155 protein-coding genes, 1 tRNA gene and 1 pseudogene are annotated in these 179,409 nt (G+C 46.0%); 80 read left to right on the top strand and 77 right to left on the bottom strand.

Annotation, left to right across the window (positions count from 1 at the left end):
• The 3 genes from QT998_RS04765 to murJ all read right to left on the bottom strand — a co-directional run.
• Window positions 1-2,909 (bottom strand): DUF4347 domain-containing protein (locus QT998_RS04765; protein WP_333116218.1); only part of this gene is annotated, 2,909 nt, incomplete at its 3' end.
• 116 nt (window positions 2,910-3,025) lie between these two features.
• Window positions 3,026-3,244, bottom strand: a complete 219-nt coding sequence (locus QT998_RS04760; RefSeq protein ID WP_333093199.1) for a sulfotransferase — start codon at window positions 3,242-3,244, stop codon at window positions 3,026-3,028.
• Between the two features lie 481 nt (window positions 3,245-3,725).
• Window positions 3,726-5,339 carry a murein biosynthesis integral membrane protein MurJ gene (gene murJ, locus QT998_RS04755; protein WP_333116221.1) on the bottom strand — a complete coding sequence of 538 codons (1,614 nt, stop codon included), beginning with the start codon at window positions 5,337-5,339 and terminating at the stop codon, window positions 3,726-3,728.
• Between the two features lie 67 nt (window positions 5,340-5,406).
• On the opposite strand from murJ, the gene QT998_RS04750 reads away from it, so the two are divergent.
• From QT998_RS04750 to QT998_RS04710, 9 genes are all read left to right on the top strand, one after another.
• On the top strand, window positions 5,407-6,579 hold the full coding sequence (locus tag QT998_RS04750) for a DUF3095 domain-containing protein (protein ID WP_333116224.1): 1,173 nt from the start codon (window positions 5,407-5,409) through the stop codon (window positions 6,577-6,579).
• A 210-nt stretch (window positions 6,580-6,789) separates the two neighbouring features.
• Window positions 6,790-7,497, top strand: a complete 708-nt coding sequence (locus tag QT998_RS04745) for a glutathione S-transferase family protein (RefSeq protein ID WP_333116228.1) — start codon at window positions 6,790-6,792, stop codon at window positions 7,495-7,497.
• A gap of 99 nt (window positions 7,498-7,596) precedes the next feature.
• Complete coding sequence (gene sfsA / locus QT998_RS04740) at window positions 7,597-8,337, top strand: DNA/RNA nuclease SfsA (protein WP_333116231.1); 741 nt, start codon at window positions 7,597-7,599, stop codon at window positions 8,335-8,337.
• 149 nt (window positions 8,338-8,486) lie between these two features.
• A complete protein-coding gene (locus QT998_RS04735) occupies window positions 8,487-8,648 on the top strand; it encodes a hypothetical protein (RefSeq protein ID WP_333093193.1) in 162 nt (53 codons plus the stop codon).
• A 109-nt stretch (window positions 8,649-8,757) separates the two neighbouring features.
• Entirely contained in the window at window positions 8,758-10,080 is a 1,323-nt protein-coding gene (locus tag QT998_RS04730) for a 3-isopropylmalate dehydratase large subunit (protein ID WP_333116233.1), read from the top strand.
• A 462-nt stretch (window positions 10,081-10,542) separates the two neighbouring features.
• Window positions 10,543-11,118, top strand: coding sequence for an REP-associated tyrosine transposase (locus QT998_RS04725; RefSeq protein ID WP_333093191.1), 576 nt, complete (start codon window positions 10,543-10,545; stop codon window positions 11,116-11,118).
• A gap of 93 nt (window positions 11,119-11,211) precedes the next feature.
• Window positions 11,212-11,991 (top strand): HIRAN domain-containing protein, encoded by a 780-nt coding sequence (locus tag QT998_RS04720; RefSeq protein WP_333116236.1) that lies wholly within the window; start codon window positions 11,212-11,214, stop codon window positions 11,989-11,991.
• A gap of 403 nt (window positions 11,992-12,394) precedes the next feature.
• Window positions 12,395-13,093, top strand: a complete 699-nt coding sequence (gene aqpZ, locus QT998_RS04715; RefSeq protein ID WP_333116239.1) for an aquaporin Z — start codon at window positions 12,395-12,397, stop codon at window positions 13,091-13,093.
• Between the two features lie 129 nt (window positions 13,094-13,222).
• Window positions 13,223-13,711: a gluconokinase gene (locus QT998_RS04710; protein WP_333116242.1), complete on the top strand. Its 489-nt coding sequence runs from the start codon at window positions 13,223-13,225 to the stop codon at window positions 13,709-13,711.
• A 78-nt stretch (window positions 13,712-13,789) separates the two neighbouring features.
• On the opposite strand, the gene QT998_RS04705 is transcribed toward QT998_RS04710, so the two are convergent.
• On the bottom strand, window positions 13,790-14,782 hold the full coding sequence (locus QT998_RS04705) for a carbohydrate kinase family protein (RefSeq protein WP_333116244.1): 993 nt from the start codon (window positions 14,780-14,782) through the stop codon (window positions 13,790-13,792).
• A 443-nt stretch (window positions 14,783-15,225) separates the two neighbouring features.
• On the opposite strand from QT998_RS04705, the gene QT998_RS04700 reads away from it, so the two are divergent.
• The 7 genes from QT998_RS04700 to QT998_RS04670 all read left to right on the top strand — a co-directional run bounded on the left by QT998_RS04700 (window position 15,226) and on the right by QT998_RS04670 (window position 21,088).
• Window positions 15,226-15,501, top strand: coding sequence for a helix-turn-helix domain-containing protein (locus QT998_RS04700; protein WP_194009527.1), 276 nt, complete (start codon window positions 15,226-15,228; stop codon window positions 15,499-15,501).
• A 34-nt stretch (window positions 15,502-15,535) separates the two neighbouring features.
• Window positions 15,536-15,817 carry a hypothetical protein gene (locus QT998_RS04695; RefSeq protein ID WP_333093201.1) on the top strand — a complete coding sequence of 94 codons (282 nt, stop codon included), beginning with the start codon at window positions 15,536-15,538 and terminating at the stop codon, window positions 15,815-15,817.
• A gap of 389 nt (window positions 15,818-16,206) precedes the next feature.
• Window positions 16,207-17,481 (top strand): histidine--tRNA ligase, encoded by a 1,275-nt coding sequence (gene hisS, locus QT998_RS04690; protein ID WP_333116247.1) that lies wholly within the window; start codon window positions 16,207-16,209, stop codon window positions 17,479-17,481.
• Window positions 17,482-17,679: 198 nt separating this feature from the next.
• On the top strand, window positions 17,680-18,450 hold the full coding sequence (locus QT998_RS04685; RefSeq protein WP_333116249.1) for a Uma2 family endonuclease: 771 nt from the start codon (window positions 17,680-17,682) through the stop codon (window positions 18,448-18,450).
• A 96-nt stretch (window positions 18,451-18,546) separates the two neighbouring features.
• Window positions 18,547-19,692: a DNA cytosine methyltransferase gene (locus QT998_RS04680; protein ID WP_333116252.1), complete on the top strand. Its 1,146-nt coding sequence runs from the start codon at window positions 18,547-18,549 to the stop codon at window positions 19,690-19,692.
• 95 nt (window positions 19,693-19,787) lie between these two features.
• Window positions 19,788-20,300 (top strand): deaminase domain-containing protein, encoded by a 513-nt coding sequence (locus QT998_RS04675; protein ID WP_333116255.1) that lies wholly within the window; start codon window positions 19,788-19,790, stop codon window positions 20,298-20,300.
• A gap of 140 nt (window positions 20,301-20,440) precedes the next feature.
• Entirely contained in the window at window positions 20,441-21,088 is a 648-nt protein-coding gene (locus QT998_RS04670) for a hypothetical protein (RefSeq protein ID WP_333116258.1), read from the top strand.
• Window positions 21,089-21,139: 51 nt separating this feature from the next.
• Here the strand turns inward: QT998_RS04670 and QT998_RS04665 are convergent, their stop codons facing one another.
• From QT998_RS04665 to QT998_RS04655, 3 genes are all read right to left on the bottom strand, one after another.
• A complete protein-coding gene (locus tag QT998_RS04665) occupies window positions 21,140-22,375 on the bottom strand; it encodes a class I SAM-dependent methyltransferase (protein ID WP_333116260.1) in 1,236 nt (411 codons plus the stop codon).
• 163 nt (window positions 22,376-22,538) lie between these two features.
• A complete protein-coding gene (locus tag QT998_RS04660; RefSeq protein ID WP_333116263.1) occupies window positions 22,539-22,796 on the bottom strand; it encodes a type II toxin-antitoxin system HicB family antitoxin in 258 nt (85 codons plus the stop codon).
• A gap of 65 nt (window positions 22,797-22,861) precedes the next feature.
• Window positions 22,862-24,046, bottom strand: coding sequence for an NAD(P)H-quinone oxidoreductase subunit H (locus tag QT998_RS04655; RefSeq protein ID WP_333093180.1), 1,185 nt, complete (start codon window positions 24,044-24,046; stop codon window positions 22,862-22,864).
• A gap of 243 nt (window positions 24,047-24,289) precedes the next feature.
• On the opposite strand from QT998_RS04655, the gene rsmH reads away from it, so the two are divergent.
• The 3 genes from rsmH (at window position 24,290) to QT998_RS04640 (ending at window position 27,812) form a co-directional block, all read left to right on the top strand.
• A complete protein-coding gene (gene rsmH, locus QT998_RS04650; protein ID WP_333093179.1) occupies window positions 24,290-25,192 on the top strand; it encodes a 16S rRNA (cytosine(1402)-N(4))-methyltransferase RsmH in 903 nt (300 codons plus the stop codon).
• Window positions 25,193-25,411: 219 nt separating this feature from the next.
• The gene (locus QT998_RS04645) at window positions 25,412-27,082 is read left to right on the top strand and encodes a SpoIIE family protein phosphatase (protein WP_333093178.1); all 1,671 of its coding nucleotides are present in this window, start codon (window positions 25,412-25,414) and stop codon (window positions 27,080-27,082) included.
• A gap of 307 nt (window positions 27,083-27,389) precedes the next feature.
• Window positions 27,390-27,812, top strand: coding sequence for an ATP-binding protein (locus tag QT998_RS04640; protein ID WP_194009517.1), 423 nt, complete (start codon window positions 27,390-27,392; stop codon window positions 27,810-27,812).
• Window positions 27,813-28,253: 441 nt separating this feature from the next.
• Here QT998_RS04640 and QT998_RS04635 read toward each other — a convergent pair whose 3' ends face one another.
• On the bottom strand, window positions 28,254-28,688 hold the full coding sequence (locus QT998_RS04635; RefSeq protein ID WP_333116268.1) for a nuclear transport factor 2 family protein: 435 nt from the start codon (window positions 28,686-28,688) through the stop codon (window positions 28,254-28,256).
• 381 nt (window positions 28,689-29,069) lie between these two features.
• Window positions 29,070-30,032 carry an orange carotenoid protein N-terminal domain-containing protein gene (locus QT998_RS04630; protein ID WP_333093175.1) on the bottom strand — a complete coding sequence of 321 codons (963 nt, stop codon included), beginning with the start codon at window positions 30,030-30,032 and terminating at the stop codon, window positions 29,070-29,072.
• Between the two features lie 210 nt (window positions 30,033-30,242).
• Between QT998_RS04630 and queG the strand changes: the two genes are divergently transcribed.
• Together queG and QT998_RS04620 are read left to right on the top strand one after the other, a co-directional pair.
• On the top strand, window positions 30,243-31,211 hold the full coding sequence (queG, locus tag QT998_RS04625) for a tRNA epoxyqueuosine(34) reductase QueG (RefSeq protein ID WP_333116271.1): 969 nt from the start codon (window positions 30,243-30,245) through the stop codon (window positions 31,209-31,211).
• A 229-nt stretch (window positions 31,212-31,440) separates the two neighbouring features.
• Window positions 31,441-32,079, top strand: a complete 639-nt coding sequence (locus QT998_RS04620) for an HAD-IA family hydrolase (RefSeq protein ID WP_333093173.1) — start codon at window positions 31,441-31,443, stop codon at window positions 32,077-32,079.
• Between the two features lie 487 nt (window positions 32,080-32,566).
• Here the strand turns inward: QT998_RS04620 and QT998_RS04615 are convergent, their stop codons facing one another.
• Together QT998_RS04615 and QT998_RS04610 are read right to left on the bottom strand one after the other, a co-directional pair.
• Entirely contained in the window at window positions 32,567-33,394 is an 828-nt protein-coding gene (locus tag QT998_RS04615; protein WP_333116274.1) for an SWIM zinc finger family protein, read from the bottom strand.
• A 249-nt stretch (window positions 33,395-33,643) separates the two neighbouring features.
• A complete protein-coding gene (locus QT998_RS04610; protein ID WP_333116277.1) occupies window positions 33,644-36,970 on the bottom strand; it encodes a DEAD/DEAH box helicase in 3,327 nt (1,108 codons plus the stop codon).
• Between the two features lie 450 nt (window positions 36,971-37,420).
• Here QT998_RS04610 and QT998_RS04605 point away from each other — a divergent pair, with 450 nt between their 5' ends.
• A complete protein-coding gene (locus QT998_RS04605; protein ID WP_333088431.1) occupies window positions 37,421-39,574 on the top strand; it encodes a polyribonucleotide nucleotidyltransferase in 2,154 nt (717 codons plus the stop codon).
• Window positions 39,575-39,612: 38 nt separating this feature from the next.
• Here QT998_RS04605 and QT998_RS04600 read toward each other — a convergent pair whose 3' ends face one another.
• Complete coding sequence (locus tag QT998_RS04600; protein ID WP_333088432.1) at window positions 39,613-39,777, bottom strand: hypothetical protein; 165 nt, start codon at window positions 39,775-39,777, stop codon at window positions 39,613-39,615.
• Between the two features lie 134 nt (window positions 39,778-39,911).
• Window positions 39,912-40,364 (bottom strand): RidA family protein, encoded by a 453-nt coding sequence (locus QT998_RS04595; protein ID WP_333088433.1) that lies wholly within the window; start codon window positions 40,362-40,364, stop codon window positions 39,912-39,914.
• Window positions 40,365-40,442: 78 nt separating this feature from the next.
• Between QT998_RS04595 and QT998_RS27405 the strand changes: the two genes are divergently transcribed.
• Genes QT998_RS27405 through QT998_RS04580 form a run of 4 tightly spaced genes read left to right on the top strand, consistent with a single transcriptional unit; the run spans window position 40,443 to window position 43,827 of the window.
• On the top strand, window positions 40,443-40,622 hold the full coding sequence (locus QT998_RS27405) for a DUF2887 domain-containing protein (RefSeq protein WP_442921517.1): 180 nt from the start codon (window positions 40,443-40,445) through the stop codon (window positions 40,620-40,622).
• An 18-nt stretch (window positions 40,623-40,640) separates the two neighbouring features.
• Window positions 40,641-41,702: a restriction endonuclease gene (locus QT998_RS04590; RefSeq protein ID WP_333088434.1), complete on the top strand. Its 1,062-nt coding sequence runs from the start codon at window positions 40,641-40,643 to the stop codon at window positions 41,700-41,702.
• Between the two features lie 23 nt (window positions 41,703-41,725).
• Window positions 41,726-43,291, top strand: a complete 1,566-nt coding sequence (locus QT998_RS04585; protein ID WP_333088436.1) for a hypothetical protein — start codon at window positions 41,726-41,728, stop codon at window positions 43,289-43,291.
• Window positions 43,288-43,827 carry a hypothetical protein gene (locus tag QT998_RS04580; protein WP_333088437.1) on the top strand — a complete coding sequence of 180 codons (540 nt, stop codon included), beginning with the start codon at window positions 43,288-43,290 and terminating at the stop codon, window positions 43,825-43,827. The genes QT998_RS04585 and QT998_RS04580 overlap by 4 nt, the downstream gene beginning before the upstream one ends.
• A gap of 403 nt (window positions 43,828-44,230) precedes the next feature.
• On the opposite strand, the gene QT998_RS04575 is transcribed toward QT998_RS04580, so the two are convergent.
• From QT998_RS04575 to QT998_RS04560, 4 genes are all read right to left on the bottom strand, one after another.
• On the bottom strand, window positions 44,231-44,428 hold the full coding sequence (locus tag QT998_RS04575; RefSeq protein WP_333116280.1) for a hypothetical protein: 198 nt from the start codon (window positions 44,426-44,428) through the stop codon (window positions 44,231-44,233).
• Between the two features lie 129 nt (window positions 44,429-44,557).
• Window positions 44,558-45,052 (bottom strand): peptide-methionine (R)-S-oxide reductase MsrB, encoded by a 495-nt coding sequence (gene msrB, locus QT998_RS04570; RefSeq protein WP_333116282.1) that lies wholly within the window; start codon window positions 45,050-45,052, stop codon window positions 44,558-44,560.
• Window positions 45,053-45,135: 83 nt separating this feature from the next.
• Window positions 45,136-45,852, bottom strand: coding sequence for a molybdopterin-dependent oxidoreductase (locus QT998_RS04565; RefSeq protein WP_333116284.1), 717 nt, complete (start codon window positions 45,850-45,852; stop codon window positions 45,136-45,138).
• A 10-nt stretch (window positions 45,853-45,862) separates the two neighbouring features.
• On the bottom strand, window positions 45,863-46,471 hold the full coding sequence (locus QT998_RS04560) for a cytochrome b/b6 domain-containing protein (RefSeq protein WP_333088443.1): 609 nt from the start codon (window positions 46,469-46,471) through the stop codon (window positions 45,863-45,865).
• Window positions 46,472-46,723: 252 nt separating this feature from the next.
• Between QT998_RS04560 and QT998_RS04555 the strand changes: the two genes are divergently transcribed.
• Both QT998_RS04555 and QT998_RS04550 read left to right on the top strand, forming a co-directional pair.
• Window positions 46,724-47,356: a thioredoxin family protein gene (locus tag QT998_RS04555; protein WP_333116286.1), complete on the top strand. Its 633-nt coding sequence runs from the start codon at window positions 46,724-46,726 to the stop codon at window positions 47,354-47,356.
• 4 nt (window positions 47,357-47,360) lie between these two features.
• Window positions 47,361-48,053 carry a cytochrome c biogenesis CcdA family protein gene (locus QT998_RS04550; RefSeq protein WP_333088445.1) on the top strand — a complete coding sequence of 231 codons (693 nt, stop codon included), beginning with the start codon at window positions 47,361-47,363 and terminating at the stop codon, window positions 48,051-48,053.
• Between the two features lie 133 nt (window positions 48,054-48,186).
• Here the strand turns inward: QT998_RS04550 and QT998_RS04545 are convergent, their stop codons facing one another.
• Window positions 48,187-48,417: a hypothetical protein gene (locus QT998_RS04545; protein ID WP_333088447.1), complete on the bottom strand. Its 231-nt coding sequence runs from the start codon at window positions 48,415-48,417 to the stop codon at window positions 48,187-48,189.
• Between the two features lie 274 nt (window positions 48,418-48,691).
• Here QT998_RS04545 and QT998_RS04540 point away from each other — a divergent pair, with 274 nt between their 5' ends.
• Together QT998_RS04540 and QT998_RS04535 are read left to right on the top strand one after the other, a co-directional pair.
• Window positions 48,692-49,282: a sigma-70 family RNA polymerase sigma factor gene (locus QT998_RS04540; RefSeq protein ID WP_333088448.1), complete on the top strand. Its 591-nt coding sequence runs from the start codon at window positions 48,692-48,694 to the stop codon at window positions 49,280-49,282.
• A gap of 8 nt (window positions 49,283-49,290) precedes the next feature.
• Entirely contained in the window at window positions 49,291-50,070 is a 780-nt protein-coding gene (locus QT998_RS04535) for an anti-sigma factor (RefSeq protein ID WP_333116288.1), read from the top strand.
• Window positions 50,071-50,432: 362 nt separating this feature from the next.
• Here QT998_RS04535 and QT998_RS04530 read toward each other — a convergent pair whose 3' ends face one another.
• From QT998_RS04530 to QT998_RS04510, 6 genes and pseudogenes are all read right to left on the bottom strand, one after another.
• On the bottom strand, window positions 50,433-55,775 hold the full coding sequence (locus QT998_RS04530; RefSeq protein ID WP_333116290.1) for a hybrid sensor histidine kinase/response regulator: 5,343 nt from the start codon (window positions 55,773-55,775) through the stop codon (window positions 50,433-50,435).
• A 1,025-nt stretch (window positions 55,776-56,800) separates the two neighbouring features.
• Entirely contained in the window at window positions 56,801-59,893 is a 3,093-nt protein-coding gene (locus QT998_RS04525) for a methyl-accepting chemotaxis protein (RefSeq protein WP_333088453.1), read from the bottom strand.
• 135 nt (window positions 59,894-60,028) lie between these two features.
• Window positions 60,029-60,562, bottom strand: a complete 534-nt coding sequence (locus QT998_RS04520; RefSeq protein WP_333088822.1) for a chemotaxis protein CheW — start codon at window positions 60,560-60,562, stop codon at window positions 60,029-60,031.
• A 183-nt stretch (window positions 60,563-60,745) separates the two neighbouring features.
• A pseudogene (locus QT998_RS27400) lies at window positions 60,746-60,988 on the bottom strand (RNA-guided endonuclease IscB); the annotation flags it as partial.
• Between the two features lie 140 nt (window positions 60,989-61,128).
• Window positions 61,129-61,530 carry a hypothetical protein gene (locus QT998_RS04515; RefSeq protein ID WP_333088456.1) on the bottom strand — a complete coding sequence of 134 codons (402 nt, stop codon included), beginning with the start codon at window positions 61,528-61,530 and terminating at the stop codon, window positions 61,129-61,131.
• A gap of 103 nt (window positions 61,531-61,633) precedes the next feature.
• On the bottom strand, window positions 61,634-62,875 hold the full coding sequence (locus QT998_RS04510) for a response regulator (RefSeq protein WP_333088458.1): 1,242 nt from the start codon (window positions 62,873-62,875) through the stop codon (window positions 61,634-61,636).
• A 430-nt stretch (window positions 62,876-63,305) separates the two neighbouring features.
• Here QT998_RS04510 and QT998_RS04505 point away from each other — a divergent pair, with 430 nt between their 5' ends.
• The gene (locus QT998_RS04505) at window positions 63,306-63,515 is read left to right on the top strand and encodes a hypothetical protein (protein ID WP_333088459.1); all 210 of its coding nucleotides are present in this window, start codon (window positions 63,306-63,308) and stop codon (window positions 63,513-63,515) included.
• A gap of 525 nt (window positions 63,516-64,040) precedes the next feature.
• The gene (gene hmpF, locus QT998_RS04500) at window positions 64,041-65,960 is read left to right on the top strand and encodes a pilus motility taxis protein HmpF (RefSeq protein WP_333217935.1); all 1,920 of its coding nucleotides are present in this window, start codon (window positions 64,041-64,043) and stop codon (window positions 65,958-65,960) included.
• Here hmpF and tilS read toward each other — a convergent pair.
• The 3 genes from tilS to ccsB all read right to left on the bottom strand — a co-directional run bounded on the left by tilS (window position 65,957) and on the right by ccsB (window position 69,448).
• A complete protein-coding gene (gene tilS, locus QT998_RS04495) occupies window positions 65,957-67,045 on the bottom strand; it encodes a tRNA lysidine(34) synthetase TilS (protein WP_333088463.1) in 1,089 nt (362 codons plus the stop codon). The two genes, hmpF and tilS, sit on opposite strands and share 4 nt — an antisense overlap.
• 494 nt (window positions 67,046-67,539) lie before the next feature.
• Entirely contained in the window at window positions 67,540-67,965 is a 426-nt protein-coding gene (locus QT998_RS04490) for a KGK domain-containing protein (protein WP_194011953.1), read from the bottom strand.
• Window positions 67,966-68,389: 424 nt separating this feature from the next.
• Window positions 68,390-69,448 carry a c-type cytochrome biogenesis protein CcsB gene (ccsB, locus tag QT998_RS04485; RefSeq protein ID WP_333088467.1) on the bottom strand — a complete coding sequence of 353 codons (1,059 nt, stop codon included), beginning with the start codon at window positions 69,446-69,448 and terminating at the stop codon, window positions 68,390-68,392.
• An 801-nt stretch (window positions 69,449-70,249) separates the two neighbouring features.
• Here ccsB and QT998_RS04480 point away from each other — a divergent pair.
• The gene (locus QT998_RS04480) at window positions 70,250-71,146 is read left to right on the top strand and encodes an Rpn family recombination-promoting nuclease/putative transposase (RefSeq protein WP_333116301.1); all 897 of its coding nucleotides are present in this window, start codon (window positions 70,250-70,252) and stop codon (window positions 71,144-71,146) included.
• A 743-nt stretch (window positions 71,147-71,889) separates the two neighbouring features.
• Here the strand turns inward: QT998_RS04480 and QT998_RS04475 are convergent.
• Window positions 71,890-73,629, bottom strand: a complete 1,740-nt coding sequence (locus QT998_RS04475) for a DUF3352 domain-containing protein (RefSeq protein WP_333088471.1) — start codon at window positions 73,627-73,629, stop codon at window positions 71,890-71,892.
• A gap of 387 nt (window positions 73,630-74,016) precedes the next feature.
• The gene (locus tag QT998_RS04470) at window positions 74,017-75,108 is read right to left on the bottom strand and encodes a hypothetical protein (protein WP_333088473.1); all 1,092 of its coding nucleotides are present in this window, start codon (window positions 75,106-75,108) and stop codon (window positions 74,017-74,019) included.
• Between the two features lie 135 nt (window positions 75,109-75,243).
• Here QT998_RS04470 and QT998_RS04465 point away from each other — a divergent pair, with 135 nt between their 5' ends.
• The gene (locus QT998_RS04465; RefSeq protein ID WP_333116302.1) at window positions 75,244-76,482 is read left to right on the top strand and encodes an LL-diaminopimelate aminotransferase; all 1,239 of its coding nucleotides are present in this window, start codon (window positions 75,244-75,246) and stop codon (window positions 76,480-76,482) included.
• Between the two features lie 298 nt (window positions 76,483-76,780).
• A complete protein-coding gene (locus QT998_RS04460) occupies window positions 76,781-78,163 on the top strand; it encodes a DUF4041 domain-containing protein (protein WP_333116304.1) in 1,383 nt (460 codons plus the stop codon).
• 98 nt (window positions 78,164-78,261) lie between these two features.
• Here QT998_RS04460 and QT998_RS04455 read toward each other — a convergent pair whose 3' ends face one another.
• The gene (locus QT998_RS04455) at window positions 78,262-78,504 is read right to left on the bottom strand and encodes a helix-turn-helix domain-containing protein (RefSeq protein ID WP_265233848.1); all 243 of its coding nucleotides are present in this window, start codon (window positions 78,502-78,504) and stop codon (window positions 78,262-78,264) included.
• Between the two features lie 211 nt (window positions 78,505-78,715).
• Here QT998_RS04455 and QT998_RS04450 point away from each other — a divergent pair, with 211 nt between their 5' ends.
• Window positions 78,716-78,982 (top strand): hypothetical protein, encoded by a 267-nt coding sequence (locus tag QT998_RS04450; RefSeq protein WP_106149473.1) that lies wholly within the window; start codon window positions 78,716-78,718, stop codon window positions 78,980-78,982.
• A 171-nt stretch (window positions 78,983-79,153) separates the two neighbouring features.
• Here QT998_RS04450 and cofH read toward each other — a convergent pair whose 3' ends face one another.
• Window positions 79,154-80,299: a 7,8-didemethyl-8-hydroxy-5-deazariboflavin synthase subunit CofH gene (gene cofH / locus QT998_RS04445; RefSeq protein ID WP_333116307.1), complete on the bottom strand. Its 1,146-nt coding sequence runs from the start codon at window positions 80,297-80,299 to the stop codon at window positions 79,154-79,156.
• 139 nt (window positions 80,300-80,438) lie between these two features.
• Here cofH and QT998_RS04440 point away from each other — a divergent pair, with 139 nt between their 5' ends.
• Both QT998_RS04440 and QT998_RS04435 read left to right on the top strand, forming a co-directional pair.
• Window positions 80,439-81,653, top strand: coding sequence for a glycosyltransferase (locus tag QT998_RS04440; RefSeq protein WP_333116311.1), 1,215 nt, complete (start codon window positions 80,439-80,441; stop codon window positions 81,651-81,653).
• 136 nt (window positions 81,654-81,789) lie between these two features.
• Window positions 81,790-83,583 carry a glycosyltransferase family 39 protein gene (locus tag QT998_RS04435; protein ID WP_333116313.1) on the top strand — a complete coding sequence of 598 codons (1,794 nt, stop codon included), beginning with the start codon at window positions 81,790-81,792 and terminating at the stop codon, window positions 83,581-83,583.
• A gap of 93 nt (window positions 83,584-83,676) precedes the next feature.
• Here QT998_RS04435 and QT998_RS04430 read toward each other — a convergent pair whose 3' ends face one another.
• Complete coding sequence (locus QT998_RS04430) at window positions 83,677-84,087, bottom strand: hypothetical protein (protein ID WP_333116315.1); 411 nt, start codon at window positions 84,085-84,087, stop codon at window positions 83,677-83,679.
• 151 nt (window positions 84,088-84,238) lie between these two features.
• Here QT998_RS04430 and QT998_RS04425 point away from each other — a divergent pair, with 151 nt between their 5' ends.
• The gene (locus tag QT998_RS04425; protein WP_194068030.1) at window positions 84,239-84,496 is read left to right on the top strand and encodes a helix-turn-helix transcriptional regulator; all 258 of its coding nucleotides are present in this window, start codon (window positions 84,239-84,241) and stop codon (window positions 84,494-84,496) included.
• 135 nt (window positions 84,497-84,631) lie between these two features.
• Here QT998_RS04425 and QT998_RS04420 read toward each other — a convergent pair whose 3' ends face one another.
• The 4 genes from QT998_RS04420 to QT998_RS04405 all read right to left on the bottom strand — a co-directional run bounded on the left by QT998_RS04420 (window position 84,632) and on the right by QT998_RS04405 (window position 87,896).
• Window positions 84,632-84,970: an HNH endonuclease signature motif containing protein gene (locus QT998_RS04420; RefSeq protein ID WP_333116434.1), complete on the bottom strand. Its 339-nt coding sequence runs from the start codon at window positions 84,968-84,970 to the stop codon at window positions 84,632-84,634.
• A gap of 116 nt (window positions 84,971-85,086) precedes the next feature.
• Complete coding sequence (locus tag QT998_RS04415) at window positions 85,087-85,359, bottom strand: hypothetical protein (RefSeq protein ID WP_333116318.1); 273 nt, start codon at window positions 85,357-85,359, stop codon at window positions 85,087-85,089.
• Between the two features lie 47 nt (window positions 85,360-85,406).
• Window positions 85,407-86,012: a DUF3318 domain-containing protein gene (locus QT998_RS04410; RefSeq protein ID WP_333116321.1), complete on the bottom strand. Its 606-nt coding sequence runs from the start codon at window positions 86,010-86,012 to the stop codon at window positions 85,407-85,409.
• A gap of 309 nt (window positions 86,013-86,321) precedes the next feature.
• On the bottom strand, window positions 86,322-87,896 hold the full coding sequence (locus QT998_RS04405) for a NupC/NupG family nucleoside CNT transporter (protein ID WP_333116322.1): 1,575 nt from the start codon (window positions 87,894-87,896) through the stop codon (window positions 86,322-86,324).
• 222 nt (window positions 87,897-88,118) lie between these two features.
• Here QT998_RS04405 and QT998_RS04400 point away from each other — a divergent pair, with 222 nt between their 5' ends.
• Window positions 88,119-88,406 carry a hypothetical protein gene (locus QT998_RS04400; RefSeq protein WP_333088492.1) on the top strand — a complete coding sequence of 96 codons (288 nt, stop codon included), beginning with the start codon at window positions 88,119-88,121 and terminating at the stop codon, window positions 88,404-88,406.
• A gap of 157 nt (window positions 88,407-88,563) precedes the next feature.
• Here the strand turns inward: QT998_RS04400 and QT998_RS04395 are convergent, their stop codons facing one another.
• Window positions 88,564-88,758 (bottom strand): hypothetical protein, encoded by a 195-nt coding sequence (locus QT998_RS04395; protein WP_333088493.1) that lies wholly within the window; start codon window positions 88,756-88,758, stop codon window positions 88,564-88,566.
• A gap of 460 nt (window positions 88,759-89,218) precedes the next feature.
• Here QT998_RS04395 and QT998_RS04390 point away from each other — a divergent pair, with 460 nt between their 5' ends.
• Entirely contained in the window at window positions 89,219-94,069 is a 4,851-nt protein-coding gene (locus tag QT998_RS04390) for a CHAT domain-containing protein (RefSeq protein WP_333116324.1), read from the top strand.
• A gap of 281 nt (window positions 94,070-94,350) precedes the next feature.
• Here QT998_RS04390 and QT998_RS04385 read toward each other — a convergent pair whose 3' ends face one another.
• Window positions 94,351-95,043 (bottom strand): hypothetical protein, encoded by a 693-nt coding sequence (locus QT998_RS04385; RefSeq protein ID WP_333116327.1) that lies wholly within the window; start codon window positions 95,041-95,043, stop codon window positions 94,351-94,353.
• Window positions 95,044-95,074: 31 nt separating this feature from the next.
• Window positions 95,075-96,457 (bottom strand): GAF domain-containing sensor histidine kinase, encoded by a 1,383-nt coding sequence (locus tag QT998_RS04380; RefSeq protein WP_333088498.1) that lies wholly within the window; start codon window positions 96,455-96,457, stop codon window positions 95,075-95,077.
• A gap of 638 nt (window positions 96,458-97,095) precedes the next feature.
• On the opposite strand from QT998_RS04380, the gene QT998_RS04375 reads away from it, so the two are divergent.
• Window positions 97,096-97,416 carry a DUF3155 domain-containing protein gene (locus QT998_RS04375; RefSeq protein ID WP_333088499.1) on the top strand — a complete coding sequence of 107 codons (321 nt, stop codon included), beginning with the start codon at window positions 97,096-97,098 and terminating at the stop codon, window positions 97,414-97,416.
• Between the two features lie 457 nt (window positions 97,417-97,873).
• On the opposite strand, the gene QT998_RS04370 is transcribed toward QT998_RS04375, so the two are convergent.
• The 3 genes from QT998_RS04370 to QT998_RS04360 all read right to left on the bottom strand — a co-directional run bounded on the left by QT998_RS04370 (window position 97,874) and on the right by QT998_RS04360 (window position 99,731).
• Complete coding sequence (locus QT998_RS04370; RefSeq protein ID WP_333116330.1) at window positions 97,874-98,410, bottom strand: cofactor assembly of complex C subunit B; 537 nt, start codon at window positions 98,408-98,410, stop codon at window positions 97,874-97,876.
• A gap of 318 nt (window positions 98,411-98,728) precedes the next feature.
• The gene (locus tag QT998_RS04365) at window positions 98,729-99,121 is read right to left on the bottom strand and encodes a PadR family transcriptional regulator (RefSeq protein WP_194011342.1); all 393 of its coding nucleotides are present in this window, start codon (window positions 99,119-99,121) and stop codon (window positions 98,729-98,731) included.
• Window positions 99,122-99,527: 406 nt separating this feature from the next.
• Window positions 99,528-99,731 (bottom strand): DUF751 family protein, encoded by a 204-nt coding sequence (locus QT998_RS04360; protein WP_194011343.1) that lies wholly within the window; start codon window positions 99,729-99,731, stop codon window positions 99,528-99,530.
• A gap of 276 nt (window positions 99,732-100,007) precedes the next feature.
• Here QT998_RS04360 and QT998_RS04355 point away from each other — a divergent pair, with 276 nt between their 5' ends.
• Window positions 100,008-100,883: a DNA adenine methylase gene (locus QT998_RS04355; RefSeq protein WP_333116332.1), complete on the top strand. Its 876-nt coding sequence runs from the start codon at window positions 100,008-100,010 to the stop codon at window positions 100,881-100,883.
• 604 nt (window positions 100,884-101,487) lie between these two features.
• Here the strand turns inward: QT998_RS04355 and QT998_RS04350 are convergent.
• Window positions 101,488-101,970, bottom strand: a complete 483-nt coding sequence (locus QT998_RS04350) for a PD-(D/E)XK nuclease superfamily protein (protein ID WP_333088505.1) — start codon at window positions 101,968-101,970, stop codon at window positions 101,488-101,490.
• Between the two features lie 27 nt (window positions 101,971-101,997).
• Entirely contained in the window at window positions 101,998-102,933 is a 936-nt protein-coding gene (locus QT998_RS04345) for a metallophosphoesterase (protein ID WP_333116334.1), read from the bottom strand.
• 108 nt (window positions 102,934-103,041) lie between these two features.
• Here QT998_RS04345 and QT998_RS04340 point away from each other — a divergent pair, with 108 nt between their 5' ends.
• The gene (locus tag QT998_RS04340; RefSeq protein ID WP_333116336.1) at window positions 103,042-104,088 is read left to right on the top strand and encodes a hypothetical protein; all 1,047 of its coding nucleotides are present in this window, start codon (window positions 103,042-103,044) and stop codon (window positions 104,086-104,088) included.
• Window positions 104,089-104,436: 348 nt separating this feature from the next.
• Here the strand turns inward: QT998_RS04340 and mrdA are convergent, their stop codons facing one another.
• Window positions 104,437-106,251 (bottom strand): penicillin-binding protein 2, encoded by a 1,815-nt coding sequence (gene mrdA, locus QT998_RS04335; RefSeq protein ID WP_333088511.1) that lies wholly within the window; start codon window positions 106,249-106,251, stop codon window positions 104,437-104,439.
• A 213-nt stretch (window positions 106,252-106,464) separates the two neighbouring features.
• Between mrdA and QT998_RS04330 the strand changes: the two genes are divergently transcribed.
• Complete coding sequence (locus QT998_RS04330; RefSeq protein ID WP_333088512.1) at window positions 106,465-106,824, top strand: phage holin family protein; 360 nt, start codon at window positions 106,465-106,467, stop codon at window positions 106,822-106,824.
• 167 nt (window positions 106,825-106,991) lie between these two features.
• Here QT998_RS04330 and QT998_RS04325 read toward each other — a convergent pair whose 3' ends face one another.
• On the bottom strand, window positions 106,992-107,666 hold the full coding sequence (locus QT998_RS04325) for an N-acetylmannosamine-6-phosphate 2-epimerase (protein WP_333088514.1): 675 nt from the start codon (window positions 107,664-107,666) through the stop codon (window positions 106,992-106,994).
• Here QT998_RS04325 and QT998_RS04320 point away from each other — a divergent pair.
• Window positions 107,665-107,862 (top strand): hypothetical protein, encoded by a 198-nt coding sequence (locus QT998_RS04320; protein ID WP_333116338.1) that lies wholly within the window; start codon window positions 107,665-107,667, stop codon window positions 107,860-107,862. The genes QT998_RS04325 and QT998_RS04320 overlap by 2 nt on opposite strands.
• A gap of 1 nt (window position 107,863) precedes the next feature.
• On the opposite strand, the gene QT998_RS04315 is transcribed toward QT998_RS04320, so the two are convergent.
• From QT998_RS04315 to QT998_RS04305, 3 genes are all read right to left on the bottom strand, one after another.
• Window positions 107,864-108,007: a hypothetical protein gene (locus QT998_RS04315; protein WP_333217933.1), complete on the bottom strand. Its 144-nt coding sequence runs from the start codon at window positions 108,005-108,007 to the stop codon at window positions 107,864-107,866.
• On the bottom strand, window positions 107,967-108,230 hold the full coding sequence (locus tag QT998_RS04310) for a four helix bundle protein (RefSeq protein ID WP_333116340.1): 264 nt from the start codon (window positions 108,228-108,230) through the stop codon (window positions 107,967-107,969). Before QT998_RS04310 ends, QT998_RS04315 begins: the two co-directional genes overlap by 41 nt.
• 193 nt (window positions 108,231-108,423) lie before the next feature.
• Window positions 108,424-110,976, bottom strand: a complete 2,553-nt coding sequence (locus QT998_RS04305; protein WP_333116342.1) for a hybrid sensor histidine kinase/response regulator — start codon at window positions 110,974-110,976, stop codon at window positions 108,424-108,426.
• Between the two features lie 249 nt (window positions 110,977-111,225).
• Between QT998_RS04305 and QT998_RS04300 the strand changes: the two genes are divergently transcribed.
• The 5 genes from QT998_RS04300 (at window position 111,226) to QT998_RS04280 (ending at window position 120,374) form a co-directional block, all read left to right on the top strand.
• On the top strand, window positions 111,226-112,512 hold the full coding sequence (locus tag QT998_RS04300; RefSeq protein ID WP_333116344.1) for a chemotaxis protein: 1,287 nt from the start codon (window positions 111,226-111,228) through the stop codon (window positions 112,510-112,512).
• 474 nt (window positions 112,513-112,986) lie between these two features.
• Entirely contained in the window at window positions 112,987-114,906 is a 1,920-nt protein-coding gene (locus QT998_RS04295; RefSeq protein WP_333116346.1) for a response regulator, read from the top strand.
• A 571-nt stretch (window positions 114,907-115,477) separates the two neighbouring features.
• Window positions 115,478-118,954, top strand: a complete 3,477-nt coding sequence (locus tag QT998_RS04290) for a PAS domain S-box protein (RefSeq protein ID WP_194067640.1) — start codon at window positions 115,478-115,480, stop codon at window positions 118,952-118,954.
• Window positions 118,955-119,650: 696 nt separating this feature from the next.
• Window positions 119,651-119,959 (top strand): DUF1830 domain-containing protein, encoded by a 309-nt coding sequence (locus QT998_RS04285; protein WP_333116348.1) that lies wholly within the window; start codon window positions 119,651-119,653, stop codon window positions 119,957-119,959.
• Window positions 119,960-120,029: 70 nt separating this feature from the next.
• Window positions 120,030-120,374: a late competence development ComFB family protein gene (locus tag QT998_RS04280; RefSeq protein ID WP_333088531.1), complete on the top strand. Its 345-nt coding sequence runs from the start codon at window positions 120,030-120,032 to the stop codon at window positions 120,372-120,374.
• Window positions 120,375-120,465: 91 nt separating this feature from the next.
• Here QT998_RS04280 and QT998_RS04275 read toward each other — a convergent pair whose 3' ends face one another.
• From QT998_RS04275 to QT998_RS04255, 5 genes are all read right to left on the bottom strand, one after another.
• The gene (locus QT998_RS04275) at window positions 120,466-120,819 is read right to left on the bottom strand and encodes a DUF6464 family protein (RefSeq protein ID WP_333088823.1); all 354 of its coding nucleotides are present in this window, start codon (window positions 120,817-120,819) and stop codon (window positions 120,466-120,468) included.
• Between the two features lie 248 nt (window positions 120,820-121,067).
• Window positions 121,068-121,799 carry a sucrose-phosphate phosphatase gene (locus QT998_RS04270; protein ID WP_333217931.1) on the bottom strand — a complete coding sequence of 244 codons (732 nt, stop codon included), beginning with the start codon at window positions 121,797-121,799 and terminating at the stop codon, window positions 121,068-121,070.
• A 350-nt stretch (window positions 121,800-122,149) separates the two neighbouring features.
• On the bottom strand, window positions 122,150-125,491 hold the full coding sequence (locus QT998_RS04265; protein WP_333088533.1) for a PAS domain S-box protein: 3,342 nt from the start codon (window positions 125,489-125,491) through the stop codon (window positions 122,150-122,152).
• A 407-nt stretch (window positions 125,492-125,898) separates the two neighbouring features.
• The gene (locus tag QT998_RS04260; RefSeq protein ID WP_333088534.1) at window positions 125,899-126,558 is read right to left on the bottom strand and encodes an HAD family hydrolase; all 660 of its coding nucleotides are present in this window, start codon (window positions 126,556-126,558) and stop codon (window positions 125,899-125,901) included.
• A gap of 223 nt (window positions 126,559-126,781) precedes the next feature.
• Window positions 126,782-126,931 carry a hypothetical protein gene (locus QT998_RS04255; protein ID WP_333116352.1) on the bottom strand — a complete coding sequence of 50 codons (150 nt, stop codon included), beginning with the start codon at window positions 126,929-126,931 and terminating at the stop codon, window positions 126,782-126,784.
• 321 nt (window positions 126,932-127,252) lie between these two features.
• On the opposite strand from QT998_RS04255, the gene QT998_RS04250 reads away from it, so the two are divergent.
• The 4 genes from QT998_RS04250 to QT998_RS04235 all read left to right on the top strand — a co-directional run bounded on the left by QT998_RS04250 (window position 127,253) and on the right by QT998_RS04235 (window position 130,408).
• On the top strand, window positions 127,253-129,061 hold the full coding sequence (locus QT998_RS04250; protein ID WP_333116354.1) for an aspartate kinase: 1,809 nt from the start codon (window positions 127,253-127,255) through the stop codon (window positions 129,059-129,061).
• Window positions 129,062-129,189: 128 nt separating this feature from the next.
• Window positions 129,190-129,600, top strand: coding sequence for a hypothetical protein (locus QT998_RS04245; protein ID WP_333116356.1), 411 nt, complete (start codon window positions 129,190-129,192; stop codon window positions 129,598-129,600).
• A complete protein-coding gene (locus QT998_RS04240; RefSeq protein WP_333116358.1) occupies window positions 129,597-130,004 on the top strand; it encodes a hypothetical protein in 408 nt (135 codons plus the stop codon). Before QT998_RS04245 ends, QT998_RS04240 begins: the two co-directional genes overlap by 4 nt.
• Entirely contained in the window at window positions 130,001-130,408 is a 408-nt protein-coding gene (locus QT998_RS04235) for a hypothetical protein (RefSeq protein WP_333116361.1), read from the top strand. The genes QT998_RS04240 and QT998_RS04235 overlap by 4 nt, the downstream gene beginning before the upstream one ends.
• On the opposite strand, the gene dcm is transcribed toward QT998_RS04235, so the two are convergent.
• Entirely contained in the window at window positions 130,395-131,429 is a 1,035-nt protein-coding gene (gene dcm / locus QT998_RS04230; RefSeq protein ID WP_333116364.1) for a DNA (cytosine-5-)-methyltransferase, read from the bottom strand. The genes QT998_RS04235 and dcm overlap by 14 nt on opposite strands.
• A gap of 259 nt (window positions 131,430-131,688) precedes the next feature.
• Between dcm and QT998_RS04225 the strand changes: the two genes are divergently transcribed.
• Entirely contained in the window at window positions 131,689-132,072 is a 384-nt protein-coding gene (locus QT998_RS04225) for a DUF4346 domain-containing protein (RefSeq protein ID WP_333088543.1), read from the top strand.
• 59 nt (window positions 132,073-132,131) lie between these two features.
• Here the strand turns inward: QT998_RS04225 and psb32 are convergent, their stop codons facing one another.
• Complete coding sequence (gene psb32, locus QT998_RS04220) at window positions 132,132-132,854, bottom strand: photosystem II repair protein Psb32 (RefSeq protein WP_333088544.1); 723 nt, start codon at window positions 132,852-132,854, stop codon at window positions 132,132-132,134.
• Window positions 132,855-132,986: 132 nt separating this feature from the next.
• On the opposite strand from psb32, the gene QT998_RS04215 reads away from it, so the two are divergent.
• Complete coding sequence (locus tag QT998_RS04215; protein ID WP_333116367.1) at window positions 132,987-133,217, top strand: hypothetical protein; 231 nt, start codon at window positions 132,987-132,989, stop codon at window positions 133,215-133,217.
• Between the two features lie 156 nt (window positions 133,218-133,373).
• Here QT998_RS04215 and QT998_RS04210 read toward each other — a convergent pair whose 3' ends face one another.
• On the bottom strand, window positions 133,374-133,919 hold the full coding sequence (locus QT998_RS04210; RefSeq protein ID WP_333116370.1) for an NADPH-dependent FMN reductase: 546 nt from the start codon (window positions 133,917-133,919) through the stop codon (window positions 133,374-133,376).
• 484 nt (window positions 133,920-134,403) lie between these two features.
• Between QT998_RS04210 and ftsH the strand changes: the two genes are divergently transcribed.
• On the top strand, window positions 134,404-136,341 hold the full coding sequence (gene ftsH, locus QT998_RS04205) for an ATP-dependent zinc metalloprotease FtsH (protein WP_333116373.1): 1,938 nt from the start codon (window positions 134,404-134,406) through the stop codon (window positions 136,339-136,341).
• A 330-nt stretch (window positions 136,342-136,671) separates the two neighbouring features.
• On the opposite strand, the gene QT998_RS04200 is transcribed toward ftsH, so the two are convergent.
• A complete protein-coding gene (locus QT998_RS04200; protein WP_442921522.1) occupies window positions 136,672-137,283 on the bottom strand; it encodes a M23 family metallopeptidase in 612 nt (203 codons plus the stop codon).
• Between the two features lie 296 nt (window positions 137,284-137,579).
• Between QT998_RS04200 and QT998_RS04195 the strand changes: the two genes are divergently transcribed.
• Window positions 137,580-137,960, top strand: a complete 381-nt coding sequence (locus QT998_RS04195) for a hypothetical protein (protein WP_333116379.1) — start codon at window positions 137,580-137,582, stop codon at window positions 137,958-137,960.
• Between the two features lie 167 nt (window positions 137,961-138,127).
• Here the strand turns inward: QT998_RS04195 and QT998_RS04190 are convergent, their stop codons facing one another.
• A complete protein-coding gene (locus tag QT998_RS04190; RefSeq protein WP_333088549.1) occupies window positions 138,128-138,958 on the bottom strand; it encodes a phytanoyl-CoA dioxygenase family protein in 831 nt (276 codons plus the stop codon).
• A 227-nt stretch (window positions 138,959-139,185) separates the two neighbouring features.
• Here QT998_RS04190 and QT998_RS04185 point away from each other — a divergent pair, with 227 nt between their 5' ends.
• Together QT998_RS04185 and QT998_RS04180 are read left to right on the top strand one after the other, a co-directional pair.
• Window positions 139,186-140,640: a RecQ family ATP-dependent DNA helicase gene (locus QT998_RS04185; RefSeq protein WP_333116381.1), complete on the top strand. Its 1,455-nt coding sequence runs from the start codon at window positions 139,186-139,188 to the stop codon at window positions 140,638-140,640.
• 331 nt (window positions 140,641-140,971) lie between these two features.
• Window positions 140,972-141,937 carry an RluA family pseudouridine synthase gene (locus QT998_RS04180; RefSeq protein ID WP_333088552.1) on the top strand — a complete coding sequence of 322 codons (966 nt, stop codon included), beginning with the start codon at window positions 140,972-140,974 and terminating at the stop codon, window positions 141,935-141,937.
• 270 nt (window positions 141,938-142,207) lie between these two features.
• Here QT998_RS04180 and QT998_RS04175 read toward each other — a convergent pair whose 3' ends face one another.
• Both QT998_RS04175 and QT998_RS04170 read right to left on the bottom strand, forming a co-directional pair.
• Window positions 142,208-142,966 (bottom strand): phycobilisome rod-core linker polypeptide, encoded by a 759-nt coding sequence (locus tag QT998_RS04175; protein ID WP_333088553.1) that lies wholly within the window; start codon window positions 142,964-142,966, stop codon window positions 142,208-142,210.
• Window positions 142,967-143,318: 352 nt separating this feature from the next.
• On the bottom strand, window positions 143,319-143,915 hold the full coding sequence (locus tag QT998_RS04170; protein WP_194008955.1) for a phycobiliprotein lyase: 597 nt from the start codon (window positions 143,913-143,915) through the stop codon (window positions 143,319-143,321).
• Window positions 143,916-144,051: 136 nt separating this feature from the next.
• On the opposite strand from QT998_RS04170, the gene QT998_RS27395 reads away from it, so the two are divergent.
• On the top strand, window positions 144,052-144,315 hold the full coding sequence (locus QT998_RS27395) for an NblA/ycf18 family protein (protein WP_442921518.1): 264 nt from the start codon (window positions 144,052-144,054) through the stop codon (window positions 144,313-144,315).
• Between the two features lie 445 nt (window positions 144,316-144,760).
• Here the strand turns inward: QT998_RS27395 and pstB are convergent, their stop codons facing one another.
• The 4 genes from pstB to pstS all read right to left on the bottom strand — a co-directional run bounded on the left by pstB (window position 144,761) and on the right by pstS (window position 148,982).
• Window positions 144,761-145,561: a phosphate ABC transporter ATP-binding protein PstB gene (gene pstB / locus QT998_RS04160; RefSeq protein ID WP_194067040.1), complete on the bottom strand. Its 801-nt coding sequence runs from the start codon at window positions 145,559-145,561 to the stop codon at window positions 144,761-144,763.
• A 115-nt stretch (window positions 145,562-145,676) separates the two neighbouring features.
• Window positions 145,677-146,570, bottom strand: coding sequence for a phosphate ABC transporter permease PstA (gene pstA / locus QT998_RS04155; protein ID WP_333116385.1), 894 nt, complete (start codon window positions 146,568-146,570; stop codon window positions 145,677-145,679).
• 34 nt (window positions 146,571-146,604) lie between these two features.
• A complete protein-coding gene (gene pstC / locus QT998_RS04150; RefSeq protein ID WP_333116387.1) occupies window positions 146,605-147,561 on the bottom strand; it encodes a phosphate ABC transporter permease subunit PstC in 957 nt (318 codons plus the stop codon).
• A gap of 260 nt (window positions 147,562-147,821) precedes the next feature.
• Window positions 147,822-148,982 (bottom strand): phosphate ABC transporter substrate-binding protein PstS, encoded by a 1,161-nt coding sequence (gene pstS, locus QT998_RS04145; protein ID WP_333088560.1) that lies wholly within the window; start codon window positions 148,980-148,982, stop codon window positions 147,822-147,824.
• Between the two features lie 664 nt (window positions 148,983-149,646).
• Here pstS and QT998_RS04140 point away from each other — a divergent pair.
• The 9 genes from QT998_RS04140 (at window position 149,647) to QT998_RS04100 (ending at window position 155,006) form a co-directional block, all read left to right on the top strand.
• Window positions 149,647-150,225, top strand: a complete 579-nt coding sequence (locus tag QT998_RS04140) for a biotin transporter BioY (RefSeq protein WP_333088563.1) — start codon at window positions 149,647-149,649, stop codon at window positions 150,223-150,225.
• A 204-nt stretch (window positions 150,226-150,429) separates the two neighbouring features.
• Window positions 150,430-150,939, top strand: a complete 510-nt coding sequence (gene lspA, locus QT998_RS04135) for a signal peptidase II (RefSeq protein WP_194008963.1) — start codon at window positions 150,430-150,432, stop codon at window positions 150,937-150,939.
• A 317-nt stretch (window positions 150,940-151,256) separates the two neighbouring features.
• Window positions 151,257-152,912: a B12-binding domain-containing radical SAM protein gene (locus QT998_RS04130; protein ID WP_333116390.1), complete on the top strand. Its 1,656-nt coding sequence runs from the start codon at window positions 151,257-151,259 to the stop codon at window positions 152,910-152,912.
• 22 nt (window positions 152,913-152,934) lie between these two features.
• Window positions 152,935-153,243, top strand: coding sequence for a type II toxin-antitoxin system HigB family toxin (locus QT998_RS04125; RefSeq protein ID WP_333116393.1), 309 nt, complete (start codon window positions 152,935-152,937; stop codon window positions 153,241-153,243).
• Entirely contained in the window at window positions 153,218-153,631 is a 414-nt protein-coding gene (locus tag QT998_RS04120) for a helix-turn-helix domain-containing protein (RefSeq protein WP_333088568.1), read from the top strand. Before QT998_RS04125 ends, QT998_RS04120 begins: the two co-directional genes overlap by 26 nt.
• 41 nt (window positions 153,632-153,672) lie before the next feature.
• The gene (locus QT998_RS04115; RefSeq protein ID WP_333116396.1) at window positions 153,673-154,002 is read left to right on the top strand and encodes a type II toxin-antitoxin system RelE/ParE family toxin; all 330 of its coding nucleotides are present in this window, start codon (window positions 153,673-153,675) and stop codon (window positions 154,000-154,002) included.
• Window positions 154,003-154,006: 4 nt separating this feature from the next.
• On the top strand, window positions 154,007-154,360 hold the full coding sequence (locus QT998_RS04110) for a helix-turn-helix domain-containing transcriptional regulator (protein WP_333088570.1): 354 nt from the start codon (window positions 154,007-154,009) through the stop codon (window positions 154,358-154,360).
• A gap of 12 nt (window positions 154,361-154,372) precedes the next feature.
• Window positions 154,373-154,834, top strand: a complete 462-nt coding sequence (locus tag QT998_RS04105) for an SRPBCC family protein (protein WP_190745192.1) — start codon at window positions 154,373-154,375, stop codon at window positions 154,832-154,834.
• Window positions 154,818-155,006 (top strand): CPXCG motif-containing cysteine-rich protein, encoded by a 189-nt coding sequence (locus QT998_RS04100; protein ID WP_006635525.1) that lies wholly within the window; start codon window positions 154,818-154,820, stop codon window positions 155,004-155,006. The genes QT998_RS04105 and QT998_RS04100 overlap by 17 nt, the downstream gene beginning before the upstream one ends.
• 4 nt (window positions 155,007-155,010) lie before the next feature.
• Here QT998_RS04100 and QT998_RS04095 read toward each other — a convergent pair whose 3' ends face one another.
• From QT998_RS04095 to QT998_RS04085, 3 genes are all read right to left on the bottom strand, one after another.
• Entirely contained in the window at window positions 155,011-155,763 is a 753-nt protein-coding gene (locus tag QT998_RS04095) for a gamma-glutamyl-gamma-aminobutyrate hydrolase family protein (protein WP_333116399.1), read from the bottom strand.
• Window positions 155,764-155,967: 204 nt separating this feature from the next.
• Entirely contained in the window at window positions 155,968-156,630 is a 663-nt protein-coding gene (locus QT998_RS04090; RefSeq protein ID WP_333116401.1) for a DUF2834 domain-containing protein, read from the bottom strand.
• A gap of 143 nt (window positions 156,631-156,773) precedes the next feature.
• Window positions 156,774-158,039: an FAD-dependent oxidoreductase gene (locus tag QT998_RS04085; protein WP_333116403.1), complete on the bottom strand. Its 1,266-nt coding sequence runs from the start codon at window positions 158,037-158,039 to the stop codon at window positions 156,774-156,776.
• Between the two features lie 279 nt (window positions 158,040-158,318).
• On the opposite strand from QT998_RS04085, the gene QT998_RS04080 reads away from it, so the two are divergent.
• Window positions 158,319-159,635: a glycoside hydrolase family 10 protein gene (locus QT998_RS04080; protein ID WP_333116406.1), complete on the top strand. Its 1,317-nt coding sequence runs from the start codon at window positions 158,319-158,321 to the stop codon at window positions 159,633-159,635.
• Window positions 159,636-160,142: 507 nt separating this feature from the next.
• Window positions 160,143-161,123, top strand: a complete 981-nt coding sequence (locus QT998_RS04075) for an aldo/keto reductase (protein WP_333116409.1) — start codon at window positions 160,143-160,145, stop codon at window positions 161,121-161,123.
• 65 nt (window positions 161,124-161,188) lie between these two features.
• Here the strand turns inward: QT998_RS04075 and QT998_RS04070 are convergent, their stop codons facing one another.
• From QT998_RS04070 to QT998_RS04045, 6 genes are all read right to left on the bottom strand, one after another.
• Window positions 161,189-161,524 (bottom strand): hypothetical protein, encoded by a 336-nt coding sequence (locus QT998_RS04070; RefSeq protein ID WP_333116411.1) that lies wholly within the window; start codon window positions 161,522-161,524, stop codon window positions 161,189-161,191.
• Window positions 161,525-161,586: 62 nt separating this feature from the next.
• On the bottom strand, window positions 161,587-162,798 hold the full coding sequence (locus QT998_RS04065) for a M20 family metallopeptidase (protein WP_333116414.1): 1,212 nt from the start codon (window positions 162,796-162,798) through the stop codon (window positions 161,587-161,589).
• A 144-nt stretch (window positions 162,799-162,942) separates the two neighbouring features.
• The gene (gene bioD / locus QT998_RS04060; protein WP_333088585.1) at window positions 162,943-163,650 is read right to left on the bottom strand and encodes a dethiobiotin synthase; all 708 of its coding nucleotides are present in this window, start codon (window positions 163,648-163,650) and stop codon (window positions 162,943-162,945) included.
• Between the two features lie 59 nt (window positions 163,651-163,709).
• Window positions 163,710-165,392 (bottom strand): serine/threonine-protein kinase, encoded by a 1,683-nt coding sequence (locus QT998_RS04055; protein WP_333116416.1) that lies wholly within the window; start codon window positions 165,390-165,392, stop codon window positions 163,710-163,712.
• A 540-nt stretch (window positions 165,393-165,932) separates the two neighbouring features.
• Complete coding sequence (locus QT998_RS04050) at window positions 165,933-166,391, bottom strand: GatB/YqeY domain-containing protein (RefSeq protein ID WP_333088588.1); 459 nt, start codon at window positions 166,389-166,391, stop codon at window positions 165,933-165,935.
• Between the two features lie 110 nt (window positions 166,392-166,501).
• Entirely contained in the window at window positions 166,502-166,678 is a 177-nt protein-coding gene (locus QT998_RS04045; RefSeq protein ID WP_333116417.1) for a hypothetical protein, read from the bottom strand.
• Between the two features lie 131 nt (window positions 166,679-166,809).
• Between QT998_RS04045 and QT998_RS04040 the strand changes: the two genes are divergently transcribed.
• Both QT998_RS04040 and QT998_RS04035 read left to right on the top strand, forming a co-directional pair.
• A complete protein-coding gene (locus QT998_RS04040) occupies window positions 166,810-167,802 on the top strand; it encodes a ribose-phosphate pyrophosphokinase (RefSeq protein ID WP_333088591.1) in 993 nt (330 codons plus the stop codon).
• Between the two features lie 417 nt (window positions 167,803-168,219).
• On the top strand, window positions 168,220-169,488 hold the full coding sequence (locus tag QT998_RS04035) for a DUF3747 domain-containing protein (protein WP_333116420.1): 1,269 nt from the start codon (window positions 168,220-168,222) through the stop codon (window positions 169,486-169,488).
• Window positions 169,489-169,764: 276 nt separating this feature from the next.
• On the opposite strand, the gene QT998_RS04030 is transcribed toward QT998_RS04035, so the two are convergent.
• The 3 genes from QT998_RS04030 to QT998_RS04020 all read right to left on the bottom strand — a co-directional run bounded on the left by QT998_RS04030 (window position 169,765) and on the right by QT998_RS04020 (window position 175,373).
• Window positions 169,765-170,676: a hypothetical protein gene (locus QT998_RS04030; RefSeq protein WP_333116423.1), complete on the bottom strand. Its 912-nt coding sequence runs from the start codon at window positions 170,674-170,676 to the stop codon at window positions 169,765-169,767.
• A complete protein-coding gene (locus QT998_RS04025) occupies window positions 170,654-174,958 on the bottom strand; it encodes an AAA domain-containing protein (protein ID WP_333116426.1) in 4,305 nt (1,434 codons plus the stop codon). Before QT998_RS04025 ends, QT998_RS04030 begins: the two co-directional genes overlap by 23 nt.
• 342 nt (window positions 174,959-175,300) lie before the next feature.
• Window positions 175,301-175,373 (bottom strand) — tRNA-His (locus QT998_RS04020).
• A gap of 326 nt (window positions 175,374-175,699) precedes the next feature.
• On the opposite strand from QT998_RS04020, the gene QT998_RS04015 reads away from it, so the two are divergent.
• The 5 genes from QT998_RS04015 (at window position 175,700) to QT998_RS03995 (ending at window position 179,301) form a co-directional block, all read left to right on the top strand.
• Entirely contained in the window at window positions 175,700-175,765 is a 66-nt protein-coding gene (locus QT998_RS04015; protein ID WP_333088826.1) for a 4-Cys prefix domain-containing protein, read from the top strand.
• Between the two features lie 402 nt (window positions 175,766-176,167).
• Window positions 176,168-176,851: a manganese catalase family protein gene (locus tag QT998_RS04010; protein ID WP_333088598.1), complete on the top strand. Its 684-nt coding sequence runs from the start codon at window positions 176,168-176,170 to the stop codon at window positions 176,849-176,851.
• A gap of 199 nt (window positions 176,852-177,050) precedes the next feature.
• The gene (locus QT998_RS04005; protein WP_442921938.1) at window positions 177,051-177,791 is read left to right on the top strand and encodes a sirohydrochlorin chelatase; all 741 of its coding nucleotides are present in this window, start codon (window positions 177,051-177,053) and stop codon (window positions 177,789-177,791) included.
• On the top strand, window positions 177,788-178,612 hold the full coding sequence (gene cobA, locus QT998_RS04000; protein WP_333116429.1) for a uroporphyrinogen-III C-methyltransferase: 825 nt from the start codon (window positions 177,788-177,790) through the stop codon (window positions 178,610-178,612). The genes QT998_RS04005 and cobA overlap by 4 nt, the downstream gene beginning before the upstream one ends.
• 98 nt (window positions 178,613-178,710) lie before the next feature.
• Window positions 178,711-179,301 (top strand): cytochrome b, encoded by a 591-nt coding sequence (locus QT998_RS03995; RefSeq protein WP_333116431.1) that lies wholly within the window; start codon window positions 178,711-178,713, stop codon window positions 179,299-179,301.
• Window positions 179,302-179,409: the final 108 nt, after the last annotated feature.

The following is a 179,409-nucleotide window of genomic DNA, read 5'->3' as shown; positions in this document are numbered from 1 at the left end:
ACATCGGCTGTTGGTTGCGTATTTAACTTGACTGTAAATGTAGCAGTTCCACCGGCTTCTGTGGTAGTTAATCCTGTCGTGGGTGTAATAGTGATTCCCGCAGTATCGTTGTCGGTAATTGTCACACTTTGGTTGGTAGTAGTTCCTAATGCGATCCCTGTTGACGGGGTGCTAATTGTTAAAGTAGCTGTTTCCGTACCTTCGACCAGAAAATCATCATTAACTGTAATGGTTACTTGCCCCGTATTACTGCCATTTGGGATGGTTATTTGAGCGGGAATAGTACCAGTAAAATCAGCCGCACTCGCAGTACCCGTTAATGCTAAATTAATGGTTTGAGCGCCGACGACATTACCTTCGGCAGTAGCGGTAAAGGTAATAGCTGTTGGCCCGGCTTCACTGGCAGTAGTTGTGCTGGCAGTGAGGTTAACTTTCGGTACGGGAATGGTGATATTAAAGGTGGCTATGTCGGAAAGGTCAACACCACTATTCGCGATACCACCGTTATCTCGCAGTTGCACGCTAACAGTGGCAGTACCGGGTTTGCCACTGGGAGTGTAGGTCAGCGTGCCATTGGTTGCTACACTTGGTTGAGTTGTAAATAAGGTGTTGTCGTTGTTAGTAACGATGTAGTTGCTAACTGCTTGAAGGGCTTCATTGGGGCCGAAGATAACAGTATTTGCCCAGTTGCTAACTGCTTGAACTGTGTTTGTCCAAGCTGTTAGGGTTTGATTTCCTAAGTTACTGAAACTGGGTTTATCATTGACGGGGTTAACGGTGATGGTGAAGGTTTGGGTAGTCGAGGTATCGACGCCGGGGGTGCCGCCGCTGTCTTGGACTCTTACACCGAAGGTGGAGGTGCCGAAGGCGTTAGGGGCGGGTGTGTAAGTGAGGTTGCCACTGGCATTTACGGCAGGTAATGTCGCAAATAAGCTGGGGGTGCCGATGCTGCTGACGGTGTAGGTGGCAGTTTGGCCGACTTCGTTGGGTGCGCCGGCGTTGAAAGTTGCCCAACCTGCTACTGTTTGGGCCCCAGCGTCTTCGTTGACGGTTTGGTTGGTGGCAATGAAGCTCGGTTGGTCGTTGACAGAAGTAACGGTGATGTCTGCGGTGTCGGTGGCGATGCTGAAGGGATTGTTGCCGCCGTTATTGCTGGTGTCAGCGGTGCCACCATTTGTCCCACTTACTTGATCCCAAGCGCGGAAAGTGAGGGCGTTGTTAACGGTGCCGTTGTAGTTGGTGCTTGGTTGGAAGTAAATACGGGTATTGGCATTGGCGGCGAGTAGGCGAGCATTGGTATTGGATACTGTGCCCAAGGCCGTCCAAGTTGTGCCGCCGTTGATGGTGTAGAACCAACTGCCGTTGGTGGTGTCGGCGGCGGTGATGGCCACGCCTGCTACTGCGCCAGTGTCGGGGTCGGTGATGTTATTTAGACCGCCGCCTCCTGTTAAGTCTGCGAGTTGGGAGATGAGAGTGCCGACTGGACCAGTGGGAGCACCGGGGTCTTCGAGGATGTTGCTGAGGGTGACAACCGGGGTATTATTAAGGACGGGGGCAGTAAGCGTCTCGTAAATGACATTGCGGATTTCGTGAATATTTGTAGATCCTCCCGTGGAACTGGCAAAGCCAAATTTAAAAGTTGTCGGTACTGCTCCGTTAGTTGTTGTGATATCGAAGGGGGCAATAATGGTTTCACCCGCATCAGTAAAGCTGCCGTTGTTATTCAAATCCATCGCTACCGATAGGCGATTCGGGAGGGCGGCGGTGCTGGGCGTTAAAATGATCTGGGCTCGTCTTAAGGCGACGTTCCTAGTCACATTACCAGCACTGATGCCACCCGTGACACTTCCAGAGGCTATATATTGGTAATCGTTTAATGCTTTGCCTCGAACTGTCACACTATTCGGATATAGGCCTGTTCCGATTCCGGTTGTCTGCTCAGCTTTGGAAGCGAAAGAACCATACTCATCAAATCCGATTCCTATATAGCCTCCTACCAAACCAGGAAAATTGGTACCATTGGTAGTATTGGTTGTGTGGGCATAGCCAAGACCGGCACCGACACCTCCAGGTGTAGTCGGGTTAGCTGTACCATCAACCAGGAAGAAGCTAGTACCATCTGCGCCATTTCCACCATAGGCAAAGAAGTCAAAGGTAACATTTACCCCGGATGTAGAAGATATGGGGGTATTGTAGAGAACAAACCCTGATTGATTTCCTGTAGCAGAAGTTAACCTCAAGGCTCCATTGCCAGCAGTGTCACCCAAGTTCAAATTTGGCAGAGGAGTGTTAGTACCAGATGTGGTCAAACCAACAACACCAGCTCCAGACTGAGCATAAATCCAAGGACCAGTAACGCTTGCTCCGGTAAAAGTTTGGTTCACCAACTGAGTCAGGACAAAGCTATAATCCCGCATCGCTTCTGGGGAAAATGTTAAGGCGGCTTGAATTTTACCTATGATAAAATCCAGGTTCCAGTCACCTCCTAATTTGGCATTGCCTGTGAGAGTAGTGGATGCGGCAACATTCGCTTTCGTTAATTGACTGAGGCGTTTAACGAAGGCTTTTCCTTGCTCAGTTTGGGCAACATTACAGCCGTAGAGGAGAATATCTGCATTTAGTTTTAAGGCTTTGCCCCATTTTTTTAGGGTGGCTGCATGGGTTTCTAGGGTTGTTTTGTCCAGGGGTGAGTTACCCAGAAATAGGGTGCCTTCGCTGCCGTGAGAAACTATATGAACTGCTTCAATATCTTTTTGATCGGCCAAGGCGTTAGTAATTTGGTCGATCGCGCTGAAATTTTCATTTAAAATCACAATTTGAGCAGGATCGATGCCTTGGAGCAGGCTCTGATAATCTTGTACAGAAGAGTCTACGAAAATAATTTGCTTGTTCGCGGTTGGTACGTTCATAATTGCGGAAATCCTTTATATCTATTGTTTACATACAAGTCCGGCAGGGGTTGAATCCCCGCATCAAAGCTTAAGTCCTCGCTATGAAGACTGAATAATTTATTAGTCTTATTGCTTCAAATTAGCGCCAGTTTTTGTTCAGGGGAAATGAACACGGAACACTGATTGTTGTCGCTCATGGCGCACAACATTCGCTCAGCTAAACTCCCAACACGGGAAGTCATACCGCTGTGAAACCGGGGATTTTGTCGTAGTAGTGCAGCCAGCAAAGTAGACCCTGAGCGTGGTAGTCCTGATATGAAGTGGGATCTCACTGGCTTCGCGTAGGAATGCATATAACATAGATGCAATCCAAATGTATCATACTAAAGACATATTTTTTATAGCATATTTTTATTTATACTCCGCAACACAACTCTGCTGGTTTACGATATCTTTACAATCTAGACATCGCGGGTTTACTTTCCCTGTCTCTATCATTGCTTCCTGCCTCTGCCTCTGTAAAGTCGGAAAAGTCGGATCTTAAAGTCGGAAAAGTCGGATCTTTTCCATGTGGACATAATTTAGACCTCCCTCAGAGGCTGTGGGTATGAGGGCGTATTTTTTTTGTAAGAATTTTATTGGCTGTTTTGCCAGACAGCATTAAGGTTGACGATATCTTTACAATCTAGACATCGCCGTTGTTAATTATTGGGGAATTTTTAACCGCTGATGCGGGCGGATGGACGCGGATGGACGCGGATAATTGTTGATTGGGGTTTAAGGGCGATCGCCCTTTGTCTCAATTTCCTGGAATATGCAGCAAATTTATGATATTTATTTGCGAAAACGTCCCCGAATGCGATCGACAAACATATCAACTTCCGGCAACTTCATCTGACTCACAAAAATTATAAAAACTCCCAACCCCGCGAAACTTGCCACACTCAACTGTACTAATTGAACTATCAAACCTTCAGTACCCAAAACTCTTTGACAGCCTTGCAGAGTAGCCAAAGACACGAAAGCAGTTAAAGAACTGCCAGAAGCTAATCCCAAAAATGGCAAACTCCACTTCCGCCAAGGCAAGCCGCCCAGCTTTTTATCTAATAAGTACAAAAGCATCAGCATCGAAACAAGATTCACTCCCACCGTCGCCAAAACTAATCCGGGCGCGCCAAAAGCTCCTACTAACAAATAATCCAGCAGTCCGTTAAAAAAGATATTGATAATACTGACGCGAAAAGGGGTTTCTCCGTCTCCCAAAGCGTAAAATACCCGTACCAAAACGTCGCGTCCCAAATACACAAACATCCCAATACTGTAAGCCATCAACAAGGGCGCGACAAACTGCGATGCTGACTGATTAAAAGCATAGCGTTCGTAAACAACGCGGACGATGGGTGTAGCCAGCGTCACCATTAAAGCGCTCAGCGGCAGCATCGTCAGCCCAGTCAAAACTAAAGCTTGACGAATTCTATCTTTTAATTCCGGCCAGTCTTTGGGTTCGGCAAGGCGAGAAAAAATTGGCAAAAAAGGTACTAAAATTACATTAGAAATAATGCCTAAAGGAGTCATGACCAACAAGCCGCTGTAACCCATCGCAGATGCAGCTTGAGGGATGTAGGATGCAAAAAATAGGTCAGTATAGACATTAATTTGCAGCATTCCCGATGATAAAGTAGCAGGAACCATCACCTTAACTACTTCTTGTACTCCGGGACGTTTAAAATTGAACCGCAAACGCAATGTTCCCAAGCCTGCGCGCCACTGCGCCGCTAGTTGCACCAACCACTGCAAAACTGCTCCCGCTAAAGTTCCCCAAGCTAACACTAAACCGCCCATTAGTGCGTACCCAGGCTGAGTAATTTTTTCTCCGAGTTGCAGGGCGAGAATCGCCAAACCGCCGACAAGTGCAACACTAGAAAATAAAGGACTAATCGAAGGCAACCAGTACATATCGGCGGCGTTGAGAGTGCCGAAACCAATACCGATTAAGCCTGAAAGTAATGCCATCGGTGCCATGATCCGAAATTGTTGGACAGCAATTGCTTTGATTGCTAAGCCTTCTGCTGTTCTATTTAATCCCGGTGCTACCAAATCGATCAGCGGATCGGCGAAAATAATTAAAGCGACTGTTACTAACAAAAGTATGCCGCCGACTAAGGTGGTGATAGTCTCGACTAAGGGTGCAGCTTCTTTTTTGTCGCGGCGGGCTAAAACGCTGACTATGGCGCTGTGAAATGGCCCGTTGATTCCTCCGAGCAAAATAAATAAGAAACCGGGGATGACGTAGGCGTAGTTGTAGGCATCGACGGCGACACCGACTCCAAAGGCTGCGGCGATCGCAATTTGGCGCACCAACCCGAAGACTTTGCTAATCAGAGTGGCGACTGCGACAATGCCGGCAATCCCCGCCAGGGAACGAGAGGGCTTCTGCGGTTCAGACACAAATAGTTACAAATGCTAGTGCTAAAAGGCTTCACTAAGTTTAATAGCAAATCGGGAAAATCATAACATGAATTCAGAAAATTTCTATTCCGCATTACCTTTACTGGACAATTTTCTCAAGATTACCGATCTGGGTAATTTTGTTGACGTACCTGATGATTGGTACATTGTTGTCACAGATATTCGCGGTTCTACCAAAGCGATTGAAGCTGGAAAATACAAAGAAGTTAACTTATTGGGAGCTTGTTCGATCGCTGCTGTTTTGAATGTAGCAGGCAAAATAGAAATTCCCTTTATCTTTGGTGGCGACGGCGCTTCTCTGTTAATGGGGCCATCGCTTTTACCCGCTGCTAAGATTGCTTTGCTTGCCACTCAACAAATGGCTAAGACTGAATTTGACATGGATTTGCGAGTTGGGGCTGTGCCGGTTAAAGTTGTGGTAGCAGCTAATTACCCGGTTAAAATAGCTAAGTTTAAAGTTTCCGAAAATTACAGCCAAGCTGTTTTTATCGGGGGCGGCTTAACCCGTGCGACTGAACTTATTAAAGACCCTGCTGCTGGTAATATTTACAGTATTAAAAATCAGGGCGTTTCAGAAACAGCCGATTTTTCAGGATTGGAGTGCCGGTGGCAGGATATTCCCAGCAAGTACGGGGAAATAGTAACGCTGCTGGTAATGGTGCGATCGGATTTCGATCGGCAAAGTCATCTATTTTATAGAAATATTTTAGAAAAAATTGAATACATTTACGGCAAGGAAGATTGTTTAAATCCTATTAATGGTAAAAATCTTAATTTGACATTGAATAGCAAAAAGCTAATTAAAGAAATTCAAGTTAGGGCGAGCAATGCTAGTTGGCTAGACCGCCAGATAGATTTATCAAAAATACAGTTAGAGACGGCGCTTGGTTCGCTGCTAATGAATTTGAAAGTTAAGACAGAAGAGTTAGATTGGGGAGTTTATAAAGATATTGCGATCGCAGCTACGGATTACCGAAAATTTGATGATATGTTGCGAATGGTAATTTCGGGCAATGGGTGGCAGCGAAAAAAATTGACGGTGTACTTGGAAAAGAATTACCGAGAAGGCAAGCTGGTTTACGGTTTGCACGTTGCTGACAGAGCGTTGATGACTTGTTTGGTGTTTGAACGCAACGGCCGCCAAGTACATTTTATAGACGGTGCTGATGGAGGTTATACTTTAGCTGCAAAGGATATGAAACAAAGAATGAATCAATAAGCCGGGAGCATCTCATATTTGTAAAAATACTTCTTTTGACTCCTGATTTCTGACTCTTTCCTCCTGTCCCGCAGTCTCGGGCCTCCTACCTCCAATTTCTAGCTGGGCTGCTTTCATTGAGATGCTCCCAGTAAGCCTACCTAAACTACAAACCGTCGTTTCGTGCTATGATGCCTCAATCTAAAATCTAAAATCTAAAATCGAATTACCGTGCTGAAACTTTATCACAATCCGCTTTCGACTAACAGCCGCCGGGTTTGGATCGCCTTGCTCGAAAAGGACATTCCGTTTGAATTGGTGTCGATGAAATTAAATGGCGATCAATTTCAGCCAGATTTTTTGGCAATTAGCCCTTTTCACCACGTTCCTGTTTTAGCTGATGGGGATTTTAATATAATAGAAACGCTGGCAATTCTCGATTATCTGGAAGCTAAGTATCCCGCGCCTGCACTGCTACCGGAGGATGAAGGAGAAAGGGCGATCGTGCGGATGGTGGAAATGGTGACAGTGAACGAGTTGACGCCGGCGATGAGTCCTTTTGTACGCCAGACTTTCGGCGGCGAAGGCGACCCGGAAAAGTTGGAGCAATCACAGCAGCAAGTAGCTGCGGTACTGAGGTTTTTTGAGGGTTTGTTGGGCGATCGCTCTTTTTTTGGCAAGGGCGATCGTATTACTCTAGCCGATATTGTTGCTGGAGTTTCCGTGCCGTGGCTGCCTAGTTTGGGCATATCTTTGGACGAATATCCCAATTTAAATGCTTGGTCGGAACGCTTAAATTCCCGCGATTCTTGGCAAAAAACTCAAGCTAGTCCCGAATTGGTAGAAGCTTTTAAAGCGCAAATGAAACAGTTGATGAAAGGCAGGCACAAGCAACCTTTGAACGATCAAATAAATGATGCGAACAAAGAAAAAAGTTAACTCACGACAAAACTTACGCAAGTAGCAGATTGAAACAGGTTTGTAGTTGCGCTTCAGCGCTGAAGCGCAACTACAAACCTACTAAAATATCAAAATATAATGAGTGACTTTATTTACAAATATCCCGCTTTATTACCAGGCATTTTAATCAAGCGGTACAAGCGATTTTTTGCCGAAATCGAACTAGATTCGGGAGAAATTATCACCGCGCACTGTCCGAATACCGGCCCGATGACTGGTGTTTTGATTCCGGGTAATCCTGTCCTAGTATCTGCCAGCGATAATCCCAAACGCAAGTTAGCTTATACTTGGGAATTAATTAAGGTTTGCGATACTGTACCTGTTTGGGTGGGAGTTAATACTGGGCTGCCAAATCGAGCGATTAAATTAGCTTTGGAGTTGCGATTGTTTCCTGAGTTGGGCAATTACAGTTTAATTCAGCCGGAGGTTGTTTACGGTATCGATAAAAAAAGTCGTGTTGATTTTTGGCTGACTGGTGAGGAAAAACCGATTTTTCTGGAAGTGAAAAATACAACTTGGGTCAAAGATACATTAGCTTTATTTCCTGATACAGTGACGGAGCGGGGACAGAAACATTTGAGAGAGTTGATCGATGTGGTGCGGCAGGGTTCGAGGGCTGTAATGCTGTATTTTATTAATCGGGGAGATTGTACGGATTTTGCTCCGGGAGATAGTGCCGATCGCCTTTACGGACAATTGTTCAGACAGGCTGTGGCTGAAGGTGTGGAAGTTTTGCCTTGCCGGTTTGACGTGACGCCGGAAGGTGTGCGCTATTTGGGCTTAGCAAAAATGGATTTACTAACCGCTAACGAAAACTGAAGTGCTGGATAGACTGCTGGTTTACAGCACAAAACGAGAATTCTAATCAGCCACCGTCTCCGAGTTATATCGTATCCGGTTGCATAGGAAGGATGTTAACTGTTAACAGTTAACTGTTAACAGTTAACAGTTAACTGTTAACATCATGTATGAGTGCAACCGGAATTGATATTATGGAGGAACACTGGTATTTTTGTATTGATAAATTACTGATTTATGGAAATTTGCAGAGACAGTGTATTGCTGCTTTTGCACGAAGTTATTATGACTTTAAAAAAAATCTAACTGCCGCTATAGTTGGTGGAAAATAGGGAAATTGATTTTTGTTATAATGTTTGCTTAATAAATTACCTGTCAGTATCAGGCGATGTTTCGTACAATACAGTTATGTAGCATCTTACCAAAAAGAGCGATCGAACTATGGGAATGACCCTGACCGAAAAAATCTTAGCCAAAGCATCAGGCCGCACCAAAGTAGAGCCCGGAGAAAACATTTGGGTAGAAACAGACGTGTTGATGACCCACGATGTCTGCGGGCCGGGCACCATCGGCGTTTTCAAACGAGAATTCGGCGAAAATGCTAAAGTCTGGAATCCAGACAAAATCGTCCTAATTCCCGACCACTACATTTTCACCAACGACGAACGCGCTAACCGCAACGTCGATATTCTCCGCGATTTTGCCAAGGAACAAGGGATAAAATACTTTTACGACATCACGGATCGATCGGACTTCAAAGCAAATCCCGACTACAAAGGAGTTTGCCACATCGCCCTCGCCCAAGAAGGCCACACGCGGCCCGGCGAAGTGCTCTTCGGCACAGATTCCCACACCTGCAATGCCGGCGCTTTCGGACAATTTGCCACGGGTATCGGCAATACGGACGCGGCATTTATTATGGGAACCGGCAAATTGTTGATCAAAGTGCCGGCGACGATGCGCTTTATACTCAACGGCGAATTGCCCGATTATTTGTTAGCAAAAGATTTGATTTTGCAAATTATTGGCGATATCAGCGTGGCCGGGGCTAACTACCGGACAATGGAATTTGCCGGCGATACAGTCGAACGTTTGACGATGGAAGAACGGATGACGCTGTGCAATATGGTAATCGAAGCTGGCGGCAAAAACGGCACGGTGGCTGCGGACAAAACCACGTTTGATTACGTTAATCCTCGTACTAATGTGCCCTTTGAGGCCTTTTACACTGATGCTGATGCTAGTTTTTATAGCGATCGCACCTACGATGTCAGCAAATTAGAACCAGTCGTCGCCAAACCGCACTCCCCCGACAACCGCGAATTGGCCCGCAACTGCCGCGATGTCAAGATCGATCGAGTTTACATCGGTTCCTGCACCGGCGGCAAAACCTCCGACTTTTTGAATGCAGCCCGCATTCTCAAAGGAAATCAAGTCAAAGTTCCGACATATTTAGTACCGGCAACTCAGAAAGTTTACGAAGATTTGTTTGTCACAAAATACGACGGTCAAACCCTGTCAGAAATCTTCTTAGCAGCAGGCTGCATCGAACCCGCAGCCCCTTCTTGCGCCGCTTGTTTGGGTGGCCCGAAAGATACATTTGGGCGGATGAACAAACCCGAAATTTGCGTGTCTACAACTAACCGCAATTTCCCCGGCCGGATGGGTAACAAAGAAGCGCAAGTTTATCTCGCTTCGCCTTACACGGCGGCGGCTTCGGCGCTGACTGGGTACGTCACGGATCCGCGCGAATTCCTGCGTTAGATAGTAGCCCCTGGAAGGTGCGCAATGCGCACCCTACGAGATGAATGTAAGGTGCGCACTGCGCACCCGGAGACCCCTGGAAGGTGCGCCGCACCCTACGAGATGAATGTAAGGTGCGCAGTGCGCACCGGGAGACCCCTGGAAGGTGCGCCGCACCCTACGAGATGAATGTAGGAGGCCCCTGGAAGGTGCGCCGCACCCTACGAGATGAATGTAGTAGCCCCTGGAAGGTGCGCAATGCGCACCCTACGAGATGAATGTAAGGTGCGCACTGCGCACCCCCAGACCCCTGGAAGGTGCGCAATGCGCACCCTACGAGATGAATGTAAGGTGCGCACTGCGCACCCCCAGACCCCTGGAAGGTGCGCAATGCGCACCCTACGAGATGAATGTAAGGTGCGCACTGCGCACCCGCAGAGATGAGTGTAAGATGCCCTATAAAAAAGTAAGAGGACGATATTAATGCCAAACTATCGCCGATTTTACCTTCCTGGTGGAACTTTCTTCCTAACGCTTGTTACCTACAATCGCACACCGCTATTTTCAGAGTCAGAAAATGTCTCGCGACTCCGCAACGCTGTAGCGGCGATTAAATCAGAACAACCTTTTGAAATTCTTGGGGCAGTTGTATTGCCCGACCATATCCATTTTTTGTGGAAATTACCTCCTAATGATACTGCCTATCCCAAACGTCTTGGACGGATAAAAGTTTTATTTACACAATCTTTGCGCGGTCAAGGAACTTTGCCTCAAAATGTCTCCTTTTCGCGTCGTAAGCGTCGAGAAAGTGATGTTTGGCATCGGCGCTTTTGGGAACATACTATCTGCGATGAAGATGATTTTGAACAGCATTTAAACTATATTCACTACAACCCTGTTAAGCACAATTTAAGTTCTTGTCCGCATTTGTGGTCTTATTCCAGCTTTAGCTTATGGGTTAAAAAAGATGTTTATTCAGTTGATTGGTGCTGTAGTTGTAATGGCAGAAAGCCAAAAATACTAAATTTTGATGCCATTTCCTATAGACTAGGAGAATAAATTCACAGGACTTACGTAAAAATTGGTTTGACGCGCTATAAATAGCGGTAAGGTGCGCACTGCGTACCCTAATTGAATAGGAGGAAACTTACCTTGAAAACACTATTTTTGGCTTGGCAAGACCCGGGCAGCAGTTCTTGGTTTTCGATCGCAAAATTGACATTTAACGGTAAAGAATACCAGTTCAATTATACAAATGGTGTTCTAGAAGCTCAACATAAGTGCAGGTTTGAACCCTTGCCATCTTTCCCTGATTTCAGTAAGGTTTACACTTCACAGAAACTGTTTCCCTTGTTTTCCAATCGAGTGCGGCCGCGATCGCGCCCTGACTACCCTGAATTTGTACAGTGGTTGAATATCCCTCAACACGAAGATGACCCAATTACTTTATTGGCCCGCAGCGGAGGGAAACGGGTAACTGATAATTTTGAGGTATTCCCCTGTCCCGAACCGGATGAAAATGGACGTTACCGCATCCATTTTTTTGCACAGGGACTGCGACACCTTCCCAAGCCGGCAATTGAACGGATTAATGGGCTTCAAGTGGGCGAACTTTTGTATTTAGCCCACGAATTTCCAAATCCGCACGATTCCTCTGCTTTGCTTCTGTGTACTAAAGATCGCGGGATTGTAGGCTATTGTCCGCGCTATCTTTTTGAGGATCTTTTTCAAATTATCTCGCAGCATCAAGAATTGGTTCGCGTAGAAGTCGATCGCCTCAACCAACCCCCAACCCCGCTACAGTTCCGCTTGCTGTGCAAGATGACCGCCGATTGGCGAGACTTTCGCCCCTTCCAAGGTTGGAGGTACCAGCCGTTTAGCAGTGATGTTTTAGCTGCAAGGGCGATCGGCTTTCACAGCAACAAGCAGTAAAATTGCGATCGCCAAGTTAGCCAAAAACCCAAATTAATTATTCTGAAATAAATTCCTAATAGCTTGCCCAATCTATACAAAAAATAGGCTGACTATTGAGAATTTAATCCCATAGTTATATAAAAATTAGTTAAGTATTTGTGATTGATTCGCACAATTTATACAAAAAAATCGCTAATGCTTGACATTTTTTTTACAAAAGAGTAAGCTCAGAGCTGATTTGTTGAATTCAAATTCCACAATTTCAGTTGAGCCAATACAGGTTCTAGAAATGAAAGTTACACATTCTTGTAAGGTTTTCCTTGGTATTGTAGTGCTGGCAGGAAAAATGTAGCTTCAATTTTGAGAATGTCAGATTATAACAGGGTGCATAATTAACCTATCAAAAATAGAGAGTGTGAGCATGAACAAAAAAATAAAAATAGGAGTTGCTGAAGCCTTCGGTACCTTTGTACTGGTATTAGGTGGATGCGGCAGTGCAGTTTTAGCCGGAGACAAAATCGGCTTTTTGGGAGTGGCGATCGCTTTTGGTTTGTCCCTCTTAGTCATGGTTTATACGATCGGGCCTATCTCTGGATGCCACATCAATCCAGCGGTAAGCATCGGTTTAGTAGTTGCCAAACTGATCGATGCTGTTTTGCTTCCTTATTATATAGGAGGTCAGATTGTAGGCGGAATTTTAGGCGGTCTTGTTTTGTATGTGATAGCATCAGGAAAACCAGGTTTTGATGCGGCTGCTTCGGGATTTGCTTCCAACGGTTTTGGAGAACATTCTCCCACAGGTTACGGGCTTTTAGCAGCAGCTTTGACGGAAATTGTACTGACGGCTTTTCTGTTATTTACCATCATGGGTACTACCGATCCCCATTATCCCGTGGGTTTGGGCGGAATTCCCATCGGCTTGGTGCTGGTGTTGATTCACTTAGTCGGAATTCCCGTAACCAATACTTCAGTCAACCCGGCTAGAAGTATCGGTGTGGCACTTTTTCAAGGCGGATGGGCAATTCAACAGTTGTGGGCGTTTATTGTGTTCCCGGTGATTGGTGGAATTATCGGGGTTTTGGCTTATAATTTAATTAAAAACACGAGGGAAGAAATTTGATCTAGAATTAGAAACAGACTGGGTTTCTTGAACTTTTTATGCGTTGTAGGATTTATGAGAAAATTTAAGAAACTCGGTTTGTCGATCGCCCAACTCGATATAATTACAAATATTTGGTAAATCATAGCGATGATTGCGATCGTGATGGGAGTCTCCGGTTCGGGAAAAACTACTGTTGGCAAGTTGCTGGCGCAATCTCTCAATTGGGATTTCAGCGATGCCGACGATTTTCACTCGCCAGCCAACATCGAAAAAATGAGTTTGGGCATTCCTTTAGAAGATGCCGATCGCATTCCGTGGCTTTTGCAACTGCAAAGTCAAATAGACACCTGGTTATTAGAAAATAAAAATGTTGTGTTAGCTTGTTCCGCCTTAAAAGCATCTTACCGCGAAATGCTCTGCCGAAACCAGCAGCAAATGAAAATAGTTTATCTCAAAGCTTCTTTTCAGCTATTAGCATCTCGATTAAAAACTCGCGAAAATCACTACATGAAACTAGACTTGCTGTCAAGTCAGTGCGCTACTCTCGAAGAACCAGAAACTGCAATTATTATAGATGCTTCGCAGCCGCTAGAGGTAATGGTGCGCCAGATTGAAAATTATCTAGTTTGCAGTTAATTTCCTACAAAAAACAGGTTCGACCGTTCGGACTTTAGTCTGCATAAAGAAAGACTAAAGTCCGAAGGATCGAACCTATTAATGTTTGGCGGGATGTTTTTTGTACAAATACAAGAAAGCTTCTACTTCAGCGGCGGTTGGTTGAGCTGCAATTGCTCCCGACTTCATCGCTGTCATCGCACCCACCGCGCTTGCATAGGTGACAATTTGTTTTGCTATTTCTGAATCTGCTAAATTCTTAATTCCCTGCTTGCACAACTGTTGCACAAAACCAGCGACAAATCCGTCACCCGCACCTGTTGTATCCTCAACATCTACTGCAAAGACGGGGATTTTTCCTTCATTTTCCGACAAACAATAGGAGCAACCTTTATCGCCCGCTGTCACCAAAACGCCTTCTACAGAATCGAGGCGGTAGGTAATAGCTCCAGCATCGGTAGTTGCAAACAACCATTCGGCTTCTTCGTCAGATAATTTGAGAAAATCTACTTTTTTTAAGAGTTCTATAATGCGCGCTTTTGCTTCGTCGGGATTTGACCAAAATACCGGACGCCAATTGATGTCAAGTATAATTTTAACGTCGTAACGTTCTGCTAGTTCGATCGCTCTTGCGATCGCCTTTCGACTTTCAGGATAAGCTAATTCTAAAGTGCCTAGCACTAAAAAATCAGCATTTTCAAACAGCACATCGGGTATTTGGGCGGCCAGGAGGCGGGTGTCGGCAAAATCCGCAGTATCCAATTTACCAAAACCGGCAAAAGCTCGATCGCCCGCTTCATTCCGCAACACATAAACTTGCCGCGTCGGCGCACTCGGATGCCGCTGCACTCCAGCGGTATCAACCCCTACTTCTTGCAATACCTGCACTAGGGAATTCCCCAACTCATCCCCACCCACAGCACCGATAAATGCCGCCTCAGTGCCCAATTTAACCAAAGCACAGGCAACATTAGCAGGAGCGCCGCCAGGATATGCCGTCCAAGATTCTACCTCTTCGAGAGATGCTCCTGGTTTGTCTGCTAAACAATCAAATAAAATTTCACCCAGACACAAAACGCGAGGATAAGTCATATTTATTTTTGATTTTGGATTTTTGATGTCACAGCAGCAGACAACTCAATAATTATTTTTAGCCCATCCGAAAAAAATGGCCAGCTATTTTTTTAATCGCTGCTCCCTATAATATCAGACTTGCTGATACCGGCAGTTACACGCTCAACGCACAAGTGCAGTGCGGGCGTATCAGCAGTTTTACGTACCAACATCTCCGGGTTTTTGGGCCCAGATTTCAGGTGCATTCAGGTAAAGCTAGCATCCGCCACCCCACGCGCCTGCTGGGCTGCTGGTGCGTCTTGCATAATCGCGCCTTCTTTTCCACGAAGCCGCGATTATACAAGCGAGTTGGTGCTTGCACTGCTAAAAAGCAGCCGCAGCAGATTTAATTTTCTCTTCATACTCGATCGCTCATCCTCTAGAATTGTATATAGGTAAATATGCACACATAGGAAAAATTTATGAACGGGAGCGTCTCCAGCACCCCTGTCACCCTTTCGGACAGAGAATTGCAAGTGGTAGAGTTAGTAGCGGCGGGATTGACCAATGAGAAAATCGCTGAAAAGTTAGAAATTAGCAAGCGTACTGTTGACAACCACATTAGCAATATCTTGAACAAGACTCGCGCTGACAATCGAGTTACACTGGTACGCTGGGCCTTGCAGTGGGGGAAGGTATGTATGGACAATATTAACTGCTGCCCTCTACCGGGGCCGATCGATAAAGAAGTATCTTAAATAGGGATTTTGGTTGGGGACAGGCAAAGTAATGATGCAAACGGCACAAGAAAAACAACTCCGCTATCAAATTCAATCGCCGGGATTGCCACTGACGGTATATCGCGAAGTAGCAGCCCATTTGCGTCAAGTTGAAGGCGTGGAAATCGGTTTAATTCCGCAGCAGTCGCAGCGGTTTAATTACGGCGACAGCCAAATAGGAGGTTTGTGGATACAGTATCCTGAAGGCTTCGATTTGGTCGATCGCCAGCGGGTCGATCGCATTTTGGCTTATTATGGCGATCGTTACGGAGCTTGGGAATTATTAAGTCAGTAGTCAGTAGTCAGTAGTCATTAGTCATTAGTCATTAGTCATTAGTCACTAGCTAAAAGTTAAGGACATACAACTAACGAATATAGAAGTTATTAACGGGAGCATCTCAGTTTAAATATTGTATTAGTAGTGCTGTATAAAGCTCCAATAGCTTGTACAAATAGAGCGGGAACAATACTACAATATCATTCCAATCTAAATGGAACAATCCTGAACCATAGAATGTTAGAAACCAGATTTCTTAGATTTGGATGCGTCAGTTTTGTAAATTTCCTACGAGCAATGACCAACGACCAACGACTAATGACGAATGACTAATGACAACTAACAACTGACAACTGCCAACTGCCAACTGCCAACTGCCAACTGAAAACTGAAAACTGACTAAAAAAATGAGTGCAATTAAAACTTTACCGGGAACGCGGGATATTTTGCCCGCAGAAATTCAATATTGGCAAAACATAGAAGCAGTCGCTAGAACAATATTGCAAAAAGCAGCTTATCGAGAAATTCGCACGCCTATTTTTGAACAGACATCTTTATTTGAACGTGGCATCGGCGAAGCTACCGATGTTGTAGGCAAAGAAATGTACACTTTTAAAGATAAGGGCGATCGATCGACTACTTTGCGTCCAGAAGGCACCGCCGGAGTAGTCCGAGCTTTTATTCAAAACAGTTTGTACGCGGCAGGAGACGTGCAGCGTCTGTGGTATGCGGGGCCGATGTTTCGCTACGAACGCGCCCAAGAGGGAAGACAGCGGCAGTTCAATCAAATTGGCGTGGAAGTCTTGGGGAGTGCGAATCCACGGGCGGATGTGGAGGTAATTGCGATCGCCTGCGACATCCTGCAAGCGATCGGTTTAACCAATTTGCGCCTCGATATTAACTCTGTCGGAAACAAGCAAGACAGACAAAATTATCGCCAAGCATTGATCGATTATTTTACACCGTACAAAGAGGAATTAGACGCGGATTCCCAAGACCGTTTGACTCGCAATCCGCTGCGGATTTTGGACAGCAAAAATCAGCGCACTCAAGAAATTGTTAAGGGCGCGCCGAGTATTTTAGAATATTTGGGTGACGAATCGCGAGATCACTTCGAGCAAGTGCAGCAAATGCTCACAAATTTAGGAATTAGCTATCAATTAAATCCCCGATTAGTGCGCGGTTTAGATTACTATACTTACACCGCCTTTGAAATCATTTCCGACGATTTGGGAGCGCAAGCAACAGTCTGTGGTGGTGGCCGCTACGACGGTTTAGTCAAGGAATTGGGCGGCCCAGATACGGCTGCTGTCGGTTGGGCAATGGGAATCGAAAGGTTGATTATCCTGCTGCAAAAGTTGCAACCTTTGCCCGCGCCGAAGTTAGATTTCTATTTGGTATCTAGGGGCGATAAAGCCGAACAGCAATCAATCTTGTTAGCGCAAAAATTGCGGGGTGCTGGGTTTAGTGTTGAGATAGATTTGAGCGGCAGTGCGTTCGGGAAACAGTTTAAAAGAGCTGATAGAAGCGGTGCTGTTGGGTGTTTGGTTTTGGGTGATGCGGAAGCTGAAAATGAGACGGTACAATTGAAGTGGTTGGCGAGTGGCGAACAAAGTGCGATCGGGCAATCGGAACTACTAGCAATGACCACCGAACTACAGCAGAAGATTAATAATCCTTAGAACCATCGCTTGTAGCCGAGTCTAGATCCCCCTAAATCCCCCTTAATAAGGGGGACTTTGAATTGCAATCCTCTCGTTACCAGGCTCTGCCCGGTAACGCATATCCAGAGGCTCTGCCTCGTCATTAAGCCATTAACAGTAATCCCAAAAACCAAGAGATATAATTTAAACATTAAAACATTTAACCTCTGATAAACTATGTCTGTAGCAACTAAAAATTATGAAACAAAACTCACAATCACCTGGCCGCTACTACCAGAAGATTTCCAACTACCAGACGACCCCGTGGAAGACGAAAGCCAACCATTATTAGCCGCCGCTTTGCGCCAGCCGCTAACAGGATTTCCTGAATTAATGCAGGATGCCTTAATTGTTTCCAACTTTGCCTTGTGTGCCGGCATAAGTTTCCCAGGTTCAAGCAACGACGAACAGCGTATTATCTGCAAAGCACCAGATTGGATGTACGTGAAACCCGTCAATCCAAAAAATGTCTCGCAAGTCCGCCGTAGTTACACGCCACACACAGAAGGAACCATCCCCCAAATCGTGATGGAATTTCTTTCAGAAACCTATGGAGAAGAATACTCTGTAGAGTTTACCTCGCGGGTGGGAAAGTGGTTTTTTTACGAGCAAGTAATCAAAGTCCCCCGATACGTCATATTCCGAGCCAAAACAGCTCATTTAGAAGTTTACGCTTTAGAATCAGAGCGTTACAACTTGCAAAAACATGATGAAAACGGACGTTATTGGATACCGGGATTAGACTTGTTTTTAGGTATTTGGGAAGGAACGCACGAAGGAAGGACAGGCTGTTGGTTGAGGTGGTGGAATGCAGAAGGCGAGTTGTTGCTTTGGTCGGAAGAAAGAGTAGAAAAAGAACGCCAACGGGGCGATCGCGAAAGACTCCGCGCGGAAAAATTGGCCGAAAAACTGCGTCAAGCGGGGATCGAGTTAGATGATGAAGAGTGAAATATCAATTGATGAGCCGAGTTCGATCGTGTTTTGGTATGATGACACTCTTGTGGTGCGGGCATCCAGCCCGCCCTTGGCTAACTTTACACTCCTATGTTAATCAAACGTCTCCAGCCGATCGCCTGGACAAAAAAACCGCGACTCATATCCTTATTTTCTGGTTGCGGGGGCATGGATTTGCCATTCCACCAAGCCGGATTTGAGGTAGTTTGGGCGATCGACTCCAATAAATACGCCTGTAAAACATTCAGCAGAAACATTGCTGATGTCATCATCAACGACAGCATAGAAAATATAGACATTGCACAAGTTCCCGAAGCTGAAATATGTATAGGAGGCTTCCCCTGTCAAGATTTCTCCCTAATTTGGAAGCGCCCCGGACTTGAAGGAACCAGAGGCAATTTATATACATACTTTCTCGATTTTGTCAACAAAAAACAGCCCAAAGCTTTTGTAGCAGAAAATGTCAAAGGCTTATTAAGTGCCAATAATTATCAAGCAATAAAACAAATAATTTCTGACTTTGAAAGTATCGCACCGGGCTACTTAGTTAAACCTAAACTCTACAACTTTGCTGATTACGGAGTTCCCCAATTTCGCCAAAGAGTCTTATTAATTGGCATTCGGATGGATACAGGATTTAACTTTGTGCATCCTCAGCCAGAATACGGTCAAAATCGCAAAAATCCTTATCGAACAGCAGGCGAAGCACTCAAAAATGTGGAAGCAGTTCTTGACAATAACCAACATCATAAAATTCAAGCCCGCACCGTTGAAATTTTAAATCGAATTAAACCGGGAGGCAATTTCTCTGATATTCCCAAAGATAGTCCATACTATGTCAAAGGCATGATCAGTCACGTTTATCGGCGAATTCATCCAGATAAACCATCATCGACAATCATTGCGGGGGGCGGTGGCGGAACTTGGGGTTATCATTATTTAGAACCGCGTTCTTTGACAAATCGTGAAAGGGCAAGATTGCAAACATTCCCCGATGATTTTGTTTTTGAAGGTTCTACGACTGAAGTGCGGCGGCAGATTGGCAATGCAGTGCCGCCGCAGGGAATCGCTGCTGTTGTGGAGTCTTTGATTCCGTTATTTAAGGGGGATTATCCCCAAGTTGATTTATATGAAATGAGTAAAAAGTTGCAGGGGATGTCAATTCAACAACGATTAAAATGGGCTGAATCCGAGGGATTCGAGCAGAGTTTGCAGTTAATCGGAAATGTGCTATAGTTAAAATAACTGAGTCAGAGGAGGCTTTAAGCTTATGTCTAAGTCAGGTTAGATAGGTTAGATATAAAATACTCTATAAAAATAAAATTAATCGCGTGAAACAAAACTTAACTACAGGCAACCCCTATAGAAACACACCTCATTACGAGTATCCCCAAGACATACCTGATTGCCATCGGGATATGGTAGAGGAACTGCGGACTAAGGCTCAAGAGGTTCGAGCGTTCTATATTAAAAAACCCAGTCTTGGTAATTCTGCGACTGCCATACTAGAACTAGAAACTGGCCGAGTTTATAGCGAAAAAGCTACCAGCAAGCCAGACCCTCTAAATATTCCTGGTAAAGAGGATGGACCAAAGTTGTTTTTTGAGGCAAGGATTGATAGACAAAAATCCTTGTTGAATGAGCACCACGCTGAGTACAAGATTTTCAATGCACTTGCAGGAGCCTTGGAAAGAGATGATGTTTCTTTGGAGGTAGAAGGAATACTTTACCTCTACACTGAGAGAGAGATGTGTTCTGGCTGCAACATTACTTGTGATGAGGACTTTAACATGAGGTTCCCGAATATTAAAGTAATTATCTTCTACGAACGTCCCTATCCGTAGACATACAGGATAGACAGCCAGTAGAGCCTATCAGAGCTTTACTGGCTTCTGTACCCAAGGTAAAATTGAGGTGATATGAAGTTTAAAATTAACTGAATCTTGGTTTATGATTAAGGAAAATACATAAGGAGGGAAAGTCAATGATCAAGTTTGATATAGGTCATTACACCGATTTTAAGTTGCCCAGCAACTCAGATCTTCCAGACCAATTACAGCAAACAATTCACACGGTTTGGGACAGAAAGTATCGTGATTTATACGAAACAGGTGGAAAGTGCAATGTAGAAGAAGCCTTTGTAGAAGTAATGACAGCCTTTGGGATGCCTAATGATCCAATATCCCATCAGCGATACGTCTATATGGCTTATGGAATAGCATTAGCAGCTAAACCGACGATTAAACATTACTTTCCTGAAGAACACAAAGCTGATATCGTTGAAGGAATTGTATCTTGTTGGCTGAAGGATAGTTGTGAAATTCCAGAAACTTGGGCAGATACCTTGTTTCCTAATATCAACAAAATTGGAAAATATCAAGCTACCGACGAAGCTTATAATATTTTCTACGGCTTGCTGCAAACACTCAACACGAAAACAGCCTATAATGCCATCTTAGATATTCTGTACAATGCCATTACCGGAGATGCTATTTCTGGTTTTGCTGCGGCCCAACGAGATATGTTTAATTGGTGGTTAATTGAGGTGATTCCTGCTGCCTATTGTTTAAAGCTGCCATCTACTTTATATTCTGGAAAATGGGAATTTCCGCCACTGAGTCAGTGCGCTTAAGTGATGACCAAAGTAATTGGAAAAGAGTGCGTCTTGCTGATTTAAATTAACTTAAGGCACTGTGAAACCTTTGAGCGATTCCCTACGGGATAGCTTCGCTTCACGCACTTTTTCCTCCTGCTTCAACCCCTTACACTGCACCAAAACCCCAAAACCCCCCAAACCCATCGGATCGATTAACTGATGCAAAGCCTCCCGGCGCTGCAAAAACGTTGCCACCTCCAATACTTCGGCATCATTTGTAGACAGAGAAGCAATACGATCGCCCAAACCCAACGCCATCAAAAACAAAGCCTGCTGAGTAAACCCTACCACATCCAAACCGCACAATTCACCCTGCCTTTCCAGCGCCGTAAAATTAACATGAGCCGTTAAATCCTGCCGCCCCACATTAATATAAGGATTATTGTGATATCGGTGCAGATAATAACACTGTAGCGTCCCCTCCCTGCGCCTCGGATTGTAATAGCGGTGCGCCGGATAGCCGTAATCAATAGTTAACAAATATCCCCGCTGCAACTTTTGAGCAACTGTACTCATCCAGTCCAAAGCCGCCAAATTCACCTCACTGCGATAACCATCCCCGTAAACACTCGCAGACAAATCGATGCTTACCAAATCCAAAAATTCGGCAATTTTAGGCGTGGAAACTTCGCCAACTACTTCAACAAAATTTATCTTTTCTTGTTCATTTTTTGGGGTTTCGGCGGCAACGTAAATCTCCCTAACTTTCCCTTCTTCCAAAATGAATTGATGCACGGGCAAAGCATCCACTAACTCGTTAGAAAAAAAACAACCGAGAATTGAATTATTAACTATCTCATCCCAATTGCACCACTTAACGCACTTGATATCGGCTAACCTTTGCCGCTGTTCCGCTTGGAGTACAGGAGAAAGTTCAATAATAATGTATTCTAAAATATGAAATAAATCGGGATATTGTATCTGCAGATATTGCAGCACATTTTCGGCAAAATTTCCCCGCCCAGCGCCCATTTCTACGATCGCGAAATTGAAAGGGCGATCGAGAATTTCCCACATTTCTACAAACTGATCCGCCAAAACCTCCGCAAAATCAGCACCCCAATGAGACGACGTGATAAAATCGCCTTGTTTGCCGATCGACGGGCGATCGCCATTATAATAACCATACTGCGGGTGATATAGTACCAAATCCATATATTCCGCAAAGGTAATGCGCCCCTGTGGAGTCGCTGCAATTCTTTCGCAGATTAAAGCACAGAGTTCGGGGTTGCTGTCATTGATATCTAATTGCTGGGATGTCATAGTTTATGGAATCAAAGTTGATGTTAATTTGTTTATGAAATAAAGATTTTTTTAACCGCAGAGGGCGCAGAGGACACAGAGGAAGAGAAAAGACAGAGGTTTTGATTGATGTTCGGAAATTTGGGGTTGCTCTACATGACTTACGCAGAACTTTTGTATATTATTAAATCATCACTTTTTGAATGCCTACAAACTTAGGTAATTTTTCATCACTCTCTTCTTTTAAACAAAGTGCAATAACTTCTTTGATATTGGCAATTAACTCATCAATAGTTTCTCCTTGACTGTAACAGGCTTTTAGCTGTGGAACTTCCCCGACATAATAGCCATCTTCATCTCGTTCAATAATGACGTAGAACTCTCGCTTGCCGACATTCATCCTGCAACCTCTTTGTTCTTGAAATTTTCTAATATCATTCATTATTAACAGTAAGGGCTTTAGTTCTACTCGTTTAATAACTAAAGCCCTTAATGCTAACAGTGGCTTTACCGATCGACCGAACCCATGATAATATCGATACTACCCAGGATCGCCACCAAGTCCGCAATCTTTACACCGCGCACGATGTGGGGCAAAATCTGCAAATTGTTGAAATCCGCAGCCCGAATCTTCCAGCGCCAAGGAAACACGCTGTCATCGCCGATAATATAAATACCCAACTCACCCTTGCCGCTTTCAACCCGCACGTAATGTTCGCCCTTGGGAATTTTGAAAGTTGGGGCTACTTTTTTGCCAATAAACTGATAGTCGAAACTGTTCCACTCAGATTTTGGCCCGCTTTCTAAGCGCTTGGCTTCCAAGTTTTCGTAAGGGCCGCCGGGGAGTCCTTTCAAGGCTTGATAGAGGATTTTAACTGACTCGCGCATCTCGCGAATTCGGACTAAGTACCTGGCCAAACAATCGCCCGCTGCTTCGGTACAAACATCCCACTCGAAGTCGTCGTAACATTCGTAATGGTCAACTTTCCGCAAATCCCAATTCACGCCGGAACCGCGCAGCATGGGGCCGGATAGTCCCCAGTTAATCGCTTCTTCGCGGGAGATTGTACCCAGTCCTTCAATCCGGCGGCGGAAGATAGGATTGTTGGTGATTAAACGTTCGTATTCGTCAATTTTTGGCAGGAAGTAATCGCAGAAGTCTTCGCACTTATCTACCCAGCCGTAGGGTAAATCTGCTGCTACTCCGCCGATGCGGAAATAGTTGTTGTTTACCATGCGGTAGCCGGTGGCTGCTTCCCACAAATCGAGAATTGGTTCGCGATCGCGCATAGTGTAGAAAAATGGAGTTTGCGCGCCCACGTCGGCCAAAAACGGCCCTACCCACATCAAGTGGTTGGCAATCCGGTTCAACTCCAGCATGATTACCCGAATGTAACTCGCCCGCTTGGGGACAGCAATATTGGCTAACTTTTCCGGTGCATTGACTGTCACCGCTTCGTTAAACATCCCCGCAGCATAGTCCCAGCGGCTCACGTAGGGCACGTACATCACGTTAGTGCGGTTTTCGGCAATTTTTTCCATGCCGCGGTGTAGATAGCCTAAAACAGGCTCGCAGTCCACTACATCTTCGCCGTCCAGGGTGACAATTAACCGCAGTACCCCGTGCATGGATGGGTGGTGCGGCCCCATGTTGAGCACCATTGGTTCGGTTCTTGTCTCAATTCTTGACATAATAATTGGTAATTGGTAATTGGTAATTGGTAATTGGTCAGTGGTTAGTGGTTAGTGGTTAGTGGTCAGTGGTTAGTGGTCATTAGTCATTGGTCATTAGTCATTGGTTATTGGTTATTGGTTATTGGTCATTAGCAAAAAACTCTCTAACTGACAACTGACTACTGACTACTGACTGAGGACAACTGACAACTGACAACTGACTACTGACTACTGTTGATTTTTGTTTCGCTTGTATAGATTATGAAGGATATCGAGCCGTCTGAGAAGGAGACTCCTGCATCAGATGTGAGTATTGAGGCTTATCACGTTTCTGTTTTGGCTAGTGAATTAATTGCTGGTTTAGCTGTGCGTCCGGGCGGGCGCTATTTGGATGCGACGCTTGGGGGCGGCGGACACACGAGTTTGATTTTAGCGGCGGCGGCTGATGTGAGTGTGGTGGCGATCGATCGCGACGAAGAAGCCATCCGTTTTTGCGCGGCCCGATTTGCTAACGATCCCGTCGAGTTTTGGCACGGCAATTTTGCTGAATATCAGTCTCAAGAGGCCACATTTGATGGTATCATAGCAGACTTGGGCGTTAGCTCGGCTCAGTTCGATACACCGGAACGCGGCTTTAGTTTTCGCCACCCTGCTAAGTTAGATATGCGTATGAACCAGCAGCAATCTTTGACGGCCCAAGAGATTATCAATCATTGGGAAGAAGTTAAACTAGCAGATATTATTTACAGATACGGCGAGGAGCGATTGTCGCGGCGCATTGCGAGGCGGATTGTCGCACAACGTCCTTTTGAAACTACTACAGAACTTGCAGGGGCGATCGCCAGCAGCTTCCCACCCAAGCAGCGCAACGGTAGAATCCATCCCGCCACCCGCACTTTCCAAGCTTTGAGGATAGCCGTCAACTCCGAACTCGCTTCTTTAGACACTTTTCTCAAGGAAGCGCCAAAGTGGCTAAAACCCGGTGGGAGAATTGGAATTATTACTTTTCACAGCCTCGAAGACAGACCGGTCAAGCACCAACTCAGAGGAACAGACTGTTTGCAGGTACTGACAAAAAAGCCGATCGTGCCACAATCGGAAGAAGTAGCTAGAAATCCCCGCTCTCGTTCTGCTAAGCTCAGACTGGCAGAAAAATTAACTTGATTCGACACTAAGGCGAGTAAAGCACGAGTTCCAAACCAAGGCGGGGTCTGGTAAGACCGATCCCGGATGCCAGTTCCCAGTATCCTTGCGGTATCACTAATATGGCACTAACCTATAAAACCCGAAGTCCTGATGCTGATTTGGCTCCGCTGAATCAGCCAAGGGTACTTGACAAGCCCGTTTTAGACCCGATCAATTCGCCTAGGAGTAAGGGATAGCATGAGTCGGGGAGATGGAAGCAAACTGAAACTAATGGTGGTCGATGACGAACCCGACAACTTGGATTTGCTGTACCGGACGTTTCGACGCGAATTTCAGGTTTACAAAGCAGATAGCGCCCTCAGCGCCCTGTCCGTTCTAGACGAACAAGGGGAGATGGCGGTGATCATATCCGACCAGCGGATGCCAGAAATGAATGGCACCGAGTTTTTGGGGAAAACAGTCGATCGCTTTCCTGATACGATTCGGATTCTGCTGACTGGATACACAGATGTTGAAGACTTGGTAGAAGCAATCAACGCAGGTCAAGTTTTCAAATACATCACCAAACCATGGAATCCAGAAGAACTGAAATTAGTTATCAATCAAGCGTCCGAAACTTACAAATACTACAAGCAGCGCAGTGTTGCACTGCGCCGCGCTTTACGCAAGGAATCTCTGTTCAATGAGGTGATGAGCGTGATTCGCGGGTCGCTAGATTACTCTAGTATGGTACAAACTATTGTTCAAACCGTAGGCCAAACTTTTGAGGCCAACTATTGTATGCTGCGGCCGATAGAGGGCGAGAGACTATTACCTAGTACCTTCCCCTACCAAGCCCAAGCGACGGAATCCAGCAGCTTTTCTTTTGATGAAAATTTGCTGGTTCAAGCCGTAGCCACCCGCCAAACTCAAGTCAACAACAGTGGCGGTGAGGGTAACTCGGTTGAGATTGCTGTGCCCCTGACTTATCAGCAAGACTTGCTGGCGGTACTGGCCCTGTGTCAGCAAGGTGGCACTAACCCTTGGTCGGCAGAAGATATAGAGTTAATAGAAGGTGTAGCAGCTCAAGCTGCTCTGGCCCTTTCTCAAGCTAAGCTCTATCAGCGCACTCTGGATTTAGCTAACCAGATGCAGAATGAGTTGGAAGTGGCCCGCCAAATCCAAACAAACTTGTTGCGCCAAAGTTGGCCTGATTTTGAAACCGTAAGGGTGCAAGCTTGTTGCTATCCGGCGCGGGAAGTTGGCGGTGACTTTTTTGAGGTCTACGTCCACTCGCAAGGGGATATTTGGATAGCGGTGGGTGATGTTTCCGGTAAAGGTGTTCCGGCTGCTCTATTTATGGCTAGCGCGATTTCGGTGATGCGGCGCGAACTTTCTCAAGAAATTTCTCCCGAGCCCGATCGAGTGATGCAGAATATGAATAGTAGTATGGCTGACGACCTGATCGGCAACAACCATTTTATTACAATGGTTGTAGCTCGTTACACTCCGTCAACGGGACACTTGGCTTTTGCTAATGCTGGTCACATTTACCCGATTGTTTGGTCGAATTCTGACGTGAAAGCCCAGACTGCTAGCGGTTTAACGCCAGCAGAGCCGAATTTCTTGAAAGCTCGCGGCATTCCCTTGGGGATTCTGCCAGTTTGGAAAGGTAAAGCCGGTGCGATCGAATTAAAGTCAGGAGATGTATTTCTGCTGACGAGTGACGGGATTACTGAAGCTAGCGTGACCACTCCGGCGATCGCAGGGGGCGAAGCAACCCGTTCTATGCTACAACAAGAAGGGCTTTGGCAACTCTTGATTGAGGAGCCTGGTTCCATCAACTTGGACAATTTGTTGGCCTACATCCGAGCTGACAATCCCATTCAGGAAGATGACCAAACCATACTTTCTCTGGAAGTTCTCTGAATCTGTCAGCTATCCCGACAATCATAGTCGGGGGCTTTGGGTCTTAAAAACTCCAGCCCTCGGTTGACAGGCTACAGATTAACACAGAGAACGCGGGCGACAGGCAAAAGTTACAGAACTAGCGCGTCAGTGGCTAACTCTTAATTCATGCTTCTTGGTGAATGCTTTCGGCGAAAGTCTATTGCCTCGATCGCCCAGTATTGAGTATCCTTCATGTAGCGACAAGTATTAACGCCAAATTTATTCGGCGTGTTGTATTTCATCCCTGGTCAGAAGACACGGGTTTCCAAACTTACAGGATTTTTTTATGAATACTGAGCTTCAGGTACCAAGCGACTTGCGGTTTTTAACAATTGTTGAAAATTGGTTGCTGAGCAGTTTGGAAGTTGAGCTAGGAGAGCATATCGATTGGCCACGTCAGTCGAATCGTTTGCGCTTGGTGTTAGCAGAAGCCTATTCTAACGTGATCCGCCACGCTCACAAAGATCAACCCAATTTGCCGGTGTTAATTCGCTTGAATTTAAAAAATCGGGATATTGGTTTAGAAATTTGGGATTATGGTAAAGGTTACGAAATGGACACTTACAGTCCCCCGAGGCCGGAAGCGAAGCAGGAAAGCGGCTATGGCTGGCTGATTATGAGCAGACTGATGGATCGCGTGGATTACAGTTTGCAACTAGACGGCCGCAATTGTCTGAAGTTGGAAGCGAGTTTGCCAGAAAAATCTTAATTGGCCGTTAGATTGTGTCCGATGGTCGATTAACTGCAATAAAAACAGTTCGTAGTGCGGACTTTAGTCCGCACTACGAACTGTTTTTGTTATGGTAATTGACGGGTGGCGTTCTAGCTATTTTGACCATTTTGTCTGCCGAAGAAACGGGGTTTTTCGAGAGTTGGCAGCGCTTCAGCGGAGATTTGGCGAAAAACCAGGTTTCTGCCTCAGTGACGCACAAATATCGATCGAGCTATGATATCGTTTCCGGTTGCATCGGAATAATAAAATCGAGTCAACAGTTAACACTCAACCATTCAGTTTTTCGACCCGCCCTCTTAACTTAACAGTCAAAAGTCAACAGTCCACAGTCCACAATCACCTGACCGTACAACCGGAATTGATATGACGCGCGATCGACAGATGAAACCCCAATATTCAATTTAAATATGAAACTTATTAAACGTTGAATTTTTTATGGGGTCGCAGATTTAGCAATTCTTGGGCTGAAGCTAACAGCTTGACGGTGACAGAAAAGATTTCTCGGTCAGAATTGAGCACGAACAGCCATCCGACATTAACACCAAATACGGAAGTTTTCACCCAGCCGCTGACATGAACTTCAACTCGATCATCTTCTAAAATTTGGCTGATACCTTGCTGCGGTTCGAGCTGCATTCCTCGCGCTTCTGTTTTTAGATAAGTGGCGATCGAGCTTTTACCGATAATTGGCTCTTCAAAGGGCGCGTGCAGAACTCCATCCTCAGCAAACAAATTAGCAGTCTCTTCAAAGTTGCCTGAATTTAAAGTTTCAAAATATTGCAGTACCACTGGCTTTGTGATGCCAGCAATCTCGATAGAGCGAGTTAAAATAGGTCTAGTTGTGGCAGTCATAAAATAAATGATTTGAAAGGAATGAATATACTTTAATCATTATGTTTGTCGCAGCAAATCCCTCAAAAGATATAGGTAGGGCTAGGGATAAATTCTCTGAAGAAAAAGAGTAACATCCAGCAATCTCAAATCTCAAATTGTATACACCCACACACTTAACTTGTTCCCTGGCTGGGTCTGGGAACAGAGATCTAGAGGGTCTGCCTCGCTTGTTGCAAAAAAAAGGAGACAGAGCCGATCGATCTGCGTTACCAGCCACTACTGGTAACGAGTAAACGAGTAGTCATTAAAATCTAAAATCTAAAATCAACTAAACCCAGACACTTTTAAAGTATCTGGGTTTCTGTGCAAGTCTGTTTGACAAACGCCAAACAGAATATTCTATTTGCGGATCAGGTTGAGCAATTCTTTAGGAGAGGCCAACAAGTCGATCGCCACAAAGAAAATTTGACCTTGGGGATCGAGCAAAAACCGCCACGCAATGTTCATACCCACATTCGATCCGAACCAAGGAGTTTCGACTTTACCCGTAACTTTCACTTGGCGGTAGCCATCTTCTGCAGGCTCGGACATACCTTCTTGGGGCATCATTTTCAGTCCGATGCACTCTTCCCGCATATAGTTGAGGATAGCTTCGCGACCGACGATCGGCTTTTGGAAAGGAGGTTGCAGAGCGCCTTCTTCGGCAAATAAACCGACGGCTGGGGTGAAGTCGAAGGCATTCATGTAGTCGATGTAGTTGAGCACTGTCTGCTCGGTGATACCCTTAATCTCAGTTTTCACCCGCTCTGCTACTGCGGTGGGAGTGCTGCGGGGGGCAGCTCGTTTGCCGTACTCTTGGCTGAAATCTGGATCGTAGCCCATGTGAACTACCGTGTTGCGAAGTACGGTAATTTGTTGACCCGGATCGAGTTTCTTGATGGTTTCGAGAACTGCGGTGGCTTCGGGAGACATTTGATAGCCTGCGGGGATGGGGGCGACAAGGCCCTGTTTCATCATTTGTCCCAATTCGTACCAGAAACCGAGTTTGGTGTTGACGCGCAAGGATGTGTAAATCCGGCCGATTGTGGTGTCGGCGTTGCTGGCCAGGTCAAACATGGTTTTGCTTTGATCGGCAGGCGACATTTGCTTGATTTCGCTGAGAACGCCTTCGACTAGCGCCATGCTGGCTACTCCGGGAGCTGCTGCGGTGATGGAGATGCCCATTTCAGTGTAGGCATACCAGAGGAGTGCGAGTTGGTCTTCGACGCTGAGTTTGTAGAATGCTTCCGTGGTAGCGGGAACAGCGCTCGCAATCTCGGTGTTTGAGAAAATTGATTGAGCTGATTGAATACTAACTGCCATGTGTATGCTGTGGGATTCGCTGTTGGTTTTACTTGCCGACTTGAATAGACGAACCCATTTCTCCTTTGATTACATTATGTAACGTTTTTGAGCTTTTTGAGTTTAAATTTATAAATATAAAGATTGTGAAAGTATTATCGATTCTTTTCCAAAAGATCCTTTTAAAATTACTAGACTTATTGCACATTTTATGCTGCGGTTGCTAATTCTATGAAAATATCAATTAATCGCGATCGCATTCAGCAAAAAGCCCTAGAGTTGGGATTTCACAAAGTGGGAATCGCCTCAGCAGACGCGGATGTCGATATAGAAAAACAAAGATTGCAAGCTTGGCTGGACAAGGGTTATCAGGCGGATATGGCATGGATGACCAACCCGAAACGCTCCGATATTCGATCGCTCATGCCAGAAGTCAAGTCATTAATATGTGTTGCCATTAACTACTACACGCCCCACCAGCGCCCCGAAAATTCCCTGTTGGCGGGGGGGGGCGGTGCAGCGGTCGAATATGCTAAGATTTCTCGCTACGGTTGGGGGCGGGATTACCACAGAATTTTGCACAAAAAACTCAAGGTTTTGGCAAATTGGGTGCGATCGCAAAGCGAGGGAATTGAAGCGCGCTATTATGCTGATACCGGGCCGGTTCAGGATAAAATGTGGGCGCAGCGTGCAGGAATTGGCTGGATTGCCAAAAATGGTAATTTAATTTCGCGAGAATACGGTTCTTGGGTGTTTTTGGGCGAAATCTTGACTGATTTGGAGTTAGCGCCCGATACTCCTCACACCGAACATTGCGGTAGTTGCACTCGCTGCATTGATGCGTGTCCGACGGGGGCGATTACTGAGCCTTTTGTGGTGAATGCCGATCGGTGCATAGCATATCATACGATCGAGAATCGAGCCGAAAAACTCCCCGACGAAATAGCATCTAATTTACAAGGTTGGGTTGCCGGTTGCGATATTTGTCAAGATGTTTGTCCTTGGAATCAGCGATTTGCTCAACCAACAGATGTTACAGAATTTGAGCCTTATCCTGAAAATATAGCGCCGACACTTGCAGAATTAGCCGACATTTCCGACGAAGAATGGAACCGCAGATTTACAGCTTCGGCGCTGCGGCGAATTAAACCGGAAATGCTACGTAGAAATGCCAAAGCCAATCAAATTAATAGTCATTAGTCCTTAGTCAGTGGTCATTAGAGCTAATATATTAGACAAGATTGTACTCATTTCCCAATTATCTTGAAATACCTCTGCGTTTATCTCTGTTTATCCGGCTTACATCTGCGATTTATGTATCAATGAACGATTTATGCAATCTTGTCTGTTATATTCTAGAATGCAGTAAATCATCCCAATATAAAATATAAAATAGTATGATTCTCTATTCCTTATTTGCTGTTGTCCAATGACCAAAGTAATTATTTTTGATTTTGACGGTACTTTAGCAGATACAATCGATATTCTTCTGAGCATCACCAACCGTTTGTCAGCAGAATTCGGCTTTAAGTCTGCGACAAAAGAGGAACTCGCTCAACTGAGCAACTTAAATTCTTGGGAAATTCTTCGTTATTCTGGCATTTCCCTCTTCAAATTCCCGATGCTGATTAGAAAATTGAGATCTGAGTTACGCAGTGAAATTTCAGACGTTCAATTATTTCCGGGAATTAAAGAAGTTTTGCTGGAGTTAAAAAAACGAGATTTTCAACTGGGTATTATCACATCTAATTCCCGAGAAAATGTCTTAGACTCCCTGGAAAATAACAGTTTGCAAGATATTTTTACGTTTATTTACTCAGGTTCAACTTTCGGGAAACATAAAGTTATTAACAAATGGCTCAAAAAAGAAAAAATCAATCCTCAAGAAGTCTTTTATGTGGGAGATGAGATTAGAGATATAGACGCTGCTAGAAAAACTGGAATTAAAATAATTGCTGTAGGTTGGGGTTTTAATTCTCAGGAGGTTTTGGCCCTACACCATCCCGATTTTTTGATTGAACGACCCCAGCAATTGATCGAGATTATGAGTAATCTGGGAAGAGTGTAAAGTATTGTAAATAAATATTTCAAAATTTAAAGTAGTAAAAACTTTATGTCAGAACCGATTGAAAAAATGAATTGAGGCTGATATAAATGTGAAGGATAAAGATTTACTCGATCGCTCAAATAAAGAGGAACAGTATTATGTCAGCATTTGAAACCTTCTTGACTTTTAGCTTGGCTTCCACTTGCGCGGTAGCTACTTTGGCAACTTGGTTGCGTTTCACCTATCCGCCTTCTGTTAAACGCAATTAATTGGATTATTTTTTGAAGTTGGTATGAGAAATCGGGTTTTTTAACGTGATGGATAATTCGCCAAAACCCCGTTTCTCTGCAAATGTTTTGCCATCCCATAGATATTTTCCCAGAAACCGGGTTTCTTAGATTTTGCAGAAACCCGGTTTCTCTCGATTTTTTTTGCCATCCAGCAGATATTTTCCCAGAAACCGGGTTTCTGAGACTTTGCGTCATTTCCCGAAAGAAACAATAATTTGTTAGTCTCCTTCGCCCAGTTTCAGTGCGGCTAAAACGGCTTGCTGGCTAACTGCTTGGTAAATTTTACTAAAATGCTGCTTGAGTGCGTCAGAGGCGGGGGAAGATTTGCTACTGGTTGCTGTTGGGTTGGTTGCGAGGGGAATCGGGCCTAAAATATCTAAGACTGTTTCGCTGCTGGGCGGCGGCACAATTACGACTAAAGATGATTCTAGCTGCTGGTTGTATTCCCAAAAGCGATCGACCTTCGGCAATTTAGAATTCGCAGTCGGGGAATTTTTGCCGGAGTTGAGTTGAGAATTTTCCTCTCCTTGGGTGCCCCGTGTCTGACGCAGAGCTGTCAAGATTTGCTCTTTGGTTCTTCCCCGCAGTTGAAAGAGTACAAAGGGGTCTTCTCCGAAGCGATCGCCCAATAAGTAGTATACTGCACTGATGTGCTTGCAAGGATTTTTGGGGTCTGGACAGGTGCAGCGCGATCGAATATCAGATAAACTTAACGGAAATAGCGTTTTTCCGGCCGCTGCAAATACATCCTCAATATTGTGCGGCATTTCTCCTGCTAATAATTTAGCCGAAAAAACCGCTCTTTGCGACATATTTTCAATCACATAATCCCAATCTTCATCGCTCAATGTATCAAGCCCTAAAGAAACTTGATAGGGTTTGGGATCAGTTCCTTGAACTACGGCAATTACTTCTTGGTTTGGAAACTTAATGCTGAGAACTTTACCTTCCCGCGCATATTGCCAGCCGCGTTCTAAACGCTTTTTGAAGCGGTAAGTATTGATTAAATCGAGCCACTGTTGTGTCCACCATTCTCTGTCAATCATAAGGCGAAGGAAGTTCGGCAACGGATTTTGTAACGGATGTAACGGATGTAAGAAGGAAGTTCGGCAACGGATTTTGTAACGGATGTAACGGATGTAAGGAAGAAGGAAGAAGGAAGAGGGAAGGAGGTATATATTAGATTATGTCCAATAAATCAACCCTAATTATTGTAGGAGCGTGTTCACCAATATATATGATACAAACGATGGATATAGTAAACCCGCCCCGCCCCGGCGACAAACCAATAAATATTATTCTTCTTCGGTTTCTATAATAGCATCGCGATCGAGAATTAGTAAATTGCGAAGTTGGTCTGTGTCGAGTTCGGTGAGCCAGTTTTCGCCGGCGCTGACTACTTGCTCGGCGAGAGCTTTTTTACTTTCGATCATATCGTGTATTTTCTCCTCTAACGTACCCGTGCAGACAAATTTGTGGACTTGCACGTTGCGAGTTTGACCGATGCGAAATACGCGGTCAGTTGCCTGATTTTCAACTGCGGGATTCCACCACCTGTCATAGTGGAAAACGTGGGTAGCCCTGGTTAAATTCAAACCGGTGCCGCCAGCTTTTAAAGATAATATCATAATCGGCGGGCCTTGCGGATCGTGTTGGAAGCGATCGATCATTTCTTCCCGCTGCTGTTGCTTAATGCCGCCGTACAAAAACAAAACTTCTCGCCCTAAATGCTTTTCTAGATGCGGTTTTAGGAGTTTTCCCCATTCAGCAAATTGAGTGAAAATCAAAGCCCGATCGCCCTCAGCGACAACTTCTTCTAACATTTCCACCAACCGCTGCAATTTTCCCGATTCTTGGCTGTTAATGCTCAATTCTTTGGGCTTAGCTGCTGCGTTCACAAGAGCGGGATGGTTGCAAAGTTGCTTGAGTTTTACCAGCAAAGCCAGAATCATGCCCCGGCGCTGAATACCTTCGGCTGACTCTAAATTAGCGATTGACTCTTCGACTATTTTCTGATATAATGCTGCCTGCCCAGCAGCCAGACTGCAAAATACAGTCATCTCCTGTTTTTCCGGCAAATCTTGGATGATTTCCTTGTCAGTTTTCAGGCGGCGGAGGATAAAAGGCCGAACGAGCGATCGCAAACTCTGCAATGATTCTCTATCTCCATATTTCTCGATCGGAATAGCAAATCGGCGCTGAAAGAAATTGCGCGGCCCCAAATAGCCAGGATTCAGAAACTCCAAAATTGACCACAATTCTTGCAGTCTATTTTCCACCGGAGTTCCCGTCAGCGCAATTCTAAAATCTGCCTCGATTTGCCGCACCGCCTGCGACTGCTTAGCCTCGGAATTCTTAATATTTTGGGCTTCATCCAAAACCAATCCTTGCCATTTAGTGCTTTGAATTTCCTTCGCATCGCGAAACACCAGCGCGTAACTGGTAATTATTAAATGCTTTCCCTTAATTGCAGCCGCAAATGCTTTGCCTTTAGCGCGTTTGTCTCCGTGGTGTAGCAATACTTTCAGCGTCGGCCCAAATTTCTTGACTTCCCGCTCCCAATTGCCCAATACCGATGTCGGACAAACCAATAATGTCGGCGCTTCTAGAGAATTTTGTTCTTGCAAGTGCAGGAGGAAAGCAATTAGCTCAATGGATTTTCCCAATCCCATATCGTCCGCGAGACAAGCACCTAAACCCCAGCGCTCTAAGAATGCCAACCAGCCCGCCCCTAGCGCTTGATAAGGCCGCAATTGTCCTCGGAAACTAGCCGGAGTCGCGATCGCACTTACGGCCTGATTATCGCTTAAAGTATTCAACAATTCCTGAAGTTGACCCGTAGCTTCAAAATTCACCACAGGCAACTTTTCAATAGTCTGAGAATCGCCCGAAGCCAAACGCAAAGCATCCTCCAAAGAAAGAGTCATTTGCTCCTTGCGACTAGCAAAAAAAGTTTTAGCAGCCTTCACATCGGTGGCGCGCAACTCCACCCACTCACCGTTAATTTCCACCAAAGGCGAATTCAGCTCTACCAGCCGATCGAATTCTGCCTTAGAAATGCGCTGTCCGCCGATCGTCAATTCCCACTTAAAACTTAGCAGACTTTGCAATCCCAACCCACCCTTCGCCGGATTTGCTTTCGGAGTTTCCGCCTGAATGCTCAAACCCAAACGACTCGCCCAACCATCAGCCTTTGTCAAACTAGGCGGCAAAACAACGCCCAACCCGCTATCAGCAAATCGCCAAGCCACAGACTTAATAAACTCGTAAGCTTGCAGCGGATTTAATTGACAAGATTGAGGTCGTTGTGCTTGCAAACTCGGTTCAATTAACGGATAAAGTTTCGATGCTAAACCCAAACCTCCCAGCAAAGTTTCTTGTGGCAATTCAATTGTCCGCCCCGCATAGGCCAAACGTTCAACAGAATTGTTCCAAACAGTTGTAGCATCTACCAAAAAATCCGTTTCATCTACTGCTTGCAAACAATAATTTAAACTCCAATTAACTTTACCCGGAGACGGCGGAATAAGTTGAAAACAAGTGCGAAACTGACTTTGTTCAGACAGTTGGTTTTGCAGCGGCGAAGTCCAAGCAACAAGCTTGTTTGCCAACTTTTCTAAAGCGGCTGATTCTGCTTGCACGACTCCAGATTCTTGTTGCAAAGCTTGCAGCCATTCGCGGGTTGGAGAAAGTGTTTTGATGTCTAAATTTGAGCCAGCAGCCGTTAGCGCAGCCCTCGAAGACGATCGCACTTCACCATCTACAATACTACTCAAAAACCCCAAAACCAACTCCTGCGCCCCCACAGGCAAATCCACCGCAACATCCCGTACCTTACTTTCTGGCGAACCTTCTTTTATTACATCCGTTACATCCGCTACAAAATCCGCTGCCGAACCTTCTTCCTTCTGATAAGTTCGACAAGCCGTCGGCATTTGCTTAGAAAAAGTAGCGAGACGGAGAATATCTGTCGAACTGTCTAACAAAGGTTGCCATTTAGCAATAGCCGAACCATCAGATTGCCTCTCCAATGCTGGCAAGAATTTGCACCTAGCCAACAAATCCAAACTCCACCTAGAAAGATGCGACCAAAAACGCAAATCCGAGCCGACAAAAGAATCTGCTTCTGTGCTGTTTAGCGGCAGCGATTGCAAAAAAACAAAAGTGGCTTGAGGGTTGAGCAAATAACCCTCAACTTGCCAGGGATAAAGATAAATTTCATCGATTTGGGCTGGTTCCTCTAATGCTGCGGCTGAGTGCTGCGGCATAATAGTTGCGTTGGATTCCGAGATTTTGGTCGGCAGCGCGATCGCCCGAACTTGCCTCTGAATCGATAAAATTTCCGTGGGAAGGGCTGCCGCCGTCGTTTTGGACGAACTCCGAGTTTTCGTAGTTTTCTGCTTAATTTCTGCGGTTTTGGGTAATTGCCAGTTGAGTTTCCCCGACTGCTGCAAAGAATTTAGAAAAGTATTCAACTCCGCCTCAGTCATTGCCAAAGGATTATGCGGAATTATCTCAGATTCAACAATATCGATCACCCCAATCTTCCGCCAAGTTTCGCCCCAAATAAATAAGCCGCTTTTTTCGTTATTTAGTAGCCAACTGCCGTGTAAAATAGCCATTTTTAAATCCTAATATTTTTATTTAATTCCGAGACTTGCTGCCTCAGTTTTGTCTGAATTGTGAATAAGAGAACTGTGGCCATACAAAAATACGAAATATCAGAAATATAGTGGTTCTCAAGCGCGGTGAGGTATGCCCAATGCCCAATGCCCCATCCCCAATGCCCCATCCCCAATGCCCCATCCCGGATGGTTGACCCGATCGCTCCCAAGTCCCAATCGAAAACTCATCCTACCATCTAGAGCAGGCGTTTGGGGGGGGCGATCGACCGGGCGAACAGACTCCAGAATCTCCAAGATTGAGAGTATAAATGCTTACACATCCAGCGCCATGACTCGATCGACCGCACCAAATAATCTCTCTCTTTTGGCATTGGACTCTCAAACATCCTGTGGTAGTGTTACGATCCCGACAGAGAAAGAATGTGGTAGATAAGGAAGCAGTCCTACATGGTAGAGATAGACAAGTCAATATCCTTCGATGGAAGGGATATTAGACTGAAGATTGGTTTACTGGCGCCTCAAGCAGGCGGTGCAGTTTTGATTCAGTCGGGTGACACGGCCGTTTTAGTAACGGCCACTCGATCGCAGGGGAGAGAAGGAATTGATTTCCTGCCTTTGTTGGTGGATTACGAAGAGAGACTCTACGCAGGCGGTAAAATTCCCGGTGGATTTTTGCGCCGGGAAGGGCGTCCCCCAGAAAAAGTGACTTTGACTGGGCGTTTGATCGATCGCCCGCTGCGCCCGCTATTCCCAAGCTGGCTGCGAGATGACATCCAAGTCGTAGCCACAACCCTGTCGATGGACGAACAAGTACCGCCGGACGTTTTGGCGGTAACGGGCGCTTCAGTAGCGATACTGCTGGCGAAAATGCCGTTTTACGGGCCGATGGCTGCGGTGCGAGTTGGTTTGGTAGGGGACGATTTCATCATCAACCCAACCTACAGCGAAATCAAAGAAGGCGAGTTGGATCTCGTGGTAGCCGGTTCTCCAGACGGAGTAATCATGGTGGAAGCCAGCGCCAACCAATTGCCGGAACAGGATATCATCGAGGCGATCGACTTCGGCTACGAAGCAGCCTGCGACTTGATTCAAGCCCAGCGCGAAATTATGGCAGAATTGGGCATCGATTTGGTGGTAGAGGAAAGACCATCGCCAGATATGGCCTTGGAAAACTTTATTCGCGATCGCGCCCAAGAACCAATCCGCATCATTTTGTCAAGATTTGAAAAAGACAAAACAGTACGGAATGCGGCTTTAGATGAAGTGAAAGCCAATGAAGTCGAAGCTGCGATCGCCGAACTCGCCGAAGACGATCCGATCAAAGTAGCTGCAGGTGCCAACAGCAAGACAATTGGCAACGTTTTCAAAGACGTTACCAAAAAAATGATGCGGAAGCAAATCATCGAAGATGGCGTTCGTGTAGACGGCCGCAAGCTAGACGAGGTGCGTTCCGTTTCTTGTCGCGTAGGGGTGCTGCCGTCGCGAGTACACGGCTGTGCGTTGTTCAATCGCGGGTTAACCCAAGTCTTGTCCACAGCTACCCTGGGAACCCCCGGCGACGCCCAAGACTTAGGAGACGACTTGCACCCACAGCAAGACAAACGCTACTTGCATCACTACAATTTCCCGCCGTTTTCCGTCGGAGAAACTAAACCGATGCGATCGCCCGGACGCCGAGAAATCGGTCACGGAGCCCTCGCAGAACGCGCCCTAGTCCCAGTTTTGCCATCAAAAGAAGATTTCCCCTACGTAATTCGCGTAGTCTCCGAAATCCTTTCTTCCGACGGTTCAACATCAATGGGTTCAGTGTGCGGATCGACACTAGCATTAATGGATGCAGGCGTTCCCCTTTCCCAACCCGTCAGCGGCGCGGCAATGGGATTAATCAAAGAAGGCGATGAAGTCCGAATTTTGACAGACATTCAAGCAATTGAAGACTTCTTAGGCGACATGGACTTCAAAGTAGCCGGTACCGACACCGGAATTACTGCTTTGCAAATGGACATGAAAATCAAAGGTTTGCCCTTAGATGTCATAGCCACCGCCATCCGCCAAGCAAAACCCGCCAGACTGCACATTTTAGAAAGAATGCTAGCAACCATCGACGCTCCCCGCAAGGAAATGTCGCCGTTTGCACCGCGTTTGTTAACCCTGAAAATCGATCCAGAATTTATCGGTTTGGTAATTGGGCCAGGTGGCAAAACAATCAAAGCCATCACCGAAGAAACCGGTGTCAAGATTGACATCGAAGACGACGGAACCGTGACAATTGCCGGTAACGACAGCGAGAAAGCTCAGCGGGCTTACAATATTGTCCAAGGCATGACGCGGAAGTTGAATGCTGGAGACGTGTATGTCGGCCGCGTAACTCGAATTATTCCGATCGGCGCTTTTGTCGAAATTCTGCCAGGAAAAGAAGGAATGATTCACATTTCCCAGTTAGCGGATTACCGTGTTGGGAAAGTGGAAGACGAGTTAGCTGTGAATGATGAAGTGATTGTCAAAGTGCGAGAAATTGACAATAAAGGTCGAATTAATTTGACCCGTTTGAACATTCATCCTGATGAAGCGGTAGCCGCCCGCGAAGCGCTGAATAAGTAGTTTATGGTTGGTAATTGGTAATTGCTCAAAAGTAATTGCTAATTGCTAATTTCTGGGCGGTAATTAGTAATTGCTAGGAGGTAATTGCTAATTGCTTGGTTAAGATTCAATCCGGTTGTTGCGGGTTGATTTGGGTGTGGAGTGCGCGACAGCGACAGATCGACTTTGTGCGATCGGCTGTGGGAGTTAAGACAGTCGCGCACTTTACCCTTCGATTTCTAGGATATTGGTGCTAAGATTTTGACAGATATTGACGAATGGCGATCGCTTTTACTCTTAGTCCGCGGAGGCGGACATCGTTTGTGTAGACGCGGTTTCAACCGCCGATTCCCTGAGTTTAAATAACAGCAATACAATCAATCTCCACCAAAACATCTTTCGGTAAGCGAGCAACTTCCACACAAGCGCGCGCCGGTGCAGTTTCCGCATCAAAATATTTCGCATAAACCGCATTCACGGCGGCAAAATCATTCATATCCTTGAGAAAAACCGTAGTTTTTACCACATCCAACCAAGTAGCGCCGGCTTCTGTGAGAATCGCTTCGAGATTTGCCATAACTTGTTCGGTTTGCTTTGCCACGTCGTCGGTGTAGACGATATCGTTGAGTCGAATGTCGATCGCAATTTGACCAGCTACAAACAGCATAGTGCCCGTAGCGGCGATCGCTTGATTGTAAGGGCCCACGGGTGCGGGTGCTTTGTCAGTACGAATAATTTTGCGCGTCATATAAGTCACTTTTTGGGCTGATTTGTCGGAGATTTCTGGCTGGTGGATTTCTCCATCGGGCATTATAGCACCTGTTAAGTCTGTATTTCGATTATTCGATTAATATATAGAGTGGTGTCTATAGATTCGCATCTAAAACTCATGAAAACAGACACAATTTTCTACAGCCTGTTTCAGGAATTTCCCACCTTCTTCTTTGAATTGATCGATCGCCAGCTAAAAACTTTACAAAAATTTACTACTCAGGTAGCAAATAGAAAGGAATTTGGGGGGAATATTCAGTATAATCATAATCATAATCATAATCATAACTCCCTGTAGCATTAAAGGTTAATAGTGGTGAAGACTCCCATTCAGAAAATTTTTTTTGGCAGCCCTGGAACTGGAAAAAGCTACAGAATTGACAATGAAATAATTCCTAAACTTTTAGGAATTGACAAAGAAAGTGACCCGGAAAATGTCATAAAAACAGTTTTTCATCCTGAGTATACCTATGGTGATTTTATGGGAAAACTGATGCCACTAACTACAACTGATGGAAAAGTAGAGTACAAATTTTATGAAGGTCATTTTTTAAAAGCACTTGCACAAGCTTATAAAAATATACTTTCTAAAAAAGAAGATGAAGTGCTGAAAAATGTTGCTCTGGTTATCGACGAAATAAATAGAGGTAATTCCTCAGCAATTTTCGGTACAGTTTTTCAACTCTTGGATCGACATGAAGATGGCTGGTCAGATTATGGCATTAATGTTTCTGATTTAGAACTAAGAACAATAGTGAAATTAATAGGATTTCAGGAAGGTGGAAAATCTGATGATGGTAGCCCCTTGTATAAATACGGAAAGGTAAAAAGTGGTAAACTTCTTGAAGAATATTTTGAGATTCTATCTAAGATTAATATTAAAGTTGAAAAAAGTAAAGTAATTGGTAGTTCTATTCGGATTCCCCCCAATTTATCCATACTTGCTACTATGAATACATCTGACAACTCGATTTATTTTATGGATAGTGCCTTTAAACGGCGTTGGAATTGGGAGTTTGTCAATTGGGATGATAGTATCCCTCCATGTGGAACATACGGAAAAGCGAAACAAGGAGCTTTTGACGAGAAAGAATGGCTAGTTTTTATTAAAAAAATTAATAATTTTATCAAAAGCCATCATGCTTCCATTCGTGGAATTGAAGATAAGCAGATTGGTAAATATTTCATTAAAGAACGGCCTATCACGGCAGAGCAAATTCAAAACAAGCTAATGTTTTTCTTGTGGGATAGTGTCTTTACCCGGGATAAAAAACCCTTGTTAGAGCTTTTAGGTAAACAAAGAGATGAACTTGTCACTTTTGGTGACTTCACCAAGTTACATAATATGTTTGTTGAAAAAATTATGAATATTAAGTAATTAAATCAAAGTTAAATTAACCAATGATTAACTTTTCAGAAATTAAGCTGGTCAAAGACCCTAATGAGAATTTTGTAGGAATTCGTAAATCACAATCAGGAGATACTTACGAATTCTGGCTACCGAATGGATTTAATGACTTTCCTGAAGGAGATTTCGATAAGGTGCGAGATTTATTCTTTAAAATGTATCGTACCTTTCGCAAATTTGAAAATGATAATAAAAATCGAGTTAATTATAACAGACTTCATTATCAAACAGATCAAGATCAGACGACTGTTTCTTCTGGTGGAATTTCTCTGCAAACAGAGGAAGGAGAACCTTGTCAGCTATATAGCAAACTCAAAATGATTGAGTGTGTACTCGAAACTTACGATGACTTGGCTATTAACTCAATTCAAAGAAAAATCAAACGGACTGAAGATATTGATTATTCCCAAATTTATAAATACTTAGATAGGGCTATCTATCTAGAGAATGATGTAATTTATGTGGAAACAATGGATTTACCCCGTCCAGTCTTGCTTTATGAAAATACAGATATTGTTAATCTTTATTGTTATATTCTTGATGAAATTATTCAACAATTAAAAGAAGATATACCCGATAATATTAAAGCTCGTACTCAAGATATTCGTTTTCTCGCTCAACGTTTTAAAGATGATTATTTAAGTAGTGAACAATCAATTTTTGATCAAGATACTTTTTTAGAAACCACAAGTATTCTAAAAGAAGCACTAGATACTATAGATAAAAATACTTACTACAAGGATACTGATTATTGGGGTCTTTATGAAGCTATTGAGATATTTTTATATGGTGAACTTAATCCAGGGCTTGATGATGGCGATTACTGGGGAATCAAAGGATTTTCGTTGATTTGGGAAGATATGTGTAATACATATTTTTTCAGAAAGCATAAAGCTGAAATTTGCTATGCAGATACAGATATACCTTTGAAGGATCATGATAATCCTCTTCCTCAAAGAAGGGAAGAAAAAAATAGAGTTGGTAACTGCGCAATCAAAGTCTCAAATGGCTCTATTTTCTGGCAGCAATGGATTTATTCTACTGAATCAGATAAAGCTGAAGATGACATTCAAGAACTGAAATGGCATCAGTTACTTGTTATTGAATTTAACTTAAATCCTAGACATCTAGTTTTAACAAATGGAGCCGTAGCACATCCAGATTATCAAGAGGATTATGGTTATGATACAGAAAATTCAATCAGTTTAAGGCGTAAATTTTTACGTCCTGATTTGGTTTTAACCAACAGGGATTTTAACCTAAGAATAATTGATTATAAAGATGTTCCACTTGAGTTCTATCTTAATCCTTCTAATCTATCTCCTAAAGAACAGAACAAGTATAAACATGATATTATTAAGCAGCTTACTTATGAATTAGCACTTCAACAAACACATACAGTTTCAGAAAATTTATTTTTTCTCCCGTACTACTACGAATCACCACCTATTAATGATTTAGGCGAGGTTGACCCATCACTAGATATAAAAGGAATTCGTGTCTTTAAAGCTAACTTCTTTTTAATCCAAAGTGAATATCTTAAGGAGAACTTATTATGAATCGAGACATAAAAAATGTTGATGTTTATAACGAAAATTTAAACTTTGAAAGTGATTACCTGCCGTTGATAGCATTTAAAAGTGAAAAGCAAAAAAATGCTGTTGAGCAATATATCTTGAATAAAGTTACTTTTTTCTTTAAACGCATAATTAAAATTGAATTTGATGTCAAAAAATCTCAGATAAACTATTCCAATACAATTACAGAAAAAGACTTTACTGAAAAGCCTATTAGCTATTTTTATGAAAATATTTTTGTTGACTTAGGTAAACGCGATCACGCTGGCAAATTAGATGTGTCTCCTAAATGGGGAATTACCTTCGATCAAAAATGCGCGCCTATTGAAGTAAGCCATTTACCCCATAATTATACGGTTTCTCCAACATCTCACCCTCAATTCAAACCATTCGATGATGATTACCATAACAATAAAAAAACTCACTATAGATATGGAACAATCGATATTAACGGAAAACCCATTTTTTATTATATTTATTTCACCTTGCAGGAAATAATAGATGTTATTAAACCGTAAGGTTATTATGGATTTTTGACCCATTTTTGTTCTTCCCTTGCCACTGCATCCTTATATTGATATAATTCACAGATTCAACCTCGATCGAGAATAACTACTTCAGAACCCGTGTTTGAAAAACATTCGATCGCAGTCACTAAAACAAACTGAAAAAATTCAAAGTCAGACGTAGCTTATTGGCGGAGTCAGCCTTATGCTGTGTGACTTGCTGCTTTAGAAACCATTCGTCGAGAATTTCATCACTGGAAATACCATGCTGAACCAGGATTTCAAAGAGTTTATACAATTATTGAACGAGCCTGAGTTTTGCTATTTTAACATGAGTTCGACAACCCGATCGCCCTCAACTACAAAAGCGATCTAACATTGCAATTTCAGCCGTAGAACTAAATTTTGAAAACCCTCAATTCGACTGAATCTGAGCATTCAAAACCTTAGAAATTCGATCGCGCGTTTCCTCTAAATGCGTCCGCGTATAAGCATCCGCTTGCCGATCCAAATTCCGAATGCTCTTGCTCAAACCCCTCCCGTACTCGATCGCCATGAAACTCTTATTATATGATCGGCAATCAAAAACAGTCCGAAGTGTTGTCTTCAGCATTCATAAATAACCTCCCTGTCCTCACGTCCCAAAAATCACTATACCATCCGCGCGAATCCGCCTGCACTAGCGGTTTTGCGGATGGATGATTATCGGATTCCATACCACAGGAGTACCCGTGAAAGAATGTCAGCCAGCAATAAATTTCATAGCAACACCATTCATGCAGTAGCGTTTCCCAGTAGGTGCAGGGCCATCATCAAATACGTGACCCAAATGCCCGCCGCAGCGATGACAATGCACCTCAATTCTAGTCCCAAACAGCGAATTATCTACCGATGTGCCGATCGCCCCTTTGATCGGTTCATAAAAACTTGGCCAGCCAGTACCGCTATCAAATTTGGTTTTCGACGAAAAAACTGGCAAACTGCACGCAGCACAGGCATAAATTCCCTTCCCGTATTGCTTGTCGAGAATGCTAGTGTGAGAGCGTTCTGTGCCGTGTTTTCGCAACACATCAAACTGTGCCGGTGTCAAAATCTTGCGCCACTCTTCCTCGGTTTTAGTAATTTCAAAAACCCCCTTAGAAGCCGCCATAACATCAGATTTTCCAGGCAAACAGGACGATAACCATGCCATGCTTGCTGTTGCCAGACCCGCTTTCAAAAATAATCGTTTTTTCATTGTACATCATCCACTTGTTAATTAATACCAATTCTCAAAACTAAGGAGACTGCCTAATTCAGGCTTCTCAAACACATTATTAATTATAGCCCTCCAAACCACTCGTAACCTTGATCCTCCCAGTAACCCTTTTCAGGCAGCAATTCAGAAACTAATGTAATTCGAGTCACCCACTTACTCTGTTTGTAACCCAGCTTAATTGGAGATGCGAGGCGTAAAGGCGCACCATTCTCAACACTCAGAGGATTACCATTTTTCTGATAAACCATCAAAGTCTGAGGGTGCAACGCTGAAGGCATATCCCAACTCTCGTAGTAGCCATCAGCAGACTTAAAGTAAATGTAGCGAGCATTTGCCTTTGGTTGGGCAAGTGCTACCAAATCCCGCAGCCGCACTCCGCCCCACTGCACGATAGCAGCCCAACCCTCCACACAAACATGGCGAATTGTCATCACACTCAAAGGCATAATCTGAAGTTGTTCCAGGCTGAGATTTAGAGGACGATTTACCTCACCATCAATTATCAGACGGAAAGCTTTTACATCAATATCTGGAGTAATATCAAAGGTATTGATAATTAAGGCATTCGGCTCGATCGCACTAGCAGGAAATTCCGGTACTGGTTTTTGAGGATTCAACAACAAAGCTTCAACACTTTGGTTGAGAGGTTCAAAAGTCTTACCCACCACCTCATCAAATGGAATCAACCCACAACCACCTAAAACCAAACCGATACTAGAAAGTCCAGATAATTGGAGAAATTGGCGGCGCTGCCACAAACGAGGAGAGTCTGGAAACATAAGGAAACCTCTACTTAAAAATTGACTGAACCAAGCGCCAACCCCCTACCTTGAGGCCCAGCAAAGAGTGAATTAGTGCAAAGATGATGACGGTAGGAACCGATATAAAGTGAACTACTCTCAGCGCCTGCCAACTGCCGAATAAATCAACAATCCAGTGGAATTGAGCAGGTTTATACATTCCCATTCCGCTAAATAAAGCTAGTAGCAAAACCGGAATAATTGCTGTGTAAGCTAGGCGGTGCCATGAATAATTTTTGCGCTTCTGGTTCTGAGAATTCTGCAAAGCTTTCAGGTCATTATAGCCGAGAAAACGATGCTGCCAGCGGCGGGTGAACAAAATATAGAGACCGTACCAAAATAGATTGAGTGCGAATAACCACATGGCCGCGAAATGCCAATGCCTGCCACCAGCCAGCCAACCGCCTAGCAAAAATATGGGTGGGAACTGCCATCCTCCCCGCCCACCAAAAACCGGATTCGAGTTGTAAATTTGCAATCCACTGCCAATCATCATAACTAGACTAATGATATTTAACCAGTGAAATAACTTCGCCAAAGTAGTCTGACTCGGTAAAGGTTTAGACCGAGATTTTTTAGAAGGAGCAGATGAATCCATAGTGCGTAAGGGTGACAAGAACAGGATTTATGCAAAACCTCTATATGTAGGGCGATGCACACCGCACCTGATCGTTATAAATAGCACGTAAAACTACTTTTTGCATAAGTCCAGAAGAGACTGGGTTTTTAGTAGTCTCTAACTTAATACGATGCTAAGTCTATTTTGGATTTAAAATTTTTCCTGTTTGCATAAAACATCCAATTTCCGGTCATCTCCGTATATAAAGTAAATAAGGAAGGAAATTACTTTATGAACAATCGCTGGCTGGGGCGACGCCAATTACTTTGGTATTTAGGGCTGGGAGTTGGTGGGACTGCTCTGGGTTGTGGGCTTAAGAAAGATATTATCCCAACTGGTATCGTAACTTCTAGCTCTGACAATATCCCCATACCCGATCCTGCTAAAATTCCTAATTTTCCCACAGCCGAGAACGTTGCTGCCTCACCAAGTGGAAAGTCTTTACCAGAGTTTCAAGGCATCAGCCAGTGGCTAAATTCTGCGCCGCTGAAAATAGCTGACCTTAAAGGCAAAGTGGTGTTGGTGCAATTTTGGACATTTGCCTGCATTAACTGTCAGCGCACTCTGCCCTACATCGTCCGCTGGAACCAGCAATATGCCGATCGCGGATTGAAGATTGTAGGCATACACACCCCTGAATTTCCATTTGAGCGGGATGCAAACAATGTCAAAAAAGCTTTGAAGGAACACCAAATTACCTATCCAGTGCCGCTGGATAACGAATTTAAAACTTGGGCGGCTTACCAGAATGAATACTGGCCTCATTTATTTTTAGCCGATCGACAAGGCATTCAGCGCTACGATCGTATTGGCGAAGGAGCCTATGAGGAAACCGAACAGACAATTCGCAAGTTATTAGGTTAGTCAGATGGCAATTTCACTCACTTCGGCTGGTGTGGCTTTACTAGCAGGATTTTTAACAATTCTCTCGCCCTGCGTCTTACCAATCCTACCCATATTATTAGGACGCAGCCTGCAATCTCATCGCTATGGGCCCATTGCTTTGGTATCAGGATTGATCGCTGGTTTTGCGGCAATTGGGAGCTTGTTGGGAGTGACATCAGGGTGGTTTGTCAGCTTTGCTACTATCCTCCGAACTGGAGCACTTGCCTTTCTTTTGATTGCTGGGATAAGTGCCATTTTTCCGCAGAGTTATCAACTCCTGTTTAAATATTTACACTTTGAAAATTGGCCCAAAGCACCCGCACGAGTAGGATTGGTTGGCGAATTTTGGCTGGGAACCCAACTCGGCTTGCTTTGGACACCTTGTGCGGGGCCTGTTCTTGGCAGTATTCTGGTCATAGCTGTTGTCAATCCTCAGCCTGTAACTGCGTTTGTTTTACTGATTTTGTACGGTTTGGGCGCTGGGTTGCCGCTACTGGCGATCGCCTATGGAGGACGCTATTTCAGCCAGCACTTATTACGTTTGCGCCCCCACAGTGAAGCTTTACAAAGAATCGGCGGCGTAATTGTTGTGGGAAGTGCGATCGCGATTCTTTTGGGTTGGGATGTCAAGATACAGCTTTGGTTAGCTCCGTTTTTTCCAACTCTGCCACTGTGAAGTGCGATCGGAATAAACTATTAATTATTGTTGAGATACAGTCCGCCATTCATCTCGCCGCCAAATTGGGTAGAGTTATGGCGAGAGATGAATGGCAGTTGAAGGTAAAAGTCGGTGATGTCTTTGGTGGAGGCTATTTTTTCATAGCATCGGGACTCTTCATGGCATCGGGACTCTTCATGGCATCGGGACTCTTCATAGCATCGGGACTCTTCATAGCATCAGGACTCTTCATGGCATCGGGACTCTTCATAGCATCAGGACTCTTCATAGCATCAGGGGAAGCGCTAGGAGTAGAAGAGCAGGCATACAGACTAGCCGTTAGAGTCAGACCAACAATCAAATAAAGCACTTTCCGGTTCATATTTTTCTTCCAAATCTGATGAATTTTGATTTGAGCAGTCAGCAGGTAATAGCTAGCCGTGGTTCCTCTTATAGTACGGATTACTCCTGTGATTGGATTGTCAATATCCTAAATTTGTTGTGAGGGAGGTCAAGATACTCAGCTTGTATACATCCAATCAGCTCTGGTGGTCGTATTTAAGAAGATGATGCCCGATTATTTTTAGAGACGCGCTTGCTGCAATAACCAGAGTCAACTTAAAATTATCGGTTTAGGTCTGTTCTACAAAACACCTATGGATTTGAACTCTGCCGAAACAAGCGCGGACAACCCTGACAAACAGACTGACGCTGAGTTATTTCAGTTGATGAGTGTTGGTCAACCCTCTGCTTTGGGCATTCTCTATAACCGCTATGGCAGCTTAGTCTACAGATTGGCGCTGAGAATTCTCAGCAATCCTCAAGAGGCAGAAGACTTAACCCAAGAGATATTTCTAACTCTCTGGAATAGGGGCGCATACAATCCGAATCGCGGCTCTATGAGCAGCTTTTTGACAACTATGACTCGCTCGCGGGCAATTGATAAACTTCGTTCTCGCAGCACTAACTTAAAATTTCTCCAGCGATGGAGTCAGATGATGGCTACTGAAATTCCCCCTCTCACCCCTTTCGAGTCAGCTTCTTTAAGTGACCGCTCCCACTGTGTTCGCGATGCCTTAACTCAACTTCCAGAACAACAGCGACAGGTGTTAGAAATGGCTTACTATGAGGGTCTGAGTCAATCAGAAATTGCAGCTAAACTTAGTATACCGCTGGGAACAATTAAAACTTGGTCTCGGCAAGGTTTATTGAACTTAAGAAAAAACTTAAAAAATTTAATTGGCTAGTTGCACCTATGACAGAGCCTTTATTTCCCGATCGCTCAGAAGAATTGATGGCAGGTTATGTACTTGGCAACCTCAGCTCCTCAGAAGCTGAGGAATTAAGGCGAGTGATGAAAGAAAATCCTGAACTAGCTACAGAGGTAGCTAGCCTGCAGGAAGTCCTGGAAGTTATTCCCTACGCCCTACCTGATATCGCACCGCCACCACACATTTATTCCGCCATTTTGGAAGCTGCCTCGGCGGCTAGCATTGCAGTACCAAATCCTCATGTTTCTGGATCTCCTAACTCATTACCCCAGAAAAAACTGAAGCACTCACCTCTACAATGGAGTCGCGTTCTTGGTAGCATAGCGGCATTATTGGCGTTGGCCGTTGGTGTGGAAAACTACCGACTCAGGCAAGAAATCACAACGCTTGAAGCTCAGGTAATGCGACAAAAAGATGTGATTGCAATGCTGCAACAGCCTAATACTCGTCTAGTTTCCCTCAAAGGGATGGCTGACGCATCTGCTGCTTCTGGAAATATTGTGATCACACCGGGTGAACCCAAAGCTGTTTTAATCTTAAGGAACCTTCCGGTTTTACCAAAGGGTCAGTTTTATCAGTTATGGTCAGTTAATAATAATAATAAAATAGCTTGGGAGCAATTTAATACTAATGAAGCAGGAACAGTTTTTGTCAAACTTTCTCTGCCGGCTAATGCGGAAGTAACACCATTAGTTGTTACGGTTGAAGCATCGCCCTTACTTAAAAATCCTGCGGGGCCTATGGTAATGACGGGAACTTTATAAACTAATAAGCTTGATATTAAAGAAATCTAGCCATAACTAATGTCTAAGCTGTTGTGCATCTAATTTGACAGTCGATTTTTCTACAATTATTGTGGAACGGGCAGGATGCCAGTCTCTAGATTCAATTTAAATGCGTAGCAGCTCTATTTACAGCAGTTTCAAATTCTCTGCCCAAAACTGTGATAACTTCGAGGATTTCTACAAAACTGGCACATTGATCGTCGTAGCATTGTGCAGTGCGATCGAGATCGCGGGCGATCAACAATAAAATTGGTTTGATTGCTGGTAATTGACCGGATGTAATATAAGTCCTGTGAGAGTTTAGCCCCCACAGGACTCATATATTTTCAAACATCAACCGCCTAAGCCATAGCCGGAGCACCAACAACCTCACCCTTCAACATCCGAGAAGCAGCATCAAGCAACTGTTCCTCCAAATAAGGCTTGGTGAAATAGCCCTTCGCGCCCAAACCGTAAGCCATTTGGCGGTGTCTGTCAGCACCGCGAGAAGTTAACATCGCGATCGGCAATTCGCACAAAACCGTATCCTTCTGCATCCGAGAAAGCAGCTCCAAACCGTCCATGCGCGGCATCTCAATATCGCAAAACACGATATCGCAAGGCAGGCCAGACTTCATCTTTTCCCAAGCCTCCTTACCGTCGCGAGCCTCCTCAACCCGGTAGCCGGCTTTCTCAAAAGTAATCGACAAGAGCGATCGCACCGTAATCGAATCATCCACAATCAGCACAGTAGGCTCAGTCTTCTCAACCTCCGCCTCCGCAGCCGCCCGATCGCTCTCATCCCAAAGCGTACCGCCAGCTTCCTTCTGCAGCCTGCCGGTAGCCAAATCGATCAGCTCCAGAACATCGGCAATTGCCACAATCCGACCATCACCAAGTACCGTAGCACCCGCAATCCCGATCGGCTTCGGCACAGGCCCCTCCAACTGCTTGATCACAATTTCCTGTTCAGTTGAAACCTGATCCACCTGCACCGCCAAGAAATTGCCACCCGACCGCAGCACGATCACCGAAATCATGTCATCGTCAGTATTAAACCCGTAAACACTGCCCCGGCCCAAATGGCGGTTGTAAGCTAGCAAATCCCGCAGCGGCCGGAACGGCAAAATCGAACCCCGCCACTCAATGCAGGGTAAACCATCCGCCCCCGTCGTCACCTGATCCCGAGGCACATCGATCATGTCCTCCACCCCATCCATCGGAAAAGCAATCCGAGCCCGATCGCTAATGCAAGTCAGAGCCTTAGAAATACTCAACACCAGAGGTAAACGGATGGTGAATACAGTTCCCTTGCCGATCGTCGAATCGATCGCCACAACCCCTCGAATCTCCTGCAAAGAAGTCCGCACCACATCCATCCCAACCCCGCGGCCGGCATACTCCGTCGCCTGTTCCTGAGTGCTAAAACCAGGCATAAACAGCAAATCGTACACCTCCGAGCGCGACATTCTCTGAGCCTGAGCAGCCGTCAACAAACCCTGCTTAATCGCCTTAGCCTTCACCTTTTGCGGGTCAATTCCCGCCCCATCATCAGAAACCGAAATCACCGTTTGATTTCCTTGGTGAAAAGCCCGAATCGTAATCCTGCCCATCCCCGGTTTCCCCGCCGCCAAACGCACCTCCGGCGGCTCAATCCCGTGAGTAATCGCATTGTTCACCAAATGAGTCATCGGGTCATAAAGCTGATCTACAATCATCTTGTCGATCAAAATATCCTTACCCTCAACCTGCAACTGAGCTTGCTTACCGCACTTAATCGCAATTTCCCGCACCGCCCGGAACAACCTGTCCGTCGTCTCAGCAAACGGCTTCATCCGGGCCCGAGTCAAACCTTCTTGCAACTGAGTCGTGACTTGTCGCAATTGGCGAGTCACCTGATCCGCCTCATCCACCAAAAACTCAATATCCGCCGCCGACTCCCGCACCCGCACGATCAGCTCAATAATCTCCTGAGCCAAACTGTGGAAAGGAGTAAACCTGTCCATTTCCTCCGGTTTCCAGGCACCTTCCCGGTGGTTAGTAACCTCCTCCGAGCGCCAAGGCGACGAGGAAGCTCGGTGTCCCTGACGGTTTGCTAGCAAAGCAATCTCCAAAAGACTCCGCTCGTAGAAATCCTGAGTCCGCTGGCTCACATCGCTCAGCAGCGTCACCTGGTGCAGCAAATTGTCCAAAAACTGCCGCATCCGTTCTTGATCCTGCTCCAAACTGTTGCGGTTGACCACCAGTTCCCCCATCAAATTGCTGAGGTTGTCCAGTTGCTTCACCGGCACCCGCATCGTGTGGTCGCCGAACCCACCAGCCCGAGCAGTACGTCTGGGTCTGTTAATCGCCGACGGCACAATATTGCCTTCCCCTTGGCGGCCGCCCCCGTCCTTGGAATCTTGCAGCAATTTTTCCAAATCGCCAAACTCGTCATCGCTGGCTTGATGGGAATTGGACGCAGCAACACTTCCAGAACTTGCCAAGGAATCGGGAATTTCTGCAAGTGTTGCACTCTCGCTGAGCAATTCCTCAAGATCTGAGAAAACCTCCGTGTTGACCGGACTCAAATTTTTTCCCCCAGATGCTGAAGCTGCAGCCGTAGCACCCCCTGCAATCAACAGCGCTTCTAAATCATCAAAATTGTCTTCATCGTCCTCACCGTCGTCGGATTCATTGCCGCCAAAAAAGTCCGCCAGCGAGCCCTCTTCCAAATCCGAGGCATCCACAAGATCCGATTCGTCCTCAGCATCCCACAACCCAGATGTCAGTTCCGAAGTCACCAAAGGCCCTGCATCGATCGAATCCAACAAATCATCAAAACCCTCCAACTCCTGAGTATTCAGAGTCGCCCCTGTTTCCAAAGCCGCCAGCAAATCATCATCGCCATCAAACATAGCCGAGACATAATCTGGCGACAGAGGCTCAAAATCCGTACCCCCAAAATCCCTTTCCAGAGCCTCAAACAAATCATCTCCACCGCCAGACTCTTCATCTGCGAAAGTTTCAGGTAGAGCAAACAAATCTGTATCCGTAGCATCCAACAAACTATCTGCTGGCCCGGCCGACAACTCCTGTAAATCTAAAGCATCCTCCTCATCTGCGACGGACAAACCAGCATCCGCCGGGCTCAAAAGCTGTTCGCCAAACATATCCTCCAACAAATCAAAAGTGCTATCCCCATCAGGCTCGAAACTTGAAACATTTTGAGGGAAATTATCCGACATCGCCTCAAAATCAACCTCTGCCAAATCGGCCAAATCCCGATCGTCCGGGGCCACAGCAGCGTCGAAAAACTCGATCGCCCCATTACTAGAGGAAGCTTCCCCATCCCCACTCAGCAATTCTGCATCTTCATCTAAACTCTGCAATTCTTCGCCAACCAACCCCGAAGCCTCCCCGTCATACTCAGTACCCGTAGGTACCGAACCAAAAAGATCTGCCAAATCCGCCGCCTCCTGGGAAGTAACCGTACCAGCAGAGCGATCGAGCCCATCATCATCGTCCCCAGAAATCAAGTCTTCCTCCATCGAACCAAACAGCGCATCCAAATCCGTATCGCCCATATCTAAGCTTGCCGGCTGCAAAGATTCATCATCCACACCGAAAACATCTTCCAGCCAATTTCCATCCTCAGAAACATCTAAATCAGAACTTGAAGTTAGATCCAGAACACTCTCAACGTTTTCATTTTGCGGTACGGCTGCATTGCTCATAAATCGATCGTCCTCACTGTCTCCACCTTCACCTTCAGAATCCAAATAACCAGAACTGATACTCAACAAATCTGTCAAATCGGAATCCGAAGCCCCCGAAGCCAGAACATCAAAATCATCCAGAGAAGAAACTAGACCAAACGTTTCAGCATTCCCCGAATCATCGTCACCGCCGACAGCAGACTCGATCGACCCAGCATCAAAAACCTCAGCATCAAAAGCATCCCTGTTCGATATCGCAACCAAGCCCGCCTCCTCCGAAACACCCAAATTACCAAACAAATCATCCAAATCAGTGTCCCCGGTAACATCCAGAGAAGATTGAGCAGCCACCTCATCCAAAAACGTACCCAAAGCATCCTCATCTGCCAGCGCCCCAGCTTTCTTGGCCCTCTGCTTCCGCTGACCCAAACCGCTTTCTCCACTTGCGGCAAACTGCTTGGAAGCCAGCCCCTGCCTCAAATCTGCATTTTCCTCACCCGCAGCGACTCCAGAACCGTCAGACTCGGCCGACATCAAATCTTCCCCAAACAAACTGTTAAGATCGTCCATCAGATTTTCGCTATCAACTTCCAAATCTTCCACAGTCTGTTCATCAAACAACAAATCAGTAAAATCGCCCGAATTGTCATCATCATCATCATCATCCGACCCCAGCAGTCCCTCTACTGCGATCCCATTCGAGTGCGCGTAATCCAAATCTTCTTCTTCTTCCCAAGCACCCTCAAGATCTGGAGACTCGCCATTAAACAAATCAGCCAAAGTATTGAGTTCCGCCACCCCCACTTCAGGGCCGCTGCGAGCAGAAATTCTCAAAGAATCAGTCTCTATATCTGACTCTAGGAACCCTTGAAAATCATCGAACTGCAGCGATCGACCCTCACTGACATCATTGCCTTCGGTAGTATCCAATTGATCGAACAACTCATCTATATTCAACCCAGAAACCGTCGGTAGTAATTGTTCGTCCGAACCAGAATCGCCTAACCCAGCCCGCTTCCAAGCGGCATCTTCAGCAGAGATCCAATTTCCGCCGGCACTACTCGGTTGAGCGAAGGCCAGCAAATCCTCAAAATCGGTTTCGGGAACCCGAGCCTCGGGCATCAGCGACAGAAGTTTTTCGCTAGGCGCGATCGACTCAGACAATCCCGAAAGCACCAACTCCTGCGCTTGTTTGATATCCTTAATCACAGTGGGAGCCAAAATCCGGTAAGTATTTTCTGGATTGGCGATCGCCTCAGATACCACAGCCATCAACTCGATCCAGCCGGGAAGCTCAAATTCCTCCCCCGCCATTCTCAAATTCCGACAAATATTCTTGAGCTGCCGCCTGCTTTCATTCCCCTCCGGCTGTTTGAACTCCTGCAGCATTTCCCGCATCCTCGCGGGCACATCCGAGTCAAACACCAAATGCAGCGCACTGTCTTCTGTTTCTGTCGAATCAAAGTCGTAAACCGCCCCCGAACCCGCCATACCCCTCTTTGAGCCAAACGCCCCCGCCCCCATCCCAGCCAGAACCGGTTGAGGTAACGACAGCGGACTGCTCTGATCTACATCCCGTCCCGAGTGTCCGACAAGTCCCCCCAAATGTCCGTTGAGTTCATCAAACACCGGCTCCAACTCTCGAACCATCTGTTCGCCCATCTCTTCCGTCAGCCCAAAAGGCCCCGAAAGTTGCTCCAACAACCCTTGCAACGTATCAAAAATTCGCAGGAACAGAGATTCTAGCTGTTGGTCTACCTTAACGCTGCACTCTTTTAAAACCTTAAAACTATCCTCTAATCGGTGAGATGTTTGCTGAATGCTCGTCAGCCCCAGCATTGCCGCACCTCCCTTAACAGAGTGAGCGGCCCTAAATACTTCGTTAACCAGTTCTGGGTCTTCGATCGTCGCCTGCAGATTCAGCAAACCTTGTTCGATCGTATTGAGATGGTCTTTTGCCTCCTCAATAAAATAGCCCATTATCCTCTGTTGTTGTTCTGGCAGCATAGTTTTATTCCTGATTTTAATCGTTATTGTATTGGGTCTATTTTAGCTAGCGGGCGCGTGAATCCCCACTTCATAATTTTCAATTTGGGGTGGGATGAAAGCCTGGTCGATCGAGGTTGGGATGTTGACCATTTTGCTTCGCAACCGGAAAATATCTGCACACTGCGTAAATATTCTGTTAGATTAATTGACACTCTCCGGCGTAAACGCACGGAGATTCTTTAATCTACGAGCCGACTTGCTGAGGCAGGATTTCTCCAGCGACAGTAGAGGTTAACTCTCAAGAGAGCGTTACTGGGAGCATCTCAGTTTTGCATTTATAGTGCGAGCGTCCCCGCTCGCGAGTACAAGACGCGAGCTCTTGATGTGCTCGCACTACAATAAAAAAAATGCTTTTTGCAAAACTGAGATGCTCCCTTGGGACACATACACCATACCGGCTAGCGGTTGGTGTGGGTACTTCACCCAAGATACAAATCATGCAGCCATTTTGCTGTATTTGAGTCCGAATACCAGGAATTATTTCTATGCCTCGCGGTAGTTTTTGAGGTTGAGGTGCAGATGTGCTTCTTACATCTTTAATCCTTCCTTTTTTAAACCTATTTTGAGATTTTTCTAATCGAGAAACTTTCCATAAATGATTAGAATTAATGCAGTTACGGACATCACCACTATGGCGAAAAAAGTATTCTGCTTTAATCGTCGGACGATCCAAGCTATTTGCTAATACTAAACGGTGTATTGTAAACGTTTCTCTTCACCCTCAATTTTATATCTTTTGTCGGTATAACTCCTGCTATTTTTTGAAAGAGTAGAGATAATACAGCCCATCGGCTGAATTTCACCAAATATGCCAGTAATCACCTCTACTATGTATCGTCCATTTGTACAACTCCTAGTTTATTTAGGTGCTGGATAGGTATCCCCGCAGCGCTTTTAATGCTGCGAGGTTACTTTTTGTCTTTCATTGTTTCTGCAGAAACCTGCTGATAAATTAGCAAGTAAAAAAAGCATCAAACAATCAATTATTGTCTTTCTGTCGTTTCTACTCGGAACCTTTCCACCGATGTCAAAAGGTCGCGAGCAACGCCTACCAAATTTTGCAAAGCACCGGAAACTCGCTGCGCTTCCTGGGATGTTTCCTGAGCGGTTAATTCCACGGCCTGCATCACACTGGCGACGGAGCGAGCTGTTTCATTCTGTTCTACAGTGTCCGCTGTAATCGATCGCACTAACACGTCAATTCGATTAGTCACTTGAATGATATCTTCAAGCGATCGCTTCGCCTGCTCGGCCAACTTTGTCCCCTCAATAACCTGCTGCGTCCCTTCTTCCATCGCCGTCATTACCGCGCCGGTTTCACTTTGAATTTGCATCACGATCTGCTCAATTTCTTTCAAAGACTTAGCCGATCGATCTGCCAACTGTCGCACCTCATCCGCCACGATCGCAAAACCCCTACCCGATTCCCCAGCTCTCGCCGCCTCAATACTAGCGTTGAGAGCCAACAAATTCGTCCGAGAGGCGATCGCCGCAATCAAACCCACAATCTTAGAAATTTCTTGAGAAGCTTCCGCCAACCGCTTGACTTTTCGCGTGGTTTCTGCAACCGTTTCTCGAATGTCCAAAATCCCGGCCACCGTCCGTTCTACAGCCTCGCCACCTTTGAGAGCCGTCGCCGCCGCGCCCCGGGCCACTTCTTCCGCCTCCCTAGCGCTCTCTGCAACCCGCTGAATCGCGTCGGTGAGGACTTGCACCGAATTGAGCGTCGCCGCCTGTTCTTCAGCCTGCCGCAGCGCGTCAGAAGACAAATCGCCCGCAAACTTGGCACTATCCGTAGCGCCCTTGCTGACCTCGCGAGCCGCCTGCTTCACTTGATGGACAATTTCGCGCAAATTTTGAATCGTCAAGTTAAACGAGTCAGCAACAGCGCCCAAAACGTCTGCCGTCACTTCCGCAGTCACAGTCAAATCGCCCCGCGCCGCTCCTTCCACGTCATCTAGCAAGCGAATCACCTGGCGCTGCAAATCTTCCTTTGCCTGTTCCTGCTCGTCAGACTTGCGCCTGGTATCGCTAATCGTGGTTTGGATCACCTTCGCCATGTGGTTGAATTTAGCAGCCATTCTGCCAAACTCATCCTCCGAATAAATCGTAGCGCGAGCGTCCAAAGTTCCTTGAGATACAGCATCGAACTGAGCTTGCAAATTGTCCGAGGATTTACGCACCTGCTTGGCGATCAACTGGCCGATGCCCCAAGAAGTTAAAAAGCTGGTAATACCTGCGGCTGCGGTCATTACCCAGCCTGTTTGTCGCAGGTATACGATCGCCTCCGGCTTGTCTTGCCGCAGAGCTTGATAGGAAGCAATGTTAGTAACGAAAGCCACAGCTACCAGAGAAACCAGTCCGGCCCCGATCGCCGTGTACAACTGTTTTGTAAACAAAGGAGCATTTTCCAAGAAAGCCAATCCCCCCTGTTCTACAGTCACCGAAGTATCCAGCGCTTCAGATTCTGTCGCAGCAAAACTCGACACCGACGCACCAACAGGACCAGAAATGGTAAACATCTCGTCGTCTCGAATTGCCGAGCCGTCGCTGTTGTCAAAGTCCAGGCTGCCCGTCGAGCCGATCATGCCGCTCGTCGAGTTGCCAAAATTGGTGTTACCTCGAGTCAGCATCGAACTGCTGGCATCTTCTGAGATGTCAAAGTCCGGCAAATTGCCCAAATCGTCAAACTCGTCAAATTCGTCTAAAAAGTCGCTGTTTTCTGGAGAATTCCCAGTTTTTGACGACCAGTCGCTGTTGGGAGCGTTGCCCGCCCCGAAAGCTGTCGCTTGCTCGCTGTCGTCGAAAGAAAAAGCATCGCTGAAAGCGTCGTCATCAAAAGCGTCTAACTCGAAGCTGTCGATCGAACCAAATGCCGGGGGTTCCGAGTCGCCGTAACCGTTGTTGTTAGAGGAAGAGCGATCGACCGAATTAAATTGTCCCTGGCTCGATCTTTGACTGTGAGAATTAGGGACAGCACCTCCCATCAGCAGCGTTTCGTCTTCCGCCAGCGAATAGTTTGACGAGTAGTCCGAGTTGTTAGTATTCGGCTGGTTTTGAGCTCCCGAAGACCCGAAACCCGAAGGTATCGGATCGGCAAAGGGGTCTGCCGCTGTCGCCGAAGGAGGTAGATTTTGACCGAGATCCGAGCCGCTTGTCGGCGGGGTTTGGTAGTCGTAGTCAGAGAAATCGTCGAGTTCGTCTGGCAAATCTAGCGCACCAAAAGGTTCGCTAAAATTGTCCGACGGCCCGGTGCGGGAGTCGATGTCGTTAGAGTCAAAAGAATTCTCGATTTCTGAAGAAGCGAAACCTTGACCGTTGAGTTGAGTCGGAGCTTCTGAAAACGCATCTCCTGAATAAGGTGCGCTTTTAGCAGACGCTTTGTCCCCAGACAAGTCACCAGCATCAAACGCTCCCTCATCCAAGGCAAAAGGGTCTTCAAAATCAGAATCGGCAAACCGATCCATGTCTAGCGGCTCCGACGCATCAGCATAAGCTGCCATCCCGCCGCTATCGCTACCAAAGGGGTGAGAATGCGAGGTTAAATCTTCTTGATTGTCCCTGCTCGTGGCATCTTGTGGTTCCCACTCCAAGCCGCTCATGCCCAAGTCGGCCAAGTCCAGGTTTTCTAGGTCGTCGTCTGCCAATTGACCGACATAGGGCTCCCCGGCGACAGAATTTCCACCAAAAAGTCCCAGATCCGGGTCTTCTAAGCCTTCATCAACAGATAAGTCTGGGTAGAATTCCAATTCTGTTTGAGCCGACAAAGCCTCTAAATTTTCCGTGTGCAGTTCTCCCGATAAAAATTGGTCTGTGTAGGTAATTCCGCTGTGAGCGTGTTCGACCAAACTGGGGTCGTCGCTGAGACCTAACACCACCGTGTACTGTTCCCGTGCTACCTCGTACTGTTGCAGTCCGTAGCAGTAGATGTGTCCGCACAGCAGGCGAGCGCTGGGGTCTTCGGGAAAATCTTCTACTAATTGATAAACTAGGGCCGCAGCTTCTGAATAGTTGCCCTCCATGTAGGCCGCTTCTGCCCGTTGGTAGTCCTGCTGAAAGTTGGTACTTGTTGCCATTTGCCGCCCTCTTTTGATTTTAGATTTTAGATTTTAGATTTTAGATTTTTATCTTGAATGTTTAGATGCGCGCCTCAAGTCCTGTGACTGTTAATGATTAGACCCCTATCGCCAATCGCCAATCTAAAATCGATTTCACGCTGCCCACCGCGCCGATCGCAGAATTTTCACTTGATCTAGCAGTCGCAGCACTGTTTGAGCTTGTGGGCCTAACATCCATTCTCCCCTCAGAAATGGAATCATGCCGTCTGGTGCATTGTTTTGGGAGTGCAGTTGCTCTACGTCGAGCCAGTCCATCCCCACAATGCGATCGACTGCGAGCCCCAAAATCGTGTCTTGGTCTTCCACAGCCACGATGGGAATTTCGGGTCTGTCTGTGTTGAGAGGTGTTTGGTCTCCCAAAAACTGACCGAGATCCGCCACCCAAATCACTCGTCCTCTCATGTTTAGCGTACCTAAAAGCAGAGAAGAAACGTTAGGGATAGGTGTCATGCGGTCTGGGGAGGGAGATAATACCTCTCTAATCCCGATCGCCGGCAGTGCGAACTCGTTCCCCGAAGGAACGTAGAACCGCAGGTGCAGCTCGCCTTCGGGAGTTTCCAGTTCTTGGAATTCTGGAGCCTGATCTATGCTTTGTCCTGGTAATATAAAGTCTGAGCTGCCACTAATCATAATTCTGACACCTGCATTTCTAGCAAATTTTTAACGTTTAGCGCCTTGAGAAGGCACTGTGGAAACTTCGACGGTCAAAACTTGACAATGCCAAGCTTGACACAGCCAAGGGGTGAATGGCTATCCTGCTGCTCGTTTTTGGCAATAAATGCGCGCTCTCAATAATAATTTAGGGTGCGATCGATTATTCACCACTTCTAAAGACTCTATTTGACCGACGCCAGCAGCATCAATCCAGTTAGATTTAGGGAATCCCAGTCGAGTCCGATTAAACTTGGTTAATCCACCAGAACCAGTTGAAACACGCAATCCAGTTTCTTTCAGCCGATTAAATAATGCCCACCGAGTTGAATTAACTGCTGCTGCATTTTTCAGGATATGCTTTGCTTGAGCGATAATCCGCTTGAGAACATCTGGCTTTTTAGGCTTAATTGGCTGACAAATTGGTTCAAAGGAAACAGCGATTTTTCTCCATCAAAAGCGTCATTATTTGACCCCTCGGCTTTGCTTTCTTCGATTGCGTTTTCGGTGACGAAGGTTTTAACGCTTACATTAATACCTACCTACCGATTTTTGGGGTTGGGGAATGGTAAACTTTCGGCATCGCAGAATGAAACCAACCAACGACCAGCTTTTTTTTTGACGGTAAAAGTCTGGGAAACCAAACTACAGTTTAAAGGTTCGTCAAGGTCGAACGTCCCAAGTGTGGCAATCTTAATTATACTTCTGCGATCGTCCTTGTGGGGCAGGTTTTTCGCTAGCTTTTTACAGGCTTTTTGCGAGACGATTCTTGTGTTTTTCGGATGGGACACAATTTTTCGATTTGACAAATATAGCGCGCCGGATTGACCGTTTCGCCGATCGGCAACAGTTGAATCGCTCGATCGCCCAAAACGATACTGAGTCAAAGCATCCTTGAGGTTAATCAAAGCGTTTTGATACATCCTGTCAGACAATTGATTCATCCAGTTTAATTCAAGTGGTTTTTTTAGGCGATCTGTGAAAAGATTATTGCTTTCTTCCATCGACTTCGAGTCCAACAGCACCCTTACCGTAAATCAGCAACGTCTATTTTTCTTTGAGTTCATCTTCGAGCGAGCGATCTAATAATCTTGTTGATAGATTCGATGAAGGATAGCCCGGGCCCACATATTTTTCTACCAACATTAATAATTCGCTTTCGCCAAAAGGTTTGGTGTAGAAGTCTGTAGCTCCGGCCATGCGGGCTTTAACGCGATCGATAAATCCGTCGATGCCTGTGAGCATGACGATCGGCGTTTGCCGGAAAGCGGTAGAATTGCGGAGCATAGCGCAAACTTCGTAGCCGTCGAGTTCCGGCATGGCGATGTCGCACAGAATTAAATCGGGTTTGAGTTGAAAAACCAAACTCAGGGCTTGCAGGGGATTGCCGATGGCAGTAGCTTCGTAACCGTGTTCGTTTAAAATTGACTCGACTGTTTTGCGAATCACATTGTCATCGTCAATGCAGACAACTCTCTTAACCTTGTTTTCTGGATGCGGCGGCCATTCTCTTCTGTCGTTTGCCGGCGCAACAGATGGCTCGTAAAATACTTGCACCAATCCCTGCTGCACGAAGGGGTAAATCGCCTTAGCGACAGTCAGCACATCTCTGTTGAGGTAGCGTGCCATTTGGCGGATCGAAGTGTGACCGTCGGCCCAGCGCCTGAGAGTATTAAAGGTACTGGCTGGGAGGGCGACTCGTAGCTCGGTTGGATCTGAAATAACCGGACATTGGTTTGGCGACTGAATGTGAGGGTGAAACTGTTTCCACTGCTGCACCTGTTTGACAATCTTCGCTAGGAGGGGGCTAATTTCTAAGCTGGTCAGTTGAGGAGCTAATGCTGACCCCATTTCAAAAGTGAAGGAACCTTGATGAAGGCTGAGCAAGTCAAACAGGGTTTCGTGAACCATGCTGTGGATGATGTTGCGCCCTTGAGCTGGGGTGAGGATGTGGTTTTCTAGCAGGGCCCACAGATAGCCGTATTCTGGGGCATTGGTAGATGCCATATAAGGAACTTGGATTTTGTCGAGGGCTGTGTCTGCTTTGTAGCGGCGCAGGTAGTCGCGCAAGCGCAACAAACTGCCCGCACTCTGGGTAGCGTAAATAATCTGACCGTTGAAGCAGAAGACATACCAGGATTGTCCTGCAAGGGAGCGCGGGGGGGGTTGAGTACCCGTGTTGCTGGCGGTGGAACTGTAGGCTTCTACGAACAGTTCTCCGGTGCGCTGACCTAACTCAATCAATTGCAGGATGCTGCGGATGTCAATTTCACTCAAATTTCCCTGCATGCAGCTAAACTATCCTCTTTAAAACCGTTGTCTGAGATCGGAAAGACTGTGTGCTGGCCCAAAGATTGACTTGAGTTTCCGCGATCGTTCACGCGCTGATGCTGACGATCGTACAATTGGGAATTGACGAAAGGGATCGCGGCAAGCGGCGGGCGAGTTGGCAGCGCTACGAGTCCACAACCTGAAACCGCGAAACTCGCGACATTCTCCCGCTGTAGAGTTTCACCTTCTATGCCAACTGTTGCCTAAACTCGCAAAAGCCAAATCGCACAATTAATTGTACGGGCTTGGGGAGCTGGCAACGCTGGCATTCCCGACTGGTTCAAGTCTGGGAGTGCAAGACTTTTGATGTTTACCCTGCGCTGTCGATCTTTTTGCTTGAGTTCTTTTTTAAACCCCAAAATTGTGTGCCGTCAAGTATGAACATTTGTTGGCAACTGTCAGGAAAATCCAGACTCTCGATCGACCTTTTTGCTCGCCCGCAGCTCAGTCACAGGCTCGCGTCATTCCACTATTCTATGACAGCACGGTTCAAATCCCTAGTCCGCCGGCTTTGGAAGCTTGCTTTGGGCAACCGGGAGGAGATCACGCTCGATCGGCAACTAAAGCCTGGTACAATCAACAGACAGTTTTTGACTGACACCGCCCAAAAACCGATACAGTGCCGCGTACTCCTGTCGTGGCGAGCCACAAATTTTAGAAGAAACTTCAACCTCCCAGATTCGTCTGTGGAGTGCATCTCAAATCTCAACTCTCAACTCTCACATTTTCAATGCCCCAATTGACCTAGCGAAAATAATGGGATACAAGTTGCTGACTATCCCCAGTGGCGATTCCCAAATTTGAGACTTTAGTTCCCGCTCCCAGGTGCAATGCTGCAAGCAAGCTGTACTGCATCTAGATTGTTGGTAGCGATTGAGCGGGAGAGAGTTTCAGAGGTGGAAGGGGAGAAGATTGCAGGATTTTGGGATTCTTGCAGCAATATACACTGTTTATTTGCACAACAGCTTAAATCTCTCAATATCCAATTCTTTAATCTAAAATCGAAAAACTGACCTTTTTCGGTTTTGGGCTGTGAGAATTCTCGCAGTTTTGCTAGTCTTTAATCAAGCGACATTGATACCGATCTCCCTTTCGTCCAGAAAGCTGGCGGCGGCAGTGCTTTTTGGATGCACTGCTGGGGAGTATAGTGCTGTGGGCGAGCGATCGAGAGAGTTGGGAAAGGATGCTATCCCCGAATTGGGAAAACGACACTAAAGACGACTTATATTTTCGGTCTTTAAGTAGCTTAAAGTATGTTTGGATAGGTTTTAGGAAGCAGAGGACTATTAGTGTGCTGTATCTAGCAGAAGTACAAAAACAGAGAAGCGGCTTTGGTCTCGGTGGCGGTAAGGCTGAACTGAAACTGCTAGCTTGTCAGCGGGGCGAACACAATTGGAGTGCCGTACCGGGGGATGATGCGATTCCAGTTGAGGAAGCTAATAAGTTTAACGACGGCACGCTGGTGCTGGTTGAGTTGAGCGCTAACAAGCAAGTACAGCGGATTCAGGAGGCTGCCCGCCAGTTGGTGAGCATTCTGCAAAATTTCTCGCGCTTGCAGGACAAGTTTAAGGATAAGGAAGAGGAAATTGAACAGTGGAAGGCTTCTCTGACGTTTTCGAGTCAGGAGCTCAATCGCCGGGAAATGGAAATGCAAGCCCGCGAAGAGCAGTTGGCTCAAATGGAGGAGGAGTTGGAGCGGCTGGAGGCTCAGCGCTCGGAAATTGAAAATACTCGCGATGAGGCTAACCGATTGCGGGATGAGGTCGATCGCAGCCGGGTGGAAATTGAGACGGCTTGGGAACAGTTGCGGGGCGAACAGCAGCAGGTGGCGACTCAGCAGTCTCAGATTCCGCAGGGGGCTGCGATCGACGAGCAGCAGGCACTGAGGATTCAGGAGTTGATGAACAAGCTGGGAGGTGCAATTTCTGCAGCTCAAGGGGTTCGGGAACAATTGAATCAGTCTTTTGGTGTTGTGGGGGCTCAGCAAGCAATTTTGGATTTGCACTGGCAGCAGTTGGAGCAAAAACGGGCCAATGCTCAGCAGCAGCAGGAAGATGTTGATCGACAGCTTCAAAGCCTGCAAAGCCGCTGGCAGGAGTGGTATCAATCTCAAGATGTTTTGGGACAAGCTCGGGCGGATCTTAAGGGGCATCAAAGTACGCTCAGCGCTAAGCAGGATCAGGTTGAGTCGATGTCTTTGCAGGCGCGGGCTGTTGAGGATATGTACGAGCAATTTTCTCGGTTCGCATCTGCTGCGGGTGCTGGGGGTATGGAGCAGGCAGTAGATGTGTCTGCTCTGGAGCAGATGCCGGTTGAGGAGTTGCAGGGGCTGGTGCAACACTTGCAAGAGGATTTGGAAAAGGTGTTCCGCTTTGTTAACGATCAAGAGGAGGAGTTGACTCTCCAACGGGAGACTATTGAGGAGCTGCAAGGAAAAATTCAAGCGGCTTCGGAGTACGATCGCATGGCTTTGGAAAATGAAATGGCCGATGAGCTCGAAAGTTATCAGATGTTGAACGAAACTCTGGTGGGACAGCGGCTCCGCTTGCAGGAACGGGAGGATGTTTTGAAGCAGCATCAGGGGGTGCTGTGGCGAAGATTGGGTACTGCTAATGCTCCAAAACAAGATCCTGCTGATATTGATTGGGAGCCGATGGTTGCAAAGCTCAATTCTGTGCGCCAGCAGCAAAGCCAAGAACTGCAAAGGCTGGAAAATGAAATTAGGCAGGTGCGGGAACTTATATCTCAAATTGAGGAAAATGTCAACCGCCAAAATGTAGAAAGTGAGTCGAAACGTTACGAACTCAAGCAGTTAGAGCAGAATTTGTTCAATCAGAAAGGTGCTATGGCGGAACTATGGGGCCGGGTGAATGTTTATCAAGAAATGTTGCAACCGATGCAGGATAATTTGAGCGGGCTGCGCCTCAAGCTGGAAGCGGCGGGGGGGGAACTCGATCGCGTGCAGCAGACTGGGGAGGAGCAAGATCGGGTAGCTTCGGATCTGCGAGAAGTTCTTTCGGGTTTCATGACGGCTGAAAATTAAATATCTAAAATTATCCAAGGTTTTTCAACTCGGGCGATCGCTCCTCCTGGAAATGGATCGGTTTGCGATCGGTTGGGCGCTGCGATTAAGCTGGTGAGTTTTTCTACGCTGTCAAAGCTGGGCGCTGAGGGTAATATTTGTTGCAGTAGCTGTCGCATAGCCCGTCGCTGCAACGCTAGGGGTGCTTCTCGCAAAATCGGGCGATTTAACTTGACGGGGATTTGAAATTTTACCGGCTCGCTGTCTGCAATGGGACAGATTGCTCGCTGTAGCAAGTCGCTGGCTGCAAGTTCGAGATATTCGACATCGGCGCGGAGGAGTTCGGCTGTTTGGGCGATCGCCTGTTGGGCTTTTGGGTTGAAATGAGTTTCTAAATAAGGCAATAATTCCGATCGAATGCGGTTGCGGGCATATTTTAAGTCTTGATTTGTGGAATCTTCCCAAATTGGTAGTTTTTGCTCTTGACAAAATTGACCGGTTTGCGATCGGGTGATTTCGAGCAAGGGACGAACTAAATAGATTTTAGATTTTAGATTTTCGATTTTCGATTGGGAATTTTCATTTTGATTCTCCAATCTAAAATCTAAAATCGGCGATCGAAAATCGAACAGGGGGCGCGTCCAGGTGAGGGCAGAAAGTCCGTCGGCACCGCTACCGCGAATCAGGTTGTAGAGGAGTGTTTCGGCGCGATCGCTGGCTGTGTGACCTGTGACAATGTAGGGGTAGTTGTGGGCGATCGCAATTTCGGTTAAAGCTTGATACCGCCACTGTCTTGCCGCCGCTTCGGTTTTGGGGACTAACAAGGCGGTTTGCAAATAATAGGATATGCCCCAATTTTTCGCTAAATTTTCTACATGACTTGCATTTAATTGAGAATCAGAACGCCAGCGGTGATCGCAGTGGGTGATCGCTAAATCCCAACCCCATTTTGGTTGCAAATCCACCAGTAATTTGAGCGAACACAGAGAATCTTGGCCGCCGGATACTGCTACCAACAATCGCTGATTTGATGGCAATATTTGTCGCAGCAGCAGCGTCCGGTGCAGTTGAGCGTGGAGGTACGTCCAATTGGAAGATTCAGCCATGAGAGCAGTTTTTCATGCAGTAAGTCATTGGGCATTGGGCATTAGTCATTGGTCATTGGCCAAACAGGGCATTGGCCAAACAGGGCATTAGTCAACAGTCAACAGTCAACAGTCAACAGTTAACAGTCAACAGTCATTAGTCATTGGTGCTGTCCTCCCCGAGCTTTCCGTCCAATGTCCAACGTCCGAAGAGAAATGGAAGAAGGAAGTTCAGCGTACTCGCAGTCTAGCCTGCAAGCTATGGTAGTGCTGTCCACGAAGAGCGGTTAGACAAAACTCGCTCATCGCCGACACTAAGCCCGTGCTATATCGCGACAGCTTGCAAAGCGAAAAAAAAGCTTTTTGCAAAAATATGAGATGATCCTAACAGATGGATGTTGAGGGAATTGGGAATTGGGCGGAGCGAAGCGGAGGGATTGGGAATTGGTAATAGGGCAATTTCCCCTTTTTTTCACTCACAATTGCCACTTTCCCATTCTCTAAATTTCTGCTTTTTAGCTCCACATTCCTCTACTGTGAGGGTTGCTGTCTGGATACCCAGACAAAGGATAATTGTCACTTATTTGTGTTGAATCGGCTACAGTTGGTTCATCATTAGTATCAGTTGGGAATGAGCTATTTTGGTCGTAGGTCTGCGTGGTGTCTGATGTTTCTGGGGAGGCTGGAAGGGCTTTTTGTTCTGTTACCTCAGATTCGATCGGGTAAAACTCCAGACGCATCCTAAGTTTGCCTTTTGTCCAGTTTTTTCCGGCACTTAAAACTTCGCAATCCATGCCGTCTGAAAATAAGTGTTGTTCTAGCAATTTTGACTGCATAATGGTCATAAATTCGCTAACTTTGAATGTACACTGATACATTAAAGCGCTGGCAGGAGCAGACAAAACATCGTCTTCTTTGAGAAATATTTGTGATTCGTCCATATCAATTGTCCTGTTAATGAAGGAAGACGGAAAAGGGAAGAGAGCCCTTTGGCTACGCGAGCGGGTAAAAAGAAGGAAAAGGGAAGAAAGTTTTTGATTCTCGATGCTTTTATAAGCTGGCATTACATTGATGTCAAGTTTACCTCAAACGCAGTACCGGTCTGCTGTTTTACGATTAGGCTCCGAGCCCGCCGAATTCTTGCCCCCTACTCCCCCTTAAGAAGAGGGGGGGTGGAAGCGATGGAAGTCCCCTTTTAAAGGGGAATTGAGAAAGAGGCAGACTCGGATGCAAACGAGAGATACAAAGGATTTTAGGCTGAATTTGACACTAATATTGGGCGTTGCCACCTGAGAACCGGAGATGCTATTAATCCCTACACTTTGATTTATGCTGTTTTTCTTTGGCCCATTGGTGGCTGAGAAATTAGAAAAACCAACCGTAGGAATGTAAACCTTTGCCTAGCAGATTAACGCCTAAATAGCAAATCCAAACTACTACAAAACCTGTGGCGGCTAAAATTGCTGGGCGTCTTCCCTGCCAGCCGCGAGTGATGCGGGCGTGCAGGTAGGCTGCAAATACTAACCAAGTAATTAGCGCCCAAGTTTCTTTCGGGTCCCAACTCCAGTACGATCCCCAAGCTTCGTTAGCCCAAACGGCACCGGCGATAATTCCAACTGTCAGCAAGGGGAATCCTAAACCGATGATGCGATAGCTAATGTTATCAAGGGTTTCTGCTAGATTCAAGCGCTGGGGCGAGAGAAGTTCTGCGGTTTGAGTTGGGGCGGTTGATGCGGTTTGAACGGTTGCTAGTTCTAGCACTGCGGTGGTGCTGTAACCGTTATTGCTGTTGAAAGCGGGTTCGCCAACAGGTTGTCCGCTGTCGTCGTCGGCTGGGGGTTGGGGGTTTTGCGGGCGTTGGAGGCGGTAGTTGCCGTTGCGGTTGCTGCTGGTGCCGAAGGAACTACCGGTGAGTTCGATTTTTTGGCCGCGGGTGACGATTAAAAATGCGATCGCCAGCAATGCTCCTACCATTAAGGTGGCGTAACTGAGCATCATGACGCTAACGTGCATCATCAGCCAGTTGGATTTGAGGGCTGGTACTAGGGGCTCTGCCGATTGCATGGTGTCGGGGAGAGTCAGGGCGGCAAAGGCGGTTATTGCCATTGCTACGGGGGTTGTCGCTACTCCGACTAGACGGGAACGGCTCATGTTTTCGGCGACTAGATGGATGGCGGTGATGCCCCAAACTAGGAAAAATAGGGATTCGTAGAGGTTGCTGAGCGGGAAGTAGCCGGCTTCTATCCACCTAGAACCGAGTAAGGCGGCGATGGAGAGGTTGGCGACGGCCATTCCTGCGGTGCCTAGGGCGGCCAGGTAGGGAATGTTGGGGAAGGCTGCGCCTACCCAGTAGATGAGCATTGTTGCGAACAGGATGGCGAAGGAGATGTTGTCCAGCCAGTTCTGAAGTACGACCAGATCCATATTATTTACTCCGGTAGTGTTTTTACTTATTTTTGCTAACTAGATCGATCGTACTGGGGTTCGGGAGTTTTGGGTTTGAGATTTGGAATTTTTGTGGCAATTATGAGTTTTTGGCTGTGGTTGAGGTGCCTGGGGGCGATCGCACGGACGCCTAAAACAAGCTACTCTTGACCCACCAGACGACTGTCACCCCGTCAAGTCGGGCTTGTTGATTCTGGCTGACGGCTTGAGGTTGGACGAGTTGAAAGTAAGGAAACACCGAATGCTGAGGGTCGAAATTCGATCGCCCGCTAACAAATTTAGTCTTGGACGTAGAGGGGCAGAAACGGGGTTTTTTCAGGAAAATCCTTCGTTTTCACCCAGAGATTAAGTAAAAAACTCGGTTTCTTTGTCGGGAGTGCGTCTAGGACTGAAAATATAGGATATTTTTTGATATTGGGCTATCTCGAATCGTTTAAAATAGATTTAGCAGATTACCCACTTGCTGTTTTTGCAACCAGCAAAACAACGGAATCCCCCGAATCAAGTCGTGGATACTCCCCAAATTTTAGACCAAAGCTCAAGCTCCGGTGATTTATCTAGAAAAGTCAATTCTAAAATTGAAAATCTAAAATCTAAAATAGACTGATGGCTGGATAATTTGCACAGGCTAGATGATATCATGTGCAGTCGATTAGTATAACAAAAATAGTTCGTAGTGCGGACTGGCATACGCAATCCCGGAGCGGACTTGCATACGCACTACGACGAACCAATCCGAGATAAGTCAATCGACCGCACACGATAGGAGATGTTGAGTTAATGCGTCGAGATTCAATTTTTTATAAGTTATTTCAAGAAGCTCCGACGCTGTTGTTTGAGCTATTGGAAGAGTCACCATCAAATGCGGAACAGTATCGATTTGATTCGGTGGCGGTGAAGGAACCGAAGTTTGAAATTGATGGGGTGTTTTTGCCGCCGGATGCTGAGCCTGGAGTTGTATATTTCTGTGAGGTGCAGTTTCAGCGGGATGAATTGCTTTATGAGAGATTGTTTGGTGAGTCGTTTTTGTATTTTTATCGCAACCGCCAGCGATTTACTGATTGGGAAGCGGTGGTAATTTATCCGAGTCGATCGACTGAACAATCAGAAACGCATCCCTATCGATCGCTCACCAGCAGCAATCAGGTACATCGGGTATATTTGGATGAGTTGGGTGCGATCGAACAGTTGCCGCTGGGAGTGGCGCTGATGGCGTTGACGACTATCGACGAAGCGAGTACGCCGGAAGCTGCGCGATTGTTGCTGGCGCGATCGCAGCGGGAGGAATCGGAAGCCGCGAGTCGCGCCATAATAGAGATGCTGACGACAATACTGGTTTACAAGTTTACAAATTTGAACCGAAGGGAGGCAGAGGCGATGTTAGGGATTACGCTTGAGGAAACTCGGTTTTATCGGGAAGCTAAGGAAGAAGGCATCGAACAAGGCATTGAACAAGGCATTGAACAAGGCCGCGAACAAGAAGGAAGAGCCTTGATTTTGCGTCAGCTAAATCGCCGTCTGTTAAATCGGCGAGTTGGAACTTTGCCGGAATCTATTACCTCTAGAATTGCTGATTTGTCGATCGAGCAAATTGAAACTCTAGCAGAGGAATTGTTAGATTTTCAGTTGATCGCAGATTTAGAGGTTTGGCTGGAAAATTTGCCGCAGGAAGATTGAGGCGATGTGAGGGATTATATTTGAGGGGGCGATCGCGCCCTTTGCGCGCACAAATACCTCAAACGTACTCCCCCTCTGCTTCCTGGGTTCTGGGGCGTATGAAAGTGCATCCGCCGTTGCTGAGAGGATGTTAAGGGTGCGATCGGGGATGATTCCGGCGGATTAGAAGCGGATTGATGATGGTGGAAGATGTTTTGGGCGATCGTACCCACAGACTGATGTTAAATTTTTCTGTATGGCTAGTCTAAATCAATTGCGTAATTCTTTTAGGAGAAATCCCCCCTTGGAATTTTATTCATGACTACAATCACCAAATCCGATTAGCAATGCTGAAGATTCAACCCCCCTCAATTTTCTCAATCCTTTACATAAAAGCACTACCAAAATAGCCTGTACAATGACCTAACATTAACAGTCCAGCACGCAATCGCCCGCCAAGAAACCCGGTTTCTTTGCATTACTGGGGACTGCAGCGGAGGATTTTAGTCCATTAAACCAGGTTTGTGACAACCGCTGCACAAGTCCTAATTAAATTATAAAAATAATAAATAATCTTGCCTCCCGCCGTTGCTGTTTAATATCATATCCGCACTACGAACTGCACGCGCAAGCAGGTTCGTAGTGCGGACTTGACTCCGCTTTCCGCCAGCAAAAAATGGATACTACAAACCGTGTTTGTTATGGCAATCGACCCGACATGATATAAAGAGTTTTCATGGCGGATTTGTTCCATGATTTAAGAGCTAATTGGGAGAAGTTTGGACGGTGGGCGAAGGACTCGGTGCACTAGGATTCGGCGAGGGCTTTGGAGAAGGAGTGGATTGGTCGGATTTTTTGAGTCTGACAAAAGCGTCGTAGCGGGTGGTACGATCGCTAATGACGGCCGCTGTAACGCCGATCGACCGCGTGGCATCTATCCACATTTTTTGGGTGGGAGGAAACTCCGGTAAAGCTAGGTTTTTCGGGTTAAACGCAGTTTCGGTGTCGATGAAAAAATTGCCGTTGTTGGGCTTAAGTTGCGATCGTACAGTTTTCTGAAAAATTTCGCTGCTTAAAAGCGGACTTTTCGGCGCAGGAACGATCGCCTCAACCACGGGAGCTCCTACTGCGATAAACGCAACATTATTCATCCAGCCGCGAGTTACCGCAATCCCTCCAAACTGCGATGTCCATTTAGTCGCAGGTTGACCGCCGACTTTAATATCCTCAACTCTAAACCCTTTCATTTTCATCGTTTCATCAAGCTGTTTCAGGGATTTGTTAGCTGCGCTGCGGTTGTTTGTTTCCACCATAAATACAAATCCAGCAGCATATTTGTCTTTGGGATTTGGCGCGCTGGCAGGTATTAATGACAGAGAAAATTCTCCCCCCATCCAGTCGAGCAAATCTTTATCTAAATCCAAGCCGGTAGTGGATTTTAAACCTGTACGCAAAATTTGGGGATTAATTGGGGACAGCGGGTTAGCATCCGCTCCCAATACATAGTCTTGCCACAAACGCTGCAAGTTGCCGCCCGATACCATCATGATTGTATTGCTTGGGAGGCGGTCAACCATTTTTAAAGCGTTGTTTTCTACCACTATCTTTCTCGTGGAATCTGGTTTGAGCCAAGAGATGGATTTGAATCCAATGCCTTCTGAATCTAGTGTCGCTGTGGTGGCAAATCCCTGATTTTGTTGCAGTTTTTCCAGGTTTTCTGGCGAAATTTCGCGGGCTGAGTTGGCTGCTGTAAAGGCTGCTGCAACGGGCATATTGACGTAGAGTTGACCGAAGGCTGCTGGATCTTTTATTTGTTGGATGGCGTCTGCATAGCCGGGGGTTTTGGCGAGGGATGGTTCGCCTTTGTAGGTGTCAATTATTCTGTCTGTAGCCGTGGGATCTGTGGTGACTGCTAGATAGTTTGTGCCGAGTACCGCAACTGAAAAACTGCGATCGGGTATACCTTGAGTTTCTGTAACTTGCACGCCTTTATAATTGCGCTCAACCATTTTTCCTTGGTTGAGGGATCTGGGTTTTGCTAATAATTCTTTGGCTTTAATCGGGTTAGCAATTGGCAAGATAATTGCGACTGACTGCTGCATTGGCTGAGGCGGGGGCGAGTTGGGTGTCCGTGGGGGGACTGGTATTGCTGTTTTGTTTCGCAGAAACGCTACCATTGCTGTGTTACCTACCCACGGTTGAATGTCTTGCGCGTAGGCGTAACCGTTGGTTGTCAGGAGGCGATCGCGCAATTCGCTTAAAAACCTTTCAAACGAAGCTTTTGACTCGGGCGTACCAAACTCTCGCAGTTTATTCCACTGCGATTCATCCGTAGTGATCGATAGAGCCATCATCGCATCTTGCGGGACAACCGTTGCTCCCGCCGGTAAATCTTTGGCGGACCCGCGAGAAATGACGAGGTAGTACGCGAGAAAGCCTAAACCGATCAGAAGTGTAGCGGCTCCGATCGCAAACAGCAGGGAAGATTTATCTTTCTTAAACATTATTCGTAAGGTTTGGGTGCTCGGAACATGATAGATGATTTCCTTGCCTAATGTAGCAAATGTTGAAACAAGAAGGAAAAACAGAAACGGAAGTCGGAAGAAGCAAGAATAGCAATAGAAGCAGTAAAGCGTGAAGTCGCAAAATCTCCGAGAAAAGAAGACTTTACAAAACTTACGCGCGCCGAGGGCACAAACCGGATTTCTGCCTAAATATCTAGCGAAGAACCGAGGATTTTTCTAAAAAACTCGGTTTGAGAGCGCAACTCCTGCTTTAGTTAAGCCGATCGACCTTGAAATTCCCTGCTAGTAAATAATAAACTTTTTGTAAGCCTTTGCTCCGACAGCCTCCGAAAAGTCAAATATAAATGCCGCAACAGATTAATTGAATCAGTTTCTCGCCTTAAAGTCTTTAAAAATCGTTTGAAACGAGTACATCAACCGGTGGACATCGTTTGTCGCCCTCGGAAAAATGTTGAGCTCCCATTTTTTGCGCGCAGTTGTTAGTAGTTTTGCTACGGGCTGGGAGTAACTGTTAGAAATGAAATAGCTGCCGCCTTCGTAACGAATATCTGACGCTAATCCGATAAAAGCACCGGCCGTTTCTAGTTGAAGTTCCGAGGTGTAGTGTTCAGTTTTGACCGCTAAAATTACTTGCGAGTGTCGGGGTTCGCGGTTGAGCAAGCGACAGATATTCGCTTCTTTTTGGTACAAAATTAAAACGTTGCAGTTGTGCAGAACTCCGGCTCTACCTTGGACTTTTACTCCGAGGTGAATTTCTAGGGCTGGTTTGTCGGGAAATTCCACCACAGCATGAGTGTATGGATGTGCGGTGCCGTGGATTGTTCCGGCTGTTTTTCTAAAGGTTAAATATTTCGGTGTTTCGTCGTCTAAAACATTGTTGTAATAAATATTACCGCCTTCATTAGCAACTGCTTTTAGCAGGATGGTGAATAAGTAAGCGTCAAAAATTCTTGCTTGTTCTGCTGCTCCGTTGAAATCGGGGTCGATGGAGCTTTTTAATTTGCTTTTAATGTCGGAATTGAGGGCGTAGTTGCTAGGCTCTGAGGGCAGTTTTTCGAGTAATTGCTTGAGGGCGATCGCCTGTTTGTGGCGAGGGGCAGTCACGCTGGAGGTAAACTCGATTGTTTGGGCTGTTTCTGCACCTGAATTGGCAAAAATAATTTTTGTGCCGAGGGGAGAAGTTTCCGATTCTACTTTCAAGAAATAAGCTATTTCGTCTTCCATTTCGGAAGTGTTCACCGTCGCTTGTCCGACAGCATCAATTAACAGCAAAAGTTGTTCTTTTGCGGTATAATCTTCTATCTTGAGCAGAGGTGTCTTTCTTTTGAGCGATCGCTCTTGAATTACTTTACCTATCTCTACAGTATCCGCTACTTGTTGAACTACCCAATCCAATTTAAACTCATTTAGAATTGCCGCCAGTTCTTGATAGAGTTTGGCGTACTCGATGTCGTCCATAATTGCTTCTGCACTGCACACTATATCTAATTATACAAGGTGGTTGATTTTTTTGTCAATCTGCCAACAGCCAACAGTCAACACTCAACTGCCAATTAGCAGTAAGCTATTTTACGACAAACTAGCGATCGAACTATGGCAACTATCAACGACAACTACCTCAAACTCAAAGCCGGCTACCTGTTTCCCGAAATTGGGCGCAGAGTCAAAGCCTTTGCAGATGCGAATCCCCAAGCGCCCATCATCCGGCTGGGGATTGGCGACGTGACTGAACCGCTACCGGCTGCTTGTCGCGAGGCGATGGTGGCGGCGGTAGCAGACATGGGTTCGCGGGATACCTTCAAAGGATACGGCCCGGAACAAGGTTATGAATGGCTGCGGGAGAAAATTGCCCAGCACGATTTTAAGTCGCGGGGATGCGAAATTGATGCTTCGGAAATCTTTATTTCTGACGGTTCTAAGTGCGACTGCGGCAACATTTTGGATATTTTCGGCAGCGATAATACGATCGCAGTTACAGACCCAGTGTATCCGGTGTATGTAGACACAAACGTGATGGCCGGACACACGGGAGATGCCAACGACAAAGGCGAGTACGAAGGCTTTGTTTACCTGCCAATTACAGCAGAAAACAACTTTACCGCCCAAATTCCGACAGACAAAAAAGTCGATTTAATTTACCTGTGTTTCCCCAACAATCCGACGGGCGCAACTGCAACGAAGGAACACTTGCAAGCTTGGGTAAATTATGCTAAGGCGAACGGTTCGATTATTTTCTTCGATGCGGCCTACGAAGCGTATATTACCGATCCGAGTTTACCGCATTCTATCTACGAAATAGAAGGTGCGCGCGATTGTGCGATCGAATTTCGTTCTTTTTCCAAAAATGCTGGTTTCACCGGTACTCGCTGCGCCTTTACAGTAGTACCGAAGACTTTGACCGGAAAAGCCGCAGACGGTTCCGATGTCGAAATTTGGAAGTTATGGAATCGCCGCCAATCTACTAAGTTTAACGGCGTTTCTTACATTGTCCAGCGCGGTGCAGAGGCGGTTTATTCGGAGGTGGGAAAAGCACAAATTCAGGCGTTAGTCAATTTTTACATGGAAAATGCTGCAATTATCCGCGAGAAATTGACAGCGGCCGGAATCGAGGTTTACGGTGGCGAAAATGCGCCTTACGTGTGGGTGAAAACGCCTCACGGTTTGACGAGTTGGGAGTTTTTTGATAAGTTGCTGCAAACTGTAAATGTGGTGGGGACACCGGGTTCTGGTTTCGGCGCGGCGGGTGAGGGTTATTTCCGCATTTCGGCATTTAACAGTCGGGAAAATGTGGAGGAAGCGATGCGACGGATTGGGGAGAAGTTTAAGGTTTAATCTCATCTCCCGCTTAAACCGAAAAGCCGCCAGCCCGCCAGGGGTTGAAACTCCTGGCGGGCTGGCGGAATTAGGGAAAAAGCATTGATTTAATGTGTTGTGGAACAGGCCGGAAAGCCTGTTATTGAAAATGGTGTAAGATGCAAGTTTTGGAAAGTGCGATCGGCTGATTGTGCCAAACTACACTTGATGCGGATGAATATGTGCTAAGGGCGATCAAGTTAAATTTTCGGAAACTTTTCTGATTTACAAGCTTACAGTTATATTAAGACGTATTCACTTAGAAATGCAGGGTCATATGTTGTCAACACTCCTCGGATTATCCGCATTAGTTCTAGCTGCCGCATTGACATTCACACAACTGAAACTAACTAAACATAAAAAGCTTTTACGTAAATATGATTCGCTTTTTTCCAAAGAAGACTTTGAAAAGCAATTAGATTCTAACATCAATCTAAAACAAGGGGAAGTAGACCAGCTTGCAAGCGAGCAAAAACAACTAAAGGCTAAAATTAAAAACCTCCAGCAAAAACTCAGTGAGGTTGAAGAATCAGAATCCGTTCAATCTTTTGGATTTTATAAATCGCAGTATAACTTTGGCAGTTCTGAAGAATACAAGCGCCGACTTGACCAAATTAGAACCCAACAAAGCAAAATGCTCAAAGATAAGACGGCGGCCATCTGTCGTGTACCCTGGGTAGTAGAGGGCAGCCATAAAAAAGGTAAGAAAATGACCGATGACTTTCTGACGCTAATACTGAGAGCATTTAATGGCGAGTGCGATGCTGCAATTCTTCAGGTTAAATATAACAATGCCAATAAATTAGAAACCAGGATTAATAAAGCTTTTGAAACCTTGAACAAGCTCTCAGAAACTAATCGCTGTCAAATCATGCCTAGTTATCGCGCTCTTAAACTAGAAGAATTACATTTGACTCATGAGTTTCTAGAGAAAAAACAGGAGGAAGCTGAAGAACAGCGGAGAATTAGAGAGCAAATGCGCGAAGAAGAAAAAGAACGCCGGGAGATCGAAAAAGCGAGAAAAGATGCGGAACAAGAAGTAAAACGTCGGGAACAAGCTTTAGAAAAAGCTCGCCGAGAAATCGAACAAACTACAGGTCAACAGAGAGAACAATTAGAGCGAAAAATTCAAGAAATAAATCAACAACTTCAAGAGGCTCTTGCTAGTCAAATAAGAGCGACTTCTCGCGCTCAGGTGACTAAAGCAGGATATATCTACGTCATTTCAAATATTGGTTCTTTTGGAGAGAATATTTATAAAATTGGGATGACGAGAAGGCTTGAACCCGACGATCGCGTTAAAGAATTAAGTGGAGCGTCTGTTCCATTTCCCTTTGACATTCATGCAATGATTTTTTCGGAAAATGTTCCACAAACTGAAAATTTATTGCATCAATATTTTCGAGATAAAAGCGTGAACAAAGTTAACCAGCGCAAGGAGTTTTTCAAGGTGACATTAGATGAAATCACCTCGGCACTTGAAAAAATTGCCGAACAAACTAAAACTGTCAAAAAAGCGGAAATTAAATTCACCAAGGTTGCTGAAGCAGAACAGTATCGAAAAACGCTAGCTATAGAACTAGGTGAAACTCAGCCTCCAGACTCAAATTATACACCGAGGTGGGATGAGGAGGAGGAAGAGTCCGACGCAGACGAATAAGCAATTCAAAGACTATGGAGTCTACGCAATGGGACAAACTATCCGAAAACCAAATAAGTTCGTTTAAATAAAACGCCTCAATTATAATATTCCATTTTCTATCCATCAGCATCGCTCGGATAACCAAATTGGTCTGGTAATTCAGCAGAGGTAATTTGCAGAATCTCTAGCAACTTCTTGTATTGCACAGGCGTTAGCTTCGGTACAGATCGCCCCGATTCCCAGTTTCTTACCGTCGCTTCCGTAACGCCAAGTGCTTCTGCTAGCTGCTTTTGAGTCATAAACCGCTGAGTTCTCAATCGCATTAAGGGCGATCGATCGGCTCTTTCTGAGATTCCCATAGGCTATTTGTTAACTTATATTAAGTTTATTTACTATATACTTAAATCTATTAACGATAACCGTTAATCGGTTTACGATTAAACAATCAACATTAGACAGCACCAGAACCGCAACTTGTGCTGTAGGGGAATTGCTGTCTTTTCTTCAACTTGCTATTGTACGCGGTTTTACCGTGACACAGCATCAAACCTATCGAAAATTGTCAAAACTATGTTGCAAGATTCCGCATCGAACCAAGTATCGCCCCAAGTTTTAACTAACCAAAGCTTTGAGGCCGATAATCGCGAATCCATCCGTCACGTCATCATCGGTTCGCCGCTGGGAGTACGGCGCACAATCCACCAACTCCACGCCTTGCGCTACGCGGAAGTTGCTCGTTGGACGCATCCGATCGCGATTCCCGACAATCGCATCATCATTACACCAGAACAGGGAGAAATCATGAGTTTGTTAGTTAAGTTAATTCGGTTGGATTGATGTGTTAATGTGCGATCGCCCTTTCGAGCATTGTAGTCGAAAGTGCGATCGCACATCTCCCCTGCTCACCCGTACTAAATCCGGGATTTTTACATTCTTTATTTCTTAGTCCGCGGAGGCGGACATTGTTTGTATAGCAGCGGTTTCAACCGCCGATTTATGGCTAATTCATTAACTTATTACAGCCAATTTTTCAACCCCCAAATGTCGATAAATTGTATCTCTTTGCTGATAATCCCGCCCCAAAGAACGAATCGCATTTTGCAAATCTTCCACAGACTGACAACTGCCGCCAACTGCACCGGCCATTGTAGTAATGTGCTCTTCCATCAAAGTGCCACCGATGTCGTTGCAGCCCCATTTGAGCGCTTCAGTAGCTCCATCTAAACCCAGTTTTACCCAGCTTGGTTGGTGATTGGAAATCAAATTTCCCAAAAAGATTCTAGATACAGCGGTGAGCAACAATGTATCTGCTAAAATCGGTTGGTCGCGGCCGACTCGACTCCGCAAAGGAGCCGGTGCTTCCTGTCCGACAAATGGTAGTAAAATAAATTCTGTAATGCGTGCCCCATAGTTTTGGTCGATCGCAGTTTGTTGGAGCGATCGCACTTTTTCTAAATGCAAAACCTGCTGAGAGGCGGTTTCAATATGCCCGCAAAGCATCGTGCTAGTTGTCGGTAAACCCAGACGGTGAGCAGTTCCCACAATTTCTAACCAAGTTGCAGAATCTAGTTTTTCCGGGCAAATTATCCTCCGCACCGCATCGTCGAGAACTTCCGCTGCCGTTCCCGGCATCGAACCAACTCCCGCATCTTGCAAAGCTGAAATTACATAGCTGAAACTCAGATTATCTTGTCTGGCAATAAATTCTATTTCTTGCGGCGAAAAAGCGTGCAAGTGCAACTGCGGAAACTTATCTTTAATAGTTTTTACCAATTGCAGATAATAAGGCAAAGATGCACCGCCCTGTTTAGCTTGAAGATTTAAGCCGCCCTGCATACAAATTTCCGTCGCACCCCGCTGCACTGCATCAGTTGCCTTTTCCTGAATTTGGGCTGCATCTAACCAAAAAGCGCCTTCATCTCCGTCGTCGCGGCGGAACGCACAAAAACTGCAATGCTGCTCGCAAATGTTGGTAAAATTAATATTGCGATTTATAACATAGGTAACAGTATCCCCTGATTGTCGGCGACGCAGCAAGTCAGCGGTTGCTTGAATTTGGGCGATCGCCTCTGGATCTCTTTGTTGCAAAAGTATCAAGGCTTCGGCGGTAGAAATGTTATAACCTTGTAAAGCTCGATCTAGAATTGCATCCACAGTTTTATTTTTGGCTCAGTTACAGAATTACTGCCTAGAATTAAGGCGTTTTTATATCTTAACAAATCGATCGTAGATGAACGCTCTGCTAAAATCTCAACGTTTACAAAAGCATCTTTTAATTTGTGAAACTTAATTTATGGGCATCAACCAAACAAATCATCTGTTACCAGTGCCTTCTGGACTTTTGCAAATTCCTGCTGTACCGACTTTCGCTTCAACTTTTACAGACACAGATACAGCGCCCATTTATTTTTCCCTCGTCATTCCCACCTATAACGAGTGCAAGAATGTCAAGAGTATTGTGGAACAATTGAGCCAATTGCTTGATGGCATGATTCCCGGCAATTACGAGTTAATTGTAGTCGATGACGACAGCCCCGATCGCACCTGGGAAGTTGCCCTGTCCCTGACACCAGAATATCCGCAATTGCGCGTGATGCGCCGCTCAGACGAGCGGGGACTTTCTACCGCCGTAATTCGCGGGTGGCAAGCCTCTAGGGGCGAGGTTTTGGGGGTGATCGATGCCGACTTGCAGCATCCGCCGGAGACACTGTTGCAGCTTTTAGCAGAAATTCAGCGGGGAGCCGATTTGGCCGCTGCGAGCCGCCACGTTGACGAGGGCGGGGTGAGCGACTGGAGCGTTGTCAGGCGATTGTTGTCGCGGGGAGCTCAAATAGTCGGATTGATCGTACTACCGGGAGTGGTGGGCCGAGTTTCCGATCCGATGAGCGGCTATTTTATGGTGCGCCGCAGTTGCATTGCCGAGAAAACCATGAATCCTGCCGGTTACAAAATTTTGATTGAAGTGCTTGGGAGGGGAAACATCCGCTGGATTGGAGAAGTTGGTTACGTGTTTCAGGAGCGGAAAGAAGGCGAGAGCAAAGTTACTGGGAAACAGTATATTGAGTATTTGCGGCATTTGCTCATATTGCGGTTTGCCCGCTGGCCGATGGGTAAGTTTCTGCGGTTTGGCGTGGTTGGTTTCAGTGGCGTGTTTGTGAATATGGCGGTTTTGTACGTGCTGCGTGAGATATTAAATTTGGAGCTGACTCGCAGTCTGATTCTTGCTGCTGAATTAGCAATTATCAGTAATTTTTTTTGGAATGATTGGTGGACTTTTGGGGATATTTCTAAGCGACAGCCGGGAATGAAGCAGCGCTTGAAACGGCTGTTAAAGTTTAATACAATTTGCTTGATGGGTTTGATTTTGAATGTGCTGCTGGTTAATGTGATGTTTAATTTTTTGGGGATGAATGAATATTTGGCGACTTTAATTGCGATCGCAGTCGTGACTCTGTGGAATTTCTGGATTAATATGAAGCTGAGCTGGCGGGTTACGGAAGTTGATTAGAAACTGGGTCATGGGGAATTGATAATGGGCGATTGGTAATTGATAAAATGACGTTGGACGGAAAGCGAGTTATTGAGGTGCTCGCACTAATGACTAATGACTAAGGACTAATGACTCTTCTTCCCAAGGCTTTTGAATGACTGAATTGATGATTAAACATAAACAACTGTTGCTAATATTGCTGTGGATGGCGATCGCCCTAATGCTGCGCTTTGCCAATTTGGACTCGAAACCGCTGTGGACGGACGAGTTTTCGACTCTAGTGTTTAGTTTGGGGAACAGTTTTCGCGGTGTGCCGATCGATCGCGCGATCGACCTTCCCACTCTATTACAACCGCTGCAATTTCGTCCCGATGCTGGCATTGGAGATGTCCTAAACCATTTGCTGCTAGAAAGCAACCATCCGCCAGTATATTTTATGCTAGCCCACTGGTGGATGCAGTTGTTTGGCCCGACCGAAGATAGTTTAGTTTGGATCGGGCGATCGCTGCCGGCATTATTAGGCGTTATTTCCGTACCCGCCATCTACCTTTTAGGCAAATTTGCATTCAATTCTCGTTTAGTTGGTCAATGTGCCGCCGCGATGATGGCAGTTTCTCCCTACGGCATTTATCTCGCTCAAGAAGCCCGCCATTATACTTTAGGAATCTTATTAGTTATTGCCTCTCTTTTTTGCTTGACCTTAGCTGGAAAAAAACTGCAACAGCGCGCTCCGCTGCCTATTTGGGCGGTGCTGCTGTGGATAGTTGTTAACTGTTGGGGAATTGCTTGTCACTACTTTTTTGTGCTTACTTTGTGTGCCGAAGCCATCGCCTTAATTGCTGTAATTTTGCTGCAATTTAATCAAAAATTGGCAACTTCAAATAATCAGCAGCCGAATATTTGGCAATTTCAAATTATCTGGCGGCTGTTAGCAGTAGCGCTGGGGACTTTAGCTGGCGGTTTAGTTTGGTTACCGATATTTTTGTCAAATAAATACGGTAGCGAGCTCACGAATTGGCTTGTCAGTGGCGATCGCACATTTTTAGATTTGATTAATCCGATTGTTCAAGCTTTAGCTGGATGGATTACTATCGTGTCGCTGCTGCCGGTAGAATCGTCAAATTTGGCAGTAGTGGCTGGATCTGCGATCGGCATGACAATATTTTTGCTGTGGGCGCTTCCCATCCTATTTATGGCTCAAAAAAACTCCTTAAAAACGCCAAATAATCGTTTAGGTAATGTTATTTTCGGCGGATTTGTGCTAGGAGCAATTTTCCTATTTTTTAGCTTTGCATACATTCTAGGAATTGACCTAACTCGCGGCGCACGCTACAATTTCGTCTACTTTCCCGGCGTAATTTTATTGTTAGGAGTAATCTTAGCAGTTATTTATAGCACACCTACAGTCAAAAGTCGATGGTTTAATTTACCTGCCGTAGAAATTTCTGGCAAAAGAGCAGTCATGCTAATTTTAGCAATGAGTTTTGTCAGCGGTATCACAGTAAATTCCAATCTCGGCTATCGCAAATATTACAAACCAGACCTTTTAATTCCGATTATCCGCGAAGTGTCGTCGAAAGTTCCCGTTTTAATTGCCACTACTCAAAAGACTCATGTAGAAATAGGAGAGTTGATGGGGATTGGATGGGAATGGGAAAGAAGGCATAAGGAAGAAGTCAGAAGGAAGAAGGAAGAGGGAAGAGGGAAGAAGGAAGAAGTTAAAGCCTTTGATTCTCCACGGTTTCTTTTGGTTAAGCAGAGAAGGGATGCGCCGGAAATTGTGACTGGAATACTCGATCGGACACTCAGTCAATTAGAACGTCCGCTAGATTTGTGGTTAGTAAATTTTCGCACACCTGTCAACTTAGCATCACAAAAATGTCAGCTTGAATCGCGCGAGTTTCCGGCAGTAGACGGGTATGAATATCAAGTTTATCACTGTTTTTGAACGGGCGGGCGATCGCAATATTAAGGTTCGTAGTGTGGACTTCAGTTCGCAACAAAGAGCGGACTAAATGCCACACTACGAACCGATCGCCCGCTAAGCATCAGCGGCAAAATATTTAATTAAGACGCTCATCACTTCACCGGGATTTTGAGTTGGAACAAGCGGGCTCCAGTCAGTAGCACAGGCAAAATTATCGCGGTGAAAAGAATGAATGACGCGGGAAACAACAGGACGAGAACTGATAATGAAAAGTTTCAAGAGTTCTCGGTTAACTGAACTTGGCAAGTTTGGCTGCTTAGCAGGAGGCTGCATGAATTCGGCAGTTAGATTGTCTTGCCCAATCTCGAAAGCAAGTATTAATTCGGTATTGGGCAGCAGTTGCCGGATGACTGTCAAAGATGATTCTGCTTCGCTGCGGCTGCGAAATTGCGCGACGGGTAAGCGCTGAAAGTTGGGCAGCAGTCGGTAAATAGTCCAAGCATTCGGAGTTTCTGGGGTGTTCATGGTTGTATTGTAAATTGGGTATGTTTGCCCATAGGAATCTGACAGACTTGCATCTTTTATTGTTAGTGCAGTCTGTTTTGGCTATGGTTGTGCCTATCAAAATCAAGCTAACCGCTTAATTTAAGCGCTTAAATTAAGATTTTATAATTATATGGTAAAAAAAAGGCAACGTCAACGGCAACCAGAAAATGAGTTGCCTTTTCGGAGACTGCGGGAGGATGCTAACCTCAGCCAAGAAGAGTTGGCTGTACTGATGGGCGTATCGGGTTCGTCGGTGCGACGATGGGAAAAGGGAGACGAACCGACGATGACTGTTCGGCAAATGAGGGATTTTTGCCGTTTGGTGGGGGTATCTTTTGATGAGTTGCCGGATTATCTCAGTCGGTGGGTAGATGAGGAGGAGTCATAGGAGGTCGATCGGGCGATCGCACTTTCGATTAAAATAAGTGCGTTAGCGAAGCTTTCGGCAGGAATCGATCTTTCATTGCAGTACAAATTTTGTGGCAGAGGTAGCCGCTCAAACTTTGAGTAACTCTCAGTATGCTCAACTTTCTGATTGAATTAAATCCCCTGCAGGTGGATGTCGTTTTATAGCTTTGTCAGCGGCCCGAATATTAATGACTCTCTCTCGATTTAAGACTAATGCTGTAACTGTACCTCGTCCAATTGGAGTCAAACCAACTATTGATAATCCATCCGCAGACCAAATAAAATGTTCGTTCCAACTATCTTGTCTGGGATTAAACAACGGTACTTCTACATCTGACTGAGCATCTATCGCTCTAGTTTTATCAGATTTCTTGCGGTTGCAGTGAAAGCAAGCTAGTGCCAAATTGTCAATATCATTAGTCCCATTTTTAGTCAAGGGAATGATGTGTTCGATAGTAAACTCTACCTACTGCCATTGTTCGGAGGAATGACAATATTCGCACAGACAGTTTGCTCTCTGACGAACTTGATTTTGAATATTTTCAGGGATTTGACGACGAGCGGACATTTCTACACAGTAGGCTGAATCAGACCCAAGAAAAGATTGCGGACAGTCCGATTGACAAAACTGAGGTAATCGTCGATTTCTTCGTAAAGATTGAGTTCTTGTTCTTCCTCATGATTTAGGGGCAAAGTTTGTTGTTTATCCAACAGTTCTTGGATTCGATTTTTAACAGCGGTGGAGGCTTTAAAAATGGGTATGCCTTCCACTAATTCAATTCGGACAGCTCCTTCTATAGGTAGAGTATCGCGCAGGTTTTCCTGTTTTGGCAGGATTAGCATAGTTGTGGATTTTATGGGTTTCCGTCTTGATTATATCAAGGTTTTTTTCAATCTTTCCTCACACTATCCGGCACGCCCACCGCCGAAATACCCGATATCGCCCTTAAATTCTGACACCGAATCAACTCATTAAAATCCAAACTGCGTCCTTCAATTTGCGCCGCAGCTTCAATAGCAGACAGCAAATGTCCGGCGGCCTCGGCTTCGCTGTAACCGCGCCTTAGAGCCACTTTAATCGCCGTCTCGTCAGCCTCTAACTCTACTTGCGAACTGCGGTTGTCGCGCCAAATTCGAGTCATCGCCAGTCCCGTCAAACCACCGGCGATCGCAATTCCGATCGCATCTCGCTGCAACAACTCTACAACAGTCCCGACAATTCCTGCCAGAGCAGCACCTTGATAAATATCCAGCTTAAACCACTTGAAATTGCCCAAAAAACTCACATTTCGCAATAGCAGCAAATCTCGCTGCGGCTGAGATAGCAACCTCCACAAATCAAAATTAATATAAATCGGTCGAGATTGATTCCAAGGCAAAGGAAAATCACAATCAATTACCGTCGATTGTTGAGGCTTATTAATAATTTTACACGTCATGCGACCGGAAGCGGGCATCACATCTAACAGGCGTCGAATTTCAGGTTCGGGATTCATGATTGAAGGAAGAAGGAAGAAGGAAGAAGGAAGAAGGAAGAGGGAAGAAGGAAGAGGGAAGAAGGAAGAGGGAAGAAGGAAGAGGGCATTGGTGGGATAAATTTCGCTTATTACTTAGTCTAGATCCCCCTAAATCCCCCTTAAAAAAAGGGACTTTGACCGCTTCCAGTTCCCGTCTAATAAAAGGGGAACTTTGACCACTTCTTGTCCCCCCCTTAAGAAGGGGGGTTAGGGGGGGATCGGGCCTTAATTACCAGACAGAATACTGGAACTAGGTTTGACGTTAAGTGTCCTTAACTCATACCTTGTTTAAGGCGTTTTCTTCGATTCAGATTTAGGAGATTCTTGAGCTTTTGGAGTTGCTTTTTCACCCTTGGGCGAAGGCTTCGGGCTGGCAACTTCTGGGGCAACGGACGGCTGGGAAGTTACGCTTGGGGATGCCTGCTGTTTTTGGGAGGCGGGGGCAGTTATCGGAGCTGCAGGGGCTGCCTTAGCACCTAAAATGCTCGCGTCTCCGGTGTCAAATAAGCCGGCGATGCAGGCAATCATCATTGTTGCTAAGGTGCCGACAAATAATGCTTTCCAACCGAGTTCGGAAATGTCTTTGCGGCGGGAGGGAATTAGGGCGATCGTACCGCCGACAAATATACCGACGGATGCTAGGTGCGCGAAGCCGGAAAGGGCGTAACTGACAATCAAAACTGTGCGATCGCTAATCAGTCCTTGTTTTGCGGCTTCTGCTAAACTTTGATAAGGTGGAATTGCGGTTTCTAACAGCCGCCGTCCGATGATTACTGATGCTACCCAAGAATCCTCAATGGGAACTCCAGTTAATAAGGTTAGCGGATAAAATAAAACTCCTTGGATATTTTGCAGGGTGACAAAACTAAAGATTGTGCCGATGGGAGCCGGCAACACGGCCAACCAGCCAAAGAATTGATTGATTAAGGAAACTAAGCCCAAGATTAAAATCAAAACAGCGGCGATCGCCACAGCCATTTTTACACCGTCCAATGCACCAATTATCGCTGCATCCAAAGGGCTGACTCGTTCGATGGGTTCTCCGCCCACAGTCTCTTGTTGACGGATTTCGCCGTCCGTTTCAGCAATTTCTTCGCCCACAAACTCGCGGCCTTGAGGCTTCCGATCTTCCTTGGGGATGCCGCCCATTGTCAGCGGTACTCCTGTTTCGGGAACTAAAATTTTGGAGATGACAAAGCAAGCGGGAATGGCGATAATTGAGGCGGAAACTAAATGTCCTAAAATATTGGGAAATACAGGTTTGAGAAAGCTTACGTAAATTGCTAAAGTTGATGAAGCGGCGGTTCCAAAACAGCAGGAGAGGATGGCACAAAGTTCGGAACGAGTCATTTGCGGCAAATAAGGCTTGACGACTATTGCTGCTTCTATTCCTACAAAAATATTAGCAGCGCCGCTGAGGGCTTCTGCGCCGCTCAACCGCATTGTCTTATAAAATATTTTGGCAAAAACTTCGGTGACAATTTGAATTACGCCGATGTTATAAAGTAAAGCCATGAGACCGGAAAAAAAGACGACTGTCGGTAAAGCTCGAAAGGCGAAAATATATCCTAAATTAATTGCCGGCTCTTTACCCGGTACTGGTACAATATTGCTCCCGAATACAAATCTCGCTCCGGTGTCAGCAGCGGTGAATACTCCATCGAGCAAGCCTGTAAACCACTCTAGGGCGATGCGAGTTGGGGGAAACAGGAATACTAAAAATCCTAAGACTAATTGCAGGCCAATGCCCCAGATGATGACGCGCCAAGGTATATAACGAACTTGGCGGTTTTCTGAGAAAATCCAGGCGATCGCGCAGAGCCCAAAAATGCCCAGAAATGAGATAAAGTTGTAAATAGACATGAGTCTAGTCCTTAAAATAGCTGAGAATACCGATCGACGGTTTGCACCACATCAGTTATACTATTCATCGGACGGCAAGTGCCAAAAAAAATAATTAGCAGATAAATTACGCACTCAACAGCGTATTTATGTCGTTGCTTATGTCAGCGCCAGCGGAAGCGGATCTTTAGCAACCGTTGATTTGCCCTAATTACCAGCAGTTTAAATAAAAACACGCAACACATGGAAGCTTTTGCTCCACATCCTCCCGAATGGACTGCGATGGCGGTTCACGCTACTGAGTTTTGCTGTCCCAAGTGCGGTGCTAGCTGCACTGATGCCCGCGAGGTCTGGATTAATCGCCGATCGCCAGTATACAGTGAGTTCCAGCGTCGCAAGTGGCAAGAATTTTATCGCTGTCAGTGCGACGGCGTGTGGTGGGCCTGGAGTAGCGATAGGCCTCCTTCTGAACTTGTGCGTCCCGACGAGAGTTCGGATGAGGGTTCTGATGAGGACGATGATGATTTTTAGAAGGACTTTCGATTGGATTTGAAACAGTCCCGGACTCACGCCCCGGCCAAAAACCCGGTTTCTGCATCAAGCATCTCACATCGCGTCCGATCGATTAAGATCATAAAAACGGATATGTGCGGAGGGCCTCCGCACATATCCAAGCAATTTTTCTCAACTAATTGAGTACGTCGAGTAGGCCATTGACTACGCCTGACATTACTTTTTCAACTAAACTCAATTCATGTTCGCCGATCGACTCATCTAAGAGCATTGACTGAATTCGCTGTCTGTCTTCGCGAGTCAGTTGACCAGAGGCAAAGATCCGTTCAACTACTTGTTCATTTAAAAATGGGAAGGGTTGATTTTGCATTATCTGTCCCTAAAAGCATCAATATTTGGTTTTTAATTTTGCTAGAGGAGGCAGTTATTTTGTGGGTTTTTGCCTTTTCATCCATATCTTTGCTTCAATCTTAGGACTCAGCAGGCTTTTTGTCAAGACACCTGCGACCGATAGATAAATACGAAATATGCTTGGTATTTCTGACATTCTGGCAAAAGATGGTTTTGCAGGGCGATCGACTCAAAGACGCTGATTTGCACCCTGGGAGCAAACCGCCGTGCCCGCAAGCTTTTTAAGTTTATTGGCACTTTAGCGGAACATTACAGCTCAAAAAAAAATCAAAACTACAATAGATTAGAATGGGAATTGGAATGGGGAATGGGGAATGGGGAATGGGGAATGGGGAATGGGGAATTGGGAATGGGGAATTGGGAATTGTCAACCACTAACGACTGATGACTGATGACTGATGACTAATAACTAATAACTGATGACCTATTTTCGCTCTGCTATAATTTTGACATTAGGTTTTTTGCTGCTACCGCTAGCAGCGCGATCGCAACCTGTCATTCCGGCAAATGACGGCACTAATACTATTGTCAACCAGGAGCAAAATCGATTAGAGATTAGAGGCGGCCAACTGTCTGGAAACGGCGCAAACTTGTTTCACAGCTTCAGCCAATTTAATCTCAGCGAAGGTCAAATTGCTAATTTTCTAACTAATCCAAATATTCAAAATATTTTAGGGCGAATTTCCGGTGGCAATGTTTCCATCATTAACGGCCTGATTTCAGTAAGCGGGGGAAACTCGAATTTATTCTTAATGAATCCGGCGGGAATTGTTTTCGGTCAAAATGCGAGATTGAACGTGCCGGGGTCTTTTTTCGCCACAACTTCTACGAATATCGGTTTCGGCGATCGCTGGTTTAATGCGGCCGGAATTAATGATTATAAATCTTTACAGGGAAACCCCACTCAATTTAATTTTAATAACTCACAATCTGGAATAATTGTCAATGCTGGAAACTTAGCAGTTGGTAGCGGTCAAAATTTAACTTTGTTGGGCGGTACTGCGATTAATACCGGGCAATTGTCCGCCCCGGCCGGTCAAATTACGGTGGCTGCTGTTGCGGGAAGCAATGCAGTCCGCATCAGTCAGACTGGTAATTTATTGAGTTTAGAAATTACTCCGTCTTTGCAGTCAGACAAATCGGCGATCGCCCCAGTTACTTTACCTGTGTTGCTGACTGGCCCGGGCGTAGAGTCAGCCACAGGTTTAACGACTAACGAACAAGGTCAATTAATCCTGACTGGGGGCCAAACAGTGCCGGTAAATGCCGGAAGCGCGATCGTATCGGGTGCTGTAAATGTCTTTGCACCTTCTGGGGCGAGAGGCGGCACAGTCAATATTTTAGGGTCAAAAGTCGGACTGTTCGGCGCAAATATCAATGCTTCCGGGACAGATGGCGGAGGAGTCGTGCGCGTCGGTGGCGGTTTCCGGGGGACGGAACCAGTGCCAAATTCCCTGGTAACTTATGTTAGTCCTGATTCTACGATCGCAGCAGACGCGATCGACCGCGGCAACGGCGGTACTGCGACAATTTGGTCAGACAATACAACTCGCTTCTTCGGCAATATTACGGCTCGCGGCGGCACAGCAGCAGGAAACGGCGGCAGAGTGGAAGTTTCCGGTAAAAATGCTTTAGTTTTCCAAGGAGAGGTCGATACCCGCGCGCCTAACGGGGCGATCGGCAATTTGTGGCTCGATCCGGCAAATATTTCGATCGTCAGCGGTAACGGCGAAAACAGCCCTTCATCCTCTGCTGGCGGGGAACTCCAATCCACAGAATCACCCACTGAAACATCGATCTCAGAAGTGCAGTTAGAACAGATGGCGGCCGGCAGCAATGTAGTTGTAGAAACCCCCGGCTACATTACCCTGCAAAACTTGCCCGACAACAAACTCGCACTGCAAGCGCAAACCGGAGACAGCGTAACATTTACATCAGGCGGAGTGTTTTTTGTCAATGACCCCAAGGATTTAATCGAGACTCAAGGTGGCAACATTAACATTTTTGCCAGCAGCATTTCTCTGGGCGGAGTCAACGCTAACGGTGGCAATATCGCTCTGACTGCTAACGGCATTGACTTCAGGGGCGGCAGCAATTCCGTCAGCAGTGCGGGGGGGACAATTAGCTTGCAGCCCAGCGACGGCCGAGGGATTCGGGTGGGCGGCACTGGCGATATTTTAGGGGTTTTGGACTTGACAGGAGGGGATCTGGGTGCTTTGGCAGCGGGTTTCGGCTCGATCGCGATCGGGCGCGCCAACAGCAGCTCGATCGCGATCGTCGCACCAATTACCTTCAAAAGCCCGTTGACACTTCAAGGTAGTTCGATCGCGATCGACCATCCCCTCAGAACAACCGGCAGCGCTAGCTTGACACTCGACGCGCCTCAAACGGAGATCGGTGCCAACATCGCCGCACCGGGCGCAGATATCGCTTTTACCGGCAACCTTTCCCTGAATGCTGATGCCACTTTGGGCGATCGAACTACCGGCAGCATTTTGTTCTCCGGCAGCCTAGACGGAGCTCGCGCCCTCAGACTTGACGCAGGGCGAGTCCGGTTCGGCGCGACAGTGGGTCAAACTGCACCGCTGGCGAGTTTGACTGTAAACGGTGGCATTACCGAGATATTTGGGGCGATCGCCACATCTGGCGACATCACTTTCAAAAGTCCCGTCACAGTCGATCGCCGCAGCACAATTTCGGCCAGTACCGGCAACATCACTTTTGCCAGTAGCCTCGACAGCATCCAAGGCCGGGCAAATAATTTGACGCTGCGCGCTGGCGGCAACATTACCTTTACCGGCGCAGTTGGTCAAAGTCAGAGGTTGGGCGTGCTCTCGGCTGATGCTGCTAGCGTGACGGCTACTTCCCAAATTGCAGCCCGCATTTTGAGCGTGAACGCGCGAGATTTTGCTACTATCAGGGGGGACAGCACGGCCGCTTTGGGAGCCGATATCAAGGCCGGAAATGTACTGTTAGAGGGTAATTTAAGGACGGATGGCGGCAGCGCTAACTTGCAAGCTTTGGATGAGGTTCGGACTGGCAATATTACCTCCAACGGCGGAAGCATTCGGGTTGAGGGAAATACTGTTGCAGCAGGGGCGATCGACTCTTCGTCAGCAACGGGAACAGGTGGCGCGATCGCCCTCAAAAGCAATGCCGGCTCTTTAACTGCGGGAGGTTTGAACTCTTCGGGGGCGATCGGCGGCAATATTGCCCTTACCTCGCAAGCCGGCATTTCTACTCTCGATCTCAACTCCAGCGGCACTCAGGGAAACGGCGGCGCAGTCTCCCTGAGCGCGATCGGTAACATTCAGTTGGGTTTTATCAATGCTAGAGGCGGCAGCGTTGATGTGACAACCCTCGGTTTGTTTCGCTCGAACAATGTTTTTCAGGATATATCCGGCAATCTTGCCAGTATTTCTACTGCAGGAGGTACAGGAGGCGGGGCGATCGCAATTCGGCACGGAGGCGGTAGTGATCGACCGTTTGTAGTTGGCGGGGCGATCGACAACGGAACTCAGGGAACCATTAATGCTGGCGCGGAAAACGCCATTTTGCCCAGTTTTTCCTTTGGGCAAACTTACACCCAAGGAAGTTTACAAAACCAGATTTCCCTAATTACACCGGGCGCGCGCCCTACTCCTCCACCAATCCCCGAACCAATCCCCGAACCAATCCCCGAACCAATTCCCGAACCAATTCCCGAACCAATTCCCGAACCAATTCCCGAACCAATTCCCGAACCAATTCCCGAACCTGCGCTGTCACTTCCTGCATCTTTGCAAGTACAATTGCGATCGCCAAATCAAAACAGAAATTCCCCAACTAGCCCGGAGCTTTTGATTCCTTCTCGCAGCTTCGATACCGCAGTTTCCGGTATTTTAGCCTTTGAGCAAACCTTCACTCGCGAATACGAAAAATATCTAAATTTGCCCGCCAGAAAGCCGATTATAAATATGTCGGTAATTTACGAAACCCTTCGCAAAAACGAACAAATTACCGGGGTAAAATCTGCAATCATTTATATGAATTGGGTCAGGGAATCAAAAGCAGCAGCCAAAGAAAATGATTCGGTGCTGGTGGCAAGTCGAGATTTATCTAATCTCTTGCCTGTCAGAAAAAACCTCATCCCGCCGCCTCCCAAAATGTTAGAAGATGGGTTGATGGAGAAGTTGCCAACAGCAGGCACAGAAGTTTCCGATGTTCCTACCGGCGAGCATTTAGAATTAGTGTTAGTCACAGCTAACGCTCAACCGATGCGCGTTTTAGTTTCGGCGACAACGCGCTGGCAGGTACTGCAATTAGCGGACGCTTTGCAAACCGAAATCACTAATCCTAGAAGAAGAAATAGTATCAGTTATTTGGATGCAGCTCAAAAACTTTATCGGTGGTTAATTGCGCCATTTGCAGGAGAATTGGCAGCTTTAAAAATTAATAATTTAATTGTAATTCCGGCAGCGGGTTTGCGAAGCGTGCCGTTTGCTGCTCTTCACGATGGTAAACAATTTTTAGTTGAGCAATACAGCTTTAGCGTGATGCCGAGTCTGAGTTTGACTGATATCCGCTACGACAATATTGCTGACGATGAAGTTTTGGCGATGGGGGCGTCGGTATTTAAGGATAAAGCGCCATTACCGGCGGTACCGGTGGAGTTAGAGTCGATCGCCCCGCCGACGCGCGGAAAATCATTTTTGAATCAAGATTTTACTCTCGCGAATTTGCAAGCTCAACGGGCAAATCAACCTTTTGGAATTATTCACTTAGCAACTCACAGCGAATTCCAGCCAGGGGAACCGAAAAATTCTTACATTCAGTTGTGGGATACTAAATTGCGCCTCGATCAAATGCGGCAGTTGCGGTGGAATTCTCCCCCGGTGCACCTGTTAGTTTTAAGCGCGTGCAGTACCGCTTTGGGCGACGAAGAGGCGGAGTTGGGGTTTGCGGGTTTGGCGGTAGCTAGCGGTGCGCGATCGGCTTTGGCGAGTTTGTGGGAAGTCAGCGATGAGGGGACTTTGGGACTAATGACGGAGTTTTACCGGCTGTTGCGGACTCCCAGAAGCGGTGGTAATTTGATGATTAAAGCCGAGGCTTTGCGGTGGGCGCAATTGCAGATGTTGCGGGGGCGGGTGCGGATTCAAGACGGGATGCTGCGAGTTGAAGGGCTTTCTGAGGCGATCGTTTTGCCTCCTGAAATTGCGGCCAGGGGCGATCGAATGCTTTCCCATCCTTATTATTGGGCTGCTTTTACAATGATTGGCAATCCTTGGTAATTGGTAATTGGCCCGCGCAGGGCATTGGCCCGCGCAGGGCATTGGTCATTGGCCCGCGCAGGGCATTGGGAATTTTCCCTAATGACTGTTGACTGATAACTGTTGACTGTTGACTGTTGACTGTTAACATCATTTATGAGTGCAACCGGAATTGATATAACCAATAACTAACAACTAACAACTAACAACTGAGGGCGGGCACGCACCATCCACCGCCCCTACCAACTAACAAATAACAACTAACAAATAACAAATAACAAATAACAACTAACTCTTCTTCCTTAATTTTTTTCGCTCTGCTGGAAATGCCGCCCAACTTCCTGATGACATACGTGCCAAAAATACAAAGCCAAATTCAGAAGAGCTAATAACTTAGTGCCATCTTCTAACATCGCGTGCAATCCTGTACTTGGAGAGTTTATAATATCCTCAAGCCGCGAGATAGCAAACAAGAATAATGCTGCGACTAATGGCAAGTAAGGAGTAGTTTTGATGTACCGCCAAAAATTATATATGTAAAGAAGAACACCGCTCGCATAACATAAATAAATTATTTTTTTAGATATTCCCAGCCGAGTAAGAATCAAAGTCATGCGAAACCTGTCATCCACATACAAGACTCCCAGCAGTAAAGCACTAAAAAATAAGAAGATGGCCGATCGACTGCGGGGATCTTTTTGGCGCAGCAATCCAAAAGTAAATGCACAAATTGCCACACAACTGCACCCTAGGACTTCGGAAACTCCGGTGAGAATGCCTTCGTAAGGGAACCAGAAATTAAAAGGATCGCTAAACAGGCGTTCAACTCCGTCTCCCTTCTTGTTTAGTTTTGCGTAGACGCTTAGCCAGCCCAAAATCAGGACAGTCAGAATGTTGAAAGCAGCTAAAAACGGTACAGTAAAAAAGTGTGTTTTGAAAATTTCTAAAGAATTTGAAAAATTGGGAATTTTATCTAATAAAGACCGACGCTTCATAAAAACTCTCTCCAAACAATAGGCTTAGTTACTACTGATTGAGCGGCAGCCAAAGTACAAATGTAGTGCCGCGATCTGTTGGATATAAATGAGTTTCTGCTGGTGGCAGCCATTCGGGATTTACTGGAGAAAATACTTCGATTTCTCCTTGCATTTGGCGGACTAAATCGCGGGCGATCGCCAAACCCAATCCAGTGCCGGGAATTTCTGTCTGCGCTTTTTCTCCCCGGTAGTGCCGCTCAAATAAATGTTCTAAATCTTGGGGTGGAATCCCGGCACCTGTGTCGCTGACTGCCACTGCGACGGCAGGTAATGGGCGGTGTGTTGCCCGATCGCCATTCGCTTCCTTGTGCCTTACTTTAATATAAATTTGGCAGCCGGCAGAGCTATATTTCAAAGCATTGTCAATTAAATTGCTCAAAACTTCGCGCAAAGCTCGATCGTTCGCCGAAACTGGCGGCAAATCTGCCGGAATGTCGGCTACCAATGACAGACGCCTTTCAGATGCGATCGCCCGGGCGGAAATTAACAGCGGTTGTAGTACCAATCCCACAAAACAGGATTCTTCCAAATTGGCTGCTGGTGAAAGCGACAGAGAAGAATGCGACATTAATTCTAAATTGGACACTGCTTTTTCTGAAGTGCCAAATGGGAGTCTGAGATTTGCTTCGCCTGTGTCAAGGGTGCGATCGAACTCGGCGAGCAAGTCTTGCAGCCGATCGCTCTCTCGGACAATACTAAAAGCCACATTGCGATTTCTGTCTTCCGGTACCAGCCTGCGCGCCAACAGCTTACCAAAAGTTCGCAACGCTGTCAGCGGACTTTTGAACTGGTGCAGCAAATTGTGCATCGTATCGTACACCTGAGTCTGGATTTGCCTCGCCGAGCCCAATTCCTGCTGCATCCACTGGGATCGCTGGTCTAAAATACAAGCCAGGGTTAAGGTGCGAGCAATTTGCTGCATTTGAGCCTCCTCTCGATCGTTCCAAGGCCTGTCTTGCCTGCCGCACACCAGGAGTCCCATTACAACTCCCTCGTGTACCATAGGCGTCACAATTTGCCGGCGTTGCTGCCACACATTCTCCGGGCCTTGACACTGATCGTTCCGCCGCTGATTATCCGGGCTCTGCTCGGGCGCGATCGCCCCCACCGTTGATTCTTCCACAGGAAAAGCTGGCGCAGCCAGCCGCGGCACTGGTTTGACTGTCGAGTTTTCGGAAGATTGCAGCCTCAGCCCCAGATTTTCTTCCGATTCGGCTGATGTTTCTGGGTAAACCGCGATCTCTACCAACTTTGCTGCGCTTCCGGGTACGAGCTCTTGTGTCAGGTATACCGCGCTGAATGTCGCTCCCAAACTGACGGCTATCGCCACCTGCGATCGGCAAAGCTGGACAAATTCGGAACTGGCTGGCATTAACATGAGCGCCACATTAAGATATCTAACGGAATTCTAAGTCAATTACAACTGGGCCGCTGCTGATTACAGATGAGAAACTTCTAAATTTGTGGTGTCTCCGCTTTGATGGAAGGCGGATAGGTTCAAAGCATTCGGCTTTCACAAACAAAAGTTGCTTAAAAGTAAAGTCCCGCCTGCATACTTTCCACAGATTTCCCAGCTTGGCTGCTGCCGGAACTTGCGGCCTACATTACCACAACTGGTGCATTTTGTCGATCGGCACGAATGTTAAGATTGTGTCGATATATTAAAAACAGTTGATTTTTTGAGCTAGAAGGGATATACTGGCCTCGGATTTGGTAGCTATGATTACCTAAAAAATCGATCTCAAACCCCGTCCGATCGGGACGGCTTTGATGATTGAATCATATATTGTTGATTCGCCAGATGTAAAAATCCGGTCTCAACTCTAGCATCCAAAAAATCTCAAATAGGTTGGGGCATCAACCTGGGGCTCGGCAAGATCGGACAAGCCGTGCTTGAGGAAAGCTGTTAGAATCCAGAATCCCCATTTTTTTTAGGGATGGGGAGTATGTCAAAACCTGTCTGTTCATACTGTCTGCTCATACTGTCTGCTTACAGAGGAGGTAAAGAAATTGGCCAGGAGACGCAAACGCAAGAGTCGCCGCCGACAAGAAGGACGCAGAATTTTAGAGTGCGTGCCTCAATATAGCATCGAGAGCGGCGAAGATAAACCCGTAACAGCGGCTCGCAAGTTCATCCATGCTGAAGGCATTGCTCCCCCTGCATTGCTGTTAGTCAAGCGTAACGAGCATACCACCGACAGATACTTCTGGGCTGAAAAAGGTTTATTCGGAGCCCAATACGTAGAAGAGAACCATTTCTTGTTTCCCAGTTTAAAGGTAATGCTGGAAACAGCCGCAGAAAAAATTTCTGTGGTGTCCGCCCGCGCATAGGTCAAAATGTTGAGTTCAAAACATTGACAGCAATGTTTGTCTAGCTCTTTTAACAAAAGTGCGAGAGTTCTCATTGTCTGGAGAGTGCTGGCTGAAATTTACGCGAAAAGTCCTTAAGAATAAAGAACAAGGGTATAAGGCTCCATCGCAACAGGATACTCGCCTGCAACGGGCGATCGCCACAGCGCGCACTCTCAGGATAATGGTTTTTTTGACACTGCTCACGGATACAAGCCCCGCAGAGCTGTCGCGGCTTCAAATTTTAGACGAAAATTCAAATTCCCTGATTCATCTTGAGGATAAATCGAAAATCTCAAATCTCGACTCTAAAATCGACTGAGTGTTCTGTCGATCGAGCTTTCGGACTCTTTGAGAGAGCCGCAAACATTCATCGGTTGGTCGGCTAGAACTTTAAGCACGGCATCTAGCATATCAAAAAACGTTCCACACCAAAATTTTAATATTCCAGCGGTTTTAAATCTAAAGCTTTTTCCATAGCTGCTAGTTCATCGCGGTGAGCTCTGACAGTAACCAGGCTCTTAGTTTGGCTTCCCGACTCAGCAACAGATTCGAGTTTAAGGAAAACTTGCTCCGAGCGTCCAGCTTTTTTCCAGTAAAATATTCCCGCCAGCGGTGACAGCAGTACCAAAGCTAGGAAAATTTGACCTTGCTGGGGAAGTAGCATTCCCAAAAGCAAGCCCAAGGACAGAGTGCCGCCTGCACTCAGCAAAGTGAGAAAAATAGCTAAAAACCAACTAGGCCGCACAAAACCTTCAAAAGTGACTTTATAGTTTGGGGCATCGACGGCTGCAACTCGGTAAGCTCTAGAAGCAAAATACTCTTGTAGCTGGGTTAAAAGTGACTCTTGGGGGCGAGGCGAAGCAAACTTGATTTGTTCGATTCTTTCTTTGACTGAGGCCTTGATGAAGAAAAACAAGCCTACAGTCATCAGCAGGGCGATCGTAAACGTTGAAGAAAGAACAGTAGTATCCATCGGTAGAAGTTTGTGTAATTGAAATTATCTACTACTACTTTACATAACTTTACAGACAAAAGCGATCGAGGACTTACGCAGACACTTGCTTACCAAAATTACCAACAAGCTTTGTAGCAAGGTTTTTTTCTCCCCATCACCAAATTCTTATATCTCCCCACGCTTTCTAATTTTCAAGTGACAATGCGTAAGTCCTGACGTAGTGTAGCTGCTCTAATTCCTGTGCGGCAATGCTTGCAAAGCGAAGACAAGGAAGGCAGTTCGCTTTGCTAGTAGCGCCAGCATTTCAAGGGTTTAGGCATCCGATTTCAACAGCGGCTAACCCGTGTGACCAGTTTCTAGGGCGCGGGGGCGACGGCCAGACGCGCCGTTTCCCTGACCGATATACTCGTGCCACAGGCGAGCTAGGTCTTGAGCTTGATGCCGCCACTCGGGGAGGATTTGATACATCCGGCGGGGGCGGCCGCGTCCTTCTACTTTTTTCCAGTAACCGGTGATGACGGCTTCATCTTCGAGGAATTTGAGAGCGCTGTAGAGGACGGTATCGGAAAGTCGGTAGATGGGGAATTCCCGCTCTAGTTGTCCGATGAGTTCTGTACCGTAGGAATCCGATCGCAATAACACCGAGAGAATGTAGCACACTGCTAGTTCCTTGTTTAGATAAACAGGAGGGGGGTCTTGAAAAAATTGATAGATATGTTCAAATTTCATCTGTCTTGTCCGCTAGAAACTCTCGCGATACCGTCAGGTTGACGGGAGAGGAAAGCGGGGCGGGGTGTGCCGCTTCCTAAGAACTAAGTGGGAATCGGGGAAACAGAGGTGCAGTATTTCCCCAGTTGTGTTGATGGCTCGAAAGAGTTGTGCTGCACTTAGGTAATGTTTGCTTGCGCCAAGGTTGAGGAGCGCTCACATAACTAGGGTAACTTTCTTTCTCTTATAATCTATCGCAGCGGCTATTGCCGGCGCGGGCGATCGCACATCAGAATTGTGTTGGCTTTAGTGATTAGTGTTTCCGCTCAAACTCAGCAGCAGAAACTTCCCTAAACTCTCTACCTGCCTTTCCAAGCGGGCCACAGTTTGTCAGAGCAAGCCGGCTTTTTCGGGCCGAAACTTGCTTTTAAACCGGGCTCAGACCTAACATGGCGCGCAGGGTAAAAGTTAGAAAGACAAAAGTCGCTACAATCGAAGTAACCAGGACGATGGCTGTTGCCGGTCGATCGAGTAGAGGTTTGAGTCGCTCGAACAGGAAAAAGAAGATTCCGAGACAGACAGTAATCAAAAAACGGGGGTACCTAGAGACGTTATTAATGAAATCTTGCATGAGCGCAGATGGGGTAATTTGTTACAGCTCGATCGTTGACTGGTAACACTTGTGAGCGAGTTAGATAATTTTGGCACAGCCGGAGCTAAATCGGCTCCTCGGGCGATCGGGCGTTTTTGCCCGCGAGGCTGATATATATAATTCTAACGAATATTTTCGATCGGTCGATCGGGCACTGTCTGTTTAATCCCACCATACCTCCCGTGACAAATGAGAGAAGTATGTATATTTAGTTGTAGTTGTGATAAATATTATAGGGCTGTTATTTCTAAGTAAATGTCTGCTGCCGCACCTTCTTTCGTCTTGCCGCGTCCTTTTCTGAAATGGGCTGGAGGCAAAACTAGGTTGATCGGACAATATCAACCTTATTTTCCTGAAAAGTTCACCACTTACTACGAGCCTTTTTTGGGCGGCGGAGCCGTCTTTTTTTACTTAGCACAACAGAACCCTTCTTTGCAAGCTGTGTTAACAGACATTAATCCTGAGTTGATTAATGCTTATCGCTGTGTCAGGGATAAAGTCGAGGAACTGATTGAGCTTTTGTTAGAGCACGCCTCTGAACATAGCAAAGACAATCAAGCCTATTATTACTCGGTGCGATCGCGCTCCTACAATACAGCTACAGAAAAAGCAGCACGGCTGATTTACCTCAATAAAACTTGTTACAACGGCCTCTACAGAGAAAACTCCAAAGGTCAATTTAATGTTCCGATGGGCAGATACAAAAATCCTAACATTTGTCAAGCCGATTTATTGCGAGCGGTCTCCTCTTTACTCGCGCCCGCTCAAATTGAAGTAAGAAAATTCGATGAAATTTTGGAGTTTGCTACAAGCAGTAAAGACTTTGTTTATTTTGACCCACCTTACTATCCGATTAGTGCCACAAGTAACTTCACCGCTTACAGCCGAGATAATTTCAAAGAATCGGAACAGATTAAATTAAGAGATGTTTTTGTAGAACTTGCCCAACGCCGCGTGAAAGTTATGCTGTCTAATTCTAACTGCGATTTTATCGCTCAAATCTACAGCGACAGTCAAGCTTTCAGAAAAAATCATCTCCCCAAACAAATTGAAATATCAGCATCTAGGGGAATTAATTCTAATAGCTACAAACGCGGTCTAGTCAAGGAATTATTAATAAGTTCAATTTAAATAAACACTCTTTGCAAAGCCTCTACTTAAACATATTTGGTACGGCAGCCCGTGACTTCAGAAACCGGGTCGATCGCCCCCATGTGTAAGCCCTGAAACAGTGGTTTCAGAAATACGGCTTCTTCGTGGATTTCAAGCTACTCAACGGAAAACTCGTAGAACAAGGGTCAAAAAATTGGCTAAAAAAAGGAACTATTACCTATTGATTTATCTAGACTTCTGTGGTATATTTTAGATAATGGAAGTGGTAACTTAAATTTTATTTTTGCCACCACTCCCATTATTAGATTATACATCCAAAAAACCTGACAGTCAAGGGTTTAACTCGAAAAAAAAAGGCGATTTTTTTCAATTTAATAAAATTAAAATATTTGAATCCTGCGTTACCGCAAATCATAGCAGTTTCTGCAAAAAATGCAACTGTACTGTAGCGAAGGGAAAAAGGGCGATCGCGATCGGTAACGAATAAATCTTGATGTAATATCAAATCCTCTCTTCATCGGAATAATAAATTCACTGTTGACTGTTAACCGTTGACTGTTGAGTGTTGACTGTTAACAGTTAACATCACCAGGAGTGCAACCGGAATTGGTATAATGTGTGATTACAAATGTTTGTTTGCCCAGGTAATAAAACCTTCGAGCTTGTAAACCCCCAAAAGATTTTGATTGTCGGGAATTTGTTTTTTAAACCAGTCGATCGAACCTTGCCTCATCCCGTTGCCGCCCACGATCACAATAGTCGGAACCCGATAGCAAGTTTTAATATTTAAATTGAGGTAGGGATACTTTTCATCAACAGATCCTTTATCTTCTTGCCACTTGCACTCAACAATTAGACCGAGAGGAAACGAAGCAGAACTAACAATATAAAAATCGACATTTATTTCTGTTTCATAAATGCTAGACCCGATATAAACTTGTTTAGCATATCGCTTGTGATTTTGCGTTGAGAGCAAGAGCCAATCTAACTTGCGCTTTTTTGGCAACTCAGGACATATTTCGAGATATCCGTGACCTCTCAAGGTACCTTCTACAGTTGCTTCTAAAACAAAACCAGTTTTATTGGCTCTACAACCCCTATTCATTTTGTTGGCTCCTGAATATAATGTGAATTAAGCAGATCGCACTTCAATCACCCCTCTATCAAAAACCCGCTTGTCAGTACCGATAGAACTGACAAACATCCGGTCTTCATAGATATCAAACGTCGCAAAACTAAGCCGACTAGCCGAAAACTCCGTCCACTCAGAACGCCCCACCGGACGAGTGCCCCCGCCCGCCCCGCAAGTCAAATAAGTCGTACCGTTAATCGATCGGGTGCGTTCGTAGCTGTGCTCGTGTCCGTTGATATAAAGCTGCACGCCGTACTTTTTAAACAAAGGCGTCAAAGTCTTAATAAAAGGTTGATTCACTCCGTAGATACCAGAGGAATAAATCTGGTGGTGGCCGAACACAACTTTCCACGGTGCGATGCTCTGACTCAACTCTTTCTCCAGCCAAATAAGCTGATTTTTCCAATCCGCATTACGATTGGTATCTAATGCAAAAAACTGTACCGGATCGCGCCGAAAAGTATAGTAGCGGCCTTGCATATTAAAACCCGCATATTTAACTTGCGGGTCGCCGTTAGCAGTGCGGATGTCGTGATTTCCCAGACAAGCATAAAATTTTACGCCTTGCTGCAATAATGGCTGATAAGGCTTCTCGAAAACAGCATTAATTTGTTCAATTTCGCCGTTATTGTAGATATTGTCGCCGGCGAGAACAGCAATGTTAAAAGGATTTTCCCGGTGATATTGGGTCATCGCCTCAGCCACAGCATACTGACCTTGGGCCCCGGTACCGGTGTCGGCAACCGAAATAAAGCGTAAAATAGGCGGTGAGGCTGGCAATGGGACGATCGCCCTTTGGCCCTCAACATTAGAAGGTACAGCAGCATTCGCGTCTGTCCCCCAGGAAGTCCGAAGCTGAAGCATTTTCCAGACTCCGGTAAAACCTAAGCTGCTGAGACTGGCTAAAAATAGAAAGTGACGGCGTTTAAGGCTCATGATGATTCAGTTAGAACTAATAAAATGATAAATTAAGGCCCAGAAGGCTCAACTAAAATTTATCTTTAGATATATTAGATATATTTGCAACGCTCCAAGGCAAAGAAAATGTCAGAAGAACAACTAAACCAACCAACTCCAGAAGCGTCTCAATCTCCGAAAGTGGAGGTTGGCGAGGCGGCTGCAAAGTCTGCCGCCACACCCAGCCAAGCTCAAAATGCCAGCAGCGCTGTTCCCAAAAATCAGAAAATCAAAGCTTTGATTTTCTCAATTCGGAATTTGGGGAAAAAAGGGAAAAATGTAGCAGCAGAACCCCCGTTGCAGCCCCAAAGGCCGATCGCGCCCACCGCTTCTGACTCAGCAACAGTAACTCCTCCGGCTGTTGCTGCAGAAGTTAAAGCGGAAGTTAACAGCGTTCCCCCGCCAAAAGTTGCGGTAAAATCCGATCGTAAAAAGTCTGTATCAAAACCCGCAGGCGACAGTTTTTTAGAGAAAGTCGTTGTACTTTGGCAAAGTATTGTGCGGTTAGTGCGCGAGCTGCTGCCGCCTTTTGTCAGCGCCAAGGTGTCAGATCCAATTTTAAACGCTTCCTTAGCAGCAATTCTCATAGTTGCAGTCGGTTTAACCTTCAACAGTTTCTCAGCAAAACCGCCGGAACAACTAGCAAAAGCGCCTATTGCAGCACCGCCGCAGTCGCCGCCTACCTTTGGCGATTTTTTGCCGTCGGGCACAGCGAAATCACCAGAGGCCGCAAATTCTCAGCCAACATCCGCTAAATTAAAAAGCAAATCGCCCGATTTAGTAGCACCAGACAAACCGCAATCGATAGAAATTATCCCGCCACCACTAACGCCGGAACAGTCTTTGATTGCTGCAATTCAAACTCAAGTTGCTGACATTACCGATCGACTTGGCGGCGGTTTAGTTAGGTCTGTTCAAGCTGATTTCTCCATCGGCCTTTTGACAGTGAATGTCGCTGAAGATTGGTACAATCTCAGCACAACAGAGCAAAATCAGCTAGCAAGTAAAATGTGGAAAGAAGCTAATGCACTCGATTTCAGCAAGTTACAAATTGCCAATTCCGAAGGTAAATTAATCGCTAGAAGTCCAATTGTTGGTTCGGAAATGATTATTTTAGAAAGAGGCATTAATTAGATTTTTAACTTTTTGTATCTGTAAACCGTCCGACCATTTTTAAATTCTAGGACGCAGAATCAAATTATGTAAGGTGTGCAATGCACACCTTACCGCTGTTAATCTTTTTAAGAAATCGCATTTTCTTGGAAGTGATATCAATTCCATTAGGATCGGAATTATTCATTTCTCTCTGACCTCTCTGTGTTCTCTGTGTTCTAGTAAGGTTAAATCATTCCGATGCAACCGGAAACGATAGGAGACAATTGGTAGGGGAAAACTTTTGAGCGCACTGATAGCAAAAAGGTGCGCCTCGCGCACCCTATACCACAAAATATGAACTGTCAACAGTCACCAATTAACTCATGACTAGAAAGGTTTATTAGTAGGTTTAAAACCCTGATTTTTAAAATAGGTTCGGAATACCTCTTGAGCAATTGGTGCCGCCGAAACCGCACCAAATCCACCGCCTTCAACAATAACTGCGATCGCAATTTCCGGCTTGTCAGCGGGAGCAAAACCTACATACATAGCATTGTCAGGATGACCGGGCATTTCCACAGTTCCAGTTTTACCAGCACTTAAAGGAATAGTACCGTCATTCATCGCGCGGCCTGTACCTTTTTTCACCACGTCAATCAATCCTTGTTTAATGACGTTTAAAGTTGCCGGCTTAATACCTGTTGGGATTTTTTTAGTAATAGGCGTATTGGTTTGAGAAGCCAACAAATGTGGCTGCAATCGCGAACCGCCATTGGCAATAGTTGACACCATCACAGCCAATTCTAGGGGAGTACAAAGTACCAAACCTTGACCGATCGCCATTGTCACCGTATCGCCCACATACCAATCTTCCCCATACATTTTCTGTTTCTCAGCAGGGATCGGAACTTGACCGTGATTGGATGCATCCAACCCCAAAAGCTTTAAATTAATAGCACCGCCAATGCCCATTTTTTTAGCCCATTTCGCCATTTCTTCCGGCCCTACAGCCATGCCTACTTGATAGAAAAATGTATTGCTGCTGTAGGCTAAAGCGTCCCGAAAACCGATAACGCCGTAACCAGCGCCGTGTTCGTTAAAGGTAATTCCGCCGATATTAATTGAAGAAGATGATAGTAAAGTCGAGTCAGGAGAAAACTTGCCCGACTCCATCCCGGCTACAGAAGTTACAATCTTAAAAGTGCTGCCGACTGGATAGCCTTGAACTGCCCGATTTAAAAATGGTTTGTCTGGCCCTTGCAGTCGATCCCATTCTTTTTGAGTTACCTTGCGAGTGAAAATATTGGGGTCAAACGTCGGCCAACTAGCCATTGTTAAAAGAGCTCCGGTTTTGATATCGATCGCCACAACTGCACCCAGGCGATCGCCCAAAGCTTTTTCTGCAGTTTTCTGCATATCCAAATCTAAAGTTAGCTGCACCGGTTTGCCGGGAATAGGAGCTTTTACCCCTAAATCTTGGATTTCCTCGCCCTTAGCATTCACCTCGATCAAACGGTTTCCCCAAACGCCTTCTAAATTTTTATTGGCTAATTTTTCAACTCCCATTTGACCGACAATCATTCCCATCGGATATGTAGGATTAGCTTTTAATTCGTCTAAAGTAGCTTCGCCTACGTATCCCAAAAGGTGAGCTGCAAGTTGCTCGTTGGGATTGTCTCGGCTCGATTCGGCGCGAATTTCAACTCCCCGCAAAGTATTAGCTTGTTCTCCCAAGGCGACAAAAGTACCGACATCGATATTTTTACTAATTCGCACTGGGAGGGCAGATTTGTAGCCGGCTTCATCGATTTTTTTGATAATTTCGGCTGCGGGAAGTTTGACGATCGGGCCTAGTGTAGCGGCGACTTCTTGCCAGTCTTTGGTCGATCGCTCTTTCGGCCACAGATAAACCGATCGAGATACGCGGTTAGCCGCAAAAATTTTGCCGTTGCGGTCTAAAATTTGACCGCGATTAGCTGCGACAGAAACAGGGCGAATGCGGTTATTTTCCGCCCGCTGTCGGTTGTATGCTCCCTGTACCAGTTGCAGTTCTGCCAGACGAAATACCGGCAGCGTCACCAAAGTAGTGACTAGCAGCATCAAAACCATCACTTGGAACGATCGGCTGCGCTGGCGCGTACCATTATCCAAGGCATTTTTGTCGAATCGGACGTGAGATTTAAAAGAAAAATCGCCAGCCATATTAATTAATCTGCTCTTTTATTCAACTAACAAGTAGATGCAGTTGCCATCCGGATTATTTGGTGGAAGATGCAACCATTATAAATTCTCACTCTTTAGTGACAGACAGAAATTCTACCGGTTGGCAGACGAATCAGCGATATTTTGTGATTAAAGTAGATTTTAATTATCAAGTTTTTGTGACAATTCAACTTCTCAGGAGGTACAGGCGCTGTGGAACCACTCGATTTTTTGATTGCTTGGCTGGTGACTGGCAGCAGCTTGCTGCTAATTTCTCAACTGCCAATCGGTGTGGAAATTGACAGCACACCGAAAGCCGTAATTTCCGCTGCGGTGTTGGGATTGTTGAATGTTTTAATTTTGCCCATTCTGAAAACAGTTTTTTTCGTGCCGAACTTGCTGACGCTGGGATTGCTTTCCGGCGTCTTTGCTTTTGTGATGAATGCGATCGTTTTTGCCTCTGCTGCGAAGCTAGTGGAAGGATTTCACCTACGGATGGGCCTGTGGAGCACGGTATTGGGGGCGATCGCCCTAGCAGCAGTTAGCAGCTTTATCAATAGCGCGCTGATTTAGCAATTTCCCCAGAAAAAGGGCGATCGAAATCGCCCGATATTTCCACACATTACCTTGCGCGTTTCGTTTCTCTAGAACCGATTTCAATCGCCGAATATTCCTTATTCCTTCTTCTTTCTCCCTTCTTAGTTGTCCCCTATTCCCTCTTCCTTCTTCCTTCTTCCTTCTTACTTCCCAATCACCGACTTATAGGCTGTTACTTTGATGTCAATTCCAGTAATATCTGTGCCGACAACTACAGCGGCGGCTCCTAAGTGTAATGCTTTTTTTGCCATTTCTGGCCCGGCGATTCCGCCTTCGCAGATAACTGGAATCTTAAGCTTTTCTACCATTTGGGCGAGCAAATCAAATCCGGGCGGCGAGAAATTTTGCGTCTGGGGAGTGTAGCCAAAAAGAGTAGTTGCGACAGTATCTGCACCAGCTTGGGCCGCCGCGATCGCAGCTTCGATCGTGTCTACATCCGCCATCACCAATTTCCCTAATTCGCTGTGAATTCGATCGATTAACGTCTTTAAGTCTTCGCCAGGAGGACGGTTTCTCAGAGTAGCGTCAACGGCGATAATATCGGCTCCAGAAGTGGCGATCGCCCGCGCGTCTTCAAACCGAGGAGTAATGTAAATTTCGCATCCCGGCAATTGCTGCTTCCAAATCCCAATTATCGGAGCCGATACCTGTTTTCGCACCGCCGCAATGTGAGCCGGAGAGTCAATCCGCACCCCCGCAGCCCCTCGATTGACAGCGGTGCGAGCCATTGCCGCAATGACGATCGGATCGTGCAGCGGCGAATCGGCAGGTGCTTGACAAGAAACAATTAATCCTGTAGGAATTTGACAATTAATCATGGGGAATTGGGAATTGGGAATTGGGAATTGGGAATTGGGAATTGGGAATTGGGAATTGGGAATTGGGAATTGGGAATTGGGCATCGGCCCGCGCAGGGCATCGGCCCGCGCAGGGCCCAGCGAAGGGATGGGCCCGCGGCATTGGGCATCGGCCCGCGCAGGGCATCGGGGATTGGGAATTGGGATTTTTTTGTAATTTATTCCCTGTGTCCTATGGAACTCAAATAAGCGTTAAGTTTTGGTAGTAATTTATCGACAATTGGTTTAAATTTGCTTACTTCTTCGCTTGTGATAAGTTGTCTAGCATAGGCTAATCTTAACCAGTTTACGGTTTCGTACAAAGAGCCTAAGCGCAATTTTTACAAAACGCCGATTATCTTGGTTATTATAACGACCTCTTCCTTCAGCAATATTAGCACATACACTATCAGCAGACCGAACGATCTGTTTGCCCATCGTATCTTTTGTGAAGTAATCCCATTTTTTAACAATCTCCCAAATCTGATTCGCCAAACTTTCCGCTAACTTATAAACCTCTAATTCCTCAAAATCAGGTCTTCCCATAATTACCTCAAAAACTCAATTATATTAAATGCCCTGCGCGGGCCAATGCCCTGCGCGGGCCAATGCCCCATCCCTCCGCTTCGCGCTCGCCCTGCGCGGGCCCATCCCTCCGCTTCGCGCTCGCCCTGCGCGGGCCAATGCCCTGCGCGGGCCCATGCCCCATGCCCTGCGCGGGCCCATGCCCCATGCCCAATTATCCATTACCAATCCCCACCATTAAAGAAAGAATTTTGTCTAGCAATTGCTGAGGGTGAATCGGTTTAGCCAAACAATCGTTAGCTCCCGCTGTCACGAAAGATACTCGATCTGCAGGAATTTCCTGGGCGCTTAAAGCCAGGATTTTGAGATTTTCAGTAGCTGGTTTTTGGCGCAGTTGTTGGATTATTTCGCAGCCATTCATCCCTGGTAAACGCATATCTACAATCACAGCATTCGGTTGCAAAAGTTCAATTTGTTCTACGGCTGCCGAACCTTCAATCATCCACACTACTTGCAGTCCTGCTGCTGTCAGGATATCGCAAATGAGCATGGCAGTTTCTTCATCTTCTTCGACGAGCACGATGCTGCCTCGCAGGGAGGAGGAGTGCAGCGGTAAAGATGAATTGGATTTTTCATATTTGAATTTTGTGGATTCATCTTTGCTTTTAGTTTGACTCGGTATAAAAACGGTAAAAGTAGAGCCGACATCAACTGTAGAGTTGACTTCGATCGCGCCGCCGTGAAGTTCTACTAACTGTTTGGTTAAGGCTAATCCCAGACCGGTACCGCCGTATTCGCGGCGGTAGGGGGAATCTAATTGCTGGAATTTTTGAAACAAGAGCGATCGCTGATTTTCGGGAATTCCAATGCCGGTATCTTTGATTTGAAACACAGCGGTACTACCGGCCGGTGCAGTACCGGGCTGCCGCACTTCCGGCGTGCGATTTTTATCTTCTGTCACCCAAACTCGCAGGATGACTCGCCCGCCTTCGGGAGTAAATTTGATCGCATTTCCTAAGAGATTGAACAGAATTTGTCTCAGGCGGCGCGGATCGGCGGTGAAGCGATCGCACTCTTGTTTTACCCGCTGTTCTTGTATTAATTCTACTCCTTTAGCCGCAGCTTTTTCTTTGAGGGCGTGCAGGCTCTGGGAAGCTAATTTAGAAATTGAAAATTCACTAATTTTTAAGATTGCTTTTCCCGCTTCTACTTGCGATAAATCTAAAATATCGTTGATTAATTCTAATAAGTGGTCGCCGCTATCTCGGATAGTTTGCAGGTATTGTCGTTGCTTTTGCAGCGGCACTTGTTTGGTGCCAACTTTGCCGTAAGACCACCGCAACAGCGTGTCGGAAATGCCGATGACGCAGGTGAGGGGAGTCCGCAATTCGTGGCTCATAGCTGCCAAAAATTCGCTCTTGGCGAGGCTGGCAGACTGGGCGGCGACCAGTGCATCGCGCAGTTCTCGCGTGCGCTCTATGACGCGCTGTTCTGAGGTGCGCTTTTGTTGCTGAACTTCTGCATAAAGTTCGGCTTGGTAAATGGCGATCGCCAAATGTTCTGCTATTTGTCGCAAAAATGTTATTTTGCTTTCTTCCCACTCCCGCACAGTAAACTGGTGGGCAATTAGCAGCCCCCACAAGTCGTCTTGAACTACGATCGGCACTAGCAATTTCGCCCGCACCTGAGCCCGCCGCATCAACTCTAAAAAACAAGGGTGCGAAGAGTAAGTTTTTTCGACATCCGCGACGCACAAAGCCAAACCTTTGCGATACTTTTCTCTGTCGATGATTCCATCGGGAAAACACTCGGCACCTTCACTAAAATTTAGTACAGACGAGATAGCGTCGCTGGCTAAAGCTTCGTAGGTGACGCGACCTAAATATAAGAAATACTGGGAATTTTCTTTGACTTCGCCAGACGCAGAAACCTCTGCCAGTATTTGTTTACTTAATTTGCCATCGGGAGAGGCTGGCACTTTTTCAAATTGATAAATTAACAGGCGATCTACATCCAAAAACTCTCGCACTCTCGAAACTGCTTTTGACAAAATGACAGGCAATTCCAAACTCTGGCGGATTTGAGTTGTCACCTGATTCAAAAGTCGCTCTTGTGCGAGCTGCTGCTGCAAAGCATCTTCCACTGGCTGACAAAATTGAATGCAGGAATTTGGCATTTCTTCTGCGCGATCGCCCACTTCGGTCATCTGGTGCTGTAGTGTTTCGGGAGCGATCGGTTGGGGCGCGGAATTTTCCTCTATTTCCGTTTGGGCTTGTAGGGGCTGGTGATTGTTTTTGCTGGCATCGATTGCGAGAATATCCAGCAAATTTAGGGTAAATTCGCTTTGAATAACGGCCGAGTTTGGCTGTATATTGTTAATGGCTTGTTTGAGGGTACGAATATTAATTTTTCCCTTGGTTCCGGGCGTTATTTGGGCGATTTTTGCTACTATGGGAGAGAGGAAATTTGCGATCGCCTCTGGCTCAAAAGTCAACTCCACATTTAATTGCCAATTGAGATATTTTTCGCTGTGTTTGCGTTCGTTTGTTGCAGCAGCATCTAAGGGCTTCCCCCGCAGCAGCGCGCTAAACCCATCTGATATTACTGCTGCAAACCGTTCTGACGAGTTTTCCCGATTTTCAGTAAAGGCAGGAGCATCGTCCGCCAGCCAAATCGCCCCCGGGAGTTCAGCCATTTGCTGTAACAACTGGTAAGCAGCCTCAAAGGTTGCTAGTGGCAAAGTTCGACTTAAGCTTTTTGGTTTCAATCTAGGTATTTTTCCGGTTGTTTTCAAGAACACAAGATCGAGCCCGATATTTTAGGGACGAAACCGGGGCGCAGCAGGCGCGAACGCTCCCAAAGACTTGAGATGAAAGTAATCAGAAGGCAGGCTCTCATCAGGCCTGCGAGTAGGAGAGTACATTTCTCCCTATAGTTGTGATTACTTTAAACAATCTTATTCCAGTATAATATCAATATATAATTTGTTAACTTCTACTTAACACTATCCGGGTAAATGAGCAATCCAACTCAACTCACCCCCGATTTCACTATCGGACATCTGCCGTCTCACCACTGCCAAGTGAGTGCTGCAACTCTAGGACAGGTAGTGGCTGAAAAATTCGAGCAAGAACCAGACCTGCCGGGAGTAATTATTACTCACGAATCGCAGGTGTTGGGAATGATTTCTCGTGTCAAATTTCGAGAGCAAATGATTCTTCCCGATCGCGTAGAACTTTACGGGCAGCACCCGATTCGCTCTTTGTTAGATTTTATCAGAATTCCGCCTTTGGTGATGGAGGAAAACTGGAAAATTGACGATGCCGTGCAAGCCTCTCTCAACAGGCAAAAAGACTTGATTTATGAACCAATTATTGTGGTAATGAAAAACCACACACTCCGCCTTTTGGATGTTCAAACTCTGATAATAGCGCAATCTAAAAATTTAGCGCAAGCTTACAAAATTATTCAAAAATACCGAGCAGAAAAACAAAAACATCTGGCGATAATTCAAAAAGAGCAAGCCCAAGTTCGCGAATATCATAAGCTTTTACAATCCCAACTTCTGGAAACAGAAAAATTGCAAAATACTCCCAGTTCTCAGGAATTGGCACTGGCAAAACAAGCCGAACAAATTGCTCAAATGAATCGACGATTTGTGAGAATTGCGAAGTTGATTTCCTCGGAGGGTCGCCAAGCATTTCAAGCTACTTTTCAAGGTGCTAATTCTATTTGCAACAATACAGATAAAATTTTGGGAGTTGGCAAAGCCATAGCTAACGATCTAGAAACGGTTAACCGCACTTCCCGAACTATCCGGGAGGCGATCGAACAAGTCAGGCATTTAGCAGTACAGGTGGCTGTAGTTACCAATCAGATGGAAAGCAAGCCCAACGGTCTTGGCCAAGTGAGTTTAGAAATTGGCCGACTGGCAAGTAAAACTTTTGAATTGGGGACTCAAATAGAGCAAATTGCCAGCCGGTTTAAACTTCGCGTTCACGAACTCACGGAGGCGGCAAGAGCTGGTGCTAATGTGGCAAAATTCGTGACCATCAAGATCGATCGTGCCGAAATGGCGCTGTTAGAATTGGAAGAATTAATAGCAGAAAAAAATCCTAATTCATTTATAGATACTAAAGAATCTCTAGGTGTCAACAAAAGTGTTACAGCCCATTCTTTAGTTAAAGATATAGAACACGCAGAAATCGCCGTTTCTGAATTAGAAGAAATAGTTAAGCAACAAAATTCTTCGCAATATCTGATCGAAAAAATTCAGCAGGCTCTGAAGTCAAAAAAGCCCTGAAATTTTAGCAAGAATATGGTAATAAATTGAATTTTTTCCAAAATCACAAGCATAATAAAACTTTACATTTTGACTGTTGAAAAAATACTATTTGTTTGAGCGAGGTGAAACAAATTAAAATAAGAGTTGGAAAAGGCTATTGAACATGGGTGTCAACTTAATCTCTTGTGCCGTGCCGCTCTATTGTTTGACGGGCAGAACCCCCTGCGCCCCTGTTCCCTTGGGAGAAGAGTGTTCAAAGTGAGTATTGTTGAGGGGTATTAGTGGGTATTGCTCCCCATCGAGACCAATCGGACGAGAGATACAAAAGACCTCTCATAAAAAGCCTGTACAGAGCAGGCATCCTCGCCGCTCCACAAGAATTATTCGAGAGGTATCAAGAAGTTATGATTTCATTTGACATGATGCCGGCTATTGAAATCCGCAAAAATTGATCGCAAATTACACAAACAGCTTAATTAAAAGGTGATATTTATGAAAATCTTGCTAGTAGAAGATGACACAATTACAATTAATTTGTTAACTCAATCGCTCAACGCTCACAATTACAATGTGAATGCGGCGACAGACGGTGAAACAGCATTACATTTGGCGCGGGCTTACGATTACGACTTGATTGTTTTGGATGTGATGATTCCTAAATTAGACGGTATTAGTTTGTGTCGTAAATTGCGATCGTCCGGCTGCAAAATGCCGATTTTACTGCTGACGGCGCTAGATAGCAGCAGCAATTTAGTTGAAGGTTTAGAAGCCGGTGCAGATGATTATGTGGTCAAGCCCTTCAATCTGAAAGAATTAATTGCTCGCATTCGGGCTTTGTTGCGCCGGGGTAAGGCAAGTTTGTCGAGTACAAATTTGACTTGGGAAAAACTGCAAGTCAACCCGGATACTACGGAAGTCACTTATGCCGAAAAGATGCTGCATTTGACTCCTAAAGAGTACAATTTGTTGGAACTTTTTCTGAGAAATCCCCGGCGCATTTTCAGCCGCAGCGCTATGCTCGATCGCATTTGGTCGTCCGGCGAATTTCCTCAAGAAGAAGCCGTTACCGCTCACATCAAGGGGTTGCGGCACAAACTGAAAGCAGCCGGGATGACGGTAGATTTAGTCGAAACTGTGTACGGATTGGGCTATCGGCTCAAAAGTCTGCCGGAGGATATGGAAAACCAAAAAATTCTCCAGGAAACGGCAGAAACTACTAGAAGTCAAGAGAGTTTATCTGCTGAATCCAGCGGGCAGAATCAGGAATTAAATAATGAGGATCGCCACTTGAAAGTCCTGAGTGCGATCGCCCAAATTAGGGAAAAGTTAAAAGTCGATTTTAGCGAAAAGGTGGCGATATTCGATCGCGCGATCGCTCAACTCAAAAGCGGAAGCTTGGAGGACGAACTGCGGCGGGAAGCTCAGGAGCAAGCTCATAAATTAGTCGGTTCTTTGGGAACTTTAGGGCTGCCGAAAGGTTCGGAAGTGGCGCGCAAAATCGAACATTTGTTCAAGGCGGAAAATGTCTTGAAACCTGGGAATGCTGAGCTGATGGAGGAATTTCTGGATTTGCTCAAACAGGTATTCGATCGCCCGCCGGAACCTGAAACCGAGCCTGTTGCTCAGGTTGTCCAACAATACCGAATCCTGATTGTTGATGATGATACTTTGCAGAGCGATCGACTAAAAATAGCCGCCTCCGGTTCCGGCTTCGAGATAGAAGTCGCAAACTCTCCGCAATCCGCAAGAAATGCGATTTCTCAACGGCCTCCCGACGCGATTTTGCTGGATTTGACCTTTTCCAGAACTCAGGAAAACGGACTTAATCTCCTAGCCGAACTCCGCAGTGAAAAGCCCGAAATTCCGGTGATGGTTTTTAGCGGGCACAATCAATTGAGCGATCGAATAGAAGTTGCTCGTTTGGGAGCTTCCGGCTTTTTACACAAATCAATTCCCGCAGCAGATATACTCAAAGCAGTCGCCCAACTCCTCGACCATACGGACTCTACAGAAGCCAAAGTTATGGTGGTAGATGATGACGTGCATCTATTGGCTGTACTGAAAGTGATTCTACAACCTTGGGGATTTCAGGTGACAACATTAGATAATCCAGAAAAATTCTGGGATGTACTCGAAACCACTTGTCCCGATTTGCTAATTTTAGATGTGGAAATGCCCGGTTATAACGGTATTGAGTTGTGTTTGGCAGTACGGAACGATTTGCGTTGGAGCAAGCTCCCAGTCCTATTTTTGACTGCTCATTCCGAGTCGGAAATAGTGCGCCAAATGTTTGTTGCGGGTGCTGACGATTACGTGAATAAGCCGATCGTAGAACCGGAATTGATTGCTCGCCTCCTGAACCGTTTGGAACGAAGCCAACTCAGACACAGACTGTCTCTGACACAGGGTTAAGCTTAGTCTCGATTCTCCCAGCGCCCTCCGATCGAAGGGGGGACAAGAGCGTCATATCCCCCGGATGATCGGGTGATTTAGGGCGGATCGACGTCAACCCCTACTCCCCTTTTTAAGGGGGATGGGAGGGGAATCCGAACTCGACGGTAAACCCGAGGTACAAAGATTTTCAGGGAATTGTTGACATCAAGGATGCAGCAGATGTCCGAGACGGTGAATGCAAGCTTTCACCGAGATTTGGGATGGTTAGGTTGTGCGATTCGGATGCGTGCCGATCAATGTTTGATATCATGTAGGTCGATTACCATAACAAATACTGTTCCCGCGTGCCCACAAAAGTACCCAATATTGAGCCTGTGCAAGTCCGCACGCGCGAACCTTATACCATTTTTCTAAAGATTTGCTATGGATAAAGTCATAGCCCCCCGATGCTTTGGGGGGTTGGGGGAAGGTAATATGTAGCGCTACTTTATGAAATTCGTATTACTGCGGTCAATAGACCAGACTTGATATGACCGACAGGCAAAAACACAAACTCATTTAAAAACATATTTACAAAAACACGAAAGTAATGGTATTACCCTCAGACAAAGCCGCTCTAAATGACAGCGAATACGAATTAATTTACGCACCGGGTTCCATTCAACCTCACGGTATTTTGTTGGTGCTAGAATCTCCGCTGTTGAAAATTTTGCAAGTTAGCAACAATACTTTTGAGGAACTCGGCATTGACCCCGAAGCACTTTTGGATCATTTTTTACAGGAATTTGTTGAAAGTGCGGAAATTGAGGCTATTGAAAAAGCTTTATTGGAAAATAGCTCTCAACGTAATCGTATTACATTATCATTCAAAAATCAAAAGCGCCAGTCTGTTTTTGAGGGAACGCTGCATCAATCAAGTTCAGTATTAATTGTGGAACTAGAGCCGATTGTTGCGCCCAAAGCTAGCGATTGTTTCAATTCTGATGATTTGATTCAACAGCAGATTGACAAAATCCACAACACGCCAAACCTGCAAGCGCTGTGTCAGACAGCAGTTGAAGAAGTGCGGAGAACGATCGGTTTCGATCGGGCGATCGTCTATCAATTTGATGCCACCGGTGCCGGGAAAGTCGTCGCCGAAGACAAAGTAGAAAATTTAGCTCCTTTATTGGGGCTGCACTATCCGGCTACCGATATTCCCCACCAGGCCAGAAACCAGTTCACGATGAATTTAATTCGGTTTATTCCCGATATTCACTATCAGCCCGTACAACTAATTCCTCACTGCAATCCGCTGACTGGTTGCCCTCTGGAGCTGGAATTTTCTTTGTTGAGAACAGTTTCTCCTTGCCATCTTCAATATCTAAAAAATATGAAGATTGGCGCTAGCATGACTGTGACATTAATGAAAGATCAAAAACTCTGGGGATTAATCGCCTGTCACCACCAAACACCAAAGTATCTCAACTACAGAACAAGAAAGAGTTGCGAATTACTAGCCAAATTTGTTAATTTAGAACTAAACTACAAACAAGATAACGAAGATCGAAACTATGCAATTTCTTTAAAAGAAATTTGCCGTAAATTTATCGCAGAATTTTCTCAAGAAAACTGTTTTGTAGAAGGTTTACTTAAATCCCCAGAGGCATGGCTGGCATTGGTGGGGGCTACCGGTGGAGTTGTGTGTGCCAATGAAAATTTGCTCGCTACCGGCAAAACCCCGGAATTAGGAGAAATCGAAAAGTTAATTGCTTGGATAAAACCTCAAATAAATAATGAAATTTTTTATACAGATTGTCTGGCAAAACTGTATCCGCCAGCCCATAACTTTAAAGAAGTTGCTAGCGGTTTGCTGGTGATCGCTTTGTCGGAAATGCAAAATTATTATATTTTGTGGTTCCGTCCAGAAGCAATTCAAACTGTCAATTGGGCCGGTCAACCAGACTGGCCAATTGAATTTAAACCGGATGGCAGCAGGTTGATGTCTCCTCGCACTTCCTTTGATTTGTGGCAAGAAACTGTGAGGTTAAAATCTTTGCCTTGGCAGCAGTGCGAAATTGAAATTGCCCGAGAACTGCGAGTGGCGATTGCTAGCATTGAGTTACGGAAAATCAACCAGCAGCTTAACTTAGCTTTGTCGGCTACCAAAATCGGATTTTGGGACTGGGACGTGCAGCAAAATCGAATTGTTTGGTCGAGGGAACACCAAGAGTTGTTTGGTTTGAAACCGGGAACTTTTGCCGGAAATTATGAAAACTTTGTAGCCTGCATTTACCCCGAAGATTTAGAAAGTTTGGAGAATACTGTGAATGTGGCGCGAGTGCAGCGATCGAACTTCTGTCACGAACACCGCGTGATTTGGCCTGATGGCAGCATTCACTGGATTGAGGGGAAAGGTAAGTTTTTTTATAGCGAAGCGGGCGATGCAGTGCGGATGGTGGGGACTGTTAGAGAAATTACCGATCGCAAAGCTAGAGAATTAGAGTTGCGTTTGTTGGAATCTGCAGTCACCACGACTAACGACGCGGTGTTAATTACCGAAGCTGAACCGATTGACGAACCGGGCCCGCGAATTCTGTATGTCAACCCAGCTTTCACGCGGATGAGTGGCTATACGCTAGAAGAAGTTTTGGGCAAAACGCCGCGCATTTTGCAAGGAGAAAAAACAGATAGAGCAAGTCTAGATAGCATTCGGACAGCTTTGCAAAATTGGCAGCCGGTGCGGGTTGAGTTGATAAATTGCCGCAAAGACGGGACGGAATTTTGGGTAGAATTGAGTATTGTTCCCATAACCAACGAAAGTGGTTGCTTTACCCATTGGGTGGCCGTGCAGCGCGATATTAGCGATGCCGTGGCGGCAGCTACGCAACGCAAACAAGCTGAAGCCGCCCTCCAACAGCTCAACGAACTGTTAGAAATGCGAGTTTTGCAGCGAACCAGAGAACTAGGAAATTCTCAAGCAGAACTCCGGGAAAACGAAGCTTTATTTCGCTCTCTGAGCGAGAGTTCCCCCGTGGGCATTTTCAAAATCGATGGTGGGGGACAATGTACCTATACAAATCCGCGCTGTCAAGCAATTGGTGGCTTCACAGCAGCACAAGCTTTGGGAAACGGCTGGATGCAGTTTGTTCACCCGGAAGACATTAAACTAATTCGGTCTAAATGGTCGGAATCGCGATCGCTAGAAGAGGTATTTTCCTGCGAATTTCGCCACGTCAAACTAGACGGAACAATCAGGTTTTGTTGGCTAAAAACAGCTCCGATTTTTTCCAACCGAGGTCAACTAATCGGTCACGTCGGCACAGTCACGGATATCACAGAAAGCCGGGAAATTGAAAAAATGAAAAATGAGTTTATTTCCATTGTCAGCCACGAACTACGAACGCCGCTCACTTCAATTCACGGTTCTTTAGGTTTGCTGGCTGCTGGGGTACTCAAAGACAAACCGGAAACGGCCAATAAGATGTTACAAATTGCGTCGAACCAGACCGAACGGTTAGTGCGTTTGGTCAATGATATTCTCGATTTAGAGCGGCTAGAATCGAGCCAAGTTACGATTATTAAGCAGTGGTGCGACGCGGAGGTTTTGATGCGGAAGTCTGCGGAAGCTGTGCTGTCTGTGGCGGCCGAAAATCAAATTAATTTGTCGGTTTTGCCCTCTTCTGCAAAAGTTTGGGCTGACCCGGACAGGATCGTTCAAATGCTGGTAAATTTGTTGAGCAATGCGATTAAATTTTCGCCGAGCGGGTGTACAGTAACTGTCAGGGTTGAAGATTTGGGCGATTCCCTACGGGATAGCTACGCTTCACGAGTTTTATTTGAAGTCAAAGATCGGGGTCGGGGGATTCCTGCCGATCAACTAGAAACTATCTTTGGACGATTTCAACAGGTGGATGCTTCTGACTCGCGCCAAAAAGGAGGTACGGGTTTGGGTTTGGCTATCTGTCGCAGCATCGTACAGCAGCACGGCGGCAGAATTTGGGCCGAAAGTGTTGTTTCTGAAGGCAGCAGTTTCTATTTCACGGTGCCTGGACCGTTTGAAAGCGAAGGGGAAAAAGTTAGCTAATAATCTCGGAAAAAAGCGACAATATCAAGGTAAAACCCCCTCAAATCGCAGTAATTTCCTTGCAAAAATCACGCAATTATGTTAATGAATTGGGTTTCTGCGTCCAGGAAAATCCTAATTCGGCTGTTTTCAGAATTTCCTCATTTTGGGGATTTAGCTTTGAGATCGGGTGATTGGTTACTTTAAACCCTGATTCCCCAGAAGTTCCACAGATAACCTCGGGGAGTCCGGGTTTTTTGTGGCGCGTAAATTTGAGCGAACTCTACATTATGTACGCGCAGAATAACTGTTGTTGAAGTTACCGAGACTTGCGTCAAGCACCGGTTAAAAACCCGGACTGTCGAATGTAGCGAAGTTTTTTTTAGGACTGGCGCGCGGGCGGCAATCACCTTGATTTTTCACGAATTACAGAGTCTGCAGCCGACAGATTAGGTAAAAAACCCGGGTTTCTGCGCTAGTGCGGTAATGCCTGCTGGGGCAAAAGTATATTCATCGAAAAAAAATGATAGTCTTCATAATTCCCTCAGATTTTTTAGATATTGTTTGTTTTAGGTTCTACAGTTGAAGGTCACACTCTCAGCAGTATCCCGCTGCCGAAGAAAAAACCTGCAGTCTGGGGAGTCGGGGTCAGGGATGGTGCTTTCGATTAACTGGTGCCACAGCATAAGTTTTTGAAAGATTGTGGAGATTTGTTAAATGTTAGACCGGGTATCTTCTAAAGATAGCGACCACATTTTGTGCTATTACCCAAATACTACGAACCAAATTCAGGTGGTTCGGATTGGGAACATTCCTAATTGGTACTTTGAAAGGGTGGTGTTTCCGGGAGAGCGACTGATGTTTAAAGCTGCGGTAGAAGCAGTCTTAGAAATTCACACCTGCGCCGTAGCAACTGCTATTTTATCGGACAAGATTCCGTGCTACGTGCTGCGGGTTATAGAAGAGGTTAGTTCTGAGTTGTATCGGGTTGTTCCTAAAGAAAAAAGTGCGGTATTGTCGCGCTAAAATCAAGAAAAAATCCGAACAATTAGAGCGAAAAAAAATATTAGTTAAGTAGTGTTTTAGGACGGCAAAAATGCAGAAAAATCTTGTCAATATGACCTTGGCTTTAGTGACAGAGGAAGTAGAAATTATCTTGGGGTCTTATCCCAAGTATCCTTACCAAGAAGCTTTTTCCCCTTGGGGCTTGCGGCAGGATTTGATTGCTTACGTACTCAGCCGAGTTCCTAATAAATATATTGCGATCGACTCCGGTGAGTCTCTCAACCAAAAAGTGCAGATTCGCTGTTCTTCAGAGCAGTTGCTGCACATAGAAAATTTGATTCATACTGGGATTCGCGACGTGCTGCACAGCTATCAGAAGATAGATTGTGGCGTTTGGGAACAAGTTAAATCTGGTGAGAGGGTTGCTAGTTGGTAAGAATAGTTTTCGCTTGATGGGGGAGATGCCGATCGGCTCGGCACTCTCGGTTGAGCGATCGAGCTATAATTGTGTACCTGTTCGATCGCGATTAACACTTTTGGTAATCCCCGCAGCCGTCGCAGGGGCCATTAGGTTTGACAGCACAGCGGAGAATTTCCGATCGAGCGTTAAAGCGACAGCTAGGATCTCCGATAATCCAGATACCGCTGACAAATGTTCTTTCCGTCGGCGGTTCCACAGACTGCACGTACAGGGCAATTTTTTGCAGTTGGTAGCGGCCGGATTTGAGTTGATAGCGGTGGTGGCGTTCCAAAACAGCATAGGTTTGTTCCTCGAAATCTAGATAGTTCCCGGGTTGCGGTGTCCAATCGAGCCGAGTGCTGCCTAAAGATTGGCGGGGGTGAGAGAGAATTAATTCTACTGGTAAAGTATTTTGTTCCATGTGGCGGTCTGGCAAGCTAGTATACGCTGATGGTATCGCACTCACAGGTTCGATCGAGATGCGGTGGAGATTCTGAACGGATTTTAAAGGTTTGCGGGACTTGCGGTGCGTTTGTAGTAAGGACTTCAGTCCTCTGACCCCGATCGGGCGCGAGCTCGCTTAGGTGCTCGCAGGCTTTAAATGCAAAACACAGATGCTCCCGATGAGGACGGTCATCCTGACTGGGAACAAAACCGGATTTTGTGCCATCAAAATTCCCAAAAATATGCCATTCCTTCCATGATTCCTCCAGCGCCAGCAGAGCGAGCTAAATAATGATTGTTGCCGCCGAATTCGCGATGCCATGCTAAGAGTTCGGACATAGCGTTAGCGACGATTACCCCCCGAACATCTTGTTCAAACATACTGATATCGTTGCCAGAATCGCCGCAGACTAATGTTAACTCTGATGGAATTTGCAGGCGCTTTTGTAAATAAGTCAAGGCATTACCTTTATTGCTAGTTTCCGGTAAAATATCTACATCGCGATTGCTGCTAAAAATGATTTGAGCGGCCAATCCCGATGCTGTTAATTTTTGCTGCAATTCCTGAATAATCGAGCTATGTTCTGTTGATGGTTCCAGAAAATAACTGATTTTCCAAGGATTTTGTGCTTGTGGGGATTGGGGTTTAAGTTTCTTAAACTGCTGAGCTAAAGAGGCGATCGCCATTTTATCCCAATTTTGAGAAATATATTGAGCCCAATCTAAATCCAGCGCGCCATCTTGGTAAATCTCGCTACCTACACCTGCGATTAAATAATCCGGTGCTAGCAGTTGTTTTTCTGCAATTAATTCGCAAGTCGAAGCATGAGAACGCCCGGTAGCGTAAACCAAACAAATTTGCGATCGCATTGATTGCAAGCGCTGGTTGAAAAATTGAGTTGCTTTGTCATCTCCCACGAGCGTATTGTCTAAATCTGTAACTAACAAAAACTTCATTTTTGGCATTATTCAATAGTCAGCAGTCATCAGTGATTAATGATATCATGTCCGATGGCTTGACTGCGATCGATCGGGTTCGTGCGTGCGGACTTATATCGTTTCCGGTTGCATCGGAAAAATAAAATCGAGTCAACAGTCAACAGTCCGTAGGGGCGGTGGATGGTGCGTGCGGGCCCTCTTAACAGTTAACAGTCAACAGTCAACAGTCAACAGTCAACAGTCATGTATGAGTGCAACCGGATTTGATATTAAATCCGTTTTCGCTACGGACACTTGGACGCAGTACAAACGGTTTTTGTTTTGGTAATCAAACGGAGACGATTTGACTTTTCCCCTGCGTCCGAATGTCAACGAATTGGAATTTCGATAATAAATTCGGTACCTTTACCCGGTTGGGAGACACACTGCAATTTGCCGTTATGTTTTTCAACGACAATTTGGTGCGAAATTGATAAACCCAAACCTGTACCTTTACCTACGGGTTTTGTGGTATAAAACGGATCAAACAAACGCACAATCTTATCTTCGGGAATGCCAGGGCCGTTGTCTTTGATCCGAACGCAAATACTTTTATTATCAATTGTTTCAGTTTTAATTGTAATTGTAGGAAAGTTAAAATCAGCGGTATTCTTTCCTTGGCTGCTGTTTTCTTCCAAGGCATCCATCGCATTGGCTAATACATTCATGAATACCTGATTTAACAGTCCGGGATGACATTGTATTTGTGGCATTTCTCCGTATTCTTTAATAACTTCAATGCCCCGCCAGTTGGCTTTGGCTTTCAGCCTGCTGTTCAACATTAACAAGGTACTGTCTAAACCTTCGTGAATGTCGGCAGATTTGATTTTTGCTTCGTCCGCCCGCGAGAAATTGCGGAGAGTTTGAATGATTTCTACAATGCGATCGCATCCTGTGTGCATCGAATTCAGCAATTTTGGCAGGTCTTTTGCGAGAAATTCTATGTCTATATCTTCGGCTTGTTTCTGAATTTTGGCTGGGGGAGTTGGGTACTCTTCTCGATACATTTGCACGATGTCTAACAAGTCGAGAATGTAGTCGCGGACGTGGCAGAGGTTGCCGGCGACAAAGCCCACTGGGTTGTTGATTTCGTGGGCAATTCCTGCTAGGACTTGTCCGAGGGAAGACATTTTTTCGGTTTGGACTAACTGCATTTGAGTTTGCTGCAAATTGTGCAAAGCTGTTTGCAGTTCTTGAGATTTTTGCCGATCGCGCTTTGCGGAGGCGGCCCGTTCTTCCTCAACTCCGATCGCCCCAGCAATAATTCCGATCAGCTTGCAATCGGCTTTAGAAGGCGCGATCGGTTCGGTGTAGACAACGCACACCGAACCGACATAATCGTCGCCACGCCGCACTGCTTGTCCCAGATAGCTTTTGAGTTCGTAGCGGATGACAGCGGGATCGCTTTTGCCATAGATCGTGTTCTGCAAGTCAGGAATTGCCACAGCCAGATCGCTGGCTTTTTGGTATACGTCAGTGCAGATGTGGCCCTCGGCGCGATCGACCTCCGGGTAGTCAGGCGGCGTTTGCCAAGTTGCGATCGCGCGCAGCAGCCCGCCACCGACGTGGCTGTAGACGGCGCAGGTTCCGCCCAAAAGCTCGCCGGCTAAGGTTGTCAGGCGCTGGATGTTGTCAGCAGCATCGGTGGTGAATCCCAAAAAGCACTCGTTGATTTTGCTGAGGCGGTACTCTGCTTGCCGGCGCGCCGTCATGTCGCGGGAGTTGACCACAATTCCCCTCACAGCGGGGTCTGCTAGCAGGTTAATACCGACTCCTTCGAGAAAACACCAAGAACCGTCAGCGCGCCGGAACCGACCTTCTAGGGCGATCGGATCGCCGGGATTTGCGAGCAGTTTTTCGCCGTCGGATATCACCGAGGAAATGTCGTCAGGGTGAATGAAATCGAGAACCATTCGATCGGTGAGTTCCTCTGGTTCGTAGTCCAAGACTGTTTCTACAGAAGGGCTTTCGTAAACAATGCCGCCGCCCTCGTCGAGAATAGTAATGATGTCGGAACTGTTGAGAATCAGCGATCGCCATTTAGCCTCATTTTGCAACAAAGCTGACTCGGCTTGTTTGCGATCGGTAATATCCTCTACCATTTGCAAAATAAACTGTGGGGTTCCCTGACTGCTGTCGATAACAGAGGCGCTGAGGCGTCCCCACCTGATGCTGCCGTCTTGGCGGAGGTAGCGCTTTTCTATTTGGTAAGCTTCGCGCGATCCCGCTGCCAACTGTTGGCGCAACTCCCGCGAAGCTGGTGCGTCTTCCGGATGCGCGCAGTCGTCGAGGCCGACACCCCGCAGTTGAGCTTCCGAGATCCCCAGCATAGCTTGAAATGCCGGATTAGTGGCGATCGCAACACCTTCGAGGGTAGCGACTACCATGCCGATCGCAGCGCGTTCAAAAATTGCCCGAAACCGCTGTTCGCTGTCGCGCAAAGCTGCATCCGCTGCCACTTCCTGCGTAATGTCCCGCCCCGCCACTGCCAAACCTTTGCGCGAACCGTCGGGGTTGAACAGTGGCACTTTCCGCACTTCAAACAAATTGCTGCCGCCTGTGGGCAAGGAGACAATTTGGCGGCTGGAGGTAAGAGTGCCTGCTTGCCAGGTGGTTTCGTCGGTTTCCTGCCAAGTTAGCAGGATTTCTCTGACTCTGGGATCGGCGGCGGCAGCGAGTTCGGCAGTAGTTTTGCCCTGGTAGTCTGCGGTTTCCCACCCCAAAAGTTGCAGGGCGCAGTCGTTGGCAATCAGCCAGCGCCCCTCGCTGTCTGTGAGGTTGATCGCGTCGGGGACGGCGTTGATCGCGGTTTTCAGCCAGTATTCTTGATTTCGCAGGGCTGCTTCGGCTTTTTTGCGGGCGACGATTTCGGCCACGGTTCCCTCGTAGTAAAGGAGTTCGCCGTTTTCGTCGCGGACTTCGCGCACGTTTTCCGAGATCCAGGTAGTGCTGCCGTCTTTGCGGCGGACACAGGACTCAAACTCCTTCAGGGAGCCGTTTTTGCTGATTTCTGCCATGAAGGAAGCGCGGCGGGTGCGATCGACGTAAAGGTTTTTTGCCGAACATTTTGCGATCAGTTCTGACGGGGAATCGTAGCCGTACATTCGGGCGAGTGCCTGGTTAGCGCTGAGGTAGCGCCCGTCTGGGGCGGTTTGAAATATGCCTTCGGTGGCGTTTTCAAAGATGCTGCGGTATTTTGCCTCGGCTTGTTTGAGGGCTTCTTCTGCTTGTTTACGATCGGTGATATCAGATTGGACGCCGATGAAGTGGGTAACGAGTCCGCTGCTGTCGCGCACCGGCGAGATGCTGAGTTCGTTCCAGAAGGCGGTGCCGTCTTTGCGGTAGTTTTTCAGAACTACTTTGCAGTCATGCTGTTCTTTGAGGGCCACGCGGATTTGATCGACGGCCGCGCGATCGGTATCCGGGCCTTGCAGGAAGCGGCAGTTCTGCCCGATTATTTCGCTGCGATTGTAGCCTGTAATCCGCTCGAAAGCGCCGTTGCAGTAGACTATAGGCTTGTCCGGCTGGGTAGCGTCCGCGATCGCGATGCCGTTGCTGGTAGCTGCCAGGGCGCGATCGTACAGCCTCCAGACTTCTTCTATTAAATTTGGTGTGCCGCCAGTACGAGTCGGCGATAGCGTTTCAGAAGGAATGCTTATATCGATCTGCATGAGTTTCTATAAATTGAGTTTATTGTAGATACCGACTGCCAGCACACCCTATATTTTAACAGAATTGTCTGTTTTCCGAAGGCAGAAGTTAAAAGGCTATCATGCAGAATTGGGGCGGTAAATTCTACCTAAATAAAATCTGGCTTCCCTCGGTTTTTTTTCCTTCTGCCTTCTGCCTTCTGCCTTCTACCTTCAAAGGAATCCTTGTTGTTAATTTATAATAGTTGTTCCAGCGATAACTCTATCTCTGGTATGGTTTACTTGGCAGAGTTTAGGCGGCTTACAATTTCGTTCATTTATTTTTTTAATTAAATAAAAACTACATTATCCGGCTCTAGTAAAAAAAATAATTAAATCCTTTATAGTTAAATGAGTCAAACTCTTCTCTAAAACAAACCGAGGAAAAATTAATTTTGAACGAACACAGCAAGTTCTGAAATATCGTCGATCGCGAAAGTCGGCTCTAGGGCGAGACACTCAGCGCGATCGCCATATCCGTAAGCCGCCCAACCAACATCTATCCCAGCATTTTTAGCAAACAGCAAATCAATCGCTGTATCGCCAACCATTAAAATTTGACTGTTATCCAACTCCGGGAACAGCGGTTTAATAATCGAGTGAAAAACAGTCGGATTTGGTTTCGGAATTATTTGTCCGTTATCACCTAATATCAAATCAAAAAAACTGTGAATTTTCAAGTTTTCTAGAAACAAATTAACAAAACTAACGTGCTTGTTGCTAAAAACTCCCAAATTTAATCCCGACTTGCTCGCCAACTGCAAAACTTGCTTGGTTCCGGGAAATAAATCTAGCTGCTTTTCACCTTCTGTCCGATAAAAAGAGCGGTAAGTTTCCACCCATTGGGGAATTGCACTTTCCTCGATCGCCGGATGCAGGATTTTGAAACTATTTGCTAAATTAATCCCGATTGTCCCTTGAATTGTCTCAGCAGCAGGCGGATCAATATTGAAACTTTCAAAAGTTTTGGTAAAGCAATATACAATAGCTCTGTGAGTAATTGCCAAGGTGCCGTCAAAATCGAAAATAATTAACTTGTACTGACTCATTTTCTTCAAAAAATCCTCAAATTAGAATATGTGCGAATAAATTTAACATAGATGCGACTTTTGCAGCAGTCATAAACTCCATTGTATTAGAGCTTACAGGCTAAACCCGCCCCGACAATCGACCCGATAAACCCGGTGTCTACAAATATTTCTAGTTATTAGTAGAAGTTTATCATTTAATCGAAGACCGCTTCGAGCTAGTGGCAAAAAATAATCGCTGACATTACCCGATCGCACAAATAAAAGTAGAATTAGGCATTTGGCAAGGAGTCGATCGGGGCGTAGAACTGCCTTGGCTGCGCTGGTGGGAGGCATCGGGGACTTTGCTGCCGGCGGCGGAGGAACGGGCAGAACAAGAACGACAAAGGCGCATAGAAGCTGTGTTGTGAATTCAAGCTTTGGAAGCGCGTTTGCGAGAGTTAGAAGGCAGCTAATAGGTAGCCAGAAACCGGGTTTTTTCGCCCAAATATTCGCAAAAAATCCTCAATCTCCCAAAAACCCGGTTTCTTTGAACTTACGCAGCGGTGACGAGAAACCGGGTTTTTGGGTCAAGATATTCGATTCAAACCCTCAATCTCGCCAAAAACCCGGTTTCTTTATTGGCAGTTCATAGGTAAACGTAGGCTATAATCCAGAATTTGCGTATATTAATTGGTTAAGAGTAAAGTATTGCATCACTTTTGTGTAAAGTCCTATGTCACTAATTGTTCAGAAATACGGCGGAACATCGGTTGGTACAGTCGATCGCATTTTGGAAGTAGCGCGACGAGTTGTCAAAACAGTACAGCTTGGAAACTCCTTAGTTGTCGTACTTTCGGCTATGGGAAAAACGACTGACGGTTTAGTGAAACTGGCTAAGGAAATTTCCGCAAATCCCAGCAAGCGGGAAATGGATATGTTGCTCTCGACTGGGGAACAAGTCTCGATCGCGCTTTTGAGCATGGCATTGCAAGAAATGGGACAGCCCGCAATTTCCCTCACCGGAGCCCAAGTCGGCATTGTCACCGAAGCCGCCCACACCCGCGCCCGGATTTTGCGAATCGACCCGAACAGGCTCCAAACCCAGTTAAACAGCGGTAAAGTCGTCGTCGTCGCAGGTTTCCAAGGCATCGCTAACGCGGCAGAATTGGAAATTACTACTTTGGGTAGAGGCGGTTCCGACACCACAGCAGTAGCCATCGCTGCAGCGCTACGGGCCGACAAATGCGAAATTTATACTGACGTGCCCGGAATTCTGACTACAGATCCGCGCTTGGTTGCACAGGCGCAACTGATGGACGAAATCACCTGCGACGAAATGCTGGAATTGGCGAGTTTGGGTGCAAAAGTCCTGCACCCGCGCGCCGTAGAAATTGCCAAGAATTACGGCGTACCGCTGGTGGTGCTTTCTAGCTGGAGTGACGCGCCCGGTACGCGGGTAGTGTCCCCCCCTCCATCAGCCCGGCCTTTGGAGGGCTTGGAGCTCGCGAAAGCGGTGGATGCGGTGGAGTTTGATTTGGATCAGGCGGGGGTGTCGCTGTTGCGTTTGCCCGATCGCCCGGGGGTAGCAGCGCGGTTGTTTGGGGCGATCGCGCAGCAAAACCTCGATGTAGACTTAATTATTCAGTCAATTCACGAGGGAAATACTAACGATATCGCCTTTACGGTAAGGCGAAATTCGCTGAATCAAGCTGTGGCGGTTGCAGATGCGATCGTGCCCTCCCTCGGCAAGAATTCGCGCCCAGAATTGGGGGAACCGGAAGTGAGGGCAGAAGAAAGACCCATAGCTAAAGTTAGCATTGCGGGTGCGGGAATGATCGGCCGTCCGAGGGTAGCGGCCCAGATGTTTAATACTTTGGCGGATGCGGGAATTAATATTCAGATGATTTCGACTTCCGAGGTGAAGGTTAGTTGTACGATCGATGCTGCAGAGTGCGATCGGGCAGTTGCCGAACTTTGCAAAGCATTTGATGTCGCCAACTCCCCTGTCGGGCTGCGTTGTGCGTCGCATAAACCGCCCGCAGTTAGGGCTGTAGCCTTGGATCTCAATCAAGCGCGTCTGGCAATTCGCCAATTGCCCGATCGACCCGGAGTAGCAGCAAAAATGTTCGGACTTTTAGCCGAAGAAAATATTAGCGTAGACACGATCATTCAATCGCAGCGGTGTCACAATATCGACGGCATATTAACGCGCGACATTGCATTTACCGTAGCACAAATTGACGCAGAAGCAGCTAAAACAGTCCTAGAAAAATCAGCAGTTGAATTCGGATGGGGGGAAGTAGCAGTCGATACAGAAATCGCCAAAGTTAGCGTTGTCGGTTCCGGGATGGTAGCGCATCCGGGAGTTGCCGCCAAGATGTTTGAAGCGCTTTCGCAGCACGAAATCAACATTCAAATGATTGCAACTTCTGAGATTAAGATTAGCTGCGTTGTGGATGAGGCACAGGGTGTCACAGCTTTGAAGGCAATTCACGCGGCGTTTGAGCTGTCGGGCAGTGAAAAAGTTCAAGTTCCAGCGTAATACTTGTTTGTTGTAGTAGTAGGGACACAGTGCGGTGTCCTTATTGCTTATTGCTGCCGTGTCATTATTGCAGATGATTAGGCTGTGTTAGGATCGAATTGGCGATCGGCTCAAAAGGATTGAATCTTATGACTGTAGCGAAGGAACAGATTACTGATAGCAATAGCAACAGTGGTTTATCGAATTTCCGCATCACTGTCGAACGTCTGCTAGAACTTTTAGATTTAGAAGAAGAGGATGAATACGGAATTTTGAGACCGACTGAATATGCTTTCAGGACAGCGATGAAATTGATTGTAGAAGCTTATGATATTTTGGGTGATAATTTTCCTAAAGCATCCACTGGTACAGACGATCTAGGTAGTATCAGACTTGCTTGGGAAAATAGAAAAGCCGATCGCAGAGTACGCTTGTTCTGCCCATCTAATGCCGAGGAGAAAACTTACGTTTATCATCAAAACAGTGAGGAATATGGCTCGGAAGATATTACTTCAGCAGTAACCTTAGTTTATTGGCTAGAGTGGTTTAACAAGCTATGACAGATAAATCTTCTCCGAGTGAATTAGAGTTGGAGCCTTTGAATGAAACTGCTATTGTTTATAGAGCTTTACTTCGCCGACAATGGATGGATGAAACAAGCGATCTAGTTTTACTCTTCGCTTATTTACTTAGAGCAAATGAACCAGGTTTGTCGGTGACAATTGCCAGTGTTCGTTCGCCGGAACAATGTGCGGCAAAATTCAGAAATTGTTACGGAGTTGCTAGTATTCAAGTAGGACAAATTCGCGAATTAGGTTTAGACGCAATACCTGACTCTGCCTCCCACGCTCAGATTGTCGGTTTACCTTATGTGACAGACGACCGAGACAGAGCTGAAAGATTAGCCGATTTGTTAGCAGAGCAATCTCAAATTATATGGAAACCAAGGGATTTAATCTTATGACTGTAGCGAAGGAACAGATTACTGATAGCAGCAATAGCGGTTTATCTAATTTTCGCATTACCATCGAACGTTTGATCGAACTTTTAGATTTAGAAGAAGAGGATGAGTACGGAATTTTGAGACCGACTGAATATGCTTTTAGGACAGCAATGAAATTGGTTGTTGAGGCTTATGATAGCATGGGAAACAGTTTTCCAAAAGCCTCAAAGATAAGTCCAAATAAGAAAGGTAGTATTTGGCTTGCTTGGGAAAATACAAATGCCGATCGCACAGTACGCTTGATCAGCCCGATTAATGCCGGTCAGAAATCTTACATTTATCATGTGAGTGGGGAAAATCGCTCAAAAGATATTACTTCAGCGGTAATATTAGTTGATCGGCTAAATTGGTTTAATGAAGCATGAACGATAAATGTTTTCGGAGTGCATCAGATGGCAATTCCTTCATGTCATCATACAATAAGTTTTGACTTAATATTTCTTGCGCGATCGCCACCACCACGGGCACGCCAACCGAATTTCCAATTTGCTTGTAACTCTCCCCCGCACTAGGATAAGTCTTAAAATCTTCAGGAAAACCCATGAGACGGTAACATTCCTTCAGCGTCAACTTTCTCACCAAATCTCGATCGGGAAAATAGACAAAAAACCTGCCCGATGTTTCTTGCGAAGGAATTGTCGGATGCACGCCATCCACCGAATAAATGCGATTCGGCTGTCTGTGAACCCTCGACAAATGTTCTGTATTCGGCCTCACCCCAGTTTTCCAAGTACCTTTATTTCTGTATCCTACAAACACAAGTCCCGAATCTTGCTGTTTCGGATAATCAATTAAAGTATATTCTGATTTATCCAATATTTCAAAATCCCCCGTCTCGTCTAGAAATTCCCTGAGTTTGGGAGGAAACTTGCTTTTTAGGAATGAAAAATTGAAGGGTTTACCTTTAGTTGCAATAATAAATATTCTTTCGCGGTGTTGGGGAAGTCCAAAGTCTTTAGCATTCAGCATTTTGTAATTCACGCTGTAGCCCAAATCTTCAAGGCTGGCAATAATTACTTTTAAGGTATTTCCCTTGTCGTGATGGATTAAGTGCTTGACATTTTCCAGGACAACTACTTGAGGTTGTTTTACTTTAATGATTTTACAAATCTCAAAAAATAGCGTGCCTCTAGTATCTTCAAAACCGAGCTTTTTGCCGCAGATGCTAAAAGGTTGGCACGGAAAACCGGCGACTAAAACATCAAAGTCTACTAACTCGGCGGGATTGATGTTACTGATGTCGGCAAAAGGCACTTCGCCGAAATTGTCTGTGTAAACTTCTCGGCACTTGCTATTGATTTCGCAGGAAAAGACGCATTCAAAGCCATTGTTTTCAAAACCTTGTCTGAAACCTCCTATTCCCGAAAACAAATCTATAAATTTCATCTATAATTTAATGCTAAATCTTGCTAAAGCTAATAATAACAGATTTTGTTTATCTTTCTTTTTTCACTCTGTGTTCTCTGCGTTCTCTGCGGTTAATTATACAAATTTAAACAAAAACCAGGCGACGGACAGGAAATTGCCGTGTCTGCAGATATCATCTATAATGTCGATCGCCCAAAATTTCCAAACTTGTCCCACAGCCCACTAAACTAGGAATAGCAAAAAAAATATAGCTACTGTTTACTTCCTTTCACCAACCATGAGTCAAACCTTGGAAAACCTCACAGCCATCGATGACAACCTATCCAAACGCCACATCGACCTCGATCCAGGCGGCTACTTCATCATCTATCTCGATCGCGAAACCAGCTTAATTTGTGCCAAACACTTCACCAACATCATCGACGATCGCGGCCTGGCTGTCGATCCCGAAACCGGCAAACCCATTCCCGCCCGTGGCAAGGTAGAACGCACTCAGTGCACGCTGTTTAGCGGCAGAACCGCCAAAGAACTTTGCGTCAAAATCCTAGAAGAAACCCGCCCCAGCCCGGTGACAATGTTAGATCACGCGGCTTATCTGGGACGGGAATTTGTACGGGCAGAACTTGCATTGTTGAGCGATCGAGAATACGTTCAAGATTAGTCCAGCCTCGCCCTAATTTCTGGAAAAAAAGGTAACTTATCGGATTTAGCAGTACGCGATTACGAAAAACCTTGATACCAGAAATAAGTCACCATTGGAATCACTGTCGCCAACACCAACAGCACAACCACAACAACTGTGGCATTACCTTGTTCTGTTTCTTCAGCTTTTTTAAAGGTGCCTTCAACTTGAATGTTGTCAACAACTTTAGGCGCGCCCGGATCTGGTTCACCGGACAAAACAGTAGCAATGCGCGAACTGGCCTCAGTCAAAGCCTCGTTGTATTTGTTAGCTTCCCGCAGGGGAACCTGCAGGGTTTCCCCTGCTACACTCTGGGCAATTTCATCAGGTAGCAGGGATTTAACCCCTTCGCCGGTGCGAATTACCGCGCTGTTGGTAACAGTGTCGAGAACGAGTAAAATTTGATTGGCCTGGTCTTCTTTTGTGGGAAACCACTGTTCAAACAGTTGATCGCTAAAAGTGGCAACTGTTTCGCCGTAGTCTAAGCGGCGGATGGTGACAAACCTGACTTCTTTGCCAGTTTGCTTTTCCACCTTGTCGAGTTCGCTGTTGATATTGCTTTCGCTGCTACGGCTGAGTACGTCGCCTTTGTCGAACACCCAAGTTCGATCGCCCGCCGACAACAGGGGAAAGTCGTACACGCCAGTCGCCAACGCCGGCAACACCGCTATCTGCGAGGCGATCAGGGCGATCGCGATCGCCGCCGCCGCTGGTTGGAGATATTTTCTCCAGTTAAATAATTGCTTGAAGAGTCTAGTCATGAGGTTAACCGTAAAACTGACTTTTTTCCAAAAATACTATAGAAACCAGCGTAAAATTCAATTTATGCAGGGCAATATTTAAAATTAGGTCGTCAGTCCAACTCCCCGCCCGATTATTTTACAATTTTAACTATGCAGCCAGCAGACAGTTATAAAGGTTGGATTCTGCAATCGCAGAAAGTATTCTACGTCGAAGTTTGGGATAGCCGGGGCAACCGCCACGTCGCCGTCCAAAATGCCAAGACTGAAGAGGAAGCTTTGGAATTGGCGAAAAAGTGGATTGATAAGTACGAGTCAAAACCCGGAAGAATGGCGATCGACGTACCGCATCCTTTCGGAGAAATCATCGATATGCCATTTTGAAGTCAGTTGGTAGTTGGCAGTTGGCAATAGTCAGTAGTCAGTAGTCAGTAGTTATTGGTTATTGGTTACTTGCTACGAATTCCCACTTTCCACTTCTCAATTTCCAATAAGAACTAACAAATAACAACTAACAAATAACAACTAACAGTCCTTCTACTAAGAAATTCCTCGCAATTTCCGCGTATTTTCTACCAAACTGCGAGCTAATTCATCGAACCTTTCAGACAATTTTTCATCCAACAATTTACCATCAGGACTAAAAGCTTTCCAAGCTTGTCCGATCGCAATTTGTTCGGGAATTACCCAAGCGTGCACCCATCTCAAAATAGTTCGCAAATCGTTAAGTGCGTTGCTGTTAACTTGTCCTCCCAAAACGCTAATCGAACCCGCAACTTTGCCGTCCAAATGCTCGAAAGTGAGTAAATCGAGGGCATTCTTGAGAGCACCGCTGACGCTACCGTGATACTCCGGCGTTGCTAAAATCAAAGCGTCGGCTTGCTTTACCGCATTCCGCAGCTTTTCCACATCGGGGTAATCGAGATAATCATTCTCACCGTTGCAGAAGGGCAGATTGAGCGATCGCAAATCTAATATTTCAACTTCCGCGCCCAGGGCTTGCGCCCGTTCTGCTGCCACCTTCAACGCTAACTGGCTGTAAGATCCAGCCCGCAAACTCCCACCAATGCCGACAATTTTCACCATAAAACTTAAAAACAATAATTGCAGAAATAAAACGTACTCATTACGACTATGATTAATATAACAAGTGCGATCGGCAAATGTCAATCGATTTGAGATACTTCGGCAACGCCGGCGTACAAGTTTAAGATTTTAGATGGAAGAATTGACTGAGGGATCCGAAAAACCGGGTTTTTTGAGCAAAATCCCCGATCAAAGCCCCTGATTCGGTAAAAAATCAGGTTTTTTGAGGATCAGTGCGTAAGTTTAGTGTACCAGGCCGATAAACCGGGTTTTTTGAGCAAAATCCCCGATCAAAGCCCCAAATTCAGTAAAAAACCCGGTTTATCAGTGGCAGTGGATTCAAAACCAGCCCTCTCAAGCGGACTCTTGAGAAGCCAGCGACAGAGAAACCCATCCAACACCCGGCATCTTGTTAAAATAAATGAATGTAGCAAATCAAAAGCGGTCAATCTTGGCAGTCTTCAACCTCGGGCAAAAAACCAATATGAAAAATTCTTGGAAACAGGTATGGCTGGGGCATCTAGCTGTAAACAAAGACAAATCGAGCCAGCAGAATCCTAAAAAATCAATGCCCGGACGGAATCTTTGGCGAATCCTGGGCAGTTTGGTGATTTCTCAAGGAATATTGCTCTCACCCCCGGTTTTGGCCGACAGCGCGCCTAACACCATGAGTTACAGCAAACTCATGGACAACATAGAGAAAGGGCAAGTCAGTAAAATCGAAATAGACGAAACTCAAAGAACTGCAAAAGTTAAGCTAAAAAATCAAAAAACCGATCAAGAACAAACTGTTACTCTGTTCGATTACAACAACCGAGAACTTTACTCGCAAATCCGCGCCAAAAAGATTGACTTTGAAGTCAAACAAACAGCCGACAATGCCGCGGCAGTCAGTTTAGTAATAAACTTACTGGTGATTTTTGCAGTGTTGGCGGTGTTGATGGCTATTGTGCGCCGATCGACCCAATCCCAAGGAAATGCCATGAACTTCGGCAAATCCCGAGCCCGTTTCCAAATGGAAGCCAAAACCGGGGTGATGTTCGACGACGTAGCAGGGATCGAAGAAGCCAAAGAAGAACTGCAAGAAGTTGTCACCTTCCTCAAAAAACCCGAACGCTTTAACGCGATAGGCGCGAAAATTCCCAGAGGAGTTTTGTTAATCGGGCCTCCGGGAACCGGTAAAACAATGCTGGCAAAAGCCATCGCAGGCGAAGCAGCCGTCCCCTTCTTCAGCATCTCCGGTTCCGAATTTGTCGAAATGTTCGTCGGAGTCGGCGCTTCCCGCGTCCGCGACTTGTTCAAAAAAGCTAAAGAAAATTCGCCCTGCATCGTCTTCATCGATGAAATAGACGCGGTAGGAAGGCAGCGCGGCGCTGGAATCGGCGGTGGAAATGACGAACGCGAACAAACTCTCAACCAGTTGCTGACAGAAATGGACGGCTTTGAGGGTAACAGCGGCGTGATTGTGATTGCTGCTACTAACCGCCCTGATGTACTCGATACTGCCCTGCTGCGGCCCGGCAGGTTCGATCGCCAAGTAATGGTAGATTTGCCCACCTACAAAGGGCGTTTGGGGATTTTGCAAGTGCACGCGCGCAACAAAAAACTTGACGAAGAAGTTGCTCTAGATACGATCGCCCGTCGCACTCCCGGCTTTTCCGGCGCTGACTTGGCAAACTTGCTCAACGAAGCGGCAATTCTCACCGCGAGGCGGCGCAAAGACACGATTAGTAACTTAGAAATTCACGATGCAATCGACCGAATCACGATCGGGCTTACTCTGAATCCGCTGCTCGACAGCAAGAAAAAGTGGCTAGTAGCATACCACGAAATCGGACACGCCCTCGTATCATCCATGCTCAAAAATACCGACACCCTAGAAAAAGTCACGATTATTCCGCGTTCCGGCGGCATCGCAGGCTTTGCCAACTACGTGCTCGACGACGAAATGATCGACAGCGAAGGTTTGAGGAGTCGGGCGTGGCTGTTAAGCCGGATTACAGTAGCTTTGGGGGGACGGGCTGCAGAGGCTGAAATTTATGGCGATGCCGAAGTAACTCTCGGTGCCAGCAGCGATATCACAGAAGTCAGCAAACTAGCGAGACAGATGGTAACGCTTTACGGAATGTCGGATTTGGGGCCTGTGGCTTTGGAAAGTCCGAACAATGAGGTGTTTTTGGGCCAAAGCTGGAATTCGCGGGCCGAGTATTCCGAAGAAATGGCTATCAAGATCGATCGGCAAGTCCGGGAAATCGCTATTCACTGCTACGAAGAAGCCCGCCGGATTATCCGCGAAAACCGCCATTTGATAGACAAGCTGGTTGAAGTGCTGTTGGATGAAGAAACGATCGACGGTGATGAATTCCGCAAAATTGTCGATCGATACGCCGAGTTGACCAAAAAAGAGTTGGAACCAGCGTAAAGAGTCAGTTGGCAGTTGGCAGTTGTCAGTTGGCAGTTGGCAGTTGGCAGTTGTCAGTTGTCAGTTGGCAGTTGTCAGTTGGCAGTTGGTAAAGAGTCATTAGTCATCAGTCATCAGTCATTAGTCATTAATTCAGGTAAAGAATCATTAGTCATCAATCATTGGTGATTAGTGATTAGTCATTAGTTGACGAAGTAGGAATTATGCACCGACTCTATTTTTAGAGTGCGTCTGAAGCACTTTACTACTAACCCAAAAAAATTACTAATGACCAATGACTAATGACTCTTTATCATGACTAATGACTAATGACCAACGACTAATGACTAATTAAGACTGATTGGAATACATTTCGCGAAGTACCAAAGCCGGGTCTACCCAGCGGCCGCCGTACTTCAATCCCCAATGCAGGTGAGGGCCGGTCGTGCGGCCGGTCATTCCCACTCTGGCAATTCTCGCACCAGCCGGCACAGTTTGACCCTGCCAAATTTTCATGCTGCCTTCGCGATCGACATAATAGCGCCCGCCGTTAACTTTTTCTACCTTACCTCCGAGGTGACAGTAGATGTGCTCCCAATCTCCCGATCGCACCACCATACCAGTGCCGCACCTGCCATCTTCCCAAACTTCCACCACTTGACCGCCCCACCAATTGCGGATATAGCTACCTTCTGGCGCCGCCATGTCCAAACCGTAATGAAAATCTCCACCACGGGGGCCGAAGGTGGAACTGTAGGCTTCAAAATTTTCGACTGGGAAAGAAGCTTCTTGCCACAACTTACCCGTAGCGATTTTGGTTGGTAAAGCTGACTGAGCCTTGACCAACTCCTGCTGCAAATAAGGGCTAATCACCACGATACAGAGCGAAAGAACTAACAGTAATATCTGTCTAAGGCGAAAAAAGCGTTTAACGGTCAGCGGGCCCCTAGAGTCTTGCACGATTTATTTAACTCCTGAAAGTTTAATGTGTTGGCGAATCTGCGTTGTCTGTTGTGCCAATTCGCTGCAAGATTGCCTCGCGTGCTGAATCTACTAGCGAATCAGTTAACCAAGGTGTATCTTACTGCATAGAGAACTGATGTCAAGCCTTTGGCTTAAATATTGTAGCGAACAGAAAGTCATTGGCCCGGTGAAATTTGTGCTGCGGTTGAATTCGATCGAGCTTTTATTTGACACTATAGTTTAGTACGAGATTTTGGATGCAGTCTGAAATCTCAAATTTATAACACACATAAGCAATGCTTACTGAAATTTTCCCTTTTAGTTTTGCCATAGACGCAACTGCGATCGCCGGTGCCTCCTTGTGGTCTTTAGCCCTGTACTGGGGTCTGTCGCCCCTGACAGAATGGGTAATCCTGCAACTCAACCGCTGGATGAATTTTGCAGAAAGATCCCTCTACACCTCGGAAGCCGAGTTTGAAAGAACCCGCCAAGCCAGAGAATCTCAAAATGCCTTTTACGCTTCCCTGTTGAGCATTCTGCCCTTTTTGATGGCGGGCGGATTGTGCAATTGGGGAGTCGAATGGTCTCTGGGTACTGGTTGGGCGGTATCTATGGGGACGATCGCCTGTATTGGCGGCGGCGTTTACGAACTCGGCCGCCGAGACGGTCAATCTTAGGCGATGGTAGATTTTGGATTTGGGATTTTGGATTACTCAAGATATTCGGAGATTTACCAGCCTCTAGAATCGATCGCAATCTCAAATCCAAAACTCCAAATCTCAAATAAATATGACATTTTCAGTTTATTTGTCGATCGCGCCTCAAACAAAATTAGCAATGTATTTTAACCGTAATTTGACTCAGGATGTTTGCCTAAAAGTCGCAGTTGCCGCTCTGTAGCGGTAGCGATAATTTCGGGATTGAACTGCCACGGCCAAGGCGAAAATTTCTGCGCGATGTTGCGGTGGGAATAATGCACTTGCAGCATATAGCGACTACCATCGACAGTGGTATTTCTGCCGCCAGAGTGCCAAATTTCACTGCGGAAAAACAGCACATCTCCAGCTTTGCACAAAACTGGTTCTAGGGAGTGTCCGTTCCAAGTTTCTTCCCCGCGTTCGGGTTTTCTACCCGATTTGTGACTGCCAGGAATAATATAGGTAGGACAGAGGTCTTCTGTGATGTCACTGAGATAGAAATGGGCTGTACAGATCCATACTGGCAGTTGAAAAGTGCGATTTTCTTCGATGGATCCGCTAACAGCAAACACGCTTTCGGGCAGTGGCACAAACACCTGATCGACGTGGACGCGCCAACCGTCGTAACCGGGCCCACTTTTCCATGCAGTCATGCCGATAATGTGGCAATCGCTGCCCATCAATGCTTCTGCCAATTCAATGATACCAGGTCGATCGGCATAGGAAAGCCACAGCCGATCGCGATTAAACACGCATTTAAAATGTTTGTTCAATTCACTCCAACTGCTACCATCAAGTCCGAAGGGTTGCAGGCGATCGAGTGCTTCCCGGGCCGCCACCATTTCCGACTCGTCGAGCACACCGGGAATCAGCGCAAAACCATCTTCATGTAACGCCTCTACCGCCCCTGCTGTATCGGAAAGCTCACAAGTCTTTTGCCGATAGCTGAAAACTTCGCTCAAGGTGCTTGCGTTCATAATTCAAATTCGAGTAAAATTATTAACTGTTATTAAATTAACACTTCGGACAGTTTAACGGCTGACGCCCATGAGCGAGAAACCGGGTTTCTAAGAAAATTTGGCGATCAGTAACGAAAAGCCTACGAAGAAACCCGGTTTCTGAAGTCGCACTTGCGACTGTAATTGTCATTGATGCGTAATTCCTGTCTGGTATAATTGATACTTCTGATGTGGGGATAAATCCAATGAAATACCAACCAGAACCAACATTATTAAATCAAGCCCGCGCCGCCTTCAAAGAAATCTGGGGATACGACGATTTTCGACCGCCGCAAGCAGAAATTGTCGGTAGTTTGTTAGCAGGAAAAGATACAATAATAATTATGCCGACAGGTGGTGGCAAATCAATTTGCTTTCAACTGCCAGCTTTGTTACAAACAGGCTTAACTTTGGTGGTTTCGCCCTTAGTCGCCTTGATGGAAAATCAAGTGCAAGAATTGCGCGATCGCAATTTGCCCGCTTCCCTCCTCCACAGTCAACTGTCAGCACAGCAGCGCCGACAAACAATGCAATCGCTGCAACAAAACAAGTTGAGATTGCTGTATTTGTCTCCCGAAACATTACTCAGTAAACCAGTTTGGGAAATTATCAGTCAGCCACACATCCAAATCAACGGTTTAATATTAGATGAAGCTCACTGTTTAGTGCAGTGGGGTGATACATTTCGACCAGCTTACCGCCGTTTGGGAACAGTGCGACCGGCTTTGTTGAAAGCTAAACCAGAAGGTAGTAAAATTGCGATCGCAGCTTTCACCGCTACCGCCAACCCGGAAGCACAAAAAATCATCAAAAATGTCTTGCAACTGCAAAAACCAGAAGCATTTTTGCTAAGTCCCTACCGTTCTAATCTGCACCTGCAAGTGCAGACTGTCTGGACACCGAGGGGACGAAAACAACAGTTATTAAATTTTATTAAATCTCGACCAAAACAAGCAGGTTTAGTCTACGTCCGCACGAGAAAAGATAGCGAAAATTTGGCTAATTTGCTGGAAGATGTAGGTTATAAAACCGCAGCCTATCATGCAGGTTTGAGTCCTGAATCGCGCCGAAACATAGAAACAGCTTGGCTAAATAACGCTCTTAAATTTGTGATTTGTACCTGTGCTTTCGGGATGGGAATTAACAAGCCGGATGTGCGGTGGGTTGTTCACTTTCAAGCACCTTTGCTATTATCGGAATACATTCAGGAAATTGGTAGAGGCGGACGCGACGGCAAATCGGCGATCGCCCTGACATTGATTAGCGAACCTACGGGTTTGCTTTATCCCGATGACAAACAAAGAGCACAATTTTTTCAAGATAAATTGCGATCGCAATACCGAGAAGCGCAGCAGTTGGCCCAACAACTGCCAGTTAAAGGCGATGTAGAAGCAGTTTCTCGCGAATTTCCCGAAAGCGCGATCGCCCTTTCTATCTTGCACAGCAGCGGACAATTAACTTGGCAAGATCCTTTCAATTATGCGATCGACAAATCCGCACAGCAAAAAGGCGCAAAACAAAATTTTACCGCCGCTGCTGAAATGGCACAATATCTCAAACATCGAAAGTGCCGGTGGCAATTTTTGCTGCAAGCTTTTGGCTTTACCAAGGAATCTCAATCTATGCGGTGCGGCCACTGCGATAATTGTCGCTTGCATTGACAAATTTACTTAAAAATGTTATAGTAAAAGCATTTATTTGACATAAATCATACTGCTATCAGGCTCCCGCCCGATCGCGAGTAGAAACCAGGATAAAATAGTAGATGCTCTCAAAAACCGGGTTTCTTCCTATAATTATCATTTTTGTTTACATAACTCATAGAAACCCGGTTTCTATTCCCATATCCGTCATTTCGTGTCGGGTAGATTGACCGAGATCGCGATCGGTTCGTAGTGCGGGCTTTAGTCCGCAGTACGAAGAGTTTTTGCGACGATCGCAGATCGGACATGATATCAGCCCAAAAAATCGGCAACAAACAGTAAAAATTAAATGATAGAAACAGAGACGGCGGCACAGATATATACAGTAGAAAATACAGAGGAATTTAACCCGATTAATGTCACTCAACGATTAGATATTTGGCTGTCAAACCAGATACCAGACTTATCCCGATCGCGCGTGCAAACCCTCATATCACAAGGCCACGTCAAAGTCAACGACGAAACCTGCACCTCGAAAAAAATATCAGTAAAAACGGGCGATCGCATCCACCTCACCTTACCCGAAGCCCAGCCTGCAACCTTAAAACCCCAAGCAATTCCTCTAGACATCCTCTACGAAGACGACAGCCTAATTATCATCAACAAACCAGCCGGATTAGTCGTTCACCCAGCAGCCGGACACCCAGATGGTACATTAGTTAACGCCCTCTTAGCCCATTGTCCCCTAGCAGAAATCGGCGGAGTTCAGCGGCCGGGAATCGTGCACAGATTAGACAAAGATACAACAGGTGCGATCGCGATCGCCAAAACCGACATTGCTCACCAACACCTGCAAGCCCAACTGAAAACCAAAACCGCCCGCCGCGAATATTTAGGCGTAGTTTACGGAGTTCCTAACACCGAAACAGGCACAATAGACCTACCCATCGGCAGGCATCCCACAGACCGCAAAAAAATGGCAGTAGTACCAGAAGAAAAAGGCGGCCGCCCCTCAGTTACTCACTGGACAATCAAAGAAAGAATCGGCAACTATTGCTTAATTCACTATCAATTAGAAACCGGCCGCACCCATCAAATTCGCGTCCACACAGCCGAAATCAAACATCCTATTATCGGCGACCCGATGTACAGTTCCAACCGTTCCATCGGCGTAAATTTAACAGGACAAGCCCTGCACGCTTGGAGGTTGCAATTGCAACATCCTTTAACTGGAGAGTTGATTGAGGCGATCGCGCCTTTACCAGATCAATTCAACACCCTGTTGAAAATATTGCGGTTGCGAGCTAATAGTTGATATCTTGGGCCTCGGGCATCAGCCAAACAGGGCATCGGCCAAACAGGGCATCGGCCAAACAGGAACCAAAAACTAACAAATAACAATAACAAATAACAAATAACAAATAACAAATAACAACAGCCAACAGTCAACAGCCAAAAAATTATGAGTCCTGAGTTTTGGATTCCAAGTTTATCAAAAAACTCAAACCTCAAAACTCAAAACTCAAAATTCTTTTAGACTAAAAGTCGATCGCCCGACACAAATAATCGCACCAGGCAGCATCAATTACCGACGGTAAGGAACCATCGTCTCGATATTGATATTGGCCAACGGCACGCGCTGCGGAGGAGTAGCAGGAGGTGCGACTTGCCGCGCCATACCCAAATAGTTGGACGGATCGCCAGCCTTCGCTTGCTGCTCTTGAGGAACAAAACGGCGAACAGTCGTCTGCCAAATGATTTGCGGGAAGCCTAGCTGCGAGCGGTGGTACTCACCGTAGCGAGGAGTCTTCAAGTTGAAAGGAGTTTCTCCTCCAACTCGCTGAGGCAAAACCCGGCGCTGCTGGTAAGGTACTGTATCGTAGCCAAACTTGCCCAGGTACTCATCGCTATTGACCAACTCGTCAATAAACCCTTGAGGCCCCTTAGTGGCTACCACGATCGACCAAGCAATCTTTTCGCGATCGCTGTACACATCCCGACCCAAAACGCGCTGCACGCACATTTCCACAAATCGGTAGTTGCTGTTAGTTTGGTAATTCCGCTCCAAGAAAGGAGCCGAAGTCGCCAAACCGCGAATGAAATCCCGCACCGTAATCTGACCGAACTTTAGTTGCGATTCCAAAAACGTTTGGCGGTTGCTCTTGAGGATTTGGTGTTCGCTGTAAATCTGGCGATATCCAGCCCAAATCAAATTTTCCATGTCTCCCGACGAGAGCACGTTTTCAGTTGTGAAAACTCTCGGCTGCTCGTCGCCCCCTATTTCATAACCAGCAACGCGCTGATTTTGGCTCTTAGGGGCGTAATTTAACAAAGGAAGCGCCACGTTATAATCTCCGTTATCTCAAATTTCAGAAATAGTTGATACCGCGAGCTGCCAGCATAACGATACAACTAACCAACATACAGATTAGGGGATTCCCGCAATCTAAATCTGGTTTTCCTGATTTTTTGCAACAATCTGTAACATTTGTTGACTGTTGACTGTTCGCTGTTGACTGTTCGCTGTTGGCTGTTCGCTGTTGACTGTTCGCTGTTGGCTGACAACTACCCACTGACAACTGACAACGGACAACTACCCACTGACAACTACCCACTGACAACTACCCACTGACAACTGCCAACTGCCAACTGCCAACTGCCAACTGCCAACTGCCAACTGCCAACTGCCCAATAAATTACCAGCCTAGGGCCGAGTAAAACTCACTAGCAACGGGTTCCTTCTCTGCAGCCGGGGCCGCTGCATCCGAGTCTGGTTCCACCCGAATTTCAGTGCAAAAAGTTGAAGTGCTGAAACCGCCAAAGCGCTTGACGCTGCTTGTCCGCATCCGCACGTTGGGATTGGCAAACCAAAAACGCTCGATCGAACTCATCGTCTCGTATTCCGTAATCAGCAGCAGCGCATCCTCGTCATCCATCTCAAAACGGCCGGCCACCGGCACAATTTCCGCATAGCCGCGTTCCCGCAACATCAAACCCTGCCGCGGATTCTCAGGATCTGGGACGATCGCGAATACGGTAGAGCCCTTGTGATTCTCATCATCCTTATCCCACGCCATAGTGCCGTGCCAAGTCACAAATGCTCCCCCAGCAGCCCGACTCGGATCGACCTCGTGCATCTGGCAAATTTCAGCCACTCGCGCGTCATCCGCACCTAGGGCCGTTACCTGAATATTTGAATCCCCAATCTCCGCTTGGCGGAAAGCGAGGTGGTGAGTGCTGCGCTGCGATCGCCATTCTCCAGCACTACTCTGAAAAAACTCCATTGCATCCATACAAAATAGCTCCTTTGGCTTAGGCTTCCCGGTTTTTACCCCTGTTTTATGATAAAGCTCCCCCCACTTAGATGTACTTTTGCGACACAAATTAGTCTCAAAATGTCTACTTTGGACATATTGTCAAGTGAATGTTATGATAGTTTACAATGTAGGAGACACAACAAATCTTGCGAAACGTGATGTCGATCGCGATCGCATCGATCTCAGCAAACTGGAGGAGCGAATTATGGATATGCCTACAACCAGCCTCAGCATGGAACAGCAGTTCAAACTGCAAGTCCTGAGCGAACAAGTCAAAAACTTGAGCCAAAACCAAGCTCAGGAATACTTGCTAGAAGTTATGCGGCAGAACATGGTCAAAGAAAATTTGTTAAAGTATTGGATGAAGAAAATGTGAACTCTTCGATAACTTCTTCAACAAAATCAGCGGCTTGTATCTGCAAAAAGTCCGATCGAGCTATTAAATATAAAACCCAGAATTCCGGTGCCTTGGAGACACCGGAATTCTCCAGTTATAGAATTAATTTATAAAAATTTCCGCTACTCTAAAATTAGTTCGTAGTGCGGACTTGCATACGCAATATAAATCGGACTGAAGTCCGTACTACGAACCTTTTTTGTTACCATCGTCGATCGGACATGATATAATACTAACTATTGAAAATCATGCAAATGTCTTCCCTAGGGTGTGTCGCCATTAAAAATCTCTGAATCAAAATTGATTTTCGAGCTAGCGACGCACTCTAGAAATTCTCAGGTGCGTCGCTAGCTCAATTTTCAAGATAATTTAGAGATAAAAAATCGTGGCGCACCCTGCGGAGACTCCCACAGACTCCCGTAACTCAACCAAAACGGCCGCTGACATAATCCAAAGTAGACTCTTCCTTCGGACTTTGGAAAATCACCTCAGTTTTGTCACACTCCACAAGATAGCCAAACCGCTTCCCATCGTCAGAAAGTTTAGCATTGAAAAAAGCAGTAAGGTCAGAAACCCGAGAAGCCTGCTGCATATTGTGAGTCACAATTACGATGGTATACTTCTCCTTGAGTTCCCGCATCAACTCCTCAACCTTAATCGTCGAAATCGGGTCAAGAGAAGCGCAAGGTTCATCCATCAATACTACATCAGGATTAATCGCGATCGCCCTAGCAATACACAAACGCTGCTGCTGGCCGCCCGAAAGAGAAAAACCGCTTTGCTTTAACTTATCCTTAACCTCATCCCACAAATAAGCCTGTTGGAGCGACTTTTCCACCAGCTCATCCATATCTCCCTTATAATTGTTCACCCTCGCACCGTAAGCAATATTGTCATAAATTGACTTCGGGAAAGGATTGGGCTTTTGAAACACCATCCCAATCTTGCGGCGCACCTCCACAGCATCAATATCAGGATCGTAAAGATTTTGACCTTGATAATGAATTCTGCCCTCTAAACGAAAACCGTTAACTAAATCGTTGAGGCGGTTAAAACATCGGAGAATTGTACTTTTGCCGCAGCCAGAAGGCCCGATCAAAGCAGTAATCCGATTTTTAGGAATTTCTAGCGAAACATTTTTCACCGCGTGAAAACCGCCGTAAAAAATATTGATATTTTCAGTCCGTAAAACAGTTTCTGTCTGCTTATCCAAATCCATCATCATACAAATAACTATCCTCTTAATTTTTACAGAACCAGCGAATTTTGTCAGTTGTCAGTTGTTAGTTGTTATTAGCTAATACTTTCAGACCAACTGCAACTGCCAACTGCCAATGACTTCAATAAACCTTTTGGCGAGTAGCCCAGCGAGAAAGAATACTCGTCAGCAAAACCATAAACACCAAAATCAAAGATGCAGCCCAAGCCAACTCTTTCTGTGCCTGAAAAGGAACCGTTGCAAAGTTGTACACCAAAACCGAAAGACTCGGAGTTGGCTTATCAAATCCAGCAGGCCAAAAAGGCGAATTTAGCGCTGTGAAAATCAAAGGAGCAGTTTCTCCAGCAGCACGAGCAATTGCCAGCGTCACACCAGTTAAAATAGCCGGAATAGCCGCAGGCAAAACTACCTGCAACACTGTTTGATAATTAGAAGCACCCACACCCACCGACGCCCATCTAATATCTTGCGGGACAATTTGTAGAGCTTCGTCAGTAGTTCGCACAATTGTCGGCAACATCAGCACAGCCAGCGCCGCGCCCCCTGCGATTGCCGAAAAACCTCCCATATTTACCACGAACAAACCGTAGGCAAATACCCCTGCAATAATCGAAGGAACGCCGCTGAGGACATTAGTAGCAAAGCGCACCCAGCGAGTTATTTTGCCGCTGCTGAACTCCGACAAATAAACGGCGGCCAACACTCCAAAAGGAACAGCAATTAGAGAAGCAATTCCTACGGTCATTAATGTACCGAGAATGGCATTGGCGATACCGCCTCCCGACAGTCCCGGTGCGGGGGGCAGCTTGGTGAACAAGTCTAAATTTAGGCGATTAAAACCTTGTATGGCTACGTAGGAAAGCACTGCAAACAAAGGCAGCAGAGTTATCGCCAGAGCCGAGCCAGCCAGTACAGTCATCGCCATACTAAACAGCGCTTGCGAGCTGTTTTTAACCCTCTTTAAACTGCCTGTTTTCGATCCAAAAGGATTCTCATCGGAGACGCTCTTTGACATAAACTAAAACTATGTAGGAAATTGTGCCAAACTTCTAGTTGTACTTCGCTCTTACTTGAGAAACAATCCACTCTGCCAAAATATTGACAATCAGCGTCATAATAAACAGAATTAGCCCCGTATACATCAGGGCAGCCACTTGCAATCCTGAAGCTTCGGCAAATTGATTTGCCATCAGAGAAGCAATAGTATTTGCAGGAGCTAGCACAGAAGCACTTAACTGATTGGAATTTCCAATTAACAGCGTTGCGGCCATCGTTTCTCCCATCGCGCGGCCGAGGCCTAGCATAATTCCGCCGACAATGCCGGAAAAAGCGGCCGGTACGAGGACTCTAAAGATTGTTGTCCAGCGAGTTGCTCCCAAACCCAGAGATGCTTGTCGCAATTCGGGCGGGAGGCTTGCTAAAGAGTCGCGGGAGATAGCAGTAATAATGGGCAAAGTCATAATCCCCAAAATTACTCCGGCGGGTAACATTCCTGGGCCAACTGGCGATGTGCTAAAAATCGGCAGCCATCCGAAGTTACCGTTGAGAAACTTTCCCATGTTGCTAATAATGGGAATCAATACAGCAATTCCCCACAAGCCGTAGACTACGCTGGGAATGGCGGCTAAAAGTTCTACTAAGAAAACTAAAGCTGTACGCACTGGCAGCGGCAAAAAGTCTTCGCTCAAAAAGATGGCAGTCCCTACTCCTAATGGTACTGCAATTAGGAGCGCGATCGCAGAACTGACGATCGTCCCGTAAATCATCGGCAGCGCACCGTACTCTTCTTTAACCGGATTCCAATCACTGCTAAACAGAAAGCCCAAACCGTACTGTTGAATCGCTGGTAAAGCTCTGAAAGCAACGGTTAGCGCGATTACCAGCAAAATTACGCCAACTCCGATTCCCAAAATCCGAGTCAGCCAGATAAAGCCTTGGTCTAAGGATTTTTCTATCCGAGAGCGGGAACGTTTCTCTGGTTGAGCGGTGTTACTATCTGAAATCATATACAAAAGTCTCAAAAAACTGTAACGAAAAATCGCATTTTTCCGAAAAATCTAGAACGAAGCAGAAACAAAGACTGTAAATCAAATCACACACACAGGGGCGGGTAGATGCCTTCCCTAACTTTTGAAAAAGTATTTCTGGTTAAAGCCGCCCCTACAGAAATATCTCTGTTCCTTCTTCCTTTTTCCCTCTGCCAACAGTCAACAGTCAACAGTCAACAGTCAACTATCAACTGTCAACTGTCAAATGACTTCAATAACTATTTACCAATCTCAATCTTGTAGTCGGGGCTGATGCCGTCGGCTGCCAAAGCAACTTTTTCTCTGACGTTTTGGGGCAGAGGAACGTAACCCAATTCTGCACTAACTTTTTGACCTTCGGTTAAGCCGTATTCCACCATTGCCTCGATAACTTTGGCTTTGTTGGGGTCTGCAACTTTTTTGGGAACGAGCATCCAAGTGTAGGTGACAATTGGATAGGATTGAGCACCTTCGGGGTCTTCGATAAATGCTCGCAGGTTTTCGGGCAGGGGCGCAGTTGCTAAAGCTTGAGAAGCTGAATCGTCTGTAGGTACTACAAATGTGCCTGCTTTGTTTTGCAAAGATGCAAATTTGACGTTGTTGTTTTTGGCGTAGCCATATTCGATGTAGCCGATGCTGCCTGCTGTTTGCAGGAGTTGGCTGGTGACGCCTTCGTTGCCTTTTGCGCCTACGCCTACGGGCCACTGTACTGTTTTGCCCTCGCCTACTGCTGTTTTCCAGTCGGGGCTGATGGCGCTGAGGTGTTTGGTGAAGATGGCGGTGGTGCCGCTACCGTCGGAACGGTGGACGACGGTGATGTTTTGGTCTGGCAATGTTACACCGGGATTGGCTGCTGCAATTTTGGGGTCGTTCCACTTGGTAATTTTACCGAGGAAGATTTCTGTATAAACGTCTCTGGGCAGTTTGAGTTCGGGTACTGCTGGCAGGTTGTAGCCGATGACGATGCTGCCGGCTGTCATGGGCAGCAAAATCACGCCTTTGTCTGCTGGAACTTTGGCGATTTCGTCGTCTTTCATGGCGGTGTCGCTGGCCCCAAAGTCTACTGTGCCTTTGGTAAATTGTTCGACTCCGGCGCCGCTGCCTACTGATTGATAGTTAATTTGTACTTTGGGGTGGATTTTGTTGAAGTCTTGAAACCAACGCTGGTAGAGGGGGGCGGGGAATGAGGCGCCTGCTGCGGTTATGGCTACGTCTGAGGCTAGGGTGAGTTTGCTGTTTGCGGCTGTGCCTGTGGCTGCAACGGGGGATGCTGCGGTGTCGCCGGGGTTGCTGCTGGTTGTGCTGCCACCGCCGCAAGCTGCTAAGCTGAGGGCGATCGCCACAGCGGACATTGCTGTTGTCACACGATTCGGATTAATCAGGTTCAGACGAAAAAGCATAGGTATACAAAATCTGCGATCGTTATACGGATGTCCGGCCATAGCATATCGCGCGAAAGTAAAGGTTAGGTTAAGAATCTTTACTTTCGATCGCAACTTAATATGAATTAACATTAATTTAATTCATTGATGAGCTTGGCAAGTGTAATTTTATAAGATGGGTGAAAGATCAATTGGTGGGGAAACAAGGGTGCGATCGTCCGGCTGCGAACAATTCCCCATTAAAATATCGGAATATCCAGGTTTGAGAACCAGAAAACCATACAATAGTGGTTCTTTTGACAGTAGTGCTAGTATTGAGAACTTAAAAGTTGCCGGCACTCCAGCCTGCATCGGATCAATGCTGATGATATATAGACGAGTCTCAAAAAGATGAGGTACTATCCGGCATAGGCCAAACCGGGCATAGGCCAAACCGGGCATCGGCCAAACAGGGCATCGGGCCTAAAAGCATACCTCACTTTTTAGAGAACCGATATAGCAACCGCCCTGACGGTTACGACGTTCTGGCATTGCACAAACATAAACAGTCGATTGTAACTTCCTCTTGACTTCTTCCTCCTTGTCTTCCTTCTGCATCCTGCCTTCTTCCTTCTTCGTGATGACCAATGACTGATGACTGATGACTAATGACTAATGACTTCTTCCTTCAACATCTGCTATAATGCCTGCTCCTCTTGAATTAATCTGGGCTTTTATTGGTTTGCTCCTAACGATTGGAGGCAATTTTTTGCCTGCATCTGTGACAATGCCGATCGGGTTGTGGGACGATCGCGGACTGCAGGCGTACTCTTTAGGCGTGACTTATCAAATTGGAGCCGTGTTGCTAGTAGGCTGCATGGGCGGCAAAAATGCTGCTGCTCTCTCGCAAATTGCCTATTTGGTATTAGGATTAACTTTGTGGCCGATTTTTGATCGAGGCGGCGGCATCGGCTATCTTAAAGAAGCGAGTTTTGGGTATTTGCTGGGTTTTATTCCTGGTGCTTGGGTGTGTGGCTGGGTCGCTTTTAAGGTGGCTTCGCGACTGGAATCTATGGCTTTTAGCTGTTTATGCGGTTTATTCACAGTTCACGCGATCGGCTTAATTTATCTAATTTTTAGCTACTTGCTGATTCCTGGCAAAAAAGTACCTTTATTAGATGAAATTCTGACCTATTCGGTTTATCCCCTGCCGGGACAATTGGCCGTGGTTTGTGCGATCGCATTGCTATCATTTACTTTGCGTCGCTTGATGTTTTATTGATTGGGAAATTGGGAATTGGGAATTGGGAATTGGGAATTGGGGATTGGTTGTTGTGTCAAATAATGTTATACTATCATTGCGAAACTGGAAAATCATCTCGCTGCGGTTGGGATTGCTTTGCTGCACTGCATTCTCCTCGCAATGAAACGCGAGATTTGAGTAAATTCTATCATGCCCGATACCCCATCTTCTATTGGCTAATCCATGCGTTTTAAAAGAAATCCCTTGTTCTGGGTTGCTGCTATTATCAGTTTAGTTTTAGACCACCTAAGCAAGTTTTGGGTAGTGCAAAATTTTGACTTGACAATTCCTCCGCAGACTCAGCCGCTGTTACCAGGGATATTTCACTTCACTTATGTTGTTAATACTGGTGCGGCTTTTAGTTTGTTTAGCAATGGCGGGGCGAGTTGGTTGCGCTGGCTGTCTTTGGGGGTGAGTGTGGGATTGATGGTGCTGGCTTGGTTCGGGCCGCGAATTAACCGCTGGGAACAAGCTGGCTACGGTTTGATTTTGGGGGGCGCGCTGGGTAATGGGATCGATCGATTTGTTTTGGGCCACGTTATAGATTTTTTGGATTTTCGGATAATTCGGTTCCCGGTTTTTAATCTGGCAGATGTGTTTATTAATGCTGGGATTATCTGTTTGCTGATTGCGACTTTTCACGGCCCACCGCCGCCGAAAAACCGAGACGCGAGTAATTCTATTTCAGAGTAACTTTGAAACACCAAGTTCGGAAACGGATTAGTGAAAGCGGATGTAACAGATGTAACTGCTAACTAATCCTAGGCTGCGCTAGGCGGTTGATTATTATTTTGCGTTTAAAATTTATACTTTATCTGCATAAAAGCTCGATCGGGCAACCGCTGACTGAAGGCAGATGCAACACAGATTAACGCAGATAATTGCAATTCAATAATTGAAATGGACTGAGTACAATGCAAGTCTATTCATAAATTATACACCATACAATAACTTTGGAAATAACTTAAAATAAGATAGTAACAAACCTATTGTTAAAGTTAAACTTGCCCATGACTCCTAATCCTTTTGCTGAAGAACGCCTGCTATTTGCCCCAGCAACCCCCGATGCTGATGCTATTCCGACTATTTTTGCATTTCCCAACGAGTACACGGTTGGCATCACCAGTCTCGGCTATCAGATAGTGTGGGCTACTTTGGCTGTGCGATCGGATATTGAAGTCAGCCGTTTATTTACTGATATCCACGAACAACTTCCCCGACATCCAGAATTACTGGGATTTTCGCTTTCTTGGGAACTTGACTATGTAAATATTCTCAATTTACTGGAATCTCTAGACATTCCGATTTGGGCATCTAAACGAACTGACAATCATCCGATAGTATTCGGTGGAGGCCCGGTTTTTACGGCGAATCCAGAACCTTTTGCAGATTTTTTTGATGTGATTTTATTGGGAGACGGCGAACATCTCATTGACAATTTTATTGATGCTTGTAAAGAAGTTCGTACCGCAGACAGACAAACTAAATTGCGGCATTTAGCCCAAGTTCCGGGGGTTTATGTTCCCAGTTTGTACGAAGTAACTTATTTGGAGGTGACTGAGGGTATTAAATCGATTCAGCCTGTCGATTCTGGAATTCCCAGTGAGGTGGAAAAACAGACGTATCGCGGCAATACTTTATCTGCTTCTACTGTGGTGACAGAAAAGGCGGCTTGGGAAAATATTTATATGGTGGAAGTGGTTCGCAGTTGTCCAGAAATGTGCCGTTTTTGTTTAGCAAGTTATCTGACTTTGCCGTTTAGAACTGCGAGTTTGGAGGATTCGTTAATTCCGGCGATCGATCGCGGTTTAGCTGTGACTAATCGTTTGGGTTTGTTGGGTGCTTCTGTCACTCAGCACCCGGAATTTGAAGCGTTGCTGGATCATTTGAATCATCCAAAATACGACGGCGTGCGGTTGAGTCTTTCTTCGGTAAGGACGAATACGGTGACAGTTAAATTGGCAGAAATTTTGACAAACCGAGACAGCAAATCTGTGACGATTGCCGTGGAAAGCGGCAGCGATCGCCTCCGCAAAATTGTTAATAAAAAACTCACTAACGATGAAATTATCCAAGCTGCCATTAATGCTAAGGCTGGTGGTTTAAAGGGAATTAAACTTTACGGGATGGCGGGAATTCCCGGCGAAGAGATGGAGGATTTGGAGGAGACGGTGGCGATGATGCGGGCGATTAAAAAAGCGGTTCCCGGTTTGCGGTTGACTTTTGGATGCAGCACTTTTGTTCCGAAATCTCACACTCCTTTTCAGTGGTTTGGAGTGAATAAAGATGCGGAGAAGAGGCTGAAGTTTTTAGATAAAGAATTGCGGAAGTTAGGTTTAGAATTTAGACCTGAAAGCTATAACTGGTCGGTGATTCAGGGTTTGTTGTCAAAGGGCGATCGGCGGTTGTCTCGGCTGTTGGAATTAGTGCGACATTACGGCGATACTTTGGGCAGTTATCGGCGGGCTTTTAAGGAGTTGCGGGGACAGTTGCCGGAGATGGATTTTTATGTTTTTCAAGAGTGGGAATTGGATCAGGTTTTGCCTTGGAGTCATTTAAAAGGGCCGCTACCGGAGGCGACTTTGAAGAAGCATTTGGCTGAGGCGATGAGTCATACAACACGACAGCAAAATCAAGAATGTGAAAATTCACTAAGTCGCGTTTAGTAAATTAGATTATAATAGCCTCATGCGTGTTATTAGCCGAAAACGACTAAAAGAATTTTGGGAAACACACCCCAATGCTGAAACAAGTCTGTTGCTGTGGTATCAGCGTAGTTGTGATGCTGAATGGCAAAGTTTAGTAGATATTCGTAAAGTATTTCCTTCGGCTGACTTAGTAGGTAACTTTACGGTATTTAATATTGGTGGCAATAACTATCGGTTAATTGCTTTTATCGATTATGAATACCAGATAGTGTTTGTCCGCTCTGTTTTAACTCATGCAGAATATGATAAGGAGAACTGGAAAAATGACGACTGGTTTAAAAACTCCTAGTAGCTACTATATTGAGATAATCACAACTTTTCCACCGCGTCCAATTACTTGTGAAGCTGAGTTAATCGCTACACAAAATCGGATGGATTCTATTGTGAGTCGGAGCAATCTCACGCAAGACGATCGGGATTACTTAAACGTGTTGGGTACTCTTGTTTATGATTACGAACAAAAACATGAGCCAATGCCAGTCTTGAAAGGTATCGCACTACTGAAAGCATTGATGGTTGAGGACAATATTCAAGAAAAAGATTTGGTTGATATTTTTGAATCCGAGTCTTGGGTATCTGAGATGATGGATGGAAAGCGGGAACTGACGGCGAGTCAAATTCAAAAGTTAGCTAAGTTTTTTCATCTTTCCCCTGTGGCATTTCTTGAGTATAATTAATTGCCAGGATACTGGGATGAGTGACGCACTATAATATAATTATGGCCGAAGTCCAACCGAGAGAAATTCAGCGTTATACTACGCCAGATAACAAAGTGCCTTTCGATCAGTGGTTTGATTCGCTTAGAGATATCAATGCTCAAGCCAAGATTATCTCTAAGCTTAACCGAATTGCTGATGGTAATTTAGGAGACTATCGCTCCGTGGGGGAAGGTGTATGCGAACTTAAAAGAAATTATGGGCCTGGCTACCGAATTTATTTTGGACAAATAGGGATGACAATTGTGATGCTCATCTGCGGAGGCGATAAAAGCACTCAAGACAGAGATATCCGCCAAGCTAAAGAATACTGGACAGATTATAGGAGTTAAGACAATGCCTAAAAGCCTACCTTATCATCCATTTCTGATTGAATCTCTGAGAAAAAATCCGGCATTGTCAGCCGCCTATATAACGGCGACATTAGAGGAGGAAGAGCCGGAACCTGAACTGCTAAAACGAGCTCTCAGCGATGTAGCAGAAGCTTTGGGTCAACCAAAAATGACTCCTGAACAATATGAATTGCACTTAAAAAAATTGGATGAATTGCTGTCGCAGCAAGGAAGTGATGCGATTTATAATCTGGGAACTTGGCTGAATACTTTGGGATTGAAACTAACTGTTGCTGTTTGTACTGATACAGAGGATAATACTGCAAATGCTGAAACGCGATCGCACTTAACTGTCTAGCCCAACGATACAATGCCCAATTTTAAATATTCGTCGCTGATTAATGCCACCGTTGAAGCAGTCTGGAACTTTCACGAAAGGCCCGACATTCTGCAACTTTTGACTCCACCTTGGCAACCGGTGAAAATCATTCGCCGCGAAGGGGGATTAGATGTGGGTGCTGTATCAGAATTTCGCTTGTTATTGGGGCCGATTCCTGTAAAATGGGTGGCGACTCACACTGAGTGCGAACAATATCGCTTGTTTGTTGATGAACAAACTGAGGGGCCGATGGCACGTTGGACTCACCGACACGAGTTTACCTCAGAAAATGGCAAGACTAGATTAACAGATGCGATCGCATTTTCGATACCGGGCGGCCCGATTGTCGATTTGTTGTTAGGTTGGTGGGTGGAAATGCGGTTAACAGATATGTTTCGCTACCGCCACGAAGTCACAAAAAGAGAGTGCGAGAAAGATGCAAACAACGGCTGAATATTACTGTGCTTTCTGCGGCGAACCGAGTACAACTTTTGTTGATATCAGCGGTGGTATGGAGCAATCTTATATCGAAGATTGTCAGGTTTGCTGTCGCCCGAATGTTCTGTATGTCAGAATAGATGAAGATACCCTGGATATCGAAATAGATACGGACTATCAAGAATAAGTGACTATAAAAATGTAGGAATTGCTTGTGATGCTGACTTGGTAGAATTCATGAATTTTGAAGCGGCTGCTTCTACGAAAGCCCTAAAAATTCCAGAGTTGAAGGAACAGTTTGGCGACATTTCCGGGTGCCATTGAATTGCTATCATCCAAGGGTGATAGCAGTGCTCCATTGCTTCTACCAAAGTGTCAGGTGCATCGGCTACAATTCGCCAATCGGATGTTACCTTCCTCACTGCTTGATGATGCCAGGAAACAACTGTTGTTGAAGTTTTTCCCATAATTTTTGCTAGGCGACTGTTTGGCTCAATTTCAATGGTATGCTCGATCGCACGCGGGGGAATTCCCGATCCGTGATTAACCTCATCTCCGTAAGCATCCGGTACGTGAATCACCAAACTGCCACCGCTGGCTACGTTCAACATTTGCATTCCCCGGCAAATCCCCAACACAGGTATGTCAGCTTTCAAAGCTAGCTTTGCTAAGCTTAATTCAAAATTGTCGCGTTCTGCATTAACCGAGTAAACTGTGCGATCGACATAACCGCCGTAAAGTTCTGGGTTTATATCTCCGCCCCCGGAAAAAATCAAACCATCTACTGCATCAAAAATACTAGCCGGATCTAATTGATTGGGCGGCAGCAAAATCGGAATGCCACCAGCCGCCTGAACTGCATCAATATAAGTGCCATTTAAGCGATACTCGCCTGCTGAACAGCGGTTGGATGTTGTGATGCCAACAATCGGAAATTTTTTCATTTGCTAGAGACTGGGAGATAATTATTTACATTAATACTCAGATTTGGCACTATTTGTAATCAGTGTTTCATGGGTGGGCTAGAAGCCCAACCCCTACTCCCCACAATAAAACTTACTTATTGTGGAACAGGCATCTTGCCTGTTTCTTGTCTGATTACTTGTGATTGATTCCTACATTAAACTGAGAATTCCCTGCACTGCTGTCTAATTTGTAACAGTTTTAGTATTAGTTTCCGGCAGCGGTTTGCGCGTACACAGATAAGCCAACGGCCCGAACAGCGGTACTAATGTTACTGCCCAAAATGCTGTAGAGTTTTGCATTCCTCGGCGCGCCATATCGTCTCCTAATAAGGCAGGAAATAGTAGGCAAAGCATACAAAAATCTAAACTCATTACGTGGATAAAACGGTTGGTTTGCCACTGTATCATAAAATCATACCAATCGCCTTTTGTCAACCCAAAGGAAACTAAAGAAGCAGCACCCAATGTTAGGACAATGGCAGTAAAACGGGAGTCTAATATCTTTAAAAAGATATTTTTATGACCGGGAAATTCAGGATTCGGTTCGCGTAGGGCTAAATAAGGCAGCAAGGCAACGGCGCCGACCCCAAAGGATAAAGTGGCAAATAGCCATGCAGGTATTTTCTGCCCCCTGCCGTCAGCAAATAAGACGCAACTGTAGATGAGCGGCCAGACTCCCATGAGGTTGAATAACGCTACAATTAAAGGGTTGATGTCTGCTATTTTGCCTGTGGAAATATTGGTAATTAGTGTGATAGTTTTTTCTGGACTGTCGGGTGGTGAAAATACAAAGGCGTAGGTGATAAATGCAATCCAAAGCAGCCCAAATCCAATTTTTCTGAACATAGTTAGTTTTCTTTACTTCTGATATTACTATAACAATTTTAAAGCGTTTTTGAATAACACTTTTTTTATTAACCGCAGAGGACGCAGAGGAAGAGAAGAGAAGATGAGAGCGGATAAAATGTGAGCATCTTCTGAATGTATTGCTATTTGGTATTGCCTGTTTTGGGCAGATTGCTAAATTGTTGCATAAATTGGCGATCGATCCAATCTTTCCAATACCACAATAACCATGATTCCCACATGAAATTGCCGCGAGATGCGATCGCCCTTTTATTCCCAGTACCAATTAACCCTAAGTAGTGTTCCTGCGGTGCAAAGGGTTTCAGCGGTTTTTCTAATAAAAACTGCTGCAAATTTTCAAACAGCGGTTTGCCCTGACGCACGGCAAACACGCCTGCTTTGGAACGCGGATAATTAACCATCGCAGCGATATCTCCCGCCCCAAATACGTTGGGGTGAGAGACTGATTGTAGGCAATCGTTGACTTGCATAAAGCCGTTTGAGTCGGCTGCTAAACCGGATTCTCTTATCCAATCGGCTGCCGATGCTTGTGTCACCCAAAAAACGATCTCGCACTCTAATTCTAAACCTGATTTACAGGAAATTTGGTAAGTGGTAGGGAATTGAGGATTGGTTTCTTTCTCAATCTTTTTTACTGCACAGACTTTTTCCTTTAAATGCAATTGAATGCCGCGACTGATGAGAATTTCTTGAAGGCGGCGACGCACCCGCTGATTGTGTCCCTGCATCAATTCAGCACCGCTGTGAAACAAATGAATCTCTAATTCTTCTTCTTTCTTCCCCCTTCCCTTTTCTCTCTTACGTCTTTCGCTGTACCTTAATATCCATCCGTTAAATCCGTTACACAATCCGTTGCCGAACCCCTCTTCCTTCCCCAATCGAGATTGCATATTTAATGCTAATTCTACGCCACCGGCACCGCCGCCGACAATGGCGATCCGCAGCGGTTTTTGGGGATGGTTTTGTCTTTCGGAAATTAACTGATTCCAGCTAGCTAAAAACTCCGGTACCGGTTTAGCTGGAATTGCGTATTCTGCGGCACCACGCACCGATAGAGTCGCGGGAGTGCTGCCGATATCTACAGAAAGCACGTCAAAATTAACTGGAGGGCGAGTTTGACAAATAACTAAATTTTTGCTAAAGTCGATCGCGATCGCCCGATCGACCAATATTTGACATTTGGCAAATTCCGCGAGCGATCGCAAATCGATGTGACATTCATCATAATCGTAAAACCCAGCAACGTGCCCCGGCAGCATCCCCGAATAAGGCGCGTACAAGACATCGCTAATCAAAGTCAAACGCACTCCTGGCAGCGGTTTGATGCCGAACATTTTTAATACAATAGCATGACTGTGGCCGCCACCAATTAAGACTAAATGTTTCACAAATTAGATATGTTCGATCGAGATTTTTCACCACAAATATTGTACAGCACTAGCACTCCCGCAGACCGCACTGTCCGGTCAGGAGAATTTGCAGCGCGTAATTAATTATAGCCCAGCACTTTGACAAAATGCTCTGACTTACTCTCTGAATCCAAGATTATATTTGACCGGCGCGGCGATCGCACATTCAGCACAAATTGCTGTAGACTGTAGAACGAGCAAACTTCATCACCAAATTATGCCGGGGTGTGTTTTATAGCTAATTAACCATTCACAACTATGACATTACGCATCATTCCTCGCAGTTGGCAGCGATCGATTAAAACAATTTTCCCGCTGCTATTTGCGATATCATTCATTATAGTATTGCTAGTTAATAACTTAACTCCGGCGATCGCCCAACAACACCGCCAAGAAATTCGCGGAGTTTGGATGACGACAAACGACAAAGACATCCTCAGAGATCGCCACAAACTAGGAGATGCGATCGCTAAATTAAAGCGGTTAAATTTCAACACGATCTATCCCGTAGTCTGGAACTCTGGCTATGCCATGTATCCCAGCCCAGTCGCCCAGCAAAGAGACATTCAACCATTTGTTTACAGAGGGTTAGACGGACAGGATATGCTCGCAGATTTAATTGCCCAAGCCCACCGCCAAGGCCTGCTAGTAATTCCTTGGTTTGAGTTTGGTTTTATGACACCTCCCACCTCAGAATTAGCATTAAGCAATCCCGATTGGCTGACACAAAAACAGGACGGCACACAAACATCAAACGGCGCAGGCGGCGAAGTAGTTTGGCTCAATCCATTTCATCCAGAAGTGCAGGAATTCATTACCGAACTCGTACTAGAAATCAACACCCAATACAACGGCGATGGCATTCAATTTGACGATCACATGAGTTTGCCATCAGAATTTGGCTACGATGAATACACCATTGCTTTGTATACCAAAGAAACCAAAAAAGCACCGCCCCAAAATTTTGAAGATCCAGCATGGGTGAAATGGCGAGCCAATAAAATCACCGCTTTTATGTCGAAGCTAAATCAAGCAGTAAAAGCAGTAAAACCCCACGCTATTTTCTCGATTTCTCCCAATTACTACGAATTTGCTTACAAACATCACCTGCAAGATTGGTTGAATTGGGTGCGTTTCGATATTGCCGACGAACTAATCGTGCAAGTGTACCGTCCCAATCTAGAATCATTTGTGGACAAAATTAGCCGTCCAGAAATGCGAGAAGCACAGCAAAAAATTCCCACCGGAGTTGGGATTATGACAGGTTTAAGAAATCGCCCAGTAGCGATTCAGCAAATTCAATCCCAGGTGCGGGCCGTCCAACAATACGGCTTAGGTGCGGCTTTCTTCTACTACGAAAGCTTGTGGGAAGATGCACCGGAACCAATTGGCGATCGATTTTCTCAATTTAGTGAATTCTTCCCATTTGCTGCATTCCGAACAGCGCTACAAATACCCAGACGCGCCGCAACTTTCCCACCGCCGCCGCCACCCAAACCCGATCCCAAAGCTAAGCCCCAGCAACCTACAAAAGACTCCCCACCTTCTCCCTCACCAACCACATCACAAAAGTAAAGAGTCATTAGTCATTGGTCATTAGTCATTAGTTGTTGGTTATTGGTTATTGGTTATTGGTTGTTGGTTATTGGTTATTGGTTATTGGTTATTGGTTATTGGTTACTGGTTATTGGTTACTGGTTACTGGCTACGAATTCCCAATTCCCAATTCTCACTTCCCAATAACAACTAACAAATAACAACTAACAGCTAACAGCTAACAGTCAACAGTCAACAGTCATTGGTCATTAGTCATTAGTCATTAGTTGGGAATTGGTTATTAGTTATTGGTTATTGGTTATTGGTTATTGGTTATTGGCTACGAATTCCCAATTTCCAATTCTCACTTCCCAATAACAACTAACAAATAACAACTAACAGCTAACAACTAACAGCTAACAACTAACAGCTAACAGTCATTGGTCATTAGTCATTAGTCATTAGTTAACGACCAACAATAAAATTCACTCTTTGACAGAAGTGCAAGATTTCAGAGCAGAGTTAATATAACAACCATCAATAAGAATGCAAACTAACCAAAAAATTTTACTGCCAAAAATGGGCTGCGGCACTTGGGCCTGGGGTAATAGATTACTCTGGGGCTACGATGAAAGTATGGACGAGGAATTGCAAGCCGCATTCAATCTTTGCGTCAGCAGCGGTGTCACCTTGTTCGATACCGGCGACTCTTACGGAACAGGAAAATTAAACGGACGCAGTGAACAGCTTTTGGGGCAGTTTTCCCAACAATATCAAGGTGCAAATAAAGACAATATTTGTATTGCGACAAAACTCGCGGCTTATCCTTGGAGGCTGACGCGACAATCCATGATATCTGCTGGTAAAGCCTCGGCTTCGCGGCTCGGAAAAAATGTAGATTTGGTGCAAATGCACTGGTCTACAGCTAACTACGCTCCTTGGCAAGAGGGGGCTCTTTTGGACGGTTTAGGCGACCTTTACGAGCAAGGATTGGTTAAGGGTGTAGGTTTGTCTAATTACGGGCCGAAACGGCTGAAATGGGTGCATCAAAGATTTAGCTCCCGCCAAATTCCAATTGTTACTTTACAAGTGCAATATTCCCTACTTTCCACCTATCCGGTAACAGAACTCGGCTTGAAAGATGTTTGCGATGAATTGGGGATAAAATTGATTGCTTACAGTCCTTTAGCCTTGGGGTTGCTGACGGGGAAATACTCGGAAAATGGCTCTCTTCCTAAAGGTATTCGAGGTTTGGCGTGCAAGCAGCTACTTCCGGGAATGCGATCGCTTTTGGGATGTTTGCGAGAAATAGCTGCTGTTAGAAACAAGACTGTTTCGCAGGTAGCAATCAACTGGTGCATCTGCAAAGAAACTATTCCCATTCCCGGCGCTAAATCTGCCGCACAGGCGAGGGATAATATTGGTGCTTTGGGCTGGGAGTTAGACTCCGGGGAGATTGCAGAATTGGATAAGGCGGCGGCGAGTGTGGATAAAAAAATGGTGCAGAATATCTTTCAAACTAAGTAATTGGTAATTGGGAATATCAAGTGTGGTTAAATAGATATGATTGCTGATAAGGTAGCCAACCACCTTTAGGACAAACCCAAATGATCTCTTTCTCTAAGAATATCACCCCCTTCTCCTTTTAAGTAAAGCTCTCCTGTCATACCTTGGTGAAGCTCATCAAGATCCCTACCATACGCTCTGATTCTAATGACTTGCAGTTTAACCTCTCTAATATCTGACCTGCCGAACTTTTCAAACTCATATCTTGCTTCAAAAACAGACGTTTTAATTATGTATTGATAGGAGACTAGGAAAATATCTCCTATTTTGATAATACCTTTATTGCAAGCTCCTTGAACGCAATATTTTTCCTCTAACTCTGTAACATTATCAACATCAAATTCTTTGACTTCTTTACTCATTAGCTTCTCCTAAAGCGCGTCTGAGAATGGTAAGGTGCGCATTGCGCACCCTACAAATAAAGCTAATTGCAAAACTTTTCTACGCACCTCACAAACATTTCTACACCCATCCCCAAGGCAGTTTCATCAAAATCAAAGCGCGGGTGATGGTGCGGGTAAGCCAAGTTTTTTTCGGGATTTGCCGCGCCCAAAAAGAAATAGCAACCGGGGACTTCTTGCAAAAAGAATGACATATCCTCGCCGCCCATTGTTTGACATTCCGGCACTATTCCTGCAGGAGTTTCTACTACCGATTCGGCGGCGCTGCGTACCAATTGAGTCATGCTCGCATCGTTGATAACTGGCGGATAAAGCGAGCAATAATCTAGTTGGTAATTTGCGCCGTGACTCTGACAAATTCCGGCAATTATTTGCTCGATTCGTTGAGAAAAATAACCTTGATATGTGGGATTGAAATAGCGCACTGTACCGCCGATTTGGGCGGTGTCGGCGATGACGTTGTGGGTGTCACCTGCGTGGAATTTGCCGACTGTTACTACGGCTGAGTCGATCGGGTCAATGTTCCGCGCGACAATTGCCTGCAAGGCGCTGACAATTTGGGCTGTAACGACGATCGCATCTACTGTCTGATGCGGCATTCCCCCGTGCCCGCCCTTGCCAAAAATCCGGCAGTCAAAAACTTCGACAGCAGCCATCAGCGCCCCGCTGCGAACGCCTATAGTGCCTAATGGTAGATTGTTCCACAAATGCAAGCCGACGATCGCATCAACATCAGGATTTTGCAAAACTCCCGCTTCAATCATCGGTTTTGCGCCGCCCGGGCCTTCTTCGGCGGGCTGAAAGATAAATTTTACTTGACCCGAAAAGCTGTGTTTGTGCTTGGCCAGATAACAAACTGTACCGAGGGCGATCGCAATATGACCGTCGTGGCCGCAAGCGTGCATAATACCATCATGCTGCGATCGATAATCCACCTCATTTTCCTCTTGAATCGGCAAAGCATCCATATCAGCCCGAATTGCCAAAACCCGCCCCGGTTTGCCGCTGTCGATAGTGGCGACAACACCAGTTTTAGCAATATTAGTTTGATGCTCTATCCCCCATTCTTGCAACTTTTGCGAGACAAACTGGGCCGTTAAATTTTCATCAAAACTCAACTCCGGCTTTTCGTGCAAACGCCGCCGCCATTCGACTAACTGAGGCTGCAAGTTTCTAATCTCCAGCCGCAATTGAGATAAATCGACATCAGTTAAATTCGGTAAAGTAGAAACCATTTTTCATTCTCCTTATAGCAATTTGCGAACCTCTCTCTTCTCTTGCTCTGCGCTCTCTGCGCTCTCTGCGGTTAAAATAAAATCTTAATTTTTCACCGCAGAGGCCGCAGAGTACGCAGAGAAAGAGAGGTGTTTTGAATAGGGTTATTTAGAAGTCTGAGGAACTAAATTAACCCCCGGAAGTAATCGCTCTAAATCTAATTCTGAAGCTGATGCTGCTAATTTTGTCAGGTCATTTGGGTCATCTAAATGAGGCAAAGTACCCAGCACGGGCATTTGAGTCAGCGACTGGATCAAATCTATTGGTGTCAAGTCGGCAATTTCTTGTGCAGAACAAGCTTTAACGCAATTGAGGACAATTCCTCTGAGCTTAAAACCCGCGTGTCTGGCGAGAGCAACATTTGCCACAGCTTGCCCGATCGCCCCCAGCCTCACAGGTACCACCAAAACTCCCCTCAGCCGCCAATCCCTGGCAATATCGGCCACCGTCAGTTCCCGCGTTACAGGCGAACCCAGCCCTCCCAAAGCTTCCACCAACACAAAATCCTTGCGCTCAGAGAGGCTTTGCAGCGCCGTCCAGACTTTTTCTAGTTCGATCTGTCTCCCCTCCCGTTCTGCAGCAATTGGTGGTGCTAGAGGCGCATCAAAGTGCAGCGGATTGAGTTCTTCGGGGGATTGGTCGAGACGAAACAAACGAGTGTAGAGTTCGCGATCGCCCGTTCCCGTTTGCATGAGTTTCATAATTCCCAAACTGCGATCGGGGAAATACATTTGCCAATAAGCAGCCAGAGCGCTGGTCAAAACAGTTTTGCCCGCGTCGGTATCAGTTCCAGCAATCAGCAACGAGTTCATTGGCAAATAGCTAACAAGTAATTGGCCTCAACTTCACTCTACATTGTCTTGCCAAAAGTTTAGAGTTCCGGCGAGGGGGCAGGAGTTGGTGCGGGTTCCGGCGACGGCGCGGGAGTTGGTGCGGGAGTTGGTGCGGGTTCCGGCGACGGCGCGGGAGTTGGTGCGGGTTCCGGCGACGGCGCGGGAGTTGGTACCGGTTCCGGCGACGGTGCGGGAGTTGGTGCAGGTGTCGGGGCGGGTGTCGGTTTGGGTGTCGGAGTTGGTTTGGGTGTCGGTTTGGGTGTCGGAGTCGGTTTGGGTGTCGGAGTCGGTGTCGGAGTCGGTGCTGGTGTCGGTTTGGGTGTCGGAGTCGGTGCTGGTGTCGGTTTGGGTGTCGGAGTCGGCGCGGGGATTGTTTCTGGTAAAGGTTCTGGGCTTGTTTCTGGTAAAGGTTCCGGGCTTGTTTCTGGTAAAGGTTCCGGGCTTGGTTCTGGTAAAGGTTCCGGGCTTGGTTCTGGTAAAGGTTCCGGGCTTGGTTCTGGTAAAGGTTTTGGGGTTGGGGTTGGTAACGGTTCTGGGCTTGGTATCGGATTTAGGATCGGTGTCGGAGTTATGACTTGTGGTGGTGTCGGAGTGGGTTTGGGTGTCGGTTTGTTGAGAAATGAGCCTACTAAGGCCCAGGAACCGAAGCCAGTCAAGATTACTAAGCCTGTTAGCAATCCGATCGCAGCAACGGGATTGTCCCAAACAGAGCCGCCAGCGGGCTGAATTAGGGGGTCAGGTTGGTTTTGCGGGTAAGAACTAGGGGCGATCGGAGCGGGAGCGGGATCGGGCGGCCGGCCCACGGCTACCGTGGCGATTAGCGAAGCGTTTGACGGGACTACAGCAGGCGCTGGCGGTAAAGTTTGCTGGTTAGGCTGAGGGTTGGTTTTTCCGTCGAGTGCTTTGGCTACTTCGCTGACAGATTGATATCGATCGCCCGGAGAGCGATTTAACATCCGATTCAGTACCGCCGCCAAGCCTGGGCTCACCTGCACTTGCTGCTGCCAATTCCACTGCAGGGTTCTTTGATCGAGCAATTCCTGCGGTTCTTTGCCCGTCACCAGGACGATCGCCGTTACAGCTAAAGCATACAGGTCGCTGCTGGCAGTTGCGCGCCCGCTTTGCAACTGTTCCATCGGCGCGTAGCCGATTTTACCGACTGTTGTCGCGTGGGCTGTTCCTTCGGGAGACTGGACTTTGGTGGCGAGTTCTTTCACCACTCCAAAGTCAATCAGCACCGGCAACTGGTCGTTTTCCCGGCGGATGATATTTTCAGGGGAGATGTCGCGGTGGATGATGCCGCGGGCGTGGATGTGAGCCAGTACCGGTAGCATTTGCCGGATAAATATCAAGACTTCGGCTTCGCTGAATCTGCCGCCTGCAGAAGTGCGATCGAGCAACAGTTCGCGGTAAGTCATCCCTTCCACGTAATCCTGCACTAAAAACAAACGTTGATTCTCTTCAAATATTGCCCGAAACTGGGGAATTTGCGGGTGCGAAATTTGGTAAAGTATTGCCGCCTCTCTTTGAAACAATTCCTTCGATTTTTCCAAAACGTAAGGCCCGCTTTGCACCGGAATCAATTCCTTTAGGGCGCAGCGTTCTTTAAACCGCCCCTCGTCTTCTACTAAATAAGTGCGGCCAAATCCCCCTTGACCTAAAATACTCACCAAGCGGTAACGGTTTTGTAGGAGAGTTCCAATAGCAATAGGTGGCTGCATAAGTTTAAGTAGAAATTGTTAAAAAATAGGCGATCGCTCGCAGACCTAGTAATGCTAGGTCTTTAGTGCTCTCGAACATACTTCACTGTCTGTAGTTCCCAGTCCCGACCAAAGTTAGCATTTTACATTTTTTTACGCAACTTTGATAAATCAGCAAATTTAAGTAGGGGCGATTCCCTAGGGGATAGCTTCGCTTAACGCAGCGGGATAATCCCCATACATTCTTTGTTCTGACTGCTGACTACTGAACTAAGGATCGAAAACTTAATAACTTAAACACCTCTTACAGTCCTCTCTTTTGTAAGTTGCCTTCCTCAAAGGAGGCTCTTCCTCGCCCCAGAAGCATTACCAGGCAGAGCGAAAGTAACGAGCAACCAACTACCAACTACCAACTACCAACTACCAACTGACTACTGACTACTACCAACTGCCAAATAAGAGGGCGGGCACGCACCATCCACCCCCCCTACCAACTGCCAACCGACTACTGACTACTGCCAACTGCCAACTGCCAACTGCCAACTGCCAACTGCCAACTGACTACTGACTAAGCTTTGCTTTCACCATGTCTTGAATTCTGTTACCGTCTGCTTTGCCCTTAAGCTGCTGCATAGCCTTGCCCATCACCTTTCCCATCTCTTTTGCAGAAGTAGCGCCCACCGAGGCAATCACTTCGTCAACCACTTGACTCACCTCTTCGTCTGACATCTGCGGCGGCAAATACTCTTCCACAATTACCAACTCCGCCTCTTCTTGTGCCACTAAGTCTTCGCGACCGCCTTTGCGGTATTGTTCGATCGAATCCCGGCGCTGTTTGGCTATTTGCATCAAAATTTCCAATTCTTGAGCTTCTGTCAGCGTCTCTTGCCCGGAAGGACGCAAGCTGACTTCTTTTTCGAGAATAAATTTTTTGATGCCGCGCACTGTTTCCAAGCGAACTTTGTCCTTGGACTTCATGGCTGCTTTGATTTCTGCGTCAATCCGTTCTCTTAAGCTCATCGATTTCTACCTTGCTTTGCCCAATATCAAAAATCAGGAGTATGCTTCCGATTCTTAACTTTTTTTACAGTATTTTTCAAGTTTATTGTCTGTCGGTCGCATTTTTATCACTATTGAAGCCGGATGCTTTCGGCTTTTGACCCAATTTTGGGCGATCGCAACTTCCAGTCAGGGCGCGGACATTGACTGTCGCCAAAATTTTGAGACACCGGCGGGCCGGCGGGCGATCGCACTTCTGGCAGTACAGAACTTGGTAGAAACGCGGTTTCTTGGACGTAATTCTGCAACTCCTATTCAGTTCGCCTAAATTAACACTTGCGATCGCTCCGAAAGTTAAATCTATCAAAATAATGACTTAATATTTCGAGTTTAAGATGGTAAGATAGCGGTGGAATAAACGTCCTGCAAGAGGCCTGCTGTGATCCGTTCTGCTACTTTACCGCTTCCGCTTCCCGAGTCGCCGATTTCTGGCAACGACCGTCTGCGGCTGTTTTCCGGTTCCGCTAATATTCCCCTCGCCCAAGAGGTGGCTCGCTATCTGGGGATCGATTTGGGGCCGATGGTTCGCAAGCGGTTCGCGGATGGCGAACTCTACGTTCAAATTCAAGAATCGATTCGGGGTTGTGATGTTTACTTGATTCAGCCAACTTGCTGTCCGGTAAACGATCGCCTCATGGAATTATTAATCATGATCGATGCTTGTCGCCGCGCTTCTGCAAGACAAGTTACTGCCGTCATTCCCTACTACGGCTATGCTAGGGCAGACCGCAAAACGGCCGGCAGAGAGTCGATTACTGCAAAATTAGTGGCTAATTTGATTACTGAAGCAGGGGCCGGTCGCATTTTGGCAATGGATTTGCACTCGGCTCAGATTCAAGGTTATTTTGACATTCCTTTCGATCACGTTTACGGTTCGCCCGTGCTTTTGGATTATCTGGCGAGCAAGCAGTTGTCGGATATTGTTGTGGTTTCGCCGGATGTTGGCGGAGTCGCTAGGGCGAGAGCATTTGCCAAAAAGCTTGGCGATGCTCCCCTGGCAATTATTGACAAGCGCCGCCAAGCTCACAATGTGGCAGAAGTGATGAACCTGATCGGTGATGTCAGTGGCAAAACTGCTGTGTTGGTGGACGACATGATCGATACTGCCGGCACGATTTGTGAGGGTGCCAGATTGTTGCGCCGCGAGGGTGCGAGGCAGGTTTATGCTTGTGCTACTCATGCAGTATTTTCGCATCCGGCGATCGAGCGTTTGTCTAGCGGAGTCTTGGAAGAGGTAATTGTTACGAATACAATTCCTGTACCTGAAGAACACCGTTTTGAACAGTTAACGGTACTTTCGGTAGCGAATTTGCTGGGCGAAACTATTTGGCGGATTCACGAAGATAGTTCTGTTAGCAGTATGTTCCGGTAGGCATAAAAGGCCTTTATTTAATATTTATTTTAAGGTGCGTTAACCAGCGTGTAACGCACCATTTTTTTATAGGATCTCCCCTCACATCAATTCCGGTTGCACTCATACATGATGTTAACAGTTAACAGTTAACAGTTAACAGTTAACAGTGAATTTACTCTTCCGATGAAGAGAGAATTTGATATCACATCCTCTAAAAAAGGCTGACGAAATAAAATACTCTTGTCCCCCCGATAGTTGGGAGGCTAGGTTGGCTCGGATTTAATTTGCACGGTATTGAATTTTATTATATTTCTCCGACTCAGGGCGCATCAACGGAACAACAGATGGTAAAATTCTATCTTGTTGTCAGAAGACCGCGACCTTTTAATCTTCTAGGTATGTCTCATCAACACAAGGAGTAAAGAGGGAAAAACTATGAAACATTTACTGCTACGAACAGCAGCCGCACTGGCAGGTTCAGCAATTTTAACACTAGGCGCGATCGCCCCAGTCAAAGCATTTACTTTTGACGAAACCGAAATTAACCAAGAGCGAGTAGTTGCGATCGCCCAACCCCGCCCCTTCGGTGGCTATCAATTGCTAATTGTAGAACAAGTAACAGACAAACGGCAATGCTGGAGCGAAAACGGCTCTAATCCCGTCAGAATCGATCCCTTATTAGTTAATTTTGATTTCACCGGCATTTGCGGCCGCGCCACAGACAGCAACGGCTTTTCTATTCGCATGGGCGGCACCGATTTAGCATTAAAATACAGCCTAAGTTTGGAAAAAATTGATGGCAATGTTGTACTCATGGGAACTTCCCTAGATCCCAACGTTAAACCGATAATTATCGGCCGGACAAACGGTGATGTTAACGGCTTTATGAAAATCACCCTCGATCCGGGCTGGCGATTTAGTAAAAGAGCTTATCAAGGCAAAGTATTAGGTCATTTTTATTTCACAACCAGTCAAAACGCGCCGGGAGAAACTGGCAATACCGGAGGAAATAACGGCGGAAATACTGGCGGAAATACCGGAGGAAATACTGGTGGAAATACCGGAGGAAATACCGGAGGAAATACTGGCGGAAATACTGGATCTTCTACATTCGGAGATATTGCAACTGATATCTACGCTTCCGAAATTAAAGAAGCTGTCGCGCTGGGATTTGTAGCGGGCTTTGCTCAAGATAATACCTTTCGGCCCCAACTTGCTGTCACCAGAGAGCAATTAGTATCTTTAGTATTGGAATCCTTGAAAGGAATACAAGGTGCTAATATCGCATTTCCCAGCATAGTTGCTTCCCGTCCCTACAGCGATGTTGATAACTCACGCTGGAGTGCGGGAAAAATTCAATTTGCGCGAGACAATAAGATAGTCAGCGGTTACACAGATGGAACTTTTAAACCTACGCAGCCTGTGACTCGCGCTGAATTGATGGCGGTGATGCGAAGATCTGCAGAATTTGGTTTGTTGGCGCGGGGAATGCAGCCGAATTTATTGGCTAAACAGCAGCCTAAAACTTTTTCAGATACTCAGAATCATTGGGCTGCTGCGATTATCAATCAAATGTCTGGTTATTGTGGTGTAGCTTCTCCTCTTAACGAAATTGGGAATCGGTTTGCTCCCGATGATTCTGCAAAGCGGAATTACGGGGCGGCGGCTACTTTGCGGATGCTGAAATGCGTTAAGGCTCAGTAGAAATATCGTAGGGTGCGTCAGTTTAGCAATCTTAAGACTGATATCAAATCCTCTCTTTATCGGAATAGTAAATTCACTGTTGACTGTTAACTGTTGACTGTTGACTGTTGACTGTTGACATCATGAGGAGTGAACCGGAATTGATATGACGCACCTACAGGATAGAAAATACTGAAATCTAGGAATTAGTTAAATCGTGTTCGGTAGATTACTATAACAAAAACGGTTCGCGCGTGTAGAATGCGAGTCCGCTCTTTTCTTGGGGACTCGCAACTTTTAGGGTTTCTTCTTTTTTCCTGCGGCTGTAGATGACTTTTTGCGAGTTTTTTTAACCGGGATCGTTTCTGACTCAGGCTGTGCAATTTCTTCCGTTGATTTGCACAATTCATTCAGCAATTTCTGCTGAGATTCGAGTTGGTTGAGAAAGTTTGATGCTGTTTCTAATATTTGCTTTCCCTGTCGGGCTTGAATGGTAGTTTTATTTTCTATTCCATCCAGCAACACAAAAATTGATACGGTTTGTAAAACATCTAAATCGTCGCCGATGACATCGCACTTAGAGACAATTTTGCCGTTTTCGGGGATGTGAATTCCTAAACCGGATGCTTCGATTAACGGCTGGATTTCTGCTATGCTTAAATCGGCAAAGTCGGTAATTTGATGTTCCAGCGATACTAATTCTGCTAAATCTGGTAAATCGCTGGATTCTGTGGCTACAGCATCGAATTTGAAGGTGAGAGTTTGATTTAAAGGATCGGAAATCGCGTAAATTGATTGAACGTGCGATCGACTAACCATACCTTTTTCGCAAAAATCTTGACCTTGCGGGGCGATCCTCTTCGAGGGCTTCGCTAACGCAATTTTACCATTATCCGCCACCTCCAAAACCTCCAAACCAACCAAATTCGCCGCCGCAGTCTTCACAAAAACCAAATCCAACCCCAACAAATCCGCCAATTCCTGCAAAGTCGGCGCAGGATCGAACTCAACACCAGCCCGCAAAATAAACTCCTCCAACACGTTAAACTCGCGCGGTTCGCTAACAGTCACCTCCAGCGGAGTTTGGCGGATAGCAAACCTCAATTGACGCGCCGCCAACACCGACAAACCAGGATTTTGTTGCTCGATTTGTGCAGCTAGCGAACTTAAATTCGAGTCAATTGATTTAGCTGAGGACGCTAGAAACATCTACAAAACCTCCCCAGTGACGCACCGTTTTTGAAACTTCCTGATACATTTTTCCCACAGTACCTGTTTGTTGGGTAAATAAATCGTGACAGCCGACAACTACCAGCAATTCCTGGGCGCGAGAAAATGCCACATTCACCCGTTCCGGTTCCTTAGCAAATCCAATATCACCCCTAACATTATTGCACACCGTGCTGACAATAATTACAGGTCTTTCCATGCCTTGAAATATGTCAACCGTACCAGTGCGGATGCTCAAAGAAGGAAACTTTTCGGCTTCTATTCTATCTTTAATGGCGTTCAATTGTGCGCCGTAAAAAGTAATGATTCCGATTTCCTTCGGCGGTTCACCCTCTAATATTTTAGGCCGCCAAGCGGTTTCCATCTGTTCGCACAAAAGCTCGATCGCATCAATCTCCTTGACATTCAGCCGCGAAGTCCCCTGTTTCTCCTCCTCAAACCCTTGTCCCACAGGCGTTTTTACCCACAGGAGGTGATTGTTTTCTTGAATAATTTTACCTGCGAGATTGTGCGCGCGTCTCGTATCGGCTTCCAGAATCCCGCAGTTAAGTTTTTGTTGGTAAAACTGATTGATTGCGCCCATGATTTGCGGGTGCATTCGGTATTGAGTTGTCAGCATTTTCTTGATCCCGTCGCTAGCATTTTCAAACAATACTTTAAACAGCGATTCTTTGATAAAGCTAAGTTCATCTCCAGTGCAACCGATATCTTCGGCGATATCATCGATCGTACTTCGATCGAACATCGGCGGCAATTGCCTGTGATCGCCCACTAATACTAATTTCCTACCCTTCAAAGCTGGGATTAATAACTCTGGCGGAGTGCATTTGCTAACTTCATCAACTATGACTGCATCAAAGCTGGGAAAGTTTTTGCTAAAATCAAAACTCGCAGCTTGCACACAGGTAATGCCGATGACATTAGCATTGTCAATATAAATTTGCTTTAAATCGTTGCGGTCTTTTTCCGATGGATGGCGAAGTTTTTCGATCCAATCTGTAACAAAAATTTGAGAACGATTTAATGCTGTTTCTTCTCGTTCTAATTCCCTCTGAAAATTATTGAAAATACGCTTAATTTTGCGTAAAAAATCCACGGCAAATAATTCGACATTGGGAATTTCTGGTTTGTATTTTTTCGGGAAACTTTGCCATGCTGACTCCCACCAATTTCTCTCAATTATTAATTCGGCTGTTGGTTGCTGCTGTTGCAGTTTAGCCGTAATGTCGTTTAATTCTGCTTGAAGTTGTGCGAGTTGCTGCTGCAAACCGGCGCTGGTTGTTTGCAGCGGTAATAATTGCTCGTCAAGACGGCTTTTAATATTTTCCAAAATCCCGAAAGGATCTAAGTCAGCAATGGATTTTTCAAGCTGGATCGCGCTCAACTTCCAAGCATCAATTTGCTTGACAAAATGCTGCGGTTGCTCCCAAATATTAGACTTTTGCGCGAGATATTGTTCGGCTAAACTCCGCAATCTTTCAGGTACATTTGGCTGGGCGACAATTGCTTGCAACAAATTAGTAACTTCGCTAATTTTTAAATTCGCCTCTTGCTGCGCTCTTTCTACCTGATTTTGGGCTGCCGATATTTGCTGCTGATTCAATGTTTGACCGATTTTATCTAATAATTGTTGCTGTTTGATCAGTTGTTGTTCGGTTTCGGTTTTGAGGGGAATTATGCACTGGCGGGCGTTGGCGAGGATGCTGTGCAGCAATTCTTTGACTAGGCGATCGCAAGTTGTCTGGATTTGATTGGGCTGAAAGGATTCACTGTAAAGTTGTTGAATTTTACTGAATAAATTGTTCGCTTTTTCTACGATAAATTTGCGCTGGCTGGGGCTGATTTGGGCGTAGCTGGCGAAGTCTTTGGCTAGTTGCTGCCATTGCGCCCGATCGCCCGCAGCGAGCACGAGCGGCGTTTGACTCAAATTTAGGTGCAAAAACTCGCTAAACCGGAATTGCTGCCCCTGAATGTCCTTAAAACCCGCGCTGGCTTCATGGGAAATTGCGTTTTGCAGTCTTTCCAAATCGGGTAAATTCACTTTACTCTTAGGAGGGACGATCGGCAATTTGAGCGATCGGGCAATTTTCAGCAATCCCGCAGGCAATTCTACCATTTCATCAGTCAGCATCGCGTTAGTTTCGCAGCAAGATTGCACAACCTTATAAAGTGTTGCATCTGCTGTCTCAATCCACTCTGCAACGCTGACGACAACGGCGGCAATTTCCGTTTTTCGCAATTCCAAATTCTTGATTTTCTGTTCGAGATTGTGGCGGTGCGTCTGATTTTGCAGATCGCCCAACTGTAGCTGATTCACCGCCTCCGACAACTGCCGCGACACCCGCAAAGACTCCGCAACCGCTGACATAGCGCGACAAACCTCATCAGCGCGATCGCCCGCCGCCTTAAATTCCGACATTTGCGCTGCTACAGTTTCCCGCAACCAAACCGCAATTCCAAACGCGCCGCACATAGGGCGATCCAAGCCAATTTGAATAGCATGATTAACACAAATTCGCACATTTGCCATAAAGTTTTCTACTAAAACATTACCTTCAGAATAAGATTTTAGTTTCGGCATAAACTCGGCAACTTCCGAAGATTCCCAGTTGATATCCGGTGTAGATAGCAGATTTGCTAAGCCATCAACCAAAAAATCAAGCTCGCTTTTAGCCGTTAAACTTAGTTCATAGACTGCTGTTTGCGCGGTCAACTTTTCCTCAATATCTGCCTTTCCGTCGTGAAGGTGCTTTAATTGCTTAAAAAAAACTTTTTCCGTGGCAAAGTAGGCATTAAATCGGTCAGAATCTGCCAGCAACTGCCGCAAAAATGTGATATTTATCTGGCGCTGCGAGAGCTTTTGTTCGCAATCAATCGCCGTATTTTGCAGCCAAGTGCCGATCGCATTTTCCTCCAAAAACGGCTGGCCTTCTTCCTGCACCTTATGAGCTTTTCCCTTCCGCAAAGCCCGAATCGCCGGATTGTGCACCAACCGACTCAAAGCATTATCAACGGCTAAATTTGCCTGGGAAGCAATTAGCGTTTTCCCGCCCTGACGAGCAATTTGATAGCAAATTTCCGCAATCACCGTCGTTTTTCCAGTTCCCGGCGGCCCTTGAATCAAAATTAAATCCCGCGCCGACAGCACCATTTCAACGGCGGCGAGTTGGTCGTCATTAGCATTGCGATTTAATAAATCTTCCCGATCCAATTTAATTAGTTTATCGGGAATTCTCGCCTGGGAAGAGTCGAATAAAAATTCGCTCAAATACGGATTTTGAGCGCGTCCGTCAGTCAGCATTTTTAAAGCTTTTTTCTTTCGATCGATCTGACTGATATCGCCTGCAGCTTCAAAATACAAAAATCCTTGTTTGGGAAGTTGATATCTGCCGCCAGCCATGCGATCGCCCAAATCCAAATCTAACTTAATCCGCAATTTACCGCGTTCAAACTCAATTTCAGCAATGCTACCCAAAGTTTCGCCATCGCGTGAACTTCTGCTTCCGGGCGGCGAATCAAATAAGATAATATCTTCATTTCTGGCTTGTTTTAGCCTTTCGCGAAAGTCGCCGATTTGTAAGGGATTTTCATCGTAGCCGTCAAGAGTTGCAGAATTGCGATCGATTTCAAAAGTTACGGTTTTTAAGCCAGAACCGTAGTTGTGGGCGCGGAAAGGTACGCAAAATTGACGCGCTTCGGCGATGCGTTTTTCTACATTTAAGAAAGTGTGCCAAACTTTTAATTGTTCGGTAGTCGGTATGTGTCTGTCGTCCCAAAATGGTATTTGTTGGATGCGGGCGATCGACTTTGCAGGAATTGGCGAGCGAGTTTGTGGCAAAAGTCGCAACTGCACCGGCAAAACATAGCCATCTTTTCTACCTCTGGGAACCGCCACCAAACCAGCATCTAGCAATTTCAAGCCGCCGATTCCGTCTTCAGTGCGTACTGTTGCTAACAATCGCAAAGTGCGATCGGCTTTTTGCAACAATTCTGGCAATTCAAAATTATCTCCATCCGTAGCAAGAATCAATTCCCAAATTTCTTCTTCAGAAAATCTCTCATTTACCTTTTGGCGGCGCACGTAGAAAAGACTGTGGGATGTGCCGGCTATTTCCGACATCAAAAGTTGGGCGCGTTCTCTGCATTCCCAATCGTAATATTTCGCTAAAGCGGCTTCTCCTTCTATATCCCGAATAAATTTATTAATTGTGCGATCGCCACTAAATTTATATCCCCAATCTTCTGCTACTAAAGATCGCATATTTTGATTTCTGATTTTTGATTGGAGATTTTAGATTAGCACATCGCAACTTATGCCGACACATTGGTGCCAACAACGAGCCTGAAAACCATGATAAATCTCGCTTTTCCCTTAGTCGAGATCCCCCTAAATCCCCCTGAATAAGAGGGACTTTGATGATGCTCTTGTCCCTTATTCAGGGGGGCTAGGGGGGATCGAGCCTAATCGTCAAAGAGCAGACCGACACTATTTTTAACGTTAAGCTGACATAAATGATGCCGGCAGAACCGCTAAATCCCAAAAAAAATGAGGCGTGCAGTGCACAACCTACAGCAATCTCATCAAAAAGTCTAGAATCAAAAGGGCGAATGATGGGAATTGAACCCACGAATGGTGGTACCACAAACCACTGCCTTAACCACTTGGCTACACTCGCCATAACTTTTCTAACTATAGCACTATATTCCCGAAAAAGTCTAGGGGTCAAGCAAAAAAATTTTGATTTTTTTTTCAGCGTCCCCGAACCCATCGCATCACTTGTGCCTCAAACGCCTTGCACAACAAGAGTTTAGCACAATTTCTCGTTTGGGCGATCGGCAAATATCCCGCACCCCAGCGCCTTAAAATAGACACACATCCCGAACTGCATCAGTTGTCAACCCTCCCTCTTCGCTCTTCCCTCTTCCTTTGCGCCCTTTGCGTCTTCGCGGTTCCTTAAAAAAAGTCTTCTTTGCAACCTAAAATCTAAAATCTAAAATCAATATGACTTACTGTCTCAATCCAGAATGTCAACAACCCGAAAATCCAACACCGCAAAACTTTGCTTAAACTGCGGCTCTAGCCTGTTGCTGAGACAGCGATATCGACAGATTCAACTTGTAGGGAAAGGTGGATTTTGCAAAACTTTAGTCAACAGTCAACAGTCAACAGTCAACAGTCAACAGTCAACAGTGAATTTACTATTCCGATGAAAAGAGGATTTGAGATCTGCCCAAAATTAACCGAGTGCGACAATAATCATGCTGCTAAATAGTAATTTTCATGGCTGCTAAGTAATGAAATTTTTTAATTTAAACTCTACCTGAAAGTAGAGAAATTTGTTCCGCTATATGTATCCAGCGACCGAGGTTGGAGGCGATCGCTTATCGCACAATGGATTCTGAGGATGAACACACCCAAAGTCGGCAATTTGACGACTTTAACAACCGAAACAAACCGAGGTACCGATCCATGTTTTTTCACAAAAAACAACTAATGTCTGCCGTAAAAGTAGACGAAGCAAACCCCCGCTTTGCTCAATTGCTCTTAGAACAGTTTGGCGGAGCCACCGGAGAATTGACAGCAGCTTTGCAATACTGGGTGCAGTCCTTTCACTGTGAAGATGCAGGGATTAAGGATATGCTTCAAGATATTGCAATCGAAGAATTTAGCCACTTAGAAATGGTTGGCAAAATGATAGAAATGCACACTAAAAATGTTGATCAAACAGAAGCTTACAAAAGCACTTTGTTTGCCGTGCGCGGTGTAGGCCCGCACTTGTTGGACAGCCAAGGTCAAGCTTGGAGTGGTGCTTATGTCAACGAAGGTGGCGATGTCGTGCGAGACTTGCGCGCTAATATCGGTGCGGAAGCCGGAGCGCGTCAAACTTACGAAGCATTGATTAAACTCGCACCTGATGCGGGAACGAAACAAACGCTGCAGTTTCTACTGACTCGCGAAATTTCTCACACTCAAATGTTCATGAAAGCTCTCGAATCGTTGGGCAAACTCACCGATCCGTTTTTCGGTAATATTGAGCCAGATTCGACTGTGGATCTATACTTTAATTTGTCTACAAATGGCAAGGACGAACGCGGTAATTGGAACTCTGAACCTACTTTTAAGTACATCGCAGATCCAGCTCCCAAAGGTTAATTTGAGAGTTGTGTAGGGTGCGCGCCGCGCACCTAGAGCGCTAAAAAGTGCGCGTCAAAGCATTGTTTTACCTTATTGGTGTATGTAGAGTGCGCGATTTGAGAGATGCCGACGAAATGTCGAGCAATTTTGAAGTCGCGCACCCTACGGTGTTATAATTATTATAAATTTTCTGTCGAACATTCACATCAAATCCATATTGAAATTGCGATCGACCTATTTATTAGTTTCTCACGGCAGCCGTGACCCCAGACCCCAACGGGCTTTGGAAAACCTCGGTCAACTGCTTTCTCAAAAATTAGCCGACTCGTTCCCCGCAGTAGCAACGGCTACCCTAGAACTCGGCCCCGCGCCGCTGCACGAACAAATTTGCAGTTTTGGCGAACATACCCTGTCGCTGGGGCTGACACAATTGCAAATCCTGCCCGCATTTTTATTGCCGGGAGTTCACGTCGCCGAAGACATACCCGCAGAGGTAGAAACTGCCCAAAAAACTTTTGGTACCAAACTAAAAATTGAATTGCGCCCGCATTTAGGTTCCCAGGAAGCGGGCTTAACACGCTTGCTAAAAAGTCAGATGCAAGAAGTGGCTTTTCTTCCCAATTTGCTATTGCCAAAATGGATTTTACTATCTCACGGCAGCCGCCGCCCCGGAGGTAACTCGACAGTTGAGAAAATCGCCAGCGAACTCGGTGCACTGACGGCTTATTGGTCGGTAAAGCCGAGTTTGGAAGCACAAATTGATAATTTGGTTCGCGGTGGACAGCAGCAAATAGGAATTGTGCCATACTTCTTATTTAATGGAGGAATTACAGATGCGATCGCCAAAAATGTCGCACAGCTAAAGCAGCAATTTCCGGCGGCGGAACTTCATCTGGCAAACCCTCTAGGCGCAAGTGTAGAATTAGCAGACTTAATTGGGAATTTAATTCAAAAATGAACCGCAGAGGCACGGAAGAGGTAAAGGAAGACAGAAAAATGTCTTTAGGTAAAGTGTATTTAGTAGGTGCTGGACCAGGAGATCCGGGTTTGATGACCTTAAAGGGAAAAGCTCTGTTAGAGTGTGCGGATGTGGTGATTTACGACGCTTTAGTCAGCCCTCAAATTTTGGCAGCAATCAACCCCGAAGCAGAACGAATTGATGCCGGAAAACGCAAAGGCCGCCACTCGTTAATGCAGGACGAAACAACCGATCTATTGATAGAAAAAGCTCAAAATAATGCGATCGTAGTTCGTCTTAAAGGCGGCGATCCTTTTATTTTCGGGCGCGGCGGCGAAGAAATGCAAGAGTTGGTAAAAGCTGGAGTTGCGGTGGAAGTTGTACCAGGTGTAACTTCCGGGATTGCGGCTGCGGCTTATGCGGGAATTCCTCTGACACACCGATCGTACAGTTCGTCAGTCACTTTTGTCACCGGCCACGAATCAGCGGGAAAATATCGGCCGGAGGTAAATTGGCAGGCGATCGCCCGCGGCTCCGAAACCATTGTAGTATACATGGGAATCCACAATTTGCCTTACATTATCGACCAGTTAACAGCAGCCGAATTGAGTGCCCAAACGCCCGTAGCATTAGTGCGCTGGGGAACGCGGCCGGAACAAGAAGAATTGATCGGAACTTTGGGTACAATTGTAGAGCAAGTTGAGGTTACTGGATTTTCAGCACCTGCGATCGCGGTTATCGGAAATGTCGTCAATTTACATGAAACATTGTCTGGCTGTCGGCCTGTTTTTCAAACTCAGGACTTACGCATCGGGGGCTAGAAACCCGGTTTATACGAAATATTTGCTCTCCCATCACGAGAAATATACGAGTCAACAACCCAGTTTATGAAATTGCAAATGCGTCTAGGAGTTATTGGATGAGTTCCGAATTAGTTCCGCCAACAACAAAGCCCCAACCTCGATCGAATTCAGCCTTCAAGCAATTGTGGTCAATGCACGCGGTGATGGCAACCTGTTATTTGCTGCTGATTGTTGGGGGATTTTTGATGGTAAAAATGCCAGACAGTACACCATTGCAAGGCAACGCTTACAGCTTGCACAAATCGATTGGGGCCTTGACAATGGCACTGCTAACTTGGCGTATTTTCATTCTGCAGCGGGTTTGGTGGCGCAAGTATACGCGCCGCCTTCCCAAGTTTACAGGTGAGTGGATTCGCACGTTTCTACTGCACGCGGCAATTTATTTGTTTATGGTAGCGGTTCCCCTGAGCGGATTTTTCCTCTCTAATTCTTACAAAAGCGGGAATGTGCCTTTTTTCTGGGTTGCAACGCTGCCCGATATCTTTCCTAAAAATGCAGCGGTTGTAGATTTGGCAAGAAATATCCATTTCTGGATGGTTTATACTTTCCTAGCATTTATTGTACTCCACGCGATCGACCAACAAAAATATGTGCGATCGCTCTGGAGGCGAACCACCCAAGCCATGAAGAAAGCATCCCTCCGTTAACCTCTTTCATTAGTCAGTTGTTAGTTGTTAGTTGTTAGTTGTTAGTTGTTAGTTGTTAGTTGTTAGTTGTTAGTTGTTAGTTGTTAGTTGTTAGTTGTTAGTTGTTAG

The sequence above is a fragment of the Microcoleus sp. S1D4 genome (assembly GCF_036700765.1).
Classification (GTDB): domain Bacteria; phylum Cyanobacteriota; class Cyanobacteriia; order Cyanobacteriales; family Microcoleaceae; genus Microcoleus.
The sequence above is the reverse complement of the archived record's forward strand: the minus strand, read 5'-3'. Positions and strand labels throughout refer to the sequence as shown.

Excerpts from the sequence above, each read along its gene's own strand:
- QT998_RS04760 (WP_333093199.1), bottom strand. The coding sequence starts at position 3,244 with ATGCATTCCTACGCGAAGCCAGTGAGATCCCACTTCATATCAGGACTA.
- QT998_RS04750 (WP_333116224.1), top strand. The coding sequence starts at position 5,407 with ATGAATTCAGAAAATTTCTATTCCGCATTACCTTTACTGGACAATTTT.
- sfsA (WP_333116231.1), top strand. The coding sequence starts at position 7,597 with ATGAGTGACTTTATTTACAAATATCCCGCTTTATTACCAGGCATTTTA.
- QT998_RS04735 (WP_333093193.1), top strand. The coding sequence starts at position 8,487 with ATGAGTGCAACCGGAATTGATATTATGGAGGAACACTGGTATTTTTGT.
- QT998_RS04730 (WP_333116233.1), top strand. The coding sequence starts at position 8,758 with ATGGGAATGACCCTGACCGAAAAAATCTTAGCCAAAGCATCAGGCCGC.
- QT998_RS04725 (WP_333093191.1), top strand. The coding sequence starts at position 10,543 with ATGCCAAACTATCGCCGATTTTACCTTCCTGGTGGAACTTTCTTCCTA.
- aqpZ (WP_333116239.1), top strand. The coding sequence starts at position 12,395 with ATGAACAAAAAAATAAAAATAGGAGTTGCTGAAGCCTTCGGTACCTTT.
- QT998_RS04710 (WP_333116242.1), top strand. The coding sequence starts at position 13,223 with ATGATTGCGATCGTGATGGGAGTCTCCGGTTCGGGAAAAACTACTGTT.
- QT998_RS04705 (WP_333116244.1), bottom strand. The coding sequence starts at position 14,782 with ATGACTTATCCTCGCGTTTTGTGTCTGGGTGAAATTTTATTTGATTGT.
- QT998_RS04700 (WP_194009527.1), top strand. The coding sequence starts at position 15,226 with ATGAACGGGAGCGTCTCCAGCACCCCTGTCACCCTTTCGGACAGAGAA.
- QT998_RS04695 (WP_333093201.1), top strand. The coding sequence starts at position 15,536 with ATGCAAACGGCACAAGAAAAACAACTCCGCTATCAAATTCAATCGCCG.
- hisS (WP_333116247.1), top strand. The coding sequence starts at position 16,207 with ATGAGTGCAATTAAAACTTTACCGGGAACGCGGGATATTTTGCCCGCA.
- QT998_RS04685 (WP_333116249.1), top strand. The coding sequence starts at position 17,680 with ATGTCTGTAGCAACTAAAAATTATGAAACAAAACTCACAATCACCTGG.
- QT998_RS04680 (WP_333116252.1), top strand. The coding sequence starts at position 18,547 with ATGTTAATCAAACGTCTCCAGCCGATCGCCTGGACAAAAAAACCGCGA.
- QT998_RS04670 (WP_333116258.1), top strand. The coding sequence starts at position 20,441 with ATGATCAAGTTTGATATAGGTCATTACACCGATTTTAAGTTGCCCAGC.
- QT998_RS04665 (WP_333116260.1), bottom strand. The coding sequence starts at position 22,375 with ATGACATCCCAGCAATTAGATATCAATGACAGCAACCCCGAACTCTGT.
- QT998_RS04660 (WP_333116263.1), bottom strand. The coding sequence starts at position 22,796 with ATGAATGATATTAGAAAATTTCAAGAACAAAGAGGTTGCAGGATGAAT.
- QT998_RS04655 (WP_333093180.1), bottom strand. The coding sequence starts at position 24,046 with ATGTCAAGAATTGAGACAAGAACCGAACCAATGGTGCTCAACATGGGG.
- rsmH (WP_333093179.1), top strand. The coding sequence starts at position 24,290 with ATGAAGGATATCGAGCCGTCTGAGAAGGAGACTCCTGCATCAGATGTG.
- QT998_RS04645 (WP_333093178.1), top strand. The coding sequence starts at position 25,412 with ATGAGTCGGGGAGATGGAAGCAAACTGAAACTAATGGTGGTCGATGAC.
- QT998_RS04640 (WP_194009517.1), top strand. The coding sequence starts at position 27,390 with ATGAATACTGAGCTTCAGGTACCAAGCGACTTGCGGTTTTTAACAATT.
- QT998_RS04635 (WP_333116268.1), bottom strand. The coding sequence starts at position 28,688 with ATGACTGCCACAACTAGACCTATTTTAACTCGCTCTATCGAGATTGCT.
- QT998_RS04630 (WP_333093175.1), bottom strand. The coding sequence starts at position 30,032 with ATGGCAGTTAGTATTCAATCAGCTCAATCAATTTTCTCAAACACCGAG.
- queG (WP_333116271.1), top strand. The coding sequence starts at position 30,243 with ATGAAAATATCAATTAATCGCGATCGCATTCAGCAAAAAGCCCTAGAG.
- QT998_RS04620 (WP_333093173.1), top strand. The coding sequence starts at position 31,441 with ATGACCAAAGTAATTATTTTTGATTTTGACGGTACTTTAGCAGATACA.
- QT998_RS04615 (WP_333116274.1), bottom strand. The coding sequence starts at position 33,394 with ATGATTGACAGAGAATGGTGGACACAACAGTGGCTCGATTTAATCAAT.
- QT998_RS04610 (WP_333116277.1), bottom strand. The coding sequence starts at position 36,970 with ATGGCTATTTTACACGGCAGTTGGCTACTAAATAACGAAAAAAGCGGC.
- QT998_RS04605 (WP_333088431.1), top strand. The coding sequence starts at position 37,421 with ATGGTAGAGATAGACAAGTCAATATCCTTCGATGGAAGGGATATTAGA.
- QT998_RS04595 (WP_333088433.1), bottom strand. The coding sequence starts at position 40,364 with ATGCCCGATGGAGAAATCCACCAGCCAGAAATCTCCGACAAATCAGCC.
- QT998_RS27405 (WP_442921517.1), top strand. The coding sequence starts at position 40,443 with ATGAAAACAGACACAATTTTCTACAGCCTGTTTCAGGAATTTCCCACC.
- QT998_RS04585 (WP_333088436.1), top strand. The coding sequence starts at position 41,726 with ATGATTAACTTTTCAGAAATTAAGCTGGTCAAAGACCCTAATGAGAAT.
- QT998_RS04580 (WP_333088437.1), top strand. The coding sequence starts at position 43,288 with ATGAATCGAGACATAAAAAATGTTGATGTTTATAACGAAAATTTAAAC.
- QT998_RS04575 (WP_333116280.1), bottom strand. The coding sequence starts at position 44,428 with ATGCTGAAGACAACACTTCGGACTGTTTTTGATTGCCGATCATATAAT.
- msrB (WP_333116282.1), bottom strand. The coding sequence starts at position 45,052 with ATGAAAAAACGATTATTTTTGAAAGCGGGTCTGGCAACAGCAAGCATG.
- QT998_RS04565 (WP_333116284.1), bottom strand. The coding sequence starts at position 45,852 with ATGTTTCCAGACTCTCCTCGTTTGTGGCAGCGCCGCCAATTTCTCCAA.
- QT998_RS04560 (WP_333088443.1), bottom strand. The coding sequence starts at position 46,471 with ATGGATTCATCTGCTCCTTCTAAAAAATCTCGGTCTAAACCTTTACCG.
- QT998_RS04555 (WP_333116286.1), top strand. The coding sequence starts at position 46,724 with ATGAACAATCGCTGGCTGGGGCGACGCCAATTACTTTGGTATTTAGGG.
- QT998_RS04550 (WP_333088445.1), top strand. The coding sequence starts at position 47,361 with ATGGCAATTTCACTCACTTCGGCTGGTGTGGCTTTACTAGCAGGATTT.
- QT998_RS04545 (WP_333088447.1), bottom strand. The coding sequence starts at position 48,417 with ATGAACCGGAAAGTGCTTTATTTGATTGTTGGTCTGACTCTAACGGCT.
- QT998_RS04540 (WP_333088448.1), top strand. The coding sequence starts at position 48,692 with ATGGATTTGAACTCTGCCGAAACAAGCGCGGACAACCCTGACAAACAG.
- QT998_RS04535 (WP_333116288.1), top strand. The coding sequence starts at position 49,291 with ATGACAGAGCCTTTATTTCCCGATCGCTCAGAAGAATTGATGGCAGGT.
- QT998_RS04530 (WP_333116290.1), bottom strand. The coding sequence starts at position 55,775 with ATGCTGCCAGAACAACAACAGAGGATAATGGGCTATTTTATTGAGGAG.
- QT998_RS04525 (WP_333088453.1), bottom strand. The coding sequence starts at position 59,893 with ATGGCAACAAGTACCAACTTTCAGCAGGACTACCAACGGGCAGAAGCG.
- QT998_RS04515 (WP_333088456.1), bottom strand. The coding sequence starts at position 61,530 with ATGAATCAATTGTCTGACAGGATGTATCAAAACGCTTTGATTAACCTC.
- QT998_RS04510 (WP_333088458.1), bottom strand. The coding sequence starts at position 62,875 with ATGCAGGGAAATTTGAGTGAAATTGACATCCGCAGCATCCTGCAATTG.
- tilS (WP_333088463.1), bottom strand. The coding sequence starts at position 67,045 with ATGGCTGAATCTTCCAATTGGACGTACCTCCACGCTCAACTGCACCGG.
- QT998_RS04490 (WP_194011953.1), bottom strand. The coding sequence starts at position 67,965 with ATGGACGAATCACAAATATTTCTCAAAGAAGACGATGTTTTGTCTGCT.
- ccsB (WP_333088467.1), bottom strand. The coding sequence starts at position 69,448 with ATGGATCTGGTCGTACTTCAGAACTGGCTGGACAACATCTCCTTCGCC.
- QT998_RS04480 (WP_333116301.1), top strand. The coding sequence starts at position 70,250 with ATGCGTCGAGATTCAATTTTTTATAAGTTATTTCAAGAAGCTCCGACG.
- QT998_RS04475 (WP_333088471.1), bottom strand. The coding sequence starts at position 73,629 with ATGTTTAAGAAAGATAAATCTTCCCTGCTGTTTGCGATCGGAGCCGCT.
- QT998_RS04470 (WP_333088473.1), bottom strand. The coding sequence starts at position 75,108 with ATGGACGACATCGAGTACGCCAAACTCTATCAAGAACTGGCGGCAATT.
- QT998_RS04465 (WP_333116302.1), top strand. The coding sequence starts at position 75,244 with ATGGCAACTATCAACGACAACTACCTCAAACTCAAAGCCGGCTACCTG.
- QT998_RS04460 (WP_333116304.1), top strand. The coding sequence starts at position 76,781 with ATGTTGTCAACACTCCTCGGATTATCCGCATTAGTTCTAGCTGCCGCA.
- QT998_RS04455 (WP_265233848.1), bottom strand. The coding sequence starts at position 78,504 with ATGGGAATCTCAGAAAGAGCCGATCGATCGCCCTTAATGCGATTGAGA.
- QT998_RS04450 (WP_106149473.1), top strand. The coding sequence starts at position 78,716 with ATGTTGCAAGATTCCGCATCGAACCAAGTATCGCCCCAAGTTTTAACT.
- QT998_RS04440 (WP_333116311.1), top strand. The coding sequence starts at position 80,439 with ATGGGCATCAACCAAACAAATCATCTGTTACCAGTGCCTTCTGGACTT.
- QT998_RS04435 (WP_333116313.1), top strand. The coding sequence starts at position 81,790 with ATGACTGAATTGATGATTAAACATAAACAACTGTTGCTAATATTGCTG.
- QT998_RS04430 (WP_333116315.1), bottom strand. The coding sequence starts at position 84,087 with ATGAACACCCCAGAAACTCCGAATGCTTGGACTATTTACCGACTGCTG.
- QT998_RS04425 (WP_194068030.1), top strand. The coding sequence starts at position 84,239 with ATGGTAAAAAAAAGGCAACGTCAACGGCAACCAGAAAATGAGTTGCCT.
- QT998_RS04415 (WP_333116318.1), bottom strand. The coding sequence starts at position 85,359 with ATGCTAATCCTGCCAAAACAGGAAAACCTGCGCGATACTCTACCTATA.
- QT998_RS04410 (WP_333116321.1), bottom strand. The coding sequence starts at position 86,012 with ATGAATCCCGAACCTGAAATTCGACGCCTGTTAGATGTGATGCCCGCT.
- QT998_RS04405 (WP_333116322.1), bottom strand. The coding sequence starts at position 87,896 with ATGTCTATTTACAACTTTATCTCATTTCTGGGCATTTTTGGGCTCTGC.
- QT998_RS04400 (WP_333088492.1), top strand. The coding sequence starts at position 88,119 with ATGGAAGCTTTTGCTCCACATCCTCCCGAATGGACTGCGATGGCGGTT.
- QT998_RS04395 (WP_333088493.1), bottom strand. The coding sequence starts at position 88,758 with ATGCAAAATCAACCCTTCCCATTTTTAAATGAACAAGTAGTTGAACGG.
- QT998_RS04390 (WP_333116324.1), top strand. The coding sequence starts at position 89,219 with ATGACCTATTTTCGCTCTGCTATAATTTTGACATTAGGTTTTTTGCTG.
- QT998_RS04385 (WP_333116327.1), bottom strand. The coding sequence starts at position 95,043 with ATGAAGCGTCGGTCTTTATTAGATAAAATTCCCAATTTTTCAAATTCT.
- QT998_RS04380 (WP_333088498.1), bottom strand. The coding sequence starts at position 96,457 with ATGCCAGCCAGTTCCGAATTTGTCCAGCTTTGCCGATCGCAGGTGGCG.
- QT998_RS04370 (WP_333116330.1), bottom strand. The coding sequence starts at position 98,410 with ATGGATACTACTGTTCTTTCTTCAACGTTTACGATCGCCCTGCTGATG.
- QT998_RS04365 (WP_194011342.1), bottom strand. The coding sequence starts at position 99,121 with ATGAAATTTGAACATATCTATCAATTTTTTCAAGACCCCCCTCCTGTT.
- QT998_RS04360 (WP_194011343.1), bottom strand. The coding sequence starts at position 99,731 with ATGCAAGATTTCATTAATAACGTCTCTAGGTACCCCCGTTTTTTGATT.
- QT998_RS04355 (WP_333116332.1), top strand. The coding sequence starts at position 100,008 with ATGTCTGCTGCCGCACCTTCTTTCGTCTTGCCGCGTCCTTTTCTGAAA.
- QT998_RS04350 (WP_333088505.1), bottom strand. The coding sequence starts at position 101,970 with ATGAATAGGGGTTGTAGAGCCAATAAAACTGGTTTTGTTTTAGAAGCA.
- QT998_RS04345 (WP_333116334.1), bottom strand. The coding sequence starts at position 102,933 with ATGAGCCTTAAACGCCGTCACTTTCTATTTTTAGCCAGTCTCAGCAGC.
- QT998_RS04340 (WP_333116336.1), top strand. The coding sequence starts at position 103,042 with ATGTCAGAAGAACAACTAAACCAACCAACTCCAGAAGCGTCTCAATCT.
- mrdA (WP_333088511.1), bottom strand. The coding sequence starts at position 106,251 with ATGGCTGGCGATTTTTCTTTTAAATCTCACGTCCGATTCGACAAAAAT.
- QT998_RS04320 (WP_333116338.1), top strand. The coding sequence starts at position 107,665 with ATGGGGAATTGGGAATTGGGAATTGGGAATTGGGAATTGGGAATTGGG.
- QT998_RS04325 (WP_333088514.1), bottom strand. The coding sequence starts at position 107,666 with ATGATTAATTGTCAAATTCCTACAGGATTAATTGTTTCTTGTCAAGCA.
- QT998_RS04310 (WP_333116340.1), bottom strand. The coding sequence starts at position 108,230 with ATGGGAAGACCTGATTTTGAGGAATTAGAGGTTTATAAGTTAGCGGAA.
- QT998_RS04300 (WP_333116344.1), top strand. The coding sequence starts at position 111,226 with ATGAGCAATCCAACTCAACTCACCCCCGATTTCACTATCGGACATCTG.
- QT998_RS04295 (WP_333116346.1), top strand. The coding sequence starts at position 112,987 with ATGAAAATCTTGCTAGTAGAAGATGACACAATTACAATTAATTTGTTA.
- QT998_RS04290 (WP_194067640.1), top strand. The coding sequence starts at position 115,478 with ATGGTATTACCCTCAGACAAAGCCGCTCTAAATGACAGCGAATACGAA.
- QT998_RS04285 (WP_333116348.1), top strand. The coding sequence starts at position 119,651 with ATGTTAGACCGGGTATCTTCTAAAGATAGCGACCACATTTTGTGCTAT.
- QT998_RS04280 (WP_333088531.1), top strand. The coding sequence starts at position 120,030 with ATGCAGAAAAATCTTGTCAATATGACCTTGGCTTTAGTGACAGAGGAA.
- QT998_RS04275 (WP_333088823.1), bottom strand. The coding sequence starts at position 120,819 with ATGGAACAAAATACTTTACCAGTAGAATTAATTCTCTCTCACCCCCGC.
- QT998_RS04270 (WP_333217931.1), bottom strand. The coding sequence starts at position 121,799 with ATGAAGTTTTTGTTAGTTACAGATTTAGACAATACGCTCGTGGGAGAT.
- QT998_RS04265 (WP_333088533.1), bottom strand. The coding sequence starts at position 125,491 with ATGCAGATCGATATAAGCATTCCTTCTGAAACGCTATCGCCGACTCGT.
- QT998_RS04260 (WP_333088534.1), bottom strand. The coding sequence starts at position 126,558 with ATGAGTCAGTACAAGTTAATTATTTTCGATTTTGACGGCACCTTGGCA.
- QT998_RS04255 (WP_333116352.1), bottom strand. The coding sequence starts at position 126,931 with ATGCGCCTTTGTCGTTCTTGTTCTGCCCGTTCCTCCGCCGCCGGCAGC.
- QT998_RS04250 (WP_333116354.1), top strand. The coding sequence starts at position 127,253 with ATGTCACTAATTGTTCAGAAATACGGCGGAACATCGGTTGGTACAGTC.
- QT998_RS04245 (WP_333116356.1), top strand. The coding sequence starts at position 129,190 with ATGACTGTAGCGAAGGAACAGATTACTGATAGCAATAGCAACAGTGGT.
- QT998_RS04240 (WP_333116358.1), top strand. The coding sequence starts at position 129,597 with ATGACAGATAAATCTTCTCCGAGTGAATTAGAGTTGGAGCCTTTGAAT.
- QT998_RS04235 (WP_333116361.1), top strand. The coding sequence starts at position 130,001 with ATGACTGTAGCGAAGGAACAGATTACTGATAGCAGCAATAGCGGTTTA.
- dcm (WP_333116364.1), bottom strand. The coding sequence starts at position 131,429 with ATGAAATTTATAGATTTGTTTTCGGGAATAGGAGGTTTCAGACAAGGT.
- QT998_RS04225 (WP_333088543.1), top strand. The coding sequence starts at position 131,689 with ATGAGTCAAACCTTGGAAAACCTCACAGCCATCGATGACAACCTATCC.
- psb32 (WP_333088544.1), bottom strand. The coding sequence starts at position 132,854 with ATGACTAGACTCTTCAAGCAATTATTTAACTGGAGAAAATATCTCCAA.
- QT998_RS04215 (WP_333116367.1), top strand. The coding sequence starts at position 132,987 with ATGCAGCCAGCAGACAGTTATAAAGGTTGGATTCTGCAATCGCAGAAA.
- QT998_RS04210 (WP_333116370.1), bottom strand. The coding sequence starts at position 133,919 with ATGGTGAAAATTGTCGGCATTGGTGGGAGTTTGCGGGCTGGATCTTAC.
- ftsH (WP_333116373.1), top strand. The coding sequence starts at position 134,404 with ATGAAAAATTCTTGGAAACAGGTATGGCTGGGGCATCTAGCTGTAAAC.
- QT998_RS04195 (WP_333116379.1), top strand. The coding sequence starts at position 137,580 with ATGCTTACTGAAATTTTCCCTTTTAGTTTTGCCATAGACGCAACTGCG.
- QT998_RS04190 (WP_333088549.1), bottom strand. The coding sequence starts at position 138,958 with ATGAACGCAAGCACCTTGAGCGAAGTTTTCAGCTATCGGCAAAAGACT.
- QT998_RS04185 (WP_333116381.1), top strand. The coding sequence starts at position 139,186 with ATGAAATACCAACCAGAACCAACATTATTAAATCAAGCCCGCGCCGCC.
- QT998_RS04180 (WP_333088552.1), top strand. The coding sequence starts at position 140,972 with ATGATAGAAACAGAGACGGCGGCACAGATATATACAGTAGAAAATACA.
- QT998_RS04170 (WP_194008955.1), bottom strand. The coding sequence starts at position 143,915 with ATGGATGCAATGGAGTTTTTTCAGAGTAGTGCTGGAGAATGGCGATCG.
- QT998_RS27395 (WP_442921518.1), top strand. The coding sequence starts at position 144,052 with ATGATAGTTTACAATGTAGGAGACACAACAAATCTTGCGAAACGTGAT.
- pstB (WP_194067040.1), bottom strand. The coding sequence starts at position 145,561 with ATGATGATGGATTTGGATAAGCAGACAGAAACTGTTTTACGGACTGAA.
- pstA (WP_333116385.1), bottom strand. The coding sequence starts at position 146,570 with ATGTCAAAGAGCGTCTCCGATGAGAATCCTTTTGGATCGAAAACAGGC.
- pstC (WP_333116387.1), bottom strand. The coding sequence starts at position 147,561 with ATGATTTCAGATAGTAACACCGCTCAACCAGAGAAACGTTCCCGCTCT.
- pstS (WP_333088560.1), bottom strand. The coding sequence starts at position 148,982 with ATGCTTTTTCGTCTGAACCTGATTAATCCGAATCGTGTGACAACAGCA.
- QT998_RS04140 (WP_333088563.1), top strand. The coding sequence starts at position 149,647 with ATGCCTGCTCCTCTTGAATTAATCTGGGCTTTTATTGGTTTGCTCCTA.
- lspA (WP_194008963.1), top strand. The coding sequence starts at position 150,430 with ATGCGTTTTAAAAGAAATCCCTTGTTCTGGGTTGCTGCTATTATCAGT.
- QT998_RS04130 (WP_333116390.1), top strand. The coding sequence starts at position 151,257 with ATGACTCCTAATCCTTTTGCTGAAGAACGCCTGCTATTTGCCCCAGCA.
- QT998_RS04125 (WP_333116393.1), top strand. The coding sequence starts at position 152,935 with ATGCGTGTTATTAGCCGAAAACGACTAAAAGAATTTTGGGAAACACAC.
- QT998_RS04120 (WP_333088568.1), top strand. The coding sequence starts at position 153,218 with ATGACGACTGGTTTAAAAACTCCTAGTAGCTACTATATTGAGATAATC.
- QT998_RS04115 (WP_333116396.1), top strand. The coding sequence starts at position 153,673 with ATGGCCGAAGTCCAACCGAGAGAAATTCAGCGTTATACTACGCCAGAT.
- QT998_RS04110 (WP_333088570.1), top strand. The coding sequence starts at position 154,007 with ATGCCTAAAAGCCTACCTTATCATCCATTTCTGATTGAATCTCTGAGA.
- QT998_RS04105 (WP_190745192.1), top strand. The coding sequence starts at position 154,373 with ATGCCCAATTTTAAATATTCGTCGCTGATTAATGCCACCGTTGAAGCA.
- QT998_RS04100 (WP_006635525.1), top strand. The coding sequence starts at position 154,818 with ATGCAAACAACGGCTGAATATTACTGTGCTTTCTGCGGCGAACCGAGT.
- QT998_RS04095 (WP_333116399.1), bottom strand. The coding sequence starts at position 155,763 with ATGAAAAAATTTCCGATTGTTGGCATCACAACATCCAACCGCTGTTCA.
- QT998_RS04090 (WP_333116401.1), bottom strand. The coding sequence starts at position 156,630 with ATGTTCAGAAAAATTGGATTTGGGCTGCTTTGGATTGCATTTATCACC.
- QT998_RS04080 (WP_333116406.1), top strand. The coding sequence starts at position 158,319 with ATGACATTACGCATCATTCCTCGCAGTTGGCAGCGATCGATTAAAACA.
- QT998_RS04075 (WP_333116409.1), top strand. The coding sequence starts at position 160,143 with ATGCAAACTAACCAAAAAATTTTACTGCCAAAAATGGGCTGCGGCACT.
- QT998_RS04070 (WP_333116411.1), bottom strand. The coding sequence starts at position 161,524 with ATGAGTAAAGAAGTCAAAGAATTTGATGTTGATAATGTTACAGAGTTA.
- QT998_RS04065 (WP_333116414.1), bottom strand. The coding sequence starts at position 162,798 with ATGGTTTCTACTTTACCGAATTTAACTGATGTCGATTTATCTCAATTG.
- bioD (WP_333088585.1), bottom strand. The coding sequence starts at position 163,650 with ATGAACTCGTTGCTGATTGCTGGAACTGATACCGACGCGGGCAAAACT.
- QT998_RS04055 (WP_333116416.1), bottom strand. The coding sequence starts at position 165,392 with ATGCAGCCACCTATTGCTATTGGAACTCTCCTACAAAACCGTTACCGC.
- QT998_RS04050 (WP_333088588.1), bottom strand. The coding sequence starts at position 166,391 with ATGAGCTTAAGAGAACGGATTGACGCAGAAATCAAAGCAGCCATGAAG.
- QT998_RS04035 (WP_333116420.1), top strand. The coding sequence starts at position 168,220 with ATGAAACATTTACTGCTACGAACAGCAGCCGCACTGGCAGGTTCAGCA.
- QT998_RS04030 (WP_333116423.1), bottom strand. The coding sequence starts at position 170,676 with ATGTTTCTAGCGTCCTCAGCTAAATCAATTGACTCGAATTTAAGTTCG.
- QT998_RS04025 (WP_333116426.1), bottom strand. The coding sequence starts at position 174,958 with ATGCGATCTTTAGTAGCAGAAGATTGGGGATATAAATTTAGTGGCGAT.
- QT998_RS04010 (WP_333088598.1), top strand. The coding sequence starts at position 176,168 with ATGTTTTTTCACAAAAAACAACTAATGTCTGCCGTAAAAGTAGACGAA.
- cobA (WP_333116429.1), top strand. The coding sequence starts at position 177,788 with ATGAACCGCAGAGGCACGGAAGAGGTAAAGGAAGACAGAAAAATGTCT.
- QT998_RS03995 (WP_333116431.1), top strand. The coding sequence starts at position 178,711 with ATGAGTTCCGAATTAGTTCCGCCAACAACAAAGCCCCAACCTCGATCG.